Source organism: Mesorhizobium monacense, assembly GCF_056781675.1.
Genome location: NZ_CM165567.1, coordinates 2,761,156 through 2,988,544 on the forward strand (window position 1 = coordinate 2,761,156; position 227,389 = coordinate 2,988,544).

Here is a 227,389-nt window from a genome sequence, read left to right on the forward strand (position 1 = left end):
CGAAAGCTTGGTCCCGTGAACCTAACCGGTCAGTCAGCGGTCTTCGGCAGGCGCAAAGAGCCCCACACGGTCATCATCGCCCGGGGCAATGAGATAAGACATTTCACCATCCGCCCCTGGCTTGCCGCCTTCATCGGCTCGGCGCTGGCGGCGATCGCCATCGGCTACCTCTTGGCGACCTCCTACCTGGTGCTGCGCGACGATCTCATCGGCGCCACCACGGCACGCCAGGCACGCATGCAGCAGGCCTATGAGGACCGCATCTCGGCGCTTCGCGCCCAGGTCGATCGCATCACCAGCCGTCAGCTTCTCGACCAGCAGCTCATGGAAACCAAGGTGGGCGAGCTTCTCGAGCGGCAAACTCAGCTCAGCCAGCGCCACGGCCGCCTCGGCCCGATCCTCGAACGCGCCGAGAGCGAAGTCGGCACCGCGCCCTCAGCAAGCGATGCCGCCGCCAAGCCCGACGAACATGCCGATGTGACCGGCAGCATCGATCAGCCAGGTACCTATTCAGTCGCAAGCCTTGCCGCCAATCCGGGCACCGGCGACACCAGGCCATTCTCGCTGTGGTCGACGCGCTCCGACCCGCTGCCCAGCAATTCGGCCGCCGACCGTGCCGACAAGCTGTTCGTGTCGATCAACCTGTCGCTCAAGGCCATCGAAACCGAACAGCTTACCCGCGTCGCCACGCTTGCCGACAACGCCTACAAGAGTGCCGATGCCATAACCCAGGCGCTGCAAACTGCCGGGCTGCCGGTCGACAGCGACTTCGGCAAGAGCGATGCCGGCGGCCCGCTGATCCCGGTCGATGGGTCGATGATCTTCGACAGCAAGGTCAAGGAACTGGACGAGGCGCTGGACGCGCTCGACCATCTGAAGAAGGAAGCGCGGAAGCTGCCGCTCGCCAACCCAGCCCCCGGCCATTCAGTCACCAGCCCGTTCGGCGTGCGCACCGACCCGATCCTCGGCACCGCGGCGCTGCATTCAGGCATGGATTTCAGGGCCCCGATCGGCATGGCGGCCAAGGTCACGGCGCCTGGTGTCGTCGTCAAGGCCAGCTGGAACGGCGGCTATGGCCGCATGGTCGAGGTCGATCACGGCAACGGCTTTGCGACGCGCTACGGGCACCTCAGCGAAATCGACGTCACCGTCGGCCAGAAGCTCGCGGCCGGCGACGTCATCGGCAAGACCGGCAGCAGCGGCCGCTCGACCGGCCCGCATCTGCACTACGAGGTGCGCCACAATGGCGAGGCGGTCGACCCGCTGCGTTTTCTCACCGTCGGCAAGAAGGTCGAGCAGTACCTCTAGGATTTCACTGTGCGTCGGGATTTTCCCGCCGCGTCGACAGAAACATCGTCGCTGCCGAGGCCAGAGTGGCCGCCCCGACTTTCAGGGCGGCCTCGTCGATGCGGAACCTGGCATGGTGGAGTGGAAAGACCGATCCGATCTCTTCATTGCGGATTCCGAGCCGGAAATAGACCGACGGGCGCTTCTCGCTGTAGTAGCCAAAGTCGTCGGCGATGGCCCATCCGGGCGTGTTGAGAACATTGTCGGCCCCGATGCAGGCCTTGGCGCTGGCGACAACCAACTCAGTCATCTCGACATCGTTGACGACCCCCGGCTCGCCCTTATGGATGTCGAGTTGGACACTGGCGCCGTAGCTCGCTGCTATCCCCTCGAGTATCGCACGAACGCGGCGCCAGGCCCGCTCGCGGGTGGCGTCGCTGCCGCTGCGAATGGTCCCTTTCAATGTGACCTTGCCGGCGATCACATTGTAGGCGCTACCGCCGTTGATGGTGGTAACGGATATGACCAACGGGTCGTAGGGGTCGGTCTCGCGCGAGACGATCTTCTGCAGTTCCGTGACCATCGAACATGCCACGGCTATCGCATCGATCCCTTCATACGGCTTTGCCGCATGCGCGGCCGAGCCCGTGACGATCGCATCGAACGTATCGCACGCCAGGGTGTACGGACCGGAACTGACGGCGATCTTGCCGGACTGCGTGTACGGATCGACGTGAACGCAGATGGCGGCGTCGACATCGTCGAGTAGCCCCTCTTCCACCACCCGTCTCCCGCCCGACGGTTCGTCTTCCTCGGCGGGCTGGAAGATGAGGCGCACGGTTCCGCCAAAATCATCCCGCGACTGAAGAAGATGCGCGGCAACCGCAAAGCCCATCGAGGCGTGCGCGTCGTGGCCGCATGCGTGCATCACGCCTGGATTTATCGACGCATAGTCGACACCGGACTCCTCCTCGATCGGCAAGGCATCGATGTCGGCGCGAATGACCAGCTTGCGATTTGAAGGCTTGCCGGTGCCGACAATATCGACGGCCAGACCGAAGCCCGCGACGTCGCGAATGTCGGCAATCCCCTGAGCTGCCAGCATCTGCCGCAGGTAACGCTGCGTGTTCGCCTCGTGGTTCGAAAGCTCCGGATTGCGATGCAGATGCCGGCGAATCTCGATCATCCGATCGAGAATCCCGGCATCGATATTGACTGGGACGGGAGCCGCGGCTCCGCCGACCGCCGTCGGATCGTCAGGCTTTGACATGGATGTCTCGCGGGAACCTGGTCAGGGTCTCATTGCCGGTTTCGGTCACCAGGATGGTCTCGCTGATCTCGATGCCCCAACCGTCCATCCACATGCCGAGAATGGAATGCACGACGTTGCCAGGCGCAAGCACCGTCTTGTCGCCCGGCCTGAGGCTGATCGTGTGTTCGCCCCAATCGGGCGGGTACGCGACTCCGATGGAATAGCCGATACGCAACTCCTTCTTCAGCCCGTAGCGTTGAATGACCTTGCGCCACGCAGCTTCGACCGCCTCGGCGGTCGTTCCTGGCCTGGTCGCATCGAGCACCGCGTCCATGCCCTCGATCACCGCCTTTGCCGTGTCCGAAACATTTGTCGGCGTCTTGCCAAGCTGCAGCGTTCTTGCGAGCCCGGCGGCGTAGCGACGGCAGACCCCGGCGAGTTCCAGGGCAATCGTCTCGTTCTCCCCGAACCGCCTGTCGCTCCACATGATGTGCGGGGCGGAGGCATTCTCGCCACCCAGAATTGTCGGAGGAAGGGCGGTGATATCGCCTGCGAAGTCCGGGCTGCCTGCGATCTGCGCTGCCTGTATGGCGGCAATCGCATCGCATTCGCGAACGCCTGGTGCAATAATTTCGAAAGCTCGCGCGACCGCCGCTTCAGCCAGTGACGATGCCTTTCGCAAACAATCGATCTCGGGCGCCGATTTGACCGCGCGAATCCAGTTCACCAGAAGATCGGCGTCATGCAGTTTGGCATTGGGCAATCCGGCGACAAGCCGGGCATGCCCTTTCGGCGAGAAATAGTAGGCTTCGAGCTCGATGCCGATGTGACGATTGCCCCAGCCCTTCGCGACGATCCATGCTGCTATCCAGTCCGTGGGATGGCGATCGGCGCGTTGAACATAATCTTCCGGGAAGCCGACCACGTTCTCGGCCTTCATCCAGGCGGTGAGGAGACCGCCGGCTGCATCCATGGCGCGGCCGATCCAGACCGGCTCGACCTCTTCGATCGGAACGAGCACCATTTGGGGCGTGTAGAATGACCAGCCATCATAGCCGGTGATGTAATGCTGGTTGGCGACATCGTTCACGACCAGAAGTTCGATGCCGCGCCTTGCCATCTCGGTGCGGATCTTTCGAAGCCGCTGCTGGTATTCGTCGCGCGTAAACGGCAATTCGATCATCTTGTCCCCATGCCTTGCTGGATCAACGGTCGCGGGCGGGCCGCCGCTCACCATTGAAATGCTTTTGACCTAGCGGCAATCGGCCAAGGCGGCGCATGAGCAGGTCCTAAACCCGATGCGCCCATACCCGACCTTCCCTAGCCGGTGGCATGGTCAACTCTCGACATCTTCATCCCAAGCGGCGTCGGTGATTGGCCCGCTTTTCCTTGAAGAGCCGTTGACTCGACCTAAGTTGTAGGATGATATGTATCACCCTATCTCCAGACATCGTTGTTCATGACCGTTCACCGCCTTTCGCCAAAAATCCTCAGCGCCATGGAAGGCGCTGTCGGGCAAAGCGGCGTCGCCGTCGATGCCGGCGACATGGCGAAATACCTTGGCGACTGGTCGGGCGATCACCATGGCGGCGCCCTTGCCGTGCTGAAGCCGGCTACGGTCGCCGAGGTTCAGGCGGTGGTGCGGCTGTGCGGCACGCTTGGGCTAGGCATCATCCCGCAAGGCGGCAACACCGGGCTGGTGGCGGGAGCGATCGACATCGAGACGCGTGGCGCTGTCGTCATCAGTCTGGAACGGCTGAGCGCCATCCGCCTCGTCGACGCCGAAAATTTCGTCCTGCAGGCCGATGCCGGCTGCATCCTGCAGGCCATCAAGGATTCCAGCGAGGCGCATGACTGCCTGTTTCCGCTGGCACTCGGCGCCCAGGGCAGTTGCCAGATCGGTGGCAATGCGGCCAGCAACGCCGGCGGCATCAATGTTCTGCGCTATGGCATGGCGCGCGATCTCATCCTCGGCCTCGAAGTCGTGCTGCCGGACGGCGAATTGTGGAGCGGCTTTTCCGGCCTGCGCAAGGACAATCGCGGCTACGACCTGAAGCAGCTTTTCATCGGCAGCGAAGGGACGCTCGGCATCATCACCGGCGTCGAGCTGAAACTGTTTCCAAAACCTGTTCGGGTCGAAACGGCCTATCTCGGCCTTGCCTCGTTCGAAGCAGCCATCGCGCTGTTCCGGCAGGCGCGCCGGGCCTCGGCCGACCTGATGTCGGCCTTCGAGATCATCGGTTCGGAGTGCATCGCGCTCGCGCGCCTGATCGACGCCGATATCGCCTCACCGGTCGAAGCTCCAGTCCATGTGCTGATCGAACTGTCCGCAAGTGCCGCGGTCGATCTGCGCGCCCTGCTGGTCGATTTCCTGGCCAGCGCCATGGAGAGCGGTCTCGTTACCGAAGCGGTACTCGCCGAAAGCAGCGCACAGGCCAGAGTGTTCTGGGCGATCCGCGAGGGGCTGGTCGAGGGCCAGGCAAAACGCGGCTATCATGTACGCACCGACCTTGCGGTCAGGATATCGGACGTCCCTGCCCTCGTCGATCAGGCCCGCCGCTTCGTTGCGCTGGACCATCCCGGCTGGCTGTCGCAGGCCTACGGCCATGCCGGCGACGGCAACATCCATTTCAACGTCCTGCCGCCAGCAGGCCTTGCCGAAAGCGAGGCGCGCGCCAGGGGCGCCGACATCACCGCCGGGCTCTACCGGATCGCCGGCGCGCTCGGCGGCTCGATCAGCGCCGAGCACGGCATCGGCCGCACCCGCCACCGCGCCTTCTGGGCCGGCCTGGCGCCGACCCATCGCCGGCTCGTCAGCGCGCTGAAGGATGCGCTCGACCCGCAAGGGCTGATGAACCCCGGCTGCCTTCTGCCTTTGACGGAGACCTCTTCATGAAGCAAAGACTGGCCGCCATCGGCACCGTAGAAGCGCTGCCGCACCGTGTCGCCGCCTTCCTCAGCCGCGAGATCGACTCCGGCGAACTCAATCCGGGCACAAGGCTGCCGACGGAACAGCAGCTTTCGGAAAAATTCGGCGTCAGCCGCAACGTGGTGCGCGAAGCAATCGCGCAGCTTCGCGCCGACGGCATGATCGAGGCGCGGCAGGGCGTCGGCGCCTTCGTGCTGGCGCCGGAGCAGCGCGCCTCGATCCGCATCGACGGCGAAGCGTTGAAAGACACCGAGAATATGGAGCGGCTGTTCGAGCTGCGCTGCATCCTCGAGGCCGAGTCGGCAGCGCTTGCCGCTGAGCGGCGTGGACAAGAGCATCTCGACGCCATCAAGGCAGCGCTCGATCGCATGAGCGGCGAGGAACGCTGGGAAGAAGGCAGCATCGACGCCGATCTCCTGTTCCATCGCGAGATCGCACGCGCCACCGGCAACAGCTACATCCACACGTTCATCTCCTTCGTCTGCGAACAGATCCGCCGCTCGATCCATTACGCCCGCCTGACCAACCCGCTGCACGACCTGGTCGAGGTCAATGTCGGCGAGCATGTGCGCATCTACGAGGCGCTGGTGGCGGGCGATCCGGCGGCGGCGGAAGCCGCGATGCGCGCCCACATCATCGGCGCCGCCGAGCGTGTCGGCGTCAAGCTTCCCGCGGCGCGCGCCAAGCACACCGGCAAGAGGAAATGACCATGCCGATCGGAGGCGCATATGCGATTTCGGATATCTGCCTGCTCGTCGAGGATATCGGGCGGACGGTCGACTTCTATGTCGAGAAACTCGGCTTTCGGCTGCGCCGCCGCGCCGAAGGTTTTGCCGATTTCCATGGCGAGGGCGTCACACTTGCGGCGTGGGAGATCGACCACATCAACCGCCACACCGGCGTGTCGAAGCTGAGATCGCCGCGCCAGGCGCACAAGGTCTGCGTGGCGATACGGGTCGACACGCCCGCGGAGATCGACCGGCTGCATGGCGAGATGAGCGCCAAAGGCGTGCCCTTCTACGGCCCGCCCGAAGACTATGTCTGGAATGCGCGCTGCGCCTACTTCACCGATCCCGACGACACGCTTTGGGAATTATACGCCTGGCTCGACGGCGGCCCCGGCGACTACCACGACGAACAGCCGTAGACGACGCCGCGCCGTGGGAGCGGCGCCTGAAGAAGAAACAAGAAGTCTTGCAACAGGAGCGACAAATGAGTGGGAACAGACAATACGACATGAACCGCCGCAGCTTCGTGAAAGCCGGTTTTGCCGGCCTCGCCGCAGCCTCCGCCGGCATGCAGCTGGTGCTGACGCCGGGCGCCAAGGCGGCCGGAAAGGTCGTCATTCAGTACGACTGGCTGATGTCGAACGGGCAGATCGGCGACATCGCCGCCGTCGCCAACGGCTATTTCAAGGACGCCGGGCTCGAAGTGGAATTCAGCCCCGGCGGGCCGAATGCCGCGACCGTGCCGCCGGTCGTCTCGGGTGCTGCCCAACTCGGCCAGTTCTCCGAGACGCCGCAGCTCTACGCGGCGCGCGCCAGCGGCGTGCCGGTCAAGATCATCGCCTGCGGCTTCCGCACCGGCCCCTATGCCTTCACCTCGAAGCCGGCCAAGCCGATCCGCGGCGTCGCCGACCTCAAGGGCAAGAAAATTGGCATCCAGCCGACGGCGCGCTTCGTCATCGACGAGATCCTGGCCAAGAACGGCATCGATCCGTCCGAGGTCACCATCGTCAATGTCGGCTTCGACAAGGCACCGCTGGTGCGTGGCGACGTCGACGCCATCGGCGGCTGGATCACCAACACGCAGGCGCTGAGCGTTGTCGGCGACGACCGCATCGACCTCCTGGTGCGCGATCTCGGGCTGAGTTCCTATGCCGATGTCTATTTCGCCACCGATGCAGCGATCGAAAAGGATTCGGACACGCTGGCCAAGTTCATCGGCGCCGTCGCCAAGGGCTGGGGCTGGGTGCATGCCAACCCGCAGGAAGCGGTGAAGAAGATGGTCACCGCCTATCCGGAAATGGATCTCGGCTGGGAAGAGAAGACCGTCAATCTGGTGCTGAAACTCTCTTTCGACGGCGCGACTGCAAAGGAAGGCTGGGGGACGTTCGACCCCGCCTCGATCGAGGAGCAATTGGCGCTGCTCGACAAGGTCGGCCAATACCCCAACGGCCGGCCGGCGGCGGCGGATGTCTACACCACCAAGATCCTTGAACTGTCGGCCGCCGACCGGCCCAAGCTCGACGCGCCCGCCGCCTGATGGTGAACGCGATCGAGGCAAGCAGGCTGGATATCGGCTATGGCGGCCGGCAGACGGCGGTGAAAGTGCTCTCCGGCCTCGACCTCACGGTGGCGGCCGGCTCCTTCCTGTCGATCCTCGGACCGTCGGGCTGCGGCAAGTCGACCTTGCTTCGGGTGGTCGCCGACCTGCTCGACCCACTCGGCGGCACGATTAACGTGCTCGGCGATACGCCGCACGCGGTGCGCTCGCGCCGCGATGTCGGCTTCGTCTTCCAGGATTCGACCCTGCTGCCCTGGCGCACGGTTCGCGACAATGTCCGCCTGCCGCTTGGTGTCGGGCAAGGCAGCCTGACCCGCGAGATCGAGGATCGCAGCGACGAATTGCTCGAGTTGATGGGGCTTGGCGGCCTCAGCGAGCGACTGCCGCATCAGCTTTCGGGCGGCCAGCGGCAACGCGTGGCGATCGCCCGGGCGCTGCTGGGACAACCGAAGTTGCTTTTGATGGACGAGCCGTTCGGCGCGCTGGACGAGATCACGCGCGACCGCCTCAACGACGAATTACTGGCGCTGTGGCGGCGCACCGGCACGACGATCCTCTTCGTCACCCATTCGATCGCCGAAGCCGCCTATCTCGGGGAGCGCGTCATCGTGCTTGCCGCCAATCCCGGACGCCTGGTCAAGGACCTGGACATGCGGCCGTTCAAGCAGGACGGCAACCGCTGTTCACGCGAGGATGCCGCGATCGTCGCCGCCATGGCCGAACTGCGCGGCGCCCTGGAGCGGGCCTCATGAGACAGGCACCCCTGCCGCCGGGGCTGGCGATCGCCCTGCCCGTCCTGGGTGCGGCCTCTATCCTGTTCACCTGGCAGTTCCTGCTGCCATGGCTCGGCGTGCCGCGCTACATCGTGCCGACACCGACAGCCATATTCGGCGTGTTCCAGAAGAGCCTTGCGTTGCTGCTCGGCAACCTCTGGCCGACGCTGGTCGAAGCGCTGGCCGGCTTCGTCATCGGCAATCTCGCCGGTGTGCTGCTGGCGGTGGTCTTCGTGCACAGCCGCGTGCTGCACGCCGCCTATTTCCCGATCGTGCTGTTCTTCAACACGATCCCGATCCTGGCGCTGTCGCCGATCATCATCCTGATCTTCGGCCTGGGCATGACACCGAAGATCGTCATTGCCGCGGTGATCTGCTTCTTCCCAACCCTGGTCAACATGATCCGCGGACTGGATTCGGCGAGCAGCAGCGAGCATGAACTGTTCCGGGTGCTGTCGGCGACACGCTCGGAGGTCTTCTGGAGCCTGCGGCTGCCGCGGGCGCTGCCGATGCTGTTCTCCTCGCTGCGGATCGCGTCGGCCACCGCCGTCATCGGCGCCATCGTCGGCGAATGGATCGGCTCGGACAAAGGGCTTGGCGCGCTGATCATCCAGGCAAGCTTCAACTACCAGTCGGACCGGCTCTATGCGGCGATCGTGCTGTCGTCATCGCTGTCGATCGCGCTGTTCGCAATCGTCGTTCTCGTTGAGCGTCGCGTTATAAAATATTGAAAGTTCTGCCGATTTTCTCCGTCAAGCCAGCCCGAAGCGGTCCACGGCCCGCATGATGCCGCGCAGTTCGGCGAGGCCCTTGAGGCGGCCGATCAGGGAATAGCCGGGGTTTATCCTGGTCTTGCCGATGTCGTCGGCAAGCAGATGGCCATGGTCCGGACGCATTGGGATGCGCCAGTCGCTCCTGCCTTCCTTGCGCCGACGCACCTCTTCCTTCATCAGCGCCAGGATCACCGCGGCCATATCGGTGGAGCCTTCCAGATGTTCGGCCTCGAAGAACGAGCCGTCATCTTCGCGCGTCACGTTGCGCAGATGCGCGAAATGGATTTTTGGGGCGAATTCCTCGATCATCGCGACAAGGTCGTTGTCGGCGCGCACGCCGTAAGAGCCGGTGCAGAATGTCAGGCCGTTCGCCGGGCTGTCGACCGTCTTCAGGATGAAGCGTGCGTCTTCGTCGGTGGAGACGACGCGCGGCAGTCCGAACAGCGAGAAAGGCGGATCGTCGGGGTGGATGCACATGCGCGCGCCCACCTCCTCGGCAACGGGAATGATCTCCTTCAGGAACCAGGCAAGGTTGGCGCGCAGTTCGGCCGGGCCGATCGCGTCGTAGTCGGCGAGCGCCTCGCGCATCGTGTCGCGGTTGTACTTGCGCTCGGTGGCCGGCAGTCCGGCAATGAGGTTGCGCTCGATCGTGTCGATTTGCTCCTCGCTCAAGGCCTTCAACCGCGCTTGCGCCTCAGCGATCCGCGCCGGACTGTAGCTGGCCTCGGCATTCCGGCGCTTCAGCACGAACAGGTCATAGGCGGCGAAGTCGATCGCGTCGAAGCGCAAGGCGTAGCCGGTGGTCGGCAACCGATACATGAGATCGGTGCGGGTCCAGTCGACCACGGGCATGAAATTGTAGCAGATGGTCGAAATGCCGGCCTCAGCCAGGGCGCGAATGGTGTCCTTGTAGAAGCCGGCGTAGCGCTGCCTCTCCGCCGAGCCGATCTTGATCGAGTTGTGGACCGGGATGCTCTCCACCACCGACCAGGTCAGTCCAGCATCCTCGATGATGCGCTTGCGTTCAAGGATGTCGGCCAGGGGCCAGGCACGACCGTCATAGATGTTGTGCAGGGCCGTCACGATGCCCGTCGCCGCTGCCTGCCTGACATGATCGAGCGTGACCGGATCGTCCGGCCCGTACCAGCGCCAACATTGTTCCATAAAGGTCCCTTCCGAAGCGAAGCCAAAACCGTATTGTTGGACCATAGTCGGAGTCGAAACTTCGGCAATCCCAATGACGCATGACGGAGTTTGAGCCATGAACGATTTTGGCGGCAAGGTTGCCCTGGTGACGGGAACAACCGGGATCGGCCTGGCAAGCGCCAGACGCCTGGCGGCGGGTGGTGCCGCGATCATCGCCTGCGGCATCGACACGAGCGCGAACGCGGCGATGCAGGCCGAACTCGATCGCTCGGGCGCCAAAACGCTGGTGGTGGCGACGGACGTTTCCGTGCCGGATCAGGTTGCCCGGGCGGTCGCCGCCGGCGTCGCGCGGTTCGGCGGGCTGGACATCATCGTCAACTCGGCCGCCGTGCACCCTTATGGCACGGCAACGAGCACGGATTTCGAAACCTGGAACCGGGCGATGTCCGTCAATGTCGGCTCGATCTATCTGACCGCGCATTTCGGCATTCCCGAAATGATCAAGCGGGGCGGCGGCGCCATCGTCAACGTCGCTTCGGTGCAGGGCCACGCCTGCCAGGAGAACGTCGCCGCCTATGCAACGACCAAGGGAGCGATCCATACGCTGACGCGCTCGCTGGCGCTCGACTACGCCCGCCAGGGGATCCGGGTGAATTCGGTCAGCCCGGGATCGATCCGCACGCCGATTCTGGAAAAGGCGGCGCGCGGCGACAACGGCACCGACGCCGATGTCGAAGCCGCCTACAAGCGCTTCGGCGAGGCGCACCCGCTTGGCCGCATCGGCGAACCGGAAGAAGTGGCGGAGCTGATCGCGTTTCTGTGCTCATCCAAGGCGGGCTTCTGCACAGGCGCCGACTTCAAGATCGACGGCGGCCTGACCGCCAACCTCGGGGTCAAGTGAAAGGATAAGATCGATCTGTAAAATGGTGGGCGATGACGGGCTCGAACCGCCGACATCTTCGGTGTAAACGGTGGGCTCCCCACTGAAACCCTTGGAAATCCGGGAAAAGAGCACTTCGCAATATGCCGTTTTAGGCATGTTGTTCTGCTTGTGTTCGACTTTTCAGGTTCATTGAACCGAAGAGCACTTCGTAAATGGGTTAGATATGAGCCGATATTTTAAACAGCGGATGACTGAAATTAGGTCAACGCCCAAGCTAATCAAATCGACCAAATCAGCAGTTTTCGATCCGAAGGCTAAGGAGTGGCGGCCAGCCTCGCCGGAGCCGGCTGCTGGCACTCGGCGCGGGTACATCTACTTTGCAATGTGCGGCAAACTCGTGAAGATCGGCTTCGCCACAAATGTTTATGGCCGGATCGCCGCGCTCAACAGCGGGAACGTCAACAAGCTATCCGTTCAAGAGGTGTTCCATTCCTATTTCGAAGCCAAAAAAATGGTCCACGACCGCTTTGCCAAGGACCGGGTTCGGGGCGAATGGTTCAGGCTGACGTGGGAGCTTGAGCAACTTTGGGATGACATTTGGGATTTCCAGGGCGGCCGGTCACGGGGCAGCACGGGCAGAGAGCATCTCGACAACATGCCAGATGTATTCTTTGAGCTTGACGATGTAGCTCATCTGCTATCGAACATCAGCTCGTGACCCGTCTCCCGCATTTTGTCGATTTCCGCCCTTCGCAAGCAAGTCACCCAGATCATTCAGACTGCAAGACAGCGGACATGGCGTCCGGTTCGGCCGCATCAGTGGGTAATCGAGGCTCGGGAATTCGGATCAACAAAGACGGAAGACATTGCCTGAATGTTGCGACGAGGCGTCTCGACGAAATCGTGCGGGCCCAGCATGCGGAAAGAAGCTGCACGGTAAATCCGCCGTACGAACTTTTGCCTTCAGAAGGACACCACAACGGGACTAAGATCGACCGAGCGACTGTAATCATTCGCAAGGTGACGATCCCGTGCCCCGCAGGAGGAACCACTTACCCGAAGAGGAACGTACGCATCTCGCCATCAAAGTGCAGCACTGCGAGGCGAGCGTCGAAACTCTCATCGAACCTGGTATATATCAGCCTCAATATGCTTGGGATTTGGACGACGACGCCCCTCTATATCGGACCACAACTCAACTGACATTCGCCGGCGTGGCGACCTATCCGGAAGGACGGGCGGGCGAAGCTTATGAGTTGACGATATATGGATCGAATTCGGACCTGCGGCGCAATAAGGCAACTGTCAAAGATGTACAGACGCGTGACGAGCGCGGCTCGCTTAAGTTTCGTTCATACCGCGGCAAGCAGATCCCAATCTACAATCCTCCTTCAGGCATGGGACTCATCGACAAGGTGCGTGGCGAGCCACGCTGGACAGCGTGGCTTCATGTTTCACCACTCTTTACGAGTGACGCACTCGCCTTGGTGACTAGCGGACGATCGCTGTTTCTGGGGATACACGAACGTCGGAGTAAGCGCGTGCGCTGGATCCAGGGATTAAGCTTACAAACGACCGACCCAGCCGAAGAATAGCACAAGCGCACGAACTCAGCATGGGCTAAGCTGGATTAGTGTGAAATGGGTATTTCACACTGACACAACCGACTAGCAGGGTTTGGAAGTGACTCTCGCCGCCGGTCGTCCCAGGTCCGGGATTTCTGCGGTTCTTGCCTTTAGGCGACGTGTTCCTTTTCGCCAGTTTTCCTACCAAGACAGTCAAAAACGGCCGTCACGCACATCATTCCTTGCCACGTGGAGTGCGTCGGTCACTCTCTCCAACTCGGACATCGTTAATACGCGACGGCCCACTCCTGTGTGACAAATAACGTGCGGCTCACTTCCGCTGAGCGGGTCAGCATTTGCACCGCACAGCCCATGCGCAAGACAATTTCGGACATCGCCAAGCATCTGGATATTACTCCGGAACCGCTGCCAAGCCCCTGGCTCAACTGAGCTCCAGTGGACCCACAATGATCCCTTGGACAAAAGGCGGTCTGGTTCGATCGCCTCGATACGCGCGCGAACTTCTCCTTCTAACCATCCCCAATGCAGGAGCAAATATGCGACTGCGGCCATCAAATCGCGCATCGTCGGTTCGGGAGCCGGATTGTCAGCCATGTTTATCGCTTTACCTTCGTTTGCAGCATAAGCCACTGGCCATGAACGGCGCAGTGGCCACCAAATTCAAGATTGCTCACGGGTTAGGTGGTCGGCGCGCATTGAACAATGCCTTTCGATCGTCAGGAGTGCGCTCTACGGCGACTGTTGAAGCGCAAAAAGGGCAAGCGCATTACTCTTTTGGCCAATCGTTCAAAACTGCCGATCGTAGCGGCAGAGACCAGCGGTCGCGTATTTTGGTGCCGGGACGCCTCGAGCCAGCGCGCCGAAAAGCGACAGCGATGTAGCCTGAAGGTCATTGCCGCCCCTAACAAGTGTGGGCGATCAACGTTATTAAAGTTTGCTATTGCTCAAGAGCGCTTGGAATTCTCGCAGACCCACGAGGCATTTGCTGTGCAGACCATAGCCGGCGAACCTTGCAACAAAAAACCTCAACTCGAAATCAACCGGCTCGTTGATGGAGCCGATTAATCTGCGGAGAATCGTGCTATTAGGGTTCGTATTTGCGATAATAATTATAACTTCTGGCTTACCCGATACCGTAACTCCGTCGAACATCCTGGTACGATTGAATCTCAGCAGCCCAAGTTGATCCAACTGGCGGAATTGACTCTCAATCATATTATTTAGATTCTTGCTTCTTAATTCGTCGCGGAGAGTTGCGCTAAAATCTGCAAGATGCTTCTGCAAACCCGCCTTTCCATCCAGAGCAGAATCTCCGTACTTCATCTCAATGAAGACTGGCCCGCATTTTTTTCCTGTCTTTTTGTCCTTAGCCAGCCATCTGAGGCCAACCATATCGAACCGTCCAGAACCCGCGCCGCCGTCGTATTCAATGTCGGTTATGAAATATTCTGTCCCGTTCGCATTGCGCGAACGGTTATTTTCCCATGCAACAAGCTGCTGGAACTCGCGTTCCAACTTCGGATGTTTGGCAAGGTAGCTGTTCATGATTTCCTTGAGATGTGGAAATGACTTCAGCCAAATCTGGCAGTCAGACTCCGTTCGAACCGACTTAGGCAACTCTTCGAGCAACGCGAGCTGCTCAGGGAGGGCATTCTTGCCGGCGTAGTTCATATCGAACGTCGCTCGGTAGCTGCCAGGGTTCTTCGCAATTCGCATAAGATTGCCGCCCCTGTAGTAGATGTTGATCGATGCCCCCCTGAGCGCAAGCATGAGAGTGTCGTCCGCGCGCACACGCTCTGTTAGATGCCGAAGCATCCCATCCTTCAAATCATAGAGAAATTCCTCCGAAACCGCCCTCATTCAAATCTGCTCCCACTTGCCATCTTCTGTTGGTGCAACATTGTCGAACAAGCTGCCGAACCGGTCCGGGAAAGAATGTATGGATCGGTATGAGTTTGCCAGGGTTGACAGCCTTGGCAAATCGCTGGAGATCCTGGATATCGGCGTGGCCTGAGGTGTGGATCGTCTCAATCGGAATGCTAAGTTCGCGGCACCTGGCCATAAACCTGATGCCGGATTCCTGAGCGAGATACCCATCCCATTGAGACCAGATTGCGCGCGCTCCGTTCAACGCCCCAAACTCATTTAGGTCGGCCAGCATCCATGGTCGAACTATCATTACCGACCTGCTCGCTGCCGCCGATAACTTCTCCGGGAATATCCGTAGTCCTTTATAGCTGTCGACCAGATAAGCGATTTCGTTCTGGGCCAGATGCCGTCGTTGGTATCTTGGAATATAGACTTTTACGTCGTCCCAGCCTTCTGCGGGCTTGGGGATGGAAGTAGTATCCGTGGCTCTCAGGATCTCCGCCCCATAGGCGTCAACAATCAGTTGTCGACCTGAGCGCTTTGTCGCCCGGTAGACGCTGACAACGCGATCGATATTCTGGACCGAGCAGGCCACCAATACCATCCCCGTTGTCTGGCTCATCGCATCGAACAACCGGTTCTCGATCTGGCCTTCTGTTTCGAACCGAGCGCCTTCAGAGAGCCGACCAAGGCTCGATCCCTCCATGAGCATTACGTCGACGGAATTTGGTGGATTTGCCACAAAGCGCTCAAACAGCGCGGCCTTTCGGCCATGTCCTCTTATGTCACCAGAATAAAGCAGCCGTTTGCCCCCGGTCTCGATCAGAAGACTGTAGGCGTCGAAGCCCGAGTGATCCATCAGGTATGGCGTCACCTTGAAATGGCCAATATGGAAAGGCTTTCGATCCCGATACACGACGGCTCTTTCTGGAGCCCAACCGCCTGGGACGAACGGCTGCGCAGCGCGCATGATCGACAAAGCCTTGCGGCCGACATGGACATCGATTGGCTGCGATAGTTTCGGAAGCAGGCCCCAGTGGTCCCGGTGGCCATGACTAAGAACAATCCCCAGCAACCCTTCATCAGTCTCTTGCAAGCCACTGACCGCTGGCAGGGCTGCGCTTTCGAATTCGAGGTCGAGCGGGAGTCCAAGGTCCAGCAAGATTCTGTGACCATCCTGCTCCAGCTCGACGCAACTTCCTCCGATCTCCTTGCTGCCACGATGGATACAAAGCCTCATTCTGGCTTAGGCCCCCTCGCCCAATCTCGCACGTCGACGCTAGTATCTTGGTCGCTTCCCACGTCCAATTCGAGCCACCGCAAAGGCACTCCAGTGTGAAAATCGGATTTCACCCTAAGGGCCCTGCCGAAGTTTCATTCCTCTGTTAGATCGCGAAGCGCCGACCTAATGCGCGGCCGAAGTGCGTTTATAAAGGCGTTTGTCCGCTCCTGCAGCCAATTGAGCGCCCGTTCGCGGTCTTCTGGGTTCTCGAGGTCCTGCACGGTGAAATCCTGAGCAATGACGGGCCTATCGCCTGCAAAATCGATCGTCACGCCTGGACCCAGTTCCGCAGCCAACTCTTTTGCCTGAGGGGCAAGCGCCCTCGACGCCCGCTCGCCCGCCGAGTTACGGTTGGAGGAAAGGTCCAGGCCAACGCGATTGGCGCGCATATCCCGGTAAACCGTCAACCAACTCGAGCCGCCGGGCGCCCCGAATTTGAAGACGATATGGCCGCCAAGCGCTGCTGGAGGGCGCATCTGATCGGGGTCGTCGAGATGTAGCCCCGACAGGAAGTCTTGCCAGAATCCCTGTCGGATGGCGTTGCGCCGCTCCCTCCCCGCTCTTCGCTCCGGCGTCTCGACTGAATCAGCAGCTCCCTCCTCCTCGCCCTCAGACAGGACGAAGCCGTCCGGGAGCTCGATAACGGTCCTAACAATCGTCTGGGTTTTCGCAAGAACGCGCGGAACAATGATCCGCGCGCCGTCTGCCAGTTGGTAAATCGGCATCTCAACGAGACCTAATGTAAAATGAAGACCGGAATGGCCTTGCAGATATTCGGCGATCGTCTCCACTCCAACTCGAATACCGTCGCCCACAATAAGGAGCAGGAAGCGCCCTCTCCTCAGATTCAGAGTGAGCGCGTCATTGAAGGCAATCTCGTCCACATCATTCCCTGCCGCTCGTACCAGATCTAAAAGGACATTTCCTTCCGCGCCGAGTCGGCGGCTAGCCTCGCGCTGCAGATCGGACGAGGTCCAAAGCGCTAATTCCTTCGCATAATCGAGAATCTGCCCAACCACTTCTCGCCTGCCTTCTGGATTGCGCCAGAGCTTGCATTCGGCGAGCACCGGCAACCCTGTAGGCGTGACCATAAAGTTGTCGATTGCGCCGGCCGGCGTCGAAAGCTCACGGCAAATCGGCACGGGGTTAGCGAACAGTGGATCTATCTCGGCGATGGGCAGACAAGATGGAAAGCGATGGATGAGGTCCTGGATCGCCGCTTCAGTCATGCCATGCCCACCTCCACCAAGTTCAAGCAAGCTCGCAGCCGCTACGCTCCCCCCGTCGCTAGAGATCACCAGTGGCGTTGAATGCTGCCTTGTCATGAGTCATTCCTTTGGATCGAGCGATGGCTGCTCCGAAGTTGTCCGGCGCGCCGATCACCTTGCTAAACGACTGGTTGCTTCGTGTCCGCGTACTCTTCAGTCGCGCGGATTGCGCCTGTTTCCCCATCGGGTCTTATGTTGGTTACGCAATGCCCGAGTAGCTCACCATTCGGCCGTCCTGGTCGAGGTCGATGAAAGCCCGCTTTCCGCGCCGGCCAACAGCCATGAAGACAAGGCGGTCCGGGTGGCCCTCCAGAAACCTCAATGATTGGCCATTGGCATCATAGTGAGTGATGTCGTCTCCGTCGGTTTCCTGAAAGCCGTTCTCCTTCAAGAACCGATCGTTGAATTTGGCAACGGCGATCACTTTCAGCCGTTTGGGTCGCTGAACAATCCCAGCCACGAGACCAATCATTGCGATGATCGCGGTCACCACGAACCCGCCGACCAGCGCGAAAGGAAGAGGACTGTGAGCATTGCCATCATTGAACATGACGAGGAGACCGAACAACAAAAGAGTGGCGGCACAAAAGCCCGCTACGATCAAAAGTACACTTCCAAGAACGGTCAGGAAGATTGTTCCGAATATCCCTCGATCATGTCCTCGGACGAGACCCCGCCCGCCGATGAACGGGCAAAACACCGCTGCCAAAAGGAGAGCGATCAATTCGACGTTCTTCTTTGTTTTCTTGTAAATGTCCCTGCCGAACGCGAATCCGAAACCCGCGACGGCAGTCCCACCAATCCCTGCCGCTACCAACGCCAGTCTTGAACGTCCGTTCGAACTCATGTGCTTGCCCCCTTGCGGTCAACTAAGCTGAATGAGGTTCGGACCAAGGAAAGCAAGAACCACAGCGCGCCAACGAACCAACCTGTTGCGGCAATCAATATCGATACGACCCAATAGACCAGTCCCCCCAGCTTGATCGCACTTTTGCCCAGCACTCTTACGACCGCAGAGGTTTTTTCACCCATACTACTTGCCAAGGATCGGAACCGGGAGAGCTCCCTGGCATCATCGGCATTTTCCAGAGCTCGAAATGTCGCCTTTATCCCGCCGGTCGACGCTATTCCGGTTGCGGAACTCGCAAGTAAACCGACCTCCCCCACCATCTCTTTGCGAACCGCGCCGCTAAAGGCATCTTTTGCAGCCGTCATGTCGACTGGCATCATTTCTGAGATCAGTTTTCGGAATCCCGAGAAGTCGCCCTTTGCGACGCGATGCCAGTCGATCTCGCTGGCGGCCGCGCGAACGGCTGCTGCCGAAGGAGCCTTCAATGTGGGCAGGGATGTACGGGTAAGTCCTCGTTTCAAGCCTTCCAGGTCAACCAGCTGACCCGATATAACACCGAGGCGTCTGAGCAAACCTCCCGATAGCTTCCCGGCTTTGTTGGCGTTTTTCAGCAGCGAAAATCCCATGTCTATCGTTCCGGTACCTGGAACATTCGTCGCCAGGCCAAGCAGGGAAAGGCCAAGAGTAAGCTTGTCGTAGCCGTCTCCGCGGATCAGGAGGTTGCCTTGAATGACAGCATCGCGGACATCGCCGACACCGACGTAGTCGGCAGCCAGCACGCCTCCGATGGAGGCTGGGGTCGTCACTTGCCCGGTAATCACGCCATCCAGGAAATCCTTGGTATTTCGTAGCCCGAATTCAAAGCGGCTTTCCCGTGTCCGCTCTACCAGATCCGCCGGCAATTCGCGTCCGTTGTCATGGGCGAGCTCCACGAGGGTTTGGGCTTCAGAAACATCGCCCTCTTTGAGCGCCTGCTCGATGGATACCTCATAATCGTCAGTCGAAAGACGGCTCAGCCGATATTGTGAGATCGCGAACGGATCCCAAAACTTGAATGCCAGTTCCAGGGCGGCAAATTGGTTTGAGGAGAAGAAGGCAACAAGTGTGGCAATCAGCACTACCCCACCGATTGCTCGTCGACCTAGACGAACGATACGGAACATGCCCTTCGCCCCCCCAGAGTTATCTTTTCGAACAACTCAACATCCCGTCGCGGAGACCGCTAGGACACCCCTCAGTGTGAAACTGGAATTTCACACTGAGAACCCCCACCACAATATTCAAACTTGGTCTTTTGGATGGAATCTGCAACTGAGGGTCAATCAGGCTCCCAATCCCATCTCCTCCTGGGGCAAGCTCTCGATCATCAGTGGATCGAGTCCTTCAATGACCTGCAGATGCCGCCCGGCGATACCCTGAAGATCGCCATACATTCCTGCGGTCGCCTCAACCACACCGCGGATCTGTTGTTCACGCTTCGCCCACAACCTCGTCATGGTTTTGCGCTCCTTTTCGAGATCCTCCTGCATGTCGGTGAACTTCTCGACGATTGCTTCCACGCGATGCCGAAAACGCGGCCCGGTCAGATACCCATAAATCATCTCCATTTTGGTCTGCTGTCCTTCGCCGGCATGGCGCGCGCCTAGCAAGGAAATGAGCGATTCACGCAGAGCTATGGCTACTGGAACCGCACATCGTGGTTCGGTCACCCAAACGCCGTCGATAAGATCGAACGAATGATCCATCCCCTGCGGAAGGGCATGCGACACAATAAGAGCCACCTCTGCCTTGGCGGCGCGCTGGTCGTCCCGCAGTTTTGCCAGCCAGTTTCCGCTCCAGTTCTTGGTACGCTTGATCTCCCAAAGGATCGTGCCGGCCACCCTCTACAGCTGACATTGGGCGCTAAGTGGACATGGCTCAGGTCGCATAAAATCGTTCGTGGTTCGGCCCGACGAAGCCGTCGTTGCGACGAGTTATGTTGAGCGGCCGCGATGGGGCCGAAGGTAATTCTCCGCTCTGGCTGCACGTTCAATTCGTGCAAATATTAATCCAGACAGAGCGGAGTGAAGAATTGCAGTGAGTTGGATGCCACCTAAGGCAAATTGCCAATCCATCATGGCTTGCGCCTTGCCTTGATAGCCATCGGCAAGTTCGATTAGCTTCTTGGCAGCAAAGTCGGTTTCTCAGCCTGTCGGTAGTTCGCGCAAATGGCGTTCTTAGGTGAGCTTTGGTGCACTCCGCTTTGACACCTGAGGCGCGAATTCGATCTCGCCACTTGGAGACACGGTAAATCGATAGGCCTCGTTAAACCCTTTTTTGCCGGAATGCGTGAACGCCAAGACACGCTCTCCATCTGTTCGGATGTGCGCGATGCCAAAATTCGTTCGCTCGAAAGCGAAGAACTTCCTAGTGGGGTCTTTAGGGTCCTGCACATAGTCGCGCATCGCGAAGAACGCCGCCAACTCAGTGCAGAAAATGATTCCTGGCGTGGTTCGTGAGGCTTTGCCAAGCGCGGCCATCAGCGTCGCGCGAGGATGGATGTACTCCTTCTGCTCGCTCTCATCGCCGGATGAGATCAAAGATACAACAGGCGAAACCTCTTGTAGGAAGCCGTAGTTGAAATCGGCCGATCCATGATGCGGCGTCTTCAGGATTTCGGCTCGCAACCTGGCGTTTGGCAAAGCTGCGCGGAGCCGGTTCATCAACTCTTCGTTCATATCGCCGGTCATAAGAAATCGTACGTTTCCGTACCGGATACGCATAAAGATGGAGTGCCCATTTATGGTATGGGATGCCGACCAACTCCCTGGCTTTGTTCCAGGCTTGAGCCCGAGCATTAGCCGAGCATCATCAGGCGGATCGCTCAGGAATGCGAGCCCTGGAGTGCCATCTACATCCTCGGTTATGGGTCCCAGCAATTCAACGTGAACGTCTTCGTCCTCGAGGAAGTCGAAGGCATCCCCTATGGTATGATCTAAACGCCGGACAATCATCTCCTCGCCGACGACTGCGCTGAGACGATCCGCCCAAGCGCCAAGCGTGCGGACCCATTTCTTAAAAGGCTTGTTCAGCTGTGGTTCGGGAACAGTGCGGGGGTCGTCTACGAGCTCTGTTGCAAACGGCCGGCCGCCAACGTCTGTCACGGCGCCGAACATTTCTGTTTCGGCCACCTTCACCTCGTCGATCTTCCCGGGCCGCTTAGCAAGTCCATTGTGGTAGACCCGGCGCGGGGCCACAAAAATGCGCTTGCGCTTTTCTCTGTTCTTTTCGGATGCGATGAGGTCTGAAAGACCGTCGAAGTGATCCGCATCCCCGTGCGTGACTATCACCGCATCCACGAGCAGCGGATCTGCGGCGGACGTTCCCGCGTAGCGAGCGGCTGCATGCCGCGCGAAAAGCTTGCTGTCACCTCCATCAATAAAAACAACTTTGCCCGCTGGAGTATCCAGAATGAGGCCATCTCCCTGCTGCACATCCACCATCGACAACCGAAGCAAGCCGGTATCTCGCAGGTTGGTTTTTGAAGATATGAAGCCCTCGTCCACCGGCCCTTTGGGCCCGATCATTTGAACCCTTTTTTTTCCCCCTTCCTCTGAGAGAACCTCGCATCGATCACCCCAATAATACTGCCATGTGGTGCCGTCATCGCGGCGCAGATCTACTACATCGTCGTCAAGATATTGCATGGCCCCCTCCAAACAAATTTGTCGATCGAGCATCTGGGCATAGTTTTATATCATTTGTAAGACCCCCACCCTATATACTTCACCGTTTCGAGCAGGCTCTTTTATAGAGGTATGGTAATCGGCGATTGAGAAGTTCGCTCGAACGATCGGTTGCACGCGATCTTCTGTCGTGGCGGCTTCGTCAAAACGCATCGATCATGATCCATCGTTCTTCTACGTCACCCTTCGCAAGCAGCGATACCTTGTGGACATGCGGTCGATGGAGACAAGCCGGGTGCACTTCTTCTGGAAGGCACTCTCCTCGCCAGCGCAACAAGACGTTGAAAATGGGACATCTGCCGCCGTAGGGGCGCACCGGCGACGCCGATCCGGCTTATTTTATTGGCGTGCGCTCCTCTGTGGAGGCGGTGAGGGTCCGTTAGTAAGGTGGGACGAGAAGGCGCAATCGCACTCGATCACTGACTCAGCACTCTAAAGTCCGCTTTCAGAGAGTGGCCGTGTCAGCTTCAACGACTGGATAGAGGCGCATTGCGGTCCGGCAGCTTCGGGATGATTGGCGAACAGAGCCGACTTTGCAAGCCAGCGTTGTGGCGATACCGCCGGTACTATCACCTGGCGTCGATAGCCAACAAGGTGCCCCTGAACGGTTCGATGCTGCCGGTGGCGAAGTCTGCGAGCCTGAGGTCGGTCGGATGCCATTCCTACCTGGGCTTGTCGCTAGGCGCCCATTTGAAGTGATCGCCATCTTTCTCGATGTGCCCGATGCCTGGAAATGGGAAGTGCGGCGCGAAGATCAACTCGTGATCCTTGGCGAGCATAGCAAGTGTCTTGGCCCTGTTCGCTTCCGCTTCGGGCTTGTCGCCATCGAAGGACACGGCCCAGTCCGGCTTGGCGAGCGAAATGATTGAGCTGTGCACGGTATCGCCAATATCGAAGAGCCGTTCTTTTCCGGATTTGATCTGATAGCCGACATGGCCGGGGGTATGACCCTTAAGCGCTACCGAGGTGATGCCAGGCGCAACCTGGGCGCCGGCCTTGAACGGCTTCACATGGTCCGCGATCACCTTGACGATGTCAGTCACCTCCGTGTTGGACTTGGCGAAATCCCATTCCACGTCCGACATCCGTATAGTGGCATTGGGAAATGCCAGTTTGCCGTCCTTAACCAGTCCGCCGATATGGTCGGGATGCGAATGGGTGATCAATATTTCATTGACGTCAGCGGGTTTGACCCCGGCCTTCGCCAGACTGTCCTGAAGCGCGCCACCGACGCCGGTGTCGATAAGTACGACATGCTTCTTTGACTTCACAACCAAGGCGTCGACGCTCAGCGTAATGGTTTCGGTCGGAGCCGCAGCTGCCTTGAGTATCTCGGCGACTTCAGCCGGACTATGATCAATCCCGAATGTCTTGCCATCGTTGGGTTTGACGAACTGGGCATCGTGCAGGGCGACAATATCAAACTCGCCAAGTTTGAATGACTTCGCCTCCGGCTGCTGCGCTGGCATCTGCGCCATTGCGAGGCCTTGTTGGGCCAGAATCAGGGCGACCATGGCCGCCAACTTTGCTGCGGAATTGATCCTATTCATATGGGTCTTCCCTTGAGATCAGTAAGGAAACGCGACCGTATCGGATTACCCTGAGTGCGGAAGACGGTTTGGGCCCGATCCGATCACGAATTCGCTAGCGGATATAGGCGTCCGCGATGTCCCGACAACGGCAACCCGTCCCTAATAGCCGCATCTTCCAACGTCGCAACAGGCTGACACAACGCGCGCAAGCGGAGACGTGACGGGAGCCTATGGTGCGGCGGGCGGCGACGGCGCGCTCGGCACAGGGCCCGGGGATCGTCATGACCAATGACAAGGTCCCCCAACTCGAACTGTCAGGCAATCAGGTAGCAGGCTGTAGTACCCCTGCGGCTACCCCTTTCGGCGATCCATAATGAAAATGGCTGAACGGTCAGTTGAAAGTGGGCGGCGTTAGCTCGGGCTGACGTCGGCTTGCTTCTCGAAGAGCTAGGCAGCCACGCCAGACTGCAGTGAAAATGAACTAAAAAGCGCAGCTCTTCTCGAAGAGAAGAAGTCTAAACGCTATAACATCTCAATGCCTCGGGCGATATAGCCATTCTAACGTGCGCAGGTTTCACGCGAACACACACTTTTACGTCGACAGTAGAATGAAGCTTCGGTCGCCAATTAGCCTTCCCGAGGACAGTACGCTCTCCGATACCAAATTCAACAATGATCGGTTGATGCATCAGAAAGAGTTCGAGGCCTTGCTGGACATGCAGATCGATGGAGCCCAACTCGTCAATCAACCTGCAATGTGTTTAGATAGTTATCTACTTGGGGGTAGCGGTGGGCGCAGCTTTTGATTTTGACGCGATCGGCATTGCCTTTGCCGAGGCAGCCGTCGACCCCTCGCGCTGGGATGCCGCGATGGAGGTGGCGGAAAAGGCCACGGGAAGCGTCGGAGCGCTGCTCTTCGATACGAGGGGACATCTGCCAGTCCTACCCTGCAGCCGCACCATGGCCCCGTCTTTAGACACCTACGTCCGCGATGGCTGGATTGACCGCGACGAGCGGTATCGCCTCATCAACTTCCTTGATCGGAAAGGGGTCACCTCGGAGTTCGACCTCCTGACGCCCGACGATATCGCCAAGCATCCATACTACCAGGAATTCCTCGCGCCATTCGGCCTGCGGTGGTGTGCGGCCGTCAAGATCGCCGCAGGAGACGACTTCTGGTCGCTGTCGCTGCAGCGGTCGATCCAACAGGGTCCGTTTACGCCGGACGAGATGAGACAGCTGGCGGAACTTTCGAAACAGCTGGGTTCGACAGCCGCAGTTGCACGAGCAATCGGCTTCGGGAAGGCCGAGGCGGCACTGGATGCCTTTAGCGCAACCGAAACGCCCGCCATCATGCTGGACAGGGGCGGCAATGTACTCCGGGCCAACGCTTCGGCGGAAAGGCTGTTGGGGCAAGGCCTGCAGATCACGCATCGACGTTTGGTCTCCTTTGACCGAACCGCGACAGACGCCCTGGAGCGATCGCTGAAAGCGCTGCTGTGTTCCCTGGACACGGCCGCAACGATGCCACCCGTGCCGCTGCCCAGACTCCAAGGGCGGCCGCTCCTTGCGTATCCGTTGCGACTTCCGAGAGTCTCCTACAACGCGCTGGCGCCATGCCAGGCAATCGTTATCCTCATTGACCCTGACGCGAGACCTCCTCCTCCTGAAGCCGTGCTGCAGTCGTGCTTCAGGCTCACAACGTCCGAAGCAAGGCTGGCGAGAAAGATTTGCTCGGGACAAGGCGTCGAAACGGTGGCCGACGAGCTCGGCGTTTCCTATGAGACTGCGCGCAACCAGTTGAAATCCGTCTTCGCAAAGACGCAAACGCATCGGCAGTCTGAGCTAGTCGCACTTCTCACAAGGCTCTCGAACGGCCGATAGTTTTCTTAGAGCTTTAGATTCCGCCCTTCAATGATACTCGAAATCGTTATAGCGGCGGGCGAGAGCGGCATCTCCGCTTTCGGAAACGAGGCGAACGATAGTTTCCAAAAACCGCCAATCTGGCCACCCTTTGAGCCGATCGATCGCCTAGGAAGTTGGTGGTCAGCCCTCCGACCCGGATAGAGGTCAGACCGGCATTCGACGAGCTCTTTACCGCCTTAGAGTTTCGGTCCGCCACGGCGCCCGTTTTATAAAGCGGATCTACCCTCTGCGGCCCCAACTTGCGCCACATCAGCGAGGACGTCACTGTCCCCCTGGGTATCAACGAATACGGCATAAAACTCGTAGCGCCGCTTGCAGGCAAGCACGTCACCGTCGTGCGCGTCCGAAGGAGTTACCGCAAATCCTCCCCAGCACCGCGCGCTGAGGGCTGAGTGGATAACGAAGGGCGAGCGAGGACAGCTTCCTTGCCCGCCTTCGAAGCGCACACGAGGGACTGCCCTTTAACAACGCGTCGGGTATTGTCGATTTGGAAGTTGGAAAAGTTAAGCACGTCTCCACTTCTGGCTTCAACCTTCTAAAGCTATTCCGACTTTCCCGCCGGAATAGGCGATAGGGCGTCTAAAGGATAACGGCCACGCCTCGACATCAGTGGTTAGGCAGCAGACCAACGAAGCGCACCCGAGCCAGATGAGATGAACCGAGCGTTGCAGCCGAACGATCCTTGGCGCCCACCGCAGAGACACGATATATAGAAGACAAAATGTCCACCCCCTTGATAATATATTCTGTGATTTTCTGATCATTATCTCTTGATAATATTAACACTAATCGCACCCACACCCCCACAATATAATGTGGTACACCGACAGCACAATCACCTTGTCTGCCAAACATTTTAAAAATACAGTTTTCATGAACCAAGAGGGTCCCAATTGAGCTACAGGATCAAATTCAGATCCAAGGCAAGGGCGACTTGGCTCTGGAGCAATCAAAAAGATCTAACCGCACCTGGAGGAGATCGGACTCGTGCTGGTCAATATAAGAGGGATCCACAGAGTTAGGCATCAGTTGGCTGACGGATCCAAGGAGACCTACTACTATGCCTGGCGTGGCGGGCCCCGCATGAAGGAGAAGCCTCACACCGAAGCTTTCTCACGGGAGCACGCCCGGCTCAAGGAGGCCGCCGAAGCGAGCAAGGTGATCCTCACCCTGGATCGCCTGATCGAGCACTTCACTGGCCCCGAGCACGAACGCAATCCCGACTTCCTGTCGCTTGCCGGGTCGACCAGGGTCGACCACCTCTACGCCTTCAGGCTGGTTCGCAACAACTGGCCGGAATGCCCTGCCGCCTTCACCCAGGCAAAGGGCTTCAAAGTTGACGTTCGCAAATGGCACCGCGGCATGCGAGCCAATCCGAGAAAGGCCGACAAGGCGCTGTTCTCACTCTCGAAGGTGTTCTCCTACGCCATCGAGACGGAGTTCGGCGGCATCGAGACGAACCCCTGCAGAGGCATCGAGCGCATCTACAAGGGATCCAGAAAGAAATTCCTCTGGAGCCAAGATCAGATAGCCCTGGTTCGCAAGAACCTGGAGCCGCATCTGCTGTTGCCGTTTGAGATCGCTCTCGCCACCGGCCAGCGCCAGGGCGAGATCCTGTCCCTGAGCTGGAAGCAGTGGGACGGCACCTACCTGATGTTCAAGCAGTCGAAGACTGGCAAGCACCTCAAGGTGAAAGCCAGCCCGCGCCTCAAAGCCATGATCGAGGCCCTGCTGCCGGCGAACAAAGACAAGATGCGGATCTGCCTCAACTCCCGCGGCCGCCCATGGACCAAGGACGGCTTCAAGACGTCATGGGGCAAGGCAATGGACGCCGACGGCGTCAATATCGAGGGCGTCACCTATCACGATCTGCGCGGCACGTTCATCTGCGAGAGAGCCAGGGAAGGCTCATCCATTCAGGACATTGCACGCGTCTCCGGACGCTCGATCGTCGAAATTATGTCGGTCGTCGAAAAGCACGATTTGGTGACCGATCAAGGGTGCGCCGACGCCGTCATTGACCGGATAGAGATGAAATGAAAGAGCGCCAGGAGGGGAACCCATGAGCTTTCCCAAGGTCTATACGCCCGCGATGCTCGCCGATCGGTGGGCATGTTCGGAGCGCCATGTTCGCAATATGATTGCATCGGGCGAACTGCCTGCCTTTAGATTGGCCGGCAAGCTATTGCGCATCAGAGGGGAGGACGTGGAGAACTTCGAATGTCAAACGAACCCGAATGGACAATCACCAAGCTCAGAGGAGAGCTTTGCATCTCCTGGTACGAAGGCGACATCCGCCGACGTTATCGACTTGGAACCAACGATCCGAAGGAGGCGGCCCGCCGCGCCCCGGCTCGATATGCGGAACTGACACGTCCGAAGGGCTCCACCGTCAAGGATCTCTGGACGGCCTACTGCATAGACAAGGCAGGCCGATCAGTCGTCACGACGATGAGCTACACCTGGAAGGCCCTGGCTCCGTTCTTTGCCGACAAGGAAGGCGAAGCGGTGACGCTCGCCGATTGCCGCGCCTATACCGCGGCACGGCGCAAGGACAACAAGAAGGATGGCTCGATCCATACGGAGCTGGGCCACCTTCGCTCGGTCCTGGTCTGGGCGCGTAAGCAGCGGCTGATCCCGTTTGCGCCCGACATCGAGCGTCCGGCCAAGCCCGATCCAAAGGAGGGATATCTCACCCGGCCGGAGGTCACCCAGCTCCTGGCCGCCGCAAACTCGGCGCACATCAAGCTGGCCATCCAGCTGATGATCGCCACCGGAGCCAGAGTGGGCGCTGCCCTGCAGCTGACCTGGGATCGTGTTGACTTCAACCGCCGCATGATCCAGCTGCGCAATCCATTCGACAAGGCGCACCGCAAGGGGCGAGCGACGGTGCCGATCAATGATAGCCTATTTACTGCCCTGCAAGAGGCGCAGGAAGGCGCCTTGACCCCCTACGTTCTGGAGTGGGCCGGCGACAAGATCCTGTCGATCAAGAAGGGCATCAAGACCGCCGGCGGCAAGATCGGAAGACCCGATGCTTCGCCCCACATGCTGAGGCATTCGGCTGCCGTCTGGCTTGTCGAAGATGGCCACTCCATGGAGGCTGTTGCCCAGTTCCTGGGCCACTCCAACACCGCAATGACGTACCGGGTTTATGCCCGTTACAGCCCGGAATACCTGCGAAAATTGACGGCTTCGCTAGAGCTCTAGGTTCAGTGAACCGACAGACCACTTCGTAAAACAAGGTGCATTGATGAAAATATATAAGAAATTCAAGCGGTTAATGGTGGGCGATGACGGGCTCGAACCGCCGACATCTTCGGTGTAAACGAAGCGCTCTACCAACTGAGCTAATCGCCCGCTCCGGCGCGGACCTTTAAGCGGTCAGGGCAGGCTTCGCAAGGCCAAATGAACAAGCGGCACGCTCGCAGCGGAGCGGTTTTCGACGGCACATGCGCACTTGTCAAAAAACCTTCTCTTGTTTGCTGTTATGCTGTCTCGCCACGCTTGACACCCGGTAACGAACCCCTTATCCAGCGCCCCAACGACGAACACGGCTGACACGTGCTCGTCTCATGCGCGGGTGTAGCTCAGTTGGTTAGAGTGCCGGCCTGTCACGCCGGAGGTCGCGGGTTCGAGCCCCGTCACTCGCGCCATTAACTCTCTGAAAAGTCTTATCTTTTTAGGGGTTGATGCCAGACGATGTCAGATACTTCCCCTCCATGTAAGCAGGCGTGAAAAAGTCCGCCACCGAAGCAGCGGGCCATCCGGCTCGACAATTGGCAGGTGCTCAATGCAGCCTTGTGTGCGGTTCAGAGACTGGGCCGTCGGTCGGAGGGTAGTCGGAGACTGTAGCCCAAGCGCCTAGAAGGAGCTCTCGCATGTGCTGGCGGTGGCCATTGATGATTGAAGCTGCTTGTGGTCCTCTCGATCTGTTCGAATTTGCAATCAAGCGAGCGAAGGGCAAGCCCGCTGGTGGGAGAAGGGCGTGGATAAACTAAACATAGGGGCTGATCAGGCTAAACGCTGGCGAGACCAGGCCCTGCGCGGCCGCCGGAGGCGCCTTTCGCGCAACGTCGTGTCGTGGGCGCTGATCCTGACGGCGATAATCATTCTCTTTGGTCTGATTGCGCTAAAGGCGTACAGGTAAACCTCGCGTTACAGGCAGCGCGACATGATCGGCATGTGTGCGTGCATGCTGATGGCCGTTGCCGCAGTCGTGGTGCCGGCGCAGCCGCGCCTTTCCATTAGCTTCCGCGATCACGCCATACGCAGCGGCGGCCCATCTGCTAGCTTGCTCAGGCGGCGGACTTGATTGCCCGCCTGGCCGGCGCCTTTACCCCAAAGCCCCCCGCCCAACGGGCGCCGGCCATCTCCCATCGGCCAAGCCCCCGGATTTCAGTGGGTCCGCCTACCTCATTTGCACGCCTCACGCACATTAGCATTTTCGCATATACTAGGGCAGCCGGCGCCGCCCCCCAACAGAGCCCCGCCGGCTAGGCCCGGTATTTGCTGGCCTACCCCGCTCGCGAGTGCCGGGCCGCTCGGTTCAGCGCCATTGCGGTCTGGCGTCTTCGGATGGCTGGCGTAAGGCAAGGTTGCGATGGGGAGCGGTCAATGACCAACTGTTTCGTGCGACTGAAGTCCAAATCGGCATGTGCAAGTGGCCGCGGCAATGGGGCCATGGGTCCGCCTTGCGGGACCATCTGGCATGGGCGCATCTTTCTATCGGATGCGACTGAGAGCCTTGCGCCGGGGGGCGCTGTGATGTTTCGTGCTCTACGCAAATGCGTCGCCATCTGGACGCATGAAGGAACAATCATCGTATTCGATCCCGATGTCGGCACAGTCTCCGCCTGCTCCGAGCATGAAGTCTGGCAAAAAATCGAACGCCGCAAAGCGATGAACCTGGCGCGCATGCCTGCCGGCTAAACTCGTGCCGTTGACTCTGTCGACCGACGCAAGGAAATATTGTCCTAGTGGGGCGACGTTCTCAAACAGAGGCCGCTATGGCCGGACGGCGCGCGAACCAATTACCGCGGACGCGCTCGATTCCATCGCTGCAGAAATTTTCCCAACTCCCCACGGAGCGCGGGCATGGAACTTGCCGATGCCAGGTCTGCCTCGGTGCCCTTCGAGCCCCGTCCATAGATCAGGCCGAGGATCACGCCGATGTATCCGACCTGAAGAATGATCAGAGCAAGAACAGCCCAACCGAGGGCTTTCCAGACGGAGCCGGTTTCCATCGCTGCCCAGATCGCCACGATGAACGACGTCGCGAACATGCCCACCAGAAACTGCGGAAAATACATAACACCCAGCTCCCATTTTTTGGCGGTTCAGCGCCTTTCAGCCGCTAAAGACCCGCCGCTCCATTAGCGGAGCGGCGGGGCCCCCAATTTGCCCCCCGATTGCCGGGCTGATGAGTGAGCCCGGCATTGCTGACAATGCAATTGCCGCGCCAGACCCAGTGGCCCATTACGGGACACCTATGGCAATGGCGCAAGACCAGACTGCCGATTAACATTACCTGTGGCTAATATGCCACCCTGGTCGAGCGGCAAGGCATCCCGCGCCAATTCGGCTGCCTCGATGCCTATTGACCCGGCGGACGATCGAGACTGGTGATCGAGTTCAACCCCTCGCCAGCAACGCCTCGACCTCCTGCAGCGTCGGCATCGATGGCGCGGTGCCGGGTCGGGTCACGGAAATGCCGGCGACGGCGCAGGCGAAGCGCACCGCTTGTAGCGGCTCGACGCCCTTCGCCAATGCGGCGGCGAGGCCGCCATTGAAGGCATCGCCGGCACCTGTGGTTTCTACCACCGGGCCGGCATTGACCGCGCCGACATGGTCGGAACGGCTGGCCGTGTGCAGCAGCGCGCCTTTTTCGCCAAGCGTGATGATCACCGCGCCGACGCCCTTTTTGAGCAGACTGTCGGCGGCACGGCGGGCATCGTCGACCGACAAGACCTTGATGCCGGTCAGTTCCTCAGCCTCGGTCTCGTTGGGCGTGACATAGTCGCAGAGCGTGTAGATGCGGTCAGGCAGGCTTGCTGCCGGCGCCGGGTTGAGGATCGTCGTCACCCCTGCCCCGCGCGCGATCTCGAGTGCGCTCAGCGCCGCCTCGATCGGCTGTTCGAGTTGGGTGACGAAAACGCCCGCCGAGCCGATCAGATCGGCATGGGCCTCGATGTCGTCGGGCGAGATCAGCATGGCCGCACCGGGGCTGACGATGATGGCGTTGTTGCCGGTCGCTTCCTCGACGAAGATGTAGGCGGCACCCGTATAGCTATCGGGCGTATCGATGACGGCGCTCTTCACACCGGCCTCTTTCCAGGTCCCTTTGGCCATGTCGGCAAAAGCATCGACGCCGAGGCGCGTCAGGAAGGTTATGTCGGCGCCGAGCCGGCCGGCCGCGACTGCCTGGTTCGAACCCTTGCCGCCAGGGCCGAGCTTGAACGAGTCGCCGAGGATCGTCTCGCCCATGCGCGGCTGGCGATCGGCGCGATAGGCGGTGTCGGCGACGAAGACACCAAGGATGACGACAGGCTTGCCGGCCGCCATGTCGCTACTCCGCATCCGGCGGAACGACGCCCTTGCGGAAGGCAAAGCAGCCATAGAAGCGGCGCTCGCCGGACTGGATGACGCAATAGGCTTTCTTGGCGCGTTCGTAGAAGGCATAGCGCTCGACCGAGATCATCGGCCACGCCTTGCCCTCGGCAGCGTCGATCTCCTTTTGCACTTCCTTCTGCACGGGCGGGACCTCGTCCGGCTTGCCGACGATCTCCATGCGCGCGGCGGCGTCATCGACGAAGGTGTCCAACGGATAGACCGACAGCACCGCTTTGGTCACGTCGGCAGCCGAAGCATCGATGCGCAGCAGCCGCCCAAGTGCTGTCTGGCGGGCCACGGAATCGGCCGGAAAATTGGTATCGCAGACGATCAGGTCGTCGCCGTGGCCCATCGCCCGCAGCGCCTGAAGCACATCGGCATTGAGCAGCGGATTGATCCCTTTGAGCATGGCATTCCTCGTGGAAAAGTCGGTTGGAAATCAGAGCCGCTTGCCGGTCTCTGCGTCGAAGAGGTGGACATGGTCGAGGCGCGGCCGCAGGTGCAGCGTGTCGCCCGGCTTGAAGTCGTGGCGCTCGCGAAATAGCGCCACCATCTCGCCCTCGCCGAAGCGCACGAAGACCAGGGTTTCCGAGCCTGTCGGCTCGACCACGGAAATCTTGGCGGCAACGCCGTCGGGATGGATTTCCAGGTGTTCGGGCCGTACGCCGTAGACGACGGCTTGCCCGTCCTGCGCGGCGCTGTTCGCGGAGATCGGGAACGGCGTGCCCGATATGTCGACCACCGGCTTGTCGCCCTTCCTCACGATGCCCTTCAGAAGGTTCATCGAGGGCGAGCCGATGAAGCCGGCGACGAACAGATTGGCCGGCCGGTCGAACAGCTCCAGCGGCGCGCCGATCTGCTCGATGCGGCCATCGCGCATCACCACGATCTTGTCGGCCATGGTCATGGCCTCGATCTGGTCGTGCGTGACATAGATGGTGGTGGTCTTCAGCCGCTGGTGCAGTTCCTTGATCTCGGTGCGCATCTGGACGCGCAGCTTGGCGTCGAGGTTGGACAGCGGCTCGTCGAACAGGAACACCTGCGGGTTGCGCACGATGGCGCGGCCCATGGCGACACGCTGGCGCTGGCCGCCCGACAGCTGGCGCGGATAGCGCTTGAGATAGGGCGCGAGGTCGAGGATGTCGGCCGCCCGCTTGACCCGCTCGGCGACGACGGCCGGATCTGTTTTGCGCAGCTTAAGCGCGAAGGCCATGTTCTGCTCGACCGTCTTGTGCGGATAGAGTGCGTAGTTCTGGAACACCATGGCAATGTCGCGCTTGGCCGGCGGCAAATTGTTGACGACGCGCTCGCCGATGGCGATCGTGCCGCCGGAGACGGTTTCCAGCCCGGCCACCATCCTGAGCAGCGTGGACTTGCCGCACCCCGAGGGACCGACCAGCACGACGAACTGGCCGTCGGCGATATCGACGCTGACGTCGTGCAGGACCTTGACGGTTCCGAACGCCTTGGCCACATTGCTGATCGCGACTTGAGCCATCATCCCCCCCTGGGGTTTTTGGGCCTGCAGGCCCTTCGTTTGCCGTGAAGCTAACCAACGCTGACGGCAAGGGCAAGTCAGTCTCTTATAGATAAAAAACCTATTGTCGTTGACACGGCAATCGGTTGTGCGAATAGTGAAGGCGTCAGGGTTCATGGCCCTCTTCCGCGCGTCGGCACACTTGTCCGGACATCGGAAGTCGACGCGTTACGGGAGGAAGCTGGGGCCATAATTTCCAGGAGTCGCGTCGTTGGGGAACACCGTTAGCGCTCCACCATCCGAAACTGTCACCATTGATCTTCTGGGAGGAACGAGATGAGAGTCAGCCTTTTCAACCAACTCATGCGCGCGGGTGCCAGTCGCCGCGATGTGCTGAAGGGAGCAGCTGGCATGGCTGCGCTGTCAGCGGCATCGGGCGTGGGTCTCGGCGCATTGACGCGTCCGGCTTTCGCGGCCGATGATCTGCGCGCGCAGTTGCTGCTGGTCCCCGGGGTCGGCAAGGGTCAACCGACCGACGCCGATTTCCAGAAGGTCGGAGAGATGTGTCTTGGCGCCACCAAGGCCAGTGTCAAGCAAGGCGAGTTTGCCGGTGTCGAACTCACCTTCATGGGTCTCAACAACCTGAACCTGCACAATGTGCTGTATCGCGGCTTCCTGAAGGCGTGGGAAGATTATACCGGAGCCAAATTCACCTGGATCGACCTGGCACAGGCCGATTACAGCGCCCGTCTGCAGCAGTCGATCGCCACCGGCACCGTCGACTTCGACGTCATCGAGATGGGTGCGCCCTTCGAAGGCGACGTTTGCGGCAAGGGGCTCGCCTCCGAGATGCCGGACTGGGTCAAGAAGCAAATCGATATGGACGATCTGGTGGCCTATCTGAAGCCGCCTGTCGGCACCTGGGATGGCAAGCAGTACCGCGTCACCGTCGACGGCGACGCGCACAATTTCAACTATCGCACCGATGTCTTCGCCGACAAGGGTCTCGCCGATGAGTGGAAGGCCGCTGGCAATACAACGCCCTGGGGTGTGCCGACCACCTGGCAGCAGGTGCAAGCCGTGACCAAGTTCCTCAAGGGCAAGAAATTCAACGGCCAGGACGTCTATGGCTATCTCGACGCGCCCAAGGGCTGGGGTGGCTTCGGTTTCTACTTCCTTGGCAGCCGCGCCACCGCCTATGCGAAGCATCCGGACGACAAGGCCTGGCTGTTCGACGCCGACACGATGAAGCCGCGCATCAACAATCCGGCCTGGGTGCGGGCCATCCAGGACGTGATCGATGCGCTGCCGTCGGAGCCGCCGGACCAGATCAACGCCGACCCCAACACGACAGGCTTCAGCCAGTTCCTCGGCGGCACGGGTTCGATGGTGACCTGGTGGGGCGATGTCGGCTCGAACGTCAAGACCAACGATACTTCGGTAGTCGGCGACGTCACCGGATTTTCGATCCTGCCCGGCTCTGACGATGTCTACAATTCCAAGACAGGCAAGTGGGACAAGCTCGCCAGCGGCCCGAACTTTTCGCCGAATTGCGCCTATATCGGTTGGGGCGTCTATGTCATGGCCCGCGTCGACAGCGACGAGAAGAAGAAGAAGGCGGCATGGTCCGCGGCCGCCCATCTCGGCGGCAAGGACCTGTCGCTCTGGTGCGCCGCGTATCCGTCGGGCTTCCAGCCCTACCGCAACAGCCATTTCAACATTCCGGAATGGGTGGCGGCGGGCTACGACGAGGCGTTCATCACCTCGTACCTCAAGTCGGAAGCCGACAGCTACAACCATCCGAACGCCGCCATCGAGCCGCGCATCCCCGGCATCTTCCAGTATTACAGCACCGCCGAGGACATCCTGGCCAACACCTTCGCCGGCAAGATGAAGGCGCAGGAAGGCGCCGACGCGATTGCCGCCGCCTGGGAGAAGCTGACCGACCAGATCGGCCGCGAGAACCAGATCAAGCTCTACAAGGCCTCGCTTGGCATGTAGCCTGATACTATAGTGAACCCTGACCGGCCTAAGGCCGGTCAGGGAGTTTTTTTGTAAACGGACGGGACGCGTGGCTGAACAGACCTTGCCCACCAATGCTTGGCCGGCAAACGGCGTTCCATCCGATCTGATCGCGCCGGGCCGCAAGCGGCTCGGCTTTGCCTTGATGGCCGCGGCGACACTCGGCCTGCTGGCCGTGATCGCGCTGCAGATCCTCTACAAGACGGAAGTCATCACACTCGGTTTCGAGACCTGGCGGCCGATCGTCTATGCCTATGTGTTGTGGGGCGTGGCGCTCGGCGCCGGCCAAGTGCTGACGCGTGGCGAAGACGGCCAGCGCGCGCTGTTCCTGCTGCCGGCGCTCTTGTTCACCATCGCCATGGTGATCTTCCCGACGCTGTTCGGCTTCTACATCGCGCTGACCGACTGGAACCTCAGTTCCTTCGCCGGCCGGAAATTCAACGGGCTCGACAATTTCTGGCAGATGCTGGGCGATCCCTACTACCGCAATGCGTTGCTCAACATGGTATTCTATGTGCTCGCCGTGCTGGTAGAGTACGTCATCGCCTTTGGCCTGGCACTGCTCCTCAGTGCCCAGATTCGGGCGCGAAAATTCTTCCGCGTCGCCTTCCTGATGCCACTGATGCTGTCGCCGGTCGCGGTGTCGTGGATGATCGGCAAGTCGCTGATGGAGTACCGCTTCGGTCCGGCGGCGACGCTGGCGCGCATTCTCGGCTGGGACAATCCCGCCTTCTTCTCCAACCCGATCACCGCGCGCATCTCGATCATGGTGCTGGATGCCTGGACCTTCATCCCGTTCATGATGATCATGCTGCTCGCCGGCCTGCAGGCAATGTCGCGCGAGGTGCTGGAGGCGGCGCGCGTCGACGGCGCCACGCCCTGGCAGACCTTCTGGCAGGTCATCTTCCCGCTGATGCTGCCGGTGTCGGTGACGGCGGTGATCCTGCGCATCATCTTCAAGCTGAAGCTGGCCGACATCATCATCACGGTCACCTCGGGCGGTCCCGGCGGCGCCACCGATTCAGTGTCGAGCTTCATCTACCGCGAGTACCGCGACCGTTCGAATGTCGGCTACGGCACCATGCTGGCCATGGCCTATCTCATCATCATCGTCGTGTTCGTGACCTGGCTGTTGAAGTTCGCCAACCGCTTCGTGCGCAATGTAAACTGAGCCGGCAGGTACCATGAGCGTCCAGACCACCGACTATGCCGCTTCCGAAATCCGCTCCCCGGCCGGCTTTATCGCCAACCGCGTCTTCATCTATGGCGCACTGGTGTTCTGGGCCTTCATCTGCCTGTTCCCGATCTACTGGACGATCACGACTTCGTTCAAGACAGCGGTCGACGTCACCCAGGGCCATCTGATCCCCTTCGTCGACTTCCAGCCGGACTGGAAAGGCTGGCGTTCGCTCGGCCTGTCGCCGGACTCGATCTTCCGGACCTCGACGGTACGCGACGAATTCCTCAAGCGCTTCATGAATTCGGTCATCACCTCGGTCGGCGCGTCGAGCCTGGCCATCATCATCGGCAGCCTCGCCGCCTATGGGCTGACCCGCTACCGCTATCACTTCGCCTGGTTCAAGAACGAGGACATCTCGTTCTTCTTCCTGTCGCAACTGATCCTGCCGCCGGTCGTGCTCGCGCTCCCCTTCCTCGTGCTCTACCGCGAAGTCGGCCTGCTCGACACGCGCGTCGGGCTGATCCTGCTCTACACGCTGATGGTGCTGCCGATCGTCATCTGGATCATGCGCGACCAGTTCAACTCGATCCCGGTCGAGCTGGAGGAAGCGGCACTCGTCGACGGCCTGTCGATCTGGGGCGCCTTCTTCCGCATCGTCATGCCGATCGCGCTGCCCGGCATGGTAGCCGCCTTCATCCTGGCGATGGTGCTGTGCTGGAACGAGTATTTCTTCGCTGCCCTTTTGACCTCGACCGACGCCAAGACCATTCCGGTCATGGTGGCCAGCCAGACCGGCTCGCAAGGCATCAACTGGTGGTCGATGGCGGCGCTCGCCACCGCAGCCATCACGCCGCTTGCCGTCATCGGCATCGCGCTGGAGCGCTACCTGATCATGGGCATGACAGCGGGTGCGGTGAAGTAGGCGGCGCTGTCTTCCTTCTCCGCCTGTGGGAGAAGCCGCGCTAGACCAGGCTAGGCCGACAGTATCGCCCGCAGATGATCAAGGATCATCGCAACACCCTGCTGCCCCAGTTCCACAGAAGCGTCCGGCGCCCTTGCCGTGTACCAGCCGGTGTTGTCGGCGAAATGGCCGGCGTCGACCGCTTCGGAGCAGTGCGCTAGCATCAGCGAGGTCTCGCCGATGCCGGCATGGTCGAACGGGTATTTTCCGTTCATCACCGCCGGCATCAGCGGATGCAATTGCACCCAGTTGAAGAAGTTGCCGCCCTCGGCGTGTTCGGCATAGTAGCCGGCCATCGCGTCCGAGCCCCACCAGCCTTCGCCGCGCTCTCTTTCGAGGAAGCGGAAGAGCGCCTGCCGACCGGCGGTCTTGAAGGCGAGATCGGTCGGCATGCCGGCGGCGAAATTCTCGGTCTGGTGGTGGATGATGGCGTGGATGTTGCGAAAGCCGATGCGCAGCAGGCCGTAGAACAGTCCCTCCGCGAACGGCGCCAGTTGATTGCCGCCGACCTGCACTGAACCGTTGCCTTCCGGCGGCACCACGGCATAGCTCGCCGCGCCATAATAGAAAGGCGGCAGGATGACGATGTCGGCTTCCTTTTCGAACAGCTCCAGCGTCTTGACGACGGCCAGCGTGTCCATGCCGACGGCCAGGTGCTCGCCATGGTATTCGAGCACGCCGAGCGGCAGCACCACCGGCCAGTTCTCTTCGATCACTCTGCGGATCTGGTGCGGCAGCATCAACTCATAGCGCATGCCCCTACTCCATATTGGTGTGGCGTGCGCGCATCGCTTCGGGCGAGGCGCCAGTCAGATCCTTGAGCTTCAGCACCATCACTTCGAAGAGCAGGAACAGCGCACCTTCGAACAGCGAACCCATGGGAAGCACCGAGGTCTTTGCCGTGCCCTGATCGCTGGCCATGGTCTGCGCCGGGATGAGCAAAGTGAAGTCGGCGCGCCTGTTCGCGCTGCTAGCCGCCTCGGCGGTGAGCAGCAGCACCGTGGCGCCCGCATCGCGGGCGACCTGCATCAGGGTCAGCACGGTCGTCGTCTCGCCCGGCCCGGAGCTGACCAGGAAGACATCGCCCTCGCCCAGCGGCGGCGTGGTCATGTCGCCGACCACCGACACCGGCAGGCCAAGGTGATAGAGCCGCATGGCGAAACCCTTGACCTGCAGCGCCTCGCGGCCACAGCCATAGACAGCGATTTTCCCCGCGCCGGCAAGCATGGCGCAAGCGGCATCGATCTGGCTCTCGTCGATCCGGGCAAGCACCTTGCCGAGTTCACCCAGTGCGGTGTCGAACAGGGTCGTGCCGATCCCGGTCATACGCGTTCCACCTGCTTGCGCGACCCGAAAAACGAGCGCGATCTCTTCTTCACGTTTCCCCCGAACAGCTTGTTTTTGTTCATGCTATCACCGCGAAAATGCGTGTCCAACGGCCCTCGGTGCTTTTGCTGTGCCACCGGCATGATAGTGTCATGTCAGACAAATCAGCCCGGGAAAATGGCAGGACATGAAGACACGGCATTTCGACCGCATCGGCAATGGCGGCATCGCCTTCACCGAACTCGGCTTCGGCACGGCGCCGCTCGGCAACCTCTACCGCGCAGTCTCCGACGAGGATGCCAACGCCACGCTGGAAGCGGCATGGCAGACCGGCTGCCGCTACTTCGACACCGCCCCGCTCTATGGGCTCGGCCTGTCGGAAACGCGGCTCAATCCGTTCCTGCGCGGCAAGAAGCGCGACGACTATGTGCTGTCGAGCAAGGTCGGGCGCCTGATGCGTGCCTGTCCGCCCGAACAGCGCACCGGCATCGGCAAATTCTTCGACACGCCGTCGCGCCAGGAGGTCTACGATTACAGCTATGACGGCGTCATGCGCTCCTTCGAGGCCTCGCTGGAGCGACTCGGCGTCGACCGCATCGACATCCTCTTTGTGCATGATGTCGACATCTTCACCCATGGCAGCAAGGCAGCCGCGGACCAGCGCATCGAGGAGTTCATGACCTCCGGCTATTACGGGCTGCTTTCGCTGCGCGACCAGGGCGCGATCAAGGCGTTCGGCGGCGGCATCAACGAATGGCAGGTCTGCCAGACGCTGGCCGAGCGCGGCGACTTCGACCTGTTCCTGCTTGCCGGGCGCTATACGCTGCTGGAACAGGAGGCGCTGGCCTCCTTCCTGCCGCTCTGCCAGAAACGCGGCATCGGCATCGTTCTCGGCGGCCCCTACAATTCCGGCATACTGGCGACGGGCCCGAAGCCCGGCGCCTATTACAACTACTCAGAGGCGCCGCAGGACGTCATGGACCGCGTCGCCCGCATCGAAGCCGTGTGCACGCGCCACGGCGTGCGCCTGATCGAGGCGGCGCTGCAGTTCCCGCTGCAGCATCCCTCGGTGGTGTCGGTGATCCCCGGCGGCCAGCGGCCGAGCGAGGTCGAAAGCAACCGCTCGCTGCTTGATGCCACGCTACCACCAGCGCTTTGGGCCGACCTCAAGCAGGAAGGCCTGATGCGCGCGGATGCGCCAACCGCATAAGGCGGCTTTCCTCTCGGCAGAGGCGGCCTCTATCAAAAGGCAAAAGAAAAGCCGGGCAAGCCCGGCTTTTCTGATCTCTAAAGAAAAAGGTCTTAGTTGACCGCGTCCTTGAGGCCCTTGCCGGCCGAAAACTTCGGCACGGTGCGCGCCGGAATCTTCACTTCCGCGCCGGTCTGCGGGTTGCGGCCGGTCGAAGCAGCGCGTTTTGACACGGTGAAATTTCCGAAGCCGACAAGCCGGACATCGCCGCCCTTCTTCAGTTCGCCAGTGATCACGGAAAACACCGCATCGACGGCAGACTGTGCGTCACCCTTCGAAATGCTTGCAGCGTCGGCGACAGCGGACACCAGTTCGTTCTTGTTCATCAAAATTCCCTTCCATGAGAAAACCGGAACACTCGACTCATCCGGCAGGAAACGGACTTTAGAAAGAAGCGTTCCTGCAACCAAGTCGAAAAAGCAGCAAAAGGTCGAAAAAAGCCCGGAATTCCGGGGTTTTTCACATGAAAAAGCCGGGCGCGAGGCCCGGCTTTCGTTTTGTGCGTTGCAACTTTAGCTGAAACTAATGCGCAAGCGACTTTCCGGCGTCGTCCGTCGTATCGGCGGCGGCCGGAGGATTGACCGGTTCGACCCACTCGATCGGCTCCGGCATGCGCACCAGCGCATGACGCAGCACCTCGCCGACGCGTGAGACCGGAATGATTTCCATGCCGTTCTTCACATTGTCCGGGATCTCAGCCAGGTCCTTGGCATTGTCTTCCGGGATCAGCACCTTCTTGATGCCGCCGCGCAGCGCGGCCAGCAGCTTCTCCTTCAGACCACCGATCGGCAGCACCCTGCCGCGCAGCGTGATCTCGCCGGTCATCGCGACATCGGCCTTGATCGGAATGCCGGTCAGGACGGAGATGATCGCGGTCGCCATCGCCACGCCGGCCGACGGCCCGTCCTTCGGGGTTGCCCCCTCAGGCACGTGGACGTGGATGTCGCGCTTGTCGAACAGCGGCGGCTCAATGCCGAAATCGATGGCCCGCGAGCGGACATAAGAGGCCGCCGCCGAGATCGATTCCTTCATCACGTCGCGCAAATTGCCAGTCACCGTCATGCGGCCCTTGCCGGGCATCATCACGCCTTCGACCGTCAGCAGTTCGCCGCCGACCTCCGTCCAGGCAAGACCGGTGACGACACCAACCTGATCGTCGGCCTCGACCTGGCCGAAGCGGAAGCGCGGAACACCGAGATAGTCGGCGAGATTGTCCGCCGTGATCTTCACCGTCTTCTTCTTCGTCTTCAGGATCTCGGTCACCGCCTTGCGCCCGAGCTTCATCAGCTCGCGCTCCAGGCTCCTGACGCCCGCTTCGCGGGTGTAGGTCTGGATGATGCCGCGGATCGCGTCCTCACTGACGGAGAACTCCTTCGGCTGCAGCGCGTGATCGCGGATCACCTTCGGCATCAGGTGCCGCTTGGCGATCTCGATCTTCTCGTCCTCGGTGTAGCCGGCGATACGGATGATCTCCATGCGGTCCATCAGGGGCGCAGGGATGTTCAGCGTGTTCGCCGTCGTCACGAACATCACGCTCGACAGGTCGTATTCGACCTCGAGGTAATGGTCCATGAACGTCGAGTTCTGCTCGGGATCGAGCACTTCGAGCAAGGCCGACGACGGATCGCCACGGAAATCCTGGCCCATCTTGTCGATCTCGTCGAGGAGGAAGAGCGGATTGGACTTCTTAGCCTTCTTCATCGACTGGATGACCTTGCCGGGCATCGAGCCGATATAGGTGCGCCGGTGGCCACGGATCTCGGCCTCGTCACGCACGCCGCCCAGCGCCATGCGGATGAACTCGCGGCCGGTCGCCTTGGCGATCGACTTGCCGAGCGAGGTCTTGCCGACGCCGGGAGGACCGACGAGGCACAGGATCGGCCCCTTCAGCTTCTTCTGGCGGCTCTGCACGGCGAGGTATTCGACGATGCGGTCCTTGACCTTGTCGAGGCCGAAATGGTCGGTGTCGAGCACATTCTGCGCGAAGGCCAGGTCATGCCTGACCTTCGAGTTCTTGCCCCACGGGATCGACAGGATCCAGTCGAGATAGTTGCGCACGACGGTCGATTCAGCCGACATCGGCGACATCGTCCGCAGCTTCTTCAATTCGGCTTCCGCCTTCTCGCGGGCTTCCTTGGAGAGCTTGGTTTTCTTGATGCGCGCCTCGATCTCGGCGGCCTCGTCGCGGCCGTCCTCACCTTCGCCGAGTTCCTTCTGGATCGCCTTCATCTGCTCGTTGAGGTAGTACTCGCGCTGGGTCTTCTCCATCTGGCGCTTGACGCGCGAGCGGATGCGCTTCTCCACCTGCAGGACGGAGATTTCGGCTTCCATGAAGCCCATCGCCTTTTCCAGCCGCTCCTTGACGGAAAGCGTGGCCAGCATCTCCTGCTTCTCGGGGATCTTGATGGCGAGATGCGAGGCGACGGTGTCGGCGAGCTTGGAATAATCGTCGATCTGGCTGGCGGCGCCAACCACTTCGGGCGAGATCTTCTTGTTCAGCTTGACGTAGTTCTCGAAGTCGGTGACGACCGAGCGGGCCAGCGCCTCGATCTCGACCTCTTCCTCTTCCGGCTCGACCAGCGCCGAAGCACGGGCCTCATGGAAGTCGGGACGGTCGGTGAACGACACGATTTTCGCGCGCGAGGCGCCTTCGACCAGCACCTTCACGGTGCCGTCGGGAAGCTTCAGCAATTGCAGCACGTTGGCGAGCGTGCCGATATCGAAGATGGCATCGGGCTCGGGATCGTCGTCTGCGGCGTTCATCTGGGTCGCAAGCAGGATCTGCTTTTCCTGACCCATCACCTCTTCCAGCGCCTTGATCGACTTTTCGCGCCCGACAAAGAGCGGAACGATCATGTGCGGGAACACCACGATGTCGCGCAGCGGGAGGACCGCGAAGACGCCGTCGCTGGGAGCCTTTGATAATTTGGCCATTGTCCAACCTTTCATGTCGCGGCCACCGATCGGCCAACCGCGAATCTCATATTAACGACCGGGGATCGTTCCGCCTACCACCGTTTGTGACGGGAGTTTTACAGCACAGAATTCGGCACCACGGCCTTCTGCTGTTAGTTGGATGCCCGAGGGGCAAAGATCAAGGGTTAACACTGGCTGGTCCATCCGATCCCTCGTTGCGCGGCATGAAACGGCTGCCACAGCAAAACGGCGCCTCGCGGGCGCCGTTTCAAAATCCTGTTCAAGGCTCACGTCAGGCGCTGACGTTGCCCTTCTTTTCCTTCTGTTCGGAATAGATGTAGAGCGGCCTGGCATTGCCGGACACCACCTCTTCCGAAATAACCACTTCGCGCACGCCTTCCAGCGCCGGCAGTTCGAACATGGTGTCGAGCAGGATGGCTTCCATGATCGAGCGCAGGCCACGCGCGCCGGTCTTGCGCTCGATGGCGCGCTTGGCGATCGCCGACAGTGCGTTCTCGTGGAAGGTCAGGTCGACATTCTCCATCTCGAACAGCCGCTGGTACTGCTTGACCAGCGCGTTCTTCGGCTCGGTCAGGATCTGGATCAGCGCCGGCTCGTCGAGGTCTTCCAGCGTCGCCAGGACCGGCAGACGGCCGACAAACTCGGGAATGAGACCGAACTTCAGCAGATCCTCGGGCTCGACCAGGCGGAAAACGTCGCCGGTGCGGCGATCCTCGGGCGAAGCGACGATGGCGCCGAAGCCGATCGAGGTTTTTCTGCCGCGATCCGAGATGATCTTGTCCAGCCCGGCGAAAGCGCCGCCGCAGATGAACAGGATGTTGGCGGTGTCGACCTGCAGGAATTCCTGCTGCGGATGCTTCCTGCCGCCCTGCGGCGGCACGGAGGCGACGGTGCCTTCCATGATCTTCAGCAGCGCCTGCTGCACGCCCTCGCCCGACACGTCGCGGGTGATCGAGGGGTTGTCGGACTTGCGCGAGATCTTGTCGATCTCGTCGATGTAGACGATGCCGCGCTGGGCGCGCTCGACATTGTAGTCGGCCGACTGCAACAGCTTCAGGATGATGTTTTCGACGTCCTCGCCGACGTAGCCGGCCTCGGTCAGCGTCGTCGCATCGGCCATGGTGAAGGGCACGTCGATGATGCGGGCCAGCGTCTGCGCCAGCAGCGTCTTGCCGCAACCGGTCGGGCCGATCAAAAGGATGTTGGACTTCGCCAACTCGACGTCGTTGTTCTTGCCGGCATGCGCGAGGCGCTTGTAGTGGTTGTGGACGGCCACCGACAGCACGCGCTTGGCGTAGGGTTGGCCGATGACATAGTCATCGAGGACCTTGAGGATCTCCTGCGGTGTCGGCACGCCCTCGCGCGACTTCACCATCGAGGTCTTGTTCTCCTCGCGGATGATGTCCATGCAGAGTTCGACGCACTCGTCGCAGATGAAGACCGTCGGACCGGCGATCAGCTTGCGCACTTCGTGCTGGCTTTTGCCGCAAAACGAGCAATAGAGCGTGTTCTTGGAATCGCCGCCGTTGCTGCCGACCTTGCTCATTTTCCAGTCCTTTCATGGCCGCCCGCCGATGGTCTGGCTGAAAGGGCGCATATTCAATCTATCGCGGGAATTCGCCGCCGCCAGTGTCCCAGCTCACACAACGTATTCCGAACGAAACACAAATCAGAAAACGTCGCAATGATTCGCACAAACCCCACGCAAAGCTAAGCCGTCGAAAATCAACATAGCCTTAACGTAGGCAATCCCAACCGTCGAGGGAACAGCCAATTGTGGCCGAAATGCCGCAAACCGCGCCAAAAGCGCGTTATCCCCGCCATCCAGCTGCCATTGCGGCTTATGCGGCAACGCCTTCGACCGGTTCGCGCGACGAAATGACCTTGTCGATGAGACCGAAATCCTTGGCCTCGTCGGCGGTCATGAAATGGTCGCGGTCGAGCGTCTTTTCGATCTCGTCGTAGCTCTTGCCGGTGTGCTTGACATAGACCTCGTTGAGACGGCGCTTCAGCTTGATGATGTCCTGGGCGTGGCGCTCGATGTCGGACGCCTGGCCCTGGAAGCCGCCGGAAGGCTGGTGAACCATGATGCGGGCGTTCGGCGTGGCAAAGCGCATGTCCTTGTGGCCGGCGCAGAGCAGCAGCGAGCCCATCGAAGCAGCCTGGCCGATGCACAGCGTCGACACCGCCGGCTTGATGAACTGCATGGTGTCGTAGATCGCCATGCCCGAGGTGACGACGCCGCCCGGCGAATTGATGTAGAGGTTGATTTCCTTCTTCGGGTTCTCGGCCTCGAGGAACAAAAGCTGTGCACAAACCAGCGTCGCCATGCCGTCCTCGACCGGGCCGGTGATGAAGATGATGCGCTCTTTCAGCAGGCGCGAGAAAATGTCGTAGGCCCGCTCGCCGCGATTGGTCTGTTCGACCACCATCGGAACGAGGTTCATGTAGGTTTCGACGGGGTTCTTCATGACTATCCCTTTTTGGAGATGGGATTCCGGCGCCGGGAGATGAGCAAGTCGGGCAGAATCGGTTCTTGACGGTTACATTGTAAATAGGATGCCGGCTCACCCTAGCGCAAGGCCGCCCCTCCTAACCATCTGGTTAAGTCGAATCAAGCGTTGAGCGCAAGGAATTGCGGCCGGCGCCCGGTAGCAATTCCTTAACCGCGCCGCTTAACGAAACGCGGCAAAAACACTTCCCCGCGATGCGCCTTCCGATACACTTCTGCGTTGAACTGTACCACGAGTTCGCGAAGGGGGAGTGTCATGATCCAGAAAAGCCCTGCATCGCTCGCCGTTGCCGGCCTCGCAATTCTTGCCACGGCGTCCGAAACCGCGGCCGGCGGCCGTGCGCTTGAATGTTACGAACCGGAGCACAGGCCGGCCCTCTACGACACCGTCTATGAGGACGTGATGGTGAGCCCAGGCGGGCAACTGGTCGCCTACGATCCGCCAATCTACGGCACGCGCGAGAGCGTGGAGCAGATCGCGCCGCCTCGCGTCACCTATGAGGTCGTGCCGGCCATCACGCGTACCATCTACCACACGGTCAAGGTCAACGATGGCGGCTATGCCTGGGAGTGGCGCGTCATCGACGGCCGCAAGGTGCTGTGCAAGGTCTGGCGCAAGGCGCGATATGCGCACGTTGCCGAAACGGTGGTCGTCGAGCCCGAGCGCACGCGGCGCGTGGTCCTTCCGGCTGAATATGAAAGCGTCGCCCGAGAAGTACTGGTGCGGCCGGAACGACGCCGCATCACCGAGATTGCACCTTCATACCAGAGGGTAGCGCGCCGGGTGCTGGTGCAAGAAGGCTCCACCAAGTGGCGGCGCGTGCATATTGCGCGGCACTGCCAGGATTAGGCCACCTCCGCCCGCAGCCAGCGTTTCAGGCCGGCAATGTCGCCATCGCCGACTGCCGCCGCAACTCGCCGGCCAACCGCCGCGCCGAATTTGTAGCCATGGCCGGAGCAGGCCGAGACGACCACGCATTTGCCCTTCTCATGCGCCAAGAACTTCTCGTCGGCGGTGAAGGTGTAGGCGCAGGTGACGACCTCGGTCACCTTGTATTCCTCGATGCGGGCGATGGGCGGCGAGAACAGGTGGCGGATCGCCTCCCCTTCGCCCGGCACCGGCTCACGGTTCCAGTCGGCGTCGCTGGTCGGCACCTTGTGCAGGCCGGAGCCGAATTTCATCCCGGCGCCGCGGCTGGGCGGGATCATGTAGCCGTCGGTCGTGCCGCCGACATCGAGGACGACGGGGGCCGCCTCCCAGGCAGCCATCAGATCCGCCGGCGGTTCGACATAGGCGAGTGCGTTGCGGTACGTCTTCAGTTCGCCGCCGAGTTCCGGAAACAGTTTCAGCACCCAGGCACCGGCCGCGACGACAATGCGCGCGGCCTGCATGGTCTCGCCTGAGGCCAACACGATGCGGCCGGCCTCGGCGTCGACCTCCGTCACCTTGCTGTGCTCATAGACATTGGCGCCGTTCTCGCGCAGCCACTTGGCGAGACCGGAAGCGATCCTGCGAGAATGCAAGGCGCCGCCTTCGGTCGAGAAATAGGCGTAGCGGAACGTGCCGGGTTCGAGGAACGGCCAGCGCTCGACCGCGGCGTCGGGCTCGAACAATTCGAACGGAAAATTCCCCTCTTCCAGCCCTTCGCGATATTCTTCGGCCTCGTCGCCCGGCTCGCGCGAGATGCAGAGAAAGCCTCTGGGATCGAGATGGTTTTCGCCGAGATCGCCCCACATCTCGTCCCAGGCCTCATAGGCTTCGGTGATCAGCCGACCGTAACCGGTTCCGGCGCGATAGGCACGGCGGATGATGCGGTGGTGATCGCCGGATGCGGCGAGCGGATTGGGGATCGGCCCCTGCTCGACGATCGAGACGCTGTGGCCGGCCTTGACCAGCGACCATGCCGTCGAAAGCCCGCCAATGCCCGCACCGACCACAATCACGTTCATCGAAACCATCCTTCCGCAGCCGCTTCTTCTGGCTCAATACATTGGGTTGCCGGGCGCCAACATACGGTCTGGCAGCGGGCAGGCAAGGCGCGCTAATCATCTGGCATGACCGAATTGATGCCTTCCTATCTCGCATTTGATCCAGCCAGCCGCCGCCTGCGGCTCGACCCGCATGAGCCGGCGTTCTTCCAGAATCCATACGAGGCCTATGCCTTCCTGCATGGCGCATCGAGCGCCTTCTTGTGGGAGGATTACGGCTTCTGGTGTTTCGGCTGCTTCGACGACGTCAACCGGCTGCTGCGCGACCGCCGGTTTGGCCGCCAGAACCCGGCCGGCATTCCTGACAGCCGCGGTGTCGGCGCGGACCGCTCGCATCTCGCCGCCTTCGACGGCATCGAGGCCAATTCGATGCTGGAGCTCGAGCCGCCGGTCCACACCAAGCTGCGGACACTGGTCAACCGCGCTTTCGTCTCGCGCCAGGTCGAGCGGCTCAGGCCGCGCGTCGAGGCTTTAGCCAACGAATTGATCGACCGGTTCGAGCCTGATGGGGTCGACCTGCTGCCGTCCTTCGCTTCGCCCTTGCTGATCACCATCATTGCCGAAATGCTCGGCGTGCCGGTCGCGATGGGGCCGCAGCTGCTCGACTGGTCGCACCAGATGGTCGCCATGTACATGCATGGCCGCACGCGCGAGATCGAGGAGACGGCCAATCGAGCCGCGCGCGACTTTTCCGACTTCCTGCGCAGCTATATCACCGAGCGGCGCAAGCAGCCGGGCGATGACCTGTTGTCGCTGTTGATCGCGGCGCAGGAGGACGGCCAAAAACTGTCGGAGGACGAGCTGGTCTCGTCGGCCATCCTGCTGCTCAATGCCGGCCATGAGGCGACCGTGCACCAGACCGGCAATGCCGTGCGTTCGATCCTGGCGCAAGGCGGTGACCCCAGCCGTTTCTTCCCGTCGCCGGAGGCGACTGCGGCAACAGTCGAGGAATGCCTGCGCTTCGACGCGCCGCTGCACATGTTCCTGCGCTATGCCTATGAGGAGATCGAGGCCGGACCCGGGATCGTGCTCAAGCCCGGGGACAAAATCGCGCTGCTGCTCGGCATGGCCAATCACGATCCCCTGGCCTTTGCCGAACCCGCTGCTTTCCGGCCCGGACGCAGGGACCAGAAGAACGTCTCGTTCGGCGCCGGCATCCATTTCTGCATCGGTGCGCCTCTGGCGAGGTTGGAATTGCAGGTGTCGCTGAAAACCCTGTTCGAGCGACTGCCGCAACTCCATCTTGCGGAGGAGCCGCGCTTCCGCGACACCTTTCATTTCCATGGGCTGGATAGGCTCGCGGTGGCTTTCTGACCAGCGACAGGACCAGATGATTGAGACATTGAGATTCGCGTTCCTGCAGGAACCGCCCTTCTGCTTCACAGACACTTCTGGAAACCTGCGCGGCTGCGACGCCATGCTCGTCGAGAGGATTTGCCAGCGGTTGGAGTCGGAGACCTTTTCGCCCGTCGAGACCGAATTCGCTGAATTGCTGCCCGGATTGGCCCGGGACCGGTGGGACATGACGACCGGCCTGTTCATTTCGGACGAACGGTTGAAGCTCGTCGACTTCACTCGGCCGATCTGGATGCTGTCGGACGGGCTTCTGGTCGCCAAGGGCAATCCGCGCGCATTCGACGGCTATCAATCCGTTGCCGCAGACCAGGCCACTCTGATCGGCGTCATATCAGGCCAGATCCAGCATCAAACGGCCCTGCAAAACGGTGTTCCGCCCGAGCGTATCAGGATCTTTGACACGCAGGCCGAAGCGGCTGACGCTGTGGCGGCCGGTGTAGTGCATGCCTATGCCAGCGTCGCTATGGCACATCGCGGCTATCTGGGCAGGCACCCCGAGGCAGCTCTCGCGGTCATCGACGTTCCGGCAGTGGAAAAGCAACCGGCGGCCGGCGCTTTTGCGCTGGCCAAGGGCAATGCGGAGCTGCTTCAAGGCATCGATTCCTGTCTTGGCCAGCGCTGGGAAGCACATGGCATCGGGAGATGATGAGCGAATACGGATTTTCCGATGCCGACATCGATCGCCTGTGATCCGGCCGACCTTGTTGTTTGACCATGATCTTTACCGAAAACCGGTCTCCACTTTTCGGGATCATGGTCTAAAGCTTGATCACATATTCCTTGCGAGTGGTTTCAAGCACTTCCCAACTGCCCTTGAAGCCGGGCCGGAGCACGAAGCTGTCGCCGGCCCTGACGGTGCGCGCCTCGCCGCCCTCCTCGGAGATCACCGAGACGCCTGACAGGATGTGGCAGAACTCCCACTCGTCATAGACGATGCGCCATTTGCCCGGGGTCGATTCCCAGATGCCGGCATAAATGCCGCCGTCGCGTTCCTCGACATTCCAGGTGCGGAATCGAGGAGCGCCCGAAATCAGGCGATCCGGCGCCGGCGCGCCGGCTTCCGGCTCGACGCTGTCGATATCGACGGACAGAAAGTTCGGCGCGGTCATGATCTCAGACCTTGTCCAGCGCCTGTTCCAGGTCGACGACGATGTCGTTGACATCCTCGATGCCGATGGAAAGCCTGACCGTGTCAGGCCCGGCGCCTGCCTTGACCTTCTGCTCATCAGAAAGCTGGCGATGCGTGGTCGAGGCCGGATGAATGACAAGCGACTTGGTGTCGCCGACATTGGCAAGGTGCGAGAACAGTTCGAGCGCCTCGACGAACTTGACGCCCGCCGCATAGCCGCCCTTGAGGCCGAAGGTGAACACCGCGCCGGCGCCGAGCGGCGAGTACTTCTTCTGCAGCGCGTTGTTCTTGTCGCTGGGCAGGCCGGGATAGTTCACCCAGGCGACCTTGGGGTGGTTGGACAGCCAGCCGGCGACGGTCACCGCGTTGTCGCAGTGGCGCTGCATGCGCAGCGGCAGGGTTTCCAGCCCGGTCAGGATCAGGAAGGCGTTGAACGGCGAGATCGCCGGGCCGATGTCGCGCAGGCCGAGCACGCGCGCGGCGATGGCGAAGGCGAAATTGCCGAAGGTTTCGTGCAGGACAATGCCGCCATATTCGGGGCGCGGCTCCGACAGCATCGGATATTTGCCCGACTTCGACCAGTCGAAGGTGCCGCCGTCGACGATGGCGCCGCCGATCGAATTGCCGTGGCCGCCGATGAACTTGGTCAGCGAATGCACGACGATGTCGGCGCCATGCTCGATCGGCCGCACCAGATAGGGCGAGGCCAGCGTGTTGTCGACGATCAGCGGCAGGCCGTGCTTGCGGGCGATATCGCCGATCTTCTCGATGTCGACGAAGACGCCGCCCGGATTGGCCAGGCTCTCGATGAAGATCGCCTTGGTCCTGTCGTCGATCTGGCTCTCGAAGGTCGAGACGTCGTCGGTATCGGCCCAGCGCACCTGCCAGCCGTAATTCTTGAAAGCGTGACCGAACTGGTTGATCGAGCCGCCGTAAAGCCTTGTCGCGGCGACGAAATTGTCACCTGGCTGCATCAAATTGTGAAACACCAGGATCTGCGCGGCATGACCCGATGCGACCGCAAGTGCTGCGGTGCCGCCCTCGAGTGCTGCGACGCGTTCCTCGAGCACCGCCTGTGTCGGGTTCATGATGCGGGTGTAGATGTTGCCGAAGGCCTTCAGCCCAAACAGCGAGGCGGCGTGGTCGGCATCGTCGAAGACGTAGGAGGTGGTCTGATAGATCGGGGTCGCCCGTGCCCCCGTCGCCGGATCGGGCTTGGCGCCGGCATGGACGGCGAGTGTGTTGAAACCGGGCGCACGGGTCATCGAAAACCTCCCTTTCTGAAATCTCTGAAAATCGCCGGGCATTCTTGGCGAAGCGCGATGATGAATGCAAAGAAGAAAATGCCTTTCGGCGGACGATCGGCGGCCGCGCGCCGAGAAAATGCGCCAGCCAACGGAACAATTTTGCTTCTATTTTTGCCGGACGCCAAAACTCTGGAATCCCGGGCGCATCAGCGGCTTCTTCGACGACAGCACGCCCGAGTTGACGCCGGTCCAGCCGATCTCGCCGGACAGCTTGCCGTATTCGATCTTGGGGCAACGGTTCATCACCACCTTCATGCCGGCGGCCTCGGCGCGCGCGCCGGCCTCGTCATGGCGCACGCCAAGCTGCATCCAGAGGACTTTCGGCAAGGGGTCGAGCCGCAAAACCTCTTCGATAACGCCAGGCACGGACGCCGAGCCGCGAAAGATGTCGATCATGTCGACAGGCTCAGGGAGATCGGCAAGCCTGGCATAGACCGTCCGGCCGAGGATCTCCTTGCCGGCGTGTCCCGGATTGATCGGGAACACCGAATACCCCTTGGCGAGCAGGTATTTCAGCACGAAGTAGCTCGGCCGCACGTCATTGGGCGACGCACCGACCATGGCGATGGTCTTCACCGAATTGAGGATGCCGCCGATGTAGGCATTGTCGTAGCTGTCGTGGTTCATGCCTCGTCCTCATACAATGCCTCGGTGAGAAAACCATCAGGATCGCTACAGAAATTGCGCAGCATGCGGAAATGATCGGTATCCTGAAAATCGACCGGATCCAGCCCAAAGCGGCTGATGCGGAAGAGACGCGCGCCGGGACAGGCCATCAGCAGCGGCGAATGCGTCGCCATGATCACCTGCGCCGTGCCCGACCGATCCATCCGCCTGAGCAGCTTGAGGAGTTCGATCTGGCGCGTCGGCGAAAGCGCGCTTTCGGGCTCGTCGAGGATGTAGATGCCTTGCCGGCGGCAGCGCTCCTCGAAGAAGCGGATGAAACCCTCACCATGCGACCAGGACAGGAAATCCGGTGGCGCCCCGCCAGAATCGAGTGCTGCCTGATCGAGATAGCGGGCGACGGAGTAGAAGGATTCGGCGCGAAAAAACCAGCCGGCGGTGACCCTGGGCAGCCAGTGGCCGCGCAGCGTATCGGCCAGCGCGGCGCCGCTCTTGTCGATGGCGGCGGAGTGGTCAACCGGCCTGTAGCCCTTGCCGCCACCGGCCTCGTCATAGCCGGCCAGCGCACCGATCGCCTCGAGCAGCGTTGATTTGCCGGTCCCGTTCTCGCCAACGATGATGGTGATCGGCGTGGTGAATTCGAGCTGGAATTCCTGGCCGCGGAAGATCGGCAGGTTCCAGGGGTATTTTTCCCAGTCCTCTACCCGCGCCGGCTCGAGCAGGATGCGCTTGAGGTAAGGCGCCTTCAGCCGCGTCAGTTGCTTGCGAGGCGCCATCCGGAAGCGGTCAGGCCGGCAGGGAAATCGATCCGTCTTCCGCGATCGGAAAGGCCGGATTGTGCGCCACTTCCCAGACATGACCGTCGGCATCGGCGAAATAGCCGTACCAACCGCCCCAGAAGGCGCGGCTTGCGGCCTTGACGATACGGCCGCCGGCCTTCTCGGCCATGGCAAGCACCTCATCGACCTCGGCGTCGGAGCGGGTGTTGTAGGCGAGATAGACCGCCGACGGCGCCCCGGCGAAGGTGACGCCCGAATCCTCCTCGGCGCTGGCGCGCGGGAACAGGCCGAGGATGGCGCCGCCCATCTGGAAGAACGCCACTCCCTCGGTGATCCCGCCATGGCGTTTGAGCCCCATCGCTTCGTAAAAGCGCGCGGCCCGCTCAAGATCGTCGGTGGCGACGGTGATGATGGAGATGCGCGGTTCCACGTCTAGTCCTCCTTCCATTCCGGCTTGCGCTTGCCCATGAAGGCGCCGATGCCTTCCTCGGCGTCCCGCTCCAGCATGTTTTCCACCATGACGCGGCCGGTGTAGGCATAGGCATCCGCCAACCCCATCTCGGCCTGAGCGTAGAAGGCTTCTTTACCGGTCTTCACGACCAAAGATGATTTGGAAGCAATGGTTTGCGCGTATTTGGTGACAATCTGATTCAGGTATTCGCGCGGCACAATTCGGTTGACGAGGCCGAATTCCTTGGCCGTCGCCGCGTCGATGGTCTCGCCGGTCAGAAGCATCTCCATGGCGTGCTTGCGCGATACGTTGCGCGACAGCGCCACCATCGGCGTCGAGCAGAACAGGCCGATATTGACGCCCGGCGTGCAGAAGGTCGCCTCATGCGAGGCGATGGCGAGGTCGCAGCTTGCCACGAGTTGCAGCCCGGCCGCCGTGGCCAGGCCGTCGACCTCGGCGATGACAGGCCTGGGGTGACGCACGATCGTCTGCATCAGCGCCGCGCAAGCGGCGAACGTCTGCGCGAAGAACGCCTTGCCCTTGTCGGCGTCGGCGCGATGCAAGGTCAGTTCCTTGAGATCGTGCCCGGCGCAAAACACTTTTCCAGTGGCCGCCAGGACAATGACGCGGACGGATTTGTCCGCTTTCGCGCGGTCGAGCTCCGCCGTCAAAGCCGCCATCACCGCAAGCGACAAGGCATTGGCCGGTGGGCTGGCGAGCGTCAGCCGCAGCACGCCCTTGTCCAGGTGTGAGACGACCGGACCTTCGGCGACGACCGGCTTGATGGCGACGATTTCGGCCATGGGTCCAAACCTCTCTGTCTGCCTGCTCTGTTTGTCCGCTCGGTGGATTCGCGAGCCATGGAACAAAAGAACTAGCATGCTGCCGATTGAAGAAAAGCCACGAGACGTGTTTTCTCGAACCCGACAATTGGCCCAGTTGCACAGATTGAGCCCATACCGGCTCCATATAGGAAACCGCCGATGCCCGCCCAAGACAATCTCAAACCGGTGCTGACGGCGGCGGAAGTCAATGCGCTGATGGGAACCGTCTACCCGCAACTCAACGACCAGTTTGCCTTCTACCAGGCACTAGAGGTGTTTCCCGGCGGCTGCACGGTGCGGCTCAACGCCGACGCGCGGCATCTGCGCCCCGGCGGCACCGTGTCAGGCCCGTCTCTGTTCACGCTGGCCGACATTGGCGGCTATGTCTGCGTGCTCTCGCATGCGGGACCGGACGCGCTTTCGGTGACCACCAACCTCAACATCAATTTCGTCCGCAAGGCCGAGGCCGGGCCGATCGACGGCCACTGCCGTATCCTGAAGCTGGGCAAGAGCCTGATGGTGTTCGACATCGACATCGTCGCTGGACCGGACGGGCACACGGTCGCGCATGCCACGGGCACCTATTCGATCCCGCCGAAGCGGGCCAGCGATGTGGTAAAATAATACCTTTTTCTTAAGCTGTTGTTTTTGCTATATTTTGCACGATATCTCGTTTTCCGATCGCCTTGACGCGCGCAACCCCCTCGCCTATAAGCCCTCCCGAAGCAGCGGCCCGCAAAGGCCGCCGTTTTGTTATTGGCGGCGGGCACGTGCCTGTCACCAATCCAAGCAACAAGAAACGCCTTGCCTCGTCGTTCGTGTATGGGGAAGGTCAAACCGAAAGCGATAAATCCATGCCAACCTTTTCGCAGAAGCCTGCGGATGTGGTGAAGAAGTGGGTGCTGATCGACGCCGAAGGTCTCGTCGTCGGCCGCCTCGCCACTGTCATCGCCAACCATCTTCGCGGCAAGCACAAGCCCACCTTCACTCCGCATGTCGACGACGGCGACAATGTCATCGTCATCAACGCCGACAAGGTGGTGTTCACCGGCAAGAAGTTCACCGACAAGGTCTATTACTGGCACACCGGCCACCCCGGCGGCATCAAGGAGCGCACCGCGCGCCAGCTGCTCGAGGGCCGTTTCCCCGAGCGTGTCGTCGAGAAGGCCGTCGAACGCATGATCCCGCGTGGCCCGCTCGGCCGTCGCCAGATGAAGAATCTCCGCGTCTATGCAGGCACGGAACATCCGCATGTCGCCCAGCAGCCCGTCACCCTCGACGTCGGCGCGCTGAACGCCAAGAACAAGAAGGCTTCGTAAGATGGCTGAGCTTTCCTCGCTCGCAGAACTCGGAACTGCTACCGGCAACACCAATACGCAAGCCGCAGCACCCGTCCATGTCCAGAAGCTCGACAAGTCGGGCCGCGCCTATGCCACCGGCAAGCGCAAGAACGCCATCGCGCGTGTCTGGGTGAAGCCGGGTTCCGGCAAGATCGTCGTCAACGACAAGGAATTCGCGACCTATTTCGCGCGTCCGGTCCTGCAGATGATCCTCAACCAGCCGATCATCGCGGCCAACCGCGCCGGCCAGTACGACATCGTCGCCACCGTTGTCGGCGGCGGTCTGTCCGGCCAGGCCGGCGCCGTGCGCCACGGCATCTCCAAGGCGCTGACCTACTACGAGCCGACGCTGCGCTCCGTGCTCAAGAAGGGCGGCTTCCTGACCCGCGACAGCCGCGTCGTCGAGCGCAAGAAGTACGGCAAGGCGAAGGCCCGCCGCTCCTTCCAGTTCTCGAAGCGCTAAGCGCTACGACGTTTCGGACTATCCAAGGGCCGCCTCCGGGCGGCCTTTTCTTTTGGCGTGCCTCAGGCCCCGCCATCCTTGATAAAGTCTATGAACGCGCGCAGCGGCGCCGGCACGAGGCGCCGGCCGGGATAGTAGAGGAACGGTCCCGAAAAGTTCTGCCACCAGGGTTCGAGCACGGGTTCGAGCGCCCCGCTGTCGAAGTAAGGGCGAAGCCAGTCCTCGAAGAGGCAGACAATGCCGATCCCGGCGATCGCTGCATCGACGGCGAGATCGGCCGCCCCGCCGAGGGTTACGAGAAGGGGCCCCGTTGGATCGACCAGCACCACCTCGCCGTCGCGCTCGAACTCCCACGGCGGCATCGCGCCGCTGGCGAAGCGGCCGCGCAGGCAGGCGTGGCCGAGCAGGTCGCTTGGATGCTCGGGCCGCCCATGGCGATCAAGGTAGGCCGAGCTGGCGGCTGCAGCGAAGCGCTGCACGCGCGGGCCGATCGGCACCGCGATCATGTCCTGCTCCAGCCGCTCGTCATAGCGGATGCCGGCGTCGCAGCCGGCGGCCAGCACGTCGACAAAGCCCTCTTCGGCGATCACCTCCAGGCGGATGCCGGGATAGGCAGCGAGAAATTGCGGAACGATTGCGGGCAGCACCAGCCGTGCCACGCTGACCGGCACGTTGAGGCGCAACGTGCCGGCCGGCCGGTCGCGAAAACCGTTCACCACATCGAGCGCCGCCTCGACCTCGTTCAGGGCTGGGCCAAGCCGCGCCAGCAAACCGGCACCGGCATCGGTCAAGGCGACGCTGCGCGTTGTGCGATTGAACAATCTGACGCCGAGCTGTGCCTCCAGACGACGGACCGCTTCGCTGAGACCCGACGCGCTACCGCCACTGGTACGCGCACCCTCGCGAAAACCACCGGCACGAGCCACTGCCAGGAAGGCATTGAGATCACCCAGTTCGATGTTCACTGTTCGTATTCCTGCACAAGCTGTGCAGATTGTACCGGATTATCGCGGCGCGGACCAATGCCTATCTCTGCCTCACTTGAAATGGAGATAGATTATGTCCCGCATCGACCAGTCCGCTAGATTTGCTCTCGGCGACCACTCAGTGAAACGGCTTGGCTATGGCGCCATGCAGCTCGCAGGCCCCGGCGTCTTCGGTCCGCCCAGGGATCGCGACGCGGCACTGGCCGTGCTGCGCGAGGCCGTGGCATCCGGCGTCGACCACATCGACACCAGCGACTTCTACGGTCCGCACGTCACCAACCAGCTGATCCGCGAAGCGCTGGCGCCCTACCCCAACGACCTCGTCATCGTCACCAAGATCGGCGCCCGCCGCGGCGCGGATGGCTCATGGCTACCGGCGTTCTCGCCGGAAGCGCTGACCGAAGCGGTACACGACAACCTGCGCAATCTCGGGCTGGATGTGCTGGATGTGGTCAACCTGCGGATCATGCTCGACACGCATGGCCCTGCCGAAGGCTCGATCGAGGCGCCGCTAGCCGTCCTGGCCGAGCTGCAGCGGCAGGGCCTGGTGAGGCACATCGGACTGAGCAACGTGACGTCGGCGCAGCTCGCTGAAGGACGCCGGATCGCCGAGATCGTCTGCGTGCAGAACCAGTACAATCTGGCACAGCGCGGTGACGACGCCCTGATCGACGACCTTGCCCGCGAGGGCATCGCCTATGTGCCGTTCTTCCCGCTTGGCGGTTTCAACCCGCTGCAATCGTCGACCTTGTCGAACGTCGCCGCGCGCCTCGGCGCTACGCCGATGCAGGTTGCGCACGCATGGCTGCTGCGTCGCGCAGCCAACATCCTGCTGATCCCGGGCACATCGTCTGTCGCGCATTTACGGGAGAACCTCGCTGCAGCCGAACTCGAACTGCCGGAGGATGCGCTCAGAGAGTTGGGCGGCGTGGCGATGGCCGCCTGAAAGCAACCTTTTGAGGACTGGGCTGTCACCCTGCCCGCGCCCTGCGGCGCCGGGTTGGGTGAAGCGCCCACGTCGAACTCTAGTTGATGCTCGCCGTATTCGCTGGCTCGGCCGGCGGCGGCTGGTCAGCATAAGGCACCCGAAAACCATTGGCCGCCAGCCAGCCGATCGCCGCCTTTGGCTCGTCGGTCTGGATGATGGTGGCGCCGCGCTCGGCCCAGAAGCCATAGGTCTCGGCTGGCAGGCTGGCCTGCACCGCCAGCTCGTCACCACGGCCGCCGGAGAGAAAACCGCCCGGCTTGTTGACGATGGCGTAGGTGTTGGCCCAGATGTGCCAGCCACCCCGCACCGACACGGCGCGCATGCGAGTGCTGAACAACGGACCGCCGGTCTCGGTCAGCGTCTCGGCCCCTGCCCGCCAGTTGATCAGTTCGATCGCGCCGGGCGAAAAAGCCTTGCCGACCTTCTCGGCGAAGGCTGCGTCATGCACCGCATCGTCGGCGATGATCGGCATGAACTGGAAGCCGCCGCCAGTCTGAGCCATGGCCGCCTTGACACTGTCTAGCCGCTGCTGGTTCCAGAGGTTTTCCTTGACGATCACCTGCTCGGCCATGCCGAGTTCGCGGGCGACCGCGATCATGCCCGGCAGAGCCTGAACATCGAGCTTGTTGTCGAGGTTGATCAGGATCCTGTCCCTGGTCGCCATCAGCATTTCGCGCAATGTCGAGACCGGCTCATTGGTGACGGCGCCAGTACCTTCGATGACGAGCCTGCAGCGCTTGAGTTCCGCAACGGTGTAGTTGACCACCTCGCCCTTGCAATTCGTCGTGCGGTCGAGCCAGCTGTCATGCATGACGATGAATTCGCCGTCCTTCGAGCGCCTTATGTCGACCTCGACGATTTCGGCGCCAAGCGTGATCGAGCCTTCCACGGCGGCGATCGAATTTTCCGGGTAAAGCGTCTTGCCGGCCTGCATGCTGCCGGCTCGGTGCGCGGCCACCATCACATGGTCGCGCCACTGGTTGGCGTGCTCGAAGCGGTCGAGGATCTGCCTGGCGCGCGTTTCGCCGGCCGAGGCGTGGCCGACCGAGACCGCAAGCGCCGCGGTAAGCAGAAGAAAGCTTCGGCAAATAGCCTGCATCGAGAATCGCTCCGTTCCGGATCGGAACCCGGATAGGCGATGCCCGTGACAGGCCGGTGAACGAAGCCGGCTAGCGGATCGGCCGCGGCAGCGCGTCAGATGCGCTTTGCGAGCCGACGGAACCAGGCCAAGGCCGGCATTTCCACGAAACGCCATGTGAACCAGGAGGCGGCGATCGTGGCGATGAGCATGGCAACAATCGCGGCAAAGCCGAGCCATGGCGAGGCGGCGCCGAAGCCGATCGCGGCCTCGTCACGCAAGGTGATATCACCGACCAGCCCAAGACCAAGCTTGCGCTCGATCAGCCCGGCGACATTGATCATGCGCGCCTGCACGAAAATGTGGACCATGTAGATCGAATAGGAGAGCGCGCCCAGCGTCAGCATCGGCCGGCTGCGCAGCAAGGCGCTGATCAGCCCGCGTTCATGGGCAAAGAGATGGAGCGCCAGCGCAAAGACGAAAGGCGCCGCGATGCCGGCGTCATTGTTTCCCGCCAACGAGACAAACAGGCCGATCACCGCGATCACGACGATTTCGGCAACCGTCCACGCCAGCCGGGCACGGCCGCCGGCCAGCGACTGTCGCGCCTCTGCAATGGAATCGTGCTGAAACCATGCCAGAAGTGCGCCTAGCGAAAAGCCGTAGAGGCAGCGAATGAAGCCGAAATCGAAGGATACGTCCATATGCCTGTTGGAGAAGGCAAGCAGGAACAAAGGCGCGGTGACGGCCGCGGCGACGAACCAGATCCACGCGCGTCGGCCCGAAGTGAAGGCGACGCCGGCAAACATGAGGTAGGCGAAGAACTCGGCCGAAATGCTCCAGCTCGGCGCGTTCCAGGAGAGATGATCCTCGAGACCGATGCCTTGCAGCAGGAAGATGTTGGTCACGAGGCTTTTGGCGTCGAAGCCACCGGTGAAGGGCGCGGCACCCGCGCCGTGCAATTGCGGCAGCAGCAGCCGCAGCGTCTCGAAGGCGGCGAAGGCCAGGAGCATCGCAAGATGCAGCGGATAGAGGCGGCCGAAGCGGACGATCGCAAAGCGAGCGACCTCGTCCGGCTCGTTCAGCCGACTGGCGTAGGAACTGGCGATAACGAAGCCCGACAGCACGAAGAAGAAATCGACGAAAAGATAGGAGCCGCCGACGAAAGCGCTCTGCGAGATCATCGAGCTGGTCGGGAAGTGGAACAGCGCCACCAGCAGCGCGCAGATGCCGCGCCAGGAATCGAGCACCAGGAAGCGCTCGCCCGCTTTCGTGCCGGCCCGGGTCGCCACCGGAACATCAGCTGGATTGAGAAAGGCGATCTGCGTCATGATGAGACAAATCCTGTGTTGCCCTGGCACTCACCGAGCGCCAATGCGTCTCCCCAAGCTGTGACTGGCATGTTGCGTGCCGGTTCTATAGTTGTGGCAGCCCGACAAACCGAGGACCCGCAATGGCGAACCAGAACATCGACCACGCCTTCACCGCCCGCTCCAAGGCGGGCGCATCCTTCGAGCCGACCTATGCCGGCGCGCTGTCGTTCATGCGACGCAAATACACGAAGGACGTGAAGGGCGCGGACGCTGTGGTTTGGGGCATTCCCTTTGACGCCGCCGTCACCAACCGGCCCGGCGCGCGCTTCGGGCCGCAGGCGATCCGCCGTGCTTCGGCCATCCTCGACAATGACCCGCAATATCCGTTCTCGCGCGACCTTTTCGAGCATCTGGCGGTGGTCGACCATGGCGATTGCCTGCTCGACAGCGGCAACCACCAGAAGACGCCCGGCACGATCGAGCGCGAGGCGACGAAGATCCTGAAATCAGGCGCCTTCCTTTTGTCGCTGGGCGGCGACCATTTTGTCACCTGGCCATTGCTCAAGGCGCATGCCGCCATCCACGGCCCGCTGGCGCTGGTGCAGTTCGACGCCCATCAGGACACCTGGCCCGATGACGGCAAGCGCATCGACCATGGTTCGTTCGTCGGCCGCGCGGTCAAGGAAGGCATCATCGACCCCGACCGTTCGATCCAGATCGGCATCCGCACGCATGCGCCCGATACGTTCGGCATCAAGATCCTATACGGCCACGAGATCGAGGAAATGCGGGCGTCCGACATCGCCTATGCCATTGTCGACCGCACCGGCGGCAGGAAGACCTATCTCACCTTCGACATCGACTGCCTGGACCCGGCCTTCGCGCCCGGCACCGGCACGCCGGTCGCCGGCGGGCCGTCGTCGGCGAAGATCCTGTCGACGCTGCGCCAGCTCGGCCAGGTCGATATTGTCGGCGCCGATGTCGTCGAGGTTGCGCCGGCCTACGATCACGCCGATATAACGGCAATCGCCGGTTCGATGGTCGCCATGCACTATCTCGGCCTGGTGGCGGAACGGAAGGCCCGTCAGGAAGAGCTGGGCAACGGCAATCATGGCGCAGCGAATCACGGTCACGGCATATAGCTTTGAAATATCAGGGAATTTGATCAGCCTATGAAACCGAAAATCTTCATCGACGGCGAGCACGGCACGACCGGTCTGCAGATCAGGGCGCTGCTTGGCGAGCGCAGCGACCTCGAGATCATTTCGATCCCCACCGAGCGCCGCAAGGAAACGGCGGCCCGCGCCGAATTTCTCAACGCCGCCGATGTCGCGATCCTGTGCCTGCCGGATGCTGCCGCCAAAGAGAGCGTTTCGCTGATCGAGAACGACACCACCAGGGTGATCGACGCCTCGACCGCGTTTCGCGTCGCCGAGGGCTGGCAATACGGCTTTGCCGAGATGGACAAGGATCAGGCGAAGAAGATTGCTTCGGCGAAGCGCGTCGCCAATCCCGGCTGCTGGCCGCAAGGGCCGATCGCGACGCTGCGGCCACTGGTGTCGGCAGGCCTGCTGCCGCCGGATTTCCCGATCACCGTCAACGGCATTTCGGGCTATTCGGGCGGCGGCCGGCCGATGATCGAGGACTATGTCGCCAAGGGTGAGGATGCCTCCGAGTTCCTGCCCTATGGGTTGACCCTCCAGCACAAGCATGTGCCGGAGCTGCGGACCTATGCGAAGCTGTCGCATGATCCGATCATGCAGCCCGCGGTCGGCAATTTCGCGCAAGGCATGATTACGGTGGTGCCGCTGCAGCTCGGCGGCCTCGACCGCGTGCCGACGGGTGCCGAACTTCACGCCGCGATCGCCGACCATTACGCCGCAATCGAGGGCGGCGTGGTTGAGGTGGCGCCCTACGCGCATCTGGAGCGCATGCCGGAGATCGACCCGGAAGTGTACAACGGCACCAACCGGATGAAGGTCTATGTCTTCGCCAATGACGAGCGAGCGCAGGCGCTGCTGCTCGCCGTCTATGACAATCTCGGCAAGGGCGCCTCGGGCGCGGCCGTGCAGAACATGGATCTGATGCTTGGCCTTTGATGGTCTTCCGCCTCGCTAACCGCCTGTTCACGATGATCGCCTACAGACGAATTCGGCAACCACAAAGGGGTTCGGGGCACGGTCAGCGCGGTTTCAGGCTCATCTCGGGCGACGCAGATTTCTTCGTCCAGTTCCTTGAGCAACGCATCGCAGGAGGCCGCGCTCGAAAAGCAGATCCAGGCCAAGGAAGACGAGGCCAAGACGGTCCAGGACCAGGTTCAGGCCGCAGGAGATCGCCGCGCTGAAGGCCAAGCTCGCCGCGCTCAAGGCCGCCGACAAGGCCGCCCAGCAGGCGCCGTCCGCCGCTGCCGCCCGTCAGGCCGAGTTCGACGGCGATACCAAGACCACATCGAACGAATTCTGGATGTAACCTTCGGACCTGATACCTGGCGTCAGGTTCCGACGGCTATCTCGTGGGTAGCGGATACGCGCCCTTGGTGCCGCGCCAATGCGCGGCGGCAAAGCCCAGCAGGATCAGCGCGAAGCCCTGATGGGTCAGCGCCATGTGGAGCGGCACCTGCATCAACAGCGTGCCGACGCCCATCGAGGCCTGCACCAGGACAATCAGGAACAGCAGCGTCGCGCGGCGGGCATGCGTCGTGCTGGGCTGGCGGATGCGCGTGGCGATCATGTGCCAGAGCGCGACCGCGAAGATCGTGTAGGCGCCGAGCCGGTGGACGAACTGCACCGTCTTCGGGTTCTCGAAGAAATTGCGCCAGGCCGGCTCGAGCAGCAAGAGATCGCCGGGGATCACCTTGCCGTCCATCAGCGGCCAGGTGTTGTAGCTGAGGCCGGCGTCAAGCCCGGCGACCAGCCCGCCGAGATAGATCTGCACCAGCGCCAGCAGCACGATGACGCCGGCCAGCCGTTGCGTCGAACGGTCGGCGGCCGGTTCGGAATGGGGAGCGAGCCCGCGCGCGACCACCATGGTAGCGGTGAAGATCAGTGCCGCCAGCGTCAGATGCGTCGCCAGCCGGTACTGGCTGACCGAGACGCGGTCGACCAGACCGGACGCCACCATCCACCAGCCGATCGCACCCTGCAGCCCGCCAAGCAGCAGAATGCCGACCAGCTTCGGCCCCAGGCCACTCTCGATGCGGCGTGTCGCCCAGAAGAACAGCAGCGGCAAGGCAAAGACCACACCGACGCTGCGCGCCAGGATGCGATGCACCCATTCCCACCAGAAGATCGACTTGAACGCCTCGATGCTCATGCCCTTGTTGAGCTCAGTGTATTGCGGGATCTGCTGGTAGCGCTGGAATTCTTCCTGCCACTCGGCGTCGTTGAGCGGCGGGATGACGCCGTGGATCGGCTGCCATTCGGTGATCGACAGGCCGGACTCGGTGAGCCTGGTGGCACCGCCGACCAGCACCAGCGCAAACAGCACCAGCAGCACGACATAGAGCCAGCCGCGCACCAGTGCCCGGTTGTGCAGGTCGCGGTCGCGGGTGGCGTAAGGTGCCGCAGCGGTTATGGCAGCCATGGGCTCGTCCCGGTTGAAGTCGCGGATTGGTGAACCATAGCATGCTTGCTGGCAAGACAGGGCGGCGCGGCACGCCGTCGCGCCAGGTCTGCAAGGTTGCGCGCATCCCTCAATCGTCCTAAGCGATTGCGGTCAACGAGAGCGCGAAATGCCCATTCGCCTGAAAAAGCTGATCGGAACCTTCCTGCTGGTGGCGCTGGTCATCATCTATGCGCTGGTGGCGTCGATCGTGGCGGTCGCCCAACTGTCGGAGTCGGGCCCTCTCGTGCATTTCCTGTTCTTCCTGTTCAGCGGCCTGCTCTGGGTGCTGCCGGCGATGGGCATCATCAAATGGCTGATCCTGGAGCCGCGGCCGAAGGGCTGACGCGCTAACTTCCACAAATGCTGACGTCTCGGGGCCGTCCGGTTCCGAAGGGCTGTCGCCTCAGATGGTGACGACCATCTTGCCGGCATTGGCCAGCGGCGTCGTCACGCCCGACAGCATGGTGCGGATATGGGCCACGCTCTGGTAGCGGCCGTTGACTGAAATGCGCGGCAGCGCGAGCAGGAAGCCGGAATGCTCGGCACGCAGCACGCCATGGCGCGTCGTCACCGCCGAGACATAGCCGGCATCGCGGGCAAAGCCAACCTCGCGGCAGCCGACGGCGCTGGCATAGCCATAGGGATAGGCGAGATGGCGCGGCTCCTCGCCCAGTCGCGTCTGCAGGATTCGCCTGACGTCGCCGATTTCGCGGCGCGCATCGGCCTCCGAAAGCCGCTTCAGGTTGACGTGGTTGATGGTATGGGCGCCGATGGTCACCAGCGGATGAGCGGCCATGGTGCGGATCTCGTCCCAGTTCATGAGCGTGCTCGGTTGCTGGCCGTCCAGCCTGATGCCGTTCATGCGCGCGAATTCGTGCAGCGCCGCGCGCAGGTCCTCCTCGCGGACCTCCAGCGTCAGCCAGGTATGCAGGCGGTTGTTGGCCTGCAGCTTCTTTCCTCGCGTCGAACAGTCGATCGTCACCGGGCCATCCGGCGTCGCCAGCGTCAGCCGATCGCGCGCATTGACGATATCCTCGACCACGTCCCACCACAGGTCGGCGGCGCCGTCGATCAGCCCCGGCGCGACATAGATGGTGATCGGCGCGCCGTGCTTTTCCAGCACCGGCAGCGCCTCGGTCATGTTGTCGCGATAGGCGTCGTCGGCGGTGATGGTCGCGAACTGGCCGCCCTTGCCGCCGGCCTTGATGCGCTCGATCGCTTCGTCGAGCGAGACGAAGGCGTAACCGTCGGCCTTCATGTCCGCGATGACGGCGTCGAGGAAGCCGGGGGCGATGTTGAGATGCCGGTTGACGCCATCGGGCTTCTCCGGCGTCGCGGTGACCCGGTGCAGCATCAGGATGGCGCCGATGCCGCCGACAAACGGCTTTGCCAGCGGTGCCAGGCCGGTGTAGCGGGCGACGTTGAGCGCCAGTTTCCGGATTGCCTCGCCCCCGTCGATCATTCCTTCACCTTTTGCGCCTAGGCTCATCCAAGCACGGAATGCGCCTACGCGTACCCCAATCGGGATGAATACGCCTTAAGGATTGAGGTATGGTTGACGCCACCGCGTCATTTGACGGCAATCGGCTCGCCGCGAGCACGGCATCGCCGCGCGCGTTGCCGGACAATCAGGCCAGCCTGTCGGTCGCGGTGGCCGACGGCAAGGCACTTGCCTCCTACGCGGAATTCTGCGGCTCAGCACTGTTTGCGCCGGCGCAAAGCGCCACCTGGATCCGCAACTGGGCGAACGAGGTTCACACCGACATTGTCGTGGCGACGCTGAGCGCTCAAGGCGCGCCGGTGCTTTCGCTGGCCCTCGAAACTGCCCGCCGTGGACCATTTCGTGTCGCCCGCTTCATCGGCGACCGCCATGCCAACGGCAATTTCGCCGTCGCCGCGCCGGACTGGCTGCCGAGGGCCGACGCTTCGGCCATTCGCACGATGGTGACGGCCATCGCCAAGGCGCGGCCGGACATCGACCTCATCGCGCTGGAGCGGCTGCTGCCTGACCTCTACGGCGTCGCCAACCCGTTCGCGGCGCTGCCCGGTTTTCCGAGCCCGAACCTGTCGCTCGCTGTCGATCTCGACGGTGGCTTCGATGCGCTGCTGTCGCGCGCGAGCGGCAAGCGCAAGCGCAAGAAGCACCGCTCGCAGACGCGCAAGTTCGAGGTGGTCGGCAGCCACCGCCGCATCGAGGCGAAGACGGCGCAAGAGGTGAACCGGCTGCTCGACGCCTTCTTCGAGATGAAGGAATTCCGCTTCCGCAAGATGGGCATCGCCAATGTCTTCGGCGAGCCGGAGGTTCGCGCTTTCTTCCGCGCCTTGTTCAGCGAGGCGCTGACGGAGGAAAAGCCATCCTTCATGCTGCATGGGCTCGAGGTCGCCGGCAAGCTGCGCGCGGTCACCGGATCGAGCCGCTCGGGCAAGCGGCTGATCTGCGAGTTCGGGGCGATCGCCGAGGACGACCTCGCCAACTCCAGCCCCGGCGAATTCCTGTTTTTCGACAACATCCAGGAAGCCTGCGAGACCGGCTTCGGCCTCTATGATTTCTCGGTCGGCGACGAGCCCTACAAAAGGCTGTGGTGCGATATCGAAACCCAGCATTTCGAGGTTCTTTTGCCGTTGACGCTGAAGGGCCGCGCGCTGGCGGTCGTGATGCGGCAGGGCGCTCGGGCGAAGGCCTTCATCAAGAACAGTCCACTCGTCTGGAAGCTGACCAAGAAGCTCCGCCGCAAGGCCGCCGGACAGGCGGCGCCTGCCGCCACCGGCGACGACGACCGCTGACGAACTGCCCTCACCCGATCTAGCGGCGAAAATCCTGCACCGTTGCGCGGACTGATTCCACCTCAGGCGGCGCTGCGCCGTCCTGGCACCGGGTTACCCGGCGTCTCGTGGCCGATCGGCGTCACCAGCGTCAGTTCGGGATAGCCGTTCTCGATCAGCTTGATCGCCGCCTGGGTCACCTCGTCGTCCGCCTCGAGCATCGAGAGGAAGACTTCCGTGGCCTCGCCGACCAACCTGCCGATGCCTTGCGCGTCGGCGGGGCCGCATTCGACCACGACGAGGTCGTAGGCGGTGGTCAGCGATTGCATGATGATCGGCAGCCGGTCAGCTGCCCGCATGGCGCGCGCCGGATCGGCGGTACCAACGGGAATGACGTGGCAGTCGGAATAAAGGTCGGCGTGGATGACGTCGCTGAACTGCGCCTCGGAGGCCAGCAGGTCGGTGATCCCCGGGAAAAGCCCGCTGTCCAGCATCGGCCGCGAGGCAGCACCCGAAGCGGTGAGATCGAGGAGCAGCACGCGCAGGCCGGCGTCGGAAACCTCGCGTGCCACCAGCACCGCCGAGGCGGCCGCCTCGTCGCCTTCCGGCGAAACGAATATGGCGCGCGCCGCACCCGATGCGATCAGTTTTTCAGCCGCCTTGTCGACGTCGACCTCGCCGAGCGTCGAGCGAGCCGGTTCGGCCTCCTCCGCCGGCGCATCCGCTACTGTCGCGGTGTCCGGTTCGGCTTGCGATTGTTCCGCCGCGGGCACCACAGCCCTCGTCTCGGCAGCCAAAGGCTCCTGCCGGGCAATCGGCATCGCTACCTGTTCGATTCGCCCGAACCGGGCGCCGGTGGCCGGACGCATGGCACGGCCCGAAAACAGTTCGCCCAACAGCGTCGCGATCGCCATTAGCAGCAACGCACCGACGAAGGCTGCGCTGACGATCGGCACGATCTTAGGGAAATAGGGTTCCGATGGCACAACGGCGCGGGAAAAGACACGGGCGTCGACGGGCAGGTAGTTGCGGTCGTTGCGCGAGGAGGCCTCGCGGTAGCGGGTCATATAGGATTCAAGCAATTGGCGCTGGGCGTTCGCGTCGCGCTGCAACGCGTCCAGTTCGACCTGCTGCTCGCCGGCGCGGGCCGATGCGGCCTTCATCGTGTTGACGTCGGCGACGAGCTGGTTTTCCCGCGCCTGCGCCGTCTGCGCCTGCGTCATCAGCCCCTTCATGATCTTTTCCGCTTCGTTGCGGATCTGCCCGTCCATATCCGCAAGCTGCGACTTCAGCGCCCGGATGCGCGGATGGTTGCCGAGCAGAGTGGTGGAGAGGTCGGCGATGTTGGTCCTGAGCTCGACCTGCCGCTCGCGCAAGCGCTGGATCAGATCCGACGACAGCACTTCCGGCACGGCATCGAGCGAGCCGCCATTCTGCAGCGCCTTGCGCACGCCGTCGGCGGTCGCCTCCGCGGCAGCGCGGTTGGCGCGCACCTTCGACAGTTCACTCGACAGTTCGGAAAGCTGCTGGGTGGGCAGGACCGAATTGTTGCCGCCCATCAGCAGGTCGGACTGGGCACGGAAGTCGGCGACCTTGGCCTCGGCATCCTTGACGAGCTTCGACAGGTCGGCAATCTCGGGCGCCAGCCAGTCGGTGGCGGCCGCGTTCGATTCTTGTTTGGCGTTGCCCTGGACGGATATGTAGGTGTCGGCGATGGCGTTCGGGATATCGGCGGCGAGCCTGGGATCCTCCGACGAGAACTCGATGACGATAACGCGTGATTTTTCAACGCTGTAGACGTTGAGCTTCTCGCGCATCTTTTTCAGCACGCGCTCTTCCGGCGCAATCTCGTTGGGATCGCTTTTCAGGCCGACGATGACGAGCAACCGGCCGAGCGGCGACATGTTGGCCGCTTCATCAAACTCGGGCAGCCGCGACAGGTTGAGCTTGGAAGCCACCTGCTTGAGGATGTCGGTCGAGGAAATGACCTCGACCTGGCTGGCAACGCCCTCCTCGTCCAAAATCGGCTTGTCGTTGTCGGCGGTGCCATCAGGCCTGGTGAAGACCAATTCGCGCGTTTCGATCAGCAGTTTCGTCTGCGCCTTGTAATGCGGCGTGGCGAGCGAAGCGAATGCGAACGCCAGGCCGGTGACGGCAAGTGCTATGACAAGGATGCGCAACCAGTGCCTCGCCAGGCTGGCGAAGAGCTGCCTGAGATCGACATCGACATCTGCGGCCGCGGACTGGACGGACATGCATTTCTGCTCCGGTACTTGAGTCCGCCGCACCGTAAACAACTATGGTAACTCAGCCGTTAAGATCGAGGTAAGCAACCGTTAGTGTTTACTGCGCCGCCGCAAACAGAGGCTGTAAAACCATATAAAACAGTATGGCTTTTGCCATTTGCCGCCGCTTTGGGTTGCAGTCCTTTACCGGCCATTAACCCTAACAGGATGATAACGGGGCCGTTCCCTGGGGTTTGCCGCAGCACCTGGCGGCCAGAGCGATGAAGGTTCGTATCCGGTCATGAAAAGCACTGCTTCCCTCTTTCGTGCTCTGCTTGCCGTATCGATGCTTGCCGGCTGCTCCAGCTACCGGCCAACGCCGGCGGCTTTCCATGAAGTGCTCGACCAGCCCTACCGACTCGGCGCCGGCGACCGTGTCCGCGTCACCGTGTTCGAGCAGGACGGACTGACCAACACCTACAGCGTCGACCAGTCCGGCTACCTCTCCTTCCCTCTGGTCGGCTCGGTGCCGGCACGCGGCCACACGGCCCAGCAGCTGGAGAAAGAGATCGCCGACAAACTGCGGCAAGGTTATTTGCGCGATCCCGACGTATCGGTCGAGATCGATCGCTACCGGCCGATCTTCGTCATGGGCGAAGTGGGCGCCGCCGGCCAATATTCCTATGTGCCGGGCCTCACCGTGCAGAAGGCCATCGCCATTGCCGGCGGCTTCACGCCGCGCGCCAACCAGGAGAGCGTCGACATCACCCGCGACATCAACGGCAAGGTGATGACCGGTCGGGTGGTCACCTCGGACCCGCTGCTGCCCGGCGACACCGTCTACGTCCGCGAACGCCTGTTCTGACAATCAACGTGGCGGACCGACTCAGGATCGTCCACTGTTTTCGCTCACCCGTCGGAGGGATATTCCGGCATGTGCGCGACTTGACCGAGGCACAGCTCGCCGCCGGTCATTCCGTCGGCATTGTCTGCGATTCGACCACCGGCGGCGAGTTCGAGGAACGCCTGTTCGGGCAGATGAAGGACAGCCTGGCGCTCGGCATCCATCGCACGCCGATGCAGCGTCATGTCGGACCGGGCGATCTCGCCTCGGCCTGGCGCACCTACAGGATCATCAAGGAATTGCGGCCGGACGTGCTGCACGGGCACGGCGCCAAGGGAGGCGCCTATGCCCGTCTGTTCGGCTCATTGTTGCGGGTATCCAGGTCTCGCGTAGCCCGCCTTTATTCGCCGCATGGCGGCTCCCTCCACTATGACGAAACGACGGCCACCGGGAAGCTGTTCTTCGCCCTCGAACGTTTCATGGGCCGTTTCACCGACTGCCTGCTGTTCGTTTCGGACTATGAGAGGAAGACCTACCGCAGGAAGGTCGGCGAGCCGCCGATCCCGAACACGGTGGTCTATAACGGCCTGCGCGCTGCCGAATTCGAGATGGTGCCGACCGCGCCGGGAGCGGCCGACCTGCTCTATATCGGCATGATGCGCGACCTCAAGGGTCCCGATATCTTCATCGATGCGCTCGTGCTGGCCGGCGCAAGGCTTGGCCGTCGCTTGAGCGCCGTGATGGTCGGCGATGGCGACGACCTGCCGCGCTACCATGCGCAGGTGAAGCGGCTTGGGCTCGACGGCCATGTCCGCTTCCTGCCACCCATGCCGGCCAGAGATGCCTTTGCGCTGGCGCGGTTGGTCGTTGTTCCGTCCCGCGCGGAGGCAATGCCCTACATCGTGCTGGAGACACTGGCCGCCGGCAAGCCGATGATCGCCACCGCCGTCGGCGGCATCCCCGAAATCTTTGGCGAGACGTCGCCTGCCCTGATCCGCCCCGACCCGAACCAGCTCGGCGACAAGGTGAGCGAGGCGCTGGCCGACCCCGGCGCCTACAGAAACCTGATGCCAGGGACCGCCGACCTGAAGGCGCGCTTCGGCGCCGACGTCATGGCCGCCGAGATCGAGAAGGCCTATTTCGCCGCGCTGCGGCGGTAGCACCGATTGCGCCAGTCAGACCGCAGACCGCTTCAAAGCCACCCGTTGTTTCAAGGGTTTCTTAGCTCTCTTTTGCTATTCACCTGAGCGAAGCTGCGGACAATCCCATGAACGAAATCGATCCCGCGCGCCGCTTTTCCCTGGATGCGGTGCGCAATTTCGACGGTGCGGCCGCGAGCCAAACGGCTGGCGGCATGAGTGAGGTCGCGCGCCAGGTCGCCTCGCAGTACCGGCGCGATACGATGTCGCCGATCATGGTCAGCGGCGTGCTGCGCATGGTCGAATTCGCGCTGCTGTTCCTGTCGGGCCTCTACCTCTATTTCCACTATGTCGGCTTCTTCACCTATCTCCCCTGGCAGTACCCGCTGGCGATCGCCTCGGCCTCGTTCCTCGCGGTGGTGCTGCTCGACGTCTGCGACTGCTACCAGATATCGGCGCTGATGCGGCCGATCGCCAATTTCGGCCGCATGCTGCTGGTCTGGGCCGGCGCCTTCGCGCTGATGGCACTGACCGCCTTCGCCATGAAGATGTCGGAAGATTATTCGCGCCTCCTGTTCGGCACCTGGTTCGTCGTCGGCTTCCTGCTGCAGTTCGGCCTGAGGCTGGTGATGTCGAACCTGATCCGGCGCTGGGCGCGCGACGGGCGCATGGAACGCCGCGCCGTCATCGTCGGCGGCGGCAAGGCAGCCGAGGTGCTGATCCGCTCGGTCGAGAAGCAGCCCTACAACGACATCCGCATCTGCGGCATCTTCGACGACCGCGGCGACAAGCGTTCGCCGCCCATCGTTGCCGGCTACCCCAAGCTCGGCACGATTTCCGAGCTGATCGAGTTCGCCCGAATCGCCCGCATCGACATGCTGATCGTGTCGCTGCCGCTGACCGCCGAATCGCGCGTGCTGCAGTTGTTGAAGAAGCTGTGGGTGCTGCCGGTGGATATCCGGCTATCAGCGCATTCGAACGCGCTGCAGTTTCGCCCGCGCGCCTATTCCTACATCGGCTCGGTGCCGATGCTCGACATTTTCGACAAGCCGATCAACGACTGGGATTCGGTTGCCAAGCGCGCCTTCGACATCATCTTCTCGATCATCGGCATCATCGTCTTCTCGCCGGTCATGCTGGTGACGGCCATCGCCATCAAGCTCGACAGCAAGGGGCCGGTGCTGTTCAAGCAGAAACGGCACGGCTTCAACAACGAGACCATCGAGGTCTACAAGTTCCGTTCGATGTACACCGACCGGTCGGACCCGACCGCCAAGCAGACGGTCACGAAGAACGATCCGCGCGTCACCCGCGTCGGCCGCTTCATGCGCAAGACATCGATCGATGAACTGCCGCAGTTCTTCAACTCGCTGTTCGGCTCGCTGTCGCTGATCGGCCCGCGTCCGCATGCCATCGCCGCCCAGTCGCACAACCTTCTCTACAATGAGGTGGTCGACGGCTATTTCGCGCGCCACAAGGTCAAGCCCGGCGTCACCGGCTGGGCGCAAATCAATGGCTGGCGCGGCGAGATGGACACCAATGAGAAGATCCGCATGCGGACGGAATACGACCTCTATTACATCGAGAACTGGTCGCTGCTGTTCGACTTGCGGATCCTATTCCTGACGCCGGTGCGCCTGCTCAACACGGAAAACGCCTATTGAGCGCCGTCGCCCATGAGCTTCCGCCGGGCGCGGTCAACGCCAAGCTGATCGCGCTGATTGCGGCCAGCGCGGTCTTCTTCGGCATTTTCCTGTCCGGTTTCGTCATCGACGAGCCGGCGCCCTACGATCTCTTCATGGTCGGGCTGATCGCGGTGTGGGCGCTGTTCGGCCTGCGCATCTCGCGCGCGGCAACGCCGCTGCTGGTGCTGCAGGTGACGATGAACATCGGCGGCATGATTGCGATGACGCAGATGTCGGACTTGGCAAGCACGCCGCTCTATCTCGCCGTCTCGATGTTCCTCGCCTTCACTGCGGTGTTCTTCGCCTCGGTGACCGCAGTCCAGCCCAGCCTCTACAGGCTGATCTTTATCGCCTATGTCGTGTCGGCGGTGCTGACCTCGCTGCTCGGCATCGCCGGCTATTTCCACGCCTTCCCAGGCGCGGAGATCTTCACCAAATACGACCGCGCCGCCGGCGCCTTCCAGGATCCGAACGTGTTCGGCCCGTTCCTGGTGCTGCCCGGCATCTACCTGCTCTATCTCCTGCTGACGGGATCGATCGCGCGCATGCCGCTGCTGGCCGTGCCGCTGCTGATCATCACCGCCGGCATCTTCTTCTCCTTCTCGCGCGGCGCCTGGGGCATGTTCGCCGTCTCGGCGGTACTGCTCACCGGCTGCCTGTTCCTGCAAAGCGCCAGCGGCATGTTCCGGCTGCGGGTCGTGGTCATGACCATCGCGGCCGTTGCGCTGCTGGTCATCGCGATGATCATCATCCTGCAACTGCCGGGCGTGGCGGAGATGTTTTCCAGCCGCGCCCAGTTGGAACAGAGCTACGACACCGCCCGCCTCGGCCGATTCGCGCGCTATGCGATCGGTTTCCAGATGGCGCTGGAGCATCCGTTCGGCATCGGCCCGCTGGTGTTCGGCACGATCTTCGGCGAGGACACGCACGATATCTGGCTGAAGTTGCTGATGGACTATGGCTGGCTGGGCTTCGTCTCATTCCTGGCGCTGACCGTGTGGACCATCGTCGCCGGCTTCCGCATCCTTTTGCGCGACCGCCCCTGGCAGCCCTATCTGCTTTGCGCCTATGTCGCCTTCATCGGCAATATCGGGCTCGGCACCTTCATCGACATCGACCACTGGCGCCATGTCTATCTGCTGCTCGGCCTGATCTGGGGGGCGATTGCGCTCGAATACCGGCATCAGAAAGAGTTACGACAAGCGCCGGCACCTGCTGCGGCAGTGCCGACTTCATCGATAGGATAGCCGCCGAATTCGGTTGACCCGCACCGGGTTATCACGATACATCGCGACCCGGTCCGGAGTGTAGCGCAGCCCGGTAGCGCACTTGACTGGGGGTCAAGGTTGCTCAGGCCGATTTCTTCTTATCTTTCAAGTCTGTAGAAGCGTCTTCTGCGGCTCTGGTGTGACTTCCGGTGTGATTTGCTGCTTCCATGGCAACGCGCATGTCCTCGATCATCGCGTGGGCGTATTTCGCCGTGGTGGCGATGTCCTCATGGCCCAACATCCTCTGGACGATCTTCATATTGCCGGTGCGTAACGTCCGCGTTGCCGCCGTGTGACGAGTGTCGTGAAACCGGAAGTTCTCCACGCCCGATTTAGCTCGGTAGCGTCGCCAAGCTGTCTTGAAGCCTTCCATAGTGATTGGGTATCGCGAGCCCCGCACGAGCTTGAGGCGCTTGTTCGTCCTCCGCGCAACGTAGGTAAACACGGAAGTAGGATGATGGCCCTTCAGGACCCACAGTGCACGGCCTCTGTCATTGGGAGGATCCTCGTCTTGTCGCCTTTACCCGTGACCGTGATTGTCCTGCCGATAAAGTCGATGCGGGACCACGTCAAATCGACGATCTCCATTCGACGGCATCCGGTTAACAGCGCAAAGCGAACAGCGGGTGCGTAGTCGTCGCGCATCGCATTCAGCAGGCGCTTCTCTTCGTCCTGGCTGGTTTCACGGACGCGCTCCTTCGGCTCTTTGAGCATATGTCTGCTCCAGTCGATATCGCCAACCGGGACCTTCCAGGTCTTCTTTGCACGCGTCATGATCCCGCGGAGAGGCACGGCGGCCGTGCGGTTGACGGTGGCGTTGCTGACGCCATCACCACGGCGCCGTGACACCATCGCAGCGATCATCGAATCCGTGATTTGGTCGAGCGTGATGTGCTTTCCAAAATAGTCGAGAATCCAGCCAATAAAGCGGTAATAGTTGCCCGAGTTTGCGAGGTGCTGGCCCACCTCCAGCCAAAAGCGGGATGCAGCTATCTCGAGCGTCATGGGCCCTTCGGCAGTGAAGCTGGCAGCCGTCTTGAGGTTGCTTAGAGCTTCCTGTCGCTTCTGCTCCAGGATGCGTTCCGCCTGGCGCTTGTTGCTCGTGCCCGTGGGGCCGGAAAATCGACGACCGCGAAGCTTGAAGTCATAGGTGTATTCTGGTTTGCCGTGTTTTCGGTATACCGGCATGCCTTTTGGCTCCGTTTTTCAATGAAGTCAGCGAGATCGTCGTGCCGGTAACGCCGAGTTGGCCTTTTACCGGCAAGGCCAATGTTGACCCAGCGTAAGGCGCCCTCGTTCGTCAATTCAAGCAAGTGCTTGGGAGTGACGGTGAGGAATTCAGCAGCTTGGGTAGGGTGAGCAGGCTCGACATCTTTGACGGTATAGCTGTCGGTCGGTCGGCTGACTTCACGAATTGTTACAGCGCTTGGAGGGAACCTCAACGCCGTTCGACAGTCGCGCCTAGGCGCCATTCGCAGCCTCGGAATGACGAGCCCTGCGAAGGCAGCGACGCTTCGATCGGTGCCACCGGTGACCTTCTCCGGGGCTGTGTGACGGTGCTACCTTAACCCGGCTTTGCGCAGGCCTTCGATAAGTAGTTCAGTGTCCTCCGGATACTTGTGCGGAGGAACCTTGCGCCACTGCGCGGTTGTGAAGTTTGGGTGCACCTCCAATAGCGCTTGGGCATGCCTGTCCGCATCCCGTGCGTTCCCGAGATAGGCATAGCTCGCTGCCATAAGCCGATGGCCCTCGGAGTCGTCCCGCATCTTTTGCAACGTCTCTATCGTTTTTTCATATTCGCCGAGCTGAAAATAGGCATCGCCGAGATACCAGAGATAGGAATCCGGATAATAAGGGTTGAGCCGCATCGCCTTCTCAAGCAGCCCCACAGACCGCTCCGCTTGACGAACGTAGACAAGGCAGTCACCCATCTCGGCTAGCAAGTCGGCGTCATTGGGATTGAGCTGCAGAGCACGTTCGTAGGCGGCGATCGCTGGATCGTGCTCCTTCTTGTAGAGGCGGGCCAGGCCCATCTCGGAATAACCGCGTGCGTCGAGGTCGTCATGCTGGACGGCCAGATTCGCCAGGTTTAACGCCTCGTTCAACGCGCCTTCCGGATCGTTGGTCCACGCATAACGCCATTCAACGTTGAACGTCCGCGACATGGCCGCATAGCTGCGCGCATAGTGCGGATCGAGATCCCGCGCCTGTCTATAAAGTCGCCTGGCATGCCAGTTGCTCTCCGGGCGGAAGCGGAAACTAAGATCCTGTCCTCGCAAGATCAGTCCATAGGCATCGACGTTGGGGTGGTTCTGAGCCGAAAGGCGGCGCTTTTCCGCCATGTCTATCTGGACGGCCAGGCGCGAGGCTGTGGTAGCAGTCACGTCGTCCTGGAAGGCAAATATGTCCTCGATCCCGCCATCGTAGCGTTCGGACCACATCGTATTCTCGGTCCGCGCCTCGATCAGGTCGACGGCGATCCGCAGCTTGTTTCCAACGCGCCTAAAGCGTCCAGACAGAAGGTATCGAACGCCGAGTTTATTGGCGATCTCGCGCAGCGACCGCGTCTGGGCGGTCGCTGCAAAGGTCGAATGACGAGCAATCACCATCAGGTTGCGGAAGCGGCACAGATCGGAAATCAAGTCCGCAACAACGCCCTGGCACAGATGGAGGTCTGCAGGATCGCCCGAGACGTTCTCGAACGGCAGGACGGCGAGCGAACTGTCCGGGACGGAACGCTGGGGTGCCGGGGCAAACGGCAGCGCCGACACTTTGGGCTCGGCATGAGTCCGACCGAAGTCTACGGCTAGGACTTCGACCTCGTCAGCTATGTTCTTCAGCTTCTGCTTTCCGAGCGACCGGAACGAGCATTCCGGCTCATTGCGCACGAACTGGTGAACCGATTCGGTAATACATATGCCGCCAGGCGACGCCAGCGCCTGAATGCGTGCGGCCATGTTGATGCCATGACCGTAGACGCCACTGTCGCCGACGATCGCGTCGCCTATGGTGATGCCGATCCGGTAGGCGATAGGCTCCTGGCCACCCGACCACACCGCGGCGTTCGACATCTCCCGCTGCATTTCGACGGCAAAATCTAGGGCTACGGTCGCGCTTGGAAACAGGGCGACCAGTCCGTCGCCCGCGATATCGACAACCGACCCGCCATAGTCGCCGACGAGGCTGCTGATGAGACTCTGAGAGCGTATCAAACGGACGACCGTCCCCTCCTCGTCATTATCCACCAGGCGGCTGTAGCCGTGGACGTCTGCGTAGAGGATCGCTGACAGCCTGCGGTTGAGTTTCTCGGTTCGCGCGATGACCATGGCCCCCCTTCACCCCATTGTTCGCAGCCGCAATACAAATCGCCGTGCGATCCAGCATAGCACACAAATGGCCGCTCATGCAGAAGCCGGCGAGTTGGAACGAGGCGGAATGCCGGGCGGCGCTGCGCCGTTCCTTCAAGGCTGACGACTCCAGCATCATCATTCTCGACGGGCGCGAGATAGGCTAGATCGAGGTCACTGAGCACGACACCGACTACAATCGCGCGCAGTTGTGGTTGCTGGACGACTATTGCGGGCTCGGCATCGGCACGCGGCTGATATCAGGGGCCTGCTCGACACGGCGGCGCGAGGAGAAGACCCTTTCGACGTCGGCTATTCGCATCCGTGCGATCTGTCTCTACGAGCGGTTCGGCTTCCGCATCGTTGATCCCAAGCGTCGCCAATCCTCAGCATGGTGGGGCGAGCGCAAGCCCGCGTCAGGGACGCGTTCCTCTCCGGTCAGTCGCTGTTGCCGCCGCGGGCGCTCATGCCGCGCGCGCTCATCCCCCGTGCACTCATCCCGCGCGCGCTCATCCCCCGCGCACTCATCCCGCGCGCGCTCATGCCGGCAGCATCCATGCCGCCCGGTCCGCCGCCGAGGACGGCCTCAAGCAGCACGTCCTCGAACATGCCCGTCTCGACGTCCATGCGGATGGTGTAATCCGCCTTGTCGTAGGACCAGACCATCAACTCATCAGCAAACTGAAAGTCCGCTGCGCCTAATCCTGTCAGGGACGGCTCGCCGGGAGCACGCGCGGGTCTTGGCTTACCATTTCCTCCCATCTTAGCCTCGGACGCCGGAATCCCACCGCCATGAACAAGAAACACGATTGGTCTCGGAAGCTCATAATAGTATCCTTCAAAGCTAAACGCATAAATTCTTGCCAATCGCGGGTCCCGGGTCGCCGATAGTTGGCCTTCCGTTTGGCTAGGCAGACCAGCCCGGGGTTGAGCAAACGGTCCATGCCGATCATCTCCTACGTAGGCTGTTACCACTCCAGCAGACGTTACCTGGAACATTTTCCCTGTATTCGCTGTGCCGGACTCCACTCGCACGAAATAAATATCATAGTCTGATTCATACTTAATAAAAGTAGTAGCATCCTTCTTGAGATATATCCCATTTTCAGAAGCAGTAGTTTGATCTTTCAATAAGATACGCCTACCATTTTTGACAGTCACACCATCTATAGATGTTGGCCAAGGTGATGTGTTGATATTTGCTGTAGATGCCTGACGCACTCGCTCCGTCGCTGGCGCTTCAGGCAATGTTATTTTGAGGTCCTCCATTTCTCGTCCGAATAGCAAAACATTCGAAAAGCTTAGTAACGTCTCTGCCATTTTTTTTACTCCCCATATGTCGAGTCAATCTTTTGGCACTATCAATTGGGATTCCATTGCGCTTAGGTTTGTTCGTAGTGATATCTTTCTCGATAGGTAAGTCGGGTTCCGTTGCAACAACCGTTCGGCCCCTCCGGCACAAACACCCTCGGGAGATCGAAGTGGCTCTTCGACCCGGGCGGCTTGAGTCTCGGCCCTGCGCTTGCAAAACCGATGGCTCGGCGTCCGAGATTTACGTCGAGAATCCTGCGCCAGCGTCCGCCGGTCACTATGCGGTCGACAGCGCGCAACGTGTTGCCGACGGCCGCATAGCTCAGATCGTCAGGTTCGAGCCGGCGCCAGGTTTCGGCGAGCAGCATGCCGAGTTCGTCGCGCGAGGCGACCAGCGCCTCGCGAAAATCTGCCGGCGCTGCGGCATAGGCCTCGTCGAAGATCGGCTGAATGATGCGGAAATAGTCTGGGCTGTCCTCGAGCCTGTCGGAAAGGTCTTCCTGTCCTTGGCTGATCAGCCCGCGCGCCACGAGCTCCTCGTGGAACAGGTCGACGAAGACGTCGAACATCGCGCCGGTGAGTGGCTGGGCGAGTGCGTGCTCGTCGTGCCAGCCGCGCACAAAATCGATCATGGACAGCGGGTTGGCGGCGAGCCTAATCTGGTCGTTGCTGGACAATTCGGCGATGCGGTTGACGAGATTGCGGGTGTAGAGATTTCCGTGGCTGCTCTCCAGCAGCTCGTCGATGACAGAATCGAAATGCAGGGCGGCGATCAGCGCCGTCAGGTCGGCGGCGGATTCATGGAAGCCGTAATATTCGGCGGACGCCTTTCCCGGATCGGGCACGCCGATGACCGAATAGATGATGCAGTGCCCGACCTCGTGCGCGATGACGTCGAAGTTCAGGCTGAAGGGCTCGATGCCGCCGTCCTCGCCCTCATGGATGCCGACCTCCAGGAAGCCGTAGCCCATGAAGGCGTTTTCCAGAAGATTGCGCTGGATGACCAGCTCCAGCCGGTCGAGGTCGCGCCGGAAATGCCAGGCGATCGGATGGCCGAAATATTTCTCCCATACGTCGAGTGTGCAGCGCACCGAGCCGAACAGATGCGCAGCCTCGAACTCAGGATCCTCCGGCGCGATGTGGTCGAAATGTCCCTCGCGATCGGGAAGCGCAGGCGGAAAGATATCGCCCCGCCATGGTGGCAGCAGATAGAGCGGGTCGCCGCGCAGATTTTCCACTAGTCCGTAAGCAAGCGGCTTGCCGATGGGATCGACGACATACATGCGATCATTACCAGGCCCAGGGCCTATAGACCCGGCAGGCGACGATACGATAACAGTTTCAGGTTTGCGGAAAGGCGTTAGAAACGGCGCCTGGGCAAACAGCCTGAAGCGCGTTCCGTTCTTGACTACGCAGCCTTCCCCTCTAAATGCCATACTCGTCCCACCTACGGACAGAGGCATCCACATTTTATTGGCCGCAGCATCACCGGCGCGGCAAAGTCACCCTAACGAACTTTCGCCCGCGGCGCCAGAGTCATTCCCTAACGCGCGTTGGGTTGTGAAAGTATAGTCACGGGCCAAAAGCTCATAGAACTTGTCCACGCTGGCAAGTCCGATAGAGGCGGCGTAGTCGGCAAGGTCTTCGGGAACGGCCTGGCCGAGGCATTTCTCAAAATACCAAACTGCCAACAGGGCACGCGGCATCGGCGCAGATGTCGACGCCCATCGCCGCCTGGCCAGAGCCTGGTCGCGGTAGCCGCTATAGAGATCGAGTTCGCGCAGCCGGTCCAGCATGCCCTGATGAAGTGCGACATCGCGATCTCGCGCGAGCGCCTCGATACGGGCATTGTCCTCCAGAATAAGCTCCACTCCCGCGAGATCCGTGCCGTTCTCTCCTGCCCAGCGGATTACGTCCGTTTGCCGCATGAACCCGCGCCGCGAGCGGAACTCACCGGTCGCGCGCTTTACGGCTTGGCGATCGGGCGCTGCATGGCTGTCACTCCGAGCCAGCAGTCGAAGCAGGGCATCGCGACGCACTTGCGCGTAGTCGCCCCGCAACCGAAGTTCGTCCAGGATGGCTTCCTCTTCGACGGTGGTCGCTTCGTCGTTCGTCAGAGTTTCGCTGCGCCAGTGTGCGTTGTGCCAGTTCTCGGTCCACTCGAAATGGAAGGTCGGTCGCTCGGGTTTCGCACCGCTACGGATGAACGTGTCCATCTGGCTCAACAGTTCGAGGGCGTCGTCGCGCTTACGATCAACCCTTCCCGTTCGCAACCACTCGGAAAGCACCTGCATCTGCTCCGGATCGCCAACATCCTCCAGCAGGCCGCGCCAGGTTCTCAATTGATAAAAGCGTGCTTTTGCACCGGCGGCGAGACGTGTTCCGGTGACTTGGTCGATAATCCGTTCCTCGACCGCCTTTTCGAGCGTCGCGCGTATGTTGACCATCGGTTCACTGAGGCGGACGTAGCCGGTTTCCGGGGGGCCATGGATGAGCGCCACCTCATCGTCATCGGTGAGCTCGCCGTCCCGATACGCTTCGAAGATACGGCCGACGCCGCGCATGCCGAAAGAATGGAGCTCCGCGGCCCGCAGCGCCCCCATGCTGGATGCGCCGAACACGGCGATCCTGTGTGCAAGCGCCCATAGTATTTCCTTATGCAGCACCGCCGCCTGTCCGTCGAAATAGCCGTCGATGATGCCAATGGCTCTGGGACTCCGGCAGGCTGCTGCATAGAACTCGCCCTGACGCACTGGCGGCCTGAACTCTAGGCCGTCATAACCTGCTACATCTTCTGCTTTCACACTGGGGCCGCAGAAGACGACCGCGTTCACAGAGCGGCTCCCAGGGTGCGGCGGGCCCGTTCGCCCGGCACATAGCCGCCGTGATCGTCCGGTCCTTCGAGGCCGGGTATCACCACTTTGACAACCGGCAAGCCGATGTCATCCTTACTGAGGTCGACGGCGACAACCTCCCTGACTCTCGCCGCTTGCAACCTATTGATCAACCAACCCAGATTCGACACTATCCCGACCGTCGACCCTTTTTCAGCGGAGGCAATCCGCCTGTCAGGAGAATGCTCGGATAAAAGTCTTTCAGCGAGCCGGTGGCGGTTCTCCCGATACGCTTCGCCATATTCCTCGGGCTGCAGATCGTCGCGCGCCCCGGAAACGTAAGTCGTTCGAACCTGCGCGGCCTCGATTAGCGCCTTGAGCAATGCGATTTCCGGCACCGGATGCGCTGCAGCGCCGATGCCGTGATGGCTGTTTCGATCGCGTTGATCGGCGATCAGGCAAAAGAACGCTGGCACACCGATGTCCGAAGTCGTTTCCCACCCCGCTACGCGGAAGTCGGCGCGTTTCAGTTTTTCAAGCACGTCTCGGCAAGGACCGTCCGGCGCGCTGCCAAGATCGACCCCGGTGCTCCTTCGTTGGGCAGACGACAGGCGGTTCCAAAGGGCGGTCGCATCGCGTTCGACAACCTCGCAGATTGCGTGATGGATCGCCTCGTCGTAGCTGCCGCCCGAGGCTAGCCCATTGCTGCTGCAATCAAAATATCCGCTTCCCGGCGGCGCAGGCACCGTGAAGTTTGCACGGACGCACTCGAACGGCAGCCACCTGCCTTCGTGCGAAATCAAATCCGTGCCCTCTATCCAAAGCGTCACGAGATCGCGGGTAAACTGTTCGCCGGCAACTCGCGGCAGACGATCAATTTCAGCAAAGCTGTGTGAATGCGAGAGTTCTGCCATGGTGCCGAGCTTTAGTGGAAGCTCTATGTGTTCGGCGTGGTAAAGTTCCACACTTTCCATCAAGCCAGACGCGATCGCGGCATCCATATCGGTGCCTTTGCCTTGCGATACCGCAAGCGACCGGGCATTCGGCCGGCACACCATCACGACAGGTATGCCAATACGATCGAGCCCGGTCAGGTTGGCGACCCGAGTAATCCCCATACGCGCCCAATGCGGTTTTACCCGCGCAATAGCTTTGCCTGCATCTCCTCCATATTGAGGAGTCTTCGATGAAACTAAAGGCGTGCCATCCACGGCTGACACTTCGAGCTCTGACCTAACCACCACGAACATCGTGTGCTTAGGAGGCAGCCTAACGACTTTAATGGGTTCGTAACAGGGAGATTCGCAGGCAACGCGGGCTCGCTAGGGTAAGACCAGTTCCCGCCGCTTTTGGACCGAGAACCAGCAGGTCGAATCCGCGATCGTTGGCGAGATGCTCCTGGAAGCGGTTTACGATCGCCTGACGCTTCTGGATGGGTGTGTCACCATTGATGAGATCAACCCGCGCTAAGCCGAAATCGGCACGCACCAGCTCCATGAATCGGAACTGCATCTGCCGGCTCTCAATGAAGACCAGCGCTCGCTCACGCGCCGACCTGATGCGCCGCAATATGTCGAAAGTTGCCGCCAGTCGTCCTGACGCATCAATAAATTCCTGCGCGTCTTCTTGCGCGTCAATTGCAGGATGCACTGACACGGAGCGAATATGGTGCAGCATCTTTAACGCGGCGCCTGGGCCGCCACTTGCGAGTTTGACACGAGCCTCCTCATAGCGGTCTGCTTGAAGCGGCGGCATTGCTCGCGGATGCATGAAACGTGACTTCGTCGGAAGGTCGCGAGCGACTGTTTCCTTCAAGCGTCGAAAGGCAAGCCGTGGCAAGCCGTTCTGAATCTGGAACACGCGAGAATGGAGTTCCAGCATGTTGTCTTCGTCCGGAGTTCCATATCGATCGCGGAATTCTCGCAAAGATCCCAGCGCGCCAGGAGCAACCTGATCCATAATGGCCCAAAGATCGACCGTTGAATTCTCGATCGGCGTTCCCGTAAGACCTATGCGGAAATCGGCATTCATTGCCCTGGCTGCGTTTGCCGCTAGGGTGCCAGGGTTTTTAATATTCTGGACCTCATCGAAGACGGCTGCCGCGAACGGAACCTTGCCAAGCGAATGCTGATAGTTGGTAAGCGTCGTGTAGGTGGTTAGGATCCAGGTAAGGTGCCCCGCCCCAGCGCTGAGCGCACCACGGATATCAGAGAAGTCCAACTTGGATTCGCCGTTCTCGATATCGCGCCCATTCGCCCCTGCAAGCTTCCTCGCCCCCGTAGCGGATCCATAGAGCCGTATGAGATGTCCGAGCCCCGGCAACTCAACGTGTTGAGTGACCTCCAATTCCCAGTTCTCGAGCAGTGAGGTCGGAGCAACAATCAACATTGGACCGCGGCTCGCGGCCCCGTCACGCTTCATATGCTCGTTCAGCCAAGTCAGGAATGCGATTGTCTGCAGCGTCTTACCCAAGCCTTGCTCATCGGCATTCAGGACGCCCGGCATTCCAGCCTTCCAAGATTCAATCTGCCAGGCTAAGCCCTGAACCTGATGGTCTTTCAGCCTGGTCTTGATCGCATGGGGCACCCCATCTCCGAGATTTGAATGTCGATGACCCCGTGTGGGACGCCAAGTGACGTCCTCGAAGTTTACTTCGGTCTTCAGAATTATGGGGCCGCTCCGGGCCATCTCATCGTCATCCGATTCCGCCTCTGCAGATTTCCGCGATTGGAGGCGTCCCTCGAGAATTTGAAGCGTCTGGTTGTTTGCAGGAAGTTCGATGTCCTCGAACAACAGAGTTGCTTCCCCTCCATTGATAGGGCCATACCAGGAGTGCCGTTTCGAACAGCGCATTTGCTCGTTCGAGCATCTGTGCTTCGCTCCAGACATCCGGCCATTGATCAAGCAGCTTCGCATTCATCTGCAATTTCGAGTGAGCCTTGAGAGCGACCGACTTGCAGTTTGCCTTGCCGCCGGCATGCGACTTCCAGGCAGAGTTGGAGAGCGACGGGTTTAGCGAACCGCTGACCAGCGTGAGGTTGCCGATGCCATGAAGCGCGCGATCCCTGTTGACCCTTCCGGTCTCATCGCCTTCGAACGGCCAATGGTCCCGCCATTTCTGCGGCATGATATGCTCGATGGTGAGCCTGGAGAAATCGAAGCCCACGACGGGTTCGCCTAAAGCTCCGGGTGTCTGGTAGTGCTCCTCCAGGGCCTGCAGGATCATCAGAACACGTGCGCGGCGGAAATTGCCATAGAAGGCTTGGCTAACCCATTCAGACTTGAAGCGCTTATCCTCAGGCCAGAACAGTGTGCCGTTGATCGGTCAGATATTTGGAGATCGCAGGTGCGACCGGCACTCCGGCACCTAGCGCATGGATGACGTCGATAAGCTCGATTGCAAGAGTTCCATAGCCCCTCGTCTGGGCGCCACAAACCATCCGTCGAACGAGGTAGCTCTCAAGGATTTCCGCCACCGAGTCTTTATCAGCGTCGCTCGCTCGCTCACGGTCCATAACTGCCATCAACACTGGCTGGAATACCGACATATCCAGGGCTGGGACGCGGTCGAGCGGCAGCTTGCTGTTACCGGCCTTGATGTTCGTGAGCATATTATGCTGGGCGAATCCGGCCTCGCTCGAGATGAGCGACTGCGTCTTGCGTGGCTTCAGCTCGAGAATGCGTCTTTCGATGAATTTCGCCAGTCTTGTGTCAGAGTAAGGCTTAGTCGTTGTGTGTTTAACCATCGGTCTTCTCTATACATCTCACAGCATGAACGCGCTGCTCGATGAGAGTTATAGCGATCGACTTGTGGATTATTTCGCGGTTGGCACGGCGTAACGCTTTACTGTGACGTTCGCCAGCACGTTTTTCTGCGTGACTCGACGATGTCACGCAAAAGCTGAGCTTGAGATCTCAGCCTTAGAGTTAGAGGCCAGGACCTCACTGATCTAGAGGGTGTCAAGACCGCTTCTGAACGTGGACCTTCCGCTATCGGACTATGCGAGGTCCGCCCGACGCAGCACTATCGTCCAGGGGCTGATCCGATCATGACGCAATCGACGACAGCTCGTGAGCGGATCTGATAGGCCGCAGGCTGCACATCGGCTGGCAGACCGGCTATTTCAGTCACGAGCTTCTTCCGGATTGCCTTTGCAAACTCGGCTTTGTCGTCGACCCTGATGATGAAAGCGTCGGAACCGCCGATAACGCAGCTCTCATAATACAGTTCGACAAAGCGCGGACCAAAGCTGTCGAGCGTGTCGGCCGCGTGCAGCGAGATCGCCAGTCCGTTGATGGTCACGCCGGCGGCAATGAGTGCGTCGCGCACCGGTTGAAGCGGCAGACCCGCATTGTTGGGACCGTCGCCAGAAACATCAATTACCCGGCGGTCGCTTCCCGGCCCTTCGGCCAGTAGCTTGCCCGCCGCCAAGAGCGCCCCTGAGATTGAGGTGCCGCGTCCTCTGGCGATCGGCTGAGCCCGCAGCACCTCGCCGAAGGCGGCCGAATCTTCGGGCCCATCGAGAACAGTCCATGGTATCAGCACGCTCTGGTGATTTGGGCCTGCCCACTCGACATAGGCTACGGCAATTCTGCCACGCCGGCCGGATTCGATGGACTGCAAGACCGCCGGATCATGCAGTGCGTTGACATATCCTTCCCGCTGCAAGCGTTGTTCCGCCTCGCTCATTGAAGACGATACATCGACACAAAGAACCAGTTCGAGATCCACCGACGAAACCTGCTCCGCCGCGGCCGACAGCGAAGTTGTCAGGCTCATCGCCAGAGCCAATAGCCCGCCTCGTGCCCGTCCGAGTTCTTTTCGCGCAGCGACGCGTGGAATGAAGGACATCATCTCGGCGCGTCCATCCGGTTGGTCGAACGAGAAGATGCTGCCGACGGCTTTGTTCTGCATCACCCGTATGGGTGAACCGAGCACCGCTTTTGCTGGTAGTGTGAGCCCGCGCGCTGTCTCTCCGAGGCACAACGTGCTATGAATCTTACCTTCCCGACCACGGAGTTGGTCGATGCCTATGGGACGAACTGAGCGGGCCATCGAGGCCTGTTACGATGCGGTCCTGGCGCCAGCCGAGTGGCCTCGCGCCTTGCAATTACTTGCAGAATCGTTAGGCGCCGAAAGCTGCACCTTCTTCTCAGACGATGAAGAGGTGCCGCCCAAGATGCCCATCTCTACCGAACACGCCGAATTCCACGAATTGTGGCTGCGCAAAGAATGTGATGCTCCGGATCCGCACGTCAGAAGAGCGCCCGCATTCCGCCGGGCAGGCCATACGACGCTCATCGAAGATCAGATCTCTACGGAAGAGGAGCGCAGGAGGCTGCCCTATTACCAGGAGATTGCGCGTCCCGGAGACCGGGATTGGTATGCGTCAACGCCCTTCATGGTCGATGAACATCGCTGGAGCCTGCCGCTTTATCGTGGCGCGCGTCGTGGCAGGTTCTTTCCCGAGGAGACCCGCTGCTTCTCGGCAGTTGGCCCGCACCTTGGCAGGATCGTAAGGCTCGCCAAACGGTTCGCAGGGTTCCAGCAGGCCTCGGAACTGTCGTCTCTTGATCGAGCAAGTTGCGCGGCCATTCTGCTCGACGTAGAGGGCCGCGCGAGGCACCTGAACTTTTCGGCACAGAAGCTGATTGGTGAGGAGTTCTACCTTGTGAGAGGTCGCCCGGCGACCAATGACCCCTGCAGCAATGACCGGCTGCGGCGCCTGCTCTCCGGTGGTCTGCGCAGTCGGCGGGACGGAGCGCCTCCGGCCGCACCGGTAGTCATCAGCCGTGGCGAAAGGCCCTGGCTTCTGGCGGAGGTGATGCCGCTGAGCGCAATCGGCAGTGATCTGTTCACGGCTGGTTGTGCCGTCCTCCTGCTGACCGACCTGAGGTCTCTGGTGCGCCCGGATGCACTGCGCTTGCGCGTCGCATTTGGCTTGACGGCAGCCGAGGCCAGGCTGGCCGCGCGCCTCGCGTCGGGCGATGGCATCAATGCCGCGGCAATTGCACTCGGCATCAGCCGCGAAACCGCGCGCACCCAGCTCAGAGCGGTGTTCGCCAAGACCAACACACACCGCCAGGCGGAGCTCGCCACGCTCGTCACCCGCCTTCGGCCGAACGCATGACGTGGGCTTCTGGCGAATTGGTGCCTTCGGGCAGACCTAGGCCTCAACCAACATAGGAAAGGACCACGAACTGTGTGCCGTTGTGGTCAAACTTAGCGACTTCACGCATGCCCATCCTGGCGTGCGCCCGCAGTGAGGCCGCGTTGTCCCACCGGATAAACAGAACGCCTTCGCGCCCTGGTAGCTGCGCCCGGAGTGAAGCAAACATGGCGTTTGCCACACCTTGGCCGCGCTCAATCTCGTCCACGCATATCGGGCCATAGATACAAGCGTCGGATGCGCCGCGATAAGCTTCGAGCATCGCTTGCACGACAGCGACCTCCGTGAATGCAGCGACCGGCGCCGATACCAAATAACCCACCAGCCGGCCAGCGCGCCTAGCCACGACGACGGGCATTGCCGCCATGGCCGTCTCGAACCACCCGCGAGAGAGGCACGCCGACAGAGTCCCGCCTCTCTTGGGCAGATTGCGTTCCTGAAGATCGAGAACGGCGTCAAGGTCATGCTCAGTCGCCAAGGCAATCTCGTAGGGTTCTTCCATAAAGGTCTTCTCTATTGAAATTGGAAAGCCATGGGCTCGTGTAGAATTATCACGGCAGTTGCCTGCTGCGAATTCGTCCGAGCATCCATTAGTCGTGAATGACTCCGCGCTCACTGGATCAGGCTCGTCGCTGACCGCCTGCGGCGGCGCTATAGTCGTCAAGCATGCCGCAGTTGTGCAGGATTCTTAGCGATCGCTAAGGGGGACGATGAGTTCCATGCCCCCGTTGCAGCGCATGGAACATACAGCGAACGTCCGGTGTGCTTTTCGGTGTGCTTTTTGGTCACGAAAGGGACACCAGGACACTGTTTGTTCCGATTCCACCGATTTTGTTCCGGCAAGGCTCTTGCGCTACACCCCTTGAGAATATAGGGCTTTGCGCGGTCCGGAGTGTAGCGCAGCCCGGTAGCGCACTTGACTGGGGGTCAAGGGGTCGTCGGTTCGAATCCGGCCACTCCGACCATTTTTCCTTGAAATCCCCGGCTTTTATCGAAGGCGCCCTGCGGCGCCTTTATTGTTTTCGGAACGAAGGCGCTCAATTCGCTGTAATCACAGGTGCTGCGAACTGGTGATGTTGGGACGAGACGCCGGCCGATGGAACCAAGCCAATCGCGTCCGAGCCCTGATTTTCCACTTCGGCACAAGTCGCCAGTGAGCCCTGCTCAGGGGCGAATAGGGATCCCGCGAGCTTCCTCTCCGATCGAAATGCACCGCGAGTGCCTGGTCTACGGCGCACAAAACGGCGTATCGTTCAATCTGTTCGTCGGATAGCTCGCAGTCGGGGACCTTGTCTCGCACCGACTGAACTGCGGAATAGGTTGAAACGATGCGTCCGGGAGCAGCGCAGTCGATATATCGCTCCACCGCGTCGATGACGTCGTCGGGAACAAGAAAGTTGAATTGGCGCGAACTGGCTGTGGTGGGAATTACGATCCGCTTTAGCATTTCGCCTTCTGAAAGCCCCGGGCGACGCTGCGCCATGACGGATGCATCAGCAAGCGCTAAAGGACGGCGCGGAGCGTTATGCACCGAATTCTGAGCCGCGTGCGATCTTTGGCGAATCTTGTTCGGATACGCGCATGGGGCGGCGGCTATTCGCAATCGCCAGCAACCCCGCCTGTTTGGGACTGAAAAGCCCGCCAGGGCAAACCATGGCGGGCTCGTTGGGCGGACCCAGGGTCGGCTATTGCATGGACTGATTTTCCGCCGTTGGCATGTCCATCAAAGCGCCTTCCGGCACCTGAAGCGCCAAGGCTATTCGTCTGAGCTTCGACGGATCAGCATCCTTGCCGTTTTCGATGTCGGCAATCTCATGGACCGAGAGACCGCATGTCAGGGACAGCTCTTCGACGCTGTATCCCCTGGTTTCGCGGACGGCCTTGAGGGCGCTGTAGCCGGATGTGGCAATCAATTCGGACGGAACTTCGCGTGTTGCAGTAGCGGGCATTGGCAACTCCGTGGGCTGAAAGGTCTGATCAAATGATGGGTTGCCTGAGACGAGCGGGAGAATGCCCGCTCGCGGGCGATTTGCCAAGCGCCAAAACAGGCGTCACGGCAACGTGAATTGCCGCCGGGGAACGGCCTGCCGGAGCGAAAACCGTGCAAATGCGCCATCTCACCCGTGGCGAACTCCAATCAAGTTCTTTTGAAGAATCGAACGCCGAGTTGATTGACGTTTTCGCGCCCGCGTTCGTTACGCAGATGTTGCTGGCACAGACAGGTCGGGCCGGCCATTTTCCAGAAGGATCGAATCCATGAACTTGAAGACATTCGCGATCGTGCTCGGCACGATTCCAGGTCTTGCCGGCGCGGCGGAGGCCCAGGCGGCAGACACGATTCGCCTGCGCGGCACGGTCGTCGACCTTGCAGGATCGACGCTGACGGTGAAAGACCATTCGGGCAAGACAGATGCGATAGCGCTAGCCGAAGGGTGGAAAATCTCCGGCGTCGCCAAGGCATCGGCCACCGAGATCAAGCAGGGCGATTTCCTCGGCATCGCGTCCGTCTCGAAGGCCGATGGCGGCAGTGGGGCGCTGGAGGTCGTGATCTTCCCGGCTGCGCTGAAAGGCACCGGAGAAGGCGACCGGCCATGGGACCTGCAGCCCAACAGCCGGATGACCAACGGCACAGTCGCCGACGTGACCGACATAGATGGCCGTACGGTGACGCTGACCTATGACAATGGCCAGAAGAAGCAGATCGCGATCCCGCAGTCGACGCCGATCGTGACCTACGCCACCGCCACGCCGGCGGACCTGACGTCCGGCGCGGCGGTATTCGTCACCGCCGAGCGCGGCAGCGACGGCACGCTCACCTCCCGAAGGGTCGTCGTCGGCAACCATGGCGTCGTTCCGCCGATGTGAGGCGGCGCTCGCACGGGACGACAGGGCTTCAGACACAATCCGGAAACAAAATTCTACAGTCGGGAAAAATTGTCGAAAAAATCCAGGACGATAGTCCCGATCGCGGCGCTCGAGTCACCGATTTGGTCCGGTGATCTCCAGAATGCGGCCCGCACAAAAGGAAACAACGTCATGAAGAAGTCCCTTCTCTCCGCGCTTGGGCTGGCATTAGCCCTCGCTGTCTCGATGCCGCTCCTCGGCGCGACCAGCGCTGATGCTGCTCCGGTGGTTCACAAGCATCACCGCCATCATCATCGCAAGCATCATCACCACCATCATCACCACCACCACAAGAAGGTGGAGGCGAAGAAGGCCTAAGCATACCAGCTTACCCCGACAGGAAGGCCGGCTTTGGTGTTTGACCAAGGGCGGTTTTCCTGACGGGGCCTTGCCCTCACGGGATGAAGGACGAACCCAAATTCCTGGGTTTGATGAGGACCAGCGCCGATATCCGGCAAGACACCGCTTCGTCCTTGGTCCCTACCGGCTGCGGCGCACGCTTCGTCATCCGGCCCTTGTCGCCCGCTTCGCCATACGGCTCGGCTATCTGCCCAATCCCCGCCGCGCCCCAAGCTACAACGAGCGTATGCTCCGGCGAAAAATCGTCGACCATAATCCATTGTTCGTGACGCTGATCGACAAGCTCGCGGCCAAGGCCCGCAGCGTCTGTCCGAACTGCCGGTTTCCGAAACGCTGTGGGCTGGCGCGTGATCCTGCCGAGATCCGCCTCAACTGCCGCCGTCGACGTCGTGGTGCGGATCGACGATCGCTGGCGCCGCGCGGCAAAAAAATCTGAACCGAGGCATGAACCTTTCCTCTCTGGGCCGCACTAAACCGGCATGGACGCCAAGAAGGCGGTCCCCAAACCAGAAGGACGCCATGACGGCGATCCTCGATCAAAGAGAAGGAAATGCTCAAATGACCAACTTCACCAATTTCAAGCGCATCTCGCTCGCCGCTGTCATCGCCGTCTCGGCCTTCGGCTCGGTTTCGGTTCCGAGCTCGGCTTTCGCAGGCACGCACCCCACCGGCGACGGCGGCGCGGTCTGCAAGGGCTCCGGCTCCTGTCTGGTGCTGCAGATCGACTGCAAGGGCACCTACACCGACGCCACCGACAAGAACGGCACCGTTTACGGCAAGTGCAGCCAGGTCATGAAGATCGACCCGAAGACCCGGCTCAAGCTCGCCAACTGATCGCCTGTCGTCGAAGAAAATGGCGGCCGTCCGCGAGACGGCCGCCATTTTCTTGTCTGCAACTTCGGGTTTAGCGTCTACTGAGAACCAAGCTGGCGATGAGCCCGATGACAACCAGCCCCACCGCGGCCGCGGTCGCCGGATGGTTGCGCGCCGTCCTTTCGATCGCCCTGCCCTTGTTCCTGATCGCGGGCAGCGCTTCGGTGAGGCGCCCGGCAAGCTCCGAATAGTAGTTGGAAGCAGCGTCGCGACCGTCCTCGTAATAGGCGCCACCCTGTCTGGCCACGGCTTTCCTCAAGGCGGCCAGTTCCCTGGAGAGCGCCGCCACCTGCTTGTCGAGGTCAAGATCGGAGAGGGTCGAAAGCGATGCCATGAGTGTCTGTCCTTCCTTCTTCAGAGAAGGCCAAACGCATGGCCGCAGAACCGGTTCCGGTCTGCCGGCGGCCCTCGGCAGCGGACGAAGGGTCAGAGCAGCTCAGCAATTGATAGAATTGCTGAGCTGCTCTGACCCTTTGCCTTTGCGCAATTCCGGACGGAAAACCGTTCGCACTTTTCTGGAATTGCGCTAGCGCACCTGGTCGAGCAGGCGTTTGCATTCCAGAAGGTCGAACAGCGCCTCCTGCAGCAAGGCGCGGTTGTCGCGCGACAGTTTCGACGAGCCCGGCTGCACCGGTCCCTCGTCGTCGCTCTTGCCCATGCCGAAAAAGCGGCGGCTCGGCTTCACCTTGGGCTGGCCGACCAGCATCTCATCGTCCGCGCCGCGCGGCTGGGCCGCCGGCGTCAACGGCACCTGATCTGCCTGACGGCGCTGCGCGATCGCCTCGACCGCTGCCATGTCGCCATTGCCGATGGCGACCAGGAAATGGTTGCCGTTCTCGCGCAGCAGCTTCTGCACGCCCTTGATCGTATAGCCCTGGTCGTAGAGCATGTGGCGGATGCCCTTGATCAGTTCGACATCCTGCGGCCGGTAGTAGCGGCGGCCACCGCCACGCTTCATCGGCTTGATCTGGTTGAAACGCGTTTCCCAGAAGCGCAGCACATGCTGCGGCAGATCGAGATCCTCTGCGACCTCGCTGATGGTACGGAATGCGTCGGGGCTCTTGTCCATGGCGAAATCCTCCACGCTGGACGGCGATTGGGCCTGTTGTGCCGAATCGGGTATTATTTCAGCGGTTTATGAAACAACATTCAAGCCCGGCGTCAAAATCGGCCGCCGTTTTCAACCGAAGCTTTCTATAGCCTTGTTTTTACGCAATTCCGAACGGAAAACCGCTTCACACTTTTCCTGGAATTGCTGTAGCCGGCTATTTGCCGCCCTTGGCCTTGCTGTTCTGGTGCGAGCGCAGGATACGGCTCTTCAGCACGTTCGACGACTTGAAGGTCATCACTCGGCGCGGCAGGATCGGCACTTCCTCGCCTGTCTTGGGATTGCGGCCGATGCGCTCGTTCTTGGAACGAACATGGAATGTGGCGAAGGACGACAGCTTCACCGTCTCGCCGCGCACGATGGCTTCGCAGATCTCATCCAGGACCGCTTCGACGAGTTCGGCCGATTCAGTTCTCGACAAGCCAACCTTGCGGTAAACAGCTTCGGCAAGGTCGGCGCGCGTCAGTGTCTTTCCCCCCATGCGACCGTCCCATCAGCTCAAAAACATAAATCGATACAAGCAGCGGCAGAGCCTAAGTAATTGATCCGGCAAGGTCAAGGACCGAACCCGTACGTTCGGCACTTACCAGCGAACCAAAACCGCGCCCCAGGTGAAGCCCCCACCCATCGCCTCGAGCAGCACCAGGTCACCCTTCTTGATGCGGCCGTCGGCGACGGCCACCGAGAGCGCCAGCGGCACGGAGGCAGCCGAGGTGTTACCGTGCAAATCGACTGTAACCACTACCTTTTGCTCGGCAATCCCAAGCTTCTTGGCGGAAGCGTCAATAATCCGTTTATTGGCCTGATGCGGCACGAACCAGTCGAGATCGTCGGCGGTGATGCCGGCCTGCGCGAAGGTCGCCTCGATGACATCGGTGATCATGCCGACGGCGTGCTTGAACACTTCGCGGCCTTCCATCCTGAGATGGCCGACCGTCCCGGTGGTCGAGGGTCCGCCATCGACAAAAAGCTTGTCCTTGTGGACGCCGTCGGAACGCAGGCTGGCCGCAAGCACGCCGCGGTCGGCGACCCCGCCGGCCCCCTCGCCCGCTTCCAGCACCAGCGCGCCGGCGCCGTCACCGAACAGGACACAGGTCGAGCGGTCGCTCCAGTCGAGGATGCGCGAGAAGGTCTCCGAACCGATCACCAGGACGCGCTTTGCCAGGCCGCCGCGGATGTAGAGGTCGGCGGTCGCCACCGCATAGACGAAACCGGAGCACACGGCCTGCATGTCGAAGGCAAAGCCGTGATGCATGCCGAGCCGGTTCTGGATCTCGACGGCGGTCGCCGGAAAGGTGTTGTTGGGCGTCGAGGTGGCCAGCACGATGAGGTCGATGTCGGCGGGCGTCAGCCCGGCGCTGTCGAGGGCTGCGCGCGCCGCCGCCTCGCCAAGCGACGCCGTCGTCTCGTCGTCGGCCGCGACATGGCGCTGCCGGATCCCGGTGCGCTGGACGATCCACTCATCGGAGGTCTCGACCATGCCTTCGAAATCGGCATTCTTCATGATGCGGCGGGGCAGCGCGGCGCCCGAGCCGCGCACGACTGATCTGATCAAAGCTCTTTCCTATTCCTTTGCGTCGACGACGACGTCGGATTTCCTGTTTGCCTGGGCATGCGGATTGCGCGCATGGAACAGATCGAGATCGGCCTCGATGCGGTCAAGCAGATTGTTGCGCACCATGTCGTAACCGAGCTCGATCGCCGCCGCAAAGCCGTCCGAATCGGCCCCGCCATGGCTTTTCACCACGATGCCGTTGAGGCCCAGGAAAACGCCACCATTGGAACGGCCGACATCCATCTTTTCGCGCAGCCGGTCGAAGGCGCCCTTGGCGAAGACATAGCCGATCCTGGCCATCAGCGTGCGGCTCATGGCGGCGCGCAGATAGCCACCGATCTGCCTGGCGGTGCCTTCCGCCGTCTTGAGTGCAATGTTGCCGGCAAAGCCCTCGGTGACGACCACGTCGACCGTGCCCTTGCCGATGTCGTCGCCCTCGACGAAGCCGCGATAATTCATCGAGGCCATGTTGGCCTCGCGCAGCATGCGGCCGGCCTCCTTGACCTCTTCCTGGCCCTTGATCTCCTCGACGCCGACATTGAGCAGGCCGACGGTCGGCCGTTCGATGCCGAAAACCGAGCGCGCCATGCCGGTGCCCAGAATGGCGAAATCGATGAGCTGGTGCGCATCGGCGCCGATGGTGGCGCCGACGTCCAGCACCACGCTTTCGCCGCGCGTATTCGGCCAAAGAGCAGCGATCGCCGGGCGATCGATGGTCGCCATCGTGCGCAGGCAGAATTTCGACATCGCCATCAGCGCGCCGGTGTTGCCGGCCGAGATGCAGGCCTGCGCGGTACCTGATTTGACCGCCTCGACCGCCTTCCACATCGACGACTTCCAGCGACCGTGGCGCAGCGCCTGGCTCGGCTTGTCGTCCATCCTGACCGCGATCTCGCAATGGACGAACTCGCTGATCTCGGCCAGCTTGGGGAACTTGGCAAGCTCGGGGCGAACTGCTTCCTCACGTCCATAAATGACGAAGCGGATGTCGGGTCGGCGGATGGCGACGGTCATGAGCGCCGGGATGACCACGCTCGGTCCGTGATCGCCGCCCATGGCATCGATGGAAATCCTGATCACGCGGTATTCATCTCACGGTTTGCCTGGCCTGCGACTGAGGGCTTGCCAAGGTACGGGGGGGCTCGCGAAGGTTCGGCGAAAATAGCGGTTTTGGGCTGCCGCACAACCGGGTTTTCCAATATCTCGTCCGCTTTCAGGATTTTCCAAGCAGGGACCGCAGCTTTTGCTGGAATTCGCTTTCAGCGGGCTCGGTATCGCCGGCGGCCTCCACCGATGCCCCGGCCTTGCGCGGATAAGGATCGATCGCCAGGCCGAAAAACTGCTCGGCAAGTGCTCCGACGTCGATCGTGTCGCCGGAAAAGGTCTCCGGACTATCAGGCCCGTCGGCATCCAGCACGATCTCGCCCCCGCCTTCGAAACCCTGCCTCCCGAGCTTGGACTGCTCCGGCAGGAAAAGCGCTTCGAACGGCTCGTCGATATGCGCCGGAACCGGGTCGAGGGTGACGATGCAGGCCTGGGTGATGTCGGCCTCGACGCGGCCGCTGACCTTGACGCCGTGCCGCTTCCACGGCGTCACCAGAAGTTCGGCGCGGTAGCGTTCGACCGAAAGCAGTTCGTGCTCAGTGGCGAGCGCAGCGCGCTGCCGGTCGTCGGCGTCGATCACCACAGGCAACCCCTTATGTGGCAGGCGGGCGACGTTGGCCACGAAGGACACCGGGCCTTGGGGATCGGCATGTTTCATCTTCCCCTCCTTCAAGCTGCCCTGGCCATGGGAAACGCCACCGTACCGGAAGCGATCGATTCGGCCGGCTGCGCGGCGAGTTGCCGTGAGGCATCGGCGACATAGGCTGCAAGCAGCGGCGCCTGCGGCCAGGCGCCGGCGTCGGGCCTGACATTGCGGGCAAGAGCGCTGGCCAGCGCCTCGCGGTCGTCGCGCTCCAGCGCATCGTCATAGGCGGCGGTGCGGCCGTAGAACATTTTTGCCAGCTTCTTCATGCGCTTGGGCACGCCGACATCGCCTATGCCCAGTTCCCTCAGCGAATGCTCGACATCCAGGAAGAACTCGTCGATCAGCACCTGCGCGAGCTCCGTCGCGGCACCGCTCTCGCCGCGCAACCGGTGCTGGAACAGGAACATGTGCAGCGACAGCATCTCGAAACGGCCGAGCGGCGTGTCCGGCACATTCCAGTCGGAATAAAATATCGTTTGCCGCGCCGCTGCCACGATTTGTGCGTAGAGCGCCTCGGTAATGGCGCGGTTGGCGTGGCGTTCGCGGCCAAAAAGGCGCTGGAACATTGAGGGTGGTCTCCCGGGGACCGTTTGTTTGAATTGGCCTTGTTGCATCGGCAGGCAAGCTGGTTTACCGGTTTTGCCGCCCAGCGCAAGTTGCGGCCAGCTAATGGAGTTGTTGTTGCGCGCGCTGAAATTCAAGTCGTCTTTTTTGCCCCGGCCCGCCGGCATGGTCTCGCTGCTGGTGGCGGCTGCAGCGCTTTCCGCCTGCAATACGTCCAAGATGGTCGGTGACCTCAACCCCAGCGAGACGCTGACGCAAGGCTATGTGATCGACCAGCAGGCGATCAACTCGGTGCCGGTCGGCTCCAGCCGCGAACAGGTGCTGCTGGCGCTCGGCACACCGTCGACGACGGCCACCTTCGACAACGAGGCCTTCTACTACATCTCGCAGACGCGCAAGCGTTACGTCGCCTTCGACAAGCCGCGTCTGGTCGACCAGAAAGTTCTGGCGGTGTATTTCGGCGCTGACGGGCGTGTCACCCAGATCGCCAACTACGGCTTGAAAGACGGCAGGATGTTCGACTTCATCTCGCGCACCACGCCGACTGGCGGCAAGGACCAGAACTTCCTCAGCCAGATCATCAAAGGCGCCAGCAAGCTGTCGCCCGGCATTCCCGGCGGCGGCACGCCCTGAGGCGTCCCGCATTCCCTTTCTTGCTTCTTCCGTGAAGCAGTAACCATCTCAGGCAACCAAGAGCCCGCGGGAGCAATCCTGCGGGCTCTTGTTTTGACGGGGCATCTGATCGTCGCAAGAAAAAGCCCGCGGGATCGCTCCCGCGGGTTTCGTCTTGAAAGCTCTTGCCCGATCGCTCAGCCGTGCGCGAGCACGGCCAGCAGCAGCAAGGCGACGATGTTGGTGATCTTGATCGCCGGGTTGACCGCCGGACCGGCGGTGTCCTTGTAGGGATCGCCGACCGTGTCGCCGGTGACCGAGGCCTTGTGCGCCTCGGAGCCCTTCAGATGCTTGACGCCGTCCTTGTCGGTAAAGCCGTCCTCAAACGATTTTTTCGCGTTGTCCCAGGCGCCACCGCCGGAGGTCATCGAGATGGCGACGAACAGGCCGTTGACGATGACGCCCAGCAGCGAGGCGCCGAGCGCGGCAAAGGCCGACGCCTTCGAGCCCGAGATCAGCAGCACGCCGAAATAGACGACGAGCGGCGCCAGCACCGGCAGCAGCGACGGGATGATCATTTCCCGGATCGCCGCCTTGGTCAGCAGGTCGACCGCGCGCGCATAGTTCGGCTTCGAGGTGCCGGCCATGATGCCCGGGTCCTCGCGGAACTGCTTGCGCACCTCCTCGACGATGGCGCCCGCCGCGCGGCCGACGGCCGTCATGGCGATGCCGCCGAACAGATATGGAATCAGGCCGCCGAAGATCAGGCCGGCGACGACGTAAGGGTTGGAGAGGTCGAAGGAGATCTCGCCCATGCCCTGGAAGTAAGGGTATTTGTCGCCATTCGCGGCAAAGAACTTCAGGTCGTTCGAATAGGCCGCAAACAGAACCAGCGCGCCGAGGCCGGCCGAACCGATGGCGTAGCCCTTGGTCACCGCCTTGGTGGTGTTGCCGACCGCGTCGAGCGCGTCGGTGGAGTGACGCACTTCCTTGGGCAGTCCGGCCATTTCGGCAATGCCGCCGGCATTGTCGGTAACCGGGCCGAAGGCGTCGAGCGCAACGATCATGCCGGCGAGGCCGAGCATGGTGGTGACCGCGATCGCGGTGCCGAACAGGCCGGCGAGCTGGTAGGTCGAGATGATGCCGCCGACGATGACGATCGCCGGAAGTGCTGTCGATTCCAGCGACACCGCAAGGCCCTGGATGACGTTGGTGCCGTGGCCGGTCACCGAAGCCTGGGCGATGGAGTTGACCGGGCGCTTGTTGGTGCCGGTGTAGTATTCGGTGATCACCACGATGAGGCCGGTCACCACAAGGCCGATCAGGCCGCAGATGAACAGGTTCTTGCCGGTGATAGCCATGCCGGCAACGGTGCCGATCTCGCCCCAGCCGAGGGTTGCCGAAGTGGCGACGCCGAGGCCGACGATGGACAGCAGACCGGTGACGATCAGGCCCTTGTAAAGAGCGCCCATGATCGAGCCATTGGAGCCGAGCTTGACGAAGAAGGTGCCGACGATCGAAGTCAGGATGCAGGCGCCACAGATGGCCAGCGGATAGAGCATGGCGGCGCCGAGAACGGGAGTGCCGCCGAAGAAGATGGCGGCGAGAACCATGGTGGCGACGACGGTGACCGCATAAGTCTCGAACAGGTCGGCGGCCATGCCGGCGCAGTCGCCGACATTGTCGCCAACATTGTCGGCGATGGTGGCCGGGTTGCGCGGATCGTCCTCGGGGATACCGGCTTCGACCTTGCCGACGAGATCGCCGCCAACATCGGCGCCCTTGGTGAAGATGCCGCCGCCGAGACGGGCGAAGATCGAGATCAGCGAGGCGCCAAAGCCGAGCGAGACCAGCGAGTCGATGACGATGCGGTCATTGGGCTGAAGGCCCATGAAATGGGTCAGGATGAGATAGTAGATCGAGACGCCGAGCAGCGCCAGGCCCGCCACCAGCATGCCGGTGATGGCGCCCGACTTGAAGGCGATGTCGAGACCGGCTGCGAGGCTGTTCGACGCCGCCTGCGCGGTGCGCACATTGGCGCGCACCGAGACGTGCATGCCGATGAAGCCGGCGGCGCCCGAGAGCACGGCACCGATCAGGAAGCCGATCGCGGCGGTGATCGAAAGCAGCCACCAGGCAAGCAAAAGCACGACGATGCCGACGGCGGCGATGGTGGTGTACTGGCGCGCCAGATAGGCCTGCGCGCCTTCGCGGATGGCCGCGGAGATTTCCTGCATGCGTGCATTGCCCTGATCGGACGCGAGGACCGATCGGGTCGCCCAGATTGCGTAAAGGACTGAAAGCAGGCCGCAGGCGATGACGGCGGAAATGATGGTCATTGCCGAATTTTCCTCGATTGATGGCCCAAAAGAACCCCTCCCTGGGCCGTTGAGACGGGGAGCGGCATTCCGCCAGGCGGATTCCGTCCCTTCGCAGCGGTGTATGCGAAACAGGGCTCGGAACGTCAAGATATTGTTCGGTTTTTGCCCGGCTTTCGGCCAAAAGGCGCAGACGACAGTGCACCCGCCGGCGCCGCCGTCCTTTTAGATCGATTGAAATGACGTAGCGGAATTGAAGTTGAACGGAGATTGCTGACTTGGCAGGCCGTGCTACTCCGTTTCCTGCCCCATGCGACGCGCCGTGTAGCGCTCGATGGCCGAGAGCCCGTCATAGATCAGCACCGCAAGGGCCGCGACGATCAGGCCGCCCTGCAGGACGAAGGCGAGGTTGTTCGACAAGAGGCCGGCGATGATCACCTCGCCCAGCGTCTTGGCGGCAACGGTCGAACCGATGGTGGCGGTGGCGAGGCTGATGACCACCGACAGCCTTATGCCGCCGAGGATGATCGGGGCACTGAGCGGCAGTTCGACCTTGGTGAGCCTTTGCCAGCCGGTCATGCCGGCGCCACGCGCCGCCTCCATCACATTGGCAGGCAGCGTCGTGAGGCCGGTCAGCGCGTTCTCGAAGATCGGCAAGAGGCCATAGAGAAACAATGCGATCAGCGTTGGCTTCTCGCCGAAGCCGACGGCGGGCACCGCCAGCGCCAGCACCGCCACGGGCGGAAAGGTCTGGCCGATATTGACCAGGCTGCGCGACAGCGGCAGGAACTCGGCGCCGGCCGGCCGGGTGACAAGGATGGCGAGCGCCACCGCGACCAGGGTGGCCGCCACAGTGGCGATCAGCACGGTCCTCAGATGCAGCAAGGTCAGCGTCAGCAGGCTGCCCTGATTGTAGATCGCCGGCGCGCCGTTCTCGGTCAGCGGCTGCAAGAGCGGCTGGAACCAGCCGGGATTGGTGACGAAGGCGACGAGCAGCACCACCAGCAAAAGCCTGAGCAGCGAGGGCAGCCAGGCTTTCATAGCGGCCTCGCCGCGCGCTTGACCAAGCCGTCCACAGTGACGCGGCCGAGCGGCTTGCCGTCTTCGCCTTTCACCGGCAGCGCCGGGCGGCCGGACCAGAGCAGCTCAGCCAGCGCGTCGCGCTGGCTGGCATCGCCGGGGATCGCCTCGCCTTCGGCAGTCCCCTCCTCCACCGCCTCGCTGACGCGACCGAGCGACAGCAGCCGGAACGGTTTTTCGCTGGCGCCAACCAGGGTCTCGACGAAGGCGTTGGCCGGCTTCGCCAGGATCTCAGCGGGCTTTGCGTATTGCACCAGCTTGCCGGCATCCATGACGGCGATCTTGTCGCCCATATGCACGGCCTCTTCCATGTCATGGGTGACGAGGATGATGGTGGTGCCGAAGCGTCTTTGGATCGCCAGCAGATCCTCCTGCGCCTTGTTGCGGATGATCGGGTCAAGCGCGCCGAACGGCTCGTCCATCAGCAATACGTTGGGCTCGGCGGCGAGCGCGCGGGCAACGCCGACGCGCTGCTGTTGGCCGCCGGAGAGTTCGTGCGGATAGCGCGGCCCATAGGCCTCGGGATCAAGCTGGTAGAGCGTCATCAGTTCATCGACGCGCGCCTTGATGCGGGCCTTGCCCCAGCCGAGCAGCACCGGCACGGTGGCGATGTTCTGCGCCACGGTGCGGTGCGGAAACAGGCCGTGACCCTGAATGGCATAGCCGATGCTGCGGCGCAGCTCGTAGCCCGGCAGCGAACGGTTGTCGGCGCCGTCGAGCCTGATCACGCCCGCCGTCGGCTCGACCAGCCGGTTGATCATGCGCAACAGCGTCGTCTTGCCGGATCCGGAGGTGCCGACGATGACGCAAAGAGTGCGCGGCTCGACAACCATCGACACATCGTCGACGACAGTCGTTTCGTCATAGCGCTTGGTAATGCCTTCAATCTCGATCATGCCGTTTCAACCCTGCGCTTGGTGGCGGTCATTTCGATGACTGCATCGAGGATGATGGCCGCGGCAAAGGCCAATGCCACCGTTGGCACGGCGCCAAGCAGCACCAGATCCATCGCCGTCTGGCCGACGCCCTGGAAGACGAACACGCCAAAACCGCCGCCGCCGATCAGCGCGGCGATGGTGGCAAGGCCGATGTTCTGCACCAGCACGATGCGGATGCCGGTAAGGATGACCGGAAAGGCCAGCGGAAACTCGACGCCGAACAGGCGCTGGCGGTCGGTCATGCCCATGCCGCGCGCGGCATCGTTGGCGGCGCGCGGCACGCCGGCGAGGCCGACCACGGTGTTGGCTACTACCGGCAGCAGCGAATAGAGGAACAGCGCGACGAAGGCCGGTGCTGTGCCGATGCCGCGAATGCCGAGTTCGGCCGCGCCCGGCACATGGGCCGCGACCCAGCCGAGCGGCGCGATCAGCAGGCCGAACAACGCGATCGAGGGGATGGTCTGGATGATGTTGAGCACATTGAGCACGCCGGCCCGCAATTTTTCGACACGATGGCAGAGAATGCCGAGCGGCAGGCCGACGATCACCGCGGCGGCCAGCGAACCCAACGCCAGCGTAATGTGCTTGGAACCTTCGGCCCAAAAACTGTCGGCTCGGTTGGCATATTCCTTGAGGATCGACAGGTTGTCCCATTGCCCTGACATCAGCAGCAGGCCGATGGCCAGCGCCGCGACGATCAGCACGCCGATGCGCGCCCAGGGCGACAGGTTCAGCCGTGTCAGCACGTCGGCCAGCAGAAGCGTGAAGGCAAAGATCAGTAGCCAGAAACCGGAGGCCGGTGAGATGCGAGCGAAGGTGTTGCCCACCGGGGTGAGAAAGGTGCCAGCGACGCCGATCAGGATGGCAAGTGCCGCAAGCGCAATAACGCCGGCGGCGAGGCGCAGGACGAGCGGGGTTTTCAGCAGCGCGATGAGCGCGGCGACGACGACGATTGCCAACAGCCGCGGCCCGACCATTGCCGGCAGCGCTTCCAGAATCGAGCGCGCTTCGCCCGGCACGATGCGGTTGGCGCGGAAGGTGGCGAACGGAGCAAGGAATGCCGCATAGGCGGCGATCGCAGCGATGACCACGCCGAGCTTGTCGAACCGGATGCGCACGCCTTCTCCCATCAGCCGATGCGGCGCGCCGCAATCGTCCTACTTGAGGAAGCCGTTCTTCTTCAAAAAGTCCTCGGCGACGCCTTTGACCGGCTCGCCGCCGACCTGGACGCGGCCGTTCAGTTCCTGCAGCGTGACCAAATCGAGCTTGGCGAAGACCGGCTTCAACAACGTCTCGATCTCGGGATGCTCCTTCAGCACCGCTTCGCGGATGATCGGCGCAGGCTGGTAGACCGGCTGCACGCCCTTGTCGTCGTCGAGCACGACCAGGCCGGAGGGCGCGATGCCGCCATCGGTGCCGTAGACCATGGCGGCGTTGGCGCCGTTGGTCTGGTTGGTCGCCGCGGCAATCGTCGCGGCGGTGTCGCCGCCGGACAACGTGATCAGCGAGTTCGGGTTTCAGCGTGAAGCCGTAGGTGGTCTGGAAGGCCGGCAGGGCCGCCGCCGAATTGACGAACTCGGCCGAAGCCGCGAGCACCACCTGGCCGCCGCCGGTGACGTATTTGCCGAAGTCAGAGAGCGTGGCGAGCTTGTTCTCGTCTGCGACTTCCTTGCGCAGCGCGATCGCCCAGGTGTTGTTGGCCGGCGACGGCGACAGCCAGACGATCTTGTTGGCGTCGTAGTCGAGCTTCTTGGCGGTCTCGTAAGCCTTGGCGGCGTCCCTCCACACCGGGTCGTCGGCCTTCTCGAAGAAGAATGCGGCGTTGCCGGTGTATTCCGGATAGATGTCGATCTCGCCGGCGGTGATCGCCTTGCGCACCACGGGCGTCCCGCCGAGCTGGATGCGGTCGGTGGTCTTGATGTTGTTGGCGTTCAGCACCAGTTGGATGATGTTGCCGAGCACGCCGCCCTCGGTGTCGATCTTCGAGGAGACGACCACCTGGGCATTTACCGAGGCCGCGGAAATACCGAGCGCAAGCGCGGCGCCGGCCAGGAGCTTGATTGAAAACATGTTGGGAATCCCTTGCTGTGAACCGGATTGCGGTTGCCGCATATGAGCATGGCTTCAACGCCCCGTCGGGGCACACGGTTTCATAACAAAGCGGATGCACGCAATAATTTTATGCGGGCTGGCCCAATCCGGCGCCGCCCATCCAGACAAGGTGGTGTCAGGTGGCCGGGCGCAAACCCGTCATCTTCAGCGCGCCCAGCGCCACGAAGCAGAGCGCGGTAACCGGGAAGACGATCCAGTTCAGCATCTCCCAGCCCCAGGCGTTGTAGACCGCGCCCGACATCAGCGAGGCGAAGGCGACGGAGCCGAACAGGACGAAGTCATGAAAGCCTTGCACCTTGCCCTTTTCCGACGGCCGGTAGCTGTCGGCGACCATGGCGGTGGCGCCGATGAAGCCAAAATTCCAGCCGAGGCCGAGCAGGATCAGCGCCGTCCAGAATTGCCATAGCGCCAGTCCCGACAGAGCCACCACGGCGCAAGCGACGAGCAGGATCAGGCCGGCTGCGACGATGCGTTCGGCGCCAAAACGGTGGATCAGCGAACCGGTGAAGAAGCTCGGCGCGAACATTGCCATGACATGCCAGGAAATGCCGAGCATCGCATCATCGGTCGACAGGCCGCAGCCGACCATGGCGAGCGGCGCGCCGGTCATGACGAAACTCATCAGCGCGTAGCTGCCGACGGCGCAGAAGAGCGCCGCGACGAAACGCGGCCGGGTGACAATCTCGGAGAGCGGCCGCGCATCGCTGTCGGCGATCTCCGTCTTGCCGGCAGCCCGAGACGGGATGCGCAGGAACGAAAGGATGATGGCGCCGACAGCCGCCAGCACGAGGATGGAGGCGAACGAGCCGGCGAACATCACCGGCGCGAACAATTCGCGGGTGAAGATGACGATCTGCGGCCCGAGTATGGCGGTGACGATGCCACCGGCCAGCACGAAGGAAATGGCGCGCGCCTTGAATTCCGAAGGTGCGTTGTCGGCGGCGGCGAAGCGAAACTGCTGGACGAAAGCGCCGCCGATCCCGATCACCAACAGGCCGAACGCGAACAGCCAGAAGTTCGGATGGAAGAGCGCCAGCGTAGCGACCAGCCCGCCGAGCGCGGTGATGATGGTGCCGGTCATGAAACCGCCGCGCTGGCCGAGGCTGCGAATGATTGCGGCAGCCGGCAGTGCGCCGAGCGCTACACCGACATTGAAGCCGGTGATCGGCGCCGTCGCCAGCGACTTGTCGGCGGCAAGCAGGTATTGGCCGGCCAGCCCGCCCACGGAAATGGCAATGGGTGCGGCCGAACCGATGATCGCCTGCGCGGCAGCAAGGATGAATGCCGTGCGGCGTGCTTCCTTGCTTGCCTCGGCAACGACAGCCGCGGCGGTCACGAAGCGTCCTTGCCGCGGCCCTCGCCACGCACCCGGCGTGACACGCGGTCGAGCACGGCGTTGGTGAGCTTCGGCTCGTCCTCTTCGTAGAAGGCCTTGGCGATGTCGACATATTCCGAGACTATGACGGCGACCGGCACGTCATCGCGCTTCATCAATTCATAGACGCCGGCGCGCAGAATGGCGCGCAGCGTCGAATCCAGCCTCGACAGCGGCCAGTCGTCGGTCAGCGCCTGGCGGATGACCGGATCGATGGTCTTCTGGTTCTCGACGACGCCGGTGAGGATGGCGCGAAACCATTGCGCGTCGGCCTCGCGATAGAGCGCGCCGTCGACTTCCTTGCCGAGCCGGAACGCCTCATATTCGGCGGTGATCTCGAAGATGCCGCTGCCGGCCACATCCATCTGGTAGAGCGCCTGCACGGCGGCCAGACGGGCGGCGCCGCGCTTGTTGGCGTGGCGTATCGCGGGCTGGCCGGGCGAAGCGGGTTCGCTCACGATTGCGCTCCCAGCTGCTCTTTGAGGGCGATCATGGTCAGCGCCGCGCGCGCGGCAAAGCCGCCCTTGTCGCCTTCCGAGCGCTTGGCGCGCGTCCAGGCCTGCGCGTCGTTCTCGGTGGTCAGGATGCCGTTGCCGATGCAGACCGAATCCTGGACCGAAATGTCCATCAGCGCACGGCTGGATTCATTGGCGACGATGTCGAAATGATAGGTGTCGCCGCGGATGATGGTGCCAAGCGCGACGAAACCGTCATAGCTCTTCCCGCCGTCGGCAGCACCGTCGAGGGCGAAGGAGATCACCGCCGGGATTTCCAGCGAACCGGGGACGGTGACGACGTCATAGGTCGCGCCCGCTTCGTCGAGCGCGCTGGTCGCGCCTTCGAGCAGCGCGTCGGCAAGATCGTCATGGAAGCGCGCCTCGATGACGAGAAGGTGCGCCTTCGTCTTCGGACGGATGAACGCTTTGCCGTGTTGGGATGTGCCAGCCATAAATGTCTCCGGGGATCGCCGGTGACTTAGGCCGAAGCGGCCGCATTCGCAAGCTTTGTCGGACGTTCAGGCCCGGTCTAATTTCCGAGGGTGGCTCAAAGCCCCTCTTTCGCCGCCTCCACCAGGCGTGCCGCGTAGCGGGCCATGGTGTCGATCTCAAGGTTGACGCGGTCGCCGACCTGGCGTTCGCCCCAGGTGGTGACCGTCAGCGAATGATGGATCAGCAGCACGTCGAAGCGGGTGCCTTCGACCTTGTTGACGGTGAGTGAGGTGCCGTCGAGGGCGACAGAACCCTTCGGCGCGATGAACCTGGCCAGTTCGCGTGGCGCTTCGAGCGTGAAGCGCACCGCATCGCCCTCGTCCTTGCGCGCCACGATCTCGGCCGTGCCGTCGACATGGCCGGAGACGATGTGGCCGCCGAGTTCGTCGCCGATCTTCAGCGCCCGTTCGAGATTGATGCGCGAGCCCGATTTCCAGCCAGCGGCTGTCGTCAATCGCAATGCTTCTTCCCAGGCTTCGACCTCGAACCAGCGCGCGTTCGAGCCACTGTCGGGCAGCGCCGTCACTGTCAGGCAGACGCCGCCGCAGGAGATCGAGGCACCGATGGCGATGGTCTCGGGATCGTAGGCGGTGTCGATGCGCAGGCCCACCCCTTCCCTGAGTGGCTTGGCGGCAGCGACCGTGCCGACATCGGTGACAATCCCGGTAAACATCAGAAATCCCTTATCCACTCAGCGTAGCTGTCCTCGCCGAACTGCATGTCGCGCAGTTTGCGAAATCCTGCCGGGATATGGTTGGCGTCGATGGGCGATGCAATGCCACCCTCGCCGATCGCCTCGGGTCCGTGGAACAGCACGATGCGGTCGACCAGTCCTTCGGCGAGGAAGGCTCGAGCCACCTTGGCGCCGCCCTCGACCAGCACACTGGCCAAGCCGAGCGCCGCCAGATCTTCCAGCAGCTCGGGCAAGGCAACGCCGCCCTCATGGGTCTCGGTGCCGATGAAGCGAACGCCGGCGCGTTCGAGCGCGGCACGCCGGTGCGGGTCGGCTTCCAGGCAAGCGGCGACATAGAGCGGAACGCGGTCGACACCGGAGACCAGTTTCGAGGCTTCCGGCAAGCGGATCTGGCGGTCGAGCACGATGCGTGCCGGCGAACGGTTCTCCAACCCCGGCAAACGCACGGTCAGCGCCGGATCGTCTTCCAGCGCGGTGCCGATGCCAACCAGGATGCCGTCGGCCTCGGCCCGCATCAGATAAACTTCGCGCCGCGCGATCTCGCCGGTGATCGCGACCTGCCCCTCGCCTTCCACGCCGATCTTGCCGTCGCTGGAAAGCGCAAGTTTCAAAATCACTTCCGGGCGTTTTTTGAGAGACCGAATCAGATAGCCGGCCATCTGCTCCGAAGCCTCGGCCGCCAGCACTTTCTCGACCACCTCGACACCGGCGGCGCGCAGGATGGCATAGCCCTGGCCGGAAACGCGGGGATCGGGATCGCTCGCCGCACCAACCACGCGCGCGACGCCCGCAGTGACCAGCGCGTTGGCGCAAGGCGGCGTGCGGCCGTGATGGGCGCAAGGTTCCAGCGTGACATAGGCAGTGGCGCCGCGGGCCAGTTCGCCGGCCTCGGCCAAAGCCTCGGTCTCGGCATGCGGCCGCCCACCAACCGCGGTGACGCCGGTGCCGACGATCATCGGCCCGGCGCCGTCGTCGCGCACGATCAGCGTGCCGACGGACGGGTTGGTCGAGGTCCGGCCGGCATTCTTGCGCGAAAGCCTGAGCGCTGCTGCCATGAAGCGCAGGTCATTGGTGTCAACTGCCGTATCCGTCATTGTTCGTTTGCTTTTCGCGTGATCCATTGCTGGCCGTCTTAACGCAGCCCGAGGGCATATGGCCAACTTTCTCTGCAGTCTGAAGACCATGTCGATCAAAATGGATCGAGAGTTGGCCGCTTCTCTTGAAACCATGAGCCATGCGACGACCTTTGCGTATGGTATTGCAATTGACGAATGTCTGGCTGCGGGGGAGCATTTGGACGAAGTCTTTTACATCCGCCTTATCTTTTTCGTAGCAAAACTCGATGAAACCGTTGCAAGAGCCGACCTGAAAGCCAGGTTGCGTTTTGTTGCACCGAGAGCTTACTACGGCGTCAGAGAGAGCGAATTCATCATGGCCAACAAAAAAGAAGATGCATTGTTTGGCCGACCAACCCGCATAAACTTTCGCCTTCATCTTGCGGAGCCAGACACTGAGAGGCAACGAGAAGAGGTGTATCGATACGCCCAACGGGAACAGGAGCGGGTTGCGAGGCTCTTTGCAGCCGACTGCCAGATAGAATCCATCAAATTCGACAATAGAGGCAAGTCCTCGACCTCACTCATAAACTTGGTGGTTCCCAATGCTGTAGGATTCGGGACCAACCACCCGGCACAGGCTTCGCGACGCGCCAACTGATCAGCCGGCGTCCTCTTCGCTCTTCAGCTCGTCGCCCTTGAGCTCACCCAGCACCTCATGAAAATCCTTGGCCTCGCGGAAATTGCGGTAAACCGAGGCGAAGCGCACATAGGCGACGTCGTCGAGCGACTTCAGCGCCTCCATGACCAACCGGCCGACCTCGCCGGATGCCACTTCCGTCTCGCCCGAGCTTTCGAGCTGGCGCACGATGCCAGTGACGGCGCGGTCGATGCGCTCGGGATCGACATTGCGCTTGCGCACCGCGATCTCGACCGAGCGCAGCAGCTTGTCACGGTCGAACGGCACCTTGCGGCCGGATTTCTTGACCACGACGAGGTCACGCAATTGAACGCGCTCGAACGTTGTGAAACGACCGCCGCAATCGGGGCAGACGCGCCGCCTGCGGATCGCCGCGCCATCCTCGGCGGGGCGCGAATCCTTGACCTGCGTATCTTCGGACTGGCAGTAGGGACAGCGCATGGAGAGCCTTCGGTTCGCGATTCTCGTGGGACGGAAGGCTTAGAGGTTTTTGCCGCAATGGCAAAGCACGGACGGCCCTCCGTGCCTCAGAGATAGCGAGGCGCGAGGAAGATTGCCAGCGCCGCGACCAGCCACACCGCGATGCCGCCGAGAACGGCGAGCCGGTAGTCGACGCGATCGATGAACAGCCAGCAGGCGCCGAGGAAGGCGAGATAAGCGGGGATCGTCTTGAAACCGGCAAGACAGGCTTCGCGAAAGCCGATCGGATTGCCCTTGGCGCCGACGGCGAGCAGTGCGATCACGGCGAAGGTCGGCGCCAGCGGCAGGATACCGGGCAAGATGTTGCCGCGCTTCGAGGCCCAGACGATCAGTGCGGTGACCAGGCCGCCGACCACACCTTTCCAGAGAATGTCCATGACGCGGCTCCTTGCTGGGGATCTGCCGGTGTGCAGGTCGCCTCAGGGCGCGACGTCAGTGGTCGGGAAGCCGCAGGATGCGCCGAGGCTGCGATAGGCCTTGGTGAAGCCGTCCATCGAGATGGTCGCGACCGGCGCGTTGGCGAAAGCGACGTCGAGCGCGCCGGCGCGGCGCATGGCGCGCAGGACCGCCAGCGTGGTCTCGGCCTTGTTGTTCATCATCCACTGGTCGCCAATATCGGCGCTGACGGTCGCCTTGACCTTGCCCTTGTCGTCACCGAACACCGCGGGAATGTTCTCGCCGGTCGGCAAATCCTTGTTCCTCAAGGCAATGATGAGGCTCGGATAGCCGTTGGGGGGCAGCACGTCACCGTTGGAGATGGCGAGCGTCAGCGTGCCGCTGGTGCCGTTCGCGTCGAGGAAAGCGGTCGATGCAGCACAGGTCCTGCGCACATCCTCGCCGGTGCTGACCTCGTCGACGATCGTCGACCATTTGCCGAAGGTTTCCGTCTTGGGTGTGGCGGTTTCTGGTGCCGCGGGCTGGGGTGCCGTGGTCTGGGGCGCAGGTTGGGTGGTCGTGGTCTGCGCCGAGACGGCGCCGGCCAATTGCATCATGGCCAGCACGCCAAGACCGGCAAGTTGAAGAATTCGCATCATCAAGGCTCCTGTCCGCAACGCCGCTCCATCAGGATCGGCGCTTCTCGTCATCGCCAATAAGGGATGAGGCCGGGCATCAGGTCAACCGAGATAGGGATAGAGCGGGAAACGATCCGTCAGCGCCACGACCTTGGCCTTCACTGCCGCCTCGACCGCCGCATTGCCTTCGTCGGAGTTCGCCACTTTCAGCCCGTCCAGCACCTCGGCGATCAGCTTGCCGATCTCGCGGAACTCGGCCTGGCCGAAGCCGCGCGTTGTGCCGGCCGGGGTGCCAAGGCGCACGCCCGAGGTGACGAAGGGCTTTTCCGGATCGAAGGGGATGCCGTTCTTGTTGCAGGTGATGTTGGCGCGGCCGAGTGCCGCCTCGGCGCGCTTGCCGGTGGCGTTCTTCGGACGCAGATCGACCAGCATCAGATGGTTGTCGGTGCCGCCGGAAACGATGTCGAGGCCGGTTTCCTTGAGGCTCGAAGCCAGCGCCTTGGCATTGGCGGCGACGCTCTCGGCATAGACCTTGAAGCTCGGCTTCAACGCCTCGCCGAAGGCCACCGCCTTGGCGGCGATGACATGCATCAGCGGGCCGCCCTGCAGGCCTGGGAAGACGGCCGAGTTCATCTTTTTGGCGATGTCCTCGTCGTTGCACAGGATCATGCCGCCGCGCGGGCCGCGCAGCGACTTGTGCGTCGTCGTCGTCACGACATGGGCATGCGGCAGCGGCGATGGGTGGACGCCGCCGGCGACGAGGCCGGCGATGTGGGCCATGTCGACCATCAGATAGGCGCCCACCGCATCGGCGATCTCGCGGAAGCGCTTCCAGTCCCAGACGCGCGAATAGGCGGTGCCGCCGGCCAGGATCAGCTTCGGCTTGGTCTCATGCGCGGTCTTCTCGATCGCGTCCATGTCAAGCAGATGGTCTTCCTTGCGCACGCCGTAGGAGACGACCTTGAACCATTTGCCGCTCATGTTGACCGGCGAGCCGTGGGTCAGATGGCCGCCGGAATTCAAGTCGAGGCCCATGAAGGTGTCGCCGGGCTGCAGCAGCGCCAGGAACACCGCCTGGTTCATCTGGCTGCCGGAGTTCGGCTGGACATTGGCGAAGTTGCAGCCGAACAGCTTCTTGGCGCGTTCGATGGCCAGTTCCTCGGCCACATCGACGAACTGGCAGCCGCCATAGTAGCGCTTGCCCGGATAGCCCTCGGCGTATTTGTTGGTCATGATCGAGCCTTGCGCCTCGAGCACGGCGCGCGAGACGATGTTTTCCGACGCGATCAACTCGATCTCATGGCGCTGGCGGCCGAGTTCGTTGCGGATGGCGCCGAAAATCTCCGGATCGGCATCTTCCAGCGTGGTTTCGAAGAAGGATTCGAATTTGTTCGACACTGCCGTTGCTGTAGCCATGGCCTGAAATCCCCTGGGTCCGAAGGTCTGGAAGGTTCGCCGCGGCATTAACACAGTTGTTTTCGCCTCGCCACGTTTGCGGCGCGAAATTTGCTGGCCGAATTGCGCCAGTAAGGTTGCGCGACTGCTATTTCCGCTCCTGTCGGCCTTTCAGCAGGGCCTCCGTCAGGGTGATCTCGGCAAACAGCGCCTGCGCCGTATGGTCGTTGATTTCGCCGCTGCGCAACATGGCGCGCACGGCCGTGCGCTCGGCCTCGATGGCGACAAAGCGGAGCTCGAGCTCCAGCCGCCCGGCTTCGCGAGCTTCGGCGCGGGCTTCATCGGCCTCGTCGGAGGCGGCGATACGGCGACGGTAGCCCGGCGACGATGCTGTCGGCGACGGCAAGGCGCGCATCGGCCGCCTCCCCTTCGCTTGCGTCATTGGCGACGCTCTCGATGCGGGCGATGGCCGCATTGGCCGCGCCGACGCGTGCCCGGCGCTCCTCGGCGGCGCCTAGATCCTCGCCCGGTTCGACCAGCCCGCGCGCAATCTTCGGCAAGGCAAGGCTGGCTATGGTGAGCGAGCAGATGATGACGCCGGCGGCGAGGAAGATGACAATGTCGCGCGCCGGAAAGGGCGAGCCGTCGGGCATGGCTAAGGGCAACGACAGGATGCCGGCCAGCGTGATGGCGCCGCGCACGCCTGCCACCGAGCCGGCAAGCCGCACGCGCAGGCCGAACGGTTCGGCCTTGCGCTTGGCAAACCGCGCGGCAAGGCGCTGCGCGATATCGCCGACCCAGATCCACAGGAAGCGCAAGCCGCTCAGGCACAGGGTGAGGATCAGCACCGTGGCGACCGGCTCGATCAGCCAGTGCCGGCTGGAGAGCTCGGGCGGCACCTTGCGGATGATATCGGGAAGCTGCAGGCCGAGCAGGATGAAGAGCGCGCCGTTGAAGACGAAGGACAGCGTCGTCCACAGCGACATGGTCTGCATGCGCGCCGAAACGCCGAGATAGCGGAATATGCCGGAGCCGCTGGTGAGCACACCGGCGGTGACCGCTGCCAGGATGCCGGAAGCGCCGGCATGCTCGGCGCCGAGATAGGCGATGAAAGGGATCAGGATCATCACTAGCACCTGTGCCTCGGCCGGCACGCCGCCAATGCGGTTCAACAGCTGCAAAGTCTTGGCGGCGACGATCAAGGCCACCACGCCGGCGACGATGCCGGCCGCCACGGCATAGAGGAAGCTCAGCGACGCGGCGCCCAAGGAAAAGCTGCCGGTCAGCGCTGCCGCCACGGCGAAGCGGAACATGACCAGGCCAGACGCGTCGTTGAGCAGTGACTCGCCTTCGAGGATGTGCATCAGCCGCGCCGGCACCACGTTTCTGTCGACGATTGAGGACACAGCCGCAGCGTCGGTCGGCGACAGCACCGCGGCCAGCGCGAAGGCGACGACGAGCGGTATGCTCGGCACCAACCAGTGCAAGGCGTAGCCGAAGCCGACGATGGTGAAGAAGACCAGCCCGATGGCAAGGTCGAGGATCGGGCCGCGCAGTGCCAAAAGCTCGCGCTTCGGCGCCGTTGCGGCGTCACTGAACAGCAGCGGCGGGATGAACACCAAAAGGAACAGTTCGGGGTCGATCTCCACGTGCAGGCCGCTCGCCGGCCAGGCAAGCGCGGCGCCGATCGCGATCTGCAGCACTGGCAGCGGCACCCGCACCAGCCGCACCAACGCGCCGGAAAGCGCGACAAACGCGAGCACGACCAGGATGAAGACGGCGACTTGCATGGTGCGATTCCGGGTGTTGGCGGACCATGCGCAATGGAAACCGCGCCGTCCAGCCAGGTCTCTGGCCAAGGCTGTCAGCCTGTAGCGGAAAACAAAAAAAGACCGCCCTGTCGGCGGCCTTTTTTTGAAAAGATATCAGCTATTTACAGCGAAGACGTGATCTGCAGCTCGTCGTTGCCGTCAAGGCCGTAGATGTCGTCGCGGAACTGCACAACGCCAGGTCCCGTCGACCAGGCCGACAGATAGAGGAAGTGGACCGGCACCGGGTTGACGACCTGAACCGGGGTGTTCTCGCCGGTCTTGATCGTACCCTCGAAATGCTGGCGGTCCCAGCCGGGCGTGTCGCGCAGGATCCAGGTGACGAGGTCGCGCACGTTCTGGACGCGCACGCAGCCCGAGGAATCGAAACGCATCAGCTTGCCGAACAGGCTCTGCTGCGGCGTGTCGTGCATATAGACGCCGTCCGGGCTCGGGAAATTGATCTTGACCGAGGCCATGGCATTGCCGGCGCCCGGATCCTGGCGGAAACGGTACTTCTCGGCATCGTCCGTCGACCAGTCGACGGTCATCGGATCGACCTCGCTGCCATCCGGCGCGAACAGGCGGATATGGCTATCCTTGAGATAGTTCGGGTCCTTGCGCATCAGCGGAATGATGTCCTTGCGCACGATCGAGACCGGAGCGTTCCAGTAGGGATTGACGATGATCTCGTTGATCTTGGAATTGACGATCGGCGTCTGGCGATCGATCTTGCCGACGACTGCGGTGTGGCGAAGCACGACGCGGTCGTTCTCGACCGCCTCGATCTGAGCCGCCGGAATGTCGACCAGCACGTAGCGGCTGCCGAGCGTGCCGGCCTTTTCACGCAGACGCTGCAGATTGGTCTGCAGCTGGCCGAGCCGGATCTGTGCCGAGACGTTCATCGCCGTATAGGTGTATTTGCCCATTGCGCCGTCGGCAGGCAGGCCATGGCGCAACTGGAAGCGCTTGACCGCGGCATCGACATAGGAATCGAAGGCGGTCGAAATGCCGGCGCTCTGCGCCAGGTCGCCCGACATCATCAGGCGCTTGCGCAGCGGCACCACATCCGGGTCGTCGACGCCGAGCTGCAACTTCTTGGTCGCGGGAACCTCGCCCCAGCCGCCCTGGGCGACGATGTTCTGATATTGCGCCACCGCCTGCTCGGTGAAGGCGACGGTCTGCAGGCTGAAGATCGGCAGCGTCGAAGCCACCTTGCCGCCCTCGCTGGCGCGGGCGTCGAACTGGTCGTCCCAATTGCCGCGGCCCGAGGACTTCAGGATATCCCCGATGACGTCCTGAGCGCTGGCGCTGTTCGCCACAAGAGCGGCGGCGAGCGCGGAGGCTCCGGAAAGGAAGAAACGGCGGCTGGTTCTCATGGACGTTCCAGACATTTTAGCGGTGTTCGATCTCGCTCAGTTCGCTCTAACGGGCGATTACGCCCGCACTCTAGGGTTGGCAATGTTAACAATTAGCCAACCATGACCTGCATCACTTGGGCGTGAAACGCGCTGTCGCGATGCCGGTTCGAGTGAGCGCAAGCGCTGGCCCGCAGCATCACCCGCATCCTCGCTTCCACTGGGATTATGGCGGCAACGTGGCCTTGGCCCGCGATTTGCATCGGGCGGCGCCGCGAAAAGAAAGGACCGGTGCTTTTCGGCACCGGCGAGAAATCCAAACATCGGATCTGCAGCAGGCCCCCTTTGTCCCCGATCATCCTCCAGCGCGAAGTCTCAACCCTTTGGGTCCTGACCTGGCGGCGCCTTCAGTTCCGAGCATCGTTGCAACACCTCATTCTGAGGATAGCGCAGGACTTTGTTGTCCAGTTTGAGCAGCAACTCCCGTCTCTTGCCCGTGCTCTCACCGTCCGTACAGGTCATGTCCAGAAGGACAGCGTCCAGGCGCATGATCTTCTGAACTTTGTTCAGTGTGCAGCCAACCTCCCACATCTCCACTGCCTTGTCGGTGAATGTCACGATCGAGTCATTGTTGTCGCAAGGGGAGCTGCCTTCCGCGGCAAAAGAATCCTTCCACCACTCCTCGGCGAAAGCCATTTGCGGGACCAACAAAAGCGTCACGGCAACCGAACAAATCTTCCAGCGTTTTCCCAGGTCCATCATGCGCTCCCCGCCAAGCCGCGACATTAGGCACTGCTGCAACGAAAGCAAAGCCGGCAGGGATGCTGCCGACGGGGCGGCTGGGCGTCGGGATCAGGAAAAGAATAGGACCAGCGCCTTCCGGCGCCGGCCCCCATTGCTTGCCCCGGCCGCGCTTCTGCGGCGCGGCTTCAAGTCCCCTGGCGTGCAGGCGCCTTACATCCGATAAGCGATCGTATCGTTCCAGAAGCGATCCAGCCGCTGCAGGGCGCGGTTCATCTGCTTGAACTCGTCGGTGTTGATGCCGCCGACCTGCTCGATCGAGCCGACATGGCGCTCGTAGAGGCCGGCGACGACGTCGGCCACCTCGTTGCCCTTCGGCGTCAGCGAGACGCGGACCGAACGGCGGTCGATGCGCGAGCGCTGGTGGTTGATGAAGCCGAGGTCGACCAGCTTCTTCAGATTGTAGGAGACATTCGAGCCGAGATAGTAGCCGCGCGAGCGCAGTTCGCCGGCGGTCAGCTCGGAATTACCGATGTTGAACAGCAGCAGCGCCTGGATGGCGTTGATGTCGGAGCGGCCGTTGCGGTCGAACTCGTCCTTGATCACGTCAAGCAGGCGGCGGTGCAGTCGCTCCACCAGCTGCAGCGATTCCATGTACAGCGAACGGATCGCCTCGCGGCGGTCGTCGGAAACTGTGGCGGGCTTCGCCGCCGGACGCGAATTGATCATTGTCTTAGCCTCTCGTTTGTCGCCCGGTGATTTTTTGTTTTTCACCTTGATCGCGACACTATCGAATACTCATAAAATTCGACTTAAACGCCAAGGCTAACAAGAGCTTACCGGTAAGAGGTTTCGAAAGAGGCTTAACGATCGGTCACCCGAGCAAGGATAATTAACCTAAAGATTTAGCCAATGATCCGCAGGGTGTCGCGACAGCGAAATCCGGGGCCTGGCGGCCTATCGTCGGGCCTGGCGCTTCTGCAGCCAGATGATCACCCGGAAGACGATGTAAAGCAATGCCACCGCGGCATGCGAGGCGATGATCAGCAACCGGTGGCCGAACAGGTCGGGAAAGCCGGCATACATGACGATCTCGGTCGCCGCGCAGATGAACCAGATCACCGGGCCCCAGGAGGCGAGCATCCAGAGGCCGGCGGCGGCGAAGGGAAAGAAGACGGCGAGCATCACCGCCGCCACCTGCCAGTGCACCGGCATCAGGTCGAAGCGCCATAGCGGGCCCGGATAGAAGCCGATCAGCCGGACCCAGTAGAGGATGCCGAACAGCAGGCAGTAGCCGGCGACGACGCGCTGGAACCAGGCGAAGATCACCTCGGTCGTCGAGGGCTGCAGCACGACGCGCCTGGAGGTGACCTCGCTCACAGGTCGAGCTCCCGGTCGCCGAGCGGCGCGAAATAGGCGTCGACGTCCGCTGCCCGTACCGCATCGAGGCTTTCAGGGCGCCATTGCGGTTTCGAGCCCTTGTCGATGATGGCGGCGCGGATGCCCTCGTAGAAATCGTGGCCCGCCAGCATCCGGTTGAGGATGCGGAATTCCATCTTCATGCACTCGTCCATCGACAGCGTCAGCCCGGCGCCGATCTGGCGCCAGGCGACGTGCAGGCTGGTCGGCGAGCGCGTCCTGATCGTCGCCAGTGTCTTGGCGGCGAACTCGTCGGCGGGCGCCGCCCGCTCCAGGCTGGCGATGATATCCGACAGCGACGGCTGTGCGAAATGGCGGGAGATCGCTTCCAGAACCGGCCGGTCGGTCTCGCGCTTTGCCGGGACGAAAAAGCCGCGCAGCACCGTTTCCGGATCGCCGGTCGCGCAGAGCCGGTCGAGGAAGCCGGCCTGGTCCTCGGCCTTGATGGTGTGCGTGGCCAGGCCCGACCACAGCGCATCGCCATGGCGGATGCGGTTCCCGGTCAGCGCCAGATACATGCCGAAGCTGCCGCCGAGGTCGGGCAAAAGGTGGCTGGCGCCGACATCGGGGAAAAAGCCGATGCCGACTTCCGGCATGGCGAACTGGGCGTTCTCGGTCATCACACGCTGCGAGCCGTGGAACGAGATGCCGACGCCGCCGCCCATGACGATGCCGTCGATCAGCGCGACATAGGGCTTATTGAATCGCTTGATGCTGGCATTCAGGCGGTATTCGTCGGCGAAGAACTCGACCGGGGGCTGTCCGGCCCGGCCCGCCTCGTAGATGTGCAGGATGTCGCCGCCGGCGGAGAACGCCCTGCCCTCGGCCTTGACGATGACAACATCGACGCCGTCATCGCGCTCCCAGGCGCGCAACGCCTTGTCGAGCGCCTTGACCATGCGATGGGTGACGGCATTGAGCGCCTGCGGCCGCGTCAGCGTGACGACGCCGGCCTTGCCCAACCGCTCGAAGCGAATCTCGTCGCCTCCATCAAAATCCATCGCCAGAGAATCCCTCCCCCGCGTGTGCGGGACTGAAGTGCTAAGCGGCGACAGAGTGAAGGTCAATTGCCGGGCGCCGCGACGGCCAGCCTCGTACCGCTCGAATGGCGGTCCGACGGAGCACTACCACACGAACGGGATCAGCGCCTTCGTCCGCCTTGCATAGTCCGGAAATTCTTCGGGAAACTGCCGTGCCAGAAGCCTGTCTTCCGCACCGACGCGCCAGAGGAAGATCGCGCCCAGCAGGATCAGCAGAAAGACGAAGCCGCCGCCGACCACGATCGCCGAGCCGATGCCTGCGACCAGGCCGCCGGTGTACATCGGGTGGCGCACGAAGCGGTACGGGCCCGAGGTCACGAGTTCATGCCCCTGCTTGGGCGAGACGATCTGGCTCCAATTGCCGCCAAGGCTTTGCCGCGCCCAGACCAGGAAGGCCATCCCGGCAACAGTTACGACGACACCGATGCTGCTCAAGACCGCGTTGACAGGGGCGAAGTTGACGAACCGGAATATCGACAGACGCGGCAGCAGGAAAGCAGCAATCATGGCGAACATCAGGCCCAGGCGCTGCGGCATGTGCTCCTCGGTATCGCGTTTCGCGCCGAACGCCGAAACGGTCAGATAGACGATCAGCAGGATCCAGGCGGCGTATACGAGCCAGTTGAAAGCCATAGGGTTCATGGCGTTGCTCCTTCTTCGCCCCCGATTTGTCACCCCAGGAAAGTTGGGTCTGATGCGAAGCCCAGCGGTTTAGATGTGAGTGCGGCGCTCGGGCGCGTCAATGCCGGCGGCGCAAGCGCGCGGCGTCTTGGCGGCCGGCCTTGCCCGGTGCTAAAAAGTGGCCGCCTCGAACCGGACGGCAAGCCATGCCTGGGTTTTCACGTGTTGTGCTGGCGATGATCGGCCTGACGGCCGCCCTGTCGATTGTTCGACCAGCAGATGCCGCAGGCACGGCAGAGCTCTACCAGGCGCAGACCATCGTCACCGGTCAGGGCGAGGTGAACCGCCAGATCGGCTTCAGGGACTGCCTGGACCGGGTGCTGGTCAGGGTTTCCGGCGACCAGCGGCTGCCGCAGAAGCCGGAAATGCTGGCTCTGCGCGACAAGGCCGGCGATTTCGTCGAATCTTTCCGCTACCGCGACCGGCTGGAAGGCATTCCGGTGCATGACGAGCAAGGCACGCATGACCGGCCGCACGACCTCACCTGCCTCTACAAGCCGGAGGTAATCGACAAGCTACTCACTCAGTTGGGCAGCAAGCCGTGGCTTGGCGAGCGGCCGCGGCTCGCCGTGTTCCTCACTGCCGAACAAGGTGCCAAGCGTTTCGTGCTGACGGCCGACGATCGGCGCGGCGAAGCCATGCGCGAATCCTTCGTCAATGCCACCGGTCCGTTGCTGATGCACATCGTGTTCCCGCCGGCAGTGCTGCCTTCCAGCATGGACGAAAAGGCGCTGCGTGCCGCCGACATCGCCATGCTCGACCAACTCGCAAAAAGGGCCGGAGCCGACCAGGCGTTGGCCGGCAGCATCGTCTGGAGCGACAAGGAGTTGGGCTGGATCGCCGATTGGCGGCTGGCCATGGAAGGCAAGACCTATGCCTGGCAGGTGCGCGGCGTCAGTTTCGACGAGGCTTTCCGCGTTGCCATGCGCGGAGCCGCGCAGGTGCTGTCGGGCAATGGCCAGCCCGACTGACACTGGCACAATCGTGTCGCATTGGTCAGCGGCGGAGGCGCGTGGTAAAAGCCGGCCAAACGAGAGTTTTGGCGATGAACAGATTCACCCCCGCAAAGCCTGCCGGCGCGCGCAGCGTCGACGAGATCACCGGCAGCCGCCGCTTGCGGCGCATGCGCAAGGCCGACTGGTCGCGCCGGCTGGTGCAGGAGAATCGGCTTTCGGTCGACGATCTGATCTGGCCGATCTTCGTCGTCGACGGCAACAAGGTGCGCGAGCCGATCGCCGCCATGCCCGGCGTCTTCCGCCTGTCGCTCGACCTTGCCGTCAAGGAAGCGGAACGCGCGGCCAAACTCGGCATTCCGGCGATCGCCACCTTCCCCAATGTCGAACTCGGCCTGCGCGACCAGACCGGCTCGCATATCCTCGACCCCGAAAACATCATCAACCGCGCCACCCGCGCCATCAAGCACGCCGTACCTGAGATCGGCATCATCACCGACGCCGCGCTCGATCCGTTCACCTCGCACGGCCATGACGGCATCCTGCGCGACGGCATCATCGTCAATGACGAGACGGTGGAACAGGTCACGGCAGCAGCCGTCATCCAGGCGGCGGCGGGCGCCGACATCATCGCGCCTTCCGACATGATGGACGGCCGCATCGGCGCCATCCGCGACGCACTCGACGCCAACGGTTTTCAGGACGTGGCGATCATGTCCTATGCGACGAAATTCGCTTCCGCCTTCTACGGTCCCTACCGCGAGGCGGTCGGCACCGCCGGATTGCTCAAGGGCGACAAGAAGACCTACTACATAGATCATGCCAATTCCGACGAAGCGGTGCGCGAGGCCGAGCAGGACCTCACCGAAGGCGCCGACATGCTGATGGTCAAGCCGGGCCTCCCCTATCTCGACATCATCCGCCGGCTGAAGGACGAGTTCCAGATGCCGACCTTCGCCTACCAGGTTTCTGGCGAATATTCGATGATCAAGGCCGCGGCCGCCAATGGCTGGATCGACGGCGAAAAGGCGATGCTTGAGAGCCTGCTCGCCTTCAAGCGCGCCGGCTGCGACGGCATCCTCACCTATTTCGCTCCGCAAGTGGCGGCGATGCTGAAAGGGTAGTCCCTTCCGGTCGCGCCAACCCGCTGACCGACCGCGACGTCTCGATCCAAGACCCGTCGTCACTGCACGAACGGCCGCTTCCTGCAGTGGTTGATCGTCCGGAAAAAACCGCTTGCCTTTTGCAATCAGTACGGCTAGAAACTAACTGCTTGCAACTCGCAACTGGTTATGGAGGAGGCTTTCATGTCCAAGCTTCGTGTCAATGCTTTCACCCTGTCGCTCGACGGCTATGCCGCCGGTCCCGATCAGGACCTGAAAAACCCGCTCGGTGTCGGCGGGGAAGCCCTCCACAAATGGATGATCGGCACCCGAACCTTCCGCAAGATGGTGCTCGGACAAGATGGCGGCACCACCGATACCAACGAGGCTTTCACGGTGCGCAGCTTCGAGAATGTCGGCGCCTGGATCCTCGGCCGCAACATGTTCGGGCCGATTCGCGGAGAATGGCCTGACGAAAGCTGGAAGGGCTGGTGGGGCGATAACCCGCCGTACCATGTGCCCGTCTTCGTGCTGACCCACCATAAGCGCGAACCAATCGTCATGGAGGGTAGCACGACCTTCTATTTCGTCACTGACGGTATTCATGCGGCGCTCGAACAGGCGAAAGCCGCGGCTGACGGCAAGGATGTGCGGGTAGGCGGCGGTGTCGCCACCATCCGGCAATATCTCGAGGAAAAGCTCATCGACGAGATGCACCTGGCGATCTCACCGATGCTGCTCGGTTCCGGCGAGAACCTCTTTGCCGGCCTCGACATGCCCAAGTTGGGCTACACGTGCACCGAACAGGTCGCGACGCCGCTTGCCACGCATGTCGTGATCAAGCGCGGTTAGAAACCGAAGCGGCGTGGCCAGGATCGAACCTTGCCACGCCGGCGCTTTGAAACCTCAATACTTCTCCGGCACGTAGAGCTCGCGCGGCAGCGTCTGGCGCTCATATTCGGGATTGAAGACTCGTTCCGGCAGCGTGATCTCCTCGTGCGGCACTTCCTCGTAGGGCATCTGCTTGAGCAGATGGTCGATGCAGTTCAGCCGCGCCCGCTTCTTGTCGTTGCCTTCGACGATGAACCAGGGCGCTTCCGGGATGTTGGTGCGGGCAAACGTCTCTTCCTTGGCCTTGGTGTATTGCTCCCAGCGCACGCGCGACTGCAGATCCATGGGCGACAGCTTCCACTGCTTCATCGGATCGTGGATGCGCATCAGAAAGCGCATCTGTTGTTCCTCGTCGGTGATCGAGAACCAGTATTTGACCACGGTGATGCCGGAGCGGACCAGCATGCGCTCGAACTCCGGCACGTCGCGGAAGAATTCTTCGACCTGATCGGGTTCGGCAAAGCCCATCACCCGCTCAACGCCGGAGCGGTTGTACCAGGAGCGGTCGAACAGCACGATCTCGCCGCCGGCCGGCAGATGTGGGACGTAGCGCTGGAAATACCATTGCGATTTCTCGCGCTCGGTCGGCGCCGGCAGTGCAACGACGCGGCAGATGCGTGGGTTGAGCCGCTGGGTGATGCGCTTGATGACGCCGCCCTTGCCTGCGGAATCGCGGCCCTCGAAGACCACCACCAGCTTCTTCTTGTGGTAGGCCACCCAGGACTGCAGCTTGATCAGTTCCGACTGCAAGCTGATCAAGTCGCGAAAATACTGCATGCGATCGATCGATGGCGGATGCGCGTTCTTGTAGATCTTGGCGATCTCCATCGACAGCGCGGGCTCCGACATTTCGAGCTCATAGTCTTCGTCGAGCGTGTCGGCGAGCTCGGCTTCAAGCCAGTCCTTGGCGGGAGAATTCTGTTTTAGCTCGGTCATTGCGCTGCTCCGCTTGCAAGCCCTGTCGGGTCATCTCTAGCACCTCGAGCCCCTGCCCGTGGCCTGGAATGGAAAACACCTTGAGCCGACTTCAATATAGGCCGGCAATGACGGTTTTATTGCAGGGACCCGGTGCGCCGTCCGTCAAGGCCAATCGCTGGGATTGTAATCGGCCAGGTCCAGCAGAGGGGCGACAAGTGGCGGGAATTGTCCTACAAATGCGACGAGCTCACCCGAGCCCGCTTCTCAATCAAATCGCGAGGATCTGACATGGAATACCGCACCCTCGGCCGTTCCGGCTTGAAAGTTTCGACGCTGACCATGGGCACCATGACCTTCGGTGGCGCCGGCGCATTCGCGGCGGTCGGCAAGACCGATCTCGCGGAAGCAAAGCGAATGATCGACATGTGCATCGATGCCGGCATCAACCTCATCGACACCGCCAATGTCTATTCGAACGGCATTTCGGAAGAGATCATCGGCGAGGCGCTCGGCGGCAAGCGCAAGGCCGATGTGCTGATCGCCTCCAAGGCGCGCATGCGCATCGGCAACGGCCCCAACGACGAAGGCCTGTCGCGCCATCACCTGATCCGCGAATGCGAGAGGAGCCTGACGCGGCTCAAGACCGATGTCATCGACATCTACTTCCTGCACGAGTGGGACGGTGTGACGCCGCTGGAGGAGACCATGGCCGCCCTCGACACCTTGGTCGGCCAGGGCAAGGTCCGCTATGTCGGCTGTTCCAACTATTCCGGCTGGCAGGTGATGAAGGCGCTCGGCATCAGCGACAGGAGCCACCAGCCGCGCTTCGTCACCCAGCAGATCCACTACACGCTGGAAGCGCGCGAGGCGGAATACGAACTGTTGCCGATCTCGGTCGACCAGGGGCTCGGCGTGCTGGTGTGGAGCCCGCTCGCCGGCGGATTGCTGTCCGGCAAATACCATCGCGACAGTCCCACCGCGCGCCAGCTCGGCGGCTGGTCGGAACCGCCGATCCGCGACGAGGACCGGCTGTGGCGGATCGTCGATGTGCTCAACGAGATCGGCAAGAGCCGCGGTGTATCGGCAGCACAGGTGGCGCTGGCCTGGCTGCTCGGCAGGCCGGCCGTCAGTTCGCTGGTGATCGGCGCACGCAGCGAAGCGCAGCTCAAGGACAACATCGCCGCCGCTGGCCTGACGCTGTCCTTTGACGAGCGCCAGCGCCTCGACGCCGTCAGCAGGCCGCCGGTGCTCTATCCCTACTGGCACCAGCAATTCACGGCCAAGGAGCGCTTCGGCCCGGCCGATCTGGTTCTCGACCGCAGCGGCCTCTGACAGACAGAGGCTTCGCGATGAGCAGCGTCTAGCCCGAGATAAAACGCCAGACCTCGGCGTCGGGCTCGACCTGGCCGCTGAGCACGAAATATTTGTAGAGGACGAGCAGGGAAATCGCCTGCTCGTCCCGCTCGCTGCGGAATTTGCGGCAATAGGCGTTGGCCGCGCCGATGATGCGTTCGGCCTCGGCCGGATGCCGCTCGAAATGGCGCACCTTGTCGGCAAGGTCAGCAAAGTCCGGCTCGAGCGGCACATAGTGGACGTTGGCCTCGATCTGCCCCTCAGCGAACCAGGTCTCGTATGTCGGCGGCGGCATCAGGCACAGCGAGTTCGAACTCATGATCCATTTGAGGTTGGTCGCCACGTCATTGCCTTCGAGCGAAACGATGTAGCGGTAGTGCCGCTGCTGCTCGATGGTGAGATAGGGCTTGCGGTATTGTTCCGCCGCTGATCGTTTGGGCGTACCGACGTCGCAGAAAGACAGGTTGCGCGTGGCCTCGAGAAACACGGTCCGTATCGGATTGTTGAGCTCGCCGCGCCAGACCACGGCCGGGCGCTTGTTCGCGAAACGCATTCTGTCCGCCGGCATGTGGAAGTGACGGAATTTGTCGAGCTTCATCAGGACGGCATTTTTGTTGTCGTCGTTGATCGGTCGATCCTTCACGACCGCCGGCGTCCTGGGCACGTTGATGACATCGCCGAATTCGAGATCGATGAGCAGTCCGGGATCGAAGTAGCGCGCAAACTCCTTCAGATCGTAGTAGTACATGCTCGGTGAAAACGGCAGACGGCTGACGGGCAGCGCAGCCGGGCTCGGCACGAAGGCGTGCTGCAGCTTGTTGTAGTAATTCAGCCTCTCGCGGACCGTGGCGTCCGAGAGCCTGACCTGGTCAAGCCAGCCGGCCAGCCTGCGACGGAACAGTGCTTGCGGCACGATATCGCGCGCGGCATTGCGTGCGTAATAGAACACTTTTACCGCGTTGCGCAGAGCTGTGGCCATCGGTCACTTGATCAAAATGAAAGGTGGCTCCCACAAATCTCGGCCCCCCGGTTCTCTCCTACACCATTGTGCCACGCATCTTGCAAGCCCGGAACCGCGCGAGAGCAAACTGCCGGCACCATCGCTTCAGCTGTTGTGTTTGCCGACCAATGCTCCTAGGCAGGGTCAGGAGCCTCCGGGCATACGAAAGGGAACCGATATGGCGCGAGCACCGAATTACGGACAGGAACGCAAGGAGCGTGACCGCCAGAAGGCCGCCAAGAAGGCCGAAAAGCTGGCGGCCAAGGTCGCGGCAAAGGAACGCGATAAGCCTGAGGACGATACCAACGCGGAAGTCGAAACGGAGACGGCCGAGTAGCACAGCCGCCGACCTGTTCGCTATCCATTGGAGGATGGCCGCAAGCTCAGGTTAGATCGTTTTGGGCCTTCTGGACTGATCCGCGGTGCGTAGAGTATCCGCAATCGGCGCTGGAGGTGATACTTTCAGCCCCCTCTGCTTGACCCCCTGGCAACCGCGGCGCAGTGTTGCCGTGCGCGCGTAACGTGCGCAGTCCAGTCGGGGTCGTCCTTGGCAAGTGCAATGGACGTCAATACGGGCAGTCATCGTGACGCCTGGTTAGGCATCCTGCTCGTTCTCACCTCTGCGCTAGCGTGGAGTACCATGGGCTTGTTCGTGCGCATGGTGCCTGACGTAGACATATGGAATGTCGTTTTTTGGCGCTGCATCTTTGGTGGACCTTCAATCATTGCTCTCGCCATGATCGAACGGAAGCGTTGGTCGTTCGAATGGCGTCGAACCATGGCGCCAGCCGGCATCGCGATAACCTCGCTCATTGCCACCGGCCTCTTCGCCTCCATTTATTCCATGCAGAACACCACCATCGCGAATGGTGGTGTCATCTACTCCACCGTTCCTTTCATGGCAGCCATTCTTGCCTGGCTATGGTTTCGGGAGCGACCCGGTGTCAGCACGATTTTCTGCACATTCGCTGCCATCGTGGGTGTTGTCGTAATGCGGGTGGCGGGCATCTGAAAGGCGATCTTGCGATGGTCTACGTGGCCTTCGCGATCGCGATGATGACCGTCATCATGCGCCGCTATCGCGACACACCAATGCTGGAATCCGTCGCTGTCGCCTGCTTCATGGCGGCCATCTTTGCGTTCTTTTTCGCTGATCCATTCAATGTCCCTATCGGCGAGATAGCGCTGCTCGGCCTTTTTGGAATCATCACGCAAGGTGTTGCCCTCGGGGTCTACACGATGGGCGCACGGCGCCTGCCCGCAGCTCAAGCCACTCTGCTCAGCTCGGCGGAAATGCCAATGGCTCCGCTCTGGGTCTGGTTCTTTTTCGATGAGATGCCTGCGATGGAAACCTTCGTAGGCGGTGCATTGGTGCTTGCAGCGATCCTGTGGAATATTGTCATGGAGCTGCGAGCCGGTCCAAGTGCAGAGACTATTGCCTGAGTGCACTGCATACGCGCACACCGACACCAAGACAGCCTTTGGCACGAGATCAGCGATGGCTTCCCCAATCGACAAGCGCGTGGGTTCGCATCGCGACGGCTGGTTGGGGTCGAACCAGGTCGACCCTAGGCCGGCGCCTTGTCGCTGACGAAGACGTTCACTTCGCGCGCAGCGGCAATGAAGGCGCGCCTTGCGTTCATGGCCGGCTTGTCGCCGGCCAGCGCATCATGACAGGCCTGCAGCGCTTCGCGATGCTTGGGACTGCGCTTGCCCGGCCAGCTGTTGAGCAGGTAATCGGAAGCCTCACGCGCCGAACGCAAGAGCTGATTGGGTCCGGCCGTGGCCGACTTGACGGTCACGGGTGTTTCAAATCGGTTGTTTTCCATCGCCGCTCTTACGCCATCGGCGGCGGCGAAGCGAGACCGAAAGTGCGTTTCATCGTTGGGTGCCGGCTTTTCACGCGGCGACGACGGCGAAGCCCCTGGCGCGCAGGCCACGCCGGTCGTTGTGAAGCGATGTCACCAGCCGGTCGCGGCTACCGATGATGTGAGCCGAGAGCAGCCGGGCCGCCTCTTCCGCGTTGCCGACGCGTACCGCCGCCAGGATGGAACGGTGCTCCGTCCAGGCACGGCCGAGGGCGGCCTCGTCACGAACTTCCAGCCACCGGGCGCGCGACAGCCGCGTCATCGCATCGCGTACCGCCCGGAACAGGAAGTCGTTGCCGGACAGGCGCGAAAGCTCGATATGGAAATCCATGCCGACGCGGTGCCATTCCTCGCGCGGGGTATCGGCATCGCAGGAATCGAGCATCGCCTCGATGTCGTCGATAACGCTTTTGTCGCTTAGCGTGCAGGTCAGCCGCACCGCAGCGACCTCCACCGCCTCGCGGTAGACCGCGATCTGCTCCAACTCGGACAGATTGATGGGCGAGACCGTCCAGCCGCGACCGTCGCGGCAGATCAGGCCCTCGGTCTCAAGCCGCAGCAATGCCGCCCTGACCGGCGTGCGCGAAGCGCCGAAGCGGCTTTCGATCCAGCGCTCTGTCAGGCGCTCGCCGGGACCGATCTCCAGACCGAGGATCATCTCGCGCAATTGTCGTTCGACGCTCTGCATCTGCGACATGATGGTTCCGTTCGTATCGGCCGCATTGACAGCGACGGCACTGAGGTTCATGACGGATACCAGCTTGGTATCCCAAATTGGTATCCGTAGCAAGGTCGATACCGGGCAGGACATGACATGGCGCAAGACGGCACCGAACAAAGCACCTACAACGTCCACTGGCGGCGCAATCTCGCCGTGTGCTTTGCAGGCTCGTTCAGCACGCTGATCGCCATGACCCTGCTCTTGCCTTTCCTGCCGCTCTATGTCGAACAGCTGGGCGCCGAAGGCCATGTGGCGATCGTGCAGTGGTCCGGCATTGCCTATGGCGCGACCTTCCTTGCCGCAGCACTTGTCGCGCCGCTGTGGGGACGGCTCGGCGATCGGTACGGTCGTAAATTGATGCTGGTGCGCGCCAGCTTCGGCATGGCCATCTGCATGTCGCTGACCGGCATGGTCGAGAGCGTGTGGCAATTGGTTCTGCTGCGCCTGCTGATCGGCTTTGCCGGCGGCTATTCCTCGGGCTCGACCATCCTGGTCGCCATGCAGACGCCGAAGGACCGTTCCGGCTGGGCGCTCGGCGTGATGTCGTCCGGCATCACCGCAGGCAGCCTGGTCGGCCCCTTGCTCGGCGGCGCGCTGCCGCCGCTGATCGGCATCCGCGCCACCTTCCTGTTGTCGGGCGGCGTCATCTTCCTTGCCTTCCTGGCGACGACTTTTCTCATCAAGGAGAACCCTCGCCCGCCGGCCGCCAAGACGGCAGCGAAACCGCAAAGCGGCTGGTCGCAGATCCCCGACAAGCGTCCAGTCGTCGCCATGCTGGCAACCGGCATGCTGCTCGCCTTCGCAACCATGTCGATCGAGCCGATCATCACCGTCTATGTGCAGCAGTTGATCGAGGACCAGAGCCGGGTGACGATGGTTGCCGGCGTCGTCATGTCTGCAGCAGCACTCGGCGCCATCCTGTCGGCCTCGTGGATGGGCAAGCTTGCCGACCGCATCGGCCACTGGAATGTCGTTGTTGCAGCACTTGCGGTCTCGGCCCTGCTGCTCATTCCGCAGGCCTTCGTCACCGAGGGCTGGCAGCTCATCGGCTTGCGTTTCCTGATGGGGCTGGCGCTGGGCGGCCTGCTGCCCTGCATTACCAGCGTCATCCGCCACAATGTTCCCGATGGCGTCGGCGGCAACGTGCTGGGTCTGTCGATCTCGGCGCAATATGTCGGCCAGGTCGTCGGGCCATTGCTCGGCGGCTTCGCCGGCGGCCATTTCGGCATGCGCTCGGTGTTTCTCGGCACATCGGTGCTGATGGCTGGTGGCGCGGCCTACAACTGGATTGTCCAATCGCGCCGCACGCGCAACATGCTGGCGCAAGCCGGCAAATCCTGACGCTGTTCCGGCGTCCCGGTTTGACTGGCGGCCGTCACCTTTTGCGGATAAACCCGCCCCATGAACGGCAGGCTGAAGGACTGGGCACGCACTATCAAGCGAGACGTGCACGCGATCTACCTCGCAGCCGGAGATCCCCGAACCCCGTGGTATGCGAAGGCGCTGGCGCTGTGCGTCGCCGGATATGCGCTGTCACCAATAGACCTGATACCCGACTTCATACCGGTGCTGGGATATCTCGACGACGCGATAATTGTGCCGCTCGGCATTTTGGCTGTGCTGAAAATGATCCCACCAGAGGTCATGGCAGAACATCGAGCCGCCGCCGCGCTTGCGGCACAGCGCCCGGTGAATCGAACCGCCGCCGTCGTGATCGCCTGCGTCTGGGGCGCATTCGCCGCACTGGCTGCGTGGCTCGGCTATCGCTACTTCACCGACTGAGCTCTGGGCACTATCCACGTCCAGGTTTCGCAACACCGCATTCGTCGCTTGGCAATTCACGAGGCACCCCACCATGGACACAACGGAACAACTGGCAAGCGACAGCAGCCGCCTCCTTGTGCTGGCAGGTGGCCTCTGCGGCGCGACGGGCGTGGCACTGTCAGCCGCTGCCGCGCATCTGGGCGGCGCTTTCGTCAGCACCGCCGCGTCCTTCCTCTTGATGCATGCGCCGGTCTTTCTCGCCGTCGGCCTTATCGGCGCAGGCCGGGTGCTGCGGATCGCGAGCCTGATCCTGCTTGTCGGGCTGGTGCTTTTCTGCGGTGATCTTCTCGCTCGCGATTTCCTGGGTTCGCGGCTGTTTCCGATGTCGGCGCCGATCGGCGGCACCTTGCTCATCGCCGGCTGGCTGGCGATCGCCGGCTCGGCGCCGCTGCGCTCTCGCCCCTGACGTTTGCCGGAGGCGCGAAAGCTCAATCCTGCCGGCGTTCGCGCTTGGCCAGCAATTCGCGGTCACTCGCGGCCGGTCCAGCCAGGCGCCGCCGCTCGGGCCGATCGGACGCCGGCGAGATGCCCCAATAGTTGCGGTAGATGTCCTCGAACGGATGGCTGATCGGGTGCATGGCTTTGGTCTCCTTTCTGATTTTGAATCGATCCAATCGACGGCTGCGAAGACGACACACCGCTTAGCTGCGCTTGCGCTTCACGAGCAATCGCAGGTCGCGCTTCCAGGCGCTGGCCCTACCGCGGCGCTTCTCGGTCGCGGTGATCGAGGCGAGGCCCCAATCGTTGCGGTAGATGTCTTCGAACAGATAATTGACGGGATGCATGACACCCTCCTATCGGTTCCCAATCAACGCGATTGGATCGATTCAAAAATAGGCCTTGGCGCGCCAATGTCAAGCAAAAATTTGAATCGATCCAATGAAAGTGCTAGATAGGGAACGGAGGCAGCGAAAAATGGCATCACTCGTCACAGGCAACCCAAGACCGGTCCGGCTGGCCGACATCGCCAGGGCCGCGGGCGTATCGCACGGCACAGCGTCCAATGTGTTCAGCCGCCCCGAGATCGTGCGCGAGGAAGTACGCGAACGGGTAAAGGCGGCGGCCGAAGCGATGGGCTATGCCGGCCCAGATCCCAAGGGCCGCCTGCTACGCGCCGGCAAGGTCAATGCGATCGGAGTCGCCTCGACCGAGCCCCTCTCCTACTTCTTCGACGACCCGTTCGCGCGCGTCATGATGGCCGGCATATCCGAGGCCTGCGATGCCACCGGTGCTGGAATTGCACTTGTGTCGGCGGGCAACCAGGAGAAGCTTGCCTGGAATATCCAAAGCGCGCTGGTCGATGGTTTCATCCTGTTTTGCATCGACGGTGGCCCGCGCCTGGTCGAGCTGACGCGCGAGCGCAAGCTGCCTTTCGTCGCGCTCGAGCTCGGCTTCGAGGACGACACAGTTTCGGCGATCGGCGTCGACAATGTCGCCGGCGCCCGCCTGGCGGCGCGCCATCTCTGCGAGCTTGGCCACCGCCGTTTCGCCGTGCTGTCGCTGCAATTCGCCGATGACAGAACCGGTCTTGTTTCGCCCGAGCAAATCGAGGCCGCGGTCTATACCGGAACCTGTGACCGCCTAGCCGGCTATTTCGAGGAACTCTCACGCTTCGGCGTCGACACCGCCAAGGTGCCCGTCTACGAGACCGAAAACGACGAAGCCAGCACCAGGGCCGGCCTCGAAACGATCTTCGCCGCCGACAAACCACCCACAGCCATTCTGGCGATGTCGGACCGCATCGCCATGGTCGCGATCGAATGGCTGGCCGAGCGCGGCATGAAGGTTCCCGGCGATGTCTCCATCATCGGCTTTGACGGCGTGCCGGATGGTGCGCTGTGCGATCCTCCGCTGACCACCATCGCCCAGCCCATCATCGAGATCGGCCGCCGGGCAGCGCGCATGATCCTCGATTTCGACGGCACGGTGCGGCGCGAGACGCTCGATGTCGAGCTGGTCGTCAGGGCGTCGTCCGGGCGTCCGCCCGCAGGCAGCTGAACCTCCTCCCTGCTTTCAACGATTGACCGCCGTTGCCGGCTGAGCGCCGAACGCGGTGAGCACAGGCGCTGTTTCGCTGCGAGCCGACTTCTTGCCTGACGAGCCGATGCCCGAAAGCCATTCGAGATAGAAGGCGATCGCGAACTGCATGGCGATGCCGGCCGCGATCAGCAGGGTGTCATAGGCAAGGCCGCCAGGATTGATCAGCTTCATCACCTGCGCCACCATCGCGATCACCGTGCCGGCGATAAAGACCGGCAGCGACCGTTTGCCGAGTATGGCCAGCGGATGGTCGGGCGCAGTGCGGAACAGATTCGAGACGGCCGGAATGGCCACGATCAGGTAGCTGACCGCAAGGATGTGCAGCAGCCTCGGCAGCGACAGGAACGTCTTGTCGAAACCGCTCAACACCACCGGCAGGTCCAGCCACGACACGTGCCCCCAAAGCGGGCTGTGCACCCAGATGAGCGCCCCGGCGACATAGGTTGCGGCAACGCCGATCAGCCAGCGATTGACCGGAATTGTGCCGCCGCGCCTGACATGCAGCATGACCGCCAGGCCGATGTTGAACAGGAACTGCCAGGACAGCGGATTGAGGAACCAAAAGCCAGGCTCGGGATAGTTGGGCGGAGCGATCTGGTAGATGCCGGCCAGCAGCCACAGCACTCCGGACACGGCGAGCGCCGCCAGGGGCCTGTAGCTGACGAAGAGCAGGAACAGCGGAGCCAGCAACAGCAGCACCGCATAGACCGGCAGGATGTTGTTGTAGCCGAGCTGATGGCCAAGCGTGACGATGCCGACCAGCACTTCCGGCGTGTTCTTCATCAGCGGCTCGATGTTGATCAGTTTCAGCAGTTCCGGGCGCTTGGCAAACACCGCCGCCGCGCAGAACATGGCCATCACCACCATCGTCGTGACGATATGGGCGGTATAGAGGACACCTGCCCGGCGCCACATCTTGAGCGTCGCGAGCAACCGGCCTCCCGGCTGGAATTTGCCGCCATAGGCAAGAGCGACGGACATGCCGGAAATCAGTACGAAGGCTTCCGCCGCGTCCGAAAAGCCGAAATTCTTGTAGGTCAGGGTTTCAAAGACGGTGCCTGGCACATGGTCGATGAAAATGGTGAGCAGCGCGAGAGCGCGAAACACATCGATGCGCGTGTCGCGCTCTGGCATGCGCATACCGCGATCCGGGATACGCCCAGAGCGATCCGGTGAAATCTGGGTGGTCATCGACAAAAGGCCTCAAAGGGAGAGCAGAGGATGCTCTCGTTGTTCACACCAGCAATGCGACCGCCCGGCGCATCGCTTCGATTCCTCCCGCAGGAGCATATCCGCGAAGAAACGGACTGAAATGCGCCCGGTTCAATCAACTTTCGCGGAGCAAGAAAATATTCCGTTTTGAAGCCGGCAAACCAACAAAACGGCCATGGAATCAATAGGATATAAGCATGTCCGAATATGTCGTCGAAAACACCATCCTGCACCGCGATCTGGCCTTCCCCTACCGCCTCTTCAGGCCAGCGGACGCAAGCGGCGAATGCCTGTTCCTGCTGCATGGTTCCGGCGTCGACGAGACCACATTGATGCCATTGGCGAGGCAGATCGCGCCCAAGGCCACCCTTGTCGCGGCGCGTGGCCGCATCGCCCAGGAGGACGGTTTCCGCTGGTTCGCTCGGATCACGCCGACCCGATTCGAACAGGAAAGCATACGCACGGAGACGGACGCGTTCGCGGGATTTGTCGCCGAAGTCGCGCAGCGCCACGAACTCGATCTCTCCCGCAGCACCTTCCTCGGCTACTCGAACGGCGCCAATCTGGTTTCGAGCCTGATGCTGCTCCGTCCGGGCCTCGTGCCACGGGCTGCATTGCTGCGGCCAATGCCGGTGCTGGACGAGATGCCGCCGACCGATCTGAACGGAATTCGAATTCTGATCATCGCCGGCGCCACCGACCTCACCTACGCTCCCTTCGCGCCGGCACTGGTCACGCTGCTCAGCCGGCACGGCGCCGAGGTCGATGCCCGGATCGTTTCATCAGGTCATGAATTCGGCGACCCGGACGCCGCAATCGTCAGGCAATGGATGGGCGGTCCTATGATCGCGCAGGCGGGTTGAGCGGCTGGTTTTGGTGCGTGATTTCCTAGTGTCGGCCTGATTCCGACGCCCATTTCGCGCCTGCGGCCTAGTGTGGCCCTTTTATTGTCCACAGCGCCGACATATCTCTGTCACGGACTGTCTATGGAGATACTGTTCACTGAGGGGGGAGGTCTGACATGGCCGAGAAGAACAGCATCACTTTGCTCGACGACACCTCGACACTGCCGGCAATCGCGGCCAATCCGTCCGAAGTGGCGAGAATTGAGCGCGCGATCGACGTTCGCGACCGCGCCGCGATCTCGGTCTACGGTGACCGCGCCCAGCAAGCCGTCAGCGACTACGCCGACAAGATCCTCGGACAGTTGCGCAATCGCGATCTCGGCGATACCGGCGAGTTGTTGACCGACATCATCATGAAGGCCAAGAACCTCGATCCGGCCTCGCTCAAGGACCAGGGGTTTCTGAGCGGCCTGTTTTCCTCCTTCAAGGCGCGGTTGGAACGCTTCAAGGAAAAATACGAGGACGTTGCCGGGCAGATCGACCGCATCGGTCTCGAGCTCGACCGCCACAAGGATACGCTAAGGCGCGACATCGCCGTTCTCGACGACCTGCATGAGCAGACCAAGGAGTCCGTTCTCAAGCTCGACGCCTATGTGCAGGCCGGCAAGAAATTCGTCGACGACTTCCGCGCCAATGAGCTACCCAAGATGAAGGCCGCGGCGGACGCCTCGGGCGGCGATGTCGGCGGCACGCTGGAAGCCCAGACCTACCAGGATACGGTGCAGGCTCTCGACCGGCTGGAGAAGCGGGTGTTCTACCTGGTGCAGGCGCGCCAGCTCGGCATCCAGCAATTGCCGCAGATCCGCATCGTGCAATCCGGCGACGAGACCCTGATCGAGAATTTGCAGGCCACCTCGGCGCTCACCGTGCCTGCCTGGAAGCAGAAGATGGTCATCCTGCTTGGGCTGACCAACCAGAAATCGGCGCTGGAGCTGCAGAAGACGGTGACCGATGCCACCAACGAGATGATCCGCCAGACCTCCAAGATGATGAAGGAGCAGGCCATCTCCATCGAGGAGCAGGCGCAGCGCGGCATTGTCGACGTCGAGACGCTGGCGCAAGCCAATCGCGATCTCATCGACACGGTGCAAGGCGTGCTCAAGGTCCAGCAGGAGGGCCGCCAGAAGCGGGCCGACGCCGAACAGCAGATGGACCAGATGACCGCCGATCTGAAGAAAGCGCTGACTCAAGCCTAGAGATCTTCATGCCGAAGACGCTGACGTCCGTTCTGCTCTTGGCTTTCTCGATGCTGCTGGCGGCGTGCAACGCCAGCAACGTCAAATTCTCCATCGTTTCCGGCTCGGAAAACACGGTGCTGGAACCGATCGTGCAGGAGTTCTGCTCAAAGCAAGGCGCCACCTGCAGCTTCGCCTATGAAGGGTCGCTCGACATCGGGCTCGGCCTGCAAAAGCCTGGCGGAGTAGAACAGGATGCGGTCTGGCCGGCCTCCAGCGTCTGGGTGGATCTCTTCGATTCCGGCCGCAAAGTGCGCAACCTGACCTCGATCGCGCAGATGCCGGTCATTCTGGGCGTGCGCAAGTCCAAGGCCGCCGAACTCGGCTGGATCGGCAAAGATGTCTTCATGAAGGACATTCTTGCCGCCGTGAAGGACGGCAAGCTCAAATTCCTTATGACCTCGGCGACGCAATCCAACTCCGGCGCCAGCGCCTACCTCGCCATGCTGTCCAGCGCACTCGGCGGCAAGGAAGTCATCGAGCCCGGCGATCTCGACAATCCGAGCGTGCGCGACACGGTCAGCGCCTTGCTGCAAGGCGTCGAGCGCTCGTCCGGCTCGTCGGGCTGGCTTGCCGACCTATATGTCGATTCCGCGCACAAGGGCACGGTCTACGACGCGATGTGGAACTACGAGGCGACGCTGAAGGAGACCAACGACAAACTGAAGCATACGGGCAACGAACCGCTCTATGCCGTCTATCCCGCCGACGGCGTCGCCGTCGGCGACTCCCCGCTCGGTTTCATCGACCACGGGCGCGGCCCGGAGGTCGAGAAATTCTTCACCGACCTTGTCGCCTACCTGCAGTCGGATGCGGTGCGCAAGCGCATCGCCGACACCGGCAGGCGGCTGCCGCTCGGCGGTTCCGCGATCCAGGCAGCGGCCGAGCCGGACTGGAACTTCGATCCGGGCAGGCTGATGACGTCGATCCGCATGCCCGAGCCGGCGGTGATCCGCACGGCGCTCAATCTCTACCAGGAGGCCTTGCGCAAGCCCTCGCTGACGGCGCTCTGCTTCGATTTTTCCGGCTCGATGGAGGATCAGGGCGAAAAGCAGCTGCAGGCGGCTGCCCAGTTCCTGTTCACACCCGAGAAGGCGAGCGAGGTGCTGGTGCAATGGACGCCGTCCGACCACATCTTCGTGCTGCCCTTCGACAGCGTCGTGCGCGATACGTTCGATGCGACCGGCGATGCGGCCGGCCAGAGCCGGTTGCTGGCGGCGGTCGCCGAACAACATGCCGGCGGCGGCACCGACATGTATGCCTGCGCCGAGCAGGCGCTGCAGAGGATCACCGCTACGGCGGATCTGTCGAAATATCTGCCGGCCATCGTCATCATGACCGACGGCCGCACCGACGGCAGCGCCGACCTGTTCCTCCAGCAATGGCGCACGGCGCCTATGCGCATTCCGGTGTTCGGCATCACCTTCGGCGACGCCGACAAGAGCCAGCTCGACAGCCTCGCCAAGGCGACGTCGGCGCGCGTCTTCGACGGCGGTGGCGATCTGGCAGGCGCCTTCCGCGCCGCGCGCGGGTATAACTGAGGCGATGCGCGGCCTGTTCGGCAATGACTGGAACTGGATCGCGGCGGGCGCGGTCTCGGCGGCCCTGCTGCTCGGCCTGAGCTTCCTCACCCATTTCCCGTTCCTCGTATCGGCGGTGATTGCCGCACTTGTCTTTGCCGGACTGGTCTTTGTGCTGGCGCCGCGCCAGCTGTTCGAGGGGCTCGACCTCAACTCGCTTTCTGGCAGCCGGGTGGCGTTCGCGCGCGAACTTTTGGCACAGGCGCAGCCAGCGGCCGACCGGCTGGCGGCAGCTGCCGGCAGCATCGCCGACAAGGACATGAGGGCCAAGGTGAAAAACCTCTCCGACATTGCCGCCGATGTGATCTCCAGGGTCGAGGCCAAGCCCGAGAGCGCCCCTTCCGTGCGGCGGTTCCTCACCTATTATGTGCCGCAGGCGGCGGAAGTGGCGGAAGGCTATGCGACGCTGGCCAACCGGCGTGCGCCGAGCCAGGTGCGGCTCGCCAATGTCGGTGCGGTGATCACCAAGCTGCAGGATGGTTTCGTGCATTATGCCGACAGCCTGGCCGACTCCGAACTCGGCACGCTCGACGTTGACCTGCAACTCATTCAGAAGTCGCTCAAAGAGGATATCGGTCGCTGATGGCCCTTTCGCGCCGTGCTTTCGGACTGGGACTGCTGGGGGCGGCCGCCGCAGGCACCGGCGGCTATCTGACATTGAAGGACCGGCCGGAGTTCCGCGGCTATCTCGGCAACCGGGCGCATCTGTTCGGCTTCATCGGCGGCGAAAAGCAGGCTTTCCTCGCCGATCCCGACGTCGCCAGCGCGCTCGGCGGTTACGGCTTAGAGCTCGACGCGCGCGTCGCCGGTTCGGTCGAGATGGTGCGCGAAACTGCCCTTTTGTCGCAAAAGCCGCAGTTCCTGTGGCCATCGTCGTCGATCATGGTCGACCTGGCGCGCAAGAGCGGCGTGGCGATCCGCAACGATCAGGTCGTGCTCAACTCGCCTATCGTCGTCTACACCTGGGGGCCGGTGGTCGAGGGCCTGAAGAAGAGCGGGCTGGTCACGGTCGCCGCCAAGGGCGGCTACAACCAGCTCGACCTCAAGGCGCTGCTCGATGCCGTTCTGGCCGGCAAGACCTGGTCGGATCTCGGCATCAACGAACTCTATGGCCGGGCGCGCATCGTTTCGACCGATCCCAACCGGTCCAATTCCGGCTTTATGTTCGCCGGCCTTGTGCTCAGCCTGATGAGCGGCGACGTGGCGACCCAGGAACTGCTCGCTCAGCACGGCGAGCAAGCGAAGGCGATCTTCCGCAGCATGGGGCTGAAATCGTCCTCGTCAGGAAAGTTGTTCGACCAGTACATTGCCGGTGGGCTTGGCGCCGAGCCGATGGCGGTGGGATACGAGAACCAGCTGGTGGAATGGGCGCTGGCCGATCCGGCGCGCTGGCAACGCGTGCAGGCCGGCAGTGGGGCCAAACCGGAAATCCTCTACCCGCGCCCGACCGTCTATTCGGCGCATCCGTTGATCGTCGTCGATCCGGCCGTCGATGCGCTGCTCGATGCGCTGACCAGCCCGAAGCTGCAGGAACTCGCGTGGTCGAAGCATGGTTTTCGCGGGCCGCTCGGCACCGTTGCCGCCGGCAGCGACACGATCGCAGGCGTGCGGCCGGCGGAAATCGAGGCGGTGCTGCCGATGCCTTCGGCCGACGTCATGCTTGCGCTGCTCGGCCAGATGGTAGGGTGAGCGGCGCGGGCGTATTTTTTACGCAGATCCGGACGGAAACCGCTACGCACTTTTCCTGTCGTTGCTTTAGCCCTGTCCCATCCTGTTCCATGCATCGAGCCCGGCGATCTTGTAGGCCTCGGCCAGCGTCGGATAGTTGAAGGTGTTGTTGACGAAGAAGTCGACGGTGCCGCCGAGATTGATCACCGCCTGGCCGATATGGATCAGTTCGGTCGCGCCCTCGCCGACGATATGGGCACCGAGCAGCCGGCGCGTTTCGACCGAGAACAGAAGTTTCAGGAAGCCGGTGTTGACGCCCATGATGTGGCCGCGCGAAGTCTCGCGAAAACGCGCCAGGCCGACCTCGTAAGCGGCACCGCTCTCGCGCACCTGCTCCTCGGACTGGCCGACGGTCGAGATTTCCGGCACGGCGTAGATACCGTAGGGAAAGGTTTCAGGCGGCGGCGGCAGTTGCACGCCGAAGGCATGGCAGGCTGCCACCCTGCCCTGTTCCATCGAGGTCGAGGCAAGGCTCGGAAAGCCGATGACGTCGCCGGTGGCGTAGATGTTCTGCGCACTGGTCTGGAAGGTTAGCGGGTCGACCTTGATGCGGCCTCTCGAGTCGGCCTCGATGCCGACCACGTCCAGCCCGAGGCTGCCGAGATTGCCGCTGCGGCCGGCGGCATAAAGCACGATCTCCGAGCGGATGGTGCGGCCGTCGGCAAGCGTCACTTCGGCATAGTCGGGCTTGGAGGCGATTTCCTTGACCGTGCTGCCCAGCCGGATGGTCATGCCGCGGTCGCGCATCTGATGGATGAAATCATCGACGATTTCGCGGTCGACGAAATCGAGGATGGTGTTGCGCGGCTCGACCAGCGTCACCGGCACGTCGAGCGCCGAAAAGATCGTCGCATATTCGACACCGATGACGCCGGCGCCGATCACCGTCAGCGTGCGCGGCAAGCGGCCGAGTTCCAGCATTTCGTCACTGTCGAAGATGCGGGTCTGGTCGAAGGGCACGTCACGCGGCCGGTGCGGCCTGGTGCCGACCGCGATCAGCGCATTGGCGAAACCGATCTCGCTGTAGTCGCCGTTGTCGCTCGTCAGGCTGACCTTGTTGGGGCCGAGGAACTTCGCCGTAGCGCGCACGCTCTTGACCGCGTTGCGCATAAACTGGTGCTGCAGGACCTCGACCTCGTGGTCGAGCGTCTTGTGCAGGCGCTCGACGAGATCGCCGATGGAAATGTCTTGCTTGACCCGGTAGCCGCGGCCGTAGAAGCCGCGCTCGCGCCAGCCGGACAGGTTGAGCACGGTCTCGCGCAGCGTCTTCGACGGGATGGTGCCGGTGTGCACGGAGACGCCGCCGAGGCGCCGGCCCCTGTCGACCACCAGCACGGATTTGCCGAGCTTGGCCGACTGCACGGCGGCACGGCGCCCGGAAGGGCCGCTCCCGATGACCAGCATGTCATAGTCCATGTCGCCCTGCCCCTCGTCTCTGCCCCTGAGCGCTTTGTTGCGCCGCAGCAAGCTAATGCCATCCGCGCGGCAAATTCAACCGATTCGAAAGGGGTTGGCATGGCCTGGCCATATATGCCGGGCGAAAGGCCCCGATCTTGATTCCACCGCAGGCCTTCACCATTTCATCAGCAATGTGCCCGCACCCTATTGCGGGCCCGGTTGCGAGGGTATGACATGAACGCGCGCGTTCTCGACGGCGAAATCATCACCAGCAGGCTCGACGATGTCAGAGCCTATGACGGCGTGCGCACGCGGCGCATCCTGGCCTTCATCATCGACTATTGCATCGTCGCGCTGCTCACCATTCCGTTCGCGATCCTGGTGTTCCTGCTCGGGGTGCTGACGCTCGGCCTTGGCTGGATGCTGTTTTCCGTGCTCGTGCCGGCGGTCGCCATTCTCTACATCTGGAACACGCTGGGCAGCCGCGACCAGGCCACGACCGGCATGAAGATGATGGGCATCCGGCTCGATCGCCTCGACGGCACCCGCATCGACGGACTGACCGCCGTGGTGCATTCGGTGCTGTTCTGGGCCGCCAACGTCATCCTGACACCGCTGGTTCTGCTGGTGACGCTGTTTTCCGACCGCAAGCGCACGCTGCACGACCTGCTGCTCGGCACGGTGGTGACCCGCAGGGATCGTTGAAACAGCGTTTCGAAGGGCTGTGCGGGCGCCTATGCGCAAATATGAAGGCCTTCGACCGGCCGCCGCCTCACAATCCTGTTGAATTTTTCGCCGACCGGGCCAAAGGTAAGGCGATTCGCAGGAGTGTTTCCTAGACTCGATGACGCAGCACCCGACCCAGTCGCCGCAGTTCTTCCTGACCGCGCCGTCGCCATGCCCGTATCTGGAGGGCCAGTTCGAGCGCAAGGTGTTCACGCATCTGGTCGGCGACAAGGCGCCGGAGATGAACGACCTCCTGACGCAAGGCGGGTTCCGGCGCTCGCAGAACATCGCCTACAGGCCGGCCTGCGAAACCTGCCGCGCCTGTGTTTCGGTGCGCATCCTGGCGCAGGAGTTCACCGCCAGTCGCAACATGAAGCGGGTGATCCAGCACAATGCCGATCTCATCGGCGCCATGCACGACGCGCAGCCTTCCACCGAGCAGTATTCGCTGTTTCGCGCCTATCTCGATGCCCGGCACCGCCGCGGCGGCATGTCCGACATGACGGTGCTCGACTACGCCATGATGGTCGAGGACACGCATGTCGACACCAAGATCATCGAATACCGGCGGCGCGGCCCCGACAGCTTCATCACCGGCAAGGGCCAGGGCGAGTTGATCGCCGTGGCACTCACCGACAAGATGGCCGACGGCCTATCGATGGTCTATTCCTACTTCAATCCAAACTTCGAGGACCGCTCGCTCGGCACGTTCATGATCCTCGACCACATCGCCCGCGCCAGGGCGATGGGCCTGCCCCATGTCTATCTCGGCTACTGGGTCAACGGCTCGCGCAAGATGAATTATAAGATGCGCTTCATGCCGCAGGAGCATCTCGGCCCGAAGGGCTGGGAACGCTACGACCACGAAGCGGTTTCGCGCTGACCCTTCCTTCCGCCATTCATCCCTAACTGTTTCAAGGAGGAGGAAGCTGGTCTTCCGGCTGTGTGGCTGGAAGACAGGTGACGGGCCGATATTGCGGCCTGCCTCCCCATTCATTGCGAGATCGGCATGTCATCCCACCACGATCATCAGAAGGGCCTCCTCATCACCGCCATCGGCGGACTGACGCTGACCATCGACATCCCGCTGATCCGGCTCGCCGACGGCAGCCCATGGACCATCATGATGCTGCGCAACGCCACGACCTTGGCCGCCGCACTGGTGGTCTGGGCCGTCTGGCGTGCGCTGAGCAGGAACGCACCACAACTCATCCCAGGCTGGTCAGGGTTGGCGGTGGCCATATGCTATGGCCTGACCGGCATCACCTTCATCACCGCCGTCTTCCACACCTCGACCGCAAATCTGGTCTTCATCCTCGCCTTCAACACCGTATTCGCAGCGCTCTTGTCCTGGCTGTTCCTGTGGGAGCGGCCGCGGCTGATGACGCTCGCGACGATGCTGGTCATGATCCTTGGCGTGCTGATCATCGTCGGCGGTTCGGTCGGCACCGGGCACCTGTTCGGCGATTTCATGGCGCTCTGCTCGGCCTTCTTCGTCGCTCTAGCCATCACCATCTCGCGCGCCAGCGGCAAGGACATGGGCTTCACATCGCTGGTCGGCGTCGTCCTGCCCTTGGCGGTTGCCGCGTTCATGGTCTCGGTCGAAGGCTTTCACGTCAACGCGCCATGGTGGATCATCTTCAACGGCGCCGTGATCATGCCGATCTCGTTCTTCTGCCTTGCCAACGGACCGAAATACATTTCAGGACCGGAAGTGGCGATGTTCTATCTGCTGGAAACCGTGCTGGCGCCGGTCTGGGTGTGGATGATCTTTGCGGAAACACCGTCGCGCAACAGCCTGATCGGCGGCGTCATCCTGATCACCGCGCTGGTCGCCCACTCATTGTGGCAGTTGCATGAAGGACGCAAGCGCCGCGCCGCGCTGGCCGTCAGTCACCCGGCCTGACTTTTTTCGGCACGCCGTGCTCGGCGGCGATCTCGATCTGCGGCGGATGATCGTCCAGTTCCTCTGGCGCGGCAGGAGCGGCCTCGTCCATCAGTTCGACCTCGCGCAGCCATTCGCGCCAGATCGCGACCAGCAGCGCCATCAGCACCGGGCCGATGAACAGGCCGAGGAAGCCCATCGTCTTGACGCCGCCGATCAGGCCGAAAAAGGTCGGCAGGAAGGGTAGCTTGATCGGCCCGCCGACCAGCTTCGGGCGCAGCGTCTTGTCGACGATGAAGAGTTCGACCGCGCCCCATATGAACAGCGCGAACCCCGCCACCGGCGAACCGCTGGCGGCGAGATAGATCGAGACAAGCGTGAAGGACAGCGGAGCGCCGCCGGGGATCAGTGCCATGACGCCGGTCAAGGCGCCGAGCGTCACCGGCGACGGCACGCCGGCCAGCCAGTAGGCGATGCCGAGCACCAGCCCCTCGCCGATGGCGATGATGGTCATGCCGGTCACGGTCGAGGAGATCGTCGCCGGCACAACCCGCGAAATCCGCTCCCATCTCATCGGCAGGATGCGCTCGCCGAGGCGGTCGACCTGGCCGGCGAAATGCTCGCCATCGCGATAGGCGAAGAACAGCGCGATCATCATGAACAGCAGCGTCAGCAACAGGCCGAAGGCACTGCCGCCGGCCGCCAGCACGCCGCGATAGATGCTGCCGATGTTGGCGCCGCTGACCAGCTGGATCAGTTCGCCGATGCCGCCGGGATGGCCGAGATTGGTCGTCCACTGCTCATTCAGCCACTCGCCGACGATGGGCATTGTGGCGATCCAGTGCGGTGTCACCGCACCGTGCCGGTTGGTCTCGATCGCCCAGGCGACCCATTCGCGGACCTCGTTGATGGCATAGGTGCCGGCGAGCGCGATCGGCACCACCAGGAAGGTCAGGATGAACAGGATCGCGAAAGTCGCGGCGATGGTGCGGTTGCCGCCGACGGCGGCAAGCAGCCGCCGGTAGAGCGGCCAGCTGGCGAAGGCGATGACGAGGGCGGCCAACACCGGAAACAGGAAGCCGTGGAACAAGTAGACGCCGGCGGCAACGATCAGCACCAAAAGCCAGCGCGCCGCCGACAGCGGCGGGATGACGGCGGATCTCAGCGGCGCCGACAGGCCGAACAGGCGCTGCTGCCGCTCCGGTTTCTGGATCTCAGTCCGCTTCAAACGCGCGTTTCTCCCTGCCCATCCTACTGCTTATGCACAATCATAGTGCAGCAATCGTGACGATAGTCCAACTGCTTGGGAATCTCCCCTCGAGGGCCCTCGAGGGGGAGATGGCCGGCAGGCCAGAGGGGGTCGTCTCGCATGGAGTGCCGGCCACGTCCGTTCGCGATTGGGAGGTCGCGTCAGGACGTACCGACCCTCTCTGTCGCCTTCGGCGACATCCCACCTCGAGGGGGGAGATTTAGCGGCGCTACCCGAACTTGCCCGTCCGCGGGAATCCCTTCGGCACCATCCGTCCGGCCGACGCTCTGGCGCCGATCCACTCCGCCAGTTCCTCGCGCGACTTGACGAAAGTGCGGTCGGCCGAATCCTGCCAGGACAGGCCGGTTTCCAGCGTAAAGGTTTTCAGGTCAAGAACGCCGCCGTCCTTGTATTTTTGCAGGCGAACGCCCTTGCCGCGGCCCATTTCCGGGATCTCGGAAAGCGGGAAGACCAGCATCTTGCGGTTCTCGCCGACGATGGCGAGATGGTCGCCGCCCACCACCAGGCAGCGCTTGGCCTCGTCCGGCGCCTTGACGTTCATCACCTGCTTGCCCTTGCGGGTGTTGGCGACGACCTCTTCCTCCGGCACGACGAAGCCGTTGGCGTCGTAGGACACCAGAAGCAGCTTGCGCTTGGGGTCGTGGACGAAGGCGGTGACGATGTCCTGGTCGTTGTCCATGTCGACGATGATGCGGATCGGTTCGCCATGGCCGCGTCCGCCCGGCAGCCGGTCGGCGCCGATCGTGTAGAACTTGCCGCCGGTGGTGAAGACCAGGATCTTGTCGGTGGTCTGGGCGTGGAAGGCGAGCTTGAGGCTGTCGCCCTCCTTGAAGGTGAGCGTCGAGTGGTCGCTCAAATGACCTTTCATCGCCCTGAGCCAGCCCTTTTCGGAGACGACCACGGTGACCGGCTCGCGCTCGATCATGGCGTGCGCGATGTCGGTAAGGTCATGCTCGGGCGCGTCGGCGAACTGGGTCCGCCGCTTGCCGAGTTCGGTCTGCGGTCCGAACTTGTCGCGGATGCTGCTGACTTCCCACTTGATCGTCGCCCATTGCTTGGCATTCGACGCCAGCAGCGCCTCGATCTGCTTCTTCTCGGCGGTGAGGCCGTCGAACTCCTTGCGGATCTCGATCTCTTCCAGCTTGCGAAGAGCGCGCAGGCGCATGTTGAGGATGGCTTCGGCCTGGGTGTCGGTCAGCGACCAGCGGGCCATCATCACCTGCTTGGGCTCGTCCTCCTCGCGGATGATCCTGATCACCTCGTCGATGTTGAGGTAAGCGATGAGATAGCCGGCGAGGATCTCCAGCCGCCTTTCGATCTCGCCAAGCCGATGCTTCGAACGGCGGATGAGCACGTCGCGGCGGTGCTCGAGCCATTCCTTGAGCACGCCCTTCAGCGACAGCACGTTCGGCACCTTGCCGCGCGACAGCACGTTCATGTTGAGCGGGAAGCGGCTTTCGAGTTCGGTCAGCTTGAACAGCGATTCCATCAATATGCCCGGATCGACCGAACGGCTCTTCGGCACCAGCACGACGCGGATGTCCTCGGCGCTCTCGTCGCGGATGTCCTCCAGAAGCGGCAATTTGCGCGCCATCAGCAGCTCGGCGATCTTCTCGATCAGCCGCGCCTTCTGGACGCCGTAGGGGATCTCGGTAACGACGATGCTCCAGGTGCCCCTGCCCTGGTCCTCCTGGCTCCATTTCGCCCGGACGCGAAAACCGCCGCGGCCGGTCTCGTAGGCTTCCAGGATCGAGGCGCGGCTGTCGACGATGATGCCGCCGGTCGGGAAATCCGGGCCCTGGACGAAATCCATCAGCGCCGTCACCGGCGCGTCCGGATTCTCGATCAGGTGTAGTGCCGCGTCGCAAAGCTCGGCGGCATTGTGCGGCGGGATCGAGGTCGCCATGCCCACCGCAATGCCGGACGAGCCGTTGGCTAGCAGGTTCGGGAAGGCGCCGGGCAGCACGACCGGCTCCTCGTCCTCCTCATTGTAGGTCGGCCGGTAATCGACCGCGTCCTCGGTGATGCCGGCGAGCAGCTCGGTCGCCACATCGGTCATGCGCGCTTCGGTGTAGCGCATGGCGGCGGCGTTATCGCCGTCGATGTTGCCGAAATTGCCCTGCCCGTCGACCAGCGGGTAGCGCATCGAGAAATCCTGCGCCAGGCGCACCAGCGCGTCGTAGATCGACTGGTCGCCATGCGGATGGAACTTGCCCATCACCTCGCCGACGATACGGGCGCATTTGGCGAAACCCTGGTCGGGATTGAGCCTGAGCAGCCGCATGGCATGCATGATGCGGCGGTGCACGGGCTTCAGCCCGTCGCGCACATCCGGCAGCGCCCTGTGCATGATGGTCGACAACGCATAAGCGAGATAGCGCTCTTCCAGCGCCTTCTTCAGATCGATCGGTTCGACGTGATCACCACCGCCATCTTGAGGCGGCAAAAGCCTTTTTCCCATGGGGCTGCACTAGCCGAGCGGGTGATTCGCGGCAAGCGCCGGTGTGCGAATCCGCACTTCGCGCGGCCTTTGGGCGGCAAAACGGGCGACACCTGGGCGGGCGCAGCCGCCTCAAACCTACCGCACGGATGTGATGGACTTCACGGAATTGCCGGCGCGGCCACGTCTATGTGCAACAGCATCGGAAGCGGTGCCGGCGCCAGCCAACATCAATCTGTTACAAGCCCTGTCTAAGGCATGACGCGATGACGCATGGAAATCCGATCTTCATGACAAATTCACCGCACCACGCAAAGACCGAGGATCGGGTTTGCCTTTCGCCGTGATTTTCGACCATTCTGTCCGACAACGCCTTTATCCCGTCCAGTTCGTCACAGAATGGTGAGGCGCAACCAATGAAGACATTTTTCAGGACATCTCAGGGGACTTGAAATGACAATCCAACACTCATTCCGCAAACTCGCTTTTTCGACCTTTTTGCTGACGCTGCCGCTGAATGCCGCTTTCGCGCAGGACACTGCCGTCGCCGACCGGCTCAAGGCGACGCTCGCCGCCCAGGGCGTCGACATTTCCTGGACCGGGGTGACCGGCGACGCCACCAGCATGGTGCTGCAGGGCGTGTCGGTGAAACCGGCGGCCGAGAAGGAGGCGCTGCCGATCGGCGACGTCAAGCTCGAGGGCGTGACCGAGGCCAATGGCGGTTATGACATCGCGACCGTGTCAACCTCGGCTTTCCAACGCACCCAGGACGGCATCACCCTCGATCTCAGCCCCTTCGTCATTCATGACATGACTGTTCCGGCCGATGGCGCCACCGGACCGACGGGCTCGATGCTGATGTACAAATCGGCCGAACTCGCCAACATGACGGTCAAGGTCGCCGACAAGACCGCCTTCTCGATGGACGGCCTCGCCATCGAGATCACGCCGCCCGCCGACGGCAAGGCGATGGAATTCACCGGCACGACGGAAAAGTTCAATGCCGACCTGACCCTGGTCGAGGACCCGAAGTCGAAGGAGGTCATCGACGCGCTCGGCTACCAGAACATCACCGGCAATATCGACGTGGCCGGCACTTGGCAGCCTTCGGACGGCAAGATGGAACTGTCCCAATACAACATCGCGGTCGACAATGCCGGCAAGTTCGGCATGACCTTCGACCTCGGCGGCTATACGCTCGATTTCGTAAAGTCGGTGCAGGAGATGCAGAAGAAGATGGCGGCGCAGCCCGAAGGTGCCGACAATTCGGCGCAAGGCATGGCCATGCTCGGCCTGATGCAGCAGCTCACCTTCAACGGCGCCTCGATCCGCTTCGACGACGATTCGCTGACCGGCAAGGTGTTGGAGTATGTCGGCAAGCAGCAAGGCATGTCGGCCAAGGACATCGCCAACCAGGCCAAGGCGATCGTGCCGTTCGGCATGGCGCAGCTCAACAATCCGGAACTGACGGCCGAAGTGACCGCCGCGGTCAGCAAGTATCTGGACGACCCGAAGAGCCTCGAGATTTCGGCCGAGCCGCCGGCCTCGGTGCCGTTCGCGCTGATCATGGCCGGCGCGATGTCCAACCCGCTCGACCTGCCGAAGACGCTGGGCGTCAAGGTCACGGCGAACGAAGACTGATCGACAGGGTTCCTGAAAGCAGAAAGCCCGGCAGCGATGCCGGGCTTTTTTGTTGGATTGTCGAATCGAAAGAATCGGTTCCGGCCTTTTTTTAAAGTACCGGTCGAAACGGGATCAGGCGTCCTTCTTGGCCGCCGCGACGCGCAGCGACAATTCGCGAAGCTGCTGCGGCGTGGCTTCCGAGGGCGCGTTCATCAGGAGGTCATAAGCCTGCTGGTTCATCGGGAACATGGTGACCTCGCGCAGGTTCTTGGCCCCGACCAAAAGCATGACGACGCGGTCGATGCCGGCCGCCATGCCGCCATGCGGCGGCGCGCCGTACTGGAAGGCACGGTAGAGGCCGCCAAAGCGCTCCTCGACGGTCGCGCGGTCGAGCCCGACCGTCTCGAAGGCCTTGACCATGGTTTCCGGCAGATGGTTGCGGATGCCGCCGGAGGCGATCTCAAAGCCGTTGCAGACCATATCGTACTGGAACGCTTTGATGCCGAGCAGATCCTCGCCGTTGAGCGCGTCGATGCCGCCTTGCGGCATCGAGAACGGGTTGTGGGCGAAATCGATCTTCTTCTCCTCCTCGTTCCATTCGAAGAACGGGAAGTCGACGATCCAGCACAGTTCGAAGCGCTCGCGGTCGACAAGATTGAGCTCTTCGCCGGCGCGGGTGCGTGCAGCACCCGCGAAGGACACGAACTTCTTCGGGTCGCCGGCGACGAAGAAGGCGGCATCGCCGTCTGCAAGGCCGAGCTGGAGGCGGATCGCCTCGGTGCGTTCCTCGCCGATGTTCTTGGCCAGCGGTCCCGCGCCTTCGAGCTTCTCGCCCTCCTTGCGCCAGAAGATGTAGCCCAGGCCAGGCTGGCCCTCGCCCTGCGCCCAGGAGTTCATGCGGTCGCAGAAGGCGCGCGAGCCGCCGGTCTTGGCCGGTATGGCCCAGATCTCGGCCTTCGGATCGTTGGCGAGGATGTTGGCGAACACCTTGAAGCCGGACTCGCGAAAATGGTCGGAGACCGCCTGCATCTCGATCGGGTTGCGCAGGTCCGGCTTGTCGGTGCCGTATTTGCGCATGGAGACATCATAGGGAATGCGCTGGAATTTCTGCGTCACCGGCTTGCCGTTGGCGAAGGTCTCGAAGACCGCGCGGAGGACGGGCTCCATCGTGCCGAGCACGTCGTCCTGCTCGACAAAGCTCATCTCCAGATCGAGCTGGTAGAATTCGCCCGGCAGACGGTCGGCGCGCGGATCCTCGTCGCGGAAGCAGGGCGCGATCTGGAAGTAGCGGTCGAAGCCCGACACCATGATCAGCTGCTTGTATTGCTGCGGCGCCTGCGGCAGCGCGTAGAAGGTGCCGGGATGGATGCGTGACGGCACCAGGAAGTCGCGCGCGCCCTCGGGCGACGACGCGGTCAGGATCGGCGTCGAGAATTCGGTGAAGCCGACCTCGTCCATGCGCTTGCGCATCTCGGCGATGATTTTTGTCCGCGCCACGATGTTCTTGTGCAAAGTCTCGCGGCGCAGGTCGAGGAAGCGGTACTTCAGGCGGATGTCTTCCGGATAGTCGGGCTCGCCGAACACCGGCAGCGGCAGTTCCTTGGCCGCCGACAGCACCTCGATCTCGCGCGCGAAAATCTCGATTTCGCCGGTCGGCAGATTGGCATTGGTTGTCTCGGGCAGGCGCGCCTTGACCTCGCCGTCGACGCGGATGACCCACTCGCCGCGCACGGTCTCGGCGATCTTGAAGGCCGGCGAATCCGGATCGGCGACGATCTGGGTCAGGCCGTAATGATCACGCAGGTCGATGAACAGCAGGCCGCCATGGTCGCGCACGCGATGCACCCAGCCCGACAGGCGGACGGGGACGCCGACGTCGCTCTTTCTCAATTGGGCACAGGTGTGGCTGCGGTAACGATGCATTGTCATGATGAAGTCCGGAACTGGTTGCAGGCCGACGGGCCGGCTCGGAAAATTTGCGCGAAAAGCGCATGAGAGGCCGGTTTTGTCAAGGCAAGCGGGCGGTTCCGATGCGGCGCGCCAACTGTTCAGGCGAAGCGGATTTCAGCGCCCTGACGCTCGAAATCGGCGAGGATAGCGGCCGGCGCCGTCTTTTCGACCACCAGATGGCGGATCGCTTCAGGCCCGGCGACGCGGTAGGGCGCCGCCGTGGCCAGCTTGTCGTTGGTGACGGCGATGACGATGCCGGCGCTGTTCCTGGCCATGGCCCGCTTCACCTCGGCCTCCGCCGAATCGAACGCCGTCACGCCGCGTGAGGCATCGAGACCGCAGGAGCCCAGGAAAAACAGGTCGGCGCCAAGCTGCGCGACGGCAGCCAGCGTATCGGCGCCGACGCAGGTTCCCAGGTCGCGGTCGAACCTGCCACCCAGCATGATCAGTTCGACCAAGGCGTGTTCGGAGAGAGCCGAAGCGACGCCGAGCGAATTGGTGGCTATGGTCAGTTCGAGGTCGCGCGGAATGGCCCTGGCGATCGCGGCATTGGTGGTGCCGCCGTCGATGAACAGGCTTTGCCCGCTGGAGAGCAGAGTCACCGCCGCGCGCGCCAGCCGCATCTTCTCCTCGACCGCATGGCTATCGCGCTGGCTGATTGGTGCAGCGGCGAAAGGTGCGGCCGCGACCGCGCCGCCATAGACGCGGCGGCATTGCCCGGCCTTGGCCATCTCCCTCAGGTCGCGTCGGACCGTGTCTTCCGAAACGCCGAAGCGGCTCGCCAGTTCGCCGGCCAGTACCCTTCCCTCCGCCGCAAGCCGGTCGCGGATGAGCTGGTGCCGTTCGTCGGTAAGCATTGCATGATCCTGTTTCTTTGTGCACGTTCTTGCATGTTTTCCGTGTTTATGCAAGAAGTCGAACAATTCAGGCAGTTGGACAGGCCAGCCGCCGGCACCTCTTTCCCTGAAGGCATTGCGATGACCCTTGGCCTCAGCCTCGCCCCTCAGCACCGGGTCTATGCCGGGTTTGCGATCTATTCGTTCGCCATGGGCAACATCTTTCCGCGGCTGCCGGACATCAAGCATGCCATGGGCATCGAGGACGGCACGCTCGGGCTCAGCCTGATCGGAACGCCGATCGGCACCTTGACCGCGCTGACGTTGGCGACGCCGATGCTGGAACGGGTCGGCTTCCGCCGCGCGCTGCTCGGGCTGGTCCCATTGGTGGCGGCAACCTATGCCATCGCGGTGCACGCGCCGGGGCCTGTCTCGCTGTTCCTCATGCTCCTTCCGGTCGGACTGATGATCGGCAGCATCGAGATCATGCTCAATGTCGAGGCCGACAGAACGGAATTCCTGCTGAAGCGCCGGATCATGAACCGGGCGCATTCGTTCTGGAGCATGGGCTTCTTCGGCGCCGGCCTGTTCGGCGCGGCGCTCGGCCATCTCGGCATGTCGCCGCAACTTCACCTAGCTATCGTCGTGCCGATGGTGGCGATATCGATGCCGCTGTTTCTCGGCGGCTACGAACCGGCGCCGAGCCGCTTCGCCGGCAACGGCGACAAGGCGCCCAGGCTGGCAAGGCCGACGCTGCCGATCCTCGTCCTCGTCGCGGTGACGCTGTCGGCAATGCTCTTGGAAGGTGCCAGCATCGACTGGTCGGCGATCTACATGCGCACCGTGTTCGACTCCGGTCCCTTCGTCGCCGGATTCACGGTGGCGCTGTTCGCATTCTCGCAAGCGACCACGCGCTTCTTCGCCGACAGCTTTGTCGACCGCCACTCGCCAAGCGGTGTGGCGCGTGTGCTGCTGGCGAGCATGGCGGCGGGCGTGCTGCTGGTCTTCCTGTCGCCTGCCCCATTTGTGTCCATGCTGGGCTTTGCCCTTTTGGGGATCGGCAGCAGCGCTCTCTTTCCGCTGGCGATCTCCGCGGCCGCCCAGCGGACGGATCGCCCCGCGGCAATCAATGTCGCGGCGCTGTCGCAGATCTCCTTCGTCGCCTTCCTGCTCGGTCCGCCGCTGCTCGGCTTCGTCTCGGACCATTGGGGTATCCGCTCGGCCTTTGCCATTGGCATCCCGTTCATCGCGCTTAGCCTGCTGACCGCCGGGTCGCTTGGCCGAAGGGCGCCCTCGGAGAAGCCCGCTGCGCCGTCGAGCGAGAAAATACTGGCGCGGGCCAGCGAGGCATAGACTGGTCTCCCGTCATCAGGCGGTCAGTGGGTGAAGCGCGCACTTTCACCAGGCGTGGCAGCCCCACACACGACAGCCGGATCCGGACGAAGTCCGCATGATTCCACCATTCGCCGGGACGGCATGTTCGATGCCGATACGAGCTCATAGATGTGCGTTGCATGCAGATCGCGAAACACATTGAGGATCATGCGAGCGTTGATGTAGGCGCCGAGCCCTCGGCCTCTATGCGATTGCGCGACCGCAACCAGTCCGCCCCACGCATATCGGTGATAGGCACTGTAGGGATTGTGAGGCAAGTAGCCATGCGCGGTTGCCGCGACAGCTCCTGCCTCGTCGCCCACCACCACCGTCGTCGCCGGCCCCAAGGTTCCGGCCAGCAGTGATCCCGAAAATGGCACCACGCCCGACGCCGCCATGAGCGCCTGGATGCGGGCCGTATACTCGCCATCCGGCTCGGCCGGCCTTTCTCTATCGACAAATCCGTCGGGCAATCCTCGACCGACAATCGCTTCCGATGCCACCAGGGCATTTGCCTGATCGGCCACGAACACGTCCCAGGTGTCGAAGCGGTAGCCCCCCTTGGCCAATCGCGACTTGAGTTCGCCCACCTTGCCTGCAGGTATCATGCGAAAGCCGAAGATGCCGTCGCGATTGAGGATCTTGTCGATCAGCTCCCACCCGAACTGATCGGGATCATCGCACCCCATCGTGCGCCCAGTCTGGCACGCGCCGGGGGTCGTCCTGATGAAGTCGACACTCGCCTCAGCCTCAGCTTGCAGGCGCTGCTGAAGCTCCGTGCCGAAATAGTCTGACATGGAAAGTCCCACTCTTTGTCATGAGCCCCATGGAGTGTAGCAAGCACTTCGGAATACGGCCAAGCTGCTTTCTGTTGGAACCAGCCGGGCTCCCTTGTTGGCTCAACGCCGCCGGGAATTGCCGCTGGCATTGGCGGTGGCGATGGTTCAAGAAGGGTCAACGAAAAGTGATTGCCTTTCCTTCATGTCCTCCATCCGTCCGCTGATCCCACTCCTCATCGCCGCCGGCATCCTGCTTGGCGGCAATGGGCTGCAGGGCACGCTGATCGCGCTGCGCGGTGCCCAGGAAGGGTTTTCCGCCACAATCATCGGCCTGCTGGGCACGTTCTATTTCGCCGGCTTCCTGCTCGGCTGCCTGGCCGTCACCCGCATCCTCAAGGCGGTCGGCCATGTCAGGACCTTCGCCGCGCTGGCGGCGACCGCATCGGCCGGCACGCTGCTGCTGGTTTTGGTCATCGACCCGGTGATGTGGTGCGCGGTGCGCTTTGCCGGTGGCTTCTGCTTCGCCGGGCTGTTCACCGTCATGGAAGCCTGGTTGAATTCGGGCGTCACCAACAAGGACCGCGCACGCGTGCTTGCCATCTACCGCATGGTCGATATCGGCTCGGTGACATCAGCGCAGTTCCTGATCCCGGTCTTCGGCGCCGGCGGCTTCACCATCTTCGCCATCATGTCGATGATGATCACACTGTCGCTGGTGCCGGTGTCGCTCGGCGACCGCTCCAACCCGACGCCGCCGGAGGACGTCAAGCTTGACCTTGCGCGCGTCTGGCGGATCTCGCCGCTCGGTTGCTTTGGTTGCATCTGCGTCGGCGTCACCAACAGCGCCTTCCGCACGCTGTCGCCGGTCTATGCCGAACAGCTCGGTATGTCTGTGGCCGACGTCGTCACCTTCGTCAGTGTCGGCATTTTCGGCGGCGCCCTCATCCAGTATCCGCTGGGCTACCTCTCCGACCGCCGGGACCGGCGCACGGTGCTCCTGGCGACGACGTGCTGCGCCATGCTCGCGGCGCTGGCGCTGGTGTTCATCCCCGGCAACGACCCGTTCCTCAACTTCGTCATCGTCTTCATCTTCGGCAGCTTCGCCATGCCGCTCTATTCGCTCTCGGCGGCGCATTCCAACGACCGCGCCGGCAAGGGCGAGTTCGTGCTGATCAACGCGGCGCTGATGCTGTTCTATTCCTTCGGCGCCATCGGCGGTCCGTTCGCGGCCTCGACGGCGATGCAGTATTTCGGACCGGGCGCCCTGTTTGTTTTCAGCGCTGTCGTGTACGCCATTCTCATCATCGTGATCCTCTACCGGATGCAGGTGCGCTCCGGCGTGCCGGCGGGCCACCGCAGCCGGTTTATCGCGCTGTTGCGTACATCGACGGTATTTGCGCGGCTGGCGCGGCGGAACGGTGATTCCGATGGATCGACGGACACATGACCGTGCAGCGGCTTGACGAAAGCCCGCGCGGCTGAAATTGAAAGAGACCTAATATGTTGCCAAAAGCGATTTGATGCACGTCATCACCACCCAAAGTGAACTCGAGACCGTTGTCGCCGCGTTCGAAAAGTCGGATTTCGTCACCGTCGACACCGAATTCATCCGCGAAACGACCTTCTGGCCGATTCTCTGCCTGATCCAGATGGCGGCACCTGGCGTGACGGCGCTGATCGACCCGCTGTCGCCCGATATTGACCTGAAACCCTTCTTCCGGCTGATGGCCAACGAAGCGGTGGTCAAGGTCTTCCACGCGGCGCGCCAGGACATCGAAATCATCGTCCATCTCGGCGATCTCGTGCCGCATCCGGTGTTCGACACCCAGGTGGCGGCGATGGTCTGCGGCTTCGGCGACAGCGTCTCCTACGACCAGCTGGTGCAGCGCATCACCGGGGCCAGGCTCGACAAATCCTCGCGCTTCACCGACTGGCGGCATCGTCCCTTGTCCGACAAGCAGCTCGACTATGCGCTGGCCGACGTCACCCACCTGATCGAGGTCTATCAGCACCTCAGCGCCGAACTGGTACGGGAAAACCGCGCCCATTGGCTGAACGAGGAAATGGAGGTGCTGACCTCGCGCGAGACCTACGATCCGCATCCGGAGGACGCCTGGAAGCGGCTGAAGATGCGCCTGCGCAAGCCGCAGGAGCTGGCGATCGTGCAGGCAGTGGCCGCATGGCGCGAGCGCGAGGCGCGCGAGCGCGACGTGCCGCGCGGACGGGTGCTGAAGGACGACGCGATCTATGAGGTCGCGCAGCAGGCGCCGCGCGATACGGCGGGACTTGGCCGCCTGCGCACCACGCCGAAAGGCTGGGAACGCTCGGCGACGGCGACCGCCCTGCTCGGCGCGGTCAACACCGCCCTGGCCTTGCCGAAGGAAGCGATGCCGAAGCTGCCGAAGAGTTTTCAGCCGCCGGAAGGCTCAAATGCCGCGTCGGAACTGTTGAAAGTGCTTTTGCGCATCGTTGCCGAAAAGGAAGGCGTGGCGTCGAAGGTACTGGCGTCCAGCGACGACATCGACCGCATCGCCGCCGAGGGCGAGGCAGCCGACGTGCCGGCCCTGCAGGGCTGGCGGCGGGCCGTGTTCGGCGAAGCGGCGCTCAAGCTGGTGCGCGGCGAGATCGGCATCAAGTTCGACAAGCGCAAGATCGCGCTGTTCGATCTGTAGCGATTGCGCTGGTGCGGCTCAAACCGCCCCAAGCAAATGGAACGCGAACCAGATCCAGGCCAGTAGCAGGACAACCGCGCCGAAGAAGAAGGCGCGGCTGCGCAGACGCACCCGGTTGCTGGTCAGATGCACCCAAGCATGGACATAGCGCGACAGGATGAAGATCCACATCAGTGCCAGCGTCAGGTAGTTGACGCCGTTGGTAACGAAAAGCGCCAGGCAGAGGGCGTGGAACAGCACCGGCAATTCGAACTGGTTGATCAGATTGTTGGCGACGGTGACGCTGGAGACCGGCTCGGTCGAACGGACCTTGTACTGACCGACCTTGGCCTCGCCGGACTTGATGGCAAAATACCGGCGCCGGGCCATCACCAGATAGACGATATAGACAAGCAGCACATGCGCCAGAACAGGCCAGAAGATCGCGGTCTGGTTCACGATTGCTCCCCGCCCTCAGCGGGCCGCCGCTGACCTGCCAGGTAAAAGACCGCAATGACGGCCAAGGGTATCGCCAGCAGCGCGAATTTGGTGACGGTCAGCGCCGAGGCGAAGGCGAGCGAATCGGGGTTGGCCGACTGGAAATCGGACAAGAGCCGCGCTACCGCGAAATTCTGCGCGTAATCGGCGAGCATGTAGGGCAGCACGAGTACGACCGCGAACAGCGCCTGGACCGGCGCGATCATCGCCCGGAAATTCCTCAGTTGCCGGCCGGTTGCCAGAATCAGGCTCACCAGGGTCAGCGACAACAGCGCCGGGAACAGCAGATCGAAGGTCAGGTAGTGCCAGACCAGGATGATCTCGCCGCCACGCCGGCCAAGCGCCGTCAGCCATGCCATGCCTTCGTCCGGGGTAAAGCCGGCAAGACGCATGTCGAGCGACGGCAGGCCGCCGCTCAAACTGCGGAAATAGAGGAACTCCATCGCATTCATGGCGACGAAGACCGCCGCGGTCGCGAAACTGAGTGCAGCGGCGTGGCGCGACAGCCGGAGCACAATCGCCGTCAGATTACGCCAAAATGCGTAACGATCCCGTTGATCGGGCTGATCGGCCCGATCGGCCTGATCAAAGTCCGCCCGGATAATTCGGGCTTTCGCGGGTGATCGTGACGTCATGGGCGTGGCTTTCACGAAGTCCGGCGTTGGATATGCGCACAAAAGTGGCGCGGCCGCGGAAATCGGCAAGGTCGCGGCCACCGACATAACCCATAGCGGCTTTCAGGCCGCCCGCAAGCTGGTGCAGTACGCCAGACACAGGTCCTTTGTAGGGAACCTGCCCTTCGATGCCTTCCGGAACCAGTTTCAGCGTGTCGCGGACCTCGGCCTGGAAGTAGCGATCGGCGGAGCCGCGGGCCATGGCACCGACCGACCCCATGCCGCGGTAGGCCTTGAAGGAGCGTCCCTGGTGCAGATAGACCTCGCCCGGGCTCTCGTCGGTGCCAGCGAGCAGTGAGCCGATCATGGCCGCACTTGCACCGGCGGCGAGCGCCTTGGCGAGATCGCCCGAATATTTGATGCCGCCATCGGCAATCACCGAGACGCCCGATCTGTGCGCTGTCTCGACCGCCGACATGATGGCCGAAAGCTGCGGCACGCCGACGCCGGCGACGATGCGGGTGGTGCAGATCGAGCCCGGGCCGATGCCGACCTTGACGGCGTCGGCGCCGGCATCGATCAGCGCCTGCGTGCCCTCGGCGGTGGCGACGTTGCCGGCCAGGATGCGCACCGAATTGGACAGTTTCTTGGCCCGCGTCACGGCATCGAGCACCCGCTGCGAGTGGCCGTGCGCGGTGTCGATGACCAGGAGGTCGACGCCGGCATCGATCAGCCGCTCGGCGCGCTCGAAGCCGTCATCACCGACGCTGGTGGCGGCGGCGGCGCGCAGGCGTCCCTGCGCATCCTTGGTGGCGTGCGGGTTGAGCTGCGACTTCTCGATGTCCTTGACGGTGATCAGGCCGACGCAATTGCCCTTCCTGTCGACGACAACCAGCTTTTCGATGCGGTGCTGATGCAGCAGCCGTTTGGCCTCGTCCTGGTCGACATTCTCCTTGACCGTGATCAGGTTCTCACGGGTCATCAATTCGTAGACCTTTTGCGCCGGATCGGAGGCGAAGCGCACGTCGCGGTTGGTCAGGATGCCGACCAGCCGGCCGACTGTGTGTCCACCCGTGCCGCCGTTCTCGACCACCGGAATGCCCGAGATCGAGTAGGTGCGCATCAGCCCTAGCGCGTCGGCGAGCGTCGCGTCGGGACCGATGGTGACCGGGTTCACCACCATGCCGGATTCGAACTTCTTCACCTGCCGCACCTGCTCGGCCTGCTCGGCCGGCGAGAAATTACGGTGGATGACGCCGATGCCACCGGCCTGGGCCATGGCAATCGCGAGCCTGGCCTCGGTGACAGTGTCCATGGCAGCCGACAGGATCGGCACGTTGAGGTCGATGTCGCCGGCGATGCGGGTGCGGATGTCCGTCTCGCCGGGCATGACCTCGGAATGACCGGGCTGCAACAGCACGTCGTCAAAGGTCAGCGCCAGCGCGCCGGTGGACGTTTCGATGATCTTTGCCATGGCCAGTCCTCGGAATACAAAAAAGCGCTGGACCGCAATGGACAGCGCCGACTCGTTTCTTCCCTTTCAGGATTGGCGCTGGCTGGTAACACGTCGCGGCGCCGATGAAAAGCCGATCATTGCAAGCCATCGCAAACTATGGGGTTTGTCCTGACAGCCGCCACCAAGCGTTGAGGTCGCACAAAAGTGACAGCAAATTAATGCGACATCCGGACCGAGGCATGGTAACCGCCCCTCGTGTCGGCTTGCCCCCGGTCGACGACACAGAAAATCAAGTCCGGACGCGTTTTGTGAACCGCACCATTCCGCTCATCCTGGCGGTCGCTCTTTTCATGGAAAACATGGATTCGACCGTCATCGCGACGTCATTGCCGGCGATCGCCATCGACATCCACACCAGCCCGATCGCGCTCAAGCTGGCGCTGACCGCCTATCTGGTGTCGCTGGCGATCTTCATTCCGATCAGCGGCTGGATGGCGGACCGCTTCGGCGCCAAGAATGTCTTTCGCGCGGCGATCGCGGTGTTCATCGTCGGTTCGGTCGCTTGCGCCGTTTCCAATTCGCTGCCGGCCTTCGTCGTGTCGCGCTTCCTGCAAGGCATAGGCGGCGCCATGATGACGCCGGTCGGGCGCCTGGTGCTGGTGCGCGCGACGCCAAAGAGCGAGCTTGTCGCCGCCATGTCCTGGCTGACCGTTCCGGCGCTGGTCGGACCGCTCGTCGGTCCACCGATCGGCGGCTTCATCACCACCTATTTCACCTGGCACTGGATCTTCCTGATCAACGTGCCCATCGGGCTCATCGGCATCTGGCTCGCCACCCGCTTCCTGCCGGAAACCGACGAGACCGAAACACCGCCGCTCGATCTCATCGGCTTCGTGCTGAGCGGGCTGGCTGCGTCCGGCGTGGTCTTCGGCCTGTCGGTGGTCAGTCTGCCCGCCCTGCCGCCGATCGCCGGCTTCATCACCGTGGCCGTCGGGCTGATTTCGGGCGCCCTCTATCTCTTGCATGCGCGCCGCGCCCAAAACCCACTTCTGGCGCTCGAGCTGTTCCGCAACCAGGTGTTCCGCTCCTCCGTGCTCGGCGGCGGCCTGTTCCGCATGGGCATCGGCGCGGTTCCGTTCCTGCTGCCGCTGATGTTCCAGATCGGTTTCGGGCTGACGCCGTTCCAGTCGGGCATGATAACCTTCGTCTCGGCGATCGGCGCCATCGGCATGAAATTCGTCACCGCGCTGATTTTCCGGGTGGCAGGCTTCCGCCGCGTGCTGATCATCGGCTCGCTGGTGGCGGCGGCATCGATCGCCGTCTACGGGCTGTTCACGCCCGATACACCCTATGTGCTGATGCTCGCCATGCTTTTGGTCGGCGGCTTCATCCGCTCGATGTTCTTCACCGGCGTCAACGCGCTGGCCTATGCCGAGGTCGCGGCCGCCGACACCAGCAAGGCAACACCGATCGCCGCCGTGTTCCAGCAACTGTCGATCGCGCTCGGCGTGGCTGTCGCGGGCGGCATTCTGGAAGTGTCGACATCGATCCACGGCGGACCGCTGACCCTCGCCGATTTCCACACCGCCTTCGTCATCGTGGCGGCGATTTCCGCGGCCGCATCGCTGTCGTTCATGCGACTGGCGCCCGATGCCGGCAACGCGGTGTCCGGCCATGGTCGGCTGACAACGCCCAAGGAACTAGAGCCGGTCAGCACGCCCGGAAGCTGACGCCACGCAACGGCGGCCTCATCCTTCGGACGGCTTCGGCCCTTCGCTATGGCTCCGGGCGCTCGAGTCCTTCGAAACGTCCATTGGACGTTTCGATCCGCCTGACGGCGGACCGGCCTCTCGCCCTTTGAAGTCTTTCGCCAATAAATAAAGCTCCACCGACTCATCCCTCGACGCCGGCGGCTTGACGTGGTGCACCGAGCGGAAATTCCGTTTGAGCATGGCGAGCAGTTCGTTTTCGGCGCCGCCCTGAAAAGTCTTGGCCAGGAAATGGCCGCCGGGTTTCAGGACAGAAAGCGCGAAATCCGCCGCGACCTCGCACAAATGCATGGTGCGGATGTGGTCGGTCCGCTTGTGGCCGGTGGTGGGCGCGGCCATGTCGGAGAGCACGACATCAGGATCGCCGCCGAGCGCCTCGGCGAGCTTTTGCGGCGCCTCGGGATCGAGGAAATCCATCAAAAGCACCGGCGCGCCAGGCACCGCATCCATTTCCAGATAGTCGATGCCGATGACATGCGGTTTGTCGGCCGTCGATTTGGTGCGCGCCGCGGCGACCTGGCACCAGCCGCCAGGGGCGGCACCAAGATCGATGACCTTCATGCCGGGCTTCAACAGATGATGCTTGTCGTCGATCTCGATCAGCTTATAGGCCGCGCGCGAGCGGTAGCCGTCGGCCTTGGAGCGCTGCACATAGGGGTCGTTGATGTGGCGCTGCAGCCAGCGGCGCGACGATTCCTTCAGGCCGCTTTTCTTCTTGATCCGCGTCTTCAAGACGCGGATGCCGGCCGAACCCGGCTTCTCAGGCTTTTTGGTCATGCTCTGACCCGCCCATCACCGCGCCAGACGCCGTCGTCGGCCATCAGCTCGCTCAATATGCCCTCGCGCAGGCCGCGGTCGGCGACGCGCAGACGCTCCGACGGCCACACAGCGCGGATCGCTTCCAGTATGGCGCAGCCGGCGAGCACAAGGTCGGCGCGGTCAGCGCCGATGCAGGGATTGGCGACGCGCTGCTGGAAATCCCAGCCGACCAGTTTTTCGACCATGCGGTCGACACTGTCACGATCCATCCACAGCCCGTCGACCCGGCGGCGGTCGTAGCGCTCGAGATCGAGATGAACACCGGCCAAGGTCGTCACCGTGCCGGAGGTGCCGAGCAGATGAAAATTCGGACTGGCGAGCACATGTGCCAACCGGTCGCGCCCGTCGAAGCCCTTCAGCCGGACCGCGACATCCTCGACCATGGCGGCGAAGATCTCGCGCGTCACCGTGCGGCCGCCAAAGCGTTCGGCCAGTGAGACGACGCCGACCGGCAGCGAGGTCCATGAGACGATGTGGTTGGCAAGCCGTGGCGAACGGCGGCCGGTGAGGTCGATCAGCGCGATCTCGGACGAGCCGCCGCCGATGTCGAACAGGACGACGCCTTGCGTATCGCGCTCGACCAGCGAGCCGCAGCCCGACACCGCCAGCCGCGCCTCGGTCTGGCGGTCGATGATCTCGAGCTTCAGCCCCGCCTCGCGCTCGACGCGCTCGAGGAATTCGACGCCATTGTCGGCCGAGCGGCAAGCTTCGGTGGCGATCAGCCTCGCCTTCCGGATCTTGCGGTTGCGCAGCTTGTCGCCGCAGACCTTCAGCGCCTCGACGGCGCGGTCCATGGCGGCCTGACCGAGGCGGCCGTTGGCGGTAAGCCCCTCGCCCAGCCTGACGATGCGCGAAAAGGCATCGATGACCCGGAACTGGCCGTGGCGCGTCGGCACCGCGACCAGCAGGCGGCAATTGTTGGTGCCGAGATCGAGCGCGGCGAACACCGGCAGTTCCTGCATCGGCGGCCGACCGTGCTGCGGCCGGGCCGCTATCGGCGAAGGCGCGGCTTCGGGCTGACGGGTGACCGGCGCGACACTGGCGGCTGGCGCCGGTGCCTTCGCGGCAGGATTGTCGTCGCGGGCGAAAACCTTGCGGCCGCGCCGGCGCTTGCGCCGTTTTCTTGATTTGCCTTTCTGGTGCTGGGCCTCGCCCGCCTCGTCAGCATGCCTGCTGCCTGGCCCCGCATGGCGATCGTGATGCCGCCCGGCGGATGGGCTTGCCTGACCTGGCGGCGTCGGCGAAGCCCTGGACACGCCCACTGCCGGCGCACCGGCGCCGGTGTCGTGGTCTTCCACTTCAGTTCCTTCCGGCGCCGCGCGAACCGGAGACCGGACGCAGCAGGCGCTTAAATGTTTCAAGTTGCCGCCAGACTAACAGCGCCGGGCCGGATCACCAAGAGCGCGCGCGGGTGAATTTTCACGGCGCAATGTGACGGCAGCGCTTCGCTGTTGAATAGCCGGCTTCAATCAGGCATGTCTGAAATCGAGGGCGGACTGGGAAAGAGACGCGGGGCCAAAGCCTGACGATGAGCTGCAACGCATGAACTGGAGACGCTATCTCTGGCCGGTCATCGGCATTGCGGCGGTCATCTTCTCGCTCCTGCTTTTGTGGCACGAGTTGCGCGGCATCTCGATCGTCGACGTCTGGGACGGCATTGTCGCGATCCCCGCACGCGCCTGGCTGCTGGCAGGCTTGAGCTCCGTCATCGCCTACGCCTCACTCGCCGGCTACGACCACATCGCGCTGCTGCATATTGGCAGACGAGTGTCGTGGCTGTTCGTCACCTTCTGCTCCTTCACCACCTATGCGCTGTCGCACAATATCGGCGGTTCGGTGATCTCGGGTGCCGTGATCCGCTACCGCGCCTACGGCACCAGGGGGCTCACCGGCCAGGACGTCGGCGTGCTCGTCGCCATCTGCTGGATCACGTTCGTGCTGTCCAGCCTGCTCGTGGGCGGCCTCGTGCTGGTGTTCGAACCCGACATCATCGACCGTTTTTCCGGCGCCCCGCATCACGGGCTGGCGATCGCCGCCGGCCTTGCCATGCTGATCCTCGTCGGCGCCTATGTCTTCGGCAGCTGGCTGCATCTGAAGCCACTCAAGATCGGCAGCTTCCAGCTGCATTATCCGGTCCTGCCGATCGTGGCGCGGCAATTGCTGATCGGTCCGGTCGAGCTCCTGGCGGCGGCAGCGATCATCTTCTTTGCGCTGCCCGCCGGCAACCCGGGCTATTTCGTCATCCTCGGCGTCTTCCTGGTGTCGTTCTCGGTGGCGCAGATCTCGCACGCGCCGGGCGGGCTCGGCGTGTTCGAGGTGGTGTTCCTCGCCGGCCTGTCGCACATGGACCCGGTCGGCGTGCTGGCGGCGCTCCTGGTGTTCCGCCTTTTCTACCTGATCATCCCGCTGCTGATCGCGCTCTGTGTCGTGCTGTTCTTCGAGCATTCGCAATACAGCCGGAGCGAGAATTGAGGGGCTGGGCGAATTGAGGCGCTGGGTAAAGCTCGGATGACGCTCTCGGCCTGACGACGCGCCGGTGAACGCGGCGTTGGAACAGTCTGATCAAACCTGGTGATTGAAACGCGGCGCAGGCTTGACTATTTTCCGGCGGCGGCTACAAGGCAGCCGCAACGGCGAATTTGCCGTCAGCTTCGCGTGGTCTCCGCGCCTGCTGGGGAATAGGTTAACGGTAGACCCACGGACTCTGACTCCGTTAGTCCTGGTTCGAATCCAGGTTCCCCAGCCAAGCAATTAAGCCAATAAGGCCAAGCACTTAGAGGCCCAGCACAGGCACCTTCGCATGTTGCATAGCGACTGCAACACGAGCAAGCCGATTTGTTCTGCGCCTGTTCGCCAACGAAAAAGCCCGCCACCACAAAGAGGCAACGGGCTCAACATCGTTTCGGGTGTGGAATGATTACAGCCCTTGGGCGCCCTCGATAAAGCCGGGCTGATCATAATCGGCGTGATCAGCCTCCCGCTCGTCGTCACCTTCGCGATCGTAGCGGGGTTCGTCCACAGTGCATCCTAGGCCGTCGCTGGATAAAGAAAGGCCCGGAAGCCGAAGCCGCCGTCAATTATAGCCAGTTCGAAAACCACGGACTGGTGTCATACCCTAAGCGCGGATTATGCGGATTATAATGATCCAGGAAGTTTGCGGCCCTATTTGACGGTCGCGCAACAACGGTGCCCGTCGATTTGCAATCCAGTTTCGGGGTCGGCTTGCTGCCAGCCTTCATATGAGCTGCAGAACACGACGAGGTTGCAGCCTGAGCGGCGGCCACCTTTTTCTTCTCTTTCGCAACAGCTGCTCCGGTGGCGGCCAATACCATTGCTACGCCAAAGACAACGAGTTTCATTGAAACGCCCTCACCCTCTCCTGCACAATCCGAAATGATTGCGCCTAGTTAACCTTACGTCAACCACATTTTGTCCGCATCGACAGCGAATAGTGCCAGTAAAAGAGCCCGCCACCGTGAGGTAGCGGGCCAATTATTCCAGACCGGAAGAATTAGCGGGCGAAGAGCGGGAATGCCGGCCCGACGATCGTCAGTGACGGCTCAGGCCGCAACCGGTAGCGGCGACTGCGAAATCGGCCTCCAGGTTGTCGAGCACGCGGCCACCGGCGGTATGCAGGGCGTTCGAGGTCTTCAGAAGGATGCAGGCAAGGCTGCAGCGCCCAAGGCGCGTTCTTAGGGCTGCTGCGGCCAGCAGCATGGCTATGGCGGCGTAGGTCATGACTGCCTCACCACGAAAACAAACCCGGCCTCATGGTCGATCTGGACGCGATATTCCGCGCCGCCGTCGATCAATGACATTGCAGTTGCGATAAAGGCGGCGTCGCGCGCGATCCGCAGCGCCGCAGCGCCGCAGCGGCCATCGGCTTGGCAGCGGGCATAGCTTCGCCGGCTGCCGTAACATGGGTGTTCGGCATTGGATTTCTCCAGTTGGTTGTGATACTTACACTTGTGAAATTAGCACAAGGGATATGAGTTGTGAAGCCTGCACAAGTGAGGATGGCGAGAGCGGCATTGAACTGGTCCCTGGCCGACCTTTCGAAAGCGGCGGGAGTTCATCGCAATACGATCTCGAATTTCGAGACAGGCAGGTATGGTGGTTCGGAAGATGCCTTGGCCGCGATCGAGCAGGCTCTCATTGCGGCCGGCGTCGAGTTCATCGCTGAGAACGGCGGCGGCGCTGGGGTGAGGCTCAAGAAACCAGCGCCCTAGCGTAGCGCCTCTTGCCCCTCAATGTTCCTCGCTAGGGTATGAGCCACGATCGGATCTGGCCCCGATAGCTCGAATCCTTTAGGCGCCATGAAGAGCAGCACGATAGCCACTGCTATCGACGCAATCACGCTTGCGGTGCGGGCTAGACTTCTCATTGATCTCTACTCGTTTACAGTCCGCCGTATAACGTTGGGATGCTCGTGACGGGTTGCAACTAACCCTTAGTCTAGGTCCAGCCTCGGGCGCCTACCTGCTGCTGCGCTAAGGCGGGCGGCTCTTTCAAGCGAAAAGCCCGCTGCCGGGGGGGGCAGCGGGCCTTGGAAACGGGCCGGAAAGGATGTGGGGGGCACAAGGGGATCCGGCCAGCACAATCAACGGCGGCTGCAGGAAATCGTTCCGCTGCTGTCGTCGTTGGTAATTTCCGTACAGAGTTCAACACCTCTTCACCTTCGGCGTGATCTCCTCGATCTGTGCCTTGACGCCGATCTTGTTGGAAAGCGCCCAGGCTTTTTTGTAGTGTCTCGGTTTGAAATCGCCGCATATAATTCTAAGTCGCTATCAACCTTGTGGAGATCGTTGTGAACGCTCCCAGAACGGCGCTACGGCTCTTTGCGAATGCTTCAGGTGCGAGCTGTTTTGAAACTTATGAAATCTCCCACAATCTAAGGGACTTCGCACCGCCAGCCGCCCCTCTATGGGCTTCGGATGCCGAACCTGCTTCGGCGTACGTATTGATCCGGCTACCCGTTGGCTGGAATGGTGAAAAACATCCAACCCCCAGGCGACACATCCTGTTCGGCCTCGGCGGCAGGATGAGGATTACGCCAGATATTGGCGAATCCCGTGTCATCTCGACTGGCGACATTCTAAAGATGGAGGATACGGAAGGTGGCGGCCACTTCACAGAGGTCATCTCTGATGAGCCGTTCGATGCGGTCATGATTCAACTGCCCGATATTTCAAACTGAGACCGTTTAGCGACGCTGCTCTGGCGTCCTCGAATAGTTGGTAAACACCAGGGTGCGGTCAGGGCGCCCCGCGTCCCGGCACGGCTGACAGAACAGCACCGTGATCAGATCCCGGTGCAGGCACCCATGGTCCTCGCCGAGGCGGTCGACGAGCGCTTGGACGTCGAGTTTCACATGTCGGTTGCACGTCATGCAGTCGACCGATAGTCCCGAGCCGATCTGCAGTTTCTTGCCCAACGTGTTCTCGACGAAGGGGTATTTCATGGTCATTGGACAGGCGATCTCCGTTGAAGGGTTCGCCGCAACGGGAGGATTATATTCCTCGTCTCGATCTCACTGGCAAGGCTAATACCAAGTTCGTAGATTGTGACAGGATTGCCAAGCGGCCGTCATAGGAAGGGGCCAGGTGCGCCCAGAAGGCTTCGTGCGCCTTCGTGGAAGTCGTTTGATGGGGGGGCTTTCAATCGGAACCGGCGCAGCACTGGCTCTTCCGCCGCTTCCAATCTGAAATTGCCGCTTTCCAGCAGGCCGGCGATCCAGTCGAGGAACTTGCCAAGGGATTCCGCAAGCACCGCCTTCACATCTTCGTCGCGCCCAAAGAGGATGACCTGGCCGACGCGACCGCTGGGCCAGGGATCGAAATCGAGACCGATATGATTGCCTGAGCCATCATGGGTCAGCGGTATCCAGCGCGGATTGATATAGGCCGGGTCAACCGCGCGTTCAGGCCACGCCCCTCCGGGAATTTCATAGCGATTGCCGCCGAAATCGGCGAGCACATCGACCCAGGCTTTCCATTGCGCCCCTGCCTGGTGCAGCGGCAGCAGCGGAAGTCCATAGATATGGCCCCGACGGTCGTCGTTTTCGCCGTCGTGCCATCGGTATAGGTCGCGATAGGCGCGCGGCATCTTGAGGCCGATCAGGCGCTCGAACGCATCCAGTTGCGCGTCCGTGGCCGGCGGATTGAACACATATTTGTCTGGCGGCAGATGGGCAGCATACCAGGCATCAAGGCGCGCAAGCACCGGCGCGATATCTTCCTCCAGCAACGGCTTCGCCTGTCCCGGCGGCCGTTTGGGACGGCTGGCTTCGGCCATGGGGGTTTTTGTCCTGATTTGCCGCATTGCGCACATGGTAGGAAGCAGCCCCGCAAGGCTCAGGGCCCCGAAGATAGACGCACCGATCAGCACATTGCGCCTGCTCCGATCCATCACGGACATTCCGGCGCGATTGATCGGCGCCGCCACACAAGCCCCGAAGGCGTCAGCGGCTCGATGAACGACAACCGGCCCCCGCCGGCAGACTTACGTATAGAAACCCCACGCAACATCGAATTTGATTCAATAATCGCACGGTCGTTTCCGTTCCGTTAGCTGTGGCTGAATTAACCAATCGTAGACCGCGCTGTCCTATTCTGAGACAGCGCGGTCAAACTACTACCCCTGGCTGCGCAGGCGGCTCCGGCTAAACCCAGCCCCCAAGCCGGTCGGAGCCGCCACTCTGCTAATATACTAGCAATGGTTGAATCAACGGTTACCACACGTGCTTTCTAGTGCGCTGTGCCGATCGTTAGACTTTGATGGAACCGCCGCCGGAGAAGCCCCGCCAGCGCGGCTGCAAACCCCGAAAACATAAGCCACGAAGGGGAAAAAGCCCGCTGCCTGGGGGTGGGCTTGTTGGGGCGGCAGCGGGCTTCGTTGCTAGGCAACATCGAGACCATGAGCCGGCGCCAATGCGGAAGACCTTAACGGAACCCGGACAATTTTACCGATCGGCCCGTCGCCTGTGGATACTAGGCAAACGCTGTGTGGGCGACCGTCTATTGCCGCTTGGTGCTTTCTTCCCGTCGCAGCTCGGCTGAATGAAAAACCTCGCCGCTTCATTTGCGAAGCGGCGAGGCCCCAGCCGCCCCAATTGCCGGGCCCCAACACACCCGGCGCTTCTGACACTGCAATTCTGGTGCCAGCGGCGAATGACCCGTTGTGGAGCAGACCAGCCATTGCCTAGGCGTTCCGGCCCCGCGGCCGGGACGCTCCGCCAGCGCGCGTTCTCGTCGGCTCATCTCGCTATCGTGTATTAGCATGTGCTTGTATTTCTCCTGAAGCAGGATCATGCTTAGGGAGCGGGCGGAGGAGGCCATCAGGTTAACGATGGTTGAAGGGGTTAGGTTATGGAAGCCGTTTGTTACGTCCCCAGCGCATTCTGTCTGTTGTCGTTCCTCGTCAGCGTCGCGATGGCGTTCCTCGTCATGACACCGTTTGCGGCGACCCGCCTTCTCGTCTTAAGGATGCGCAAGCACGCTGTCTGGAACCTTCAGCCCGCCTAGTTCCTCTCTGAAGGGAGGTGTCCGATGCGACCGATTCTCTTAATCCTCGTCGCGGCTGCTGCGTTCTTGGTTTGGGATCAGATTGCCAACGACGGCCATGTACTGGCCGGAATACAGCATAGCTACAATGCCGCGATCGACTTCGCGAGCGAGAACAGCATTCAGATCACGTTCAACGACTTCGCTAAGCGCTGACCTTATCGGCGGGACCACCACTCTACCCATCCCGAAGACGCGCCTATCCGGCGCTGGCTAGAACGCCGGGTAGACGACACGAAAACTATGGTCGCTCACAGTCGTTCCGGTTGGGCCGGTCATGGTGGCGCCATACCGATCGCGTGCCGGCCGGACAAGAGGGGCATGGAACTTCAGGACGTTGCCAGCGACCTTGCTGGGTGAAAAGCCGTGCAGTCCAATCGCTACGCGGCATACGTTGGTCCGATGTGAGCCTCGACAAGGCAAGCGTCACGGTGCGCCAGCGGGCCGACGCCTACCATGAAATCGGATCCCCAAAATCATCGAAAGGCCGCAGAACAATTCCCCTGCCCGTCGACCTGGTGAGAGAGCTGAAGGAATGGAAAAATGATTGTCCAGCCGGAACGCTTGGCTTGGTGTTCCCGTCCGGCACGGGCAATGTTGAGTTCTACGCGAATATCACCAAGCGCTGGTTCTATCCCGCGCTGCTTGCGGCAGGCATCACAACTGAGACGGGGGAAGAGGACTCCGAGGGCAAGCCTATGCTAGAGCCGAAATACTCCGGCCTTCATGCCCTGCGCCATTTCTACGCGTCATGGTGCATCAACCGCCCTGAAGACGGCGGCCTCGGCTTACCGGCCAAGTTAGTGCAGGAGCGGATGGGTCATAGCTCTATTCAGGTGACGCTCAACACCTATTCGCATCTATTTCCGAAGGGCGACGACGCTGGCGCCATGGATAGCGCTGCGGCTGCACTCCTCGCCTAACAACCATTGCGATATGTTGCGATTCATTCCGATAGCAACATGCAAGCAACAAGCGCCAAATTACTCAATAAAATCAATACCGAAAAACATACTCTGACTCCGTTAGTCCTGGTTCGAATCCAGGTTCCCCAGCCAAATCTCAGATTTCGAAGTTTGGCGCTCGCGTTTCCTCAATGCGCGGCCGCTGCAGCCGTTTCCACAAGGATGTCAAACGGTTGCCGAAAGACCAGCGCGCTCGACGGCAGAAACGTGGATAAAGCGTCCTGACCTCCATTGTCGACGGGCTGCCGCATCTGACCAAACGCCGAATTCGCGCCGAACACTGGGGAGGCGATTCTCAAATGGTCTCATTTGATGGTCGAAAACTCAAAACGATCAAAACGGAAAACTGCCGTATACTCTTGGCCCCGCCCCGGCGTCCCGGCAGGATTGCGGAAGATCGCGCCGCAGGTTGTCTGAACTTTCGGAATAGCGTCGCACAGGAAGTTCTCCTGCACCCAACTGGTTCCTTTATCTATCCATGCGCCTCCCCCACGCAGGTCACGACCGAGGATGAGCGACCTGATCTCCGAACCGGTAAGCCGGTCCTTCGCATCCAAATCAAGCTGTTCTGGCAACTCCGGCACACCGGCCTTGTCCAGGCCGTCCAGCAGGCGCACGATGTCAGCCGGGTTCTTGAACACAAAATACCTCTGCGTAACCAGCTGATTTGCCCCTCCATCCTTTCGTTCCAACATGACGTTCCTTAGCCTGTCGCTATAGGCGGCGACCTTGTCACTGCGCCCGAGATGTGCGTAGGCCGAAACCAATACCTGCAGGCCGTAGAATTTCGGCCATGGATCGGGCGATTGGAGATCGATCCTTTCAAGGTAGTCGACGGCTTCCTCGAAACGACCCTGGCCAAATGCAGCCAGCCCAGTCTGGTAGTGCCGATGGTCATTGCCGCCTGGGTCGACACGGTTGGCCGCGTCGAGATAGTCGCGCGCCTCGTTCGGCCTGCCATTGAAACTCAGGGCCTCTGCCAGCCCGACATAGTTCAGGGGATCGCTCGGGTCGAGCGCCACTGCCTTGAACATAACCGCGACTGCCTCATCGGACCGGTGCTCGCGAACCAGCAAACTGGCGACGAGCTGATAGTAGGAGGGCGAAGGATGCTTGGCCGCCTGCTCCAGGTACTTGTAGACGTTGTAAATCGCGATAATGTCCGAGACTGCCAAAGCCTTGACCCGCGGCCCGTCCATCTCCCAATAGGCCCATGCGAGCGATGCTGCCGCCGCGCCGAAATTCGGATCGAGTTCCAGCGCCTGCTGGAATAACCTCACCGCCTGCGCAAACTCCTCTGGAGTATTGCGACGATTATAGATTTCCATGCCCATGAGGTAAGCTTCGTAGGCTGCGGGATTGCGCGTGCCTCCTGCGAAGTCTGCCTTACCTTGGGCGCTGACGAGACGGAGCTTGAGCGCGCCTGCGATGCTGGCGACGACCTTGTCCTGTAGCGCAAAGACATCCGCCCACTGGCCGTCGAAACGTTCCGCCCAGAGATGACCGGTGGTCGAGCCGTCGACCAATTGAGCGTTGATACGCATGTCGTCGCCGACCCGACGTATCGAGCCCTCCAGCATGTACCGGACACCAAGCGCTGCGGCGACCTCTGCGGGTTTAGTCTCCTTGCCCTTGTAGGCGGAAGCCGCGTTTCGCGACACGACGAACAAGCCGGGTATGCGTGCAAGTTCTGTGGTCAGGTCTTCGGTGAAACCGTCTGCCAGATAGCCTTGCGCCTTGTCGTCGCTGAGATTGTCAAATGGAAGCACGACGAGGGATGGCCGGGCGTCGGCTTTCGCGTTGGCCTCCAAAGCGGCGGGCCGAATCGTCGGCTCCCACGGTCGCCACCACGCTGCTGCAAGGCCGACTGCGACAACCAAGACCGCAACAGAGACGGCCAGATTGCGCCAGAAGCGTGGGTGTTGATTGACATCATCCCCAGGCTTTCCCGCCACCGCGGGATCGAGCTGTACCCTGTATACCTTCACCGGTTCGGCGATGTTCTTCAGCTTCTGTTCGCCCATCGGCTCAAAGCCGAAAGCCAACTTCTTCTCGACCTCTTTGGCGACCTTTCCTGAGACGCAGATGCCGCCAGGTTGCGCTAGCTGTTGAAGCCTGGCAGCGACGTTGACGCCCTCGCCATACCGGTCCTCGCCCTCGACAATCACCTCGCCGAGATTGATCCCGATCCTGACGCGAATCCGATGATCTTCGGAAACGGCGGCGTTGCGTTCCACCAGGCCGCGCTGCAACGACACGGCACATTCGACCGCGTCCACGACGCTGCCGAATTCGGCCAGCAGTCCATCGCCTATCAGCTTGAAGATGCGGCCGTGGTGGCGGGCAATCTCGGGCTCGAACAGTTCCTTGCGTCCAGCACGAAGGCGCTCGAACGTGCCGGCCTCGTCGCGCTCCATCTGGGTGGAATAGCCCACAACATCGGCGGCGAGAATGGCGGAAAGCTTGCGGTCCATCGATCTGGCCCATCCCCGACGGACTATAGAACTAGTTGCGCTGAAATGAAAACGACTGACCTCACCAGCGTCCGCCGTGGGCGTCTCGGGATCCAGCAGCCGTCGATAAAACTCGCGGAAGGAGTTCGCAGATACGGCCGCATCAGCGGCACCAATCTTGTCATCAAGGATGACGGAACTGTCGCTTTGATGCCGAGCGCCAAGCAATGCTCACCTCCCGCACTCTCGGGCAGCGATACCGAAGGAACAGCTTAGGACTGCCGGGGTGGTGGAACAGTGCGTTGGCCCAGCCTATGACAGCTATGCGACCAATCAAAATGGCGAGTTGGTCGTCCCGAAAAACGGAGAAAGTCTGTTTTCAGCGCCCCCCTCTACCCAGTTCTCTGAAACTGAACAGGCGGCGGCAACACCTCCGCTACGCAGCCAGCCTGATTTGCTCGAGTTCATCGAACAGATGCCGGATTTCTGGGCTCGGCGCGAGACAGCAAGTTCGATAAGCGTTCAGGAACCCCAGTCGATCCCTAATTGTAGAACCGTAAAGCGACCGCTTTGGACCGAAGCTGACTTGCGCGGCGCGACGTGAACGGCCTCTTTGCGGTAATGGGCACAGGATCTCGGGCATGACGAGGCGCACAAGCTGCTCAGCGATATCCTTGACCAAGAGAAGGCCCAACAAGACCAATTGATGACCCGGCCTTGCGAGGCTTTGACGGTCATCCCCTTGCTTCTGCGGGGCGGTTTCGTCGGATAACTTGGGCTGAACGTGGCGGTCGCTCGACTTGCCGGCAACGGAGAGCGATGGTCGGGTGTGCTACTCAGTGCGATCACAGGGGAAGAAAGGTCATGACCGCGCTTGTCTTCCATTCCGTCGGAACATGGCGCGTTTGTCCTTCCACGTGTAGAGTGAATAGACGATCGGGATGAACCAAGGCCTGCCCCGGTAGAAGGGCACTGCCTTGGGCGCAGGATCGAAATCGAAGGCCGATCGCGCCTTCTCCGTCTCGCCAAGAAGTTTGAAGGCTGCCTTCTTGCCGAGCCAGCGCGCCCAGACCACGCCGGAGCCGCAGAAGCCGGTGGCGTAGACCGTGTCTCCCGAAGAAAACATGCGTGGAATCATGTCTCGGTTCATCGCAACCTGGCCGAACCAGCTATGCGTAAGACCGATGCCCGCCAATTCGGGGAATATGCGGCCAAGTTCGGAGCGCAGATGTGTGGTGGGGGCAAGCGGGTCGCCTTCCGTCGTGCCGTCGCGCCCGCCAAAGAGAATGCGCGAGCCGTCCGGCGATGGACGGTAGTAGTAGCTGAGCTGCCTCGTGTCGCCGTACATCATGCGCTTGGGCATCAGGCGCTCCATAACGCCGTCACCCAGGGGCTCAGTGGCGACGATGCGGCTGCGCACGGGCACGAGACGACGGCGAAGCCAGGGATCGAAGCCGTCAGTATAGGCATTGGTGCATACCAGCACCTTCTTGGCGAACACCTCGCCGCGCGATGTGGCGACACGCACCCCGCCCACCTCAGCACTCGTCCCCAGAACCGCGGTGTTCTCATGGATGACCGCATCTGTCGTCTGGGCGATTCGCAGTATGCCGGAAAGCAGCTTGGCGGGATGCAGCCCACCAATATCCATGCGCACGAAACCGCCAGCGTAGAAGTCGGTTCCGATGTAACGCGATACGTCCGCGCGGGGGACTGAAAACGCCTCAATCCCGAGAAAACGTTGCAATAATTCGGCGTGGCGGCTCAGTTCGTCACATTCGTGCCGATTGATCGCTCCATCGAAAAGGCCAGACAGGAAAAACTCACAGTCCACCTCCTCCTCTTGAAGGAAGCTCCAAAGATCCTCCCGGGCAGCCTTCCCCTCCATCAAGATGCCGTTGGCGCGAGCTTCTCCAAACCTCCTGATCAACTCTTTACGGCCCGGCCTGATGCTGCCGCTCGCCATGCCGCCGTTGCGGCTGGATGCGGCTTGCCCTATCGGCAACCGGTCGAAAAGCTGAACGCTGCGCCCAGCCCTCGCAAGCTCGATGGCTGCGGAAAGGCCCGCGTAGCCACCCCCGACGATGGCGACATCGCATCGAGGGACCACCGGCCGCACCGGCAAGGGAGCAAAAGCGCAGTCGTCCCACCAATACGGCAAGGATTTGAATCGGCTCGCGGGATCGATACTCATGGTGTGCATCTTTGGTTCAATCAGCTCGGACGTATCCCGCTCAATCGCGGGAGACCCAGAGCTTTCGCGTCGTTTCGATCACCCGCCAGACCCCCGTGAATCCGGGGTGCATGACGAAGGCATCGCCTGCTGAGATTCGACGTGGCTCGAATCCATCCTCAATGAGTTCCGAAACCCCCGAAAGGATGTAGCAGAATTCGAAGGTCTCGCCCTTGACGGAACGATAGGCGCCAGGCGTAACCTCCCATACCCCGGCTTGCACCTGGCCGTCGGCGGTTTGAGCGATATCCCAAGTCAGAAAACGGGGGTCGCCTTCCACGCGTCGTTCCGGCAGTGGTACCCCTTTCCTGGGTTCGGGGAGATTTTTCTGGTCGACAAAGGTAAGCTTTGACATAGGGCACCTCTCAGCGTGCGGACGACTCGAAAGACAGGCGTCTCTCGATGACATTCAGAGCAGTTAGACAGACGACGTTGATCACGAGATAAAAGACAGCGGTGATGACGAAGATTTCCATGATGGCAAATGTCTCGCTCATCAGGCGTTTGGCATAGCCGGTGATTTCAAGCACCGTTATGGTGGAAGCAAGGCTTGATTCCTTGACGATAACGGCGACCTCAGTGCTGTAGGAAGGCAAGGCCTGCCGCAGCGCCAGGGGGAACTTGATACGCTGGAAGATCACCCACGGGGACATGCCGCAAGCCTCCGCCGCCTCGATCAGCCCACGCGGCAGCGAGAGGAGAGCAGTGCGGAAAATTTCCGCCGTATAGGCACCTGTGTTGAGAATCACGGCGAGGACGGCAGCATGCAGACTGTCGCCGATCAGCCACCAGAGGATCGCGTTATGGCGTACGAAACCTATCTGAGCTAGGCCATAATAAATCACGAATATCTGCACGAGCATCGGGGTGCCCCTGAACACCGCGCAATAGAAATCGGCGCATCTCCGGATCATGCCGGCGTTAGATGTGCGGGCTGTTGCCACAAGAATGCCGAATGGTAATCCTATTCCGACTCCGATTAGTGCAATCAGCAGAGTTGTCTTCGCGCCGACGAGGAGAAATGGAACCGCATATGTGATGATGCTCAAATCCATTTTAATCTCTATTGAAGCCGCGATTGAAGTATTTTTCAGCGCGATTGAACAGAAGTTGGCTCACCGCAGTCATGGCAAAGAACATAGCTGCCGCCAGGCAATAGAACAGAAGCGGCGAACGCGTGATGCCCGCGGCGACCGCTGCTGTACGCATCAGTTCCTGCATGCCGACGACGGATACGAGCGACGTATCCTTGATCGTCATCTGCCATACGTTATTGATCCCCCCCAACGCCAATCTGAGGGCGAGCGGCAGTGTCACGCGAAAGAAGGTCAAGCGTGGCGACAACGAAAGCGAACGAGCCGCTTCCAGCAGACCGACGGGAACGGCCTGCAGTGCGCCTCGTATGACTTCTACCGAGTATGCGCATGAGATGGCGGCGATTGCGATGATGCCGACAATGAATGGATAAGCGTTGTCGGCGCTGTCGGCATAGCCGAATGCGGAGGCGATTTTCTGCACCCAATCGACCGAGCCGAAAAACAGGAGATAGATGACCAGCAGTCCCGGAACGCCGCGAATGACGATGCTGTAGGCGTCGACAAGCTGAGACAGGACAGGCAGGCGGCGCCAACGGAGAATGGCAAGCGGTATCGCCGCCGCCAGCCCTATAACCACGCCAAGAACACCAATCAGGATCGTAACGCCGGCGCCACGCAGCAGTGCAAGGGTCCAGCCCTTCTCCACCATCAGCACCCAGATATCGTTCAGCATGAAAAAATCCCGGGATCGTCGCGGCACTGCCGCGACGATCTGTTGACTCTCGAATGATCACTTCTTGCACGGTATGGTGTAGTCGTCCTTGAACCAGTTTTCCGAGGCCGCCTTTACCTGGCCGCTGTTGATCATGTCGCAGAGCGCAGCGTCCAGCTTGGTCTTGAGCTCGGTATTGCCCTTGCGCAGGCCGACACCCATGCCATAACCTAGCGCTTCGTGATCGTCGGCCCCGGTGACCTTGACGTCGATGCGGGCAAAGTTAGCTCCGTCCGGGGAGCCGAGAAAGTCAACCCAGGTCGGGGAATCCCCAAAGGCGGCGTCGAGCCGGCCTGTCGCAAGGTCCGAATTCTGCTGAGTGGTGGCGTCGTAGGTCTTCAAGTCTGCGGTCGGAATATGTTTCTTGATGAACTGAGCGTAGGTAGTGCCGTTCACTACACCTATGGTCTTTCCAGCCAGCGCCTTTTCAATTTCCGGAAGGGTCTTCAGCCCGACGAACGGAGAATCCTTGGGGACCACAAAGTATTGGGGCGTGGTTGCGTATGGGATGGAGTAGTCGATCTTCTTCATTCTCTCGTTGGTGATGCCGAGACCCGAGATGATGATGTCGAAGCGATCCTTGTCCATCGACGGAACCAGCGAACTGAACGTCTGAACCACGAATTTGCACTTAACCTTAAGTTCAGCGCAGATGCCGTTGGCGATATCTGCGTCGAACCCGGTGACGTTGCCGTTGGCATCGGCCATGCTGAACTGCGGCGCATCGCCTTCGGTGCCGACGCGCAAAACGCCATCGTCGGCCCGTGCGAACCCCATTGCCGCCGTCAGGACAAGGCAGGATGCGAAAACTGAGCGAAGTGTGTTCTTAGTACGCATGCAATTTCCCCTTTTTGCTTTTGGTTGATGGCCACCATCAGGCGGCGGTTGAGATAACGCTGGAAAGAAACCGATTCACCGCCTCGGATGCGGGATTGCAAAACAGTTCTTCCGGCGAAGCATCCTGCTCAACGGTACCTTTGTGCAGGAATATCATTCGGTTCGACACCTCCCGTGCGAACCTCATTTCATGCGTGACGAGGAGAATGGTCGCCCCCTCGCCGGCAAGCGTTCTGATGACCTTCAAGACCTCGCCGACCAGTTCGGGATCAAGCGCGGAGGTCGGTTCATCAAAAAGCATAAGTTTGGGCCGCATCGCCAGGACCCGCGCGATTGCCACACGCTGCTGCTGGCCGCCCGAAAGCTGGCTTGGATAGCGGTGGCTGAAGTCGGCCATGCCAACCTTCGAGAGTGCGGAAAGCGCTGTTTCTTCTGCTTCCCGCTTGTCCCTCCGCAGGACGTAGATCAATGCTTCGGTTACATTTCCGAGCACGGTTCGATGCGGCCACAAATTGAAGCTCTGAAACACCATGCCGATGCGGCGGCGAAAAACTTGGATATTAGCCGCGTTGACGATTTCCGTTTTGTGACGTTCATTCTGGACCGCGGAAATAGTGTCGCCCATCACCTCAATCTCACCCGAACTCGGGGTCTCCAGGAAATTAATGCATCGTAGAGCGGTGCTCTTTCCTGACCCAGACGAGCCAACGAGGGAAATGACCTCGCCCTGCTGCATCCGGAAGCTCACCCCATTGAGAACGCTGGTCGCACCAAAGGCTTTGCGAAGTTCGTGAACTTTCAGAACAGGCGACATTGTCGAGGCGTCTTCCATGCGTGCCATTTCCACCACTCAACCGTTGCTCGGCGCCTTTAGCCTTCGATCGTTTGCACGACCTCGTTTACGGCAGCCTTGGCGATCGAGACCATCTCATCGATTTCGGATTCCGTCATAACAAGGGGCGGCGCAAACCCTAGGATGTCTCCATGCGGCATGGCACGGGCAATAAGATTGCGGTCGCGCGCCGCCTGAGCGATGCGCCCCCCGACCTTCAGGGCTGGGTCAAATGCCTCTTTGGTCTCGCGGTCGGCAACGAATTCGACGGCGGCCATCATGCCGACGCCGCGCACTTCTCCGACAATCGGATTCTGCTCGAATGCCGCCTTAAGGCACTTGAGAAGATAGGCCCCCTTGCTAGCAGCTTGCCCGGGGAGATCCTCACGCTCGACAATGTCGAGCACCGCATTCGCTGCCGCCGCCCCGATCGGATGCCCCGAATAGGTGTAGCCATGCGAGAAGGAGCCGATCCTGGGTGTGGCCTCCTCCATGACCCTATAGATCTCCTCGGAGATGATAGAAGCCGACAGCGGTGCGTAGGCGGAAGTCAGCCCCTTGGCGACGGTAACCAGATCAGGTTCCATCCCGTAGAGATCTGAGCCGAACATGGCCCCGGTCCGGCCGAAACCGCAAATCACCTCGTCGGCGATCAACAGCACATCGTATTTCTTCAATACGCCCTGGATCTTGGCCCAATAGCCGGCTGGCGGGGGCGTGATCCCGCCAGTCCCGAGCACCGGCTCGGCTATGAAAGCGGCGACGGTATCTGGTCCTTCGGCAACGATCAGCGCTTCCAGCTCATCTGCACGGCGTTGCGAGAAGGCTTCCTCCGTTTCGCCCGGCAGGGCGCCGCGATAGAAATGCGGTACACCTGTGCGCAGGATGCCGGAAATAGGCAGATCCATATGATCGTGATAAAAACTCAGTCCCGTCATCGAGCCAGACAGCACCGAGCAGCCGTGATAGCCGCGCTCGCGAGTTATGATCTTCTTCTTCTTCGGCCTGCCGCACAGATTGTTGAAATACCAAACGATCTTGGCCTGCGTCTCATTCGCGTCAGACCCAGAAAGCCCGTAGAAGACTTTCGACATCTTGCCCGGCGCCATCCTGACGAGCCGGTCTGACAGGCGGGCGAGTTCTTCGGTCGTGTGTGCCGCATAAGAGTGATAGTACGCCAGCTTGTAGGCTTGGCGTGCAATGGCCTCCGCGACTTCAGTGCGGCCATAACCGATATTGACGCAATAGAGCCCTGCGAAGCCATCGATATATTCCCGCCCGCTGGCGTCTTGGATGCGGACACCTTTGCCGGTTTCCACGATTGTTGGCTCAATCATGCCAGAAGCGAAATCTTTCAAATAAGTGAAGGGATGCAGAACCGAGCGGCGGTCCATTTCAGCGATATCAGCAGTAGTTGTCATCCTCGGATCCTCAAGCGGCCTTCAGGTCCATGAAATGCCAAGGCTGTGTTGAAACCTTTTTGGCCGCAGCGACTGCGGCGTCCCGTTGCTGATCGCGCCCCGGGAGATTTCCCGTCCCGTCGCCGGATCGGCGTTCTCCATTTCTTCGGCTGCACGCTTCCAGACTCCGCCAATGAAGAACTGCGAGCGCAGAAGCCCCGGACATTGAACCGGGCGAGCGCTGGTTGCGCCTTCGCTGCGGTGTTTTGTCTTCCGTTCTCGACGACAACGTTCATGAGCTAAGGCTATGGACATAAGACGAGGATTTTCGGCTTATCTAGTTGTGGTTTCGCAGTCTTGCTGCATACTTTAGATCCAAACGAGGAAAATATGCGAACATCCCTGAAGCTCGATCGGCTGGATTCGCGCTTGCTCAGCATCCTGCAAACCCACAACCGCTCCAGCACGGAAGAGCTTGGTCAGATGGTCGGACTCTCGGCAACGGCAGTCCAGCGTCGTCTCAAGCGGCTTCGTGACGAGGGTGTGATCGAAGCTGACGTCTCGATCGTGAAACCTAAAATGGTCGGCCGGCCTGTTGCGATGTTAGTGCTGGTTTCGCTCGAGCGCGAACGGGCTGACATTGTCGACCGTTTTAAGCAATCGATCCGCCAGACGCCTGAAGTGATGAACGGATACTATGTGACCGGGGAATCGGATTTCGTCCTCATAGTGACATCCCGAAGCATGGAAGACTACGAGGCCTTCACGCGGAAATTCTTTTACGAGAACCCTGACATTAAGGGTTTCAAGACGATGGTCATCATGGACCGTGTGAAGGTCGGATTCTCCATGCCGATCAATTTCGACGATTTTTATGAGTGATACCTTGCGTTGGATGCCGATTGGCGGATCACAGAGGATGGGCACTAGCTTTCGGCCGGGGGGATTCGTGCTGACGTTCACGACCAGGGAGGGCACGCGCCAGAAAGTCGATGCCTCGTCAAATTTTTTCTAAAACCGAATCTAATGTCCCAAGGTGTCCTATAAGCGCACGCAATTCGGGCTGAGGCGCGACCCAGAAAGTTCGAAAAGCTTCCAAGAACCCCAGCCAAAGCTTCTTTTTTCAATCAAGCTACCTGCCCCAAATGGCGATTATGATTGCCATAGCAGCGATACCTATTAAGGCGCCGATCCCGCCAGGGATTGTCAGCGGCTGTCTGTAGCGAAAGCCCAACTGACCTAAATCTGAAATGAGAAAAGTGGAAGGCACATAGGACGTGGAGGCGGCTTTGGAGGCGGGTTCAACGATGCATCGATCACGTGTTCGAAGAACTCTTCTATCTTTCTGTCTGTGAATTTGTGTAGCGGTATGGCTTGTTGCTCACCAAATAACCCACCGAAAGAAATAGTATCCACCTCTGAACTCTCGATGAGCCAAGTGCTGTGGCCGTTCGGCGCATGGACAGAAATTGAGATTGTAGGAATTGTCGACGCACGCTCTCCAAAAAAATCGAAGCTTGTGCAGGAATCTCTTATCTCAAAATCGACCTTTCCTTCCCAATGAGCCGCCGCCCTTTTCAATGACGGCATAACCCGCTCACGGAGCGCCCTGCCAATAGGCCGAACCACGCGTAATGCTCCTCGTATGTCTCCCACCTTTTCCCAAAGCGATCAGGCCGCTCGACCATTGTCGTTCCCTTGCGAGAGAAATCGCTTCTAGCTATTTCGTATCTCAATGATCAGGCCGAGAGGTTCAGCCTGGACCTGGCCTTGGCTTTGAGGCTGCCGCGCCGCGCGGTCAGGTGATTTGTCAGCAATTTCACGTCGATGGGTTCCGACATGAAAAACCCCTGGGCGCCGTGGCATTGTTCGGCGATCAGGAAAGCCAACTGCCCTTCCGTTTCCACGCCTTCGGCCATGACGACCAGGCCAAGCGAATTGGCCAACGCGATGACCCCTCGGACCACGTCCTGCTTCTTGATGGACGATTCCAGATCGTTCAGGAACGATCGATCGATCTTCAGTCGATTGAGATCAATGTCGGCAAGGTAGCCGAAACTCGAATATCCGGATCCGAAATCGTCGAGCGCCAAACTGACGCCGAGGTTCCGGATTTTCGACAAATTGTCCAAAGCGTCTCTGCTGTGGATGAACACCCCTTCCGTTATCTCCAGCTGCAGCCGCGACGGCGGTAATCCCGTTTGCCGCAGCACGTCGACGAGGTGGATGTAGAATGCATCGTCCTGCAGGCTTTTGCCCGAAGCATTGACCGCGCAAATGAAATCGTCGGCGGAAATCGACATCCACTGCGCTGCCTGCGCGCAGGCCTTGCTCAGCACGGTCTTGTCGATTTCCAATATCAAATCACTCCGTTCCGCTGTCGGAATGAATGAGTCAGGCAAGCGAACCGCTCCCGAAACGCGGTCGCGCCAGCGGACCAGGGCTTCGGCGCCGATCATACGCCCGGTCGCCAATTCGAATTGCGGTTGCCAGACCAGGAAATACTCATCGCCATTGAGCGCTCGCTTGATCGCCGCTTCCTCGCCGAGCTGGACGTCGATCTGGCTGAGGATCGCGGGCGAGTAGGTCACGAACCCGGATCGTCCCTCCGCTTTCGCGACATAAAGGGCGCTGTCTGCATTGCGCAGCAAGGTGGAGATATCCGAACCATGATCCGGGAAGGACGCCATGCCGATGCTGGCGCCAATGCGCACCTGGTGGCCGTCCAGATCAGCAAAGCGGTTCAACTGCTCGCGAAGCCGATGTCCCAAATCCGCCGAGTGCCTGTCCCCGATCGCCATGATGGCGAACTCGTCTCCTCCCAAACGGACAGCGGCCACTTCACCGGGACGTTCGACCGACTGCAGGGTTTCGGCAACGGCTTTCAGCAGCAGATCGCCGATGTGATGGCCGAACGTGTCGTTGACGCTCTTGAAATGGTCGAGGTCTATCAGGAACAGCCGCAGTTCCTTGCCAGTCAGCCTTGCCCGCTCCAGCAGCCCGTCCCGGTTGGCGGACATCCAGGCGCGGTTCTTCAACTCCGTCGTCGCGTCCTGCCAGGCGAGGAATTCGAGTTTCCTGATCGTCTCGCGACGACCGATCAGCAACACGGCGGTTCCTATCGCGAGCGCCGACAAGACGGTCAAGGCAAAGGCAATCTGGTGATTGAACCTGTTCAGGTTCTTCTCCGCCGAATAGAGATCGACGTTAACTTCCTCCCCATATTTGTAGTATTCATCGTTCATGCGAGCGACGATCTGGTCGAGCTCAACTCCCACTTCCTTCAGGCTGTTTTCGTTTAGAGGCACGCCGGCCGCGATGACAGCGTCAAGCTGCTTCACCGCGTCGTTGACCCGCGGCACGATACCAGCGTAGGCGGGGATTTCGCTGATGGTGTCGCCGCCGTCGATGCGCTCGAAACGGATGTAGACCAGGTCGTTCGCGGTCGACAATTGCTCAAGGCTTTCCGGTGATTTGGGAGCCGTCTGGGCAAGCGAAATCATATCCCGCAGATGCGTCACGTCGCGTATTGCAATGTGGAACTCGCGAATGGCGAAGAAGCCGAAACGCGGCATCGCCAACTCTATCCTGCTGATGCTCGTGAAGAGCACCGCTATCAGGGCGGCTGAGCAGATGGCTGCCGACGCGGCCGCGGCCGCGTAGGTTGCAGGAACCCGCCAGGCTGTGCTTCTAAACCACATGGCTGGACGTCACGCTGGGGTTCAATTGCCTGGCGCGATCGTCTTTATCAACCAGATCCATCGCGGTTTGTGAACCGGCGTATCAAACGCCGGATGGTCGTCGAGAGGGTAGATCAGCCGCGTGGGACCTTGCGTGCGCCTTGTCAGCAGCTGGCCGTCCTGGCGCGTTGCAAGAAGAAGAGGACCTTCGGTCCAGTCTTCCTTCGGGATTGTCTGCACATAGTCGTCCTGTGCCCGCAGCACGACGGATCCCTCGCCGTCCAATCCGATCAGCTTGAGCACATCCCGAAACAAGACACCCTGAAACTTAAGCTGCCCCTTTTCGAAGGGACTTGGGGTGGAGACGCTGTAAAGATCGAGCTTTTCCAGCTGCCGCAATGTGACCGGGATCGATTCCCCGTTTTTCTCAACCTTGAAGGCGACTGTGTCGGGCGGCTCCGGATATTTGGCTGGCTCCAGGGCGAATGCCGGCAACACGCCGATTGCGGAAACAACCAGCAGGATCATGCTGCGGCGAAAGGCGAAGAATCTTCCCTTGAGCATCGACACAACGCAGTCCTTTCCATTTTATGGTCAGTACCAACTCTTGCCGGCTCGCCGATACTGTCGGCGGAACAGCCATCTTTCCATCGAATGATTGTTTTTCAGTTAGCTTTTGGTTTCACGCGCCATCGTTGCTGACTGCGGCTACTGGGCGGAGTTTGCAGCGTAAGTCGCCGCTTCGCACGGTTCGTTACCTACCGGATTTCGGCCGGCGACGGCAGCTGCGGCAAGCAAGCCGTCAAGCCGGCAAATATATTAGCGATCAACGATATATTAACGGCTGTCATGCAGCCTTTCGGCATTGGGGGCAGGAACCAACCTCCGATCGACGTCCCAGCGGCCCTCTGGCCGGGACGTTCGAGCGATGCGGAGCAAAACGCATGAGTGTCGAAACAGCACTGGCACAGTTGCTGCGGATGATCCACTGCCGCGCCCTGACTTTGGCGGCGTTGCCGGACGACGAGAGAGATCTGCACTACGATCTCATCCGCCTGTCATGTTGCGGAGCCGCCGAGCAGATTGGGCAAAGTCCCGACAAGGCAGCCGTCACGGCAAACAGCGTGGTTGAATTCACGCGCGCGATGGTCGGGGTCATTGAGGCAGGCCACGGGTCGGACGCAGGGCGAGGCGCCAATTGGCCGCTGGGCGAGAGCTCGACAGTTTGGCAGCCTGGGCGATCGCAGTAGCTTCATCACCCATGCCTGCCAGCCTTCAAAGGGCGACGCGTCAGGAAGGCTAAAAAGCCTGCGCTGCGCCCCTTACTCCGCCGCCTGCACCCGCCTCGCCTCGATGATCGCGCGGATTTCAGCGCGGCAGGAGCCGCAATTGGTGCCGGCCTTCAACGTCTCGCCGATGGACGCGACGGTCGTGCAGCCAGCCGCCACCGCCGCCGCGATCTGGTTGGCGCCGACGCTGAAGCAGGAGCAGACGGTGGCGCCGGCATCCGGCCGCTCGGCGCCGGCACGGCCGGCGACGATGCGGAAGCGCTCGCGCTGGCCGGCGTGAACCTCCTCGAGTTGCTCGGCCGCCCAGCCGCGCGACACCGCGACCGGGCCGGGTGCCACGAACAGCGCGCCTGCCAGATGCTCGCCGTCGAAGGCGGCGATGCGATGCTGGCCGCCGTCGCGGTCGTGATAGGCGAGCGTGTCAGATGTCGGTGGTGCGCCAAACAATGATGCGGCAAAGTCCGCCCAACCCATGTTGTCGTCGGCGAAAGCGAGCTCGACCCGCCAGCCGCCCCGGCATTTGGCCACGACCCAATAGGTCGCGGCAACCGATGCCGGGCGCTCTCGCATAACCGCAAAGCCGAAGGCTTTTGCGGCGAATTTCTCGATGCGCACCGCGACATGTTTCAAGGCCGGCTGGCCGGAAACGGGATCGGTGAGCGACGCCGTCAGCGCGTCGAGCCGGCCCTTTGCGGCAAACTGGTCGGTCCAGTGCATCGGCGCAAACAGGCTGCCCCTGCGCTGGCGGGGTGTCACCAGCGCGCGCACCAGCACCTCGCCGTGCGGGCTGGAGATGCGCACGATGTCGGCATCGCCGATGCCAAAGAGCTGCGCATCCGCCGGGTGGATTTCGACGAAGGGCTCGGCGATGTGCTGGGACAGGCGCGGGCTTTTGCCGGTGCGCGTCATGGTGTGCCAGTGGTCGCGGACGCGGCCGGTGTTGAGGACCAGCGGGAATTTCTCGTCCGTGCGGGTTTCCACGACGGGGCGGATGGGGATGAAGCGCGCCTTGCGGTCGGGGGTGTAGAAGTTGCCGTTGGCGAAGAAGCGGGTGGTGGGTGGGGAACCTTGGCTCGCCGCTGGCCATTGGAAAGGCGCCAGCGTGTCGTAGTCTTCTCCATCGATGCCGGCATAGGCGCCGATGTCGAAATCCCGCGTGCCATCATTCTCGAGGCCCGATAGCGCCGCGTGCTCCGCAAAAATCCCCGCCGGCGTCGCGTGCGCAAACGCCTCGCCAAACCCCATCCGCTTGCCCACCTCAGCGACGATCCACCAATCGGGTCGCGCCTCGCCGGGCGCGGGCAAAAAGGCCCGCTGGCGCGAGATGCGGCGCTCCGAATTGGTGACGGTGCCGTCCTTCTCACCCCAGGCGGTTGCGGGCAGGCGGACATGGGCGTGGCGGACGGTGTCGGTATTCGCCAGCACGTCCGAGACCACGACGAAGGGGCAGGCCTTGATCGCCGCCTCGACGGCATCGGCGTCCGGCATGGAATCGACCGGGTTGGTGGCCATGATCCACAGTGCCCTGATGCGCCCATCGGCCACTGCCTTGAACATGTCGACTGCCTTCAGGCCGGGCTTTTCGGCGAGGGCGGGTGCAGTCCAGAAGCGGCGCACGCGCGCTCTGTGCGCGGGGTTTTCGATCTCCATATGGGCGGCGAGCATGTTGGCCATGCCGCCGACTTCGCGGCCGCCCATGGCGTTGGGCTGTCCGGTGACCGAAAACGGCCCTGCCCCGGGCTTGCCGATGCGACCGGTGGCGAGATGGCAGTTGATGATGGCGTTGACCTTGTCGGTGCCCGAGGACGACTGGTTCACGCCCTGGCTGTAGACGGTCACGGTCTTTTCTGTCCGGGCAAACAGGCTGTAGAAGCGGCCAAGCTCGTCCTCGCCGAGGCCCGTGGCTTCTGCGATGCCGGCAAGCTCGAGCTTCGAAGCGGCAGAAAGGGCTTGGCCGAAGCCGGTCGTGTGCTCGGCGATATAGGCGCGGTCCAGCGCATTGTGCTGGCCGAGATAGGCGAGCAGCCCGGTGAACAAGGCAACGTCGCCATCCGGCGCGATCGCCAGATGCAGGTCGGCGATGTCGGCGGTCATGGTGCGGCGCGGGTCGACCAGCACGATCTTCATCTCGGGCCGCTTTTCGCGCGCCGCCGCGATGCGCTGGTAGAGCACGGGATGGCACCAGGCGAGGTTGGAGCCAACCAGCACGATCAAATCGGCAAGCTCGAGATCCTCGTAGGTGCCCGGCACCGTGTCGGAGCCGAAGGCGCGGCGGTGGCCGGCGACCGAAGAGGCCATGCAGAGGCGCGAGTTGGTGTCGATGTTGGCCGAGCCGACAAAACCCTTCATCAGCTTGTTGGCGACGTAATAATCCTCGGTCAACAGCTGTCCCGAGACATAGAAGGCGACCGCGTCGGGGCCGTGCTCGGCGATGGTCTGCGAGAAAGTCGAGGCGACGCGGTCGAGCGCCTCGTCCCAGCCGACGCGGCGGCCGTCGATCTCCGGATGGAGCAGCCTGCCGTCGAGGTCGATGGTCTCGGCAAGTGCGGAGCCCTTGGAACAGAGCCGACCGAAATTCGCAGGGTGATCAGGATCGCCGCGGACCGACACCTGCCCGTCCGCGGCGACCTTCGCCAGCACGCCGCAACCCACCCCGCAATAGGGGCAGGTGGTCCTCACCTCGCGCGCTGCGTCGATCTCCATGTTTCAGGCCGCGCGGCTGGCCAGCGCTTCCAGCGCGATGAACAGACGCTCGCCGTCGATTTTCACCGGGATGGTGCGCACCACGCCCTCGTCGGCGCCGAGCGCCTTACCCGTCTCCAGCGAAATGACCCAGTTGTGCAGCGGACAGGTCACCGCTGCGCCATGGACGATGCCCTGGCTGAGCGGCCCGCCCTTGTGCGGGCAGTGGTCGTCAATGGCATAGACCTGGTCATCGGCGGTGCGGAAGACGGCGATCTTGCCCTCGGGCGTGGCAACGCAACGCGCGCCGCGGCGGGGGATGTCGGAGATGGAACCAATAGCAATCCAGTTCATCATGCTCACTCCGCCGCCTCGGCAAACCCCACCGACGCCATCGGTCGGAATTCGTGCTTGTCCTTGCCGGAGACGCGCTCCGACCATGGGTCGACCTGAGCGAATTTCTGCGAGAAGACGAAGCGCTCGTAATAGGCCTTGCGCTTCTCGGCATCGTCCATGATCTGGCGCTTGATCTCGGGGATGCCGATGCGCTTGGCCCATTTGTAGATGCGCTCGAGATAGCGGCCCTGCTCGCGATACATCTGCGTCAGCGCCACGATATGCTCCAGCGCCTCATCCTCGGTCCTGACCAGGCCGAGCACTTCAGTGCCCTTGATGTCGAGGCCGGCGGCTCCGGCGAAGTGGATCTCGTAGCCACTATCGACGCAGATGACGCCGACATCCTTGCAGGTCGCCTCGGCGCAGTTTCTGGGGCAGCCCGACACCGCCATCTTGACCTTGGCCGGCGTCCACGAGCCCCACATGAACTTTTCGATGCGGATGCCGAGACCGGTCGAATCCTGCGTGCCGAAGCGGCACCAGTCGGAACCGACGCAGGTCTTCACCGTGCGCAGGCCCTTGGCGTAGGCATGGCCGGAGACGAAGCCGGCCTGGCCGAGATCTGCCCACACCGCCGGCAAATCCTCCTTGCGGATGCCCAGCATGTCGATGCGCTGGCCGCCGGTGACCTTGACCATCGGGATCTCGAACTTGTCGACGACGTCGGCGATGGCGCGCAGTTCGGATGCGCTGGTCACCCCGCCCCACATGCGCGGCACCACCGAATAGGTGCCGTCCTTCTGGATGTTGGCGTGGACGCGCTCGTTGATGAAGCGCGACTGGTAGTCGTCGGCGTAGTCGTTCGGCCAGTCGCAGACGAGGTAGTAGTTGAGTGCCGGCCGGCATTTGGCGCAGCCGCAGGAGGTCTGCCATTCCAGCTCCTGCATGACGGCGGGAATGGTCTTCAGGCTCTTGGCCTTGATCAGCCGGCGCACCTCGTCATGGCCGAGCGTGGTGCAGGAGCACATCGGCTGCACTGCGGCCGGGTTGTACTGGTCGCCGATGGTCAGCACCATCAGCTTCTCGACCAGCCCGGTGCAGGAGCCGCAGGAGGCGGACGCCTTGGTGTGGGCGCGCACGTCGTCGAGCGAGGTCAGGCCCTTGGCCGTGATCGCGCCGGTGATCTTTCCCTTGCAAACGCCGTTGCAGCCGCAGATTTCCGCATCATCCGGCAAGGCTGCAACGGCCGCCATAGGGTCCAGCGGGGCACCCCCCTGGTAGGACTGTCCGAAGATCAGCGTGTCGCGCATCTCCGATATGTCGGTCTGCTTCTTCTTCAGGTCGTTGAACCAGGCGCCGTCGGCCGTCTCGCCATAGAGCACCGTGCCGATGATACGGTCGTCCTTGAGAACCAGGCGCTTGTAGACGCCGGCGGCGGCGTCGCGCAGCACGATCTCCTGGCGATCCTCGCCCTCGGCGAAGTCGCCGAGCGAGAACAGGTCGATGCCGGTGACCTTGAGCTTGGTCGGCGTGTCCATATGGACGAAGGCCGCAGCCTCGTCGCCGGCAAGCTGGCTGGCCGCGACGCGCGCCATCTCGTAGAGCGGCGCCACCAGCCCGTAGACCATGCCGTTGACCTCGGCGCATTCGCCGAGCGCGTAGATGTCGGGGTCGTTGCTGCGCATGCCGGCGTCGACGACGATGCCGCGATTGACGGCGATGCAGGCCTCTTTTGCCAGTGCCGAATTCGGCCTGATGCCGACCGCCATGACGACCAGCGTCGCCGGAATGACAGTGCCGTCGGCGAGTTCCACCTGCTCCACCTTGCCGTTGCCGGTGATCGCCTGCGTGTTGGCCTTGGTGATGACCTTGATGCCGCGCTGCTCGACGGCGCGCCGCAGCAGGTAGCCGGCGGCCGGATCGAGCTGGCGCTCCATCAGCGTCGGCATGACATGCAGCACGGTGACGTCCATGCCTTGCGCGTTCAGGCCCGCAGCCGCCTCCAGCCCGAGCAGGCCGCCGCCGATGACCACGGCCTTGGCCCGCGACTGGGCGGCGAGCAGCATCGCCTGCACATCGTCGAGGTCGCGATAGGTGAGTACGCCGGGCATGTCATGGCCGGGGACCGGGATGATGAACGGCACCGAGCCAGTGGCGATCACCAGCTTGTCGTAGGGTTCGGTGACGCCGTGATCGGAGGTGACGGTCTTGGCCGCGCGGTCGATGGCGACGATCTTGTGGCCCTTGTAGAGGGTGATGCCGTTGGCGATGTACCAGCCGTCGCCATGGATGATGATCTCCTCATAGGCTTTTTCGCCCGACAGAACCGGCGACAGCATGATGCGGTCGTAGTTCACCCTGGGCTCGGCGTTGAAGATGGTGACCTGGTAGCGGCCCGGCGCCTGCTCCAAGAGATGCTCCAGCATGCGCCCGGGGGCCATGCCGTTGCCGATGATGACGAGTTTTTCGCTCATGGCGTTACTCCGCGGCTTCGACGAAGCGGTGGCGTTCGTAGAGGAACTTCAGCACCGCCTCGCGGCAGCGCAGGAAGGTGCGGTCGGACGAGAGCTCGACGCGGCGGCGCGGCCGGGCCAGCGGCACGGCAAGCACCTCGCCGATGGTCGCCGCCGGGCCGTTGGTCATCATGACGATGCGGTCGGAGAGCAGCACCGCCTCGTCGACGTCGTGCGTGATCATGATCGTCGTCGAGCCAAGCCGCGAATGGATGTCCATCACCGCGTCCTGCAGATGGGCACGGGTCAGCGCGTCGAGCGCGCCGAACGGCTCGTCGAGCAAAAGGATCTTCGGTTCCATGGCCAGCGCGCGCGCAATGCCGACGCGCTGCTTCATGCCGCCCGAGATTTCCGCCGGGCGTTTGTCCTTCGCATGCGCCATCTGCACGAGGTCGAGATTGCGCATTATCCAGTCATGGCGCTCGGCCCTGGTCCTGGTCGAACCGAAGACTTTCGACACCGCCAGGTTGATGTTCTCGTAGACGGTCAGCCACGGCAGCAGCGAGTGGTTCTGGAACACCACTGCGCGTTCCGGTCCGGGGCTGTCGACCTCCTTGTCCTCGAGCAGCACGGCGCCGGCGGAGACCTTGGTCAACCCGGCGATCAGGTTGAGCAAGGTCGACTTGCCGCATCCGGAATGGCCGATGATGGAGACGAATTCGCCCTTGTCGATGGTCAGCCGGATGTCTTTCAGCACCTCGCTGACCTGGCCGCCGCGGGCAAAGGATTTGTCGATATGGTCGAGCTTCAGATAGGCCGTCATCGCACTTTCCTCACTTTGCCGTTGTGCCGCGGGTGACGAAGGTGCCGACCGCCGCGACCAGCCGGTCGAGGCAGAAGCCGGTGACGCCGATATAGGCGAGCGCGACGATGATGTCGGGCAGCCGCGACGAATTCCACGCGTCCCAGATGAAGAAGCCGATGCCGACGCCACCGGTCAGCATTTCGGCGGCGACGATGGCGAGCCAGGACAGGCCGATGCCGATCCGCAGACCCGTGAAGATGTAGGGCGCCGCCGCCGGCACCATGATCTTGACGAAGAACTCGATCTGGTTGAGCCGCAGGATGCGGGCGACGTTGCGGTAGTCCTCGGGGATGTTGCGGACGCCGACGGCGGTGTTGATGATGACCGGCCAGATCGAGGTGATGAAGATGACGAAGATCGCCGACGGGCTGGAATCGCGGAACGCCGCCAGCGACAACGGCAGCCAGGCGAGCGGCGGCACGGTGCGCAGGATCTGGAACACCGGGTCGAGGCCGCGCATCGCCCACACCGACTGACCGACCAGGGCGCCGAGCGCGACACCGACGACAGCCGCGAGGCCGAAGCCGATGGCGACGCGCTGCAGCGAGATCAGCACCCGCCAGGCAAGCCCGATATCCTGCGGGCCGTTGTCGAAGAACGGATGCGCGATCAGGTCATAGGCCTCGTTCCACACCTGGCTCGGCGGCGGCAGGCTGGCTGTCGGCGACGAGCAGGCGATCTGCCAGACGACGAGCATGAGGACGATGACGACGGCCGGCGGCACCAGCGTCCTGGCCAGCTTGCCGGCGATCGCGAGCGGGTTGAAACGGCGCCGCGCCTTGGCGGTGAAAGCGATCACCTCGGCGGGCTTGGCCGGCGCGGGAAACGCCTTCACCTTGGTGTCCTCGATGACTTGTATGGACATGTCTGAGCAAAACTCCGTGGTCGGTGTGGGCGACAAGCGGCTGATGCCGCTTGCGCCTGGGTCGGTGCTGGCGACAACGGCGCAAGCGCCGTTGCGCCTCGGACAAACGGCGCGAAGGCGCCGTTGCGCTTAGGCCGATGCCTTGATCTTCAGGCTGTCGAGATAGGCCGACGGGTTGGCCGGATCGAAGGTCTTGCCGTCGAAGAAGGTCTCGACGCCACGCGACGACGAGGCCGGAATATCGGCTGCCGCGACGCCGAGGTCCTTGGCCGCCTCGCGCCACAGATCCTCGCGGTTGACCTGGTCGACGAGCGCCTTGATGTCGGTGGTCGGCGCGAACTTGCCCCAGCGGATGTTCTCGGCCAGGAACCAGGCATCATGGCTCTTGAACGGATAGGACACGCCGTCCTTCCAGAACTTCATGTAGAGGTCGGTGCCGTTGGCGACGCGGCCATTGCCGTAGTTGATGTCGCCCTTGAGGCGGCCGATGATGTCGGCGGTCGGCACGTTCATCCACTGCCGCTTGCCGATGATGGCGGCCATCTCGTCCTTGTTCTCCTTGGCCTCGCACCATTGCTGGGCTTCCATGACGGCCATCAGGATCGCCTTGGTGGCGTTCGGGTTCTTCTCGATGAAGGCGGCGCGCAGGCCGAGCGCCTTTTCGGGATGGCCCTTCCAGAGTTCGCCCGTGGTGGCGGCGGTGAAGCCGACGCCCTGGTGGACGAGTTGCTCGTTCCACGGCTCGCCGACGCAGAAGACGTCCATGTTGCCGACCTTCATGTTGGCCACCATCTGCGGCGGCGGCACGACGATGGTCGAGACGTCCTTGTCGGGATCGATGCCGCCGGCGGCCAGCCAATAGCGCAGCCACAGGTCATGCGTGCCGCCCGGGAAGGTCATGGCGGCCTTGATTTCCGTGCCCGCGGCCTTCTTGGCGGCAAAGGCCTCCTTCAGCTTGGAGGCGTCGAGGCCGACGCCGGTGGCGGCATATTCCTGGGCAACCGAGATGGCCTGGCAGTCGTAGTTCAGCCGCGCCACGATCGCCATCGGCAGCGGCTGGTTGTTCTGCGTCACCTTGCCGGTGTGCATCAGGTAGGGCATCGGCGTCAGGATGTGGGCGCCGTCGATGCCGTTGGCCTCGCCGCCGAGCATCAGATTGTCGCGCGTCGCGCCCCAGGAGGCCTGCTTCAGCACCTCGACATCGGGCATGCCGAATTTGGCGAACAGGCCCTTTTCCTTGGCGATCATCAGCGGGGCGGCATCGGTCAGCGCGATGAAGCCGAGCTTGGCGCCGGTCACCTCGAGAGCCGTCGTGGCGGCATAGGCGCCGGAGGGGAAGAGCTTGCGCGCCGCCACGAACAGCCCTGCCGTCAGCGCACTGCTGGCCAGGAAATCGCGGCGCGTCATGTCCTTGAGCGTTGTTCCAGTCACGATCCGTTTCGTCATCGTCGTCTCCGGTTGGGCGCGGCTTGGGATCCGCGTCGTCGATTGCGTGTTCGGTCAAAACAAAAAAGCCGCCGGCCAGGTTCTTTCGCGCCCGAGAGACCGGGATCGAATTTCACCTGAGCGGCAGCTTTGCCTGTGGCGCCCGCCATTGGACGCCGGTTCCGTGACCCCAGAAGAGCCTGCCTATGACAAAGCAGGAACCGTGCCAGTTTCGAACTGGAGCGAAAATATCAATGAAATCAGCGATTCATGCCGATCGCGACCGCGCTGGGCCACAAACCGAACAGGCCAAAGATTGTTCATTAGCGCAATTGCACGCACAATTTTTGTGCAATGCACAAGAATGGCGCGGAAATGATCAGGCGTCAGCGCGGGCCGATTTCTGGCCGGCTATATAGGCGTCGATCTCATAGGGATCGAAGATCTGGCCGTCGAAGAAACCGTCGGGACCGAGCACCAGGCTTGCCCCTGCCGAACCGACCGGGGTCGCCGACTTCAGCGCGCCCTCGACCTTGGCGTTGGCGCCGGGCAGCGCCACGCCGAGCGGCTTCAGCGCCGAGCGGTAGAGGTCGGGCCGATAACACTCCCTGGCGATGGCGAGGTTTTCCGGCGTGTGCGCGACATGCCCCCAGCGCACCATCTGCGTGTAGAACCACAGCGCATGGCTCTTCCAGGGAAAGTTCGCCGCCTTGTCGAAAGGCACGAAGAAATCGTCGATCGCCCGCTCGGCTCCGCCGCCCAGATCGAGATGCCCGGTCAGGATCGGCATCTGCACTGCCGGCGGCAGGCCAAGGAAGCCAGGCTGCGCCATCAGCGCGGCCAATTCCTGGTGGTTGGCCGGATCCTGGCACCAGCGGGCTGAATGATGCAGCGCGCGCAAGAGTGCCGCTAGCGCATCGGGGTTCTCCTGCGCCCACGCCTTGCGCACGCCGATCACCTTTTCCGGGCTGTTGCGCCACAGCAGCGCCTTGACGGTGACGATGTGGCCGGTGCCGGCGGCGACAGAGGCGCTGTTCCAGGGTTCGCCGACGCAGTAGCCGTCGATGCGTCCGGCGGCCAGCGCATCGGCCATGAAGGGCGGCGGCACGATGACGATCTCGATCTGGCGTTCTGGATCGATGCCGCAGGCGGCGAGCCAGTAGCGCAATTCGTAATTGTGCCCGGAATGCGGATGCACGACGGCAAAACGCAGCGGATCGCGGCCGGCCCCTGCCCGCTCGCGGATCAGCGCGCGCAGCGCCGCACCGGCGCGCGCCGGATCGAGGTCGGGCACCGCGCCATGCGCGGCCATACCGGCCCAGACGGCATTGGAGACGGTGACGCAATTGCCGCCGAGCCCCAGCGAGAACGGCACGATGGTTTCCGAGGCAAGCGGCGTCAGTCCAAGGTTGCAGGCGAGCGGCATCGGCCCCAACATGTGCGCCAGATGGAAATGGCCGATGGCGATGCGGTCGCGGATGTTGGCCCAGGAGGTCTCGCGGTGCAGCGTCAGCTCGATGTTTTCCCGCGCGGCAAAGCCCATCTCGCCGGCCGCGACCAGCACGGCGCTGTCGAAGAGCGGCATGAAGCCGGCGGTGATCTGGTGCGCAGCAGTCATGCCTCTTCGTCCTCCGAGAGCAGCCCGGCGGCGGTCACCAGGCTCTGGGCGATGTCGCTGATCTTGCGGTTCTGGTTCATCGCCGCCTTGCGCAGCAGCGTGTAGGCCGCCTCCTCGCTCAAGCCGCGCGACTTCATCAAAATGCCCTTGGCGCGGTCGATGACCTTGCGGCTCTCGAGCTCGCTGCGCGCCTCCTCCAGCTCGCGCGCCATGCGCGAGAAGGCGTTGAAGCGGCTGACCGCCATGTCGAGGATCGGCTTGACCCGCTCCTGCCTCAAACCATCGACGACATAGGCCGACACGCCGGCATCGACCGCCGCCTCGATCGAGGCCTGGTCGGAGCGGTCGACGAACATGGCGATCGGCCGCTTCACCGCGCGCGACAGCTGGAACATGTTTTCGAGCATGTCGCGGTTCGGGTTTTCGAGATCGATGACGATGACGTCAGGCTCGATCTCGGCGATGCGCCGCGCAATTCCGGCCACATCATGGATGACGGTGACCCGCTCATGCCCGGCCTCCCGCAAGCCGGACTCGATGATCGAGGCACGGATGCGGTTTTCGTCGATCACCAGAACGGCGAGTGAGGAGCGGACCATGCTGGCATTTTGCTGATGCGAGGGAATTGTGCAATGCGGGATGACGAGAACTCGACATGCGTCGCCGACCCTATAGAGGCGAGCACTGGGGAATGGAGCGCTGTCAAAGGGGCTCCGGCAACGCCAGCGTGACGAGTTGCTGTTAGCTTCGCGCGGTTGCTGAGCTACTTCAACTGAGCAATCCGATTGCTCTTCATCTGAAGTTCAAACATCGCTCCGCCCCTTACGATCTCTGCCTGCTTTTCAATGGTGGTCCAGAGTGCGAGCAGGCGCTCCATCTGTTTTGTAACCGGCGCCTTGTAGAGCCCCTTTGAGAGAAAGAAACCCACGAGCCTCGAATTGCGGAACGCCTGGTATTCAAGGGCGCTCTTAGTGATGCGTCGCCGGACTGCTTGTAGCCGCCGAAGGGGAGACGTCCGGCGTGCCGGTCATCACGCGACCGTCCGCCGATCGAGCGTCTTGCTCATATAGACGGTTATCCCGTTCATGAATTCCTCTTCACGGTCGACGGCATAGCCGTGTTTGCGATAGAGCAGCACGTTGGCTTCGAAGGCACCATTGGTCAGCAAGCGAAGCTCGGCGCAACCGGCTTCGACGGCCTTGCGTTCGGCGCTGTCGAGCAGCAGCCGGCCGATGCCCCTGCCCTGCGCCCCCGGCGCGACGGCGACATTCTCGATCCAGATATGAGCGTCATGCCGCATGGTTTCGATCAGGCCGACGATCTCGCCCTTCTCGACGGCGAGGTCGAACTGATGCTCGCGGACGGCCTTGTCGTAATCGGCGCGCATCGGCAAGGGCTCGCGGCCGATCACCGGCACCCATCCGGCGTAGGCGGCGCACGATGTCCCGGATGGCGGCAGCATCCGCCGGCTCGGCCGGCCGAAATTCGATGGAAAGATCAGTCATTCAAATGCTCCAAATGCAAAAAACCCGCCGATCCTTTTGGATGGGCGGGGCTGGGGGACGAACAAACCGGATTCGACTAGCCGGCCTCTATCTTCGCGCAATCAGCTTGCCGCTCGTCAGAACGGCGGCGTCGCTGCGAGTTGGCGGGAAAGGCGAACATGGCGGCACGCTGGAGCAGAAACGGCGAAGCGTCAAGCCGCCCGCCGGGGCGGATAGAGGCAGTAGCGCAGCCCCATCATCCGCAGCCAATTCGGCGACGCCAATCGTTCGGAAAAATCGATCATTGTGATGCGAATAATTCGTTGGAAAGATCGGTAACGGAATGGCATTCCACTGGCGAACCCGCCTGGAGAATTTCCTTGTCTTTCCTGTCGACCACCGCGAACGATCTTCCAAACGGGCATGAAGCTGCCGTTGAAACGCGCACAGGCGCGACGGCGATCAATTGGGCCGGCGTGGTGCCCGGCATCGTGCTGGTCGCGATGATCACCAGCGTCGCCTACTCGGCCCGCAACGTTTCAGGCTTTGCGCTGTTCAGCCCGATGATCCTCGCCGTGGTCGCCGGCATGATCTATTCCAATGTGCTGGGCACGCCCACTCACGCCAAGGCCGGCATCGCCTTTTCGCAGCGCCGGCTGCTGCGCTTCGCCATCGTGCTGCTCGGCTTCCAGCTGACGCTCGGCCAGGTCGCGGCGATCGGCGCCGGCGGCGTCGGCATCGTGGCAGTCACGCTTGGCGCCACCTTCATCTTCACCATCACGCTCGGCCGGCTGCTTGGCGTCGACCGCAAGCTGGCGCAGCTGATCGCGGCCGGCACCTCGATCTGCGGCGCCTCGGCCATCGTCGCCACCAACATCGTCACCGACGCGCGCGACGAGGATGTCACCTACGCCGTTGCCGCCATCACGCTGTTCGGCACCATCGCCATGCTCGGCTTTCCGCTGCTGACGCCGGTGTTCGGCCTCGACCAGCACGCCTTCGGCCTGTGGGCAGGCGCGTCGATCCACGAGGTGGCGCAAGTGATCGGCGCCGGCTTCCAGAATGGCACCCAGGCCGGCGAAACCGCAACCGTCGCCAAGCTGACGCGCGTCGCCATGCTGGCGCCGATGGTACTCGCGCTCGGCCTGATGGCGCGCCGCGGCAGTGCCGACCCGTCGGCGGCGAAGGCGCCCATGCCGTGGTTCGTCGTGGCGTTCATCGCAGTGGTGGCGCTGAACAGCCTGGTTGCCATGCCTGCCGAGATCCATTCGGCGATCGCTTTGGGCACCCAGATCATGCTGACCATGGGTCTCGCCGCCATGGGCCTTCAGGCCGACATCTCGCAGCTCCGCTCGCGCGGCCTGCGTCCGCTGGCTCTGGCCTTCTTCGCCTTCCTGTTTGTCGGCGGCTTTAGCCTGATGCTGGTGAAGCTCGTCTAAGATTCAGGTGAGACCGGCCTGCAAATGGCGGTCTCCTGCGCTTCCGGTGCTCACGTACCAAAGTACGCTCCGCTCCGGTTCTCGAAGGCCACCATTTTCGACTCGTCCTGACCTGAATCTCAGCACCCGAACGCGCAAGGCCGATTGCATTCAGTCCTCGAAGGAACTCGCCGCGACAAAGATCGCCGCGAGCTTCTCGATGCCGGCCTGGTCTTCCTTGTCGAAGCGGCCGGGCGTCGGGCTGTCGAGGTCGAGCACGCCGAAGACGCCGTCATTGTCCCTAAGCAGCACGACCAGCTCCGAGCGCGAATCCGCATCGCAGGCGATGTGGCCGGGAAAGTCATGCACATCCTTGACCAGCATCGACATTCCGAGATCGACGGCGGTGCCGCAGACGCCCTTGCCCACCGCGATGCGCACGCAGGCCGGCTTGCCCTGGAGGGGCCCGAGCACCAGTTCCTCGTCGGATGCCAGGAAATAGAAGCCGGCCCAGTTGAGGTCGGGCACCATTTGGAAGATCAGCGCCGACGTGTTGGCGGCGTTGGCGATCGAGTCGCGCTCGCCCTCGAGAAGCGCCTTCAGCTGGGTGGCGAGATCGCGATAGAACGCTGGCGGTTGCCGCAAACATGGTGTCGTGTCTCCGTTGCCAGCGTCCCGGAACGCCCGCTACAGTTTCCTGTCTGCCACCAATGACGCACCTGGGAAATACACAATCGTGAACGCCACCCTCGCCAACCGAAAACGTGAGCGCGCACAGCCGGCGGCGGCCGAAGCCCCCCTCACCTTCGCCGTGCTGGTCTTCCCCGGCTTTCCGATGATGGCGTTCAGCTCGCTGATCGAACCGCTTCGCGCGGCCAATGTGCTGGCCAAGAAGGAATGCTATCGCTGGGTGATCGTCGGCGCCGGCAAGGGTCCGGTCGAGGCCTCGAACGGCGTCGTCATCCAGCCGGGTTTTTTCGCTGGCGATGCGCCCAAGGTCGATCGCATCGTCGTCTGCTCCGGCGGCGATGCCGACCATCTCGTCGCCGACGAGGCGGTGAGTTGGATCCGCAAGAGCCTCAGGGGCGGCGCCGATATTGGTGCTGTGGCAGATGCGGCGTTCTTCCTCGCCCGCGCCGGCCTGCTCGACGGCCACGCCTGCACCTTGCACTGGACCAGCCAGGCGGCCTTCACCGAGGCGTTTCCGGACATCGAACTGCGGCGCGACCTCTATGTCATCGACCGCAAGCGTTTTACTTCGGCCGGCGGTGTCGGCAGCCTCGACATGATGCTGGAGATCATCACGCGGGACTATGGCGCCGAGCTTGCCGCCGGCGTTGCCGAATGGTTCGTGCACAGCCCTTTGCGATCCAGCGTCGACCGCAAGCTGATGCCGCTGCGGCTTCGCACCGGCGTGCAGAACGAGCTGGTGCTGTCGGCGATCGCCATCATGGAGGACGCGGTGGAGGAACGGCTCGGCATGGCGGAACTGGCGACACGGCTCGGCGTTTCGCCGGACAAGCTCGAGCGCAATTTTCGCACGGAGCTCAGCATCTCGCCCAATGGCTACTATCGCCGGCTGAGGCTGAAGCGCGCCGCCGACCTGCTGGCACATTCGACGCTGATGGTGCGCGACGTGGCGCTCGCCTGCGGCTTTGCTTCGATGTCGAGCTTTGCCCGGGCGTTCCGGCAGGAGCATGGGCACGCGCCGAAGGGGATGCGGCGGCATTAGGGTGCGGCATCCGGCACGACATTTGCGGGATTCCGCACAAGCTCGATTCTGCGCACAGCTATGTTCGAGCCTTCAGGAGGCACCCATGAGCATCGTCGTTTTCGATCCCGACAGCACTGAGGACGTGGACTTCAAGGACCGCATGCGCCACCCGGCAGCAGCGGACCCGGCCGGCGGCATGTGGCTGTCGGATACCGAGCCGTCCTTCATCGACGCCGATGCTTTGCGCAAAGGCAGGCTGGCAAAACTGCGCGGCTGGATGCGCGAGGCCGGCTATGGCGGGGTCGTTTTGTTCGACCCCTACAACCAGCGCTACGCCACCGGTTCGCGAAACATGTTCGGCTATTTCCTGCGCAACTCGACCCGCTATTTCTTTATCCCGACCGAAGGGCCGATCGTGCTGTTCGAATATCCGCAGAGCTACCATGTCTCCATGGTGCTCGACACGATCGACGAGGCGCGGCCGTCCAAGCTGGTTTGGTCCTCGGTTTCCGGTCGCGACGACGAGACCGCCGGTCCGTTCGCCGACGAGATCGCCGAACTCTTGAAGAAACATGGCGGCGGTTCGATGAAGCTCGGGCTCGACCGCTGCGGCCATCTGCAGGCGCTGGCACTTGAAAAACGCGGCTGCGAGGTCAGGGATTGCCAGGGCGAGATCCTGGCGGTGCGCGCGGTGAAGACGCCGGAGGAAGTGAAATGCCTGCAGGTGTCGATGGCCGGCGCCGAGGCTGCAGTGTCGGCCGTACGCGAGGCGATCAAGCCCGGCGTTTCCGAAAACGATTTGTTCGCCATCATGTATCACGAGGTGATCCGGCAGGGCGGCGAGTTCATCGAGACCCGACTGCTCACCTCCGGCCAGCGCACCAATCCGTGGTTCAACGAAGCGAGCGGCCGCAAGATCAGACCGGGCGAACTGTTGGCGCTCGATACCGACACGATCGGCTGCTACGGCTATTATTCCGACTTCTCGCGCACTTTCCGCTGCGGGCCGGGCAGACCGACCGACTATCAGAAATCGCTCTACCGCATGGCGCACGACCAGGTTCAGCACAACATCGGGGTCGTCAAGCCCGGCATGGCGTTTCGCGAGATCGCCGAGAAGGCCTGGAAGATCCCCGACCGCTTCATCGACCAGCGCTATACGTCGGTGATGCACGGCGTCGGCATGCATGGCGAGACGCCGTTCATCGCGCATGCCATGGATTACGAGACCTATGGCCGCGACGGTGTCATCGTGCCCGGCATGGTGGTCAGCGTCGAAAGCTATATCGGCGAGAAAGGCGGCCGCGAGGGGGTCAAGCTGGAGGACGAGATCCTGATCACCGAGACCGGCACCGAGCTTCTGTCGCGCTTCCCCTATGAGGACGATTTCCTTGACAGGCACGTTTGAATGAAGCGCCCGATCTCGATCAGCAGAGGCACCGTGGCGGCGGTGTTCATCGACCTCCAGGAGGAGCATCGGCAGGACAAGCGCTACCTGGTCGAAGGGTTCGGCGACATTCTCGCCAACGTCCAGCGTCTGCAGGAAGCAGCGCGGCGCAATTTCGTGCCGCTCTACCACTTCGCCTATATCGTCGACCTCGCCGAGGCGCGGCCGTTCCATCCGGTCGATGCGAGCGGCAAATCGGCCTTCTCCGACAAGGACGATCCGCTGACCGCGATCTGCCCGGAAGTGGCGCCGGCTGCCGGCGAGACGATGCTGGTCAAGACCGAGGCCAGCGCCTTCGGTGCAGGGTCCGCGGCGGACGATTTGAAGGCGCGCGGCATCGAATGGCTGGTGATTGCCGGCGTGTGGACCGAGGCCTGCATCGACGCCACTGTCAGGGACGCGGCGGCGCTGGGCTTTCGCGTACTGCTGGTCAAGGACGCCTGCGGCAGCGCCAGTGCCGCGATGCACCAGACCGCCATCCTCAACCTCGCCAACCGGCTCTATGGCGGCGCCGTCAGCAACACCGTCGATGCCTGCCGGCTGTTGTCGGGCGACACGGTCAGCGTCTGGCAGGTCGAGGGTTCGGTGCCGCTGCGCTTCACCTATGAGAACGCGGCCGGGCTTTACGACGACCTCTGACTCGGGGATCGGATGCGATGGGCACGGTCCACCACATGACCAAGCGCGGCAAATACGCCCGGCGGCTCGATCCGGCTTTGTGGGTCTATATCGACCGGGTCAACGAATGGTATCCGCCCGAGATCGCCGAGCTGCCGATCGCCGAGCAAAGGGCCGTCTACGACGCGATGTGCCGGGCGTTCCACCAGGGCCATCCGCCGGGTGTCTCGGCCAATGACGGCCTGATCGTCGTCGCCGATCATGACATCGCGGTCCGGCGCTACCAAATCGCCGGCAAGGCGCCGCAGGCGATCGTCGTCTACTATCATGGCGGCGGCTTTGTGCTGGGCGGGCTCGACAGCCATGACGATATTTGCGCCGAGATCTGCGCGGCGACCGGGTTCGAGGTGCTGTCGGCCGATTACCGGCTGGCGCCGGAACATCTCCATCCCGCCGCCTTCGCGGATGCGCTGGCCGTATTCGAATGGATTGCCGCGACGAGCGCCCTGCCGATCGTGCTGTGCGGCGAGAGCGCCGGCGGCAATCTTGCCGCGGCAGTGGCGCACGCCACGCGCCGCCACCCGCGCCACGCTGCCGGACAGGTGTTGATCTATCCCGATCTCGGCGGCGACGGGACCGGCCGTTCCTACGTCGAGCATGCGGACGCGCCGCTACTCAGCGTCAGCGATGTCGATTTCTATCGCCGCATCCGCTCGGCGTCGGGACAATCGCTCGACGAGCCGACCTTTTCACCGCTCAAGGACAGCGTTTTCTCCGGCCTGCCGCCGACTTTCGTCATCACAGCCGAATGCGACCCGCTATCGTCGGACGGCGAGGCCTACCGAGACCGCATCGTCGCCGCCGGCGGCTCGGCCTGGTGGCAGGAGGAGCCGCGCCTCGTGCACAGTTTTTTGCGCGCCCGCAAGAGCGTGCCGCGCGCCGGCGAGGCTTTCCTCGACATCCTTTCGGCCATCGCTTCCGTGACCATGCTGGGCAAGAACAACCGGCCGTCCTGAACGCCATCTCGTTGCCTCGCCGCGCGCGCAGTCCGTTGCGGAACAACGCACAAGAATTGCGGAAAAGCGAACATTTCCCTGCGTCAGCCCGCCCTATCATCGCCCGAGGCAATGGCGCTCCGGTGAACCGCATCCTCCCCCGCGTCTGGCGGCAACCGGGGCGCCTTGGTTTTTCGTGCATGTCGTTGCCCCAAAAACCGCAGCGCACTTTTGGGCGACATGCACCAACAGGAGGGAACGACGATGAAGTTCATGCTGACCGACCGAAAGCTGCACCCGCGCGCAAAGCCGATCGCCGACGATTTCAAAAAGGGCGGCATCAGCCGGCGCGAGTACCTCGCCCTGATGGCCGGGTTCGGCGTCAGCGCCGCCGGCGCGCTGGTGCTCGGCGGCCTTGCGTCCTCGCCCGCCCGCGCAGAGGAGCCGAAGCGCGGCGGCACCTTGCGCGTCGCCATGAACGTCAAGGGCTTCAAGGACCCGCGCACCTTCGACGGCGTCGAAATGTCCAATGTCGCGCGCCACTGCAACGAATATCTGGTGCGCTGGAACACCGACTTCAGCTTCGAGCCATGGCTGCTCGAAAGTTGGGAGACCAGCGACGACGCCAAGACGCTGACGCTTCATGTGCGCAAAGGCATCACCTGGTCGAACGGTGACACCTTCAACGCCGACGATGTCATCCACAATCTGACGCGCTGGTGCGACGCCTCCGTCGCCGGCAATTCGGTCGCCGCGCGCATGGGCGCGCTGGTCAGCGCCGACACCAAGAAGCCGGTCGACGGCGGCATCGAGAAGGTCGACGACTTCACCGTCAAGCTCAATCTGCCGAAGCCCGACATCTCGCTGATCGCCGGCATGGCCGACTATCCGGCGCTGATCATGCACCGCTCCTATGAGGGCGACGGCGATCCGATGAAGGCGCTGGCGATCACCACCGGTCCTTGCGAGCTGGTGAAATGGGATGCCGAGACCAGCGCGGAGGTGCGCCGCAAGGACAAGCCCTGGTGGAAGGGCGAGTTCCATCTCGACGGCATCACATGGGTCGATTACGGCTCCGACCCCAATGCGATGCTGTCGGCCTTCGAATCCGGCGAGATCGACACCGACCACGAGACCGCTTCCGATGCCGTGTCGCAGACCGAACAGATGGGGCTCGAGAATTCCGAGATCGCCACCGGCTCGACCATTGTCGCGCGCTTCAATGTCGGCAATGCGCCCTATGACGACGTCAAGGTGCGCCGCGCTGCACAGCTTTCCGTCGACAATTCAGCCGTGCTGAAACTCGGTATCGACGGTCGCGGCAAGCCCGCCGACAACCACCATGTCGGCCCTATGCACCCCGAATATGCCGATATCGGCCCGGCCAAGCGTGATGTGGATGAGGCAAAGAAGCTGCTTGCCGAGGCCGGCAAGGCCGACCACGAGTATGAGTTGATCTCCGTCGACGTCGAATGGCAGAAGAGCACCGGCGATGCGATCGCCGCGCAGATGCGCGAAGCCGGGCTGAAGATCAAGCGCACCGTGCTGCCAGCGGCGACCTTCTGGAACGACTGGAGCAAATATCCCTTCTCCTGCACGGAGTGGCTGGGAAGGCCGCTCGGCGTCCAGGTGCTGGCGCTGGCCTATAAGTCGGGTGCGGCCTGGAACGAAAGCGCCTATGCAAACAAGGAGTTCGACGAACTGCTCGACAAGGCGCTGGCAATGCCCGACGCCAAGGCGCGCAAGGAGATCATGGCCAAGATCGAACAGAATTTGCGCGACTCCGGCATCATCATCCAGCCCTACTGGCGCTCGGTCTACCGCACCTACCGCAAGGGCGTGCATGGCTGCGAGCAGCACCAGTCGCTGGAGCAGCATTTCGAGAAGGTCTGGCTGGAGAGCTGATCTGTTGATCGGCTTCTGACACTGGCCACCCAATGTGGGCGCGTCAGGCGGTGGCCTGCCTGACGACAAGCCGGCACGAACGCGGTGCGCCAGTCGTTGGCCAGCTTCCGCCAGGAACGCGAGGCCGACTGGAAGGCTTTCGAGGCGCTGCTGGCGCGTGTCGAGAAACGGGCGCCGCGCGCGCTGTCGGAAGAGGAATTGCTGTCGCTGCCCCTGCTCTACCGGTCGGCGCTGTCTTCGCTATCGGTGGCACGGGCGACATCGCTCGACAATGCCCTGGTCTCCTATCTCGAATCGCTCTGCCTGCGCGGCTATTTCTACCTCTATGGCGCACGCCGCGGCCTGCGGCAGCGCATCGGCGATTTCTTCCTGCACGACTGGCCGCACGCCATTCGCGACCTGTGGCGCGAGACGCTGGTGTCTGTCGGGCTGACGGCTGTAGGCGCCGGAGCCGGCTACTGGCTGGTGGCGTCCGACAAGGGCTGGTACGACGCCATCATAGCGCCTGGCCTTGCCGGCGGCCGCAATCCGGATTCGTCGGCCGAGATGCTGCGCGGCGTGCTCTATGACGGCGCCAGCAGCGAATTCCTGTCGAGCTTCGCCGCCTATCTTTTCACGCACAATACGCAGGTGGCGATCCTGGCCTTTGCCCTCGGCTTCGCCTTTGCCGTGCCCAGCGTGCTGCTCATCCTGATGAACGGCTGCATGCTCGGCGCGATATTCCAGATTTACGCGGCCAAGGGACTGGGCTTCGAACTCGGCGGCTGGCTCTCCATCCACGGCACAACAGAGATGTTCGCGATCGCGCTGGCGGGCGCCGCCGGCATGCGGATCGGCACGAGCATCGCCTTTCCCGGCGAACTGCCCGGCATGGCGGCCGCTGCCCAGGCCGGGCGGACGGCCGCGACCACCATGGTTGGCGTCGTGGTGATGCTGCTGTTTGCCGGCCTGCTCGAAGGCATCGGCCGGCAGACGATCACCAGCGATGGCGCGCGCTATGCCATAGGCGGCGGCATGCTGGCGCTGTGGAGCGCCTATTTCTACCTGTTCCGGGTGGTGCGACATGGCTAGGCGCGCTGCCTTTGTGGCGGCACGACCGCTGATCACGCCGGAGGGTGTCGATCTCAGGGTCAGGCTTGCCGACGCCGGCACGCGGGCTTCGGCCTTCCTGCTCGATGTCGTGATCATCTCCACCGCGGCGGTGGTGATCACGATCGTCGCGCTGTTCGGGTTGAGAGGCCTTGGCGAGCACGAACTGCAGCCGCTTTTCATCGTCTGGATCATCCTGATCTTCCTGTTGCGCAATGCCTATTTCATCGCCTTCGAGGCCGGCCGGCGCGCCGCGACGCCCGGCAAGCGTATCGTCGGCATACGGGTCGCCTCGCGCAGCGGCGCGGGTCTCTCGATCGATCAGGTGATCGCGCGCAATCTGATGCGTGAGATCGAGATCTTCCTGCCGCTGTCCATCCTCGCCGGGCGCGGCGGCGCGGGCGTAGCGGACACGTTTACGACGATCTTCGGGCTGGTGTGGGCGCTGCTGTTCGCGCTGTTCCCGCTCTTCAACCGCGACCGCCTGCGCATCGGCGACCTTTTGGCAGGCACCTGGGTGGTCGAGGCGCCGAAGCTTGCGCTGGTCGAGGACCTGTCGCTGCGGCAGGATCCGGTCGCCAACGCGTTCCATTTCAGCCCGGCCCAGCTCGACGCCTATGGCATCGCCGAACTGCACAAGCTGGAAGAGGTGCTGCGCCGTGACGACTATTTCGCGCTGAAGGCGGTGGCGGATACGATCGGCCGCAAGATCGGGATCAAGATCGAGCCGGTCGATTCAAAAGCCTTCCTCACCGCCTATTACGGGGACCTCAGAGCGCATCTCGAGCGCAAGCTGCTGCTCGGCACCCGCAAGGCGGATAAGCACGCGCGGTAGACGCGTACTTCTTGCTACAACTACGATACCAAGAATAAAAACAGGCATATTAACATAATACCCAATGTTTGCATAAATCGGACTATCAATGCCTTGTTTTCATTGAATTTTGCCCTCAATCCTTCTTCATGCTCGTCATATTTTCTATATCCGTAAAACATGACGATTGACATTATGACCAGAAAAATTCCTCTCTTCGCATGATCATCGACAAAAATACCTTTTCCATATACAACTATCCATCCGCCAATTCCGTTAATAACTAATATTGAAACGAAAAATACAAACAACATCGAAAGGACATACACAACCTTTGATATTTTTCGAATAGCGCTTTGTTTATTGATCATTACACAGCAATTGTCCGCTTGCTAACCCTCGGAACAGAGCCTCCCGCTGACACTACAAGCCCGGCTTCCAGCTAGTGCGGCCCTCGCCTACCCCACCCACTTCTCATAATCCGACACCAGGAGGTGTACCGGCGCGACGTCTTCGTCGATGTTCGAAAAACGGCCGATCGGCTCCCGGAAAACGTTGTCGGTCAGGTCGTCATTGACGGTCGAGACCTCGCCGATCAGCACGTCCTTGCCTTCGGCCCAGAAGGCGTGCCAGACGCCCGGCATTAGGGTAACGCTCTGGCCCGGATCGAGCTTCAGCAGCCCGCCGGCCGGCAATCTGTGGATGGTTCCGTCGACAGGCACCGACACCTCGGCCTTCGGATCGATACCGCCGTCGCGATCGTGCATGAACAGTTCCAGCACCAGCTTGCCACCGCCGCGGTTGATGATGTCCTCGGCCTTGATGTTGTGGCGATGCATCGGCGACAGCTGGTCCTTGCGCGAGATCATGATCTTCTCGGCATAGAGCATGCCCATGCCCTTTTTCATGTCCGCGTAGACGCCGTTACGCACGGTGAAAAGGAACAGACCGAGTTCGTCGAACTTCTCCTGGCCGTAGTCGGTGATATCCCAACCGAGGCGCGAGGTGAAAATGGCCGCGGAGTCAGCCTTGTGCGTCTTCATCTCTTCCGGGCTCCAGTAGGCGAAGGGCGGCATGATGTAGCCGAACGAGCGGATGAAGGCGTCGGCGTCGCGGATGATGTCGTTGATGGTGGAGCGTTTCATGGTCGTGATCCCTTCTTCAGGCGGCGCCTAAGCGCATAACCGAACACCGATCCGGTGTCGACGCAAACTCTACGCTGGCCTCATGACATCCGGACCGATCAGGGTCATAAGTCCAGGCAAATCCCAAGGTGACAATCCATGCGCAGCCTAGATGACCTCGATACGCCGGCGATCCTGATCGATGCCGCCCGCGCCGAAACCAACATAGCGCGGGCGCAGGCGCATGCCGACCGCCAGGGGCTAAAGCTCAGGCCTCACATCAAGACCCACAAGCTGCCCTATTGGGCGAAGAAGCAGGTCGCGGCCGGCGCCGTCGGCATCACCTGCCAGAAGATCGGCGAGGCCGAGGTGATGGCCGATGCGGGGCTGACCGATATTTTTCTCCCCTACAATATTCTTGGCCGGGCGAAGCTTGAGCGCCTCAAGGCACTGCACGGCCGCGTCACGCTGTCGGTGACATCGGACAGCAGGGAGACGCTGGAAGGCCTGGCCGCCACCTTCAGCGATGCCGGCCACCCCCTGCCGGTGCTGGTCGAATGCGACACCGGCATGGGCCGCTGCGGCGTGCAGACGGCGGACGAAGCGGTCGCGCTGGCGCGCGAGATCGACAAGGCCAAGGGCCTTCGCTTCGGCGGGCTGATGACCTATCCGGCGGCGGGTCGCGCGGCGCAAGCCGAGGCGTGGCTAGTGGATGCCAAACAAGCGCTGGCGGCAGCGGGTCTCGCCTGCGAACGCATCTCCAGTGGCGGCACGCCGGATATGTGGCGCTCGGGCCAGGACAGCGTCGTCACCGAATATCGCCCCGGCACCTACATCTATCTCGACCGCTACCAGGTCGCCAAAGGTGTCGGCAGCCTCGACGATTGCGCACTGACGGTGCTGTCGACGGTGGTCAGCCACCCGACGCCTGTGCGCGCCATCCTCGATGCCGGCAGCAAGGCGCTGTCCAGCGACACGCTGGGGCTGGCCGATTTCGGCGAGTTGCTGGGCATTCCGGGCGCCAGGGTCACCGGCTTGAGCGAAGAGCACGGCAACGTCACGCTTTCGGGCGATGCAAAACTGCGCATCGGCGAGCGCGTGCGGGTCGTGCCCGACCATTGCTGCGTCGTCACCAATTTGTTCGACCAGGTGCATCTGATCGATGGCGACAAGGTGCTGGAAATGCTGCCGGTGGCCGCGCGTGGGCGGATGGGGTGAGTAGCGGTAGCTGATTCTCGGCCGGGGTCAGTTAGCCTGCCGTGCCGCGACACGGCGCATCGAGATGACGCGGCGGCGGCGGATCTCCGTGCGCATCGCCATCAGATGGAGGGCGAAGAACAGCACGGTGAAGCCGAGCGCCATCACCAGCAGCGGCCGCAACATCGAGGGATCGATGGCCGAGCCGCCCATGCGGAACACCGATGCCGGCTGGTGCAGCGTGTTCCACCAGTCGACCGAGAATTTGATAATCGGGATGTTGATGAAGCCGACCAGCGTGATGACGGCTGCCGCCCAGGCGGCGCGGCTTGCGTCATCGAGCGCGCGGGTCAGCGCGATGATGCCGAGATACATCAGGAACAGCACGAAGACCGAAGTCAGCCTGGCGTCCCACACCCACCAGGTGCCCCACATCGGCTTGCCCCAGATCGAACCGGTAATCAGCGCAAGTGCCGTGAAGACGGCGCCGATCGGTGCCGCCGATTTCAGCGCCACGTCGGCCAGCGGATGACGCCAGACCAGCGTGCCGAGCGCCGAAACCGCCATCAGCGTGTAGCACATCATGGCGAGCCATGCGAAAGGCACGTGGATGTACATGATGCGCACGGTGGTGCCCTGCTGGAAATCCTCAGGCGCTGCGAAGCTCATATAGAGGCCGGCAGCAAGCAGGATAGCGGCGACCGAGGCCAGCCACGGCACGAGCCTGTCGGCCAGCCCGACGAACCGCGTCGGGTTGGCCAGATCCATCCAGCCGGCAAGGCGTGAGGTGGTGTCGCTCATGCGGCCTTACATAGACCGGCGGCGTGTTTGGGGCAATCGAGTGGTTGTCGCACCAAGGTCTCACCTTCTCCCCCAAGGGGAGAAGGAAGAGGAGCTTTACGCGGCTTCGTTCACTGTGCGGCTGAGGCGACGGACCTCTTCGTCGTTGAGCAGGCCGCCGGCGCGCAGCAGGCTGGCGAAACGGCCGTTGCGCAGCGACAGCTCGGCGAAACCACCGAACTCGACCACCTTGCCCTTGTCCATGAACACGACCAGGTCGGCGTCGCGGACAGTGGTCAGGCGGTGGGCGATGATGAAGGTGGTGCGGTCGCGGCGCAGTTCGTCGATCGCTTCCTTGACGCGGTCCTCGGTCTCGACGTCGAGCGCGCTGGTCGCCTCGTCGAGGACCAGGATCGGCGCATCCTTGAGCACGGCGCGGGCAATGGCGATGCGCTGGCGCTCGCCGCCCGAAAGCTGTCCGCCGCGCTCGCCAACGACGGTGTCGTAGCCGGCGCTCTTCGACAGGATGAAATCCTGCGCGGCAGCGGCATTGGCGGCGGCGTGCACCTCGTCATAGGTCGCCTCGGCGCGGCCGACGCGGATGTTGTCCTCGATCGAGCGGTTGAGCAGGCCGGCGTCCTGGAACACGGTGGCGATCGAATGGCGCAGCGACTTGCGGGTCACCGAGCGGGTATCGATGCCGTCGATCAGGATGCGGCCGCTGGACGGCGTGAAGACGCGCTGCAGCAGGTTGATGAGCGTCGTCTTGCCGGCGCCCGTCGGGCCGACGATGGCGACCGTCTGGCCGGCCTGGACTTCGAACGACACGTCGTCGACGCCCTGGCCGGAATTGGCGAACTCAAAGCCGACATGCTCGAAACGGACGTGACCGGTGACGTTCACGAGATCGCGCAGACCGTCGGGCTCGGCGGTTTCGGCGGCCGAGTCCTCGAGGCGGTAGAAGTCCTCAAGCTTGGCGCGGGCCTCGGAGATCTGGTTGGCGAAGGCCGACATCTGGTCGAGACGGGCGATCAGCAGCGTGGCAAAGCCGGTAAAGGCGATGACGTCGCCGATGCGCAGTTGGCCATGGGTGACCAGATAGGCGCCGATCAAGAGCACGATCATCATCGAGATGGTCGACGACAGGCGGTGCAGCGCGTTGGCGATGGCCCACCAGTCGAGCACCGGGTTCTGCGCATCGAGCAGGTTCTTGACGTAGCGCTTCAGCGCCTCGGTCTCATGGCCGATGCGGTTGTAGCTCTGCAGCACGGCGACGTTGCTGACGGAGTCGGTCACATGCGCGAACACAGTGTGGTAGTGCCGCTCGACCGCTGCCTGACCTGCCTTGGTGCGGCGCATGACCAGCCGGCCGATGCCGACATAGAGCGCGCCGAGGGCAAGCAGCACCATCGACATGCGAACATCCATGCTGAGCGCGGTCGGGATCAGCAGCGCCAGGGCGACGGCGGTCGACAGGTGCTGGCGCATGAATTCGAGCCAGAGGCTGAACAGGGTCTCCACCGCACGCAGCAGCGTGTGGAGCGAGTTGGAGGTGCCGCGCTGGTGATGCCAGGCGAGCGGCATGGTGATCACGCGCTCGAACGACTGGCACAGGACTTCGCTGCGCCGCTTATGGGCGAAACGGTCGGCGCCGCGCGCCACCAGAACGAAGGCGACGATGTTGAAGGCACCGAGGCCGGCCCACAAGCCCAGCGTCGAGAACACCGAGCCATGCTCGGAGATGGCATCGATCACTCGTCCGAACATGATCGGCTCGAGGATGGCGATAATGGCAAGCGCGACATTCGCGCCGCAGATCAGCGCAACGCGCTTTCTGTCGGCCGCGAGATAACCCAGCGCTCTCCAGTAGATCTGCAGAAGGGACACTTCAGCTACTCCGCCAAAAATATTATTGTGCACCGCACCATTTCTTGACACGTACCGGTTAACGTGTCGCAAAACAATGCCCGTCTAGCTCTTCCGTTCCCAATTCGCGAACAAAAGATGACGACGCTGCGAAATCTGTCGTGATCACCTAACGGTTTGAGATAAAAGGTGAAATGTCAGCCTTGCGGCAAAATCATGGCAGCGCCGAAGCGCTGCCACATTTTTAATCACCGGAAGCTTGCGTAGCTGGGGCCAATAGGCCGAACCGCCCATTCGCCAAGATCATCCGCAAATAAAGACGAGAGAGTACTGCACGCCCCGAGGGGCGTGCAGATAGTGCTTCAAGCCTTTGATTTCACGCAGGTATCCTGACAACCACCTCGGTCTTGTCGCCGGCCTTCGGCTCAAAGGACGAGGATCTTGTCTTGGTTCCGTTGACCTCGAGCGAGATGGATTTGGCCTTTTTGTCGCGGATGACGCGAACCTTGACCTCGGCCTCCAGCATCTTGAGCGTCGCCGCATAGCCGTCCCAGTGGCCGGGGAGTTTCGGCCGGAACGTGATCTGCTTGCCGCGCCGCTCGATGCCCAGAATGCCTTCGACCGCGGCCCGGTAAAGCCAGCCGGCCGAGCCTGTGTACCAGGTCCAGCCGCCGCGGCCGCCCTTGCCCTCCCCGGCATAGATGTCGGCCGCCACGACATAGGGCTCGACCCGATAGTGCTCGGCGGCAGCCTCGTCGGCAGCATGGTTGACCGGGTTCAGCATCGAGAAGCAGCGGTAGGCATCGTCGGTGCGGCCCATCTCGGCCAGCGCGATGACGAACCATGTCGCGGCATGGGTGTACTGGCCGCCGTTCTCGCGCACGCCGGGCGGGTAGCTCTTGATGTAGCCCGGGTCCTTGTCGGTCCTGGAGAAGGGCGGCGTGAACAACTTGACGATCTTGAGCTCGTCATCGACGAGCATCTTCGTCGCCTGCTGCATGGCGGTGGTCGAACGCGCCGGATCGCCCTCGCCCGACAGCACGCTCCAGGACTGGGCGATGGAGTCGATCTTGCACTCGGCGGAGTTGTGCGAGCCGAGCGGGCTGCCGTCGTCGAAGCTGCCGCGGCGATACCATTGGCCGTCCCAGGCGGTGCTTTCCAGCGCCCGCTTCAGCGCACCGGCGTGCTTTGTCCAGGCTTGTGCGCGCTTGGTGTCGCCCTGTGTCTTGGCGACTGCGGCGAAGTCGCCCAGCGTCTTCAGCAGGAACCAGCCCAGCCAGACGCTCTCGCCCTTGCCGCCTTCGCCGACGCGGTTCATGCCGTCGTTCCAGTCGCCGCCGAGGATCAGCGGCAGGCCGGCGGGGCTGCTGCGCTTGATGGCAAGATCGAGCGCCCGCGCGCAATGGTCGTAGAGCGAGGCGTGCGTCTTGGAGATCTCCGGCGTGAAGAAGGCATCGTGCTCGCCTTCGCCGAGCTCCTGTCCGTCGATGAAGGGCAACTGCTCCTTCAGGATGCCGGCATCGCCGGTAACGTCGATGTAGCGGCTGGTGGCGTGGGCGAGCCAGACCACGTCGTCCGAGATCATGGTGCGCACACCGGCGTCGGTGCGCGGCAGCCACCAGTGCTGCACGTCGCCCTCGGGGAACTGCCGGCGCGCCGCGTTGAGGATCTGGTCGCGCGCCAGCTTCGGATCATGCGCCAAGAGCGCCAGCGTGTCCTGCAGCTGGTCGCGGAAGCCGAAGGCGCCGCTCGCCTGATAGAAGGCGGACCGAGCGCGGATGCGGCAGGCAAGGCTCTGGTAAGGCAGCCAGTGGTTGACCATGGCGTCGAGCGCCTTGTCGGGCGTCTCGACCTGGATGGTGTCGAGGAAGCCGCGCCAGGCGCGCTCATTGTCGGCCAGCCGTTGGTCGAAATCCTTGCCGCGATGGGTCTGCACCAGCGCGCTCGCCTCTTCGGCCGAGTCCGCGTCGCCGAGCAGCCAGAACAGCGTCACGTCGCCGCCGGCTGGGATGTCGACGTCACTGGCGATCGCAGCGCAGGGATCGTCACCGGCCTCGACACGGTCGGACAGGTTAGCCCCGGCCAGCACCGCCTGCGGGTACTCGCTGCTGCCGTGCCGGCCGATGAACTCGCCACGGTCCGCCGTCACCGAATGCACCGGGCCGCCGGTGGCCAGGAAGGCCACCCGCTCGCTGAAGTCGAGCCCATAGGGATTTTTCGCCAGCAGTGCGCCTGTGGCCACGTCCCGCGACGGGACGATGGTCGCCGCCGTGCGCGAGCGATGGCCGCCAAGCACCCATTCGGCATAGGCATAGATGCGCAGCCGCGCCGACACCGAGCCGGAATTCTGGATGCGCAGCCGGGTGATCTTCACCGGATCGTCCGGGTCCACCACATGCGTCAGGTCCATCGACAGCGGCCCGCGCTTCGAGCGGAAGGTGGAAAAACCCTGCCCGTGCCATGTTTCGTAGCTCATGGCAGGATCGCGCAGCACAGCGGCCATCGGCGAGAATGCCTTGCCGCTGGCGTGGTCGTAAATGTAGATGCCCTCGCTCGGGCGGTTCGAGACCGGATCGTTCGACCATGGCGTCAGCTGGTAGTCGCGGCTGTTGCGGCTCCAGGTGAAGGCCGCACCCTCGGCCGAGACATGGAAACCGAACGAGGCGTTGGAGATGACGTTGATCCAGGGCTGCGGCGTCGTGCGGTAGCCGGTCAAACGGGTGACGTAGTGGCGGCCGTCGCCGTCGAAGCCGCCAAAACCGTTCCAGAGGTTCAAGCCGCTGCCGTCGGCGCTGCTCTCCGCCGAGGGGCGCGCCATGAAGGCCGGTGCCGGTAGCGATGGCTCGCGCTGGCCCACCGCGCCCAGCGCCGGCTGCAGGGCATCACGCGCCTGCAGCGCTGCCGCCTCGGCGCGCTCGATCTGGTCGAAGATGGTGCCGTTGCGCGTGTGCAGCACGACACGCGCAACCGCGAGCAAGGTCTTGTAGGTGGCCTCGTCCATCAGGTCGCGGCGCACGGCGAAGATGTGCTGGCGCGGTCCGAGTTCCTTGCCGCGCAGGCGGGCGTTTTCGCACAGCGTCTCGACCGCCCTTTGCAGGTCCTGCACGTAGGAAGACGCCTGCTCGTTGACGACGACGAAGTCGATCATCATACCGCGGGCGCGCATATATTCCTGGAAGCGCAGCGCCTGGGCGACGATCTCCAGGTCGGCGACGTCGCCGATGCGGACCAGGAAAATTGGGAAGTCGCCGGAGATGCTGGTCGGCCACAGGCTGGACTGCTTGCCGAGCCCCGACGCAATGGATTCGGCCGGCAGGCGCAGAAACGGATCGGGATAGACCAGGTAGCGGGCCAGCTTCTGCACATTGGCGGCGTCGGTCAGGCTGAGGCCGAGATGGCGGGTCTGCACCTGGCTGCGGGTCCAGGCGAGCATCGCCTGGCGGGCGAAGCTTTCCGGATGGTCGAGCCTGGCGATGGCTTCGTCGAGTTCGGCCCGGTTGGTGCCGACGACGGTCCAGAAGGTCAGCGAAATCTTCTTGTTGGCGGGAACGCGCACCTGCCGGCGAAGGGCCGCGACCGGATCCAGCGTGAAGCCGGAATGGCCGCCGAGCTTGGCGCCGGGATCGAAAGCAGCCGCATCGACGATGGTGCGGCCGCGGCCGATGAAGGCGCGCCGATCGGTCTCGGCCTCGGCATCGCGCGCCGGCCCCGAAGGATCAGTGACGAAATGCGCCATGGTGAGGTCGGGTTCGTGCTTCTCGCGCTTGCGCCTGGTGGCGAAGATCGCAGCCTTGTTCGACGCAATCTCGGTCTCGATGAACATTTTCGAGAAGGCCGGATGGGCATTATCCGAGGCTTCGTTGCCCAACACAAGTTCGGCGAAGGAGGTCACCTCGATGTGCCGGTCGACGGCGCCGTCATTGTAGAGCGTGACGCGGCGGCCTTCGCCGTTGCCTTCCGAGATGACGATGCATTCGACCTCCGAACGCAGCGATCCAACGGATTTGATGAAGCTCGCCTTGTCGTCGGAAAACAGCGTCTGGACGCGCTCGTTCTCCGCCCGCCTCGGCTCTGAGGTCGCCGACCACCAGTCGCCGGTGCCGGCGTCGCGCAGGAACACGTAGGAGCCGAGCCGGTCCTCGGTCGGGTCCGGCTGCCAGCGGGTGACGGCAAGCTCGCCAAAGCGGCTGTAGCCCGAGCCGGTGGCGGTGACCATCACCGAATAGCGGCCGTTGGACATGACGTTGGTCGAGCGCAGCGCCCGCGCCGGATCGAGGATGATGCGTGTATCCGGGCTCTCGGTCTCGGTCTCGTCCTTAGAGCGCTCGTCGGCCTCGGTCCTGACGGTGGCGGTCGGGATGTCGCGCGGCGCCCTCTCCTGCAGCAGGAGTTCGGCCGACTCGATCACCGGGTCGCTGTGGAAGCGGTCGCGCAGGCGTCCTTCGAAGATGGCGTCGGCGACCGCGGCGATCGACATACCGGAATGGTGGGCCATGTAGTTCAGCACCACGGCGTGGTCGGAGCCTTCGGGCACACGCTGAGGCGTGAAATCGACGGCGTCGTAAAAGCCGTGCCGGCCAAGCGCGCCGATGGCCTTCAGCCTGGCCAGGTTCTGCACGGATTCGCGCGGCGTGAACTGCGCCGCAAGGATCGTCGCGTAAGGCGCGATCACCGTGTTCTGGCCGAGGCCGCGCTTGAGGCCGAGCCCGGGCACGCCGAAATTCGTGTACTGGTAGGTCAGTTCGCGGTCGCGGGCGTTGTAGGCGGCTTCCGAAATCCCCCACGGCACATTCTTCGAGCGGGCATACTGGATCTGGCGCTTGATGATCAGCTTGCTGGTCTGGTTGAGGATACTGCCTTGCGGCTCCTTCATCACCAGCGGCGGCATCAGATACTCGAACATCGAGCCCGACCAGGACATCAGCGAGCCCTGGAAACCGATCTCGACGATCGGCCGGCCAAGACGGAACCAGTGCTCGGTCGGCAGGTCGCCCTTGGCGATGGCGAACAGGCTGGTCAGCCGCGCCTCGGAGGCGAGAAGGTCGTAGCAGCTTTCGTCGAGCTGGTGTTCCTCGACCCGGTAGCCGATCGACAGAAGCTTGCGCTCCTGCCGCATCAGGAAGGAGAAATCCATTTCGAAGGCGTAGCGGCGCGTGCGCTCGCGCAGCGCCAGGAGCCTGGCGCGCAAGGTTTCGACGGCGTTTTCGTCATTGTGCGAGTCATGGACGTGCGCCTCGCAGGTGGCCTCCAGCCTCGCCGCCCAATCGGCGATAACGTCGCTGCGCGGCGACGCCGCCTCGGTGTGGATGGCAACGGCAAGCTTGCGGATCTCGCCGGCGAGCACGGCCAGGTTGATGGTGCGGATCGACGCCATCTCGGGCTGTGCCTTGATGGTCATCACCGCGCGCCGCATGCCGTCGAGACGGTCGGCGAGCCGCTGGCGCAGCGGCCTGAGCTGGCGGCGGTCGTCGGGCAATTCCTCGAGGCTCTCGTCGAGGATGGTCACCGTGTCGAGGATGCCTTCGAAATCGCCCTGCAGGTGAACGGACGGCGCTTCCGCCCATTCGGCGCAGGCTGCCGCCACCGCCACCAGATGGCCGGCAAGATTGCCGCTGTCGACCGCCGAGATGTAGAGCGGATAGAGCGGCTTCAGCGTGGTGGTGTCGTACCAGTTGTAGAGATGGCCGCGGTCGCGCGGCATGCTCTCTATGGTCGCCATCGTCGCGTCGATGCGGGTGATGGCGTCGGACAGGCTGATCCAGCCGAAATCGCGCGCCGAAACCACCGACAGGAGATAGACGCCGATATTGGTCGGCGACGTGCGCGGCGCCACCACCGGTGCCGGGCTCTCCTGGAAATTGTCGGGCGGCAGATTGTGGTGCTCGGCGGTGACGAAGGTCTCGAAATAATGCCAAGTGCGCCGCGCCACTGTGCGCAGCGTATGGATATCGGCGGCCGAGATGCGCAGCCGGTCCTCGGTCTCGGCCGAGCGGCTGATCCAGCACGCCACCGCCGGCGAGCCGATCCAGAAAATCGCGAAGAAGAAGGCGACGAAGGCGCCGGTGGAATCGGCGAGCACCGGAATGGCCAGGCCGACGACGCCGATGATCACGGCGCCGTACATCATGCCGTAATAGGCGCCGAGATCGCTGCCGCCGCTCTTGTGCGCCTGCGAGGCGGTGCGCCATTCGAGCAGGTTCTGCCGGCTGACGAACAGGCGGTAGATCGTGCGGACGATGGCATCGCCCATCATCCAGGCATTGTGCGCCATCAACAGAACCTTGAGCGCCACCAGGGCCGTGCCGAAGACGGTGTCGCGCGCCAGCGCCGAGAAATGGCCGCGTGGTGTCTGGTCGCCGCTCTTCGGCAGGATGCCGTTGACGATGTCGAAGGTCGGCGCCATGAACAGGCTGAGGATCAGCAGCGCCTGCCATTGCGCGGCCTGCGTGAAGGGCAGCAGCGTCCAGCCGGCGATCGCCGCCATCACCCAGAAGATCGGCGTCAGCGAGCGGCGCAGATTGTCGACCATCTTCCAGCGCGACAGTGCCGGTACGCCGGAGCGCGGACTGAAGATGAAGCGGAGCAGCTGCCAGTCGCCACGCGCCCAGCGGTGATGGCGCGAAGCATCGACCGAATAGCGGGTCGGATAGTCCTCGACCAGCTCGACGTCGGTAACCAAAGCCGAGCGCGCCAGAGCGCCTTCGAGCAGATCGTGACTGAGGATGGTGTTCTCCTCGATACGGCCCTTCAACGCCGCCTCGAAGGCATCGACATGGTAGAGGCCCTTGCCGGTGAAGGAGCCGTCGCCGAAGACGTCCTGGTAGACGTCCGAAACGGCAAAGACGTAAGGGTCGAGGCCGCGATTGGCGGAGAAAATCCGCTGGAAGAACGAGGCGTCGTCGCCGCTGGTCAAGGAGGCGGTGATGCGCGGCTGCAGGATGGTGTAGCCGGCGGTGACACGGCGCTTGGCCGCATCGAAATGCGGCCGGTTGAGCGGATGGCTGAGCTTGCCGGCCAAGGTGGCGACGGCATCGCGGGTGGTGCGCGTATCGGCGTCCAACGTCATCACATGGACGACGTTTTCCGGCAACGGCACGTCGAGCGGCAGGAAGGTGGTGTCGCTGTCGCCGCGCAGCAAGAGGTTCAGCTCGTGCAGCTTGCCGCGTTTGCGCTCCCAGCCCATCCAGCAGCCTTGCGCGGCGTTGTAGAGCCGGCGCCGGTGCAGGACATAGAAACGCGGCGCGCCTTCCGACGGATAGCGAGCGTTGAGCCGGGCGATCTCGTCGCGGGCATATTGCAGGATTTCGATGTCGGCGGCGTCGATCTCGGTCTTGGAGTCCGGCCAGTCCGAAAGCAGCGCGAAACGGATCTCATCTGCCGTGTTAGCGAGGTGATGCACCTCGATGTTGCGGATGTTTTCCTCGACATCGTCGCGCGAGCCGATCAGCGAGGGCACCACGACCAGGGTGCGCGCTTCGGCCGGCACGCCGCCGTGCTTGTAGTCGTAACCGACGAGCCGCGTCGGCTTCAGGAACAGCGACACGACGGTGTTGAAGAAGGCGAGCGCGCCTTCGCTGGCCGGCACCGCAAACAGCGCCAGCATCAGCACGGTCGACTGCACGGACAGGCCGAGATGGGCAAGCGCATTGCCGGCGAGCGCCAGAAGCAGGACGGTCAGCGCAAACACCGGCACGACGACGCCCAGCCAGCCGGTGCTGGCGAAGGTCCGCTTGACCGTGACGCTGACGGTCGGCCGGTAGCCGATCGCCTTCTCCAGCTCCAGCCGGCGCGGGCCGACGAGGAAGAAACCGACATCCGTATGCGCCGCAGCCTCGACGGCGTCAGCGCCGGTAGCATGGCCGGCAAGCTCGATCGCCTTCTCGGCGACGCGGTATTCCGAAAGTTCGGAGCGGCGCGCCAGTTGCTCGATCGCGGTGCGGTACTGGTCACGCGAGAAGAAGTCGAGCGCAGCGAAATCGGTGCGCTCGCGCAGCAGAGTGTCGATGCGGCTGACGCCTTCGAACCACACCGTCCAGTCGACGTCGTTGATCAGCCGCAGGCCGCGGATGATGTTGCCGGTGGTGACGTTGCCGCTGGACAGCGTGTGGTGCTCCGAGATGATGATTTCCTCGGCGTCGGAGCCGGTCTTCTCGAGCTCGCCCTCCAGCCATTCCAGCGCCCGGCCGGCATTCTGCGAACCGTCGCGCAGACGGTAGAGCAACTGGGTGGCGAAGGTGGTGTCCTGCGCATGGGTGACGTAATGCGACAGAATCGCCTGGCGGTCGGCATTGTCGTCGGTCGCCAGCACGCGGTCGGCGACCTCGTTGGCGATCTGGCGCATCTGCCTCGTGCGGTTGACGCGCACGGCGATGCGGCGAAGGTTTTCGATCAGCACGAAACGCAGCAGCGACGGCAGCGCCCACAGCTCGCCGATCTTCAGCGGCTCGATCGACTGGAAGCCCTCGACGATCGACTTGAACATGGTCGCCGAGACGGAACTGTCGGAATGCGCGACATAGGTCCAGGCCAGCGCCAAGGCGCGCGGCACGCCGGTGCCATCGGCCAGCTTCAGGGTCGGTAACTGGCGATAGAAGCGGCGCGGCAGATCGCGCTTGACCTGGAAGATCGTCTCCTCGACCAGGTAGTTGTTGTCGAGCAGCCATTGCGCCGCCGGCGTGATGGTTTCGCCCTTGGCCTGTGCGGCGTTGGTCGAGCGGTAGACTTCGAGAATCCGTTTCGCGCTATCGCGGATACGGGCCTGGAATTCGAACGGCGTCAGCCCGAACAGATCCCCGACCTCGCCCTCGGCAAGGCCGCTGCCCAGCGTACGCAGGCGGTCCTCTGGGAGGAAATTGGAGCGGATCGGCTCTTCCGTAATGGCCGGAAAGGCGGCGCTCGTCTTTTCGATCTTGGCGGGGTTCGTCTGTATGTTCATTGAAAATTCCGTATAGCGGGCGCGATGCGGCGTCCCCGCCACGGCAATGTCCCTAAAACCGATTCAAATGCAATTGGTTGCATTGCGACATTGGCCGAAATGTTGTTTCCGCGCGCGACAGGGCGCTGTCTCTCGACAACTTCCGGATGAGCGCCCCTCGCACCCTTTCGGATTTGATCGGATTCAGGCTTTTTCGTGGTACGGGCAACAGCTTACGCGATATTTCGCCGGCAGCGCGATCATGTTTGGAGACAGGCGTTAACCGTTGCCGGCAACGCGACCGATGCGGACGACGAACAGAGCCACCGTCCCGGCGGGCTCAAGGCGAAGCTTTTCGGCGCCCTGCCCCAGCAGAACCGCGTCCAGCGGACCCAGGCGCACGGGGGAGGCGCCGTGCACCGCGAGTTCGCCGTCGAGGCACAGGACCAGCGTCGCATCGGCCGCCGGCCGAACGTCGCTCGCGGCCGAAATCAGCCGCCGCTCGACAGCGTGGGTCATGCGGGTGCGGCGGGTCATGACGTTGAGATCGGTGATCGGCCCGGCGATCAGCGATGCTCCAGTCGACACGTCGGCCGGGAAGGAAAACGGGGCTGAGGCGCTGGTCAGTTCCTTCGGCGCCCGGCCGGCGATATCGAGGACAATGCCCTCGCCTTCCAGCACGGCCAAAGTGCGATCGACACCGGCAAAGCTCGAGAACGGCCCGCCGGCCTCGACGCGCGCCATGGAGACGCGCCAGTCGAAATCGTCGAGCCCGGCGCTCTCAGGCGAGACTGCGATTTCGGTCGTCGTGCCGCCGCCGTTCTTCCACGGCATGACGCGGTAGTCGACGGCACGAAGGATGCGCATGCTTAGCCCTCCGCTATGGCTACGGGCGTTCGAAACTCGAAAAGCCGATTCTGCGGCTTTTCGCCTGCCTGCGACCGGACGTTTCTCACCCCAAAATGCCCGGCAGGTTGAGCTGGTGCTGCTTCGCGCATTCAATAGCGATGTCGTAGCCGGCATCGGCGTGGCGCATGACGCCGGTCGCCGGGTCGTTCCACAGCACCCGCTCCAGCCGTTTGGCCGCCTGCGGAGTTCCGTCGGCCACGATGACCATGCCTGAATGCTGCGAGAAGCCCATGCCGACGCCGCCGCCATGGTGCAGCGACACCCAGGTGGCGCCCGACGCGGTGTTGAGCAGTGCATTGAGCAGCGGCCAGTCGGAGACGGCATCGGACCCGTCCTTCATCGCTTCCGTCTCGCGGTTGGGCGAAGCGACCGAGCCGGAATCGAGGTGGTCGCGGCCGATGACGACAGGCGCTTTGAGCTCGCCCCTGGCGACCATCTCGTTGAAGGCGAGGCCAAGCCTGTGCCGGTCGCCAAGGCCGACCCAGCAGATGCGCGCCGGCAACCCTTGAAAGGCGATGCGCTCGCGCGCCATGTCCAGCCAGTTGTGCAGATGGGTGTTGCCGGGGGTGAGTTCGCGCACCTTGGCGTCGGTCTTGTAGATGTCTTCCGGATCGCCAGACAGCGCCGCCCAGCGGAACGGACCGATGCCGCGGCAAAACAGCGGACGGATGTAGGCAGGCACGAAGCCCGGGAAGGCAAAGGCGTTCTCGAAGCCTTCATCCTTGGCCACCTGACGGATGTTGTTGCCATAGTCGAGCGTCGGCACGCCGGCATTCCAGAACGCCACCATCGCTTCGACATGCTCGCGCATGGACGCGCGGGCCGCCTTCTCAACTGCCTTGGGATCAGACGTGCGCTTCTCGCGCCATTCGGCCAGCGTCCAGCCCTTGGGCAGGTAGCCGTTCAGCGGGTCATGCGCCGAGGTCTGGTCGGTGACCATGTCGGGGCGCACGCCGCGCCGTACCAGTTCCGGCACGATGTCGGCGGTGTTGCCGACCAGGCCGACCGACTTCGCCTCGCCGGCCTTGGTCCAGCGCTCGATCTTCTCCAGCGCCTCGTCCAGCGTATCGGCGCGCTCGTCGACATAACGGGTGCGCAAGCGAAAATCGATACGGTCGGGATCGCATTCGACGGCCAGGCAGCAGGCGCCGGCCATGACGGCGGCCAATGGCTGGGCGCCGCCCATGCCGCCAAGGCCGCCGGTCAGGATCCACTTGCCCTTGAGATTGCCGCCATAGTGCTGGCGGCCGGCCTCGACGAAGGTCTCGTAGGTGCCCTGGACGATGCCTTGCGTGCCGATATAGATCCAGGAGCCGGCCGTCATCTGGCCGTACATCATCAGGCCCTTCCTATCGAGCTCGTTGAATTTCTCCCAGGTCGCCCAGTGCGGCACCAGGTTGGAATTGGCGATCAGCACGCGCGGCGCATCCGGATGCGTGCGGAACACGCCGACCGGCTTGCCGGACTGGACTAGCAGCGTCTCGTCGTCACCGAGCGTCTTCAGCGATGCGACGATGCGATCAAAGTCGTTCCAGGTGCGCGCGGCGCGGCCGATGCCGCCATAGACGACCAGTTCGTTGGGGTTTTCGGCAACGTCGGGATCGAGATTGTTCATCAGCATGCGCAGCGGCGCCTCGGTCAGCCAGGTGCGGGCGTTGAGCTCGGCGCCGCGCGGGCTGCGGACTTCACGGATGTTGTGGCGAGGATCGGTCATCATTATCCCTTTCGAGTAGGGCGGCGCGTCAGCGCCCGGCCCAGTCAATCGCGGTTTCGAGGATCTTTTTCAGCGTGGCGCGGATCGGCGCTGCAAACTCGGCGTCGTAAGGCACCGGCCAATTGTCCGGCGTGCCTTTGCCCTCGGGCTCGCGCATATAGCCACGGTTGGAGAGTTCCATCTGCAGCGCATGCACGTTGTTTTGCGGCTGGCCGAAGGTGCGCGTGATCCAGCCGCCCTTGAAGCGGCCGTTGACGACGGAGGTTTGGCCGGTCTCGGCCATGATCTGGCCAACCATCGCCTGCAACGCAGGATCGGCGCTCTTGCCATCGTTGGTGCCGAGATTGAAGACCGGCAGCGTGCCTTCGAACAGGCGCGGTAGCACCGAGCGGATCGAGTGGCAGTCGTAGACGACGATCTTGCCGTGCAGGCCGCGCAGCCGGTCGATCTCGGCCTGCAAGGCGGCATGATACGGCACGAAGTATTTTTCGCGGCGCTCATCGATCTCCGACGGTCCCGGCTCCTCGCCCTCGCGGTAGAGCGGATCGCCATCGAAAGTCTCGGTCGGGCAGAGACCGGTCGTTGCCTGGCCGGGATAAAGCGATGCGCCTGACGGATCGCGGTTGACGTCGATGACGGTGCGCGAGATCGCCGTATGGACGATCGTCGCGCCGAGACCGGCCGCAAAATCATAGAGATTGTCGATCCACCAGTCGCAGTCGCGGCGGCCGAGCCAGGGCGAAACCAAACGGTTCTCAAGGCCGGCGAGATCGATGCCGGTGTGTGGGATTGAGACCAGCAGCGGTGACGTGCCGCGCGTGACGGTGAGCCAGTTGGCCATCATGCCGCTCCCGAAATCGCCGGCAGCGCCACCGCGCCCGCCGCCTTCACCGCAGCGCCGCTGCGCACCATGGCGATGGCCTTTTCCATGTCGGGGTGGAAATGCCGGTCGTTGTCGAGATGCGGCACCTCGGCCCGAACCAGCTTGCGGACAGCTTCGAGCGCAGCGCTCGACGGCAGCGGGGCGTGGAAGTCGCAGCCTTGCGCGGCGGCCAGCAATTCTATGCCGATGACAGCCGTCGCGTTCTCGATCATGCCGATCAGCCGGCGCGCGCCGTGTGCTGCCATCGAAACATGATCTTCCTGGTTGGCCGAGGTCGGGATGGAATCGACGCTGGCCGGGTAAGCCTTCTGCTTGTTCTCGGAAACGAGGGCCGCCGCAGTCACCTGCGGGATCATGAAGCCGGAATTCAGGCCGGGCTTCGGGGTGAGGAAGGCCGGCATGCCCGACAGCGCCGGGTCGACCAGCATGGCGATGCGGCGCTCCGACAGCGAGCCGATCTCGCAGACGGCGAGCGCTATCATGTCGGCGGCGAAAGCCACCGGCTCGGCGTGGAAATTGCCGCCGGAAAGCGCGGTATCGTCCTCGGCGAAGATCAGCGGATTGTCGGTGACGCCATTGGCTTCGGTGCCCAGCGTATCGGCGGCCTGACGCAGCACGGCGAGAGCGGCGCCCATCACTTGCGGCTGGCAGCGCAGGCAGTACGGGTCCTGCACGCGCTCGTCACCGACGCGGTGCGATTCACGGATGGCGCTGCCGGCCATCAGATTGCGCAGCGCGTCGGCCGTCTCGATCTGGCCACGATGCTTTCGAAGCAAATGGATGCGCGGGTCGAAGGGCGCGTCGGAGCCCTTGGCGGCATCGGTCGACAGTGCACCGGCGACCAGCGCCGATTGGTAGAGCACTTCGGCCTCGAACAGGGCGGCCAGCGCATAGGCGGTCGAGAACTGCGTGCCGTTGAGCAGTGCCAGCCCTTCCTTGGCGCCGAGCGTGACCGGCTCCAGCCCGTGCGAGACGAAGGCGACCTTGGCCGGGAAACGGCCATGCGGGGTAAAACATTCGCCGACGCCGATCATCACCGCGGTCATGTGCGACAGCGGCGCCAGATCGCCGGAGGCGCCGACCGAACCTTGCGCCGGCACCACCGGAATAACGTCGTTGGCGAGCATGGCTTCCAGCAATTCGATGGTCTGCGGCCGCACGCCTGAAGCGCCCTGCGCCAGGCTGGCGAGCTTCAGCGCCATCATCAGCCTGGTGACAGCAACCGGCATCGGCTCGCCGACACCGGCGGCATGCGACAGCACGATGTTGCGCTGGAGCGTTTCGAGGTCGGCGGCGGGGATGCGGACGCTCGCCAATTTGCCGAAGCCGGTGTTGATGCCATAGACCGGCTCGCCCTTGGCAACGATGCGGGCCACGGCCTCGGCGCTGGCCTTGATCTTTGGCCGGCAGGCATCGTCCAGCTTGGGCACGGCGCCGCGATAGATGGCGCGCCAGTCGGCCAGCGTCGCATTGCCGGGCTGCAGAATGAGTTCGGTCATTGTCCTCTCCAGATGCGGGCATGCAGCGGGTTGAAGCCCATGCGGTAGACGAGTTCGGCCGGGCGCTCGATGTCCCAGATGGCAAGATCGGCGGATTTGCCGGCCTCCAAAGTGCCGGTCTTGTCCTGCAGCCCCAGCGCGCGGGCGGCCTCGCGGGTAACGCCGGCAAGGCATTCCTCGACGGTGAGGCCGAACAAGGTTGCGGCCATGTTCATGGTCAGCAGCAGCGAGGTCAGCGGCGAGGTGCCGGGATTGCAGTCGGAGGCGACGGCCATCTTCACGCCATGCTGCCGAAACAGGGCAATCGGCGGCTTCTTGGTTTCGCGGATGAAATAATAGGCGCCGGGCAGGATCGTCGCCACGGTGCCGGCCCTGGCCATTGCCGCCGCGCCGGCCTCATCGGTGTATTCGAGATGGTCGGCCGACAGCGCGCCATAGCGGGCGGCAAGCTCGGCGCCATGCAGGTTGGAAAGCTGGTCGGCGTGGAGTTTTACGGGCAAGCCGAGCGCCCTGGCCGCGTCGAAGACACGTGCCATCTGCTCGGGCGAAAAGGCGATGCCTTCGCAAAAGCCGTCGACCGCATCAGCCAGGCCTTCGGCCGCGACGGCAGGCAGGATTTCCTTGGCGACCAGATCGACGAAAGCGTTCTTGTCGCCCTTTGCCTCTGGCGGCAGCGCGTGGGCGGCGAGGCAGGTGGTGCGGACTGTCACCGGGTGTTTGTTGCCCAGTTGCCGAGCCGCCCGCAGTGACTTCTTCTCATTATCGAGGTCGAGGCCATAGCCCGACTTGATTTCTATCGTTGTGACGCCTTCCGCAATCAGCGCATCGAGGCGCGGCAGCGTCTGGGCGACCAGTTCATCCTCGGTGGCGGCACGCAAGGATTTGACCGAGGAGACGATGCCGCCGCCGGCTTTTGCCACCTCTTCATAGGTGGCGCCGGCCAGCCGCATTTCGAACTCGTTGGCGCGGTTGCCGGCATAGACAAGATGCGTATGGCAGTCGATCAGGCCGGGCGTGATCCAGCGGCCCTCGCAGTCGATGGCCTCGGCGCCCTGAGCAAAGCCCGACGGCATCTCAGCTTCCGGGCCGGCATAGACGATCAGACCATCGCGCACGGCGATCGCGCCCTTTTCGACGATGCCCAGCCCGGCTGTGTTTTCGGCCATGGTCGCCAGGCGCGCATTGCGCCAAAGGTGAAGGCCCCCTGCCCGGCTTTTCATTTGTGCCGCCATCATCTTTTCCATTTCAAAGGATGGCGATTATGTATATACATATTGAAACGCACTGCAAGTGGTATCGTGAATGGAAAGCGGGATTCGGAGAAAAACGTGACGGCGATCTTTGCGGAACAGGCGCTGCTGAGCGACGGCTGGCACGGCAATGTCAGGATATCACTGGCTGACGGCCGCATCGTGACAGTCGACCCAGGTGCATCGCCGCAAGCCGGCGACGAACGCCATGCCATTGTGGTTCCCGGCCTGCCGAATCTGCACAGCCATGCCTTCCAGCGCGGCATGGCGGGCCTTGCCGAATTGCGCGGCCCTTCCGCCGACAGTTTCTGGAGCTGGCGCGAGGTGATGTACCGGTTCGCGCTGTCGATGACGCCCGACCAGGTCGAAGCAGTCGCAGCGCAACTCTATGTCGAGATGCTGGAGGCCGGTTTTTCACGCGTCGGCGAGTTCCACTATTTGCATCACGACCGCGACGGAAAACCCTATGCCAATCTCGCCGAGATGGCGGTGCGCATCGCTGCCTCTGCCGCCGATACTGGCATCGGCCTGACGCTGCTACCGGTCTTTTATGCCCATTCGTCTTTCGGCGGCGCTGCGCCCAATGAAGGCCAGCGGCGATTCATCAATGATGTGGACAGGTTCGCGCTGCTGCTTGAGAAAAGCCGGGAGTGTGTTCGCGCTCTAAATCAAGCCGTCGTCGGCGTCGCCCCTCACAGTCTGCGCGCGGCGACACCGGATGAGCTCTCGGCGGTTGCCGCCATGGCGCCTAATGGGCCCGTCCACATCCACGTCGCCGAGCAGGTGAAGGAGGTCGAGGACTGCCTCGCTTGGACCGGCGCACGCCCGGTCGAATGGCTGCTCGCCAATGCCGGGGTGGACCGGCGCTGGTGCCTGATCCACGCCACCCATATGACTGAAACAGAGACAATCGGCATGGCCGAAAGCGGCGCCATCGCCGGTCTGTGTCCGATCACCGAGGCCAATCTCGGCGACGGCACCTTTGCCGCGCCGCTGTTCACGGAGCATGGCGGTCGTTTCGGAGTCGGTTCGGATTCCAACGTGCTGATCGGCCTGCCGGACGAACTCAGGCAGCTCGAATACTCGCAGCGCCTTGCGCATCGCGCCCGCAATGTGCTGGCGGTCGCCGGCGGCTCGACCGGACGCGCCTTGTTCGATGCGGCGCTCGACGGCGGCAGCGCCGCGCTCGGTGCCGGCCCGTCGCAGATTGCTGCCGGGACCGCTGCCGATTTCGTCTCGCTCGATGCAGATCATCCATCGCTGACCGGAAAGGCTGGCGACGCGATCCTGGACGCCTGGATCTTCGCCAATGGCACCAAGATCGACTGCGTCTGGGTGCATGGCGCAAAACTGGTTAGCGGCGGCAGGCATGCGAAGCGCGAGGCGATTGCCGCACGTTTCCGCAAAGTGATGACGGCGCTTTCGGCATGAGCCTGATCGAAACAGCGGCGGTCGAAGGCGGCGGCTCGCTGCATCAGCGCATCCTGTCCGACATCAGCGAAAAAATCCTGTCAGGTGCCTGGGCGCCCGGTCACCGCATCCCCTTCGAACACGAGCTGACGGCGCAATACAATTGCTCGCGCATGACGGTGAACAAGGCGCTGTCGCAGCTGGCCAAGGCCGGGCTGATCGAGCGCCGCCGCCGCTCGGGCAGCTTTGTACGCCGGCCGCAATCGCAGGCCGCGGTGCTGGAAATCCACGACATCCGGATCGAGGTCGAGGCGCTCGGCCTGCTTTATCGCTATGAAAGGCTGGCGCGGCTGAAGCGGCGCAGCAGCGCCGAGGACCGCGCGCTGCTGGAGCTAACCGGCGCAGGGCCGGTGCTGGTGCTGGAATGCCTGCATTTCGCCGGACAGCGGCCGTTCGCGCACGAACAGCGGCTGATCAATCTGACCGCCGTCACTGAAGCAGCCGACGAGGAATTTCTTGATATCGCGCCCGGCCCGTGGCTAATCGGCCGCGTGCCGTGGAGCGAGGCCGAACACCGCATCCGCGCCATCGCCGCCGACCAGCACATTGCTGATAGCCTCGACATCGAGCCCGGCGCGCCCTGCCTGGTGGTCGAGCGGCGGACATGGAGTGCCGAACATCCAGTCACCCATGTCCGCTTCATTTATGCGGCCGAGAGCCACACGCTGGTGGCGCGGTTCAGGCCATCGCAGGGGTAGCGCCACGCCCCTTCTCCCCTTCTTGTGGGAGAAGGTAAGCGCTGCGCTCTCAAATCGCAGCAGTGATAATCATCTCGACCAGATATTCCGGACCGGCGAGCTTGGCTTCGCCAGTGGCGCGGGCCGGCGTGTGGCCCTTCGGCACCCACTTGTCCCATTCCGCATTCATTTCGGCGAAAGTGCCCATGTCGTCCAGCCAGATGATCGCCTGCAGGATCTTGGTCTTGTCGGTGCCGGCCTTGGCCAGCAATTCGTCGACGGTCGCCAGAATGTCGCGGGTCTGCGAGGCAACGTTGCCGCCGGGCTCGCCGACCTGGCCGGCCAGGTAGACGGTGTTGCCGTGGATGACGATCTGGGTCATGCGCGGGCCTACATCGATGCGACGAATGCTCATGGGACGTTTCCTTCCTTTGTGGGTCGCGCCTCTTTAGAGTTGCGGCTTGCTTCGGGCAAGGCCGCCGGGGTGAATCCTTCTTGAGCCAAGGCGGCGGGCACGA

210 protein-coding genes, 4 tRNA genes and 3 pseudogenes are annotated in these 227,389 nt (G+C 62.5%); 88 read left to right on the top strand and 129 right to left on the bottom strand.

Annotated elements, in window-relative coordinates; all coding sequences use genetic code 11:
- Positions 1-15 precede the first annotated feature (15 nt).
- Entirely contained in the window at positions 16-1,308 is a 1,293-nt protein-coding gene (locus tag AC1RUK_RS13285) for a M23 family metallopeptidase (RefSeq protein WP_481840271.1), read from the top strand.
- 4 nt (positions 1,309-1,312) lie between these two features.
- Here AC1RUK_RS13285 and AC1RUK_RS13290 read toward each other — a convergent pair whose 3' ends face one another.
- Both AC1RUK_RS13290 and AC1RUK_RS13295 read right to left on the bottom strand, forming a co-directional pair.
- Positions 1,313-2,557 (bottom strand): M20 metallopeptidase family protein, encoded by a 1,245-nt coding sequence (locus tag AC1RUK_RS13290; protein ID WP_481840272.1) that lies wholly within the window; start codon positions 2,555-2,557, stop codon positions 1,313-1,315.
- Complete coding sequence (locus AC1RUK_RS13295) at positions 2,544-3,722, bottom strand: M24 family metallopeptidase (RefSeq protein ID WP_481840273.1); 1,179 nt, start codon at positions 3,720-3,722, stop codon at positions 2,544-2,546. The genes AC1RUK_RS13290 and AC1RUK_RS13295 overlap by 14 nt, the downstream gene beginning before the upstream one ends.
- A 276-nt stretch (positions 3,723-3,998) precedes the next feature.
- Between AC1RUK_RS13295 and AC1RUK_RS13300 the strand changes: the two genes are divergently transcribed.
- The 6 genes from AC1RUK_RS13300 (at position 3,999) to AC1RUK_RS13325 (ending at position 9,258) form a co-directional block, all read left to right on the top strand.
- The gene (locus AC1RUK_RS13300) at positions 3,999-5,435 is read left to right on the top strand and encodes an FAD-binding oxidoreductase (protein WP_481835254.1); all 1,437 of its coding nucleotides are present in this window, start codon (positions 3,999-4,001) and stop codon (positions 5,433-5,435) included.
- Positions 5,432-6,175 (top strand): FadR/GntR family transcriptional regulator, encoded by a 744-nt coding sequence (locus AC1RUK_RS13305; protein ID WP_481835253.1) that lies wholly within the window; start codon positions 5,432-5,434, stop codon positions 6,173-6,175. The genes AC1RUK_RS13300 and AC1RUK_RS13305 overlap by 4 nt, the downstream gene beginning before the upstream one ends.
- A gap of 2 nt (positions 6,176-6,177) precedes the next feature.
- Complete coding sequence (locus AC1RUK_RS13310) at positions 6,178-6,615, top strand: VOC family protein (RefSeq protein WP_481835252.1); 438 nt, start codon at positions 6,178-6,180, stop codon at positions 6,613-6,615.
- Positions 6,616-6,704: 89 nt separating this feature from the next.
- On the top strand, positions 6,705-7,733 hold the full coding sequence (locus AC1RUK_RS13315; RefSeq protein WP_481839515.1) for an ABC transporter substrate-binding protein: 1,029 nt from the start codon (positions 6,705-6,707) through the stop codon (positions 7,731-7,733).
- On the top strand, positions 7,733-8,506 hold the full coding sequence (locus AC1RUK_RS13320; protein ID WP_481835251.1) for an ABC transporter ATP-binding protein: 774 nt from the start codon (positions 7,733-7,735) through the stop codon (positions 8,504-8,506). The genes AC1RUK_RS13315 and AC1RUK_RS13320 overlap by 1 nt, the downstream gene beginning before the upstream one ends.
- Positions 8,503-9,258: an ABC transporter permease gene (locus AC1RUK_RS13325; RefSeq protein WP_481835250.1), complete on the top strand. Its 756-nt coding sequence runs from the start codon at positions 8,503-8,505 to the stop codon at positions 9,256-9,258. Before AC1RUK_RS13320 ends, AC1RUK_RS13325 begins: the two co-directional genes overlap by 4 nt.
- Positions 9,259-9,279: 21 nt before the next feature.
- On the opposite strand, the gene uxuA is transcribed toward AC1RUK_RS13325, so the two are convergent.
- Positions 9,280-10,464, bottom strand: coding sequence for a mannonate dehydratase (gene uxuA / locus AC1RUK_RS13330; RefSeq protein WP_481835249.1), 1,185 nt, complete (start codon positions 10,462-10,464; stop codon positions 9,280-9,282).
- A gap of 97 nt (positions 10,465-10,561) precedes the next feature.
- Here uxuA and AC1RUK_RS13335 point away from each other — a divergent pair, with 97 nt between their 5' ends.
- The 3 genes from AC1RUK_RS13335 to AC1RUK_RS13345 all read left to right on the top strand — a co-directional run bounded on the left by AC1RUK_RS13335 (position 10,562) and on the right by AC1RUK_RS13345 (position 12,924).
- Positions 10,562-11,347: an SDR family NAD(P)-dependent oxidoreductase gene (locus AC1RUK_RS13335; RefSeq protein ID WP_481835248.1), complete on the top strand. Its 786-nt coding sequence runs from the start codon at positions 10,562-10,564 to the stop codon at positions 11,345-11,347.
- 205 nt (positions 11,348-11,552) lie between these two features.
- Positions 11,553-12,047, top strand: coding sequence for a GIY-YIG nuclease family protein (locus tag AC1RUK_RS13340; protein WP_481835247.1), 495 nt, complete (start codon positions 11,553-11,555; stop codon positions 12,045-12,047).
- Positions 12,048-12,360: 313 nt separating this feature from the next.
- The gene (locus AC1RUK_RS13345) at positions 12,361-12,924 is read left to right on the top strand and encodes a hypothetical protein (protein ID WP_481835246.1); all 564 of its coding nucleotides are present in this window, start codon (positions 12,361-12,363) and stop codon (positions 12,922-12,924) included.
- A 918-nt stretch (positions 12,925-13,842) separates the two neighbouring features.
- Here the strand turns inward: AC1RUK_RS13345 and AC1RUK_RS13350 are convergent.
- The 8 genes and pseudogenes from AC1RUK_RS13350 to AC1RUK_RS13385 all read right to left on the bottom strand — a co-directional run bounded on the left by AC1RUK_RS13350 (position 13,843) and on the right by AC1RUK_RS13385 (position 23,459).
- Positions 13,843-14,775, bottom strand: a complete 933-nt coding sequence (locus AC1RUK_RS13350) for a hypothetical protein (RefSeq protein WP_481835245.1) — start codon at positions 14,773-14,775, stop codon at positions 13,843-13,845.
- Positions 14,744-15,946 (bottom strand): MBL fold metallo-hydrolase, encoded by a 1,203-nt coding sequence (locus AC1RUK_RS13355; RefSeq protein ID WP_481835244.1) that lies wholly within the window; start codon positions 15,944-15,946, stop codon positions 14,744-14,746. Before AC1RUK_RS13355 ends, AC1RUK_RS13350 begins: the two co-directional genes overlap by 32 nt.
- Before the next feature lie 212 nt (positions 15,947-16,158).
- Positions 16,159-17,295: a hypothetical protein gene (locus tag AC1RUK_RS13360; RefSeq protein ID WP_481835243.1), complete on the bottom strand. Its 1,137-nt coding sequence runs from the start codon at positions 17,293-17,295 to the stop codon at positions 16,159-16,161.
- A gap of 238 nt (positions 17,296-17,533) precedes the next feature.
- A complete protein-coding gene (locus tag AC1RUK_RS13365; RefSeq protein WP_481835242.1) occupies positions 17,534-18,181 on the bottom strand; it encodes a hypothetical protein in 648 nt (215 codons plus the stop codon).
- Positions 18,178-19,347: a hypothetical protein gene (locus AC1RUK_RS13370; protein ID WP_481835241.1), complete on the bottom strand. Its 1,170-nt coding sequence runs from the start codon at positions 19,345-19,347 to the stop codon at positions 18,178-18,180. Before AC1RUK_RS13370 ends, AC1RUK_RS13365 begins: the two co-directional genes overlap by 4 nt.
- A gap of 159 nt (positions 19,348-19,506) precedes the next feature.
- Positions 19,507-20,067, bottom strand: a pseudogene (locus tag AC1RUK_RS13375) (DUF2130 domain-containing protein); the annotation flags it as partial.
- Between the two features lie 333 nt (positions 20,068-20,400).
- Positions 20,401-21,870, bottom strand: coding sequence for a ComEC/Rec2 family competence protein (locus AC1RUK_RS13380; protein ID WP_481840274.1), 1,470 nt, complete (start codon positions 21,868-21,870; stop codon positions 20,401-20,403).
- 701 nt (positions 21,871-22,571) lie between these two features.
- A complete protein-coding gene (locus AC1RUK_RS13385; RefSeq protein WP_481835239.1) occupies positions 22,572-23,459 on the bottom strand; it encodes an MBL fold metallo-hydrolase in 888 nt (295 codons plus the stop codon).
- 771 nt (positions 23,460-24,230) lie between these two features.
- Here AC1RUK_RS13385 and AC1RUK_RS13390 point away from each other — a divergent pair.
- From AC1RUK_RS13390 to AC1RUK_RS13405, 4 genes are all read left to right on the top strand, one after another.
- Positions 24,231-25,325, top strand: coding sequence for a helix-turn-helix transcriptional regulator (locus AC1RUK_RS13390; protein ID WP_481835238.1), 1,095 nt, complete (start codon positions 24,231-24,233; stop codon positions 25,323-25,325).
- A gap of 1,071 nt (positions 25,326-26,396) precedes the next feature.
- Positions 26,397-27,407, top strand: a complete 1,011-nt coding sequence (locus tag AC1RUK_RS13395) for a tyrosine-type recombinase/integrase (RefSeq protein WP_481835237.1) — start codon at positions 26,397-26,399, stop codon at positions 27,405-27,407.
- A gap of 97 nt (positions 27,408-27,504) precedes the next feature.
- A complete protein-coding gene (locus AC1RUK_RS13400; protein ID WP_481840305.1) occupies positions 27,505-27,738 on the top strand; it encodes a hypothetical protein in 234 nt (77 codons plus the stop codon).
- A complete protein-coding gene (locus tag AC1RUK_RS13405) occupies positions 27,639-28,577 on the top strand; it encodes a tyrosine-type recombinase/integrase (RefSeq protein WP_481839514.1) in 939 nt (312 codons plus the stop codon). Before AC1RUK_RS13400 ends, AC1RUK_RS13405 begins: the two co-directional genes overlap by 100 nt.
- A gap of 74 nt (positions 28,578-28,651) precedes the next feature.
- Here the strand turns inward: AC1RUK_RS13405 and AC1RUK_RS13410 are convergent.
- Positions 28,652-28,727, bottom strand: a tRNA-Val gene (locus tag AC1RUK_RS13410).
- A gap of 219 nt (positions 28,728-28,946) precedes the next feature.
- Here AC1RUK_RS13410 and AC1RUK_RS13415 point away from each other — a divergent pair.
- Positions 28,947-29,023: transfer RNA gene (locus tag AC1RUK_RS13415), tRNA-Asp, on the top strand.
- Between the two features lie 961 nt (positions 29,024-29,984).
- On the top strand, positions 29,985-30,299 hold the full coding sequence (locus AC1RUK_RS13420; RefSeq protein WP_481840275.1) for a hypothetical protein: 315 nt from the start codon (positions 29,985-29,987) through the stop codon (positions 30,297-30,299).
- Between the two features lie 101 nt (positions 30,300-30,400).
- On the opposite strand, the gene AC1RUK_RS13425 is transcribed toward AC1RUK_RS13420, so the two are convergent.
- The 4 genes from AC1RUK_RS13425 to AC1RUK_RS13440 all read right to left on the bottom strand — a co-directional run bounded on the left by AC1RUK_RS13425 (position 30,401) and on the right by AC1RUK_RS13440 (position 33,477).
- The gene (locus tag AC1RUK_RS13425; RefSeq protein WP_481835235.1) at positions 30,401-30,679 is read right to left on the bottom strand and encodes an exopolysaccharide production repressor protein; all 279 of its coding nucleotides are present in this window, start codon (positions 30,677-30,679) and stop codon (positions 30,401-30,403) included.
- Between the two features lie 322 nt (positions 30,680-31,001).
- Entirely contained in the window at positions 31,002-31,931 is a 930-nt protein-coding gene (rbsK, locus tag AC1RUK_RS13430; protein ID WP_481835234.1) for a ribokinase, read from the bottom strand.
- 4 nt (positions 31,932-31,935) lie between these two features.
- Complete coding sequence (locus tag AC1RUK_RS13435) at positions 31,936-32,388, bottom strand: RbsD/FucU family protein (RefSeq protein ID WP_481835233.1); 453 nt, start codon at positions 32,386-32,388, stop codon at positions 31,936-31,938.
- A gap of 30 nt (positions 32,389-32,418) precedes the next feature.
- Positions 32,419-33,477: an ABC transporter ATP-binding protein gene (locus tag AC1RUK_RS13440; RefSeq protein WP_481839513.1), complete on the bottom strand. Its 1,059-nt coding sequence runs from the start codon at positions 33,475-33,477 to the stop codon at positions 32,419-32,421.
- Positions 33,478-33,792: 315 nt separating this feature from the next.
- On the opposite strand from AC1RUK_RS13440, the gene AC1RUK_RS13445 reads away from it, so the two are divergent.
- The 3 genes from AC1RUK_RS13445 (at position 33,793) to AC1RUK_RS13455 (ending at position 37,580) form a co-directional block, all read left to right on the top strand.
- Positions 33,793-35,457 (top strand): ABC transporter substrate-binding protein, encoded by a 1,665-nt coding sequence (locus AC1RUK_RS13445; protein WP_481835232.1) that lies wholly within the window; start codon positions 33,793-33,795, stop codon positions 35,455-35,457.
- 70 nt (positions 35,458-35,527) lie between these two features.
- Positions 35,528-36,649: a carbohydrate ABC transporter permease gene (locus tag AC1RUK_RS13450; RefSeq protein ID WP_481835231.1), complete on the top strand. Its 1,122-nt coding sequence runs from the start codon at positions 35,528-35,530 to the stop codon at positions 36,647-36,649.
- A gap of 13 nt (positions 36,650-36,662) precedes the next feature.
- Positions 36,663-37,580 (top strand): carbohydrate ABC transporter permease, encoded by a 918-nt coding sequence (locus tag AC1RUK_RS13455; RefSeq protein WP_481835230.1) that lies wholly within the window; start codon positions 36,663-36,665, stop codon positions 37,578-37,580.
- A gap of 50 nt (positions 37,581-37,630) precedes the next feature.
- On the opposite strand, the gene AC1RUK_RS13460 is transcribed toward AC1RUK_RS13455, so the two are convergent.
- Both AC1RUK_RS13460 and hxlB read right to left on the bottom strand, forming a co-directional pair.
- Complete coding sequence (locus tag AC1RUK_RS13460) at positions 37,631-38,374, bottom strand: creatininase family protein (RefSeq protein WP_481835229.1); 744 nt, start codon at positions 38,372-38,374, stop codon at positions 37,631-37,633.
- A 4-nt stretch (positions 38,375-38,378) separates the two neighbouring features.
- The gene (gene hxlB / locus AC1RUK_RS13465; RefSeq protein WP_481835228.1) at positions 38,379-38,945 is read right to left on the bottom strand and encodes a 6-phospho-3-hexuloisomerase; all 567 of its coding nucleotides are present in this window, start codon (positions 38,943-38,945) and stop codon (positions 38,379-38,381) included.
- 187 nt (positions 38,946-39,132) lie between these two features.
- Here hxlB and AC1RUK_RS13470 point away from each other — a divergent pair, with 187 nt between their 5' ends.
- On the top strand, positions 39,133-40,155 hold the full coding sequence (locus tag AC1RUK_RS13470) for an aldo/keto reductase (protein WP_481835227.1): 1,023 nt from the start codon (positions 39,133-39,135) through the stop codon (positions 40,153-40,155).
- Positions 40,156-40,247: 92 nt separating this feature from the next.
- On the opposite strand, the gene AC1RUK_RS13475 is transcribed toward AC1RUK_RS13470, so the two are convergent.
- From AC1RUK_RS13475 to AC1RUK_RS13490, 4 genes are all read right to left on the bottom strand, one after another.
- Positions 40,248-40,520 carry an HU family DNA-binding protein gene (locus AC1RUK_RS13475; protein ID WP_006201846.1) on the bottom strand — a complete coding sequence of 91 codons (273 nt, stop codon included), beginning with the start codon at positions 40,518-40,520 and terminating at the stop codon, positions 40,248-40,250.
- A gap of 196 nt (positions 40,521-40,716) precedes the next feature.
- A complete protein-coding gene (gene lon / locus AC1RUK_RS13480) occupies positions 40,717-43,128 on the bottom strand; it encodes an endopeptidase La (RefSeq protein WP_481835226.1) in 2,412 nt (803 codons plus the stop codon).
- Between the two features lie 274 nt (positions 43,129-43,402).
- Positions 43,403-44,677: an ATP-dependent Clp protease ATP-binding subunit ClpX gene (gene clpX, locus AC1RUK_RS13485; protein WP_120015555.1), complete on the bottom strand. Its 1,275-nt coding sequence runs from the start codon at positions 44,675-44,677 to the stop codon at positions 43,403-43,405.
- Between the two features lie 295 nt (positions 44,678-44,972).
- Positions 44,973-45,602, bottom strand: a complete 630-nt coding sequence (locus tag AC1RUK_RS13490; protein WP_436174634.1) for an ATP-dependent Clp protease proteolytic subunit — start codon at positions 45,600-45,602, stop codon at positions 44,973-44,975.
- A gap of 297 nt (positions 45,603-45,899) precedes the next feature.
- Here AC1RUK_RS13490 and AC1RUK_RS13495 point away from each other — a divergent pair, with 297 nt between their 5' ends.
- Positions 45,900-46,493 (top strand): hypothetical protein, encoded by a 594-nt coding sequence (locus tag AC1RUK_RS13495; RefSeq protein ID WP_481835225.1) that lies wholly within the window; start codon positions 45,900-45,902, stop codon positions 46,491-46,493.
- On the opposite strand, the gene AC1RUK_RS13500 is transcribed toward AC1RUK_RS13495, so the two are convergent.
- Positions 46,490-47,593 carry an NAD(P)/FAD-dependent oxidoreductase gene (locus tag AC1RUK_RS13500; protein ID WP_481835224.1) on the bottom strand — a complete coding sequence of 368 codons (1,104 nt, stop codon included), beginning with the start codon at positions 47,591-47,593 and terminating at the stop codon, positions 46,490-46,492. The genes AC1RUK_RS13495 and AC1RUK_RS13500 overlap by 4 nt on opposite strands.
- 105 nt (positions 47,594-47,698) lie before the next feature.
- Between AC1RUK_RS13500 and AC1RUK_RS13505 the strand changes: the two genes are divergently transcribed.
- Both AC1RUK_RS13505 and AC1RUK_RS13510 read left to right on the top strand, forming a co-directional pair.
- Complete coding sequence (locus tag AC1RUK_RS13505; RefSeq protein WP_481835223.1) at positions 47,699-48,946, top strand: cytochrome P450; 1,248 nt, start codon at positions 47,699-47,701, stop codon at positions 48,944-48,946.
- The gene (locus AC1RUK_RS13510; protein WP_481835222.1) at positions 48,915-49,634 is read left to right on the top strand and encodes a transporter substrate-binding domain-containing protein; all 720 of its coding nucleotides are present in this window, start codon (positions 48,915-48,917) and stop codon (positions 49,632-49,634) included. Before AC1RUK_RS13505 ends, AC1RUK_RS13510 begins: the two co-directional genes overlap by 32 nt.
- 112 nt (positions 49,635-49,746) lie before the next feature.
- Here the strand turns inward: AC1RUK_RS13510 and AC1RUK_RS13515 are convergent, their stop codons facing one another.
- From AC1RUK_RS13515 to AC1RUK_RS13540, 6 genes are all read right to left on the bottom strand, one after another.
- Positions 49,747-50,097, bottom strand: coding sequence for a cupin domain-containing protein (locus AC1RUK_RS13515; RefSeq protein WP_481835221.1), 351 nt, complete (start codon positions 50,095-50,097; stop codon positions 49,747-49,749).
- A gap of 4 nt (positions 50,098-50,101) precedes the next feature.
- Positions 50,102-51,382, bottom strand: a complete 1,281-nt coding sequence (locus tag AC1RUK_RS13520; protein ID WP_436174628.1) for an O-acetylhomoserine aminocarboxypropyltransferase — start codon at positions 51,380-51,382, stop codon at positions 50,102-50,104.
- A gap of 147 nt (positions 51,383-51,529) precedes the next feature.
- On the bottom strand, positions 51,530-52,051 hold the full coding sequence (locus AC1RUK_RS13525; RefSeq protein ID WP_481835220.1) for a CoA-binding protein: 522 nt from the start codon (positions 52,049-52,051) through the stop codon (positions 51,530-51,532).
- The gene (locus AC1RUK_RS13530; RefSeq protein WP_481835219.1) at positions 52,048-52,824 is read right to left on the bottom strand and encodes an AAA family ATPase; all 777 of its coding nucleotides are present in this window, start codon (positions 52,822-52,824) and stop codon (positions 52,048-52,050) included. Before AC1RUK_RS13530 ends, AC1RUK_RS13525 begins: the two co-directional genes overlap by 4 nt.
- A 10-nt stretch (positions 52,825-52,834) precedes the next feature.
- Positions 52,835-53,257 (bottom strand): VOC family protein, encoded by a 423-nt coding sequence (locus AC1RUK_RS13535; RefSeq protein WP_481835218.1) that lies wholly within the window; start codon positions 53,255-53,257, stop codon positions 52,835-52,837.
- A 2-nt stretch (positions 53,258-53,259) separates the two neighbouring features.
- Positions 53,260-54,081 (bottom strand): enoyl-CoA hydratase, encoded by an 822-nt coding sequence (locus tag AC1RUK_RS13540; protein WP_481835217.1) that lies wholly within the window; start codon positions 54,079-54,081, stop codon positions 53,260-53,262.
- Positions 54,082-54,261: 180 nt separating this feature from the next.
- Between AC1RUK_RS13540 and AC1RUK_RS13545 the strand changes: the two genes are divergently transcribed.
- From AC1RUK_RS13545 to rpsI, 3 genes are all read left to right on the top strand, one after another.
- Positions 54,262-54,726: a PaaI family thioesterase gene (locus AC1RUK_RS13545; protein WP_481835216.1), complete on the top strand. Its 465-nt coding sequence runs from the start codon at positions 54,262-54,264 to the stop codon at positions 54,724-54,726.
- 230 nt (positions 54,727-54,956) lie between these two features.
- Complete coding sequence (gene rplM, locus AC1RUK_RS13550) at positions 54,957-55,421, top strand: 50S ribosomal protein L13 (protein WP_006201860.1); 465 nt, start codon at positions 54,957-54,959, stop codon at positions 55,419-55,421.
- Between the two features lies 1 nt (position 55,422).
- Positions 55,423-55,905 (top strand): 30S ribosomal protein S9, encoded by a 483-nt coding sequence (gene rpsI, locus AC1RUK_RS13555; protein ID WP_436174622.1) that lies wholly within the window; start codon positions 55,423-55,425, stop codon positions 55,903-55,905.
- Between the two features lie 62 nt (positions 55,906-55,967).
- Here the strand turns inward: rpsI and AC1RUK_RS13560 are convergent, their stop codons facing one another.
- Entirely contained in the window at positions 55,968-56,870 is a 903-nt protein-coding gene (locus AC1RUK_RS13560; protein WP_481835215.1) for a LysR family transcriptional regulator, read from the bottom strand.
- Between the two features lie 94 nt (positions 56,871-56,964).
- Between AC1RUK_RS13560 and AC1RUK_RS13565 the strand changes: the two genes are divergently transcribed.
- Entirely contained in the window at positions 56,965-57,837 is an 873-nt protein-coding gene (locus tag AC1RUK_RS13565; protein ID WP_481835214.1) for an aldo/keto reductase family oxidoreductase, read from the top strand.
- 79 nt (positions 57,838-57,916) lie between these two features.
- Here AC1RUK_RS13565 and AC1RUK_RS13570 read toward each other — a convergent pair whose 3' ends face one another.
- Positions 57,917-58,978, bottom strand: a complete 1,062-nt coding sequence (locus AC1RUK_RS13570) for a glycerophosphodiester phosphodiesterase family protein (protein ID WP_481835213.1) — start codon at positions 58,976-58,978, stop codon at positions 57,917-57,919.
- Between the two features lie 95 nt (positions 58,979-59,073).
- Positions 59,074-60,288 carry an acyltransferase family protein gene (locus AC1RUK_RS13575; RefSeq protein ID WP_481835212.1) on the bottom strand — a complete coding sequence of 405 codons (1,215 nt, stop codon included), beginning with the start codon at positions 60,286-60,288 and terminating at the stop codon, positions 59,074-59,076.
- A gap of 122 nt (positions 60,289-60,410) precedes the next feature.
- Here AC1RUK_RS13575 and speB point away from each other — a divergent pair, with 122 nt between their 5' ends.
- Complete coding sequence (gene speB, locus AC1RUK_RS13580; protein WP_481835211.1) at positions 60,411-61,412, top strand: agmatinase; 1,002 nt, start codon at positions 60,411-60,413, stop codon at positions 61,410-61,412.
- A gap of 30 nt (positions 61,413-61,442) precedes the next feature.
- A complete protein-coding gene (argC, locus tag AC1RUK_RS13585) occupies positions 61,443-62,369 on the top strand; it encodes an N-acetyl-gamma-glutamyl-phosphate reductase (RefSeq protein ID WP_481835210.1) in 927 nt (308 codons plus the stop codon).
- 406 nt (positions 62,370-62,775) lie between these two features.
- Here argC and AC1RUK_RS13590 read toward each other — a convergent pair whose 3' ends face one another.
- Complete coding sequence (locus AC1RUK_RS13590) at positions 62,776-63,852, bottom strand: COX15/CtaA family protein (RefSeq protein ID WP_481835209.1); 1,077 nt, start codon at positions 63,850-63,852, stop codon at positions 62,776-62,778.
- Positions 63,853-64,000: 148 nt separating this feature from the next.
- Between AC1RUK_RS13590 and AC1RUK_RS13595 the strand changes: the two genes are divergently transcribed.
- Complete coding sequence (locus tag AC1RUK_RS13595; protein WP_006201870.1) at positions 64,001-64,216, top strand: DUF2842 domain-containing protein; 216 nt, start codon at positions 64,001-64,003, stop codon at positions 64,214-64,216.
- Between the two features lie 60 nt (positions 64,217-64,276).
- On the opposite strand, the gene AC1RUK_RS13600 is transcribed toward AC1RUK_RS13595, so the two are convergent.
- The gene (locus AC1RUK_RS13600; protein WP_481835208.1) at positions 64,277-65,335 is read right to left on the bottom strand and encodes a polysaccharide deacetylase family protein; all 1,059 of its coding nucleotides are present in this window, start codon (positions 65,333-65,335) and stop codon (positions 64,277-64,279) included.
- Positions 65,336-65,424: 89 nt separating this feature from the next.
- Between AC1RUK_RS13600 and AC1RUK_RS13605 the strand changes: the two genes are divergently transcribed.
- Positions 65,425-66,657, top strand: a complete 1,233-nt coding sequence (locus AC1RUK_RS13605) for a GNAT family N-acetyltransferase (RefSeq protein ID WP_481835207.1) — start codon at positions 65,425-65,427, stop codon at positions 66,655-66,657.
- 62 nt (positions 66,658-66,719) lie between these two features.
- On the opposite strand, the gene AC1RUK_RS13610 is transcribed toward AC1RUK_RS13605, so the two are convergent.
- Complete coding sequence (locus AC1RUK_RS13610; RefSeq protein ID WP_481840276.1) at positions 66,720-68,891, bottom strand: GumC family protein; 2,172 nt, start codon at positions 68,889-68,891, stop codon at positions 66,720-66,722.
- A 271-nt stretch (positions 68,892-69,162) separates the two neighbouring features.
- Between AC1RUK_RS13610 and AC1RUK_RS13615 the strand changes: the two genes are divergently transcribed.
- The 4 genes from AC1RUK_RS13615 (at position 69,163) to AC1RUK_RS13630 (ending at position 73,776) form a co-directional block, all read left to right on the top strand.
- Positions 69,163-69,726: a polysaccharide biosynthesis/export family protein gene (locus AC1RUK_RS13615; RefSeq protein ID WP_006201875.1), complete on the top strand. Its 564-nt coding sequence runs from the start codon at positions 69,163-69,165 to the stop codon at positions 69,724-69,726.
- A gap of 8 nt (positions 69,727-69,734) precedes the next feature.
- Positions 69,735-70,865, top strand: a complete 1,131-nt coding sequence (locus tag AC1RUK_RS13620) for a glycosyltransferase (protein ID WP_481835205.1) — start codon at positions 69,735-69,737, stop codon at positions 70,863-70,865.
- A gap of 107 nt (positions 70,866-70,972) precedes the next feature.
- Complete coding sequence (locus AC1RUK_RS13625; RefSeq protein ID WP_481835204.1) at positions 70,973-72,508, top strand: undecaprenyl-phosphate glucose phosphotransferase; 1,536 nt, start codon at positions 70,973-70,975, stop codon at positions 72,506-72,508.
- Positions 72,505-73,776, top strand: a complete 1,272-nt coding sequence (locus AC1RUK_RS13630) for an O-antigen ligase family protein (RefSeq protein WP_481835203.1) — start codon at positions 72,505-72,507, stop codon at positions 73,774-73,776. Before AC1RUK_RS13625 ends, AC1RUK_RS13630 begins: the two co-directional genes overlap by 4 nt.
- Positions 73,777-73,879: 103 nt before the next feature.
- Here the strand turns inward: AC1RUK_RS13630 and AC1RUK_RS13635 are convergent, their stop codons facing one another.
- From AC1RUK_RS13635 to AC1RUK_RS13645, 3 genes are all read right to left on the bottom strand, one after another.
- The gene (locus AC1RUK_RS13635; RefSeq protein ID WP_481835202.1) at positions 73,880-74,170 is read right to left on the bottom strand and encodes a tyrosine-type recombinase/integrase; all 291 of its coding nucleotides are present in this window, start codon (positions 74,168-74,170) and stop codon (positions 73,880-73,882) included.
- A 92-nt stretch (positions 74,171-74,262) separates the two neighbouring features.
- Positions 74,263-74,985 (bottom strand): site-specific integrase, encoded by a 723-nt coding sequence (locus AC1RUK_RS13640; RefSeq protein WP_481835201.1) that lies wholly within the window; start codon positions 74,983-74,985, stop codon positions 74,263-74,265.
- Positions 74,986-75,356: 371 nt separating this feature from the next.
- Positions 75,357-77,123, bottom strand: a complete 1,767-nt coding sequence (locus AC1RUK_RS13645) for a tetratricopeptide repeat protein (RefSeq protein WP_481835200.1) — start codon at positions 77,121-77,123, stop codon at positions 75,357-75,359.
- 236 nt (positions 77,124-77,359) lie between these two features.
- On the opposite strand from AC1RUK_RS13645, the pseudogene AC1RUK_RS13650 reads away from it, so the two are divergent.
- A pseudogene (locus tag AC1RUK_RS13650) lies at positions 77,360-77,443 on the top strand (hypothetical protein); the annotation flags it as partial.
- 139 nt (positions 77,444-77,582) lie between these two features.
- Here the strand turns inward: AC1RUK_RS13650 and AC1RUK_RS13655 are convergent.
- From AC1RUK_RS13655 to AC1RUK_RS13690, 8 genes are all read right to left on the bottom strand, one after another.
- A complete protein-coding gene (locus AC1RUK_RS13655; RefSeq protein WP_481839619.1) occupies positions 77,583-78,464 on the bottom strand; it encodes a hypothetical protein in 882 nt (293 codons plus the stop codon).
- Positions 78,465-78,526: 62 nt separating this feature from the next.
- Complete coding sequence (locus AC1RUK_RS13660; protein WP_481835199.1) at positions 78,527-79,738, bottom strand: gluzincin family metallopeptidase; 1,212 nt, start codon at positions 79,736-79,738, stop codon at positions 78,527-78,529.
- A 219-nt stretch (positions 79,739-79,957) separates the two neighbouring features.
- Complete coding sequence (locus AC1RUK_RS13665) at positions 79,958-81,289, bottom strand: TfuA-like protein (protein ID WP_481835198.1); 1,332 nt, start codon at positions 81,287-81,289, stop codon at positions 79,958-79,960.
- A complete protein-coding gene (locus tag AC1RUK_RS13670) occupies positions 81,286-82,539 on the bottom strand; it encodes a YcaO-like family protein (RefSeq protein ID WP_481835197.1) in 1,254 nt (417 codons plus the stop codon). Before AC1RUK_RS13670 ends, AC1RUK_RS13665 begins: the two co-directional genes overlap by 4 nt.
- A gap of 28 nt (positions 82,540-82,567) precedes the next feature.
- Entirely contained in the window at positions 82,568-83,875 is a 1,308-nt protein-coding gene (locus tag AC1RUK_RS13675) for a DEAD/DEAH box helicase (protein ID WP_481840277.1), read from the bottom strand.
- Between the two features lie 109 nt (positions 83,876-83,984).
- Positions 83,985-84,611, bottom strand: a complete 627-nt coding sequence (locus AC1RUK_RS13680) for an HNH endonuclease family protein (RefSeq protein ID WP_481840306.1) — start codon at positions 84,609-84,611, stop codon at positions 83,985-83,987.
- Positions 84,586-85,035, bottom strand: coding sequence for a hypothetical protein (locus tag AC1RUK_RS13685; protein WP_481835195.1), 450 nt, complete (start codon positions 85,033-85,035; stop codon positions 84,586-84,588). The genes AC1RUK_RS13680 and AC1RUK_RS13685 overlap by 26 nt, the downstream gene beginning before the upstream one ends.
- A 278-nt stretch (positions 85,036-85,313) precedes the next feature.
- Complete coding sequence (locus AC1RUK_RS13690; protein ID WP_481840278.1) at positions 85,314-86,204, bottom strand: DUF1194 domain-containing protein; 891 nt, start codon at positions 86,202-86,204, stop codon at positions 85,314-85,316.
- A 118-nt stretch (positions 86,205-86,322) separates the two neighbouring features.
- Between AC1RUK_RS13690 and AC1RUK_RS13695 the strand changes: the two genes are divergently transcribed.
- Positions 86,323-87,420, top strand: a complete 1,098-nt coding sequence (locus AC1RUK_RS13695) for a helix-turn-helix transcriptional regulator (protein WP_481835193.1) — start codon at positions 86,323-86,325, stop codon at positions 87,418-87,420.
- Positions 87,421-87,463: 43 nt separating this feature from the next.
- Here AC1RUK_RS13695 and AC1RUK_RS13700 read toward each other — a convergent pair whose 3' ends face one another.
- The gene (locus tag AC1RUK_RS13700) at positions 87,464-87,961 is read right to left on the bottom strand and encodes a GNAT family N-acetyltransferase (RefSeq protein ID WP_481835192.1); all 498 of its coding nucleotides are present in this window, start codon (positions 87,959-87,961) and stop codon (positions 87,464-87,466) included.
- Between the two features lie 386 nt (positions 87,962-88,347).
- Here AC1RUK_RS13700 and AC1RUK_RS13705 point away from each other — a divergent pair.
- Positions 88,348-88,424, top strand: a tRNA-Pro gene (locus AC1RUK_RS13705).
- 720 nt (positions 88,425-89,144) lie between these two features.
- Here AC1RUK_RS13705 and AC1RUK_RS13710 read toward each other — a convergent pair.
- Positions 89,145-89,408: a helix-turn-helix domain-containing protein gene (locus AC1RUK_RS13710; protein ID WP_481835191.1), complete on the bottom strand. Its 264-nt coding sequence runs from the start codon at positions 89,406-89,408 to the stop codon at positions 89,145-89,147.
- A gap of 307 nt (positions 89,409-89,715) precedes the next feature.
- On the opposite strand from AC1RUK_RS13710, the gene AC1RUK_RS13715 reads away from it, so the two are divergent.
- The 4 genes from AC1RUK_RS13715 to AC1RUK_RS13730 all read left to right on the top strand — a co-directional run bounded on the left by AC1RUK_RS13715 (position 89,716) and on the right by AC1RUK_RS13730 (position 91,557).
- Positions 89,716-90,324, top strand: a complete 609-nt coding sequence (locus AC1RUK_RS13715; RefSeq protein WP_481835190.1) for a hypothetical protein — start codon at positions 89,716-89,718, stop codon at positions 90,322-90,324.
- Between the two features lie 171 nt (positions 90,325-90,495).
- A complete protein-coding gene (locus AC1RUK_RS13720) occupies positions 90,496-90,681 on the top strand; it encodes a hypothetical protein (protein ID WP_481835189.1) in 186 nt (61 codons plus the stop codon).
- Positions 90,682-90,721: 40 nt separating this feature from the next.
- Positions 90,722-91,159, top strand: a complete 438-nt coding sequence (locus tag AC1RUK_RS13725) for a hypothetical protein (protein WP_481835188.1) — start codon at positions 90,722-90,724, stop codon at positions 91,157-91,159.
- A gap of 122 nt (positions 91,160-91,281) precedes the next feature.
- On the top strand, positions 91,282-91,557 hold the full coding sequence (locus AC1RUK_RS13730; protein WP_436174577.1) for a hypothetical protein: 276 nt from the start codon (positions 91,282-91,284) through the stop codon (positions 91,555-91,557).
- Between the two features lie 70 nt (positions 91,558-91,627).
- Here AC1RUK_RS13730 and AC1RUK_RS13735 read toward each other — a convergent pair whose 3' ends face one another.
- The 7 genes from AC1RUK_RS13735 to AC1RUK_RS13765 all read right to left on the bottom strand — a co-directional run bounded on the left by AC1RUK_RS13735 (position 91,628) and on the right by AC1RUK_RS13765 (position 96,575).
- Complete coding sequence (locus AC1RUK_RS13735; RefSeq protein ID WP_481835187.1) at positions 91,628-91,930, bottom strand: hypothetical protein; 303 nt, start codon at positions 91,928-91,930, stop codon at positions 91,628-91,630.
- A gap of 192 nt (positions 91,931-92,122) precedes the next feature.
- Positions 92,123-92,665 (bottom strand): MerR family transcriptional regulator, encoded by a 543-nt coding sequence (locus AC1RUK_RS13740; RefSeq protein ID WP_120015907.1) that lies wholly within the window; start codon positions 92,663-92,665, stop codon positions 92,123-92,125.
- Positions 92,666-92,861: 196 nt separating this feature from the next.
- On the bottom strand, positions 92,862-93,185 hold the full coding sequence (locus tag AC1RUK_RS13745; protein WP_006201891.1) for an integration host factor subunit alpha: 324 nt from the start codon (positions 93,183-93,185) through the stop codon (positions 92,862-92,864).
- A 102-nt stretch (positions 93,186-93,287) separates the two neighbouring features.
- Positions 93,288-94,259: a beta-ketoacyl-ACP synthase III gene (locus tag AC1RUK_RS13750; RefSeq protein WP_120015906.1), complete on the bottom strand. Its 972-nt coding sequence runs from the start codon at positions 94,257-94,259 to the stop codon at positions 93,288-93,290.
- 9 nt (positions 94,260-94,268) lie between these two features.
- A complete protein-coding gene (gene plsX / locus AC1RUK_RS13755; RefSeq protein WP_436174573.1) occupies positions 94,269-95,339 on the bottom strand; it encodes a phosphate acyltransferase PlsX in 1,071 nt (356 codons plus the stop codon).
- A 133-nt stretch (positions 95,340-95,472) separates the two neighbouring features.
- The gene (locus AC1RUK_RS13760) at positions 95,473-96,021 is read right to left on the bottom strand and encodes a YceD family protein (protein WP_481835186.1); all 549 of its coding nucleotides are present in this window, start codon (positions 96,019-96,021) and stop codon (positions 95,473-95,475) included.
- 11 nt (positions 96,022-96,032) lie between these two features.
- Positions 96,033-96,575: a ubiquinol-cytochrome C chaperone family protein gene (locus AC1RUK_RS13765; RefSeq protein WP_481835185.1), complete on the bottom strand. Its 543-nt coding sequence runs from the start codon at positions 96,573-96,575 to the stop codon at positions 96,033-96,035.
- A gap of 115 nt (positions 96,576-96,690) precedes the next feature.
- Here AC1RUK_RS13765 and AC1RUK_RS13770 point away from each other — a divergent pair, with 115 nt between their 5' ends.
- A complete protein-coding gene (locus tag AC1RUK_RS13770; RefSeq protein WP_481840279.1) occupies positions 96,691-97,206 on the top strand; it encodes an outer membrane protein assembly factor BamE in 516 nt (171 codons plus the stop codon).
- Positions 97,207-97,382: 176 nt separating this feature from the next.
- Here AC1RUK_RS13770 and AC1RUK_RS13775 read toward each other — a convergent pair whose 3' ends face one another.
- The 10 genes and pseudogenes from AC1RUK_RS13775 to ribD form a co-directional block, all read right to left on the bottom strand.
- Positions 97,383-99,524: a sodium-translocating pyrophosphatase gene (locus AC1RUK_RS13775; protein WP_481835184.1), complete on the bottom strand. Its 2,142-nt coding sequence runs from the start codon at positions 99,522-99,524 to the stop codon at positions 97,383-97,385.
- A 270-nt stretch (positions 99,525-99,794) separates the two neighbouring features.
- Entirely contained in the window at positions 99,795-100,544 is a 750-nt protein-coding gene (locus AC1RUK_RS13780; protein WP_481835183.1) for an ABC transporter permease, read from the bottom strand.
- Complete coding sequence (locus tag AC1RUK_RS13785; protein WP_481835182.1) at positions 100,541-101,479, bottom strand: ABC transporter ATP-binding protein; 939 nt, start codon at positions 101,477-101,479, stop codon at positions 100,541-100,543. The genes AC1RUK_RS13780 and AC1RUK_RS13785 overlap by 4 nt, the downstream gene beginning before the upstream one ends.
- A complete protein-coding gene (locus AC1RUK_RS13790; RefSeq protein WP_481835181.1) occupies positions 101,476-102,651 on the bottom strand; it encodes an ABC transporter permease in 1,176 nt (391 codons plus the stop codon). Before AC1RUK_RS13790 ends, AC1RUK_RS13785 begins: the two co-directional genes overlap by 4 nt.
- 27 nt (positions 102,652-102,678) lie before the next feature.
- A pseudogene (gene osmF, locus AC1RUK_RS13795) lies at positions 102,679-103,591 on the bottom strand (glycine betaine ABC transporter substrate-binding protein OsmF).
- 157 nt (positions 103,592-103,748) lie between these two features.
- The gene (locus AC1RUK_RS13800) at positions 103,749-104,969 is read right to left on the bottom strand and encodes an MFS transporter (protein ID WP_481835179.1); all 1,221 of its coding nucleotides are present in this window, start codon (positions 104,967-104,969) and stop codon (positions 103,749-103,751) included.
- Positions 104,966-105,466: a transcription antitermination factor NusB gene (gene nusB, locus AC1RUK_RS13805; protein WP_436174565.1), complete on the bottom strand. Its 501-nt coding sequence runs from the start codon at positions 105,464-105,466 to the stop codon at positions 104,966-104,968. The genes AC1RUK_RS13800 and nusB overlap by 4 nt, the downstream gene beginning before the upstream one ends.
- Positions 105,463-105,957, bottom strand: a complete 495-nt coding sequence (gene ribH, locus AC1RUK_RS13810; protein WP_481835178.1) for a 6,7-dimethyl-8-ribityllumazine synthase — start codon at positions 105,955-105,957, stop codon at positions 105,463-105,465. Before ribH ends, nusB begins: the two co-directional genes overlap by 4 nt.
- 95 nt (positions 105,958-106,052) lie before the next feature.
- Positions 106,053-106,670 (bottom strand): riboflavin synthase, encoded by a 618-nt coding sequence (locus AC1RUK_RS13815; protein WP_481835177.1) that lies wholly within the window; start codon positions 106,668-106,670, stop codon positions 106,053-106,055.
- Positions 106,670-107,785: a bifunctional diaminohydroxyphosphoribosylaminopyrimidine deaminase/5-amino-6-(5-phosphoribosylamino)uracil reductase RibD gene (gene ribD / locus AC1RUK_RS13820; RefSeq protein WP_481835176.1), complete on the bottom strand. Its 1,116-nt coding sequence runs from the start codon at positions 107,783-107,785 to the stop codon at positions 106,670-106,672. The genes AC1RUK_RS13815 and ribD overlap by 1 nt, the downstream gene beginning before the upstream one ends.
- 58 nt (positions 107,786-107,843) lie before the next feature.
- Here ribD and AC1RUK_RS13825 point away from each other — a divergent pair, with 58 nt between their 5' ends.
- A complete protein-coding gene (locus AC1RUK_RS13825; RefSeq protein ID WP_481835175.1) occupies positions 107,844-108,407 on the top strand; it encodes a hypothetical protein in 564 nt (187 codons plus the stop codon).
- On the opposite strand, the gene nrdR is transcribed toward AC1RUK_RS13825, so the two are convergent.
- The 12 genes from nrdR to AC1RUK_RS13885 all read right to left on the bottom strand — a co-directional run bounded on the left by nrdR (position 108,408) and on the right by AC1RUK_RS13885 (position 118,342).
- Positions 108,408-108,887, bottom strand: coding sequence for a transcriptional regulator NrdR (nrdR, locus tag AC1RUK_RS13830; RefSeq protein WP_006201907.1), 480 nt, complete (start codon positions 108,885-108,887; stop codon positions 108,408-108,410).
- Positions 108,888-108,973: 86 nt separating this feature from the next.
- Complete coding sequence (locus tag AC1RUK_RS13835; protein WP_436174560.1) at positions 108,974-109,303, bottom strand: GlpM family protein; 330 nt, start codon at positions 109,301-109,303, stop codon at positions 108,974-108,976.
- Between the two features lie 42 nt (positions 109,304-109,345).
- Positions 109,346-109,957: a hypothetical protein gene (locus AC1RUK_RS13840; protein WP_481839511.1), complete on the bottom strand. Its 612-nt coding sequence runs from the start codon at positions 109,955-109,957 to the stop codon at positions 109,346-109,348.
- A gap of 84 nt (positions 109,958-110,041) precedes the next feature.
- Positions 110,042-111,355: a serine hydroxymethyltransferase gene (gene glyA / locus AC1RUK_RS13845; RefSeq protein WP_436174559.1), complete on the bottom strand. Its 1,314-nt coding sequence runs from the start codon at positions 111,353-111,355 to the stop codon at positions 110,042-110,044.
- Between the two features lie 127 nt (positions 111,356-111,482).
- Positions 111,483-111,749 (bottom strand): hypothetical protein, encoded by a 267-nt coding sequence (locus tag AC1RUK_RS13850; protein ID WP_481835174.1) that lies wholly within the window; start codon positions 111,747-111,749, stop codon positions 111,483-111,485.
- Entirely contained in the window at positions 111,673-113,124 is a 1,452-nt protein-coding gene (locus AC1RUK_RS13855; RefSeq protein ID WP_481835173.1) for a Na+/H+ antiporter, read from the bottom strand. Before AC1RUK_RS13855 ends, AC1RUK_RS13850 begins: the two co-directional genes overlap by 77 nt.
- 143 nt (positions 113,125-113,267) lie before the next feature.
- Positions 113,268-114,521, bottom strand: coding sequence for a L,D-transpeptidase family protein (locus tag AC1RUK_RS13860; RefSeq protein WP_481835172.1), 1,254 nt, complete (start codon positions 114,519-114,521; stop codon positions 113,268-113,270).
- 354 nt (positions 114,522-114,875) lie between these two features.
- Complete coding sequence (locus AC1RUK_RS13865) at positions 114,876-115,262, bottom strand: hypothetical protein (protein ID WP_481835171.1); 387 nt, start codon at positions 115,260-115,262, stop codon at positions 114,876-114,878.
- Positions 115,263-115,454: 192 nt separating this feature from the next.
- The gene (gene ldtR / locus AC1RUK_RS13870) at positions 115,455-115,970 is read right to left on the bottom strand and encodes a transcriptional regulator LdtR (RefSeq protein WP_006201915.1); all 516 of its coding nucleotides are present in this window, start codon (positions 115,968-115,970) and stop codon (positions 115,455-115,457) included.
- Positions 115,971-116,198: 228 nt separating this feature from the next.
- Positions 116,199-116,621, bottom strand: a complete 423-nt coding sequence (locus tag AC1RUK_RS13875) for a DUF6163 family protein (RefSeq protein WP_481835170.1) — start codon at positions 116,619-116,621, stop codon at positions 116,199-116,201.
- Positions 116,618-117,661 (bottom strand): enoyl-CoA hydratase/isomerase family protein, encoded by a 1,044-nt coding sequence (locus AC1RUK_RS13880; RefSeq protein ID WP_481835169.1) that lies wholly within the window; start codon positions 117,659-117,661, stop codon positions 116,618-116,620. Before AC1RUK_RS13880 ends, AC1RUK_RS13875 begins: the two co-directional genes overlap by 4 nt.
- Before the next feature lie 123 nt (positions 117,662-117,784).
- The gene (locus AC1RUK_RS13885; RefSeq protein ID WP_481835168.1) at positions 117,785-118,342 is read right to left on the bottom strand and encodes a methyltransferase family protein; all 558 of its coding nucleotides are present in this window, start codon (positions 118,340-118,342) and stop codon (positions 117,785-117,787) included.
- 185 nt (positions 118,343-118,527) lie between these two features.
- On the opposite strand from AC1RUK_RS13885, the gene AC1RUK_RS13890 reads away from it, so the two are divergent.
- The 3 genes from AC1RUK_RS13890 to AC1RUK_RS13900 all read left to right on the top strand — a co-directional run bounded on the left by AC1RUK_RS13890 (position 118,528) and on the right by AC1RUK_RS13900 (position 121,289).
- Complete coding sequence (locus AC1RUK_RS13890; protein WP_481835167.1) at positions 118,528-119,352, top strand: DUF2066 domain-containing protein; 825 nt, start codon at positions 118,528-118,530, stop codon at positions 119,350-119,352.
- Between the two features lie 74 nt (positions 119,353-119,426).
- Complete coding sequence (gene hemB / locus AC1RUK_RS13895; protein ID WP_481835166.1) at positions 119,427-120,458, top strand: porphobilinogen synthase; 1,032 nt, start codon at positions 119,427-119,429, stop codon at positions 120,456-120,458.
- Between the two features lie 183 nt (positions 120,459-120,641).
- Complete coding sequence (locus AC1RUK_RS13900; protein ID WP_481835165.1) at positions 120,642-121,289, top strand: dihydrofolate reductase family protein; 648 nt, start codon at positions 120,642-120,644, stop codon at positions 121,287-121,289.
- A 54-nt stretch (positions 121,290-121,343) separates the two neighbouring features.
- On the opposite strand, the gene ppk2 is transcribed toward AC1RUK_RS13900, so the two are convergent.
- Entirely contained in the window at positions 121,344-122,264 is a 921-nt protein-coding gene (gene ppk2, locus AC1RUK_RS13905) for a polyphosphate kinase 2 (RefSeq protein WP_481835164.1), read from the bottom strand.
- Positions 122,265-122,534: 270 nt separating this feature from the next.
- On the opposite strand from ppk2, the gene AC1RUK_RS13910 reads away from it, so the two are divergent.
- A complete protein-coding gene (locus AC1RUK_RS13910) occupies positions 122,535-123,578 on the top strand; it encodes an aldo/keto reductase (protein WP_436174548.1) in 1,044 nt (347 codons plus the stop codon).
- Between the two features lie 28 nt (positions 123,579-123,606).
- On the opposite strand, the gene AC1RUK_RS13915 is transcribed toward AC1RUK_RS13910, so the two are convergent.
- Positions 123,607-124,578 carry a glycosyl transferase family 90 gene (locus tag AC1RUK_RS13915; protein ID WP_436174547.1) on the bottom strand — a complete coding sequence of 324 codons (972 nt, stop codon included), beginning with the start codon at positions 124,576-124,578 and terminating at the stop codon, positions 123,607-123,609.
- A 199-nt stretch (positions 124,579-124,777) separates the two neighbouring features.
- On the opposite strand from AC1RUK_RS13915, the gene AC1RUK_RS13920 reads away from it, so the two are divergent.
- From AC1RUK_RS13920 to AC1RUK_RS13930, 3 genes are all read left to right on the top strand, one after another.
- Positions 124,778-124,936 (top strand): hypothetical protein, encoded by a 159-nt coding sequence (locus tag AC1RUK_RS13920; protein ID WP_436174546.1) that lies wholly within the window; start codon positions 124,778-124,780, stop codon positions 124,934-124,936.
- A gap of 222 nt (positions 124,937-125,158) precedes the next feature.
- Entirely contained in the window at positions 125,159-125,611 is a 453-nt protein-coding gene (locus tag AC1RUK_RS13925; RefSeq protein ID WP_481835163.1) for a DMT family transporter, read from the top strand.
- A 14-nt stretch (positions 125,612-125,625) separates the two neighbouring features.
- Positions 125,626-126,042, top strand: coding sequence for an EamA family transporter (locus AC1RUK_RS13930; protein ID WP_481835162.1), 417 nt, complete (start codon positions 125,626-125,628; stop codon positions 126,040-126,042).
- A 125-nt stretch (positions 126,043-126,167) separates the two neighbouring features.
- Here the strand turns inward: AC1RUK_RS13930 and AC1RUK_RS13935 are convergent, their stop codons facing one another.
- Complete coding sequence (locus AC1RUK_RS13935) at positions 126,168-126,428, bottom strand: DUF982 domain-containing protein (protein ID WP_006201925.1); 261 nt, start codon at positions 126,426-126,428, stop codon at positions 126,168-126,170.
- 70 nt (positions 126,429-126,498) lie between these two features.
- Complete coding sequence (locus AC1RUK_RS13940; RefSeq protein ID WP_481839510.1) at positions 126,499-127,164, bottom strand: GntR family transcriptional regulator; 666 nt, start codon at positions 127,162-127,164, stop codon at positions 126,499-126,501.
- Between the two features lie 117 nt (positions 127,165-127,281).
- On the opposite strand from AC1RUK_RS13940, the gene AC1RUK_RS13945 reads away from it, so the two are divergent.
- The 3 genes from AC1RUK_RS13945 to AC1RUK_RS13955 all read left to right on the top strand — a co-directional run bounded on the left by AC1RUK_RS13945 (position 127,282) and on the right by AC1RUK_RS13955 (position 129,418).
- Positions 127,282-128,529, top strand: a complete 1,248-nt coding sequence (locus AC1RUK_RS13945; protein ID WP_436174544.1) for a multidrug efflux MFS transporter — start codon at positions 127,282-127,284, stop codon at positions 128,527-128,529.
- Positions 128,530-128,589: 60 nt separating this feature from the next.
- Positions 128,590-128,970: a YkvA family protein gene (locus tag AC1RUK_RS13950; RefSeq protein ID WP_436174543.1), complete on the top strand. Its 381-nt coding sequence runs from the start codon at positions 128,590-128,592 to the stop codon at positions 128,968-128,970.
- A gap of 73 nt (positions 128,971-129,043) precedes the next feature.
- The gene (locus AC1RUK_RS13955) at positions 129,044-129,418 is read left to right on the top strand and encodes a DUF423 domain-containing protein (protein WP_481835161.1); all 375 of its coding nucleotides are present in this window, start codon (positions 129,044-129,046) and stop codon (positions 129,416-129,418) included.
- 22 nt (positions 129,419-129,440) lie between these two features.
- Here AC1RUK_RS13955 and AC1RUK_RS13960 read toward each other — a convergent pair whose 3' ends face one another.
- Both AC1RUK_RS13960 and AC1RUK_RS13965 read right to left on the bottom strand, forming a co-directional pair.
- Complete coding sequence (locus tag AC1RUK_RS13960) at positions 129,441-129,590, bottom strand: hypothetical protein (RefSeq protein ID WP_481835160.1); 150 nt, start codon at positions 129,588-129,590, stop codon at positions 129,441-129,443.
- A 63-nt stretch (positions 129,591-129,653) separates the two neighbouring features.
- Positions 129,654-129,797, bottom strand: coding sequence for a hypothetical protein (locus tag AC1RUK_RS13965; RefSeq protein WP_481835159.1), 144 nt, complete (start codon positions 129,795-129,797; stop codon positions 129,654-129,656).
- 130 nt (positions 129,798-129,927) lie between these two features.
- Here AC1RUK_RS13965 and AC1RUK_RS13970 point away from each other — a divergent pair, with 130 nt between their 5' ends.
- Entirely contained in the window at positions 129,928-131,010 is a 1,083-nt protein-coding gene (locus AC1RUK_RS13970) for a LacI family DNA-binding transcriptional regulator (protein ID WP_481835158.1), read from the top strand.
- Between the two features lie 15 nt (positions 131,011-131,025).
- Here the strand turns inward: AC1RUK_RS13970 and AC1RUK_RS13975 are convergent, their stop codons facing one another.
- Positions 131,026-132,243, bottom strand: coding sequence for an OpgC family protein (locus AC1RUK_RS13975; protein WP_481835157.1), 1,218 nt, complete (start codon positions 132,241-132,243; stop codon positions 131,026-131,028).
- Between the two features lie 218 nt (positions 132,244-132,461).
- Here AC1RUK_RS13975 and AC1RUK_RS13980 point away from each other — a divergent pair, with 218 nt between their 5' ends.
- The 5 genes from AC1RUK_RS13980 to AC1RUK_RS14000 all read left to right on the top strand — a co-directional run bounded on the left by AC1RUK_RS13980 (position 132,462) and on the right by AC1RUK_RS14000 (position 137,673).
- Positions 132,462-133,127, top strand: coding sequence for an alpha/beta hydrolase (locus AC1RUK_RS13980; RefSeq protein WP_481835156.1), 666 nt, complete (start codon positions 132,462-132,464; stop codon positions 133,125-133,127).
- 158 nt (positions 133,128-133,285) lie between these two features.
- Positions 133,286-134,365 (top strand): toxic anion resistance protein, encoded by a 1,080-nt coding sequence (locus AC1RUK_RS13985; RefSeq protein ID WP_481835155.1) that lies wholly within the window; start codon positions 133,286-133,288, stop codon positions 134,363-134,365.
- Positions 134,366-134,373: 8 nt separating this feature from the next.
- Positions 134,374-135,945 (top strand): substrate-binding domain-containing protein, encoded by a 1,572-nt coding sequence (locus AC1RUK_RS13990; RefSeq protein ID WP_481835154.1) that lies wholly within the window; start codon positions 134,374-134,376, stop codon positions 135,943-135,945.
- 4 nt (positions 135,946-135,949) lie between these two features.
- The gene (locus AC1RUK_RS13995; protein ID WP_481840280.1) at positions 135,950-136,567 is read left to right on the top strand and encodes a 5-bromo-4-chloroindolyl phosphate hydrolysis family protein; all 618 of its coding nucleotides are present in this window, start codon (positions 135,950-135,952) and stop codon (positions 136,565-136,567) included.
- Positions 136,567-137,673 (top strand): type 2 periplasmic-binding domain-containing protein, encoded by a 1,107-nt coding sequence (locus tag AC1RUK_RS14000; protein WP_481835152.1) that lies wholly within the window; start codon positions 136,567-136,569, stop codon positions 137,671-137,673. Before AC1RUK_RS13995 ends, AC1RUK_RS14000 begins: the two co-directional genes overlap by 1 nt.
- Before the next feature lie 66 nt (positions 137,674-137,739).
- Here the strand turns inward: AC1RUK_RS14000 and sthA are convergent, their stop codons facing one another.
- Positions 137,740-139,128, bottom strand: coding sequence for a Si-specific NAD(P)(+) transhydrogenase (gene sthA, locus AC1RUK_RS14005; protein WP_481839509.1), 1,389 nt, complete (start codon positions 139,126-139,128; stop codon positions 137,740-137,742).
- Positions 139,129-139,344: 216 nt separating this feature from the next.
- On the opposite strand from sthA, the gene AC1RUK_RS14010 reads away from it, so the two are divergent.
- The 3 genes from AC1RUK_RS14010 to AC1RUK_RS14020 all read left to right on the top strand — a co-directional run bounded on the left by AC1RUK_RS14010 (position 139,345) and on the right by AC1RUK_RS14020 (position 141,742).
- Positions 139,345-139,815 carry an RDD family protein gene (locus AC1RUK_RS14010; RefSeq protein WP_436174535.1) on the top strand — a complete coding sequence of 157 codons (471 nt, stop codon included), beginning with the start codon at positions 139,345-139,347 and terminating at the stop codon, positions 139,813-139,815.
- Positions 139,816-139,954: 139 nt separating this feature from the next.
- The gene (locus AC1RUK_RS14015; RefSeq protein WP_481835151.1) at positions 139,955-140,719 is read left to right on the top strand and encodes an arginyltransferase; all 765 of its coding nucleotides are present in this window, start codon (positions 139,955-139,957) and stop codon (positions 140,717-140,719) included.
- Positions 140,720-140,845: 126 nt separating this feature from the next.
- A complete protein-coding gene (locus AC1RUK_RS14020; RefSeq protein ID WP_481835150.1) occupies positions 140,846-141,742 on the top strand; it encodes a DMT family transporter in 897 nt (298 codons plus the stop codon).
- Here the strand turns inward: AC1RUK_RS14020 and AC1RUK_RS14025 are convergent.
- Both AC1RUK_RS14025 and parC read right to left on the bottom strand, forming a co-directional pair.
- On the bottom strand, positions 141,726-142,949 hold the full coding sequence (locus AC1RUK_RS14025) for an AI-2E family transporter (RefSeq protein ID WP_481840281.1): 1,224 nt from the start codon (positions 142,947-142,949) through the stop codon (positions 141,726-141,728). The genes AC1RUK_RS14020 and AC1RUK_RS14025 overlap by 17 nt on opposite strands.
- 250 nt (positions 142,950-143,199) lie before the next feature.
- The gene (gene parC / locus AC1RUK_RS14030; RefSeq protein WP_481835148.1) at positions 143,200-145,452 is read right to left on the bottom strand and encodes a DNA topoisomerase IV subunit A; all 2,253 of its coding nucleotides are present in this window, start codon (positions 145,450-145,452) and stop codon (positions 143,200-143,202) included.
- A 432-nt stretch (positions 145,453-145,884) separates the two neighbouring features.
- Between parC and AC1RUK_RS14035 the strand changes: the two genes are divergently transcribed.
- Positions 145,885-147,072: an aq_1923 C-terminal domain gene (locus tag AC1RUK_RS14035; protein WP_481835147.1), complete on the top strand. Its 1,188-nt coding sequence runs from the start codon at positions 145,885-145,887 to the stop codon at positions 147,070-147,072.
- Positions 147,073-147,186: 114 nt separating this feature from the next.
- On the opposite strand, the gene aspS is transcribed toward AC1RUK_RS14035, so the two are convergent.
- Positions 147,187-148,977, bottom strand: coding sequence for an aspartate--tRNA ligase (aspS, locus tag AC1RUK_RS14040; RefSeq protein ID WP_481839508.1), 1,791 nt, complete (start codon positions 148,975-148,977; stop codon positions 147,187-147,189).
- A gap of 125 nt (positions 148,978-149,102) precedes the next feature.
- Complete coding sequence (locus AC1RUK_RS14045; protein WP_481835146.1) at positions 149,103-149,861, bottom strand: DeoR/GlpR family DNA-binding transcription regulator; 759 nt, start codon at positions 149,859-149,861, stop codon at positions 149,103-149,105.
- 120 nt (positions 149,862-149,981) lie between these two features.
- Here AC1RUK_RS14045 and AC1RUK_RS14050 point away from each other — a divergent pair, with 120 nt between their 5' ends.
- Complete coding sequence (locus AC1RUK_RS14050; protein ID WP_481835145.1) at positions 149,982-151,193, top strand: MFS transporter; 1,212 nt, start codon at positions 149,982-149,984, stop codon at positions 151,191-151,193.
- A 23-nt stretch (positions 151,194-151,216) separates the two neighbouring features.
- Here the strand turns inward: AC1RUK_RS14050 and AC1RUK_RS14055 are convergent, their stop codons facing one another.
- The gene (locus AC1RUK_RS14055; RefSeq protein ID WP_481835144.1) at positions 151,217-152,011 is read right to left on the bottom strand and encodes a GNAT family N-acetyltransferase; all 795 of its coding nucleotides are present in this window, start codon (positions 152,009-152,011) and stop codon (positions 151,217-151,219) included.
- A gap of 184 nt (positions 152,012-152,195) precedes the next feature.
- Between AC1RUK_RS14055 and AC1RUK_RS14060 the strand changes: the two genes are divergently transcribed.
- Both AC1RUK_RS14060 and rnd read left to right on the top strand, forming a co-directional pair.
- Positions 152,196-153,440 carry an MFS transporter gene (locus AC1RUK_RS14060; protein ID WP_481835143.1) on the top strand — a complete coding sequence of 415 codons (1,245 nt, stop codon included), beginning with the start codon at positions 152,196-152,198 and terminating at the stop codon, positions 153,438-153,440.
- 73 nt (positions 153,441-153,513) lie between these two features.
- Positions 153,514-154,665, top strand: coding sequence for a ribonuclease D (rnd, locus tag AC1RUK_RS14065; RefSeq protein WP_481835142.1), 1,152 nt, complete (start codon positions 153,514-153,516; stop codon positions 154,663-154,665).
- Positions 154,666-154,683: 18 nt separating this feature from the next.
- On the opposite strand, the gene AC1RUK_RS14070 is transcribed toward rnd, so the two are convergent.
- The 3 genes from AC1RUK_RS14070 to guaB are packed head-to-tail and all read right to left on the bottom strand — an operon-like array spanning position 154,684 to position 157,230.
- Positions 154,684-155,103, bottom strand: coding sequence for an MAPEG family protein (locus tag AC1RUK_RS14070; RefSeq protein ID WP_481835141.1), 420 nt, complete (start codon positions 155,101-155,103; stop codon positions 154,684-154,686).
- Positions 155,100-155,777, bottom strand: coding sequence for a hypothetical protein (locus AC1RUK_RS14075; RefSeq protein WP_481840307.1), 678 nt, complete (start codon positions 155,775-155,777; stop codon positions 155,100-155,102). Before AC1RUK_RS14075 ends, AC1RUK_RS14070 begins: the two co-directional genes overlap by 4 nt.
- Positions 155,728-157,230, bottom strand: coding sequence for an IMP dehydrogenase (gene guaB / locus AC1RUK_RS14080; protein ID WP_481835140.1), 1,503 nt, complete (start codon positions 157,228-157,230; stop codon positions 155,728-155,730). Before guaB ends, AC1RUK_RS14075 begins: the two co-directional genes overlap by 50 nt.
- Between guaB and AC1RUK_RS14085 the strand changes: the two genes are divergently transcribed.
- Complete coding sequence (locus tag AC1RUK_RS14085; RefSeq protein ID WP_481835139.1) at positions 157,217-157,384, top strand: hypothetical protein; 168 nt, start codon at positions 157,217-157,219, stop codon at positions 157,382-157,384. The two genes, guaB and AC1RUK_RS14085, sit on opposite strands and share 14 nt — an antisense overlap.
- 136 nt (positions 157,385-157,520) lie before the next feature.
- Entirely contained in the window at positions 157,521-158,942 is a 1,422-nt protein-coding gene (locus AC1RUK_RS14090; protein ID WP_481835138.1) for an MFS transporter, read from the top strand.
- Positions 158,943-158,960: 18 nt separating this feature from the next.
- Here the strand turns inward: AC1RUK_RS14090 and AC1RUK_RS14095 are convergent, their stop codons facing one another.
- Positions 158,961-159,758: an RlmE family RNA methyltransferase gene (locus tag AC1RUK_RS14095; protein ID WP_481835137.1), complete on the bottom strand. Its 798-nt coding sequence runs from the start codon at positions 159,756-159,758 to the stop codon at positions 158,961-158,963.
- Positions 159,755-161,098 (bottom strand): Ppx/GppA phosphatase family protein, encoded by a 1,344-nt coding sequence (locus AC1RUK_RS14100; protein WP_481835136.1) that lies wholly within the window; start codon positions 161,096-161,098, stop codon positions 159,755-159,757. The genes AC1RUK_RS14095 and AC1RUK_RS14100 overlap by 4 nt, the downstream gene beginning before the upstream one ends.
- A gap of 244 nt (positions 161,099-161,342) precedes the next feature.
- Here AC1RUK_RS14100 and AC1RUK_RS14105 point away from each other — a divergent pair, with 244 nt between their 5' ends.
- Entirely contained in the window at positions 161,343-162,272 is a 930-nt protein-coding gene (locus AC1RUK_RS14105; RefSeq protein ID WP_481835135.1) for a putative bifunctional lysylphosphatidylglycerol flippase/synthetase, read from the top strand.
- A 200-nt stretch (positions 162,273-162,472) separates the two neighbouring features.
- Positions 162,473-162,546 (top strand) — tRNA-Gln (locus tag AC1RUK_RS14110).
- Positions 162,547-162,877: 331 nt separating this feature from the next.
- Here the strand turns inward: AC1RUK_RS14110 and AC1RUK_RS14115 are convergent.
- Positions 162,878-163,159 carry a hypothetical protein gene (locus AC1RUK_RS14115; RefSeq protein WP_481835134.1) on the bottom strand — a complete coding sequence of 94 codons (282 nt, stop codon included), beginning with the start codon at positions 163,157-163,159 and terminating at the stop codon, positions 162,878-162,880.
- Between the two features lie 190 nt (positions 163,160-163,349).
- On the bottom strand, positions 163,350-163,538 hold the full coding sequence (locus AC1RUK_RS14120; protein WP_481835133.1) for a hypothetical protein: 189 nt from the start codon (positions 163,536-163,538) through the stop codon (positions 163,350-163,352).
- Positions 163,539-163,831: 293 nt separating this feature from the next.
- Here AC1RUK_RS14120 and AC1RUK_RS14125 point away from each other — a divergent pair, with 293 nt between their 5' ends.
- Together AC1RUK_RS14125 and AC1RUK_RS14130 are read left to right on the top strand one after the other, a co-directional pair.
- Positions 163,832-164,029 carry a helix-turn-helix domain-containing protein gene (locus tag AC1RUK_RS14125; protein WP_481835132.1) on the top strand — a complete coding sequence of 66 codons (198 nt, stop codon included), beginning with the start codon at positions 163,832-163,834 and terminating at the stop codon, positions 164,027-164,029.
- A 578-nt stretch (positions 164,030-164,607) separates the two neighbouring features.
- Positions 164,608-164,997, top strand: coding sequence for a cupin domain-containing protein (locus tag AC1RUK_RS14130; protein WP_481835131.1), 390 nt, complete (start codon positions 164,608-164,610; stop codon positions 164,995-164,997).
- A gap of 6 nt (positions 164,998-165,003) precedes the next feature.
- On the opposite strand, the gene AC1RUK_RS14135 is transcribed toward AC1RUK_RS14130, so the two are convergent.
- Entirely contained in the window at positions 165,004-165,267 is a 264-nt protein-coding gene (locus tag AC1RUK_RS14135) for a hypothetical protein (RefSeq protein WP_481835130.1), read from the bottom strand.
- A gap of 119 nt (positions 165,268-165,386) precedes the next feature.
- Entirely contained in the window at positions 165,387-166,094 is a 708-nt protein-coding gene (locus tag AC1RUK_RS14140) for an SMI1/KNR4 family protein (protein WP_481835129.1), read from the bottom strand.
- A 1,253-nt stretch (positions 166,095-167,347) separates the two neighbouring features.
- On the opposite strand from AC1RUK_RS14140, the gene AC1RUK_RS14145 reads away from it, so the two are divergent.
- Entirely contained in the window at positions 167,348-167,518 is a 171-nt protein-coding gene (locus AC1RUK_RS14145; RefSeq protein WP_436174514.1) for a hypothetical protein, read from the top strand.
- Positions 167,519-167,766: 248 nt separating this feature from the next.
- A complete protein-coding gene (locus AC1RUK_RS14150) occupies positions 167,767-168,285 on the top strand; it encodes a tyrosine-type recombinase/integrase (protein WP_481835128.1) in 519 nt (172 codons plus the stop codon).
- A gap of 347 nt (positions 168,286-168,632) precedes the next feature.
- Here AC1RUK_RS14150 and AC1RUK_RS14155 read toward each other — a convergent pair whose 3' ends face one another.
- The 8 genes from AC1RUK_RS14155 to AC1RUK_RS14190 all read right to left on the bottom strand — a co-directional run bounded on the left by AC1RUK_RS14155 (position 168,633) and on the right by AC1RUK_RS14190 (position 177,912).
- Positions 168,633-170,801, bottom strand: coding sequence for a tetratricopeptide repeat protein (locus tag AC1RUK_RS14155; protein WP_436174512.1), 2,169 nt, complete (start codon positions 170,799-170,801; stop codon positions 168,633-168,635).
- Between the two features lie 841 nt (positions 170,802-171,642).
- A complete protein-coding gene (locus AC1RUK_RS14160) occupies positions 171,643-172,974 on the bottom strand; it encodes an NAD(P)/FAD-dependent oxidoreductase (RefSeq protein WP_481835127.1) in 1,332 nt (443 codons plus the stop codon).
- Positions 172,975-173,014: 40 nt separating this feature from the next.
- Entirely contained in the window at positions 173,015-173,368 is a 354-nt protein-coding gene (locus AC1RUK_RS14165; protein WP_436174510.1) for a cupin domain-containing protein, read from the bottom strand.
- Positions 173,369-173,378: 10 nt separating this feature from the next.
- Complete coding sequence (locus AC1RUK_RS14170; protein WP_481835126.1) at positions 173,379-174,068, bottom strand: ABC transporter permease; 690 nt, start codon at positions 174,066-174,068, stop codon at positions 173,379-173,381.
- A 1-nt stretch (position 174,069) separates the two neighbouring features.
- Positions 174,070-174,783, bottom strand: a complete 714-nt coding sequence (locus AC1RUK_RS14175) for an ABC transporter permease subunit (protein ID WP_481835125.1) — start codon at positions 174,781-174,783, stop codon at positions 174,070-174,072.
- Between the two features lie 57 nt (positions 174,784-174,840).
- Positions 174,841-175,659, bottom strand: a complete 819-nt coding sequence (locus AC1RUK_RS14180; protein ID WP_481835124.1) for a transporter substrate-binding domain-containing protein — start codon at positions 175,657-175,659, stop codon at positions 174,841-174,843.
- A 37-nt stretch (positions 175,660-175,696) separates the two neighbouring features.
- Positions 175,697-176,473: an amino acid ABC transporter ATP-binding protein gene (locus AC1RUK_RS14185; protein ID WP_481839506.1), complete on the bottom strand. Its 777-nt coding sequence runs from the start codon at positions 176,471-176,473 to the stop codon at positions 175,697-175,699.
- Between the two features lie 56 nt (positions 176,474-176,529).
- Positions 176,530-177,912 carry an aspartate aminotransferase family protein gene (locus tag AC1RUK_RS14190; protein ID WP_436174506.1) on the bottom strand — a complete coding sequence of 461 codons (1,383 nt, stop codon included), beginning with the start codon at positions 177,910-177,912 and terminating at the stop codon, positions 176,530-176,532.
- 381 nt (positions 177,913-178,293) lie between these two features.
- Between AC1RUK_RS14190 and AC1RUK_RS14195 the strand changes: the two genes are divergently transcribed.
- Positions 178,294-178,773, top strand: coding sequence for an Lrp/AsnC family transcriptional regulator (locus tag AC1RUK_RS14195; protein ID WP_436175171.1), 480 nt, complete (start codon positions 178,294-178,296; stop codon positions 178,771-178,773).
- Between the two features lie 857 nt (positions 178,774-179,630).
- Here AC1RUK_RS14195 and AC1RUK_RS14200 read toward each other — a convergent pair.
- Positions 179,631-181,466: a putative bifunctional diguanylate cyclase/phosphodiesterase gene (locus AC1RUK_RS14200; RefSeq protein ID WP_481835123.1), complete on the bottom strand. Its 1,836-nt coding sequence runs from the start codon at positions 181,464-181,466 to the stop codon at positions 179,631-179,633.
- A 147-nt stretch (positions 181,467-181,613) separates the two neighbouring features.
- Positions 181,614-182,135: a putative pterin-binding protein gene (locus tag AC1RUK_RS14205; protein ID WP_436175170.1), complete on the bottom strand. Its 522-nt coding sequence runs from the start codon at positions 182,133-182,135 to the stop codon at positions 181,614-181,616.
- A 380-nt stretch (positions 182,136-182,515) separates the two neighbouring features.
- Here AC1RUK_RS14205 and AC1RUK_RS14210 point away from each other — a divergent pair, with 380 nt between their 5' ends.
- Positions 182,516-182,821, top strand: a complete 306-nt coding sequence (locus tag AC1RUK_RS14210; RefSeq protein ID WP_481835122.1) for a hypothetical protein — start codon at positions 182,516-182,518, stop codon at positions 182,819-182,821.
- 72 nt (positions 182,822-182,893) lie between these two features.
- Here AC1RUK_RS14210 and AC1RUK_RS14215 read toward each other — a convergent pair whose 3' ends face one another.
- From AC1RUK_RS14215 to AC1RUK_RS14255, 9 genes are all read right to left on the bottom strand, one after another.
- On the bottom strand, positions 182,894-185,563 hold the full coding sequence (locus tag AC1RUK_RS14215) for a nitrate reductase (RefSeq protein WP_481835121.1): 2,670 nt from the start codon (positions 185,561-185,563) through the stop codon (positions 182,894-182,896).
- Positions 185,564-185,566: 3 nt separating this feature from the next.
- Positions 185,567-185,896, bottom strand: coding sequence for a nitrite reductase small subunit NirD (gene nirD, locus AC1RUK_RS14220; protein ID WP_436175169.1), 330 nt, complete (start codon positions 185,894-185,896; stop codon positions 185,567-185,569).
- Between the two features lie 5 nt (positions 185,897-185,901).
- The gene (nirB, locus tag AC1RUK_RS14225; RefSeq protein WP_481835120.1) at positions 185,902-188,352 is read right to left on the bottom strand and encodes a nitrite reductase large subunit NirB; all 2,451 of its coding nucleotides are present in this window, start codon (positions 188,350-188,352) and stop codon (positions 185,902-185,904) included.
- Between the two features lie 4 nt (positions 188,353-188,356).
- The gene (locus AC1RUK_RS14230) at positions 188,357-189,154 is read right to left on the bottom strand and encodes an ABC transporter ATP-binding protein (protein ID WP_436174501.1); all 798 of its coding nucleotides are present in this window, start codon (positions 189,152-189,154) and stop codon (positions 188,357-188,359) included.
- A gap of 10 nt (positions 189,155-189,164) precedes the next feature.
- The gene (gene ntrB / locus AC1RUK_RS14235; protein ID WP_481835119.1) at positions 189,165-190,061 is read right to left on the bottom strand and encodes a nitrate ABC transporter permease; all 897 of its coding nucleotides are present in this window, start codon (positions 190,059-190,061) and stop codon (positions 189,165-189,167) included.
- A gap of 129 nt (positions 190,062-190,190) precedes the next feature.
- A complete protein-coding gene (locus AC1RUK_RS14240; RefSeq protein WP_481839505.1) occupies positions 190,191-191,417 on the bottom strand; it encodes a CmpA/NrtA family ABC transporter substrate-binding protein in 1,227 nt (408 codons plus the stop codon).
- 448 nt (positions 191,418-191,865) lie between these two features.
- Positions 191,866-193,104, bottom strand: coding sequence for a CmpA/NrtA family ABC transporter substrate-binding protein (locus AC1RUK_RS14245; RefSeq protein WP_481835118.1), 1,239 nt, complete (start codon positions 193,102-193,104; stop codon positions 191,866-191,868).
- Positions 193,101-193,703: an ANTAR domain-containing response regulator gene (locus tag AC1RUK_RS14250; RefSeq protein WP_481835117.1), complete on the bottom strand. Its 603-nt coding sequence runs from the start codon at positions 193,701-193,703 to the stop codon at positions 193,101-193,103. Before AC1RUK_RS14250 ends, AC1RUK_RS14245 begins: the two co-directional genes overlap by 4 nt.
- A 431-nt stretch (positions 193,704-194,134) precedes the next feature.
- Positions 194,135-194,566 carry a GNAT family N-acetyltransferase gene (locus AC1RUK_RS14255; protein WP_481835115.1) on the bottom strand — a complete coding sequence of 144 codons (432 nt, stop codon included), beginning with the start codon at positions 194,564-194,566 and terminating at the stop codon, positions 194,135-194,137.
- 411 nt (positions 194,567-194,977) lie between these two features.
- Between AC1RUK_RS14255 and AC1RUK_RS14260 the strand changes: the two genes are divergently transcribed.
- On the top strand, positions 194,978-196,027 hold the full coding sequence (locus tag AC1RUK_RS14260) for a YeiH family protein (protein WP_481839504.1): 1,050 nt from the start codon (positions 194,978-194,980) through the stop codon (positions 196,025-196,027).
- Positions 196,028-196,177: 150 nt separating this feature from the next.
- Here AC1RUK_RS14260 and AC1RUK_RS14265 read toward each other — a convergent pair whose 3' ends face one another.
- Positions 196,178-196,651: a GAF domain-containing protein gene (locus tag AC1RUK_RS14265; RefSeq protein ID WP_481835114.1), complete on the bottom strand. Its 474-nt coding sequence runs from the start codon at positions 196,649-196,651 to the stop codon at positions 196,178-196,180.
- 190 nt (positions 196,652-196,841) lie between these two features.
- On the opposite strand from AC1RUK_RS14265, the gene AC1RUK_RS14270 reads away from it, so the two are divergent.
- From AC1RUK_RS14270 to AC1RUK_RS14300, 7 genes are all read left to right on the top strand, one after another.
- Positions 196,842-197,738: a GlxA family transcriptional regulator gene (locus AC1RUK_RS14270; protein WP_481839503.1), complete on the top strand. Its 897-nt coding sequence runs from the start codon at positions 196,842-196,844 to the stop codon at positions 197,736-197,738.
- Between the two features lie 85 nt (positions 197,739-197,823).
- On the top strand, positions 197,824-199,128 hold the full coding sequence (locus AC1RUK_RS14275; protein WP_481835113.1) for a M24 family metallopeptidase: 1,305 nt from the start codon (positions 197,824-197,826) through the stop codon (positions 199,126-199,128).
- Positions 199,129-199,806 (top strand): isochorismatase family protein, encoded by a 678-nt coding sequence (locus tag AC1RUK_RS14280; RefSeq protein ID WP_481835112.1) that lies wholly within the window; start codon positions 199,129-199,131, stop codon positions 199,804-199,806.
- Between the two features lie 17 nt (positions 199,807-199,823).
- Positions 199,824-200,801, top strand: a complete 978-nt coding sequence (locus AC1RUK_RS14285) for an alpha/beta hydrolase (protein WP_481835111.1) — start codon at positions 199,824-199,826, stop codon at positions 200,799-200,801.
- 243 nt (positions 200,802-201,044) lie between these two features.
- Positions 201,045-202,685 carry an ABC transporter substrate-binding protein gene (locus AC1RUK_RS14290; RefSeq protein ID WP_481835110.1) on the top strand — a complete coding sequence of 547 codons (1,641 nt, stop codon included), beginning with the start codon at positions 201,045-201,047 and terminating at the stop codon, positions 202,683-202,685.
- Between the two features lie 84 nt (positions 202,686-202,769).
- The gene (locus AC1RUK_RS14295) at positions 202,770-203,756 is read left to right on the top strand and encodes a stage II sporulation protein M (RefSeq protein WP_481835109.1); all 987 of its coding nucleotides are present in this window, start codon (positions 202,770-202,772) and stop codon (positions 203,754-203,756) included.
- Positions 203,749-204,609 (top strand): RDD family protein, encoded by an 861-nt coding sequence (locus tag AC1RUK_RS14300; protein WP_481835108.1) that lies wholly within the window; start codon positions 203,749-203,751, stop codon positions 204,607-204,609. Before AC1RUK_RS14295 ends, AC1RUK_RS14300 begins: the two co-directional genes overlap by 8 nt.
- 437 nt (positions 204,610-205,046) lie before the next feature.
- On the opposite strand, the gene AC1RUK_RS14305 is transcribed toward AC1RUK_RS14300, so the two are convergent.
- Positions 205,047-205,733, bottom strand: coding sequence for a D-lyxose/D-mannose family sugar isomerase (locus AC1RUK_RS14305; RefSeq protein ID WP_481835106.1), 687 nt, complete (start codon positions 205,731-205,733; stop codon positions 205,047-205,049).
- A 138-nt stretch (positions 205,734-205,871) separates the two neighbouring features.
- Between AC1RUK_RS14305 and AC1RUK_RS14310 the strand changes: the two genes are divergently transcribed.
- The gene (locus AC1RUK_RS14310; protein ID WP_481835105.1) at positions 205,872-206,930 is read left to right on the top strand and encodes a D-TA family PLP-dependent enzyme; all 1,059 of its coding nucleotides are present in this window, start codon (positions 205,872-205,874) and stop codon (positions 206,928-206,930) included.
- Positions 206,931-206,957: 27 nt separating this feature from the next.
- On the opposite strand, the gene AC1RUK_RS14315 is transcribed toward AC1RUK_RS14310, so the two are convergent.
- The 8 genes from AC1RUK_RS14315 to hutI form a co-directional block, all read right to left on the bottom strand.
- Positions 206,958-207,710 carry a heme ABC transporter permease gene (locus AC1RUK_RS14315; protein WP_481835104.1) on the bottom strand — a complete coding sequence of 251 codons (753 nt, stop codon included), beginning with the start codon at positions 207,708-207,710 and terminating at the stop codon, positions 206,958-206,960.
- A 96-nt stretch (positions 207,711-207,806) separates the two neighbouring features.
- Complete coding sequence (locus tag AC1RUK_RS14320; protein WP_481835103.1) at positions 207,807-209,576, bottom strand: glucan ABC transporter ATP-binding protein/ permease; 1,770 nt, start codon at positions 209,574-209,576, stop codon at positions 207,807-207,809.
- 355 nt (positions 209,577-209,931) lie between these two features.
- Positions 209,932-218,490, bottom strand: coding sequence for a glycoside hydrolase family 94 protein (locus AC1RUK_RS14325; RefSeq protein WP_481835102.1), 8,559 nt, complete (start codon positions 218,488-218,490; stop codon positions 209,932-209,934).
- Between the two features lie 258 nt (positions 218,491-218,748).
- Positions 218,749-219,336 (bottom strand): HutD/Ves family protein, encoded by a 588-nt coding sequence (locus tag AC1RUK_RS14330; RefSeq protein WP_481835101.1) that lies wholly within the window; start codon positions 219,334-219,336, stop codon positions 218,749-218,751.
- 85 nt (positions 219,337-219,421) lie between these two features.
- Complete coding sequence (gene hutU / locus AC1RUK_RS14335) at positions 219,422-221,095, bottom strand: urocanate hydratase (protein ID WP_481835100.1); 1,674 nt, start codon at positions 221,093-221,095, stop codon at positions 219,422-219,424.
- 25 nt (positions 221,096-221,120) lie between these two features.
- A complete protein-coding gene (gene hutG / locus AC1RUK_RS14340; protein WP_481835099.1) occupies positions 221,121-221,936 on the bottom strand; it encodes an N-formylglutamate deformylase in 816 nt (271 codons plus the stop codon).
- Complete coding sequence (gene hutH / locus AC1RUK_RS14345; RefSeq protein WP_481835098.1) at positions 221,933-223,474, bottom strand: histidine ammonia-lyase; 1,542 nt, start codon at positions 223,472-223,474, stop codon at positions 221,933-221,935. The genes hutG and hutH overlap by 4 nt, the downstream gene beginning before the upstream one ends.
- On the bottom strand, positions 223,471-224,706 hold the full coding sequence (gene hutI / locus AC1RUK_RS14350; protein ID WP_481839502.1) for an imidazolonepropionase: 1,236 nt from the start codon (positions 224,704-224,706) through the stop codon (positions 223,471-223,473). The genes hutH and hutI overlap by 4 nt, the downstream gene beginning before the upstream one ends.
- Positions 224,707-224,802: 96 nt before the next feature.
- Between hutI and AC1RUK_RS14355 the strand changes: the two genes are divergently transcribed.
- A complete protein-coding gene (locus tag AC1RUK_RS14355) occupies positions 224,803-226,155 on the top strand; it encodes a formimidoylglutamate deiminase (RefSeq protein ID WP_481835097.1) in 1,353 nt (450 codons plus the stop codon).
- A complete protein-coding gene (gene hutC / locus AC1RUK_RS14360) occupies positions 226,152-226,892 on the top strand; it encodes a histidine utilization transcriptional repressor HutC (RefSeq protein WP_481835096.1) in 741 nt (246 codons plus the stop codon). Before AC1RUK_RS14355 ends, hutC begins: the two co-directional genes overlap by 4 nt.
- A 49-nt stretch (positions 226,893-226,941) precedes the next feature.
- Here the strand turns inward: hutC and AC1RUK_RS14365 are convergent, their stop codons facing one another.
- Complete coding sequence (locus tag AC1RUK_RS14365; RefSeq protein WP_192182714.1) at positions 226,942-227,286, bottom strand: RidA family protein; 345 nt, start codon at positions 227,284-227,286, stop codon at positions 226,942-226,944.
- Positions 227,287-227,389: the final 103 nt, after the last annotated feature.

Bases quoted from the DNA above. Each gene is read 5' to 3' on its own strand.
- AC1RUK_RS14035 (WP_481835147.1), top strand. From the start codon at position 145,885: ATGACAATCCAACACTCATTCCGCAAACTCGCTTTTTCGACCTTTTTG.
- hutI (WP_481839502.1), bottom strand. From the start codon at position 224,706: ATGGCGGCACAAATGAAAAGCCGGGCAGGGGGCCTTCACCTTTGGCGC.
- AC1RUK_RS14250 (WP_481835117.1), bottom strand. From the start codon at position 193,703: ATGGTCCGCTCCTCACTCGCCGTTCTGGTGATCGACGAAAACCGCATC.
- AC1RUK_RS13695 (WP_481835193.1), top strand. From the start codon at position 86,323: ATGGGACGAACTGAGCGGGCCATCGAGGCCTGTTACGATGCGGTCCTG.
- AC1RUK_RS13635 (WP_481835202.1), bottom strand. From the start codon at position 74,170: ATGGAAGGCTTCAAGACAGCTTGGCGACGCTACCGAGCTAAATCGGGC.
- AC1RUK_RS13925 (WP_481835163.1), top strand. From the start codon at position 125,159: ATGGACGTCAATACGGGCAGTCATCGTGACGCCTGGTTAGGCATCCTG.
- AC1RUK_RS13360 (WP_481835243.1), bottom strand. From the start codon at position 17,295: ATGACTGAAGCGGCGATCCAGGACCTCATCCATCGCTTTCCATCTTGT.
- uxuA (WP_481835249.1), bottom strand. From the start codon at position 10,464: ATGGAACAATGTTGGCGCTGGTACGGGCCGGACGATCCGGTCACGCTC.
- AC1RUK_RS13505 (WP_481835223.1), top strand. From the start codon at position 47,699: ATGACCGAATTGATGCCTTCCTATCTCGCATTTGATCCAGCCAGCCGC.
- AC1RUK_RS13295 (WP_481840273.1), bottom strand. From the start codon at position 3,722: ATGATCGAATTGCCGTTTACGCGCGACGAATACCAGCAGCGGCTTCGA.
- AC1RUK_RS13990 (WP_481835154.1), top strand. From the start codon at position 134,374: ATGCCGAAGACGCTGACGTCCGTTCTGCTCTTGGCTTTCTCGATGCTG.
- AC1RUK_RS13460 (WP_481835229.1), bottom strand. From the start codon at position 38,374: ATGCGCTATGAGTTGATGCTGCCGCACCAGATCCGCAGAGTGATCGAA.
- AC1RUK_RS13955 (WP_481835161.1), top strand. From the start codon at position 129,044: ATGGACACAACGGAACAACTGGCAAGCGACAGCAGCCGCCTCCTTGTG.
- AC1RUK_RS13525 (WP_481835220.1), bottom strand. From the start codon at position 52,051: ATGAACCACGACAGCTACGACAATGCCTACATCGGCGGCATCCTCAAT.
- AC1RUK_RS13625 (WP_481835204.1), top strand. From the start codon at position 70,973: ATGAACGAAATCGATCCCGCGCGCCGCTTTTCCCTGGATGCGGTGCGC.
- AC1RUK_RS13785 (WP_481835182.1), bottom strand. From the start codon at position 101,479: ATGATCGAGATTGAAGGCATTACCAAGCGCTATGACGAAACGACTGTC.
- AC1RUK_RS14085 (WP_481835139.1), top strand. From the start codon at position 157,217: ATGATCTTTGCCATGGCCAGTCCTCGGAATACAAAAAAGCGCTGGACC.
- clpX (WP_120015555.1), bottom strand. From the start codon at position 44,677: ATGAGCAAGGTCGGCAGCAACGGCGGCGATTCCAAGAACACGCTCTAT.
- AC1RUK_RS14140 (WP_481835129.1), bottom strand. From the start codon at position 166,094: ATGGCCGAAGCCAGCCGTCCCAAACGGCCGCCGGGACAGGCGAAGCCG.
- AC1RUK_RS13885 (WP_481835168.1), bottom strand. From the start codon at position 118,342: ATGAACCCTATGGCTTTCAACTGGCTCGTATACGCCGCCTGGATCCTG.
- hutC (WP_481835096.1), top strand. From the start codon at position 226,152: ATGAGCCTGATCGAAACAGCGGCGGTCGAAGGCGGCGGCTCGCTGCAT.
- AC1RUK_RS13825 (WP_481835175.1), top strand. From the start codon at position 107,844: ATGGCCAACTTTCTCTGCAGTCTGAAGACCATGTCGATCAAAATGGAT.
- AC1RUK_RS13730 (WP_436174577.1), top strand. From the start codon at position 91,282: ATGACCAACTTCACCAATTTCAAGCGCATCTCGCTCGCCGCTGTCATC.
- AC1RUK_RS13790 (WP_481835181.1), bottom strand. From the start codon at position 102,651: ATGGGAGAAGGCGTGCGCATCCGGTTCGACAAGCTCGGCGTGGTCATC.
- AC1RUK_RS13495 (WP_481835225.1), top strand. From the start codon at position 45,900: ATGATCCAGAAAAGCCCTGCATCGCTCGCCGTTGCCGGCCTCGCAATT.
- AC1RUK_RS13855 (WP_481835173.1), bottom strand. From the start codon at position 113,124: ATGCAAGTCGCCGTCTTCATCCTGGTCGTGCTCGCGTTTGTCGCGCTT.
- nirB (WP_481835120.1), bottom strand. From the start codon at position 188,352: ATGAGCGAAAAACTCGTCATCATCGGCAACGGCATGGCCCCCGGGCGC.
- AC1RUK_RS13660 (WP_481835199.1), bottom strand. From the start codon at position 79,738: ATGTATGTCGTCGATCCCATCGGCAAGCCGCTTGCTTACGGACTAGTG.
- AC1RUK_RS13710 (WP_481835191.1), bottom strand. From the start codon at position 89,408: ATGCCCGCTACTGCAACACGCGAAGTTCCGTCCGAATTGATTGCCACA.
- AC1RUK_RS13310 (WP_481835252.1), top strand. From the start codon at position 6,178: ATGCCGATCGGAGGCGCATATGCGATTTCGGATATCTGCCTGCTCGTC.
- AC1RUK_RS13850 (WP_481835174.1), bottom strand. From the start codon at position 111,749: ATGCGCGCCTTGCCGTCGCCGACAGCATCGTCGCCGGGCTACCGTCGC.
- AC1RUK_RS13420 (WP_481840275.1), top strand. From the start codon at position 29,985: ATGACCAACTGTTTCGTGCGACTGAAGTCCAAATCGGCATGTGCAAGT.
- AC1RUK_RS13745 (WP_006201891.1), bottom strand. From the start codon at position 93,185: ATGGGGGGAAAGACACTGACGCGCGCCGACCTTGCCGAAGCTGTTTAC.
- AC1RUK_RS13575 (WP_481835212.1), bottom strand. From the start codon at position 60,288: ATGACGCAGATCGCCTTTCTCAATCCAGCTGATGTTCCGGTGGCGACC.
- AC1RUK_RS14180 (WP_481835124.1), bottom strand. From the start codon at position 175,659: ATGCGTACTAAGAACACACTTCGCTCAGTTTTCGCATCCTGCCTTGTC.
- guaB (WP_481835140.1), bottom strand. From the start codon at position 157,230: ATGGCAAAGATCATCGAAACGTCCACCGGCGCGCTGGCGCTGACCTTT.
- hutU (WP_481835100.1), bottom strand. From the start codon at position 221,095: ATGATGACCGATCCTCGCCACAACATCCGTGAAGTCCGCAGCCCGCGC.
- AC1RUK_RS13890 (WP_481835167.1), top strand. From the start codon at position 118,528: ATGCCTGGGTTTTCACGTGTTGTGCTGGCGATGATCGGCCTGACGGCC.
- AC1RUK_RS13640 (WP_481835201.1), bottom strand. From the start codon at position 74,985: ATGCCGGTATACCGAAAACACGGCAAACCAGAATACACCTATGACTTC.
- AC1RUK_RS13930 (WP_481835162.1), top strand. From the start codon at position 125,626: ATGGTCTACGTGGCCTTCGCGATCGCGATGATGACCGTCATCATGCGC.
- nrdR (WP_006201907.1), bottom strand. From the start codon at position 108,887: ATGCGCTGTCCCTACTGCCAGTCCGAAGATACGCAGGTCAAGGATTCG.
- parC (WP_481835148.1), bottom strand. From the start codon at position 145,452: ATGGGAAAAAGGCTTTTGCCGCCTCAAGATGGCGGTGGTGATCACGTC.
- AC1RUK_RS13835 (WP_436174560.1), bottom strand. From the start codon at position 109,303: ATGGACATTCTCTGGAAAGGTGTGGTCGGCGGCCTGGTCACCGCACTG.
- AC1RUK_RS13645 (WP_481835200.1), bottom strand. From the start codon at position 77,123: ATGGTCATCGCGCGAACCGAGAAACTCAACCGCAGGCTGTCAGCGATC.
- AC1RUK_RS13380 (WP_481840274.1), bottom strand. From the start codon at position 21,870: ATGCAATATCTTGACGACGATGTAGTAGATCTGCGCCGCGATGACGGC.
- AC1RUK_RS14230 (WP_436174501.1), bottom strand. From the start codon at position 189,154: ATGACGGCCTATCTGAAGCTCGACCATATCGACAAATCCTTTGCCCGC.
- AC1RUK_RS14285 (WP_481835111.1), top strand. From the start codon at position 199,824: ATGGGCACGGTCCACCACATGACCAAGCGCGGCAAATACGCCCGGCGG.
- AC1RUK_RS14135 (WP_481835130.1), bottom strand. From the start codon at position 165,267: ATGACCATGAAATACCCCTTCGTCGAGAACACGTTGGGCAAGAAACTG.
- AC1RUK_RS13475 (WP_006201846.1), bottom strand. From the start codon at position 40,520: ATGAACAAGAACGAACTGGTGTCCGCTGTCGCCGACGCTGCAAGCATT.
- AC1RUK_RS14060 (WP_481835143.1), top strand. From the start codon at position 152,196: ATGTCCTCCATCCGTCCGCTGATCCCACTCCTCATCGCCGCCGGCATC.
- AC1RUK_RS13350 (WP_481835245.1), bottom strand. From the start codon at position 14,775: ATGAGGGCGGTTTCGGAGGAATTTCTCTATGATTTGAAGGATGGGATG.
- AC1RUK_RS14165 (WP_436174510.1), bottom strand. From the start codon at position 173,368: ATGTCAAAGCTTACCTTTGTCGACCAGAAAAATCTCCCCGAACCCAGG.
- glyA (WP_436174559.1), bottom strand. From the start codon at position 111,355: ATGGCTACAGCAACGGCAGTGTCGAACAAATTCGAATCCTTCTTCGAA.
- AC1RUK_RS13995 (WP_481840280.1), top strand. From the start codon at position 135,950: ATGCGCGGCCTGTTCGGCAATGACTGGAACTGGATCGCGGCGGGCGCG.
- AC1RUK_RS14365 (WP_192182714.1), bottom strand. From the start codon at position 227,286: ATGAGCATTCGTCGCATCGATGTAGGCCCGCGCATGACCCAGATCGTC.
- AC1RUK_RS14050 (WP_481835145.1), top strand. From the start codon at position 149,982: ATGACCCTTGGCCTCAGCCTCGCCCCTCAGCACCGGGTCTATGCCGGG.
- nirD (WP_436175169.1), bottom strand. From the start codon at position 185,896: ATGAACTGGATTGCTATTGGTTCCATCTCCGACATCCCCCGCCGCGGC.
- AC1RUK_RS13455 (WP_481835230.1), top strand. From the start codon at position 36,663: ATGAGCGTCCAGACCACCGACTATGCCGCTTCCGAAATCCGCTCCCCG.
- AC1RUK_RS14075 (WP_481840307.1), bottom strand. From the start codon at position 155,777: ATGACGTCACGATCACCCGCGAAAGCCCGAATTATCCGGGCGGACTTT.
- AC1RUK_RS14160 (WP_481835127.1), bottom strand. From the start codon at position 172,974: ATGAGTATCGATCCCGCGAGCCGATTCAAATCCTTGCCGTATTGGTGG.
- speB (WP_481835211.1), top strand. From the start codon at position 60,411: ATGGCGAACCAGAACATCGACCACGCCTTCACCGCCCGCTCCAAGGCG.
- ribH (WP_481835178.1), bottom strand. From the start codon at position 105,957: ATGGCTGGCACATCCCAACACGGCAAAGCGTTCATCCGTCCGAAGACG.
- AC1RUK_RS13385 (WP_481835239.1), bottom strand. From the start codon at position 23,459: ATGAATAGGATCAATTCCGCAGCAAAGTTGGCGGCCATGGTCGCCCTG.
- AC1RUK_RS13445 (WP_481835232.1), top strand. From the start codon at position 33,793: ATGAGAGTCAGCCTTTTCAACCAACTCATGCGCGCGGGTGCCAGTCGC.
- AC1RUK_RS14330 (WP_481835101.1), bottom strand. From the start codon at position 219,336: ATGCGCATCCTTCGTGCCGTCGACTACCGCGTCATGCCGTGGAAGAAC.
- ribD (WP_481835176.1), bottom strand. From the start codon at position 107,785: ATGACGGATACGGCAGTTGACACCAATGACCTGCGCTTCATGGCAGCA.
- hxlB (WP_481835228.1), bottom strand. From the start codon at position 38,945: ATGACCGGGATCGGCACGACCCTGTTCGACACCGCACTGGGTGAACTC.
- AC1RUK_RS13365 (WP_481835242.1), bottom strand. From the start codon at position 18,181: ATGAGTTCGAACGGACGTTCAAGACTGGCGTTGGTAGCGGCAGGGATT.
- AC1RUK_RS14020 (WP_481835150.1), top strand. From the start codon at position 140,846: ATGTCATCCCACCACGATCATCAGAAGGGCCTCCTCATCACCGCCATC.
- AC1RUK_RS13980 (WP_481835156.1), top strand. From the start codon at position 132,462: ATGTCCGAATATGTCGTCGAAAACACCATCCTGCACCGCGATCTGGCC.
- rbsK (WP_481835234.1), bottom strand. From the start codon at position 31,931: ATGGCGGCCGGCAAGCCTGTCGTCATCCTTGGTGTCTTCGTCGCCGAC.
- AC1RUK_RS13740 (WP_120015907.1), bottom strand. From the start codon at position 92,665: ATGGACAAGAGCCCCGACGCATTCCGTACCATCAGCGAGGTCGCAGAG.
- AC1RUK_RS14170 (WP_481835126.1), bottom strand. From the start codon at position 174,068: ATGGATTTGAGCATCATCACATATGCGGTTCCATTTCTCCTCGTCGGC.
- AC1RUK_RS13290 (WP_481840272.1), bottom strand. From the start codon at position 2,557: ATGTCAAAGCCTGACGATCCGACGGCGGTCGGCGGAGCCGCGGCTCCC.
- ldtR (WP_006201915.1), bottom strand. From the start codon at position 115,970: ATGATCAATTCGCGTCCGGCGGCGAAGCCCGCCACAGTTTCCGACGAC.
- AC1RUK_RS14105 (WP_481835135.1), top strand. From the start codon at position 161,343: ATGAACTGGAGACGCTATCTCTGGCCGGTCATCGGCATTGCGGCGGTC.
- AC1RUK_RS14270 (WP_481839503.1), top strand. From the start codon at position 196,842: ATGATGGCGTTCAGCTCGCTGATCGAACCGCTTCGCGCGGCCAATGTG.
- AC1RUK_RS13595 (WP_006201870.1), top strand. From the start codon at position 64,001: ATGCCCATTCGCCTGAAAAAGCTGATCGGAACCTTCCTGCTGGTGGCG.
- AC1RUK_RS13940 (WP_481839510.1), bottom strand. From the start codon at position 127,164: ATGTCGCAGATGCAGAGCGTCGAACGACAATTGCGCGAGATGATCCTC.
- AC1RUK_RS14255 (WP_481835115.1), bottom strand. From the start codon at position 194,566: ATGCTGCCGCCATCCGGGACATCGTGCGCCGCCTACGCCGGATGGGTG.
- AC1RUK_RS13540 (WP_481835217.1), bottom strand. From the start codon at position 54,081: ATGGCCGAAATCGTCGCCATCAAGCCGGTCGTCGCCGAAGGTCCGGTC.
- aspS (WP_481839508.1), bottom strand. From the start codon at position 148,977: ATGCATCGTTACCGCAGCCACACCTGTGCCCAATTGAGAAAGAGCGAC.
- AC1RUK_RS13715 (WP_481835190.1), top strand. From the start codon at position 89,716: ATGAACTTGAAGACATTCGCGATCGTGCTCGGCACGATTCCAGGTCTT.
- AC1RUK_RS13760 (WP_481835186.1), bottom strand. From the start codon at position 96,021: ATGAAACATGCCGATCCCCAAGGCCCGGTGTCCTTCGTGGCCAACGTC.
- AC1RUK_RS14205 (WP_436175170.1), bottom strand. From the start codon at position 182,135: ATGCTCAAGGGAAGATTCTTCGCCTTTCGCCGCAGCATGATCCTGCTG.
- AC1RUK_RS13865 (WP_481835171.1), bottom strand. From the start codon at position 115,262: ATGATGGACCTGGGAAAACGCTGGAAGATTTGTTCGGTTGCCGTGACG.
- ppk2 (WP_481835164.1), bottom strand. From the start codon at position 122,264: ATGACCGAGCTAAAACAGAATTCTCCCGCCAAGGACTGGCTTGAAGCC.
- AC1RUK_RS13910 (WP_436174548.1), top strand. From the start codon at position 122,535: ATGGAATACCGCACCCTCGGCCGTTCCGGCTTGAAAGTTTCGACGCTG.
- AC1RUK_RS13500 (WP_481835224.1), bottom strand. From the start codon at position 47,593: ATGAACGTGATTGTGGTCGGTGCGGGCATTGGCGGGCTTTCGACGGCA.
- AC1RUK_RS13570 (WP_481835213.1), bottom strand. From the start codon at position 58,978: ATGCAGGCTATTTGCCGAAGCTTTCTTCTGCTTACCGCGGCGCTTGCG.
- AC1RUK_RS13960 (WP_481835160.1), bottom strand. From the start codon at position 129,590: ATGCACCCGATCAGCCATCCGTTCGAGGACATCTACCGCAACTATTGG.
- hutH (WP_481835098.1), bottom strand. From the start codon at position 223,474: ATGACCGAACTCATTCTGCAGCCCGGCAATGCGACGCTGGCCGACTGG.
- AC1RUK_RS14175 (WP_481835125.1), bottom strand. From the start codon at position 174,783: ATGCTGAACGATATCTGGGTGCTGATGGTGGAGAAGGGCTGGACCCTT.
- AC1RUK_RS13320 (WP_481835251.1), top strand. From the start codon at position 7,733: ATGGTGAACGCGATCGAGGCAAGCAGGCTGGATATCGGCTATGGCGGC.
- sthA (WP_481839509.1), bottom strand. From the start codon at position 139,128: ATGGACTATGACATGCTGGTCATCGGGAGCGGCCCTTCCGGGCGCCGT.
- AC1RUK_RS13935 (WP_006201925.1), bottom strand. From the start codon at position 126,428: ATGGAAAACAACCGATTTGAAACACCCGTGACCGTCAAGTCGGCCACG.
- AC1RUK_RS13735 (WP_481835187.1), bottom strand. From the start codon at position 91,930: ATGGCATCGCTTTCGACCCTCTCCGATCTTGACCTCGACAAGCAGGTG.
- hemB (WP_481835166.1), top strand. From the start codon at position 119,427: ATGAACAGATTCACCCCCGCAAAGCCTGCCGGCGCGCGCAGCGTCGAC.
- ntrB (WP_481835119.1), bottom strand. From the start codon at position 190,061: ATGTCCATACAAGTCATCGAGGACACCAAGGTGAAGGCGTTTCCCGCG.
- AC1RUK_RS14310 (WP_481835105.1), top strand. From the start codon at position 205,872: ATGCGCAGCCTAGATGACCTCGATACGCCGGCGATCCTGATCGATGCC.
- AC1RUK_RS13435 (WP_481835233.1), bottom strand. From the start codon at position 32,388: ATGCTCAAAGGGATCAATCCGCTGCTCAATGCCGATGTGCTTCAGGCG.
- AC1RUK_RS13860 (WP_481835172.1), bottom strand. From the start codon at position 114,521: ATGAGAACCAGCCGCCGTTTCTTCCTTTCCGGAGCCTCCGCGCTCGCC.
- AC1RUK_RS13985 (WP_481835155.1), top strand. From the start codon at position 133,286: ATGGCCGAGAAGAACAGCATCACTTTGCTCGACGACACCTCGACACTG.
- AC1RUK_RS14245 (WP_481835118.1), bottom strand. From the start codon at position 193,104: ATGACTGCTGCGCACCAGATCACCGCCGGCTTCATGCCGCTCTTCGAC.
- rplM (WP_006201860.1), top strand. From the start codon at position 54,957: ATGCCAACCTTTTCGCAGAAGCCTGCGGATGTGGTGAAGAAGTGGGTG.
- AC1RUK_RS14015 (WP_481835151.1), top strand. From the start codon at position 139,955: ATGACGCAGCACCCGACCCAGTCGCCGCAGTTCTTCCTGACCGCGCCG.
- argC (WP_481835210.1), top strand. From the start codon at position 61,443: ATGAAACCGAAAATCTTCATCGACGGCGAGCACGGCACGACCGGTCTG.
- AC1RUK_RS14190 (WP_436174506.1), bottom strand. From the start codon at position 177,912: ATGACAACTACTGCTGATATCGCTGAAATGGACCGCCGCTCGGTTCTG.
- AC1RUK_RS13520 (WP_436174628.1), bottom strand. From the start codon at position 51,382: ATGACCCGTGCGCCCGGTTTCAACACACTCGCCGTCCATGCCGGCGCC.
- AC1RUK_RS13590 (WP_481835209.1), bottom strand. From the start codon at position 63,852: ATGGCTGCCATAACCGCTGCGGCACCTTACGCCACCCGCGACCGCGAC.
- AC1RUK_RS13490 (WP_436174634.1), bottom strand. From the start codon at position 45,602: ATGAAGAACCCCGTCGAAACCTACATGAACCTCGTTCCGATGGTGGTC.
- AC1RUK_RS13515 (WP_481835221.1), bottom strand. From the start codon at position 50,097: ATGACCGCGCCGAACTTTCTGTCCGTCGATATCGACAGCGTCGAGCCG.
- AC1RUK_RS13920 (WP_436174546.1), top strand. From the start codon at position 124,778: ATGGCGCGAGCACCGAATTACGGACAGGAACGCAAGGAGCGTGACCGC.
- AC1RUK_RS14000 (WP_481835152.1), top strand. From the start codon at position 136,567: ATGGCCCTTTCGCGCCGTGCTTTCGGACTGGGACTGCTGGGGGCGGCC.
- AC1RUK_RS13780 (WP_481835183.1), bottom strand. From the start codon at position 100,544: ATGAAAGCCTGGCTGCCCTCGCTGCTCAGGCTTTTGCTGGTGGTGCTG.
- AC1RUK_RS14120 (WP_481835133.1), bottom strand. From the start codon at position 163,538: ATGACCTACGCCGCCATAGCCATGCTGCTGGCCGCAGCAGCCCTAAGA.
- AC1RUK_RS14200 (WP_481835123.1), bottom strand. From the start codon at position 181,466: ATGCCGCGTTTCGGCTTCTTCGCCATTCGCGAGTTCCACATTGCAATA.
- AC1RUK_RS13655 (WP_481839619.1), bottom strand. From the start codon at position 78,464: ATGGCAGAGACGTTACTAAGCTTTTCGAATGTTTTGCTATTCGGACGA.
- AC1RUK_RS14215 (WP_481835121.1), bottom strand. From the start codon at position 185,563: ATGGAGATCGACGCAGCGCGCGAGGTGAGGACCACCTGCCCCTATTGC.
- AC1RUK_RS13610 (WP_481840276.1), bottom strand. From the start codon at position 68,891: ATGTCCGTCCAGTCCGCGGCCGCAGATGTCGATGTCGATCTCAGGCAG.
- AC1RUK_RS14045 (WP_481835146.1), bottom strand. From the start codon at position 149,861: ATGCTTACCGACGAACGGCACCAGCTCATCCGCGACCGGCTTGCGGCG.
- rpsI (WP_436174622.1), top strand. From the start codon at position 55,423: ATGGCTGAGCTTTCCTCGCTCGCAGAACTCGGAACTGCTACCGGCAAC.
- AC1RUK_RS14185 (WP_481839506.1), bottom strand. From the start codon at position 176,473: ATGTCGCCTGTTCTGAAAGTTCACGAACTTCGCAAAGCCTTTGGTGCG.
- AC1RUK_RS13325 (WP_481835250.1), top strand. From the start codon at position 8,503: ATGAGACAGGCACCCCTGCCGCCGGGGCTGGCGATCGCCCTGCCCGTC.
- AC1RUK_RS13765 (WP_481835185.1), bottom strand. From the start codon at position 96,575: ATGTTCCAGCGCCTTTTTGGCCGCGAACGCCACGCCAACCGCGCCATT.
- AC1RUK_RS14315 (WP_481835104.1), bottom strand. From the start codon at position 207,710: ATGAGCGACACCACCTCACGCCTTGCCGGCTGGATGGATCTGGCCAAC.
- AC1RUK_RS14325 (WP_481835102.1), bottom strand. From the start codon at position 218,490: ATGAACATACAGACGAACCCCGCCAAGATCGAAAAGACGAGCGCCGCC.
- AC1RUK_RS13670 (WP_481835197.1), bottom strand. From the start codon at position 82,539: ATGTTCGTGGTGGTTAGGTCAGAGCTCGAAGTGTCAGCCGTGGATGGC.
- AC1RUK_RS13470 (WP_481835227.1), top strand. From the start codon at position 39,133: ATGAAGACACGGCATTTCGACCGCATCGGCAATGGCGGCATCGCCTTC.
- AC1RUK_RS13530 (WP_481835219.1), bottom strand. From the start codon at position 52,824: ATGGCGCCTCGCAAGCAACTGACGCGGCTGAAGGCGCCTTACCTCAAG.
- AC1RUK_RS13815 (WP_481835177.1), bottom strand. From the start codon at position 106,670: ATGTTTACCGGGATTGTCACCGATGTCGGCACGGTCGCTGCCGCCAAG.
- AC1RUK_RS13975 (WP_481835157.1), bottom strand. From the start codon at position 132,243: ATGACCACCCAGATTTCACCGGATCGCTCTGGGCGTATCCCGGATCGC.
- AC1RUK_RS14300 (WP_481835108.1), top strand. From the start codon at position 203,749: ATGGCTAGGCGCGCTGCCTTTGTGGCGGCACGACCGCTGATCACGCCG.
- lon (WP_481835226.1), bottom strand. From the start codon at position 43,128: ATGGCCAAATTATCAAAGGCTCCCAGCGACGGCGTCTTCGCGGTCCTC.
- AC1RUK_RS13950 (WP_436174543.1), top strand. From the start codon at position 128,590: ATGAACGGCAGGCTGAAGGACTGGGCACGCACTATCAAGCGAGACGTG.
- AC1RUK_RS13370 (WP_481835241.1), bottom strand. From the start codon at position 19,347: ATGTTCCGTATCGTTCGTCTAGGTCGACGAGCAATCGGTGGGGTAGTG.
- hutG (WP_481835099.1), bottom strand. From the start codon at position 221,936: ATGATGGCCAACTGGCTCACCGTCACGCGCGGCACGTCACCGCTGCTG.
- AC1RUK_RS14290 (WP_481835110.1), top strand. From the start codon at position 201,045: ATGAAGTTCATGCTGACCGACCGAAAGCTGCACCCGCGCGCAAAGCCG.
- AC1RUK_RS13545 (WP_481835216.1), top strand. From the start codon at position 54,262: ATGCCCGCCCAAGACAATCTCAAACCGGTGCTGACGGCGGCGGAAGTC.
- AC1RUK_RS13335 (WP_481835248.1), top strand. From the start codon at position 10,562: ATGAACGATTTTGGCGGCAAGGTTGCCCTGGTGACGGGAACAACCGGG.
- AC1RUK_RS13720 (WP_481835189.1), top strand. From the start codon at position 90,496: ATGAAGAAGTCCCTTCTCTCCGCGCTTGGGCTGGCATTAGCCCTCGCT.
- AC1RUK_RS13305 (WP_481835253.1), top strand. From the start codon at position 5,432: ATGAAGCAAAGACTGGCCGCCATCGGCACCGTAGAAGCGCTGCCGCAC.
- AC1RUK_RS14145 (WP_436174514.1), top strand. From the start codon at position 167,348: ATGCGACCGATTCTCTTAATCCTCGTCGCGGCTGCTGCGTTCTTGGTT.
- AC1RUK_RS13340 (WP_481835247.1), top strand. From the start codon at position 11,553: ATGAGCCGATATTTTAAACAGCGGATGACTGAAATTAGGTCAACGCCC.
- AC1RUK_RS13945 (WP_436174544.1), top strand. From the start codon at position 127,282: ATGGCGCAAGACGGCACCGAACAAAGCACCTACAACGTCCACTGGCGG.
- AC1RUK_RS13915 (WP_436174547.1), bottom strand. From the start codon at position 124,578: ATGGCCACAGCTCTGCGCAACGCGGTAAAAGTGTTCTATTACGCACGC.
- AC1RUK_RS13400 (WP_481840305.1), top strand. From the start codon at position 27,505: ATGATTGCATCGGGCGAACTGCCTGCCTTTAGATTGGCCGGCAAGCTA.
- AC1RUK_RS14305 (WP_481835106.1), bottom strand. From the start codon at position 205,733: ATGAAACGCTCCACCATCAACGACATCATCCGCGACGCCGACGCCTTC.
- AC1RUK_RS13775 (WP_481835184.1), bottom strand. From the start codon at position 99,524: ATGACCATCATTTCCGCCGTCATCGCCTGCGGCCTGCTTTCAGTCCTT.
- AC1RUK_RS13565 (WP_481835214.1), top strand. From the start codon at position 56,965: ATGTCCCGCATCGACCAGTCCGCTAGATTTGCTCTCGGCGACCACTCA.
- AC1RUK_RS13300 (WP_481835254.1), top strand. From the start codon at position 3,999: ATGACCGTTCACCGCCTTTCGCCAAAAATCCTCAGCGCCATGGAAGGC.
- AC1RUK_RS13605 (WP_481835207.1), top strand. From the start codon at position 65,425: ATGGTTGACGCCACCGCGTCATTTGACGGCAATCGGCTCGCCGCGAGC.
- AC1RUK_RS13700 (WP_481835192.1), bottom strand. From the start codon at position 87,961: ATGGAAGAACCCTACGAGATTGCCTTGGCGACTGAGCATGACCTTGAC.
- AC1RUK_RS14115 (WP_481835134.1), bottom strand. From the start codon at position 163,159: ATGAAACTCGTTGTCTTTGGCGTAGCAATGGTATTGGCCGCCACCGGA.
- AC1RUK_RS13900 (WP_481835165.1), top strand. From the start codon at position 120,642: ATGTCCAAGCTTCGTGTCAATGCTTTCACCCTGTCGCTCGACGGCTAT.
- AC1RUK_RS13615 (WP_006201875.1), top strand. From the start codon at position 69,163: ATGAAAAGCACTGCTTCCCTCTTTCGTGCTCTGCTTGCCGTATCGATG.
- AC1RUK_RS13685 (WP_481835195.1), bottom strand. From the start codon at position 85,035: ATGGTTAAACACACAACGACTAAGCCTTACTCTGACACAAGACTGGCG.
- AC1RUK_RS13970 (WP_481835158.1), top strand. From the start codon at position 129,928: ATGGCATCACTCGTCACAGGCAACCCAAGACCGGTCCGGCTGGCCGAC.
- rnd (WP_481835142.1), top strand. From the start codon at position 153,514: ATGCACGTCATCACCACCCAAAGTGAACTCGAGACCGTTGTCGCCGCG.
- AC1RUK_RS14275 (WP_481835113.1), top strand. From the start codon at position 197,824: ATGAGCATCGTCGTTTTCGATCCCGACAGCACTGAGGACGTGGACTTC.
- AC1RUK_RS13965 (WP_481835159.1), bottom strand. From the start codon at position 129,797: ATGCATCCCGTCAATTATCTGTTCGAAGACATCTACCGCAACGATTGG.
- AC1RUK_RS13510 (WP_481835222.1), top strand. From the start codon at position 48,915: ATGGGCTGGATAGGCTCGCGGTGGCTTTCTGACCAGCGACAGGACCAG.
- AC1RUK_RS13315 (WP_481839515.1), top strand. From the start codon at position 6,705: ATGAACCGCCGCAGCTTCGTGAAAGCCGGTTTTGCCGGCCTCGCCGCA.
- AC1RUK_RS13440 (WP_481839513.1), bottom strand. From the start codon at position 33,477: ATGGCTCAAGTCGCGATCAGCAATGTGGCCAAGGCGTTCGGAACCGTC.
- AC1RUK_RS14010 (WP_436174535.1), top strand. From the start codon at position 139,345: ATGAACGCGCGCGTTCTCGACGGCGAAATCATCACCAGCAGGCTCGAC.
- AC1RUK_RS13690 (WP_481840278.1), bottom strand. From the start codon at position 86,204: ATGCAGAACAAAGCCGTCGGCAGCATCTTCTCGTTCGACCAACCGGAT.
- AC1RUK_RS14280 (WP_481835112.1), top strand. From the start codon at position 199,129: ATGAAGCGCCCGATCTCGATCAGCAGAGGCACCGTGGCGGCGGTGTTC.
- AC1RUK_RS13840 (WP_481839511.1), bottom strand. From the start codon at position 109,957: ATGCGAATTCTTCAACTTGCCGGTCTTGGCGTGCTGGCCATGATGCAA.
- AC1RUK_RS14055 (WP_481835144.1), bottom strand. From the start codon at position 152,011: ATGTCAGACTATTTCGGCACGGAGCTTCAGCAGCGCCTGCAAGCTGAG.
- AC1RUK_RS14155 (WP_436174512.1), bottom strand. From the start codon at position 170,801: ATGGACCGCAAGCTTTCCGCCATTCTCGCCGCCGATGTTGTGGGCTAT.
- AC1RUK_RS14095 (WP_481835137.1), bottom strand. From the start codon at position 159,758: ATGACCAAAAAGCCTGAGAAGCCGGGTTCGGCCGGCATCCGCGTCTTG.
- AC1RUK_RS14210 (WP_481835122.1), top strand. From the start codon at position 182,516: ATGAGTGTCGAAACAGCACTGGCACAGTTGCTGCGGATGATCCACTGC.
- AC1RUK_RS13600 (WP_481835208.1), bottom strand. From the start codon at position 65,335: ATGATCGACGGGGGCGAGGCAATCCGGAAACTGGCGCTCAACGTCGCC.
- AC1RUK_RS13425 (WP_481835235.1), bottom strand. From the start codon at position 30,679: ATGTATTTTCCGCAGTTTCTGGTGGGCATGTTCGCGACGTCGTTCATC.
- AC1RUK_RS13880 (WP_481835169.1), bottom strand. From the start codon at position 117,661: ATGGATTTTGATGGAGGCGACGAGATTCGCTTCGAGCGGTTGGGCAAG.